203 protein-coding genes, 2 tRNA genes and 1 pseudogene are annotated in these 197,590 nt (G+C 71.2%); 76 read left to right on the forward strand and 130 right to left on the reverse strand.

Annotated elements, in window-relative coordinates:
* Positions 1-80 precede the first annotated feature (80 nt).
* Entirely contained in the window at positions 81-2,027 is a 1,947-nt protein-coding gene (locus Pme01_RS04020) for a DUF4012 domain-containing protein (RefSeq protein WP_168112602.1), read from the reverse strand.
* 326 nt (positions 2,028-2,353) lie between these two features.
* Between Pme01_RS04020 and Pme01_RS04025 the strand changes: the two genes are divergently transcribed.
* The 5 genes from Pme01_RS04025 to asnB all read left to right on the forward strand — a co-directional run bounded on the left by Pme01_RS04025 (position 2,354) and on the right by asnB (position 9,245).
* Positions 2,354-3,616, forward strand: coding sequence for a glycosyltransferase family 4 protein (locus Pme01_RS04025; RefSeq protein ID WP_168112601.1), 1,263 nt, complete (start codon positions 2,354-2,356; stop codon positions 3,614-3,616).
* 136 nt (positions 3,617-3,752) lie between these two features.
* Positions 3,753-4,817, forward strand: a complete 1,065-nt coding sequence (locus Pme01_RS04030; RefSeq protein WP_168112600.1) for a glycosyltransferase — start codon at positions 3,753-3,755, stop codon at positions 4,815-4,817.
* A 37-nt stretch (positions 4,818-4,854) separates the two neighbouring features.
* Positions 4,855-6,240, forward strand: coding sequence for an oligosaccharide flippase family protein (locus tag Pme01_RS04035; protein WP_168112599.1), 1,386 nt, complete (start codon positions 4,855-4,857; stop codon positions 6,238-6,240).
* Positions 6,237-7,346, forward strand: coding sequence for a glycosyltransferase family 4 protein (locus Pme01_RS04040; RefSeq protein ID WP_168112598.1), 1,110 nt, complete (start codon positions 6,237-6,239; stop codon positions 7,344-7,346). Before Pme01_RS04035 ends, Pme01_RS04040 begins: the two co-directional genes overlap by 4 nt.
* A 60-nt stretch (positions 7,347-7,406) precedes the next feature.
* Positions 7,407-9,245 (forward strand): asparagine synthase (glutamine-hydrolyzing), encoded by a 1,839-nt coding sequence (gene asnB, locus Pme01_RS04045; RefSeq protein ID WP_168112597.1) that lies wholly within the window; start codon positions 7,407-7,409, stop codon positions 9,243-9,245.
* 131 nt (positions 9,246-9,376) lie between these two features.
* On the opposite strand, the gene Pme01_RS04050 is transcribed toward asnB, so the two are convergent.
* From Pme01_RS04050 to Pme01_RS04075, 6 genes are read right to left on the reverse strand one after another with little or no spacing between them, the layout of a single operon-like run.
* Positions 9,377-10,303 carry an FkbM family methyltransferase gene (locus Pme01_RS04050; RefSeq protein ID WP_168112596.1) on the reverse strand — a complete coding sequence of 309 codons (927 nt, stop codon included), beginning with the start codon at positions 10,301-10,303 and terminating at the stop codon, positions 9,377-9,379.
* Entirely contained in the window at positions 10,293-11,807 is a 1,515-nt protein-coding gene (locus Pme01_RS04055; protein ID WP_168112595.1) for an O-antigen ligase family protein, read from the reverse strand. Before Pme01_RS04055 ends, Pme01_RS04050 begins: the two co-directional genes overlap by 11 nt.
* A complete protein-coding gene (locus Pme01_RS04060) occupies positions 11,804-12,889 on the reverse strand; it encodes a GNAT family N-acetyltransferase (RefSeq protein WP_168112594.1) in 1,086 nt (361 codons plus the stop codon). The genes Pme01_RS04055 and Pme01_RS04060 overlap by 4 nt, the downstream gene beginning before the upstream one ends.
* On the reverse strand, positions 12,886-13,665 hold the full coding sequence (locus tag Pme01_RS04065; RefSeq protein WP_168112593.1) for a GNAT family N-acetyltransferase: 780 nt from the start codon (positions 13,663-13,665) through the stop codon (positions 12,886-12,888). The genes Pme01_RS04060 and Pme01_RS04065 overlap by 4 nt, the downstream gene beginning before the upstream one ends.
* Complete coding sequence (locus Pme01_RS04070) at positions 13,662-14,300, reverse strand: sugar transferase (RefSeq protein WP_168112592.1); 639 nt, start codon at positions 14,298-14,300, stop codon at positions 13,662-13,664. The genes Pme01_RS04065 and Pme01_RS04070 overlap by 4 nt, the downstream gene beginning before the upstream one ends.
* On the reverse strand, positions 14,297-15,430 hold the full coding sequence (locus tag Pme01_RS04075) for a DegT/DnrJ/EryC1/StrS family aminotransferase (protein ID WP_168112591.1): 1,134 nt from the start codon (positions 15,428-15,430) through the stop codon (positions 14,297-14,299). Before Pme01_RS04075 ends, Pme01_RS04070 begins: the two co-directional genes overlap by 4 nt.
* 102 nt (positions 15,431-15,532) lie before the next feature.
* On the opposite strand from Pme01_RS04075, the gene Pme01_RS04080 reads away from it, so the two are divergent.
* Positions 15,533-16,123 carry an arsenate reductase/protein-tyrosine-phosphatase family protein gene (locus Pme01_RS04080; protein ID WP_168112590.1) on the forward strand — a complete coding sequence of 197 codons (591 nt, stop codon included), beginning with the start codon at positions 15,533-15,535 and terminating at the stop codon, positions 16,121-16,123.
* On the opposite strand, the gene Pme01_RS04085 is transcribed toward Pme01_RS04080, so the two are convergent.
* On the reverse strand, positions 16,095-17,756 hold the full coding sequence (locus Pme01_RS04085) for a tyrosine-protein kinase domain-containing protein (protein WP_203935421.1): 1,662 nt from the start codon (positions 17,754-17,756) through the stop codon (positions 16,095-16,097). The two genes, Pme01_RS04080 and Pme01_RS04085, sit on opposite strands and share 29 nt — an antisense overlap.
* A gap of 231 nt (positions 17,757-17,987) precedes the next feature.
* Between Pme01_RS04085 and Pme01_RS04090 the strand changes: the two genes are divergently transcribed.
* Entirely contained in the window at positions 17,988-19,838 is a 1,851-nt protein-coding gene (locus Pme01_RS04090; protein ID WP_168112589.1) for a nucleoside-diphosphate sugar epimerase/dehydratase, read from the forward strand.
* 6 nt (positions 19,839-19,844) lie between these two features.
* Here Pme01_RS04090 and Pme01_RS04095 read toward each other — a convergent pair whose 3' ends face one another.
* The 4 genes from Pme01_RS04095 to Pme01_RS04110 are packed head-to-tail and all read right to left on the reverse strand — an operon-like array spanning position 19,845 to position 23,429.
* Entirely contained in the window at positions 19,845-20,798 is a 954-nt protein-coding gene (locus tag Pme01_RS04095; RefSeq protein WP_168112588.1) for a YihY/virulence factor BrkB family protein, read from the reverse strand.
* A gap of 29 nt (positions 20,799-20,827) precedes the next feature.
* The gene (locus Pme01_RS04100; RefSeq protein WP_168112587.1) at positions 20,828-21,382 is read right to left on the reverse strand and encodes a 2'-5' RNA ligase family protein; all 555 of its coding nucleotides are present in this window, start codon (positions 21,380-21,382) and stop codon (positions 20,828-20,830) included.
* Between the two features lie 6 nt (positions 21,383-21,388).
* Positions 21,389-22,426 carry a tryptophan--tRNA ligase gene (gene trpS, locus Pme01_RS04105; RefSeq protein WP_168112586.1) on the reverse strand — a complete coding sequence of 346 codons (1,038 nt, stop codon included), beginning with the start codon at positions 22,424-22,426 and terminating at the stop codon, positions 21,389-21,391.
* 49 nt (positions 22,427-22,475) lie between these two features.
* A complete protein-coding gene (locus Pme01_RS04110) occupies positions 22,476-23,429 on the reverse strand; it encodes a hemolysin family protein (protein ID WP_168112585.1) in 954 nt (317 codons plus the stop codon).
* A gap of 81 nt (positions 23,430-23,510) precedes the next feature.
* Between Pme01_RS04110 and galE the strand changes: the two genes are divergently transcribed.
* Positions 23,511-24,482, forward strand: a complete 972-nt coding sequence (galE, locus tag Pme01_RS04115) for a UDP-glucose 4-epimerase GalE (protein WP_168112584.1) — start codon at positions 23,511-23,513, stop codon at positions 24,480-24,482.
* 179 nt (positions 24,483-24,661) lie between these two features.
* Positions 24,662-25,534 (forward strand): glycerophosphodiester phosphodiesterase, encoded by an 873-nt coding sequence (locus Pme01_RS04120; protein ID WP_168112583.1) that lies wholly within the window; start codon positions 24,662-24,664, stop codon positions 25,532-25,534.
* Positions 25,535-25,553: 19 nt separating this feature from the next.
* Here the strand turns inward: Pme01_RS04120 and cysN are convergent, their stop codons facing one another.
* The 9 genes from cysN to Pme01_RS04165 all read right to left on the reverse strand — a co-directional run bounded on the left by cysN (position 25,554) and on the right by Pme01_RS04165 (position 34,767).
* Entirely contained in the window at positions 25,554-26,840 is a 1,287-nt protein-coding gene (gene cysN, locus Pme01_RS04125) for a sulfate adenylyltransferase subunit CysN (protein ID WP_168112582.1), read from the reverse strand.
* 1 nt (position 26,841) lies between these two features.
* Complete coding sequence (cysD, locus tag Pme01_RS04130) at positions 26,842-27,747, reverse strand: sulfate adenylyltransferase subunit CysD (RefSeq protein WP_168112581.1); 906 nt, start codon at positions 27,745-27,747, stop codon at positions 26,842-26,844.
* 29 nt (positions 27,748-27,776) lie between these two features.
* Positions 27,777-28,595 (reverse strand): 3'(2'),5'-bisphosphate nucleotidase CysQ, encoded by an 819-nt coding sequence (locus Pme01_RS04135; RefSeq protein WP_168112580.1) that lies wholly within the window; start codon positions 28,593-28,595, stop codon positions 27,777-27,779.
* A 9-nt stretch (positions 28,596-28,604) separates the two neighbouring features.
* The gene (locus tag Pme01_RS04140; protein ID WP_239088013.1) at positions 28,605-30,260 is read right to left on the reverse strand and encodes a sugar transferase; all 1,656 of its coding nucleotides are present in this window, start codon (positions 30,258-30,260) and stop codon (positions 28,605-28,607) included.
* A gap of 89 nt (positions 30,261-30,349) precedes the next feature.
* Positions 30,350-30,946, reverse strand: coding sequence for an aminoacyl-tRNA hydrolase (gene pth, locus Pme01_RS04145; protein WP_168112579.1), 597 nt, complete (start codon positions 30,944-30,946; stop codon positions 30,350-30,352).
* Between the two features lie 94 nt (positions 30,947-31,040).
* Entirely contained in the window at positions 31,041-31,667 is a 627-nt protein-coding gene (locus Pme01_RS04150) for a 50S ribosomal protein L25/general stress protein Ctc (protein ID WP_168112578.1), read from the reverse strand.
* A gap of 296 nt (positions 31,668-31,963) precedes the next feature.
* Positions 31,964-32,944 carry a ribose-phosphate diphosphokinase gene (locus Pme01_RS04155; RefSeq protein ID WP_168112577.1) on the reverse strand — a complete coding sequence of 327 codons (981 nt, stop codon included), beginning with the start codon at positions 32,942-32,944 and terminating at the stop codon, positions 31,964-31,966.
* A 44-nt stretch (positions 32,945-32,988) separates the two neighbouring features.
* Positions 32,989-34,527, reverse strand: a complete 1,539-nt coding sequence (gene glmU, locus Pme01_RS04160; protein ID WP_168112576.1) for a bifunctional UDP-N-acetylglucosamine diphosphorylase/glucosamine-1-phosphate N-acetyltransferase GlmU — start codon at positions 34,525-34,527, stop codon at positions 32,989-32,991.
* A 165-nt stretch (positions 34,528-34,692) separates the two neighbouring features.
* Positions 34,693-34,767, reverse strand: a tRNA-Gln gene (locus Pme01_RS04165).
* A 97-nt stretch (positions 34,768-34,864) separates the two neighbouring features.
* Here Pme01_RS04165 and Pme01_RS04170 point away from each other — a divergent pair.
* The 4 genes from Pme01_RS04170 (at position 34,865) to Pme01_RS04185 (ending at position 38,761) form a co-directional block, all read left to right on the forward strand.
* Positions 34,865-35,485, forward strand: coding sequence for a MarR family transcriptional regulator (locus tag Pme01_RS04170; RefSeq protein ID WP_203935423.1), 621 nt, complete (start codon positions 34,865-34,867; stop codon positions 35,483-35,485).
* A gap of 150 nt (positions 35,486-35,635) precedes the next feature.
* Positions 35,636-36,538, forward strand: a complete 903-nt coding sequence (locus Pme01_RS04175; protein WP_168112575.1) for an AEC family transporter — start codon at positions 35,636-35,638, stop codon at positions 36,536-36,538.
* Positions 36,539-36,595: 57 nt separating this feature from the next.
* The gene (locus Pme01_RS04180) at positions 36,596-37,342 is read left to right on the forward strand and encodes a hypothetical protein (RefSeq protein WP_168112574.1); all 747 of its coding nucleotides are present in this window, start codon (positions 36,596-36,598) and stop codon (positions 37,340-37,342) included.
* 87 nt (positions 37,343-37,429) lie between these two features.
* Positions 37,430-38,761 (forward strand): hypothetical protein, encoded by a 1,332-nt coding sequence (locus tag Pme01_RS04185; protein WP_168112573.1) that lies wholly within the window; start codon positions 37,430-37,432, stop codon positions 38,759-38,761.
* Between the two features lie 34 nt (positions 38,762-38,795).
* Here Pme01_RS04185 and Pme01_RS04190 read toward each other — a convergent pair whose 3' ends face one another.
* Positions 38,796-39,311 carry a VOC family protein gene (locus Pme01_RS04190; RefSeq protein ID WP_168112572.1) on the reverse strand — a complete coding sequence of 172 codons (516 nt, stop codon included), beginning with the start codon at positions 39,309-39,311 and terminating at the stop codon, positions 38,796-38,798.
* Between the two features lie 61 nt (positions 39,312-39,372).
* The gene (locus tag Pme01_RS04195; protein WP_168112571.1) at positions 39,373-39,846 is read right to left on the reverse strand and encodes a MarR family winged helix-turn-helix transcriptional regulator; all 474 of its coding nucleotides are present in this window, start codon (positions 39,844-39,846) and stop codon (positions 39,373-39,375) included.
* A gap of 83 nt (positions 39,847-39,929) precedes the next feature.
* Here Pme01_RS04195 and Pme01_RS04200 point away from each other — a divergent pair, with 83 nt between their 5' ends.
* The 6 genes from Pme01_RS04200 (at position 39,930) to Pme01_RS04225 (ending at position 45,667) form a co-directional block, all read left to right on the forward strand.
* Positions 39,930-40,490 carry a YceI family protein gene (locus tag Pme01_RS04200; protein ID WP_168112570.1) on the forward strand — a complete coding sequence of 187 codons (561 nt, stop codon included), beginning with the start codon at positions 39,930-39,932 and terminating at the stop codon, positions 40,488-40,490.
* A gap of 56 nt (positions 40,491-40,546) precedes the next feature.
* Positions 40,547-41,314 carry a pirin family protein gene (locus Pme01_RS04205; protein WP_168112569.1) on the forward strand — a complete coding sequence of 256 codons (768 nt, stop codon included), beginning with the start codon at positions 40,547-40,549 and terminating at the stop codon, positions 41,312-41,314.
* Between the two features lie 73 nt (positions 41,315-41,387).
* On the forward strand, positions 41,388-43,151 hold the full coding sequence (locus Pme01_RS04210) for a serine hydrolase domain-containing protein (protein WP_168112568.1): 1,764 nt from the start codon (positions 41,388-41,390) through the stop codon (positions 43,149-43,151).
* A 52-nt stretch (positions 43,152-43,203) separates the two neighbouring features.
* A complete protein-coding gene (locus Pme01_RS04215; RefSeq protein WP_203935424.1) occupies positions 43,204-43,800 on the forward strand; it encodes a hypothetical protein in 597 nt (198 codons plus the stop codon).
* 150 nt (positions 43,801-43,950) lie between these two features.
* Positions 43,951-44,931: an acyl-CoA desaturase gene (locus tag Pme01_RS04220; protein ID WP_168112567.1), complete on the forward strand. Its 981-nt coding sequence runs from the start codon at positions 43,951-43,953 to the stop codon at positions 44,929-44,931.
* A 4-nt stretch (positions 44,932-44,935) separates the two neighbouring features.
* Positions 44,936-45,667, forward strand: coding sequence for a TetR/AcrR family transcriptional regulator (locus tag Pme01_RS04225; protein WP_168112566.1), 732 nt, complete (start codon positions 44,936-44,938; stop codon positions 45,665-45,667).
* A 13-nt stretch (positions 45,668-45,680) separates the two neighbouring features.
* Here Pme01_RS04225 and Pme01_RS04230 read toward each other — a convergent pair whose 3' ends face one another.
* From Pme01_RS04230 to Pme01_RS04250, 5 genes are all read right to left on the reverse strand, one after another.
* The gene (locus Pme01_RS04230) at positions 45,681-46,148 is read right to left on the reverse strand and encodes a DUF4383 domain-containing protein (protein WP_168112565.1); all 468 of its coding nucleotides are present in this window, start codon (positions 46,146-46,148) and stop codon (positions 45,681-45,683) included.
* 30 nt (positions 46,149-46,178) lie between these two features.
* Complete coding sequence (locus tag Pme01_RS04235) at positions 46,179-47,984, reverse strand: ABC-F family ATP-binding cassette domain-containing protein (protein ID WP_168112564.1); 1,806 nt, start codon at positions 47,982-47,984, stop codon at positions 46,179-46,181.
* Positions 47,984-48,937, reverse strand: a complete 954-nt coding sequence (locus Pme01_RS04240; protein WP_168112563.1) for a 4-(cytidine 5'-diphospho)-2-C-methyl-D-erythritol kinase — start codon at positions 48,935-48,937, stop codon at positions 47,984-47,986. Before Pme01_RS04240 ends, Pme01_RS04235 begins: the two co-directional genes overlap by 1 nt.
* 10 nt (positions 48,938-48,947) lie before the next feature.
* Complete coding sequence (rsmA, locus tag Pme01_RS04245) at positions 48,948-49,832, reverse strand: 16S rRNA (adenine(1518)-N(6)/adenine(1519)-N(6))-dimethyltransferase RsmA (protein WP_168112562.1); 885 nt, start codon at positions 49,830-49,832, stop codon at positions 48,948-48,950.
* 81 nt (positions 49,833-49,913) lie between these two features.
* Positions 49,914-50,795 (reverse strand): TatD family hydrolase, encoded by an 882-nt coding sequence (locus Pme01_RS04250; protein ID WP_168112561.1) that lies wholly within the window; start codon positions 50,793-50,795, stop codon positions 49,914-49,916.
* Between the two features lie 166 nt (positions 50,796-50,961).
* Here Pme01_RS04250 and Pme01_RS04255 point away from each other — a divergent pair, with 166 nt between their 5' ends.
* Complete coding sequence (locus Pme01_RS04255; protein ID WP_239088014.1) at positions 50,962-52,176, forward strand: hypothetical protein; 1,215 nt, start codon at positions 50,962-50,964, stop codon at positions 52,174-52,176.
* 68 nt (positions 52,177-52,244) lie between these two features.
* On the opposite strand, the gene metG is transcribed toward Pme01_RS04255, so the two are convergent.
* Positions 52,245-54,023, reverse strand: a complete 1,779-nt coding sequence (gene metG / locus Pme01_RS04260) for a methionine--tRNA ligase (RefSeq protein ID WP_168112560.1) — start codon at positions 54,021-54,023, stop codon at positions 52,245-52,247.
* A 112-nt stretch (positions 54,024-54,135) separates the two neighbouring features.
* Between metG and Pme01_RS04265 the strand changes: the two genes are divergently transcribed.
* On the forward strand, positions 54,136-55,320 hold the full coding sequence (locus tag Pme01_RS04265; RefSeq protein WP_168112559.1) for a hypothetical protein: 1,185 nt from the start codon (positions 54,136-54,138) through the stop codon (positions 55,318-55,320).
* Between the two features lie 55 nt (positions 55,321-55,375).
* On the opposite strand, the gene rsmI is transcribed toward Pme01_RS04265, so the two are convergent.
* Positions 55,376-56,218: a 16S rRNA (cytidine(1402)-2'-O)-methyltransferase gene (gene rsmI / locus Pme01_RS04270; RefSeq protein WP_203935425.1), complete on the reverse strand. Its 843-nt coding sequence runs from the start codon at positions 56,216-56,218 to the stop codon at positions 55,376-55,378.
* Positions 56,219-56,332: 114 nt separating this feature from the next.
* Between rsmI and Pme01_RS04275 the strand changes: the two genes are divergently transcribed.
* Positions 56,333-57,856, forward strand: a complete 1,524-nt coding sequence (locus tag Pme01_RS04275) for a dolichyl-phosphate-mannose--protein mannosyltransferase (protein ID WP_168112558.1) — start codon at positions 56,333-56,335, stop codon at positions 57,854-57,856.
* 4 nt (positions 57,857-57,860) lie between these two features.
* On the opposite strand, the gene Pme01_RS04280 is transcribed toward Pme01_RS04275, so the two are convergent.
* Positions 57,861-58,808, reverse strand: coding sequence for a quinone oxidoreductase family protein (locus Pme01_RS04280; protein ID WP_168112557.1), 948 nt, complete (start codon positions 58,806-58,808; stop codon positions 57,861-57,863).
* Between the two features lie 56 nt (positions 58,809-58,864).
* Between Pme01_RS04280 and Pme01_RS04285 the strand changes: the two genes are divergently transcribed.
* Entirely contained in the window at positions 58,865-59,626 is a 762-nt protein-coding gene (locus Pme01_RS04285; protein ID WP_168112556.1) for an SDR family NAD(P)-dependent oxidoreductase, read from the forward strand.
* On the opposite strand, the gene Pme01_RS04290 is transcribed toward Pme01_RS04285, so the two are convergent.
* The 13 genes from Pme01_RS04290 to Pme01_RS04350 all read right to left on the reverse strand — a co-directional run bounded on the left by Pme01_RS04290 (position 59,627) and on the right by Pme01_RS04350 (position 72,486).
* Positions 59,627-60,454, reverse strand: coding sequence for a TrmH family RNA methyltransferase (locus tag Pme01_RS04290; RefSeq protein ID WP_168112555.1), 828 nt, complete (start codon positions 60,452-60,454; stop codon positions 59,627-59,629).
* Positions 60,455-60,509: 55 nt separating this feature from the next.
* A complete protein-coding gene (locus Pme01_RS04295; RefSeq protein WP_168112554.1) occupies positions 60,510-60,914 on the reverse strand; it encodes an STAS domain-containing protein in 405 nt (134 codons plus the stop codon).
* 526 nt (positions 60,915-61,440) lie between these two features.
* Positions 61,441-61,635 carry a DUF3073 domain-containing protein gene (locus Pme01_RS04300; RefSeq protein ID WP_168112553.1) on the reverse strand — a complete coding sequence of 65 codons (195 nt, stop codon included), beginning with the start codon at positions 61,633-61,635 and terminating at the stop codon, positions 61,441-61,443.
* A 250-nt stretch (positions 61,636-61,885) separates the two neighbouring features.
* Entirely contained in the window at positions 61,886-63,181 is a 1,296-nt protein-coding gene (locus tag Pme01_RS04305; protein WP_168112552.1) for a site-specific DNA-methyltransferase, read from the reverse strand.
* Positions 63,182-64,095: 914 nt separating this feature from the next.
* Entirely contained in the window at positions 64,096-65,049 is a 954-nt protein-coding gene (locus Pme01_RS04310) for an aldo/keto reductase (protein WP_168112551.1), read from the reverse strand.
* Between the two features lie 139 nt (positions 65,050-65,188).
* A complete protein-coding gene (locus Pme01_RS04315) occupies positions 65,189-65,410 on the reverse strand; it encodes a helix-turn-helix domain-containing protein (RefSeq protein ID WP_030724363.1) in 222 nt (73 codons plus the stop codon).
* Entirely contained in the window at positions 65,410-65,895 is a 486-nt protein-coding gene (locus Pme01_RS04320) for a DUF2975 domain-containing protein (protein ID WP_168112550.1), read from the reverse strand. Before Pme01_RS04320 ends, Pme01_RS04315 begins: the two co-directional genes overlap by 1 nt.
* Before the next feature lie 267 nt (positions 65,896-66,162).
* Positions 66,163-66,239: transfer RNA gene (locus Pme01_RS04325), tRNA-Ala, on the reverse strand.
* 132 nt (positions 66,240-66,371) lie between these two features.
* Complete coding sequence (gene sepX, locus Pme01_RS04330; RefSeq protein WP_239088015.1) at positions 66,372-67,085, reverse strand: divisome protein SepX/GlpR; 714 nt, start codon at positions 67,083-67,085, stop codon at positions 66,372-66,374.
* A gap of 163 nt (positions 67,086-67,248) precedes the next feature.
* On the reverse strand, positions 67,249-67,875 hold the full coding sequence (locus Pme01_RS04335; protein ID WP_168112549.1) for a GNAT family N-acetyltransferase: 627 nt from the start codon (positions 67,873-67,875) through the stop codon (positions 67,249-67,251).
* Positions 67,875-69,176, reverse strand: coding sequence for a molybdopterin molybdotransferase MoeA (locus Pme01_RS04340; RefSeq protein ID WP_168112548.1), 1,302 nt, complete (start codon positions 69,174-69,176; stop codon positions 67,875-67,877). The genes Pme01_RS04335 and Pme01_RS04340 overlap by 1 nt, the downstream gene beginning before the upstream one ends.
* Before the next feature lie 64 nt (positions 69,177-69,240).
* Positions 69,241-70,173 carry a UTP--glucose-1-phosphate uridylyltransferase gene (locus Pme01_RS04345; protein WP_373315451.1) on the reverse strand — a complete coding sequence of 311 codons (933 nt, stop codon included), beginning with the start codon at positions 70,171-70,173 and terminating at the stop codon, positions 69,241-69,243.
* Positions 70,174-70,236: 63 nt separating this feature from the next.
* Positions 70,237-72,486 (reverse strand): GGDEF domain-containing protein, encoded by a 2,250-nt coding sequence (locus Pme01_RS04350; protein WP_239088016.1) that lies wholly within the window; start codon positions 72,484-72,486, stop codon positions 70,237-70,239.
* A gap of 125 nt (positions 72,487-72,611) precedes the next feature.
* On the opposite strand from Pme01_RS04350, the gene Pme01_RS04355 reads away from it, so the two are divergent.
* Both Pme01_RS04355 and Pme01_RS04360 read left to right on the forward strand, forming a co-directional pair.
* The gene (locus Pme01_RS04355; RefSeq protein WP_168112545.1) at positions 72,612-73,226 is read left to right on the forward strand and encodes a 5-formyltetrahydrofolate cyclo-ligase; all 615 of its coding nucleotides are present in this window, start codon (positions 72,612-72,614) and stop codon (positions 73,224-73,226) included.
* A 49-nt stretch (positions 73,227-73,275) separates the two neighbouring features.
* Positions 73,276-73,584, forward strand: coding sequence for an FmdB family zinc ribbon protein (locus Pme01_RS04360; RefSeq protein WP_168112544.1), 309 nt, complete (start codon positions 73,276-73,278; stop codon positions 73,582-73,584).
* Between the two features lie 39 nt (positions 73,585-73,623).
* Here the strand turns inward: Pme01_RS04360 and Pme01_RS04365 are convergent, their stop codons facing one another.
* Positions 73,624-73,812: a hypothetical protein gene (locus Pme01_RS04365; protein WP_168112427.1), complete on the reverse strand. Its 189-nt coding sequence runs from the start codon at positions 73,810-73,812 to the stop codon at positions 73,624-73,626.
* Between the two features lie 96 nt (positions 73,813-73,908).
* Between Pme01_RS04365 and Pme01_RS04370 the strand changes: the two genes are divergently transcribed.
* From Pme01_RS04370 to Pme01_RS04385, 4 genes are all read left to right on the forward strand, one after another.
* On the forward strand, positions 73,909-74,061 hold the full coding sequence (locus Pme01_RS04370; RefSeq protein ID WP_168112543.1) for a hypothetical protein: 153 nt from the start codon (positions 73,909-73,911) through the stop codon (positions 74,059-74,061).
* Positions 74,062-74,088: 27 nt separating this feature from the next.
* Complete coding sequence (locus Pme01_RS04375; RefSeq protein ID WP_203935426.1) at positions 74,089-74,460, forward strand: hypothetical protein; 372 nt, start codon at positions 74,089-74,091, stop codon at positions 74,458-74,460.
* 190 nt (positions 74,461-74,650) lie between these two features.
* Entirely contained in the window at positions 74,651-75,076 is a 426-nt protein-coding gene (locus tag Pme01_RS04380; RefSeq protein ID WP_168112542.1) for a Fur family transcriptional regulator, read from the forward strand.
* 19 nt (positions 75,077-75,095) lie between these two features.
* Positions 75,096-75,962 carry an oxygenase MpaB family protein gene (locus Pme01_RS04385; RefSeq protein WP_168112541.1) on the forward strand — a complete coding sequence of 289 codons (867 nt, stop codon included), beginning with the start codon at positions 75,096-75,098 and terminating at the stop codon, positions 75,960-75,962.
* A gap of 8 nt (positions 75,963-75,970) precedes the next feature.
* Here the strand turns inward: Pme01_RS04385 and Pme01_RS04390 are convergent, their stop codons facing one another.
* Positions 75,971-76,813 carry a RecB family exonuclease gene (locus tag Pme01_RS04390; protein WP_168112540.1) on the reverse strand — a complete coding sequence of 281 codons (843 nt, stop codon included), beginning with the start codon at positions 76,811-76,813 and terminating at the stop codon, positions 75,971-75,973.
* 157 nt (positions 76,814-76,970) lie between these two features.
* On the opposite strand from Pme01_RS04390, the gene Pme01_RS04395 reads away from it, so the two are divergent.
* Complete coding sequence (locus Pme01_RS04395) at positions 76,971-77,261, forward strand: DUF6191 domain-containing protein (RefSeq protein ID WP_168112539.1); 291 nt, start codon at positions 76,971-76,973, stop codon at positions 77,259-77,261.
* On the opposite strand, the gene Pme01_RS04400 is transcribed toward Pme01_RS04395, so the two are convergent.
* The 8 genes from Pme01_RS04400 to Pme01_RS04435 form a co-directional block, all read right to left on the reverse strand.
* Positions 77,249-77,860 carry a MarC family protein gene (locus tag Pme01_RS04400; RefSeq protein WP_168112538.1) on the reverse strand — a complete coding sequence of 204 codons (612 nt, stop codon included), beginning with the start codon at positions 77,858-77,860 and terminating at the stop codon, positions 77,249-77,251. The two genes, Pme01_RS04395 and Pme01_RS04400, sit on opposite strands and share 13 nt — an antisense overlap.
* On the reverse strand, positions 77,857-78,705 hold the full coding sequence (locus tag Pme01_RS04405; RefSeq protein ID WP_168112537.1) for a PHP domain-containing protein: 849 nt from the start codon (positions 78,703-78,705) through the stop codon (positions 77,857-77,859). Before Pme01_RS04405 ends, Pme01_RS04400 begins: the two co-directional genes overlap by 4 nt.
* 136 nt (positions 78,706-78,841) lie before the next feature.
* On the reverse strand, positions 78,842-79,651 hold the full coding sequence (locus Pme01_RS04410) for a PH domain-containing protein (protein ID WP_168112536.1): 810 nt from the start codon (positions 79,649-79,651) through the stop codon (positions 78,842-78,844).
* 2 nt (positions 79,652-79,653) lie between these two features.
* Positions 79,654-79,812, reverse strand: a complete 159-nt coding sequence (locus Pme01_RS04415; protein ID WP_168112535.1) for a hypothetical protein — start codon at positions 79,810-79,812, stop codon at positions 79,654-79,656.
* 124 nt (positions 79,813-79,936) lie between these two features.
* Positions 79,937-80,608 carry a DUF6758 family protein gene (locus tag Pme01_RS04420; RefSeq protein WP_308441027.1) on the reverse strand — a complete coding sequence of 224 codons (672 nt, stop codon included), beginning with the start codon at positions 80,606-80,608 and terminating at the stop codon, positions 79,937-79,939.
* A gap of 103 nt (positions 80,609-80,711) precedes the next feature.
* Positions 80,712-81,338 (reverse strand): TrmH family RNA methyltransferase, encoded by a 627-nt coding sequence (locus Pme01_RS04425; protein WP_168112533.1) that lies wholly within the window; start codon positions 81,336-81,338, stop codon positions 80,712-80,714.
* Between the two features lie 19 nt (positions 81,339-81,357).
* Positions 81,358-81,834, reverse strand: a complete 477-nt coding sequence (locus Pme01_RS04430) for a hypothetical protein (RefSeq protein ID WP_168112532.1) — start codon at positions 81,832-81,834, stop codon at positions 81,358-81,360.
* 71 nt (positions 81,835-81,905) lie between these two features.
* Positions 81,906-82,406, reverse strand: a complete 501-nt coding sequence (locus tag Pme01_RS04435; RefSeq protein ID WP_168112531.1) for a MaoC family dehydratase — start codon at positions 82,404-82,406, stop codon at positions 81,906-81,908.
* Positions 82,407-82,647: 241 nt separating this feature from the next.
* Between Pme01_RS04435 and Pme01_RS04440 the strand changes: the two genes are divergently transcribed.
* Both Pme01_RS04440 and Pme01_RS04445 read left to right on the forward strand, forming a co-directional pair.
* The gene (locus Pme01_RS04440; protein WP_168112530.1) at positions 82,648-83,124 is read left to right on the forward strand and encodes a hypothetical protein; all 477 of its coding nucleotides are present in this window, start codon (positions 82,648-82,650) and stop codon (positions 83,122-83,124) included.
* A complete protein-coding gene (locus Pme01_RS04445; RefSeq protein ID WP_203935427.1) occupies positions 83,121-84,053 on the forward strand; it encodes an MFS transporter permease in 933 nt (310 codons plus the stop codon). The genes Pme01_RS04440 and Pme01_RS04445 overlap by 4 nt, the downstream gene beginning before the upstream one ends.
* Here Pme01_RS04445 and Pme01_RS04450 read toward each other — a convergent pair.
* Positions 83,988-84,395: a thiol-disulfide oxidoreductase DCC family protein gene (locus Pme01_RS04450; protein WP_168112529.1), complete on the reverse strand. Its 408-nt coding sequence runs from the start codon at positions 84,393-84,395 to the stop codon at positions 83,988-83,990. The genes Pme01_RS04445 and Pme01_RS04450 overlap by 66 nt on opposite strands.
* A gap of 90 nt (positions 84,396-84,485) precedes the next feature.
* On the opposite strand from Pme01_RS04450, the gene trxA reads away from it, so the two are divergent.
* The 4 genes from trxA (at position 84,486) to Pme01_RS04470 (ending at position 87,250) form a co-directional block, all read left to right on the forward strand.
* On the forward strand, positions 84,486-84,890 hold the full coding sequence (trxA, locus tag Pme01_RS04455; protein ID WP_338090147.1) for a thioredoxin: 405 nt from the start codon (positions 84,486-84,488) through the stop codon (positions 84,888-84,890).
* A 75-nt stretch (positions 84,891-84,965) separates the two neighbouring features.
* On the forward strand, positions 84,966-86,024 hold the full coding sequence (locus Pme01_RS04460) for an Rv2578c family radical SAM protein (RefSeq protein WP_168112527.1): 1,059 nt from the start codon (positions 84,966-84,968) through the stop codon (positions 86,022-86,024).
* A 24-nt stretch (positions 86,025-86,048) separates the two neighbouring features.
* Positions 86,049-86,792: a hypothetical protein gene (locus Pme01_RS04465; protein ID WP_168112526.1), complete on the forward strand. Its 744-nt coding sequence runs from the start codon at positions 86,049-86,051 to the stop codon at positions 86,790-86,792.
* Positions 86,793-86,833: 41 nt separating this feature from the next.
* Entirely contained in the window at positions 86,834-87,250 is a 417-nt protein-coding gene (locus Pme01_RS04470) for a CoA-binding protein (protein WP_168112525.1), read from the forward strand.
* 92 nt (positions 87,251-87,342) lie between these two features.
* Here Pme01_RS04470 and Pme01_RS04475 read toward each other — a convergent pair whose 3' ends face one another.
* Positions 87,343-88,545, reverse strand: coding sequence for an acyl-CoA dehydrogenase family protein (locus Pme01_RS04475; protein ID WP_168112524.1), 1,203 nt, complete (start codon positions 88,543-88,545; stop codon positions 87,343-87,345).
* A 159-nt stretch (positions 88,546-88,704) separates the two neighbouring features.
* On the opposite strand from Pme01_RS04475, the gene Pme01_RS04480 reads away from it, so the two are divergent.
* The gene (locus Pme01_RS04480; protein WP_168113356.1) at positions 88,705-89,061 is read left to right on the forward strand and encodes a DUF4190 domain-containing protein; all 357 of its coding nucleotides are present in this window, start codon (positions 88,705-88,707) and stop codon (positions 89,059-89,061) included.
* Here the strand turns inward: Pme01_RS04480 and Pme01_RS04485 are convergent.
* The gene (locus Pme01_RS04485) at positions 89,058-89,975 is read right to left on the reverse strand and encodes an SDR family NAD(P)-dependent oxidoreductase (RefSeq protein WP_168112523.1); all 918 of its coding nucleotides are present in this window, start codon (positions 89,973-89,975) and stop codon (positions 89,058-89,060) included. The genes Pme01_RS04480 and Pme01_RS04485 overlap by 4 nt on opposite strands.
* Positions 89,976-90,157: 182 nt before the next feature.
* Here Pme01_RS04485 and Pme01_RS04490 point away from each other — a divergent pair, with 182 nt between their 5' ends.
* A complete protein-coding gene (locus Pme01_RS04490; RefSeq protein WP_168112522.1) occupies positions 90,158-90,724 on the forward strand; it encodes a DUF4190 domain-containing protein in 567 nt (188 codons plus the stop codon).
* A gap of 64 nt (positions 90,725-90,788) precedes the next feature.
* Here the strand turns inward: Pme01_RS04490 and Pme01_RS04495 are convergent, their stop codons facing one another.
* Positions 90,789-91,748 (reverse strand): HpcH/HpaI aldolase/citrate lyase family protein, encoded by a 960-nt coding sequence (locus Pme01_RS04495; protein ID WP_168112521.1) that lies wholly within the window; start codon positions 91,746-91,748, stop codon positions 90,789-90,791.
* 73 nt (positions 91,749-91,821) lie between these two features.
* On the opposite strand from Pme01_RS04495, the gene Pme01_RS04500 reads away from it, so the two are divergent.
* The gene (locus tag Pme01_RS04500; protein ID WP_168112520.1) at positions 91,822-92,637 is read left to right on the forward strand and encodes an SDR family NAD(P)-dependent oxidoreductase; all 816 of its coding nucleotides are present in this window, start codon (positions 91,822-91,824) and stop codon (positions 92,635-92,637) included.
* A gap of 11 nt (positions 92,638-92,648) precedes the next feature.
* On the opposite strand, the gene Pme01_RS04505 is transcribed toward Pme01_RS04500, so the two are convergent.
* Positions 92,649-93,146, reverse strand: coding sequence for a hypothetical protein (locus Pme01_RS04505; protein ID WP_168112519.1), 498 nt, complete (start codon positions 93,144-93,146; stop codon positions 92,649-92,651).
* 20 nt (positions 93,147-93,166) lie between these two features.
* Positions 93,167-93,880, reverse strand: coding sequence for an HAD family hydrolase (locus Pme01_RS04510; RefSeq protein ID WP_168112518.1), 714 nt, complete (start codon positions 93,878-93,880; stop codon positions 93,167-93,169).
* A 104-nt stretch (positions 93,881-93,984) separates the two neighbouring features.
* Here Pme01_RS04510 and Pme01_RS04515 point away from each other — a divergent pair, with 104 nt between their 5' ends.
* Positions 93,985-94,857 carry a DMT family transporter gene (locus Pme01_RS04515; protein WP_168112517.1) on the forward strand — a complete coding sequence of 291 codons (873 nt, stop codon included), beginning with the start codon at positions 93,985-93,987 and terminating at the stop codon, positions 94,855-94,857.
* A gap of 3 nt (positions 94,858-94,860) precedes the next feature.
* Here the strand turns inward: Pme01_RS04515 and Pme01_RS04520 are convergent, their stop codons facing one another.
* Positions 94,861-95,733, reverse strand: a complete 873-nt coding sequence (locus Pme01_RS04520; RefSeq protein ID WP_168112516.1) for a PhzF family phenazine biosynthesis protein — start codon at positions 95,731-95,733, stop codon at positions 94,861-94,863.
* 84 nt (positions 95,734-95,817) lie between these two features.
* Here Pme01_RS04520 and Pme01_RS04525 point away from each other — a divergent pair, with 84 nt between their 5' ends.
* The 3 genes from Pme01_RS04525 to Pme01_RS04535 all read left to right on the forward strand — a co-directional run bounded on the left by Pme01_RS04525 (position 95,818) and on the right by Pme01_RS04535 (position 99,151).
* The gene (locus Pme01_RS04525) at positions 95,818-97,152 is read left to right on the forward strand and encodes a magnesium transporter MgtE N-terminal domain-containing protein (protein ID WP_168112515.1); all 1,335 of its coding nucleotides are present in this window, start codon (positions 95,818-95,820) and stop codon (positions 97,150-97,152) included.
* Positions 97,145-97,846 (forward strand): DUF1003 domain-containing protein, encoded by a 702-nt coding sequence (locus tag Pme01_RS04530; protein WP_168112514.1) that lies wholly within the window; start codon positions 97,145-97,147, stop codon positions 97,844-97,846. The genes Pme01_RS04525 and Pme01_RS04530 overlap by 8 nt, the downstream gene beginning before the upstream one ends.
* A gap of 159 nt (positions 97,847-98,005) precedes the next feature.
* Positions 98,006-99,151, forward strand: a complete 1,146-nt coding sequence (locus tag Pme01_RS04535) for an Mrp/NBP35 family ATP-binding protein (RefSeq protein ID WP_168112513.1) — start codon at positions 98,006-98,008, stop codon at positions 99,149-99,151.
* Positions 99,152-99,229: 78 nt separating this feature from the next.
* Here Pme01_RS04535 and Pme01_RS04540 read toward each other — a convergent pair whose 3' ends face one another.
* A complete protein-coding gene (locus tag Pme01_RS04540) occupies positions 99,230-99,652 on the reverse strand; it encodes a Sec-independent protein translocase subunit TatB (protein ID WP_168112512.1) in 423 nt (140 codons plus the stop codon).
* Positions 99,653-99,709: 57 nt separating this feature from the next.
* Positions 99,710-101,002, reverse strand: a complete 1,293-nt coding sequence (locus Pme01_RS04545) for a S1C family serine protease (RefSeq protein WP_168112511.1) — start codon at positions 101,000-101,002, stop codon at positions 99,710-99,712.
* 210 nt (positions 101,003-101,212) lie between these two features.
* Between Pme01_RS04545 and Pme01_RS04550 the strand changes: the two genes are divergently transcribed.
* A complete protein-coding gene (locus Pme01_RS04550) occupies positions 101,213-101,803 on the forward strand; it encodes an O-methyltransferase (protein ID WP_168112510.1) in 591 nt (196 codons plus the stop codon).
* 25 nt (positions 101,804-101,828) lie between these two features.
* Here Pme01_RS04550 and Pme01_RS04555 read toward each other — a convergent pair whose 3' ends face one another.
* Positions 101,829-103,352, reverse strand: a complete 1,524-nt coding sequence (locus Pme01_RS04555; RefSeq protein WP_168112509.1) for a leucyl aminopeptidase — start codon at positions 103,350-103,352, stop codon at positions 101,829-101,831.
* Positions 103,353-103,568: 216 nt separating this feature from the next.
* The gene (locus Pme01_RS04560) at positions 103,569-103,736 is read right to left on the reverse strand and encodes a DUF3117 domain-containing protein (RefSeq protein WP_167924232.1); all 168 of its coding nucleotides are present in this window, start codon (positions 103,734-103,736) and stop codon (positions 103,569-103,571) included.
* A gap of 222 nt (positions 103,737-103,958) precedes the next feature.
* Here Pme01_RS04560 and Pme01_RS04565 point away from each other — a divergent pair, with 222 nt between their 5' ends.
* A complete protein-coding gene (locus Pme01_RS04565) occupies positions 103,959-104,807 on the forward strand; it encodes a PaaX family transcriptional regulator (RefSeq protein ID WP_168112508.1) in 849 nt (282 codons plus the stop codon).
* Positions 104,808-104,838: 31 nt separating this feature from the next.
* Positions 104,839-105,630, forward strand: coding sequence for an enoyl-CoA hydratase-related protein (locus tag Pme01_RS04570; protein WP_168112507.1), 792 nt, complete (start codon positions 104,839-104,841; stop codon positions 105,628-105,630).
* Positions 105,631-105,638: 8 nt separating this feature from the next.
* Here the strand turns inward: Pme01_RS04570 and Pme01_RS04575 are convergent, their stop codons facing one another.
* The 5 genes from Pme01_RS04575 to ndhC form a co-directional block, all read right to left on the reverse strand.
* Positions 105,639-106,217 (reverse strand): hypothetical protein, encoded by a 579-nt coding sequence (locus Pme01_RS04575; RefSeq protein ID WP_168112506.1) that lies wholly within the window; start codon positions 106,215-106,217, stop codon positions 105,639-105,641.
* 266 nt (positions 106,218-106,483) lie between these two features.
* Positions 106,484-107,065 carry a DNA-3-methyladenine glycosylase I gene (locus tag Pme01_RS04580; protein ID WP_168112505.1) on the reverse strand — a complete coding sequence of 194 codons (582 nt, stop codon included), beginning with the start codon at positions 107,063-107,065 and terminating at the stop codon, positions 106,484-106,486.
* Positions 107,062-107,499: an SRPBCC family protein gene (locus tag Pme01_RS04585; RefSeq protein WP_168113355.1), complete on the reverse strand. Its 438-nt coding sequence runs from the start codon at positions 107,497-107,499 to the stop codon at positions 107,062-107,064. Before Pme01_RS04585 ends, Pme01_RS04580 begins: the two co-directional genes overlap by 4 nt.
* A 191-nt stretch (positions 107,500-107,690) precedes the next feature.
* Complete coding sequence (locus Pme01_RS04590; RefSeq protein ID WP_168112504.1) at positions 107,691-108,212, reverse strand: DivIVA domain-containing protein; 522 nt, start codon at positions 108,210-108,212, stop codon at positions 107,691-107,693.
* A gap of 92 nt (positions 108,213-108,304) precedes the next feature.
* Positions 108,305-108,682, reverse strand: a complete 378-nt coding sequence (gene ndhC, locus Pme01_RS04595) for an NADH-quinone oxidoreductase subunit A (RefSeq protein WP_168112503.1) — start codon at positions 108,680-108,682, stop codon at positions 108,305-108,307.
* 323 nt (positions 108,683-109,005) lie between these two features.
* On the opposite strand from ndhC, the gene Pme01_RS04600 reads away from it, so the two are divergent.
* Positions 109,006-110,850, forward strand: coding sequence for a 2-oxoacid:acceptor oxidoreductase subunit alpha (locus tag Pme01_RS04600; RefSeq protein ID WP_168112502.1), 1,845 nt, complete (start codon positions 109,006-109,008; stop codon positions 110,848-110,850).
* Positions 110,843-111,901, forward strand: coding sequence for a 2-oxoacid:ferredoxin oxidoreductase subunit beta (locus Pme01_RS04605; protein WP_168112501.1), 1,059 nt, complete (start codon positions 110,843-110,845; stop codon positions 111,899-111,901). Before Pme01_RS04600 ends, Pme01_RS04605 begins: the two co-directional genes overlap by 8 nt.
* Before the next feature lie 83 nt (positions 111,902-111,984).
* Here Pme01_RS04605 and Pme01_RS04610 read toward each other — a convergent pair whose 3' ends face one another.
* Together Pme01_RS04610 and Pme01_RS04615 are read right to left on the reverse strand one after the other, a co-directional pair.
* Positions 111,985-114,651: an ATP-binding protein gene (locus Pme01_RS04610; protein WP_168112500.1), complete on the reverse strand. Its 2,667-nt coding sequence runs from the start codon at positions 114,649-114,651 to the stop codon at positions 111,985-111,987.
* Positions 114,652-114,861: 210 nt separating this feature from the next.
* Positions 114,862-115,068, reverse strand: a complete 207-nt coding sequence (locus tag Pme01_RS04615) for an FmdB family zinc ribbon protein (RefSeq protein WP_168112499.1) — start codon at positions 115,066-115,068, stop codon at positions 114,862-114,864.
* 76 nt (positions 115,069-115,144) lie between these two features.
* Between Pme01_RS04615 and Pme01_RS04620 the strand changes: the two genes are divergently transcribed.
* Together Pme01_RS04620 and Pme01_RS04625 are read left to right on the forward strand one after the other, a co-directional pair.
* Entirely contained in the window at positions 115,145-116,182 is a 1,038-nt protein-coding gene (locus Pme01_RS04620) for a lytic murein transglycosylase (RefSeq protein WP_168112498.1), read from the forward strand.
* A 70-nt stretch (positions 116,183-116,252) separates the two neighbouring features.
* The gene (locus Pme01_RS04625; protein WP_168112497.1) at positions 116,253-117,257 is read left to right on the forward strand and encodes a GNAT family N-acetyltransferase; all 1,005 of its coding nucleotides are present in this window, start codon (positions 116,253-116,255) and stop codon (positions 117,255-117,257) included.
* Here Pme01_RS04625 and Pme01_RS04630 read toward each other — a convergent pair.
* From Pme01_RS04630 to Pme01_RS04675, 10 genes are all read right to left on the reverse strand, one after another.
* A complete protein-coding gene (locus Pme01_RS04630; protein WP_239088017.1) occupies positions 117,254-117,766 on the reverse strand; it encodes a helix-turn-helix domain-containing protein in 513 nt (170 codons plus the stop codon). The genes Pme01_RS04625 and Pme01_RS04630 overlap by 4 nt on opposite strands.
* Before the next feature lie 167 nt (positions 117,767-117,933).
* Positions 117,934-118,905, reverse strand: coding sequence for a TIGR03557 family F420-dependent LLM class oxidoreductase (locus tag Pme01_RS04635; RefSeq protein WP_168112496.1), 972 nt, complete (start codon positions 118,903-118,905; stop codon positions 117,934-117,936).
* 26 nt (positions 118,906-118,931) lie between these two features.
* On the reverse strand, positions 118,932-119,912 hold the full coding sequence (hemB, locus tag Pme01_RS04640) for a porphobilinogen synthase (protein WP_168112495.1): 981 nt from the start codon (positions 119,910-119,912) through the stop codon (positions 118,932-118,934).
* A gap of 74 nt (positions 119,913-119,986) precedes the next feature.
* Entirely contained in the window at positions 119,987-121,570 is a 1,584-nt protein-coding gene (locus Pme01_RS04645) for a bifunctional uroporphyrinogen-III C-methyltransferase/uroporphyrinogen-III synthase (RefSeq protein WP_168112494.1), read from the reverse strand.
* Positions 121,567-122,535 carry a hydroxymethylbilane synthase gene (gene hemC / locus Pme01_RS04650; protein ID WP_168113353.1) on the reverse strand — a complete coding sequence of 323 codons (969 nt, stop codon included), beginning with the start codon at positions 122,533-122,535 and terminating at the stop codon, positions 121,567-121,569. Before hemC ends, Pme01_RS04645 begins: the two co-directional genes overlap by 4 nt.
* Before the next feature lie 76 nt (positions 122,536-122,611).
* On the reverse strand, positions 122,612-124,024 hold the full coding sequence (locus Pme01_RS04655; RefSeq protein WP_168112493.1) for a glutamyl-tRNA reductase: 1,413 nt from the start codon (positions 124,022-124,024) through the stop codon (positions 122,612-122,614).
* The gene (locus Pme01_RS04660) at positions 124,021-124,776 is read right to left on the reverse strand and encodes a redox-sensing transcriptional repressor Rex (protein ID WP_168112492.1); all 756 of its coding nucleotides are present in this window, start codon (positions 124,774-124,776) and stop codon (positions 124,021-124,023) included. The genes Pme01_RS04655 and Pme01_RS04660 overlap by 4 nt, the downstream gene beginning before the upstream one ends.
* Positions 124,777-125,390: 614 nt before the next feature.
* Positions 125,391-126,050, reverse strand: a complete 660-nt coding sequence (locus Pme01_RS04665) for an HAD family hydrolase (RefSeq protein ID WP_168112491.1) — start codon at positions 126,048-126,050, stop codon at positions 125,391-125,393.
* 29 nt (positions 126,051-126,079) lie between these two features.
* Entirely contained in the window at positions 126,080-126,319 is a 240-nt protein-coding gene (locus Pme01_RS04670) for a glutaredoxin family protein (RefSeq protein WP_373315447.1), read from the reverse strand.
* Positions 126,312-127,910 carry an AMP-binding protein gene (locus Pme01_RS04675; RefSeq protein WP_239088018.1) on the reverse strand — a complete coding sequence of 533 codons (1,599 nt, stop codon included), beginning with the start codon at positions 127,908-127,910 and terminating at the stop codon, positions 126,312-126,314. The genes Pme01_RS04670 and Pme01_RS04675 overlap by 8 nt, the downstream gene beginning before the upstream one ends.
* Before the next feature lie 340 nt (positions 127,911-128,250).
* Here Pme01_RS04675 and Pme01_RS04680 point away from each other — a divergent pair, with 340 nt between their 5' ends.
* The 5 genes and pseudogenes from Pme01_RS04680 to Pme01_RS04700 all read left to right on the forward strand — a co-directional run bounded on the left by Pme01_RS04680 (position 128,251) and on the right by Pme01_RS04700 (position 132,897).
* The gene (locus Pme01_RS04680) at positions 128,251-128,451 is read left to right on the forward strand and encodes a hypothetical protein (RefSeq protein ID WP_168112488.1); all 201 of its coding nucleotides are present in this window, start codon (positions 128,251-128,253) and stop codon (positions 128,449-128,451) included.
* Positions 128,452-128,531: 80 nt separating this feature from the next.
* Positions 128,532-129,365 carry an ECF subfamily RNA polymerase sigma factor, BldN family gene (locus Pme01_RS04685; RefSeq protein ID WP_168113352.1) on the forward strand — a complete coding sequence of 278 codons (834 nt, stop codon included), beginning with the start codon at positions 128,532-128,534 and terminating at the stop codon, positions 129,363-129,365.
* Positions 129,366-129,572: 207 nt separating this feature from the next.
* Positions 129,573-130,430: pseudogene (locus tag Pme01_RS04690) on the forward strand (DUF5667 domain-containing protein); the annotation flags it as partial.
* A gap of 389 nt (positions 130,431-130,819) precedes the next feature.
* A complete protein-coding gene (locus Pme01_RS04695; protein ID WP_168112487.1) occupies positions 130,820-131,752 on the forward strand; it encodes an HAD family hydrolase in 933 nt (310 codons plus the stop codon).
* The gene (locus Pme01_RS04700; protein ID WP_168112486.1) at positions 131,749-132,897 is read left to right on the forward strand and encodes a hypothetical protein; all 1,149 of its coding nucleotides are present in this window, start codon (positions 131,749-131,751) and stop codon (positions 132,895-132,897) included. The genes Pme01_RS04695 and Pme01_RS04700 overlap by 4 nt, the downstream gene beginning before the upstream one ends.
* Positions 132,898-132,903: 6 nt before the next feature.
* Here the strand turns inward: Pme01_RS04700 and Pme01_RS04705 are convergent, their stop codons facing one another.
* From Pme01_RS04705 to Pme01_RS04725, 5 genes are all read right to left on the reverse strand, one after another.
* Positions 132,904-133,797, reverse strand: coding sequence for a lysophospholipid acyltransferase family protein (locus Pme01_RS04705; RefSeq protein WP_168112485.1), 894 nt, complete (start codon positions 133,795-133,797; stop codon positions 132,904-132,906).
* Entirely contained in the window at positions 133,794-134,852 is a 1,059-nt protein-coding gene (locus Pme01_RS04710) for an NAD-dependent epimerase/dehydratase family protein (protein WP_239088019.1), read from the reverse strand. Before Pme01_RS04710 ends, Pme01_RS04705 begins: the two co-directional genes overlap by 4 nt.
* Before the next feature lie 211 nt (positions 134,853-135,063).
* Positions 135,064-135,165 carry a 30S ribosomal protein bS22 gene (locus Pme01_RS04715; RefSeq protein ID WP_007465623.1) on the reverse strand — a complete coding sequence of 34 codons (102 nt, stop codon included), beginning with the start codon at positions 135,163-135,165 and terminating at the stop codon, positions 135,064-135,066.
* A 148-nt stretch (positions 135,166-135,313) separates the two neighbouring features.
* On the reverse strand, positions 135,314-136,717 hold the full coding sequence (locus Pme01_RS04720; RefSeq protein ID WP_168112484.1) for a hypothetical protein: 1,404 nt from the start codon (positions 136,715-136,717) through the stop codon (positions 135,314-135,316).
* Positions 136,718-136,821: 104 nt separating this feature from the next.
* Entirely contained in the window at positions 136,822-137,742 is a 921-nt protein-coding gene (locus Pme01_RS04725) for a proline dehydrogenase family protein (RefSeq protein WP_168112483.1), read from the reverse strand.
* A 160-nt stretch (positions 137,743-137,902) separates the two neighbouring features.
* Between Pme01_RS04725 and Pme01_RS04730 the strand changes: the two genes are divergently transcribed.
* Positions 137,903-138,475: a CGNR zinc finger domain-containing protein gene (locus Pme01_RS04730; RefSeq protein WP_168112482.1), complete on the forward strand. Its 573-nt coding sequence runs from the start codon at positions 137,903-137,905 to the stop codon at positions 138,473-138,475.
* A gap of 9 nt (positions 138,476-138,484) precedes the next feature.
* Here Pme01_RS04730 and Pme01_RS04735 read toward each other — a convergent pair whose 3' ends face one another.
* Together Pme01_RS04735 and Pme01_RS04740 are read right to left on the reverse strand one after the other, a co-directional pair.
* Entirely contained in the window at positions 138,485-139,282 is a 798-nt protein-coding gene (locus Pme01_RS04735) for a sugar phosphate isomerase/epimerase family protein (protein ID WP_168112481.1), read from the reverse strand.
* A 54-nt stretch (positions 139,283-139,336) separates the two neighbouring features.
* On the reverse strand, positions 139,337-140,260 hold the full coding sequence (locus Pme01_RS04740) for a Ppx/GppA phosphatase family protein (RefSeq protein ID WP_168112480.1): 924 nt from the start codon (positions 140,258-140,260) through the stop codon (positions 139,337-139,339).
* A gap of 60 nt (positions 140,261-140,320) precedes the next feature.
* Here Pme01_RS04740 and Pme01_RS04745 point away from each other — a divergent pair, with 60 nt between their 5' ends.
* Complete coding sequence (locus Pme01_RS04745; RefSeq protein WP_168112479.1) at positions 140,321-141,115, forward strand: DUF3109 family protein; 795 nt, start codon at positions 140,321-140,323, stop codon at positions 141,113-141,115.
* Between the two features lie 86 nt (positions 141,116-141,201).
* On the opposite strand, the gene Pme01_RS04750 is transcribed toward Pme01_RS04745, so the two are convergent.
* Both Pme01_RS04750 and Pme01_RS04755 read right to left on the reverse strand, forming a co-directional pair.
* Entirely contained in the window at positions 141,202-141,885 is a 684-nt protein-coding gene (locus tag Pme01_RS04750) for a response regulator (protein ID WP_168112478.1), read from the reverse strand.
* Between the two features lie 13 nt (positions 141,886-141,898).
* Positions 141,899-143,173, reverse strand: coding sequence for an ATP-binding protein (locus tag Pme01_RS04755; RefSeq protein WP_239088028.1), 1,275 nt, complete (start codon positions 143,171-143,173; stop codon positions 141,899-141,901).
* Between the two features lie 191 nt (positions 143,174-143,364).
* Here Pme01_RS04755 and phoU point away from each other — a divergent pair, with 191 nt between their 5' ends.
* Positions 143,365-144,009: a phosphate signaling complex protein PhoU gene (phoU, locus tag Pme01_RS04760; protein ID WP_168112477.1), complete on the forward strand. Its 645-nt coding sequence runs from the start codon at positions 143,365-143,367 to the stop codon at positions 144,007-144,009.
* Positions 144,010-144,076: 67 nt separating this feature from the next.
* Here phoU and Pme01_RS04765 read toward each other — a convergent pair whose 3' ends face one another.
* A complete protein-coding gene (locus Pme01_RS04765) occupies positions 144,077-144,829 on the reverse strand; it encodes a phosphoglyceromutase (protein ID WP_168112476.1) in 753 nt (250 codons plus the stop codon).
* 147 nt (positions 144,830-144,976) lie between these two features.
* Between Pme01_RS04765 and Pme01_RS04770 the strand changes: the two genes are divergently transcribed.
* Positions 144,977-146,242, forward strand: coding sequence for an MFS transporter (locus Pme01_RS04770; protein ID WP_168112475.1), 1,266 nt, complete (start codon positions 144,977-144,979; stop codon positions 146,240-146,242).
* Positions 146,243-146,329: 87 nt separating this feature from the next.
* Here Pme01_RS04770 and Pme01_RS04775 read toward each other — a convergent pair whose 3' ends face one another.
* The 4 genes from Pme01_RS04775 to mshA form a co-directional block, all read right to left on the reverse strand.
* Positions 146,330-147,913 carry a beta-N-acetylhexosaminidase gene (locus Pme01_RS04775; protein WP_168112474.1) on the reverse strand — a complete coding sequence of 528 codons (1,584 nt, stop codon included), beginning with the start codon at positions 147,911-147,913 and terminating at the stop codon, positions 146,330-146,332.
* A gap of 69 nt (positions 147,914-147,982) precedes the next feature.
* Positions 147,983-149,095 (reverse strand): CaiB/BaiF CoA transferase family protein, encoded by a 1,113-nt coding sequence (locus Pme01_RS04780; RefSeq protein ID WP_168113349.1) that lies wholly within the window; start codon positions 149,093-149,095, stop codon positions 147,983-147,985.
* 211 nt (positions 149,096-149,306) lie between these two features.
* Positions 149,307-149,807, reverse strand: a complete 501-nt coding sequence (locus Pme01_RS04785; RefSeq protein WP_168112473.1) for a type III secretion system chaperone family protein — start codon at positions 149,805-149,807, stop codon at positions 149,307-149,309.
* Positions 149,804-151,156: a D-inositol-3-phosphate glycosyltransferase gene (gene mshA, locus Pme01_RS04790; RefSeq protein ID WP_420850477.1), complete on the reverse strand. Its 1,353-nt coding sequence runs from the start codon at positions 151,154-151,156 to the stop codon at positions 149,804-149,806. Before mshA ends, Pme01_RS04785 begins: the two co-directional genes overlap by 4 nt.
* Before the next feature lie 159 nt (positions 151,157-151,315).
* Here mshA and Pme01_RS04795 point away from each other — a divergent pair, with 159 nt between their 5' ends.
* Together Pme01_RS04795 and Pme01_RS04800 are read left to right on the forward strand one after the other, a co-directional pair.
* Complete coding sequence (locus Pme01_RS04795) at positions 151,316-152,083, forward strand: SDR family oxidoreductase (RefSeq protein WP_168112471.1); 768 nt, start codon at positions 151,316-151,318, stop codon at positions 152,081-152,083.
* A complete protein-coding gene (locus Pme01_RS04800; protein ID WP_168112470.1) occupies positions 152,084-152,878 on the forward strand; it encodes a class I SAM-dependent methyltransferase in 795 nt (264 codons plus the stop codon).
* 17 nt (positions 152,879-152,895) lie between these two features.
* Here the strand turns inward: Pme01_RS04800 and Pme01_RS04805 are convergent, their stop codons facing one another.
* Positions 152,896-153,972, reverse strand: a complete 1,077-nt coding sequence (locus tag Pme01_RS04805; RefSeq protein ID WP_275408492.1) for a UDP-N-acetylmuramate dehydrogenase — start codon at positions 153,970-153,972, stop codon at positions 152,896-152,898.
* Positions 153,973-154,037: 65 nt separating this feature from the next.
* On the opposite strand from Pme01_RS04805, the gene Pme01_RS04810 reads away from it, so the two are divergent.
* Entirely contained in the window at positions 154,038-154,799 is a 762-nt protein-coding gene (locus tag Pme01_RS04810; protein ID WP_168112468.1) for a maleylpyruvate isomerase family mycothiol-dependent enzyme, read from the forward strand.
* On the opposite strand, the gene Pme01_RS04815 is transcribed toward Pme01_RS04810, so the two are convergent.
* From Pme01_RS04815 to Pme01_RS04865, 11 genes are all read right to left on the reverse strand, one after another.
* A complete protein-coding gene (locus tag Pme01_RS04815) occupies positions 154,796-155,320 on the reverse strand; it encodes an O-acetyl-ADP-ribose deacetylase (RefSeq protein WP_168112467.1) in 525 nt (174 codons plus the stop codon). The genes Pme01_RS04810 and Pme01_RS04815 overlap by 4 nt on opposite strands.
* Entirely contained in the window at positions 155,313-156,086 is a 774-nt protein-coding gene (locus tag Pme01_RS04820) for an EI24 domain-containing protein (RefSeq protein WP_239088021.1), read from the reverse strand. The genes Pme01_RS04815 and Pme01_RS04820 overlap by 8 nt, the downstream gene beginning before the upstream one ends.
* A 9-nt stretch (positions 156,087-156,095) precedes the next feature.
* Positions 156,096-156,833 carry an alanyl-tRNA editing protein gene (locus tag Pme01_RS04825; protein ID WP_168112466.1) on the reverse strand — a complete coding sequence of 246 codons (738 nt, stop codon included), beginning with the start codon at positions 156,831-156,833 and terminating at the stop codon, positions 156,096-156,098.
* An 11-nt stretch (positions 156,834-156,844) separates the two neighbouring features.
* On the reverse strand, positions 156,845-157,735 hold the full coding sequence (locus tag Pme01_RS04830) for an alpha/beta fold hydrolase (protein WP_168112465.1): 891 nt from the start codon (positions 157,733-157,735) through the stop codon (positions 156,845-156,847).
* Positions 157,732-158,043, reverse strand: a complete 312-nt coding sequence (locus tag Pme01_RS04835; RefSeq protein ID WP_168112464.1) for a DUF2516 family protein — start codon at positions 158,041-158,043, stop codon at positions 157,732-157,734. The genes Pme01_RS04830 and Pme01_RS04835 overlap by 4 nt, the downstream gene beginning before the upstream one ends.
* 63 nt (positions 158,044-158,106) lie before the next feature.
* Positions 158,107-158,616 carry a hypothetical protein gene (locus tag Pme01_RS04840; RefSeq protein WP_168112463.1) on the reverse strand — a complete coding sequence of 170 codons (510 nt, stop codon included), beginning with the start codon at positions 158,614-158,616 and terminating at the stop codon, positions 158,107-158,109.
* A complete protein-coding gene (locus Pme01_RS04845; RefSeq protein ID WP_168112462.1) occupies positions 158,613-159,299 on the reverse strand; it encodes a helix-turn-helix domain-containing protein in 687 nt (228 codons plus the stop codon). The genes Pme01_RS04840 and Pme01_RS04845 overlap by 4 nt, the downstream gene beginning before the upstream one ends.
* A gap of 157 nt (positions 159,300-159,456) precedes the next feature.
* Complete coding sequence (locus Pme01_RS04850) at positions 159,457-160,416, reverse strand: asparaginase (protein ID WP_168112461.1); 960 nt, start codon at positions 160,414-160,416, stop codon at positions 159,457-159,459.
* Positions 160,413-161,249, reverse strand: a complete 837-nt coding sequence (locus Pme01_RS04855) for a beta-keto acid cleavage family enzyme (RefSeq protein WP_168112460.1) — start codon at positions 161,247-161,249, stop codon at positions 160,413-160,415. Before Pme01_RS04855 ends, Pme01_RS04850 begins: the two co-directional genes overlap by 4 nt.
* Before the next feature lie 111 nt (positions 161,250-161,360).
* Entirely contained in the window at positions 161,361-162,440 is a 1,080-nt protein-coding gene (gene ygfZ, locus Pme01_RS04860) for a CAF17-like 4Fe-4S cluster assembly/insertion protein YgfZ (RefSeq protein WP_168112459.1), read from the reverse strand.
* Entirely contained in the window at positions 162,437-162,913 is a 477-nt protein-coding gene (locus tag Pme01_RS04865; RefSeq protein ID WP_239088022.1) for a Fur family transcriptional regulator, read from the reverse strand. Before Pme01_RS04865 ends, ygfZ begins: the two co-directional genes overlap by 4 nt.
* A 34-nt stretch (positions 162,914-162,947) precedes the next feature.
* Between Pme01_RS04865 and Pme01_RS04870 the strand changes: the two genes are divergently transcribed.
* The gene (locus tag Pme01_RS04870; protein WP_168112457.1) at positions 162,948-163,787 is read left to right on the forward strand and encodes an aminotransferase class IV; all 840 of its coding nucleotides are present in this window, start codon (positions 162,948-162,950) and stop codon (positions 163,785-163,787) included.
* A gap of 48 nt (positions 163,788-163,835) precedes the next feature.
* Here Pme01_RS04870 and Pme01_RS04875 read toward each other — a convergent pair whose 3' ends face one another.
* Both Pme01_RS04875 and mtfM read right to left on the reverse strand, forming a co-directional pair.
* Positions 163,836-164,432, reverse strand: coding sequence for a heme-binding beta-barrel domain-containing protein (locus Pme01_RS04875; protein WP_205863615.1), 597 nt, complete (start codon positions 164,430-164,432; stop codon positions 163,836-163,838).
* A 29-nt stretch (positions 164,433-164,461) separates the two neighbouring features.
* Complete coding sequence (mtfM, locus tag Pme01_RS31365) at positions 164,462-164,566, reverse strand: small membrane protein MtfM (protein WP_275408493.1); 105 nt, start codon at positions 164,564-164,566, stop codon at positions 164,462-164,464.
* A gap of 62 nt (positions 164,567-164,628) precedes the next feature.
* Between mtfM and Pme01_RS04880 the strand changes: the two genes are divergently transcribed.
* The gene (locus Pme01_RS04880; RefSeq protein WP_168112455.1) at positions 164,629-164,991 is read left to right on the forward strand and encodes a DsrE family protein; all 363 of its coding nucleotides are present in this window, start codon (positions 164,629-164,631) and stop codon (positions 164,989-164,991) included.
* On the opposite strand, the gene Pme01_RS04885 is transcribed toward Pme01_RS04880, so the two are convergent.
* The 6 genes from Pme01_RS04885 to Pme01_RS04905 all read right to left on the reverse strand — a co-directional run bounded on the left by Pme01_RS04885 (position 164,985) and on the right by Pme01_RS04905 (position 169,254).
* The gene (locus Pme01_RS04885) at positions 164,985-165,812 is read right to left on the reverse strand and encodes a hypothetical protein (protein ID WP_168112454.1); all 828 of its coding nucleotides are present in this window, start codon (positions 165,810-165,812) and stop codon (positions 164,985-164,987) included. The two genes, Pme01_RS04880 and Pme01_RS04885, sit on opposite strands and share 7 nt — an antisense overlap.
* Before the next feature lie 146 nt (positions 165,813-165,958).
* Positions 165,959-166,270 (reverse strand): DUF1416 domain-containing protein, encoded by a 312-nt coding sequence (locus Pme01_RS04890; protein WP_168112453.1) that lies wholly within the window; start codon positions 166,268-166,270, stop codon positions 165,959-165,961.
* Between the two features lie 11 nt (positions 166,271-166,281).
* Complete coding sequence (locus tag Pme01_RS04895; RefSeq protein ID WP_168112452.1) at positions 166,282-167,130, reverse strand: sulfurtransferase; 849 nt, start codon at positions 167,128-167,130, stop codon at positions 166,282-166,284.
* Positions 167,131-167,319: 189 nt separating this feature from the next.
* Positions 167,320-167,394 carry an Ms5788A family Cys-rich leader peptide gene (locus Pme01_RS31730; protein ID WP_344121322.1) on the reverse strand — a complete coding sequence of 25 codons (75 nt, stop codon included), beginning with the start codon at positions 167,392-167,394 and terminating at the stop codon, positions 167,320-167,322.
* Between the two features lie 62 nt (positions 167,395-167,456).
* Positions 167,457-168,239: an LmeA family phospholipid-binding protein gene (locus Pme01_RS04900; RefSeq protein WP_168112451.1), complete on the reverse strand. Its 783-nt coding sequence runs from the start codon at positions 168,237-168,239 to the stop codon at positions 167,457-167,459.
* 34 nt (positions 168,240-168,273) lie between these two features.
* Positions 168,274-169,254, reverse strand: coding sequence for a hypothetical protein (locus tag Pme01_RS04905; RefSeq protein WP_168112450.1), 981 nt, complete (start codon positions 169,252-169,254; stop codon positions 168,274-168,276).
* Between the two features lie 178 nt (positions 169,255-169,432).
* Between Pme01_RS04905 and Pme01_RS04910 the strand changes: the two genes are divergently transcribed.
* From Pme01_RS04910 to pstB, 6 genes are all read left to right on the forward strand, one after another.
* Entirely contained in the window at positions 169,433-170,164 is a 732-nt protein-coding gene (locus Pme01_RS04910; RefSeq protein ID WP_168112449.1) for a winged helix-turn-helix transcriptional regulator, read from the forward strand.
* A 30-nt stretch (positions 170,165-170,194) separates the two neighbouring features.
* On the forward strand, positions 170,195-171,151 hold the full coding sequence (gene mshD, locus Pme01_RS04915) for a mycothiol synthase (protein ID WP_168112448.1): 957 nt from the start codon (positions 170,195-170,197) through the stop codon (positions 171,149-171,151).
* A gap of 257 nt (positions 171,152-171,408) precedes the next feature.
* Positions 171,409-172,515: a phosphate ABC transporter substrate-binding protein PstS gene (gene pstS, locus Pme01_RS04920; RefSeq protein ID WP_203935429.1), complete on the forward strand. Its 1,107-nt coding sequence runs from the start codon at positions 171,409-171,411 to the stop codon at positions 172,513-172,515.
* 17 nt (positions 172,516-172,532) lie between these two features.
* On the forward strand, positions 172,533-173,531 hold the full coding sequence (gene pstC / locus Pme01_RS04925) for a phosphate ABC transporter permease subunit PstC (RefSeq protein ID WP_239088023.1): 999 nt from the start codon (positions 172,533-172,535) through the stop codon (positions 173,529-173,531).
* Positions 173,528-174,601: a phosphate ABC transporter permease PstA gene (gene pstA / locus Pme01_RS04930; protein WP_168112446.1), complete on the forward strand. Its 1,074-nt coding sequence runs from the start codon at positions 173,528-173,530 to the stop codon at positions 174,599-174,601. The genes pstC and pstA overlap by 4 nt, the downstream gene beginning before the upstream one ends.
* An 11-nt stretch (positions 174,602-174,612) precedes the next feature.
* A complete protein-coding gene (pstB, locus tag Pme01_RS04935) occupies positions 174,613-175,389 on the forward strand; it encodes a phosphate ABC transporter ATP-binding protein PstB (RefSeq protein ID WP_168112445.1) in 777 nt (258 codons plus the stop codon).
* A gap of 78 nt (positions 175,390-175,467) precedes the next feature.
* On the opposite strand, the gene Pme01_RS04940 is transcribed toward pstB, so the two are convergent.
* Positions 175,468-176,274 (reverse strand): NUDIX hydrolase, encoded by an 807-nt coding sequence (locus tag Pme01_RS04940; RefSeq protein ID WP_168112444.1) that lies wholly within the window; start codon positions 176,272-176,274, stop codon positions 175,468-175,470.
* Between the two features lie 116 nt (positions 176,275-176,390).
* Here Pme01_RS04940 and Pme01_RS04945 point away from each other — a divergent pair, with 116 nt between their 5' ends.
* On the forward strand, positions 176,391-177,371 hold the full coding sequence (locus Pme01_RS04945) for a Gfo/Idh/MocA family protein (protein WP_168112443.1): 981 nt from the start codon (positions 176,391-176,393) through the stop codon (positions 177,369-177,371).
* Positions 177,372-177,377: 6 nt separating this feature from the next.
* On the opposite strand, the gene Pme01_RS04950 is transcribed toward Pme01_RS04945, so the two are convergent.
* From Pme01_RS04950 to Pme01_RS04960, 3 genes are all read right to left on the reverse strand, one after another.
* Positions 177,378-178,340: an inorganic phosphate transporter gene (locus Pme01_RS04950; RefSeq protein ID WP_205863612.1), complete on the reverse strand. Its 963-nt coding sequence runs from the start codon at positions 178,338-178,340 to the stop codon at positions 177,378-177,380.
* Positions 178,341-178,388: 48 nt separating this feature from the next.
* Positions 178,389-179,015 carry a DUF47 domain-containing protein gene (locus tag Pme01_RS04955; RefSeq protein WP_168112441.1) on the reverse strand — a complete coding sequence of 209 codons (627 nt, stop codon included), beginning with the start codon at positions 179,013-179,015 and terminating at the stop codon, positions 178,389-178,391.
* Positions 179,016-179,269: 254 nt separating this feature from the next.
* Positions 179,270-179,803, reverse strand: a complete 534-nt coding sequence (locus tag Pme01_RS04960) for a DUF402 domain-containing protein (protein WP_203935430.1) — start codon at positions 179,801-179,803, stop codon at positions 179,270-179,272.
* Between the two features lie 116 nt (positions 179,804-179,919).
* Here Pme01_RS04960 and Pme01_RS04965 point away from each other — a divergent pair, with 116 nt between their 5' ends.
* Complete coding sequence (locus Pme01_RS04965) at positions 179,920-182,031, forward strand: ATP-dependent DNA helicase (RefSeq protein ID WP_168112440.1); 2,112 nt, start codon at positions 179,920-179,922, stop codon at positions 182,029-182,031.
* Here Pme01_RS04965 and Pme01_RS04970 read toward each other — a convergent pair.
* Positions 182,024-183,217: an AI-2E family transporter gene (locus Pme01_RS04970; protein ID WP_373315448.1), complete on the reverse strand. Its 1,194-nt coding sequence runs from the start codon at positions 183,215-183,217 to the stop codon at positions 182,024-182,026. The two genes, Pme01_RS04965 and Pme01_RS04970, sit on opposite strands and share 8 nt — an antisense overlap.
* A gap of 233 nt (positions 183,218-183,450) precedes the next feature.
* On the opposite strand from Pme01_RS04970, the gene Pme01_RS04975 reads away from it, so the two are divergent.
* Positions 183,451-183,747 carry a GroES family chaperonin gene (locus tag Pme01_RS04975; RefSeq protein WP_168113345.1) on the forward strand — a complete coding sequence of 99 codons (297 nt, stop codon included), beginning with the start codon at positions 183,451-183,453 and terminating at the stop codon, positions 183,745-183,747.
* Here the strand turns inward: Pme01_RS04975 and Pme01_RS04980 are convergent.
* The 3 genes from Pme01_RS04980 to ligD (Pme01_RS04990) are packed head-to-tail and all read right to left on the reverse strand — an operon-like array spanning position 183,738 to position 187,052.
* Positions 183,738-185,171: a PrsW family intramembrane metalloprotease gene (locus Pme01_RS04980; RefSeq protein WP_203935431.1), complete on the reverse strand. Its 1,434-nt coding sequence runs from the start codon at positions 185,169-185,171 to the stop codon at positions 183,738-183,740. The two genes, Pme01_RS04975 and Pme01_RS04980, sit on opposite strands and share 10 nt — an antisense overlap.
* A gap of 56 nt (positions 185,172-185,227) precedes the next feature.
* Entirely contained in the window at positions 185,228-186,127 is a 900-nt protein-coding gene (gene ligD, locus Pme01_RS04985; protein ID WP_168112438.1) for a non-homologous end-joining DNA ligase, read from the reverse strand.
* Positions 186,120-187,052, reverse strand: a complete 933-nt coding sequence (gene ligD, locus Pme01_RS04990; RefSeq protein ID WP_373315449.1) for a non-homologous end-joining DNA ligase — start codon at positions 187,050-187,052, stop codon at positions 186,120-186,122. The genes ligD (Pme01_RS04985) and ligD (Pme01_RS04990) overlap by 8 nt, the downstream gene beginning before the upstream one ends.
* Positions 187,053-187,223: 171 nt before the next feature.
* On the opposite strand from ligD (Pme01_RS04990), the gene ku reads away from it, so the two are divergent.
* Complete coding sequence (ku, locus tag Pme01_RS04995; RefSeq protein WP_168112437.1) at positions 187,224-188,270, forward strand: non-homologous end joining protein Ku; 1,047 nt, start codon at positions 187,224-187,226, stop codon at positions 188,268-188,270.
* A 37-nt stretch (positions 188,271-188,307) separates the two neighbouring features.
* Here ku and Pme01_RS05000 read toward each other — a convergent pair whose 3' ends face one another.
* The 4 genes from Pme01_RS05000 to Pme01_RS05015 all read right to left on the reverse strand — a co-directional run bounded on the left by Pme01_RS05000 (position 188,308) and on the right by Pme01_RS05015 (position 193,431).
* Positions 188,308-189,492: a methyl-accepting chemotaxis protein gene (locus tag Pme01_RS05000; protein WP_168112436.1), complete on the reverse strand. Its 1,185-nt coding sequence runs from the start codon at positions 189,490-189,492 to the stop codon at positions 188,308-188,310.
* A gap of 74 nt (positions 189,493-189,566) precedes the next feature.
* Entirely contained in the window at positions 189,567-191,198 is a 1,632-nt protein-coding gene (locus tag Pme01_RS05005; protein WP_203935433.1) for a fatty acid--CoA ligase, read from the reverse strand.
* A 143-nt stretch (positions 191,199-191,341) separates the two neighbouring features.
* A complete protein-coding gene (locus tag Pme01_RS05010; RefSeq protein WP_168112434.1) occupies positions 191,342-192,964 on the reverse strand; it encodes an MDR family MFS transporter in 1,623 nt (540 codons plus the stop codon).
* Complete coding sequence (locus Pme01_RS05015) at positions 192,961-193,431, reverse strand: MarR family winged helix-turn-helix transcriptional regulator (protein WP_168112433.1); 471 nt, start codon at positions 193,429-193,431, stop codon at positions 192,961-192,963. Before Pme01_RS05015 ends, Pme01_RS05010 begins: the two co-directional genes overlap by 4 nt.
* A 417-nt stretch (positions 193,432-193,848) precedes the next feature.
* Between Pme01_RS05015 and Pme01_RS05020 the strand changes: the two genes are divergently transcribed.
* Both Pme01_RS05020 and Pme01_RS05025 read left to right on the forward strand, forming a co-directional pair.
* Positions 193,849-194,913: a YVTN family beta-propeller repeat protein gene (locus Pme01_RS05020; protein WP_168112432.1), complete on the forward strand. Its 1,065-nt coding sequence runs from the start codon at positions 193,849-193,851 to the stop codon at positions 194,911-194,913.
* A 160-nt stretch (positions 194,914-195,073) separates the two neighbouring features.
* On the forward strand, positions 195,074-196,075 hold the full coding sequence (locus tag Pme01_RS05025) for a YncE family protein (protein ID WP_168112431.1): 1,002 nt from the start codon (positions 195,074-195,076) through the stop codon (positions 196,073-196,075).
* 106 nt (positions 196,076-196,181) lie between these two features.
* On the opposite strand, the gene Pme01_RS05030 is transcribed toward Pme01_RS05025, so the two are convergent.
* Together Pme01_RS05030 and Pme01_RS05035 are read right to left on the reverse strand one after the other, a co-directional pair.
* Positions 196,182-196,436, reverse strand: coding sequence for a Smr/MutS family protein (locus Pme01_RS05030; RefSeq protein ID WP_168112430.1), 255 nt, complete (start codon positions 196,434-196,436; stop codon positions 196,182-196,184).
* A gap of 280 nt (positions 196,437-196,716) precedes the next feature.
* On the reverse strand, positions 196,717-197,082 hold the full coding sequence (locus Pme01_RS05035) for an STAS domain-containing protein (protein WP_168112429.1): 366 nt from the start codon (positions 197,080-197,082) through the stop codon (positions 196,717-196,719).
* Between the last annotated feature and the right edge of the window lie 508 nt (positions 197,083-197,590).

The raw sequence follows: 197,590 nt of genomic DNA on the forward strand, positions 1-197,590 counted from the left end.
AATTCGTGATCCGCGCACGATAAAACCCCCGTAGTTGTTGTGGGTGCGCTCTGACGTGTGTTGCTGGAACCGCGAGGAATCTAACGCGTAACGTGGCAAAAATCCGCGGAATGGACATTTAGGTTCCATGGGACCACGCCAGGGGTCGTCCACAAGCGAGGGCGATGGGTGGGCCCAGCGCCGGCCGGTGGGATGCCGGTCAGCAACACAGCCTCTATCGTCCGTTTTTGCCCTGGCTTTAGGTCAACCGTCACAATGTCCACGGCACGCCGCCGCTCCGCCCCCGAGACCATGGGCGGAAGCTGCCCGTCCAGCAGGACGTCCACCACGTTTCCGCCGGTTGGGCTGAATATCGAGACGTTCGTCCGGATCGTGTACGGTACGCCGGCCAGCGCCAGGCCCGTCACGTCCTTGGACAGCCCGGAACTCGGCGCCGTCGACCCGAGCGTGACCCGCAGCTTCAGCTCCATGCTGCCGTCGGGCCGACAGGCCGTGGCGGTCAGGTCCGCCGCGTGCGTGAGGTAGTAGCCCAGCTTGGCCCCGGTGCCGTCGTTGAGGAACACGCCGACGGTCGGGCTGGTGCGGTCCGTGATCGGCAGCGAGCCCTCCAGCATCGTGCCCGCGAGGTGCTGCTGCTGTTGCGGATCCGCGCTCCACACCAGGATGCGGCGCTCGCCCACCGCGCGGGCCAGTTGGTTGACCAGGCCGGCCATGTTGCGCGGCTGCCGGGTCAGCACGTCGAAGACCGCCCGGGCGGCCGCCGAGAAGAACTGGTCCTGGGCCACCGTGGAGAACTTCGCGTACACGTCGGACAGCAGCATCCGTACCGCGTTGTCCGACGTCAGCTTCGTCCCGTTGGGGAGGGTGACGGGGCCCTCGGCGGCCAACAGGTACGACAGTGCGACCGGGTCGGTGGCGATCACGCCGTCGACCGCCTGACCACTGCGGCGCTGGTACATCTCCCGGTACAGCTTGGCGACCGTCGGGAAGTCCGGGGTGAGGTTGACGTCGGCCGGGTACTCCGCGGGCCGATCGGTGTAGAGGGCACGCAGCGCCGGATCGAGCGGCTGGACCGGGCGCGGGAACGTCCCCATCGCGGTGGCCGTGCCCTGGTCGACGAACTGGACCGCTCCCCGGTCCGCCCTGACGACGAGGAAGGCGCCGGGCATCCCGCCGGTGGCGCGCACCTCGGCAGGGTTCTGGAACACCAGCAGGTACGTGCGCGGACCGCCCGCGCCGAGCATCGCCGGCAGCAGCGCCGACGCCCGCTCCGCCGTCTCGGTCACCCGTACCGCGTGTTGCAGGCCATCGCTCAGCTCCTTGACGCCGGCGCTGACCTGAGGGAGCAGATGCCCGGTGTCGATCGAGGCGACCCGGTCGCGGGCCTGCCGGACGGCGGTCGCCGCGACCGCGATCCGGGGCGCGGCATTCTGTACGGCGGCGAGGTCGATCCGGCCGTTCTTCGGCGCGAGGGTGCTCAGGTCGATCGCGCCGGCGGTGTCAACGAGCGGCGGCAGGCCCCGCCTGGCCAGGTCGTCCACGGCGGTCGCCACGGTCCGGACGGCGGCCAGGTTGCCGCCCGCCCACGGGGCGTGCCCACCGAGCCTCCAGCCCGGGTCGTCGGTCTCGGAGTGGGCGGCCCGAGTCTCGACCTGCAGCGCGGCCAGAGTGACCCGCGCGCCGTTGATGTCCCCGCGCTGCACCTGTCCCTGGAGTTGCTGGATCAGTGCGCCGGCCTTGCGCAGATGTTCGCCGGCGCGCAGGCCCCGTACGCCGACCCAGGTGACGGCGAGCGCCGCCACGCAGGTCAGGACCGCCACCGCTGCTATCACCCGCCGCAGCCGGCGCCGTGGACGGCGACGACGGCGTTCCGGGCTCCCTGGAGCGGATCGCCGGCGCGGTCGCTGGTCGGCCGGCGACTGCTCACCCTCGACCACTTCGCGGGGGCCCACCACTTCCGCGTTCCACAGCGCTTCCCACTGGGCGTCGTCATAGCGGGGGCCTCCGGGCTGTGGGCTGTCTGTCATGGCACCCGCTCGCGTGAGTCCGAATTATCCCTTCAGAAGATGCTAACGGGACAACAAAGACAAAGCGAACATACTGACGGCATCACGGAGTGAGCGGCGTCGGAACCCGCCGGCGTAGCGCTCGGGACAGCGACTCACCGGCCCGACCGCCAACGCGCGGTACTGCCGGCGGAGCCCGGTCCTCCGAACGGTCAAAGTTGACATTAGCCTCTGATGGCTGAAATTGGAACTAACTCCTTAACGTTGCAAATGGTACTAAACTGCCCTCACGCGTGACCCGGCCGGCCCGCGCCGACCTGTCCGGACGTCAACCAGGAGCGCCAGGCATGAAGATCGGAATCATCTCCCAGTGGTACCCGCCGGAGCCCGCCCTGGTCCCGCCCAGCCTGGCGCAGGAGCTGGCCCGGCGCGGGCATGAGGTACGGGTGTTGACCGGGTTCCCCAACTATCCCGACGGCAAGGTCTATCCGGGATACCGGCAGCGCTGGAACGACCGGTCGGCGACCGACGGAGTGACCGTCCGTCGGGTACCGCTGTACCCCAGCCACGACAACTCGCCGGTCCGGCGGGCGGCGAACTACCTTTCCTTCGCCGCCACCAGTTCCCTCGCCGCAGCGCGGTACCTCGCCGGGGTCGACGCGGTGTACGTGTACCTCACACCGGCGACCGCTTTCGCCGCATCGGCTCTGCTGCGTCTGCTGTACCGGATACCGAGCGTGATACACATCCAGGACATCTGGCCCGAGTCGGTGACTCAGTCCTCGCTCGCACCGCACGGCGGGGCCGGCGCGCTCATGGACCGGACCCTCTCGACGCTCATGCGCGGCATCTACCGCTCGGCAGCGGGCATCGCCGTCATCGCCCCGTCGATGCGCGACCTGATCGTGGAGCGTGGCGCGGATCCGGCGAAGGTTCATGTCGTTCTCAACTGGACCGACGAGTCGCTGTTCCACCCGGTGGACGCGACCGAGTCGGCCCGCCGTGAGATCGGGCACCGCGGGCGCTGCACCATCATGCACGCCGGCAACATCGGCTCGTTCGAGAACATCGAAGCCACGATCCGGGCGGCCGCAGCGGTCGACCAGTCCGGACAGGTCGACCTGGTGCTGGTCGGGGGCGGCTTCGAGGAGCATTCCGCCCGCGAACTGACCAGCCGGTTGGGTGCCGGCAACATCCGGTTCCTGGGGCGGCGGCCCGCGTCGGAGATGGCCGCGCTGTACGCCGCCGCCGACTACCAACTGGTCACGCGGCGGGATCTGCCCATCTTCCACAGCACGATCCCGTCGAAGCTGCCGTCGGCGCTCTCATGCGGCTCGCCGGTCGTCGTATCGGTGCCCGGTGACGCCTCCCGGATCGTGGAGCGAGGTGGGGCCGGCGTGTCCTGCCCACCCGATGACTGGCAAGCCCTCGCCGATCGGTTCCTGCAGGCCGCCGCGTTGTCACCGGTCGAGCGGGCCGACATGGCGCGGCGCGCCCTGGATACCTACCGGTCGCAGATGTCGATGCGGACAGGCGTGGACCGGTTGGAGGACATGCTGCGAACCGCGGCGGGCGGCGGACGACCGTCGAGGGGGAACAGTGACCGCTAACCGGGCCACGACGACGGACGTACCGCGAGACCGCGATGCGGCACGCCGGTTCCGCGTCCTCGCCGTCTGCGGATCGTTCGCGCCGGGATTCCGCGGTGGCGGTCCGATCCGGTCCGTCGCTCGCATCGTCGACACGGTGTCTGAGCACGTCGACATCACCCTGCTCACCAGCGACCGCGACCTGGGGTGTCGTGACCCCTATCCCGGGCTGTCCGGTACGTGGGTGAACCGCGACCGGACCCGGGTGTTCTACCTGAACACCGGCAGCCTGTCGCAGTGGCTTCGGCTGTGGCGCGAACTGCGCGCCACCCCGTTCGACCTGTTGTACGTCAACAGCCTCTGGTCCCCGCAATTCACCCAGGTTCCTGTCCTCGCCGTGCGACTCGGCCTCATCCGCGCGGGAAACGTACTCGTCGCTCCTCGCGGGGAGCTGTCCCCGGGTGCGTTGGCGCTGAAGTCATGGAAGAAGCGGCTGTTCCTGAAGTGGTGGGGTCCGTTCCTGAAACGGATGGGCGTCATCTGGCACGCCACCGCCGACAAGGAGGCGTCAGAGATCCGGGCCGTGTGCCCGTGGGCGCACATCGAGATCAATCAGAACCAGGTGGCGCTGCCACCGGAACCGCTGTCCCCGTCCGGAGCGTACGACGGACCTCCGCGACTGGTCTTCATCAGCCGGGTGTCGCCCAAGAAGAACCTGGACCTGGTCCTGCAGGCGCTGAACGAGTTGTCCACGCGGGTCGAACTCGACATCTACGGCCCGCTGGAGGACGCGGCGCACTGGAAGCACTGCGAGGCGATCATCAGACGACTTCCGGCCTCGGTCCGGGTCCGGTACCGCGGTGAGGTGTCGCCCGAAGACGTTCGCCGCACCTTCCACGATTACGACGCGTTCGTATTCCCCACCAGGGGGGAAAACTTCGGGCACGTCATCGCCGAAAGCCTGTCGGCCTCGTGTCCGGTGGTCTGCTCGGACCGGACGCCGTGGACGGAGGTCCTCGAATCCGGCGGCGGTCGCGTGGTACGGGATCTCACCGCAGGGGCGCTCGCCGCGGAGCTTGAACGCATCACGGCGATGACGCCCGATGAGCGGCTGCGTGCGCGGTGTCGCGCCGGCGAGACCTACCGGTCATGGCGGCGGAAAACGCCCGACCGCAACATCCTCGACCTGGCCCGGCAGACGCTGACTTCCGTCGCCCGATGACCGCCACCAGAGCGCGGGCATAGGGCTGGTGGCTCGCGTGCGCCTCCACCTCGATCCCCGGCGGTACCGGTCGGCTACCGCTCTCTCCTCGTTCCGCCGGAGCGTGGCCAGGACAGCGTTCTTCAACATCGCCACGACCGTCACCGCCGGGATCGCGGGAATCGTCATAGCTCGCTCCCTGGGACCTGCCGCCAGGGGCGAGTACGCGGCCGTCACCGCGTGGTTCACTGCCGCGTTCACCGTCGGCGAACTGGGGCTGACCGCGGCGACAACCTTCTTCGTGGCCCGCGACGCTCACCTGGCGCCGCACTACGTTTCCACGGCACGCAACCTGCTGGTCGCCTCGGGCGTCGTCGTGGCCTCCGCCGGAATGCTCGCCACGCCGCTGCTGGCACCGGAGAACGGTACGGTCGCCGGGGGCTATCGCATCGCCTTCCTCACGTGCCTGGCGAGCTTCCTGACCGTCGGCTACATCGCCAGCATGCAGGCGTCCAACATCAACCGCTGGAACCTCATCAGGATCTCGCAGCCCGCGCTGTACGTGGCCACGGTCACCCTGCTTCACCTGACCGGGCAGCTCGATCTGACGACGGTCGTGTTGGCCATGTCCCTCACGACCGTCGCGCAGACCGCGATGGCCTACCTCCTCGCCCGCGGTCAGCGGCTGACCGGCGGCCGCGCGGACTTCGGGCTGGCCCGGCCGATAATCCGCTACGGCACCGCCCAGCTCGCTTCGTCCGTGCCGATCCTCGTCACCACCCGACTCGACCAGCTCGTCCTCTCCCTGACCGTACCTTCGGCCGCCCTCGGCAACTACGCCATCGCAGCCACGCTGGCCACCCTCGCAGGACCGCTCGTCGCCGCCCTGGGCCACGTCGCCTTCCCCCGGCTGGCATCGCAGGCCCTGTCCAGTAGCGGAGCTGACCGCCTGCAACGGTCGACCGTACTCGCTGCCGCCGGTGTCAGCGGCGCGCTGACACTCGTCCTGGCGGCTTCGGCCCCATGGCTGATCCCGACGCTCTTCGGCGCTGACTACCGGGACGCCGTGACGCTGGTCTGGCTGCTCGCTCCGGGTGCCGCGTTCGCGGTGTGCGCACAGGTCTGTGGTGACCTGCTGCGCGGCCAAGGCCGGCCGCTCGCCGCAGCCCGGGCACAGGGAGCCGCCGCGGTGGCGATCGTCGTGCTGATGGCCGCCCTGCTGCCCGCGCTCGGGGTCGTCGGCGCGGCCATCGCCTCGACCACGGCCAACGGGTTGGCCCTCGTGATGGCGCTCGGAGCGTTGCGCAAGGCGTCGGCCGGGGGATCGACGCCCCCTCCTCCCCCGGCGCAACCGCTGCCTCAGCCGGTGGTCGACGGACTGTCCACACCGATCCTCAGCCCACCCGCAAGGAGATCCATGTATCGGCGGAGGAACCAACGATGAACGAGAATGTCCTACTTCTCGCACCGTCCCTCGGCCTCGGTGGAGGCATCGAGCGCTACGTCTCCACGATCGAGGCCGTGTTCACCCAGCACGAGGTTTCCTACCAGCGGCTCAATCTGCTGGACGTGAACCGGCCCAACGGGATCGTGACCAAGGCGCGTTTCGTGCGGGAGGTACTGCGGGCCACGCGGGCGAGCGAGCGGCCGACCCGATTCGTCGTCGCACACTGCAACCTGCTGCCCGTTGTCGAACTGGCCGCCAGGATGCCCAACTTCGCCGGTGCCACCGTGATTCTGCACGGCTTGGAGATCTGGGCGGGCCGACACGTACGGGGACACCGGACCATGCGCCGCCCGGACGTACGGGTGGTGACCGCGAGCAACTTCAGTGCCGGCGCACTTGCCAGAACGAGCCCGGCGAACGTCCTCCACCCCGGAGTCTCCGCGGCCTGGTACCGGATTCTGGTCGACGCCGCTGAGCAGGCGCGCTCCGGGTCCGGCGAGCTGAATCTCGTCACCGCCTTCCGCCTCGACGACTGGCGGGACAAGGGCCTCGGCACGCTTCTCGACGCGGTCCGTCTGCTCCGGGACGACCGGGTGCGGCTCACCGTCTGCGGCAGTGGACCCGTCACCGCGGAACTGCGGGCAGCGGTCGAGCCGTACCCGTGGTGCCGGCTCAGGCCCGGCCTCACCGACCAGATGCTGGCCGACCAGTTCGCCTTCGCCGATCTCTTCGTGCTCGCCACCCGTACCCGCAGCGGGTCGGACGCCTGCGGCGAAGGGTTCGGTCTGGTTCTGCTGGAGGCGCAGTTGGCCGGCACCGCCGTGGTGGCGCCGGCGTACGGGGGCAGTGGTGACGCATTCCAACCCGGCATAACCGGACTCGCGCCGTTGGACGAGACTCCCGAGGCACTCGCCGCGGTACTCGCCTCGCTGTTGGCGGACGACCAATGGCGGACCGAGATGGGACGGGCTGCCGCGGCCTGGGCACGGAGCCGTTTCGAACCAACCGCGTACGCGGACAACCTCCTGCGGGCCCTCCTGGGTGACCCCGCTCCGGAATTCCGTCCGTCACCGGCACAACCGAACCTCGTGCAAGCGCCCTGAACTGACGCAAGATCCGGCCAGCGGCAACATCGCCGCGCAGATCGCGAACGGAGAGCCTCCATGTGCGGCGTATGTGGGGTGATCCGCGCCTCCGGCACCGGCACCGCGGACCGCTCCCTCGTGACCACCGTCAACGCCCGGCAGCACCACCGGGGGCCGGACGACGCCGTCCAGTGGTACGGCGAACAAGCCGTGCTGGGACAGACGCGCCTCGCCGTCATAGATCTCTCCGAGGGCGGACGCCAGCCGTTCGTCTCGGCGGACGCGTCCGTTGTCGTGGTATTCAACGGCGAGATCTATAACCACGACGAGTTGCGTCGGCGGTACCGGCTGGCGGTCGCGGACCGCTGCGACGGCGCGGTCCTGCCCGAATTGTGGCAGCGGCTGGGCACCGCGATGTTCGCGCAGCTACGCGGAATGTACGCGATCGCCGTCCACGACGTGCGCGCCCGCACGGTGACGCTCGCCCGGGACCCGTTCGGGGTCAAGCCGTTGTACTGGACTCGAACGACGGACGGTGCGATCGCGTTCGCCTCCGAGCCGCGGCCCCTGCTGCCCCTGGTTCCGCGTCCGCGGCTGGACCCCGAGGGCGTCCACAACTACCTCATGTACGGGGCGGTGGGCCGGGACCGGTCACCCTTCCGGGAGATCACGTCCGTACCGGCCAATGGCTGGGTCCAGTGGGACGCGGCGACGACGAGGACCGACGGGACCGTCAGTGCCGGCCTGTTGGAGGCACTCCCACCGGCCTCCCTACAGCAACTGCGCGACGAGTTCGTCCGCTCGGTCTCGCTGCACCTGGTCAGCGACGTTCCGGTGGCGCTGCTGCTCTCCTCCGGTCTGGATTCCGCCGCGCTGGCCTGGGCCTGCGCCGAGCTGGGTACCGATCTCACCTGCGTCACGGTCGATCTGGGCGGGGGCGTATCGGAGGCCGCAGGCGCCGGCCGGGTGGCCGCCCGTTTCGGTCACCGTCACGAAATCGTCTCCACCAGCCCCGATACCTCCATTGTGGAGCGTTTCTTCGCCGCCATGCAGAAGCCGTCCATCGACGGCCTGAACACGTTCCTGGTCAGCCGGGCAATCGCCTCCCTCGGAGTGAAGGTGGCACTGTCGGGCCTGGGCGGCGATGAGCTGCTCGGCGGCTACCAGAGCTTCCGGGCCCTGCGGTATCTGCCCCTGCTGCGGGCCGCTGACACCGTGTCGCTCACCTCGTTGCTGGCGAAGCTCTACGGCAGGCGGAACCACAAGGCAGCACACCTCCTCGGCGCGAACGGTCCACGCGACGCCGCCGGCCTCGGAGATCTCTACCGCCGGGTCTTCCTCGACGACCAGGTCGGCGCGCTCGTCCCGTGGGCACCGCGCGGCGAGGCGGCGCCGCCCTCCTCCGACACGTCGGCGCAGACCCTGTCACGGGTTGAACTCACGAGCTACCTGGGGGGAACGCTGCTTCCCGACACCGACGCGCATTCGATGACATGGTCGGTGGAGATGCGCGTACCGTTCGTCGACGTCCCGTTCGCGCGGACCGCTCTCGCCGTCGCCCCCCGGCGGGGAGTGGGCAAACGACGGTTCGCGGAGGCTGTCGGCGACCCAGAACTCCGGGCCATCACCAGGCGCAAGAAGCAGGGCTTCACCCTGCCCATGGACGATTGGATGCGGACGGGGCCATTGGCTTCCTGGGTACAGGCCGCCCGGTCCCCCGACGCCCCGGTGCGGGCACTGCTGCGTGGCGACGCCGTGGACCGCGTCCTGCACGGGTGGGACGGAGGCCACCTGAGGTGGTCGCGAGCCTGGTCGATCGTCGCGCTCGACGGTTGGCTGCGCAGCGTCGGAATGGACGTCGCGGAGATCGAACTACCGGTGGCCACGGCCTACCGGAAGCGGATCGCGCTCGACTGACAGCGAACCCGGGACGCCGGTCCACGTCGCTCGGGTCGCCGAGGCGCCCTGAGATGGACCTGCTCGTGACCCGGCGCAGCGCCCCGGGCAGCCGCACGGCCGGCGATTGCCCGCAGTCGCTGAGGCGCGTGTCAACGCACGCCGGGCGAACCCGTCTGTACCAGTGGTTCGACCTGGCTCACCACGGGCTCAACGGCGGCCAGCAGGTTCGTCGCGGTGGCCGGCGGGCCCTCGAGCCGGATGAGGGCCAGGCGGGTTCGGCCGGTCAACGGGTGCCGGACCGCCCGGATATCGAACAGCGCATAGCCCTGCTCGACCAACCAGCCCGCCGGGCTCCCCCCGTCACCGAACATCTCCGGGGAGTACTCGAAGACTATGGACGGCCGGTGCTCGGCCACGATACGGCGCGCACCGGCCAGCACAGCCGCCTCATGCCCCTCAACGTCGATCTTGACCAGAGACACGGGCTGCTGGATGACGTCGTCGAGGGCCACGGTGGGCGTCGGAAGGGCCGTGCCGTTCAGGTAGGGATGCGGCAGCAGGCTGGCCCGACCCTTGTTCGAATCCGGACCGGTGGGCCGGTAGAGCATCCTGGTGTCGCCTCCGACGTCGGAGGCCGCCGCATGCAGCACGGTGACGTTGCTGAGATCGTTCAGCACGATGGTGGTACGGGCACGGTGCGCGAGTGCCTCGTCCGCCTCGACCGCGAGGACGTGCCCGCGGGGACCCACGAGCTTCGCCAGGCGTGTCGTGTGGATGCCGATGTTGGCCCCGACGTCGACACAGGTCTCTTCCGGCCGGACCAGGTGCCGGAACAGTTCCGCCAGGTGCTCCTCGTACGCGCCGAAGACCCACAGCCGCCACTCGAGGAAGCTCGACAGGTCGGCGTCGAACCGGTCGCCGAACTTCGTGGTCAGTCTGCGGACCAGTTGGCCCGGCTGTGCGTGGGTCCTGCCGTACGAACGATTGAGAAGCCGTCCGGGTCCACGGAGGGGCAGGCGTCGACCGAGGATCGGCGCTATCGGGCTCAACGCGAGGCTGCGGGTCCTATAGGACACTGTGCTCATCCCTGTCTGAACTACGTTTGTCAACGAACACGCGAACCGACGATCCCGCCGCAGCAGGGCCACGCCGGGCGCGAGGGCCGGACCCGGCTGCCGGCCGGGACCAGAGCGGCAATGCGCCGGCCGGGGCCAGAGCGGCAACGCGCCGGTCGGCCGCAACGCCGCCAGGCAGTCCCCGGCGAGACGCGGCGACGGTCGGCTCCACCGGCTTCGGTGTCGGGGAAAGCAGCAGGAACGCGATGAGTAGCCAGGCGATCGTGGCCACTCGATTGGCCGTCAACGCGGGCATGCCGACCGAAGCGCCGATCACGAGAAGGACGAGCCCGCCGGCGAACGACGACTGCGCCTGGTCGACGTGGGTTCGCCGACGCGCCCAGATGACCCCCAGGGTCACCAACACTGCGGTGTAAAGGACGGCCCCTACGATGCCGGCGACGACCAGCGCTTCCACCCACGCGTTGTCATAAGGAGCGGCCAGGCCACGGATACCGAACCCGAACCACGGCGACGACTCGAGCACGGCCGAGGTCACCGGCTGCAGCGCCGACGCGCCCCCGAACCGCCCCGCCGTGTACAGAGCCATGACGCCGTTGGCACCACCGGACGGGTGGAGCAACAGGCCCAGGTAATCACTGCTCGCGCTCGACAGGAGCAAGCCGGACTCGGCGGCTACGGTGGCGAGGACCGCCAGGCCCACGAGGACCGTCAGGCGCAGCGTGCGAGCACCGGACACCCGGATCATCTGCCAGACGGCGATCGGGAATCCGACCAGAAGAAACACCTTGGAGACCGTCAGCACGCCACCGAGGGTCAGAAACAGCGTGATGGTCCCCAGCTTCAACGCGTTCTCGCGGTACAGATAGGTCGCCGCGAGCACGCTCATTCCGTAGAGCGCTCCTGCCTCGAACGGCTGGTTGATTACGCCGCTGTACCGCCCCATCTGCGCGGCCTTGGCGGCAACCGTCAACTGCGGGTCACCCTTGTCCCAGAACCGCCCGAGCAACCACGTCAGGTCGTAGACGGATGACACGAAGGCCAGGGCAGCGTTGAGGCACATCGCGACGACGAGGACCGTGCACACGATCCGGACGAGCCGGGTCGGGTCAGCGCCCGAACCGACGAGCATCGCGCCGATCAGCAGACAGGCGATCGGCAGGAGGAAGTTGTCCAGCCCCGCCCCGGCGCTCCCCGGAGAAAACCAGCCGAGGTCGATCAAAGGGTACAGCGCGCGCAACACCGCCACGAGCAACTCGGTGACCAGCAGCGCCAGGACCAGCGCGCCTCCACGGGTCATCCGCAGCCGCAACCACAGGCAGAAGACCGTACCGACCAGAAGCGACCCGTACACCGCGACCTGCTCGGTCCGGACGCCGGGCAACGACGTGTACGGGCCGAACACCGCGACAGTGATGAATGCGGCCGTGAAATACGCAATCGGATGCCTGTCCGGCCGGTCCGCCGCGCTCTTCAGTGGTTTGAAGCCGTTGACGTAGCTCATGAGGCGGTCACCGGTGTCGCGGTCACCGGCTCGCGGTAGGCCGGGAAGAAGCTGTCACCGGCCGGGAGGCTGCCTGCACGGCGAGCGCGGTTCTGGACCAGGCTCGTGTACCGAGCCGGGTCGCCCACCATCCGTACGGCGCGGAACGTGCGAACGCCTCCGGGGTCGAAGGCACGCTTGTAGCGGAAGATTCCATCGCCGCGTTCGTAACCTCCACCCAGGACGAAGCCCTGCCGTCCGGTGCGCCGGCCGTACAGCACCACCTCATGCTTCAGCAGATCGTTGGGTGCCATCGGGAACGCCTCTGCCCTGGTCCCGCCGAGGAACGAGTACAGGTGGGCGTCGCTCTCCAGCACCAGTTCAACGCTGACCACCCTGCCGGTGTCATCCAGTACCGAGAAGACCGAGTAACTGCCCGCCAACTCCTCGGACAGCGTGGTGAAGAAGGTCCGATCGAAGTGGTAGTAGGCCGCCGCGCCGCGTCGCCGCATCGTTTCCCCGTACACCTGGAGGAAACCGTCCACATCGTTCAGACGATCCTCCCGCCGGACGCTACACCCGGCCCGAGCCGCCTTCTTCACGTTCTTACGCACCTTGTGCTCGTAGTTCGCCCAGAGCTCCTCCGGCGTGCGCCGCAGGTCGACCACGACGTTCTCGGACACGTCGACGACCTCGGTCTGCGGTGTCCGAATCCCGACTGCCATGTCGGACTCGAGAGACAGCCGCAGGAAGACGGAGCACAACCCGGCCCGGACGACCCAGTCGGCCAGCTCCGCGAGCACCGACTCGGCGTACCGTCGCCCCCGTCCGGGAGTTCCCGGAAAGAACGGACCGCCATAGCCGTAGGGCGAGATGGCGTCATAGAGCTCCTCATCCGCCCACGGCAGATCCCGCAACGGGCGGATCACCAGCGGCAGCAGGGCGGACTCCGGTTGCCCGTCGAGGATCAGCGCGACGGGGCGCCCCGCGTCACCGGCGAGGAGCCGACAGTAGGCGGGATGGGCGAACGGTTCCCGGCCGCATCTCCGCCACCATTCGAGCCACTCTTCGCGGTCGGTGTCTGCCTCGAGAACGCGAGTCACGCCTCGCCCCCTTCCGACGTTGCCCGGCGCATCCGGATGAAGCAAGCAAACGATGGCGGCACCGTCGGACCGGCTTCCGAACCGATCACCGCGTACGCGCGGGCGGCACCCAACGTGACGCGCAGCCGTGTCACGTGCCGATCCATGTTCCGGTCCCAGTTGACGCGCATGGCGTCGCCTACCATCCGGATCCTCGCTTCGGACCCGGCCCCGAGCCGGACCGTCAGGTCCGCGAACCCGTACGCCGCCCGATGCGCCTGGAACAGCGGCCAGTCCACAATCCTGATCGGACTTTCGGGCGGGCTCGCCGGGTGGCCGGTCACGTCGGCCCAGCACACCCGGCTGACCTCGCGGAACCCATAACGGTGGTACAGGGCCAGGGCGGGCTCGTTGTCACAGGCGACGTCCAGGCCCACCCGATCGACTCCCAGTCGTCTCGCGATCGCGAGGCCGTCGGCGAGCAGCCGGTGCCCATAGCCACGCCCGCGGAACTCCGCGCCCACCGACAGCCCGTTGAGGAACAGTTCGGATTCCAGAATCCGCCAGTCCGCGACGGCGATCAGCTCGCCGCCGAGTACGACGGTCCGCAGGAGCACGGTTCGCGCGTGCGGTGGCGGGGTCAGCGCGGCTGCGAGGAACCAGGGGTAGTCCGGGGTGTGGTACGGGACGAGGCCGGCCACGCCGGCCGGTACGCTCTGGCGGAGCAGCTCGACGGCGGCCTGCGTCGCCTGCCGGTCTCCGCCGTCGAGCTGGCCCACGGCAACCGTGCCCGTCATGACCGGCTCTTTCGTTCCGCGTCCAGATCCGCCATCAGGGCAGTGGGGTCGACCACTACTCCCCTGGCGGTGAGCGCCTGCCAGCCGGTCCGGGCCAGGATCTTGAGGTCCAGCAGGTACGACCATTCGGCGACGTATCGAGCGTCCATCGCCAGCCGGTCGTCCCAGGTGGCACCGTTGCGCCCGTTCACCTGGGCCAGGCCGGTGATTCCCGGCCGGGCGTCGAAGCGCAGTAACTCCCGGCCGGAGTACCACGGGTCGTACCGGGGCAGCAGCGGTCTCGGTCCTACCAGGCTCATCTCGCCGCGGATCACGTTCAGCAGCTCCGGAAGCTCGTCAATGCTCGACTTGCGCAGGAACCGGCCGACGGCGTTCATCCGTGCGGAACCCGGCAGCAACACTCCGAGCGGGTCCCGGGCGTCCGTCATCGTTTTGAACTTGAGCAGCCGGAACGCGCGTCGTCCGTGTCCGGTCCGCAGTTGGCTGAAGAGGACGGGACGGCCCAGCGACACCGCTATCGCGATGGCGGCAAGCGCCGTCAGCGGAGCCGTCAGTACAAGGACGACGACGGCCAGCACGAGGTCGGTCGCCCGCTTCGCGGCGGAGCGGTAAACGGCCGGCTCCCCAGCCCTCACTGCCCGTTCCCCACGAACTCCGCGATGGCGTCGCAGACGCGGCCGATCTGCTGCTCGTCGAGCGCCGAGCCGCTGGGCAGCGTGAGTCCGGTCTCGAACAGCCGCGCCGCCGCACCGGTCAGTACGCTCCTCGCGCCGGCGAACACCGGCTGCAGGTGCATGGGCTTCCAGACCGGCCGGGTCTCGATGTCACGTTCGGACAGGTGGGCCGACAGCTCGCCGGCGCACCAGCCGGCGGTCGCCGGATCGACCACGATCACGGTCAACCAGCAGTTGCCACCGTCGTCCTCGTCGCCCAGCACGCTCACACCGTCGACGCCGGCGAACAGCTTGGCGTACCGGTCGCGCAGCCCGCGCCGCCGCTCGATCATCTCGTCCAGCCGCGCCAACTGCGCCCGCCCCAGCGCCGCGAGCAGGTTGCTGAGGCGGTAGTTGTACCCGATGTCGGTGTGCTCGTAGTGCACGACCGGCTGCCGGGCCTGCGTGGCGAGGTAACGGGCGTGCGCGGCAAGCTCCGCGTCGTCGGACAGCAGCATCCCGCCGCCCGACGTGGTCATGATCTTGTTGCCGTTGAACGAGAGCACCGCGGCCCGGCCGAACGATCCCGCCGCCGCGCCCCGGTACGTGGCGCCCAGGGCCTCCGCCGCGTCCTCGACCACGGGCACCCCGTACTCGGCGCAGAGCGGCAGGATGGCGGCGTAGTCGGCGCACCGGCCGAACAGGTCGACCGGCACGACCGCACCGACCCGGCGGCCCTCGGACCGCAGCGCGACCAGCGTGTCCGCCAGCAGGGCGGCATCCAGGTTGCCGGTGGCGGGGTCGCAGTCGACGAACACCGGTTCCGCACCGGTGTACACGACCGCGTTGGCCGTCGCGGCGAACGTCAACGTCGGCACCACCACGACATCACCCGGCCCCACCCCGAGACCGAGCAGGGCCAGGTGCAGCGCGGCCGTGCCGGAGCTGAGCGCTACGGCGTGCGCGACCCCGACTCGCTCCGCCATCTCCCGCTCGAACGCGTCGACGCTCGGCCCCAGCGGCGCCACCCAACCCGAGCGGACGGCGTCGAGCAGGTACCGCTCCTCCAGCGGGCCGATGTCCGGAGCGGACAGGTACACCCGGCCGGTCATCGTGGCAACGCGCCTTTCTGCCCTAAATGAACGTTATGGTGACCCATACCGGGGCCTTCGCCGCCGCGTCGGCCGGGACGGATCGAGTAGGGAGCACAGCAGGTGACCACGGGCGACGGATTCCGGATGTTGATCGTCTGCCACGCCAACATCTGCCGGTCGCCGATGGTGGAGCGGCTGGCGCGGCAGGCGTTCGAGTCGCGGCTGGGACCGGCCGCCAAGGCGGTCGAGATCTCCAGCGCCGGCACCCACGCCCGGTCGGACTGGGCGATGCACCCCAACACCGAGTACGTGCTGCGCGAGTACGGGGCGGACGTGAGCGACTTCGCCAGTCGCCGGCTCACCCCGGACCTCGTCGCCTCCGCCGACCTCGTGCTGGCGGCCGACCGGGAGCAGCGCTCCGCCTGCGTGACGCTGGTTCCGTCGGCCCTGCGGCGGACGTTCACGCTCAAACAGTTCGGCCGGCTCGCCGCCGCCGTCCCGGCGCACCGGCTGGCCGCCGGGTCACCGCACGAGCGGCTGGCGGCGCTCCGGGACGAGGCGCTCATCGTGCGCAGCGAAGTGCCCTTCGTCCCTCCCGCCGAGGATGACCTGGCAGATCCCGTCCGCGAGCCGATCGAAGCGTTCGCATACTGCTCGCAGGAGATCTCCGAGGTGCTTCGGGTCATCGTGGACCGGATCGCGTCGGAGTAGGAACGGTCGTCTCCCCGTACGCCGGCGACTGTTCCTTCGTCCGCGGCCCCATGTTCGAAGGCGGTGCCCCGACGGACGCGCGCCCCACCCTCGGAGCCGCGCCGGAGACCGGGGCCGCCGGCGGGGCCGAGATCGGCCGCGCGGGCGGGCCGGATGCCGGCGGAGCCGGTGGGGCGGATACCGACCGGGCGTGCTGGGCCGAGGTGGCGCGGGCAGGCGACGCCGAGGCGGTCAGCGCGGCCGGGACCCGCTTGCCGTTCGACCGCCCGCCCTCGTCCTGGCCGTAGTAGTAGTAGTTCTCGGACTTCATCCCCGGCACGAGGTTGAGCGCGCAGCCGAGCAGCCGGGCGTTGACCGTCTCGAGCGCTTGCAGCGCACCGGTCACCTGGGCGGTCGACGTCTTGGCCGCGCGCACCACCAGCACGGCGCCGTCGGCGACGGTCGTCAGGATTGCGGCGTCGGTCACCGGAAGCAGCGGCGGCGAGTCGATGACGACGACGTCGAAGCGTTCCCGGAACGTGCCGAGCAGGTCCGCCATGTGCTGCGAAGCGAGCAGTTCGCTCGGGTTCGGCGGCAGGAAGCCGCTGGGCAGGATCCACAGGCCCTGGCTCCACCGCTGGATGACGTCCTCCGGCTGCGCCTGGCCGGCCAGCAGGTTGGTCAGACCGACGGCGCCCTCGATGCCGAAGTACTCGGCGACCTTCGGGCGGCGCAGGTCGGCGTCGATGAGCAGGACCCGCTGGCCGGCCTCCGCGAACACGATGGCGAGGTTCGCCGACGTGGAGGACTTGCCCTCGCTCGGCAGGGCGCTGGTGACCACCATGACCCGTACCGGCCGGTCGACGTCGACGAACTGCAGGTTGGTGCGCAGCTTGCGGAGCGCCTCGGCCCGCGCCGACCGCTGCGCGCTACCGGTGACCAGCGGCGCCTTCGCCGCCTCCGGATCGTTCGGAATCATGGCCAGCACCGGCGCGCCGGCCAGCTCCTGCAGCGCTTCGGCGCTCTTCACCGTGTTGTCGAGCAACTCGCGAAGGACCGCGATCGCGGCACCGACCAGCAGCCCGAGCAGGACGGCGAGGCCGAGGTTGCGGGCCGGTCGCGGCGAGACCGGGGTCTCGTCGAGCTTAGGACCGGCGATGACTTCGACCTTGACCGTCGACGCGAGCGGCGCGGCGGGGGTGGGGGTACCGGCCGTGGCGGGAGTCTCCAGCGACTCGACCATCTTGGTGAACTGCGCGGCCAGTACGTCCGCGATCAACTTGGACCGCTGCTTGGAGCCGTCCGTGACCGTGGCCTGCAACAGTACCGTCTCCGGGACCGGCTGTGCCGTGATCCGCTGCTGCACCTGGTCAGGTGAGAGGCCGACCCCGGGCTGCTTGGCGACCACCGCCGCCAGGCGGTCACCGGTGATGAGGGTGCCGTACGACTTCACCCGCTGCTGGGACAGCAGGCTGCCCTGGTAGGCGTCGGTGACGCCGCGGTTGGGCGTACCGATGAAGAACGTCGTCGTCGTCGCGTACTGCGGGGGCGTCCGGAGCGTGATGACCGCCGCCACCGACACCGCGAGGGCGACCGCGGCCGGCAGCAGCCACCAGCGCTTCCTGATCGCGCGGAGGTAATCCCGCAGCTCCACCTTGCCTCCTAGACAGCGGTCGTCCTTTCGTCCGCCAAGTCTACGAGTCCGGCCACCTTTTACGCCGATTTACCGTTTTTAAGCGTATAGAAACCACAAAACAGGCCGATAGGACAGAGTGAAGAGGTACCCGGTGGACCGCGAGCCCGGTCCACCCCGATACGGAGCACGAGCCGAACGGACAGGAACCCCTTGAGGCCCCAAATGGGACGATCGACCCAGAGACAGCTGATGATCCTCGCGTCGTTCGCCGTGGACGCCGCCGCGTGGGCGTTCGGGCTGTCCGCCGCCGTCTTCACCCGGTACGAGTTCGCGATGACGCCGACCCGGTTCGGCAGGACGGCGCTGGTGGTCGCGCTGGCCATCTGCCTGCAGGCGATCATCGGGTACGCGCACCTGCTCTACCAGGGCCGGTACCGGTTCGGTAGCTTCGAGGAGGTCCGCGGCGTCACCCTGACCGTCCTGCTCGCGATGGTCGCGCTGCTCGGCATCGACCTGGTGGCACCCGTCCGACTCGTACCCGGCAGCACCCCGGTGGTCGGCGGCATGGTCGCCCTCGTCGTCATGTTCGGGGTGCGCTATCTGCGGCGGCTGCAGCGCGAGCGCGCCAGCCGGCCCGACACCGACCACGCGACCCCGGTGCTGCTGTTCGGCGCCGGATCGGCCGGCCACGACCTGCTGCGCTCGATGCTGCGCGACCCGCAGGGCCGCTACCTGCCGGTCGGCTTCGTCGACGACGACCCGGCCAAGCGGTACCTGCGCAGCCAGCGCGTCGCCGTGCTGGGTACCCGGACGGACCTGGAGGCGATCATCGCCGCCAAGAAGGCCCGTACCGTCGTCTTCTCCGTCGCCAACGCCGACGCAGAGCTGGTCCGCGACGTCCGCGACCGCACCCTGCGCGCCGGTGCCACCTTCAAGATCCTGCCCTCGGTCAGCGAACTGCTCGACGGCCGCGTCAGCGTCGGCGACATCCGCGACGTCCAGGTCACCGACCTGCTCGGCCGCCACCAGCTCGAGACCGACATCGACACCATCGCCGGCTACCTGACAGGCAAGCGCGTCCTGGTCACCGGCGCCGGCGGCTCCATCGGCTCGGAGCTGTGCCGCCAGATCCACCGTTTCAAGCCCGCCGAGCTGCTGATGCTCGACCGCGACGAGTCCGCCCTGCACGCCGTCGAACTGTCCCTGCACGGCAAGGCCCTGCTCGACAGCCCCGACACCATCCTGGCCGACCTGCGCGACACCGAAACCATCCGCCACATCTTCGCCACCCGCCGCCCGCAGGTGGTCTTCCACGCCGCCGCGCTCAAGCACCTACCACTGCTCGAGCAGTACCCCGGCGAGGCCGTACAGACCAACGTCTGGGGCACGCTCACGGTCCTGGAGGCGTCGGCGGGTGTGGAACGGTTCGTCAACATCTCCACCGACAAGGCCGCCAACCCGCAGAGCGTGCTCGGCTACTCCAAGCGGATCGCCGAGCGGCTGACCGCCCACGCCGCCCGTACCGGTACCGGAGTCTTCCTCAACGTGCGCTTCGGCAACGTGCTGGGCAGCCGCGGCTCGGTGCTGACCGCGTTCACCGCCCAGGCCGCCGCCGGTGGGCCCATCACCGTCACCCACCCCGACGTCACCCGCTACTTCATGACCGTCCAGGAAGCCGTCCAGCTCGTCATCCAGGCCGCCGCCATCGGCTCAGGCGGCGAGGCCCTCGTCCTGGAGATGGGCAGCCCCGTGCGCATCGCCGACGTCGCCCGCCAGATCGCCGACCTCGCCCCCCACCCCGTCGACATCACCTACACCGGACTGCGCCCCGGCGAGAAGCTCCACGAAGAACTCTTCGGCGACGGCGAACACGACGTCCGCCCCATCCACCCGCTCATCTCACACGTTGACGTGCCCCCACTGGACCCCACGCAGGCGCGGGCCCTCGACCCGTACGCGCCGGCGAACACCCTGGTACCGGAGCTGATCTGGCTGTGCCAGCCCCGTACCCGACCGCTCGCGGCGACGGCGCACACGCCGTACCGGACGATCGCCGAGGCGGTCCGCCAGACCGAGCATCACGAGGTGCGCTCGGCCTGATCCGCGTCAGCCACCCCCAGACGGGGCAGCGGCCCCGTCGGCGACCACCTCCGGGGCGCGTTCGGTAGCCCCGTTCTCCCCACCGGCGGCGAGGTCGACGACCTTGCCGTGCTCGCTGGTCGCCGCCAGCGCCGCGGCGAACAGGACGAGCTGGCTGAACAGGTACATGAAGACGAGCAGGCCGATGGCGCCGGCGAAGACCTGGTACGCGGGGTTGTGCTGGGTGCGGCCGATGTACCACCGGCCAGCGGTCTTCAGCACGAGCAACCCGACCGCGATCAGCGCCGCCGACGGGACGAGGCGGCGCAGCGACATCCGCAACCGGGGCACCAGGCCCAGCAGCGCGGCGCCGAGGATGAAGTCGACCAGGCCCGCGAACAGGGCGGCCGACTGGTTGAGCAGGACCCGCAGCGCGGACTGGCTGGGCTCGCCGATCAGCCCCAGTACCAGGTCCTGCACTCCCCCGGCGATCGACACGGACACGGTGAGAAGGACGCCGAGGCCGATGAGGACGGCGATGTCGACCAGCCAGCGCACCAGCCACGGGCCGGGGTGCTCGTCCAGCAGCCAGATCGCCCGCTGGGTCGAGCGCAGCGTCTCCACCCATCCGATCCCGGCGAGCGCCAGGCCGACCGCGGCCAGCCGGCCCAGGCTCTGCGCGGTACCGATCAGATCCTCGATTTTGACCCTGGGCAGGTTGGCCTCGAGGTAGGTCCGGACCGCCGAAACGACCAGCGGGTTGTCCCGCAGGACGTACCCGAGGATGCCGAAGAGCAGCATGGCCAGCGCGAACACGGCGAAGAAGCCGTAGTAGGCGTCGGCGGCGGCCAGCCGGTAGCCGTTGACCGTGTCGAAGCGCTCCCCCGCCCTGACCAGGTGGTCGAAGCCCGGCCATCGGCGGCGCGCCGCGGCGAAGCGGGCCCTCCCGGCGTTGATCAGCCGCTCGGCGTACCGCCGCACGTCAGCCTCCCCGTCTACCGGCCCGGGATCTAACCTCCATTGTCGGCGGCCGGGAGCGGACCTTCGACTGCGCCGAGGAGGTAGTCCCGGTGCGGTCGCCATCGCCCGTCCGAGCCGTGTTCGAAGAGCGTAAATCCTTCAACCGGAAACCGCGCCTCGAACCTGGCCAAATCTCGGAAAACGGCATCAAGCTGCGGCGGCGGTACGTCCTGGGCGACCGTCACGTGCGGGTGGTACGGGAACTTGGTGGCCCGATCGATGGCGTCGATGTCCTGGATCGCCGCGTTGAGCCGCTCGCACTCGCTGATCCCGGCCGCCACCGTCACGAACACCACCTCGGTGACCGGCCGGAACGTGCCCGTACCGCGCAGGTGCAGCGGAAACGGCGGGTGCTCCGCGGCGATCTCGGCCAGGCGCCGCTCGATGGCGGCGAGGTCCGCGGCGTCGACCTCGGTGGGGCCGAGCAGCGTGACGTGTGCGGGGACGTACGCCGCCTGGGGGTCACCCGCCTCGGCGCGTCGCCGGGTGAGCTCACCGCCCCAGGGCTCCGGTATGTCGATCGCGATACCGATCGTGGTACGCACGTCGGCTCAGCTGCTGGCGGCCGGGGCGAGGAAGCCGATGCGGTCGTACACGCGCCGCAGCGTCGCCGACGACACTGCCCGCGCCTTCTCCGCTCCGACCGCGAGCAGCTTGTCCAGCTGCGCCGGATCCTCGAGGTACGTCTTGGTGCGCTCCTGGATCGGGCGGATGAACTCGGCCACGACCTCGGCCAGGTCCTTCTTGAGGTCGCCGTAGCCCTTGCCGGCGTACGCCAGGACCAGGTCGTCGATGGAGCGACCGGTCAGCGCCGAGTAGATGGTCAGCAGGTTGGACACGCCCGGCTTGGTCTCGGGGTCGAAGACGATCTCCCGCCCGGTGTCGGTCACCGCTGACTTGATCTTCTTCGCCGCGCGGGCGGGGTCTTCCAGCAGCTCGATCAGGCCGTTCGGCGAGGACGCCGACTTCGACATCTTCGCGGTCGGCTCCTGCAGGTCGGTGATCTTCGCGGTGTCCCGGACGATGTACGGCTCCGGCACGACGAAGGTCTTGCCGAAGTTGGTGTTGAACCGCTGGGCGAGGTCGCGGGTCAGCTCGAGGTGCTGGCGCTGGTCCTCACCCACCGGTACCGCATCGGCCTGGTAGAGCAGGATGTCGGCGGCCTGCAGCACCGGGTACGTGAACAGGCCGACACTGGCCCGCTCGGCGCCCTGCTTGGCCGACTTGTCCTTGAACTGGGTCATCCGGCTGGCCTCGCCGAAGCCGGTGATGCAGTTCATCACCCAGGCCAGCTGGGCGTGCTCGGGCACCTGGCTCTGCACGAACAGGGTGCTGCGGTCAGGGTCGATCCCGATGGCGAGCAGCTGCGCCGCGCTCACCCGGGTGCGCTGGCGCAGCAGCTTCGGCTCGTGCCCGGCCGTGATCGCGTGCAGGTCGACGACGCAGTAGAACGCGTCGTGCGTGTCCTGCAGCCCCACCCAGTTGCGTAGTGCGCCCAGGTAGTTGCCGAGGTGGAACGAGTCGGCGGTGGGCTGGATGCCGGACAGTACACGCGGTCGGTCGTGTCGAGCCTGGGACATGTCGGCCATTCTGTCAGCCCGGTGCGGATGAGAGCGCCCTCGGGTGCCCGGAAGGGGCCTACCCGGAAGCGGCGACGTCACCCTCTGCCCGCCGGGGGGCTGCGATCCGGGCCAGCGCCACCCGCGCGACCCGCCGGCCGTCGAGCGCGCTGACGACCAGCCGCCACCGGTCGAGCCGTACCTCGTCGCCGACCGCCGGCAGCCGGCCCAGCCGGCACATGAGGAACCCGCCGAGCGTCTCGTACGGGCCCGGAGGCAGTGCGAAGCCGGTCACTTCCGCGAAGTCGGTCAGGTTGAGTCGGCCGTCGACCTCGGACGGTGCGGCACCGCCGGCCGGCAGCGGCTCGGGTGCGACGTCGTACTCGTCGTGGATCTCGCCGACCAGCTCCTCGATCAGGTCTTCGAGGGTGACGATGCCGGCCGTCCCGCCGTACTCGTCGACCACCACCGCGAGGTGATGACCTTCCCGGCGCATCTCCGACAGCGCCGTGAGCACCTGCTTGCTCGCCGGCAACCGCTTGACCTCGCGGGCCAGCTGGCCGACCGCCGCCACGTCGTCGCCGTCCGGGCGGATCGCGAGGTCCCGCAGGTGCACGAAGCCGACCACGTCGTCGGAGCTGCCGTCGATGACCGGGAACCGGGAGTGCCGGGCGTCGCGGACCAGCCGGAACGCGTGGCCGATGGGCAGCCCCGCGTCGAGGAAGACCACGTCGGTACGGGGCACCATCAGCTCCCGGACGTGGCGCGTACCCGCCGCGAGCACCTCGGCGATGAGCTGCCGCTCCTCCCCTCGCAGCACGGTGTTCACCGCGACGAGGTCGCGTAGCTCCGCCTCGCTGATCTCCTCGCGGCCCGCCGTGGGGCTGGCGCCGAGCCTGCGGGTGACCCACCGCATCACGGCGTCCGCGCCGCGCACGAGGACGCGGGCGAGAGCGCGGCGGACGGGCCCCGGAACACGGGAACGGCCGGCAACCGTCGCGGTATGCGGCCCGGTGTCCCCGGCCTGGTGCATGCCGGAATTGTAGGCGGGCCGGACAAGCCGTTCCGAAGGCTGCGTTAGATTTCCCTTGGACGGCGGTTGGGGAGGTATGTGGTGAGACTGCTCGTGACCGGCGGAGCGGGCTATATCGGCAGCGTCGTGACCGCTCTGCTGCTCGACGCCGGGCACTCCGTGCTGGTTCTTGACGATCTTTCTACCGGGCACGAGGCTGCCATACCCACCGGCGCCGCATTCGTGCGTGGCCGGGTACACGAGGTCATCGGCGACGTGCTCACCCCCGACTTCGACGCCGTCCTGCACTTCGCAGCGTTCATCGCGGCCGGCGAGAGCGTGGCCAAGCCCGAGAAGTACTGGGAGAACAACCTGATCGGGTCGCTGCGGCTGCTCGACGCGGCGCGCGCGGCCGGTGTGCGCCGGCTGGTCTTCTCGTCCACCGCGAACGTGTACGGCGACCCGGACACGGTCCCGATCCCGGAGACCGCCGAGACCCGGCCGCCCAACCCGTACGCCGCCTCGAAGCTCGCCGTCGACCACGCGCTCGCGGGCGAGGCAATCGCGCACGGCCTGGCCGCGGTCAGCCTGCGGTACTTCAACGTCGCCGGCGCCCACCGGTCCCCCGACGGCGGCCTGATCGGCGAGCGCCACGACCCGGAGACGCACCTGATCCCGATCGCGCTTCAGGTGGCGGCCGGCAAACGGGAAAAGCTCCAGTTGTACGGGGACGACTACCCCACCGCGGACGGCACCTGCGTGCGTGACTACATCCACGTCAGCGACCTGGCCGCGGCGCACCTGCTGGCGCTCGAGACGATGCGGCCGGGCGAGCACCGGGTCTTCAACCTCGGCAACGGCAACGGCTTCTCCAACCGCCAGGTCATCGACGTGGTCCGGGAGGTCACCGGGCATCCGGTACCGACCGAGATCGGCCCCCGCCGCGCGGGCGACCCGGCCGAGCTGGTCGCCTCGTCGGAGGCGGCCAGGCGCGAGCTGGGCTGGCAGCCGGCCAAGCCGACGCTGGCCCGGATGGTCGCCGACGCCTGGGAGTTCCTGCACCGTCAGGGGTAGTCCGAAAGGGGCGGGAACCCGGGCAGGGCGTCGCATTGCGGCCGGCCGGATCGAAGCCCTATGTTTCAGGCCGTCATGACGCGTCGATCTCGGACCACCCGCCCGCACCCGCAGCGCGCGACCGGGGATGGAGCCCACATGAAGGTGCCACCTCAGCCGCGCCCGGCAGCGTCCGGCGCATGACCCGCGTACGCCTCACGCGTGCCCTCGCCGCGCTGCTCGCGGCCGTCGCCGGGATCACGCCGGTGTCCGCCTGCCAGTCCCGGTCCCCCGCGGCCTCGTTCCACCGGGGCGTCTCCACGCCCCCGGTCCGACGCGATCTCCCGCTGGCCCACCGGGTGGTGCTCGGGCACCGCGGCGGGGTCGAGCAGGCCCACGAGAACACCATGGCGGCCTTCGACGACGCCATCTCGGTCGGCGTCGACTACATCGAGACCGACGTGCGGCACAGCGCCGACGGGGTCGCCTTCCTCCTCCACGACCCGGTGCTGCCCGACGCCTGCACGCCGTACGCCGGCCTGGAGGTCCGGGTGCTCAACGCCGTGCACCTGGCGGAGGTCCGCTGCGCCGGCCAGCCGTTGCCGCGCCTGTCCGACCTGGTGTCGAGGCTGGAGCGCCCGGACGCCGCCCGGATCTCGGTGATGGTCGAGGTCAAGGACGTCGACCCGCTCGGCGTACGGGACGAGCTGGCTCCGCTGGGCTGGTCGCGCGTGCTCATCCAGAGCTTCGACCTGGCGGCGCTGCGCGAGATCGAGCAGGCGAGCCCACAGGTGCGTACCTGCCCGCTGTTCTGGACCGCCGACGTGGCCGACCGGGCGCTGGCCGTCACCCACGACTGCGTCGGTCCGGAGTTCCACGCCGTCGACGCGGGCCTCGTCGCCAAGGCGCACGCCGCGGGCGCGGTCGTCTTCCCGTTCACGGTCGACGACCCGGCCGCGATGCGGAGCCTGATCGAACTCGGCGTCGACGGCCTCATCACCGACCGGCCGCGGCTGGCCCGGGAGGCCCTGGGCCTGGACCACCACCGCAATCAGGCCAGACAGCCGCAGTAGCGCGACCGCGCAGCCGCGGCTAGGCGGCCTCGATGATCATGCCGGCGCCGACCGTACGGTTGGTCGTCTCGTCGATGATGATGAACCCGCCGGTGGTGCGGTTACGCCGGTACTCGTCGGCCAGCAGCGGCACCGTGGTGCGCAGCTTGACCCGACCGATCTCGTTGAGCCCGAGCCCGTCGGCGCACTCGTCGCGGTGCAGCGTGTTGACGTCCAGCCGGTACTGGATGCCGCGCACGATGGCCCGCGCCGAGCGGGTGGTGTGCTTGATCGCGTACTTGCCGCCGACGCTCATCGGGCGCGACTCGTCCATCCAGCAGACCATCGCCTCGATGTCCTGCGAGACGGCCGGCCGGTTGTTGGGCCGGCAGATCATGTCGCCCCGGGCGATGTCGATCTCGTCGGCCAGCCGGATCGTCACCGACATGGGCGGGAACGCCTCGGCGATCGGGCCGTCGGCGGTCTCGATCGAGGAGATCGTGCTGGTGAAACCGCTGGGCATCGCCATCACCTCGTCGCCGGGCTTGAGCACGCCGCTGGCGACCTGGCCGGCGTAGCCGCGGTAGTCCGCCACCACCGTGGACTGCGGGCGGATCACGTACTGCACCGGGAAGCGCACGTCGACGAGGTTGCGGTCGCTGGCGATGTGCACGTGCTCGAGGTGGTGCAACAGCGACGGACCCTCGTACCAGGGCATGTTCTCCGAACGGGTGACGATGTTGTCGCCCTTGAGCGCCGAGATCGGCACCACGGTCAGGTCCGGCACGTCGAGCTTGGCCGCGAACGCCGTGAACTCGTCGGCGATGGACTCGAAGATCTCCTGCGAGTAGTCCACGAGGTCCATCTTGTTGACGCACAGCACCAGGTGCGGCACGCGCAGCAGCGAGCAGAGGAAGGCGTGCCGCCGCGACTGCTCCAGCAGGCCCTTGCGGGCGTCGACCAGGATCAGCGCCAGGTCGGCGGTGGAGGCCCCGGTGACCATGTTCCGGGTGTACTGGATGTGCCCGGGCGTGTCCGCGATGATGAACTTCCGCCGCGGCGTGGCGAAGTACCGGTACGCCACGTCGATCGTGATGCCCTGCTCGCGCTCGGCCCGCAGCCCGTCGGTGAGCAGCGCGAGGTTGGTGTACTCGTCGCCGCGCGAACGCGACGTCGCCTCGACCGCCTCCAGCTGATCTTCGAAGATCGCCTTGGAGTCGTACAGCAGCCGCCCGATCAGGGTGGACTTGCCGTCGTCGACACTGCCTGCGGTGGCGAAGCGCAGGAGGTCCATGGCCCGCGACGGGGCCTCCGGGGAGATGGTCATCTTAGAAGTACCCCTCACGCTTGCGGTCTTCCATGGCCGCCTCGCTGACCTTGTCGTCACCCCGGGTGGCGCCCCGCTCGGTGATCCGGGTCGCAGCGACCTCGTCGATCACCTTCTCGATCGTGTCGGCGTCCGACTTCACCGCCGCCGTGCAGGAGGCGTCGCCGACGGTGCGGTAGCGCACCTTCGCGACGAACGGCTCCTCACCGGCGCGCAGCGGCAGGAACTCGTTGATCGCGTACAGCATGCCGTCGCGGTCCACGACCTCGCGGTCGTGCGCGAAGTAGATCTCCGGCAGCCCGATCCGCTCCCGCGCGATGTAGTGCCAGATGTCCAGCTCGGTCCAGTTGGACAGCGGGAACACCCGGATCGACTCGCCGGGGTGGACCCGGGCGTTGTACAGCGACCACAGTTCGGGCCGCTGGTTGCGCGGGTCCCACTGGCCGAACTCGTCGCGGAAGCTGAACACCCGCTCCTTGGCGCGCGCCTTCTCCTCGTCCCGGCGGGCGCCGCCGAACAGCGCGTCGAACCGGTACTTCTCCACGGCGTCGAGCAGCACCGGCGTCTGGATGCGGTTGCGCATGCCGTCGGCCGACTCCCGTACCAGTCCGGACGTGATCGCCTCCGGCACGCTGGCGACGATCAACTGGACGCCCAGCTCCTCGACCCGGGCGTCGCGGAAGGCGAGCACCTCGGAGAAGTTGTGCCCGGTGTCGACGTGCATGACCGGAAAGGGGATACGCGCCGGCGCGAACGCCTTCTCGGCCAGCCGCAGCATCACGATCGAGTCCTTGCCTCCCGAGAACAGGAGGACCGGGCGCTCGAACTCGGCGACCACCTCACGCATGACGAAAATGCTCTCGGCCTCGAGAGCATCCAGGTGCGAGACCCGGTAGGCAGCCGTCATCGCATTGACACCCTTCATGGGGATACGCCTCAGCGCGCGCACCGCTCCAGTGCGGCGAGCAGCCGGGGCGCCAGATCCTTGCGGCACACCACAAGATCAGGGAGCAGGGGGCTCGGCCGATTGTATTCCAATCCCGACCCATCCAGTCTGGATGCGTGAAGGCCCGTGGCCGTCGCCACAGCGACCGGCGCCGCCGAGTCCCATTCGTACTGGCCGCCCGCGTGCACGTACCCGTCGACCTCACCGTCGATCACGGCGGCGATCTTCGCGCCGGCCGAGCCCATCGGTACCAGCTCGGCGCCCAGCGCCTCGGCAAGGCCGGTCAGGAAGGCCGGTGGGCGGCTGCGGCTCGCGGCCAGGCGCAGCCGGCCACCGGAGGCGGCCTGGTGCGACAGCGGCGGGTACGGCGGCGCGGCGGCGGTCGCCTGGACCCGGTGCTGGGCCGGCAGGGCGACCGCACCGGCGGCGAGCTTGCCCGTCTCCGGGCCGGTGCGCTGCCACAGAGCGATGTGCACGGCCCAGTCGGACCGGCCGGCCTCGCCGAACTCGCGGGTACCGTCGAGCGGGTCGACGATCCAGACCCGGTCGGCGTCGAGCCGGGCCGGGTCGTCCTTGCCCTCCTCCGACAGCACGGCGTCGGCCGGGCGGCAGCGGGCCAGCTCGTTGACGATCAACTCGTGCGACCGGGCGTCACCCGCGGCGCGCAGCGCGTCCGGGTCCTGGTGCCCCAACTCGGTCCGCAGATCGAGCAGCAACTCGCCGGCCAGGACGGCCAGCGAACGGGCAAACGTGGCGTCAGACGCCGGCGCGCAGTCGCGCAGGGCGCGGTTGACGAGAGTCCGCGTCATCTCACCTTCTCAATAGGCCCCCGAGGAGCGGACGACCGCGCTCAGGGTGCGTAACAAGATAACCAGGTCCAACGACAGCGACCAGTTTTCCACGTACCGCAGGTCAAGCCGTACCGCCTCCTCCCACGGCAGGTCTGACCTACCCGACACCTGCCACAGGCCGCTCATGCCGGGCAGCACCGCCAGCCGGCGGCGCATGTCCTCCGGGTAGGCCGCCACCTCCCGCGGGAGCGGCGGTCGCGGCCCGACCAGCGACATGGTGCCACCGAGTACGTTCAGCAACTGCGGCAGCTCGTCCAGGGAGAGCCGGCGCAGCCACCGGCCCATCCTCGTCACCCGGGGGTCGTCGCGCATCTTGAACAGCACGCCGTCCTGCTCGTTGAGATGGCGGATCTCGGCCAACCGGTCCTCGGCGTCGACGTACATGGTGCGGAACTTGTAAATCGTGAACTCGCGTCCGCCCTTGCCGACCCGTACCTGCCGGAACAGCACCGGGCCCGGCGAGTCGAGGCGGATCGCCATCGCGAGGACGACCAGTACCGGGCTCAGGGCGCCCAGCAGCAGCGCGGCGCCGACCCGGTCGAACGCCACCTTCACCAGCCGGCGGGCGCCGGACAGGGTCGGGTGCTCGACGTGCAGCATCGGCAGGCCGTCCACGGGGCGGATGGTGGTGCGGTCGCCGGCGACGTCGACCAGTGCGCTCGCCACGATCAGGTCGATGTCGTCGCGCTCCAACTGCCAGGCCAGCCGCCGCAGGGCCTGCCCGTCCAGCTCCGGGCAGGACAGCACGATGACGGTGTCCGCCCCGGCCGCCGAGACCGCGGCGGCGACGTCGTCGAAGGTCCCGTACACGGGGATCCCGACCCGGCCGTCGTGGTCCGGGCCGCGCGGCGGCAGGCATGAGCCCACCACCTCCAGCCCGTGGTACCGCTCCCGTCGCAGCTGCCGGGTCAGCGCCACCACCGCGAGCTCGTGGCCGACCAGGATCACCCGCCGCAGGCAGTCGCCGCGCTGACGAGCCCGGTGCAGGCGCTTGCGCAGCCCGAACCGGGCAACCAGGCAGGCCAGGATCAGTAGCGGCAGGGCGATCGACACGTACCCGCGGGCCAGCCGGATCTCGAACGCGTACGAGACGATGGCGAGGGCAGCGGTGAACGCGAACCCGGCGCGGAGCACCCGCTGGTACTCCTCGCTGCCCACGTACAGGTAGCGCCGCTCGTACGCCCGGTTGGCCGCCAGGGTGGCGACGAACACCAGCGGCAGCAGCGCCGACAGCACCGCGTACCCCTGGTTGTAGGGCGTCAGGTCGGAGCCGAAGCGCAGGCCGAACGCGGTGGCCGTGGCGCCCAGCCCGACCAGCGCGTCACTGCCGAGCAGCGCGAGCAGGTAGTCCCGTTCCCAGCCGCACCCGGTAGGCGCCGGGGTGGCCCGGTGACTGCGGACGGGGCGTCGCGGCGCCGGCGGCGGGGTGGTGCGCGGCGTGCGGCGGCGGGTGGGGCTCGGCCGCGCCGGCTTCAGCGGACCGGCGGGGCTGATCGGCGCGTCCGCGAGCCGGAACCGGCGGTCGAGATCCTGCACCGTCTCCATGCCCGACAGTGCGTCGGCGGCGAGCCGCCCCGGCTCTCCGGACCTGGAATCGGACGAGCGAACCAGCCCGGATGCCATGCGACCCCCTTGTCGTTGCATATCCACCTTTTGGCGCAAATTGCGCGCCCAGCGGTTACAACGGCCAGCCCGTACGGCGGGTCACGGGGTCAGTCGGCGTGGTACGTGTTCTGCGCGGTCTCCAGGCCCCGCTCCACGACCGCCTCGACGGCGTCCGCCGCGCGGTCGACGAGGTAATCCAGTTCCTTGCGCTCCGCCGAGGAGAAGTCCGAGAGCACGTAGTCGGCGGGGTCCTGCCGGCCGGGCGGGCGGCCGATGCCGAACCGGACCCGGACGTACTCCTTGCTGCCGAGCGAACGGGACATCGAGCGCAGGCCGTTGTGCCCACCCTCACCGCCGCCGATCTTCAGCCGCAGCTGACCGTACGGGATGTCGAGCTCGTCGTGGATCGCGATGATCCGGCCGACCGGAACCTTGTAGAACTGGGCGAGACCGGCGACCGGGCCCCCGGACAGGTTCATGTAGGTCATCGGCTTGACCAGGACGAGCCGGGGCGCGTCCACACCGACGCCCAGCCGGCCCTCGGCGGCCTCGGCCACCACTCTGCGGTTGCGGGAGAACCGCGCGCCGACCCGCTTGGCCAGCAGGTCGGCCACGAGGAAGCCGGCGTTGTGCCGGTTGCCGGCGTACTCGGGACCGGGGTTCCCCAGCCCGACCACCAACCACGGGGAGTCAAGCTCAGCCATCAACGCTCCAAAACGGTCGCGCCGACCCGGACCGGTGCACGGGGTTCGGCCGTGTACTGGTCCGGGTCGGCGCGGAAGTGGGACAGGCGGACCGTCAGGCCTCGGCGGCGGGCTCCTCGGCCGGCACCTCGGCCTCGGCGGCGGGCGCCGCAACCTCGGCCCCGAGCTCCTCGGCGGTCGGCGCGGCCGAGATCACGGCCACCACCAGCTCCGGGTCGGCCGCCAGCTCGGCACCCTCGGGCAGCACCACGTCGGCGGCGGTGATCTGGCTGCCGGCCTCCAGGCCGGCGATGGAGGCCTCGATGCGCTCGGGCAGGCGGGTGGCGTCGGCGAGGACGCTCAGCGTGGCGTGCTCGTGGACCACCAGCGTGCCGACGGCCGCGTCGCCGATGAGCTGGACCGGCACCTCGACGGTGACCTTCTCGCCGCGCCGCACGATCAGCAGGTCCACGTGCTCGTACGTGTCCTTGATCGGGTCGCGCTGGATCGCCTTCGGCAGGGCGAGGGTGCTGCCGCCGTCGTTGATGTCGATGCTGAAGAGCTGGTTGGCGCCACCGTGCCGGATGGCTGCGGCGAACTCACGCGCGGGCAGCGCGATGTGGCGGGGCTGCTCGCCGTGTCCGTACAGCACGGCGGGCACCTTGCCGGCGCGGCGGGTACGGCGGGCACCACCCTTGCCAAACTCGGTACGGGGCTCGGCGCTGATCTTTACCTCGGACACGGAAATACTCCTGATGTGATCTGTACTGCGGGCGGCGGTGCTCGGGCAAGGGTGCACAGGGCACGGCCCGGAGCACCGCGTCGATCACGGTGCCCGCTCGGTCATCGTTCGCGTATCAGGACGCGCATGGCCCGCAGGGCACCCTCGCCGTGGCAACCGCACCAGCCTACCCGAACCTCGCGGCCGAACTCACCCGGGGCGGCGGTGACGCATCAGCCAGGGCCGAGCGGTCGGTCACAGCGCCGCGCCGATCCCGGCGCGGCGCTGGTGGCGCGGTTGGTCCGCGCCAGGTCAGCTCAGGAAAGGCCACCGAACAGGGTCGTCACCGAGCCGTCGTCGAAGACCTCGCGGATGGCCCGCCCGATGAGCGGCGCGATCGACAGCACCGTGACCTTGTCGAGCTGCTTGTCGGCCTCGATCGGCAGGGTGTTGGTCACCACCACCTCGCTGATCTTGCTGTTGCTCAGCCGCTCGGTCGCCGGGTCGGACAGGATCGGGTGGGTGGCCGCCACGATGACGTCCGCCGCACCCTGGTCGACCAGGATCTCGGCGGCCTTCGTGATGGTGCCGCCGGTGTCGATCATGTCGTCGACGAGGAGGCAGATGCGCCCCTCGACCTCGCCGACCACCCGGTTGGCCACGACCTGGTTGGGCTTGAGCGGATCCCTCGTCTTGTGGATGAAGGCCAGCGGGCAGCCGCCCAACCGGTCGGTCCAGCGCTCGGCCACCCGCACCCGGCCGGAGTCCGGTGCGACGACGGTCATCGGACGGCCGGCGTACTTGTTCTCCACGTAGTCGGCCAGGATGTTCATCGCGAACAGGTGGTCGACCGGGCCGTCGAAGAAGCCCTGGATCTGCGCGGTGTGCAGGTCGACCGTCAGGATCCGGTCGGCGCCGGCGGTCTTGAACATGTCCGCGACCAGCCGGGCCGAGATCGGCTCCCGGCCGCGGTGCTTCTTGTCCTGCCTGCTGTACGGGTAGAACGGCAGGACGACGGTGATGCGCTTGGCGGAGCCGCGCTTGAGCGCGTCCACCATGATCAACGACTCCATGAGCCACTTGTTGACCGGCTGCATGATCGACTGCACGACGAAGGCGTCGCTGCCGCGCACCGACTCGCGGTACCTGACGAAGATCTCGCCGTTGGCGAAGTCGTAGGCGTCCATCGGAGTCGGCGCGACCCCGAGGACCGACCCGATCTCCTCGGCCAGGGCGGGATAGCCGCGCCCTGAGAAGAGCATGAGTGACTTGCGATTATCGGCGACGATGCTGCCCATCAGCTGTCTGCTTCCGTCTCGTCGGAGCGGGGTCGGTGCGGCAGTTATTCTTCGCCAGGCCGCTGCCCGACCTCGGGGGACGTGGTAGGCGGATGACTTACCTCACTGTCAACCGTAGCGTCGCCGGTTGTTGCGGCTTCGGTTGCCCTTGCCGCCTCGGCCGCCGTGGCCGCCGCGGTACCGGGGCGCTTGCGCGGCACCCAGTCCTCGATGTTGCGCTGCTGCGCCCGGCCCACCCCCAGCGCGCCCGGCGGCACGTCCTTGGTGATGATGCTGCCGGCCGCCGTGTACGCGCCGTCGCCGACCTGTACCGGCGCGACGAACATGTTGTCCGCCCCGGTACGGGCGTGGCTGCCGATCGTCGTGTGGTGCTTGTCGACGCCGTCGTAGTTGACGAACACCGTGGCGGCACCGATGTTGGTGTGCTCGCCGATGGTCGCGTCGCCCACGTACGACAGATGGGGCACCTTGGCGCCCTCGCCGATCTCGGCCTTCTTCGTCTCCACGAACGTGCCGACCTTGGCCTTCGTCGCCAGCCTCGAACCCGGCCGCAGGTACGCGTACGGGCCGACCTGCGCCTTCGGGCCGATCTCCGCGCCCTGCACGTGGGCCCGCACGACGACCGCCTCGTCGGCCACCACGCTGTCGGCGACCGTCGTGTCCGGCCCGACGACCGCGCTCTCTCCGACGCTCGTCGCGCCGCGCAGGTGCGTGTTCGGCTCCACGACCGTGTCGCGGCCGATCGTCACCGTCACGTCGATCCAGGTCGTGGCCGGGTCGATGATGCTCACGCCGGAGCGCATCCAGTACGTGTTGATCCGGTCGCGGAGCACGGCCCGCAGCACCGCCAGCTCCGCCCGGTCGTTGCAGCCGAGCACCTCGGTGGCGTCCACGGCCTGGTGGGCCGCCACCGAGTAGCCGTCGGCGACCAGCAGACCGATCACGTCGGTCAGGTACTCCTCGCCCTGGTCGTTGTCGCTGCCCAGCTTGCCCAGCATCTGACGCAGCACCGCCGCGTCGAACACGTACGCCCCCGCGTTGATCTCGCGGATCGCGCGCTGCTCGGCGGTGGCGTCCCGCTCCTCGACGATCCGCTCGACCCCGCCCAGCGCGCCGCGCAGGATGCGACCCATGCCGGTCGGGTTGGGCACCTGGGCGGTCAGGATCGTGGCGGCGGCACCGGCCTCCTCGTGACCGGCGACGAGTCCGGCGAGCGTGGCCGGGCGGACCAGCGGGAAGTCCCCGTTGACGACCACGACGCTGCCCGTCAGGTCACCGACGGCCTCCATGACCATGCGTACCGCGTGCCCGGTCCCCCGCTGCTCGGACTGCAGGACCGTCGCCGCCGCCGGGGCGATCTCGGCCAGGTGCCCCCGCACCTGGTCCGCGCCGTGCCCCACCACCACGAGAACCCGGCCGTCCCCGAGCCCCTCACGCGCCGCCTCCAGCACGTGGCCGACCACGGTACGGCCGAGCAAAGGGTGCAACACCTTCGGCAGCGACGACTTCATCCGCTTGCCCTCGCCTGCGGCGAGAACGATCAGGGTCCGGGAGCTGGTTGAATCTGCCTGCTCAGGGTGCACGTGCTGCTCCCTCGATGGGGGTCGGAGTCGGACACCGTCATCGTAGTCAGCCACAATCGGCCCACGCCGGTTGACGTTGCCCCCTCGGCGTTCGCGAGGTGACGCACCTACTGCTGGGCGGCGCCGGTCTCAGAACCACTAAGACCGCAAAGCGGGCTTGAGGAATGGCTCGGCCGCCAGGGTTCGAACCTGGAACATTCGCTCCAAAGGCGAAGGTGATGCCGATTTCACCACGGCCGACCGTTGTTACCACGGCCCCTGAAGACTACCCAACTAGCGATCGAGAGCGCACCCGACAACCGATCAACGAAGGATCGCCGCGCGCCAGTAGACCTCCATGCACATCCTGAATGCTAGTATTCACGATGTGCATGCATCGTCCCGACTACTTCCCCTGCTGCGCTCGCCGTTCCAGGGTGAGCTGCTGGCTTGGCTGTTCCTGCACCCCGGCGATGAGTACTCAGCGACCGACCTAGCCAGGCGATTCGGAGTATCGCAGCCCACAGCGAGCCGCGAGGCGGACCGACTAACCGAGGCAGGACTGATCGAAGAAAGGCGAACGGGGAATCTGCGCCTTCTGCGCGCCAAGATCGACACCGTCGTAGCGCGGCCACTGACCGACCTCCTGGCAGTTACATACGGGCCATTGCCGGTCATCAGCGAACTACTCTCCCGCGTCCCGGATGTGGACGAGGCGCATATCTACGGATCCTGGGCAGCTCGCTACCGCGGCGAGGCGGGCGCCATCCCTCGCGACATTGACGTACTCGTGGTCGGAGACGCGGACGAGGACGATCTGTACGACGCCGCTCGCACTGCGGAACAGCGCCTCGGACGCGAGGTCAACATCCACCGGGTAACACCGGAAACTTGGCGACAATCCGGAGGCGATCCCTTCCTGGAGTCGGTACGGTCACGCCCGACCGTCCCGCTCGACCTCGCCGAGGAGCGCACATGAGATGGGGACAAGGACGTGCCGCGATCGATGGCATGCTTTCCCGAGGCGAACTGGAACGCGTTCCACCTAGCGGCGAGCAGGCCGAACGCGATCGTGCCGGCGCGAGGAGCTGAGATGGATCGCTCTTGGAGGAGCTGAGATGGATCGCTCTTGATCGAAGCGTTCGTTCCGATCTGGGCGCTGACGCTGCTCGGCTTCCTGGCCGGACATCTCCGGCTGCTCGGCGAAGGGGCGGACCGAGCACTGGGCGGCTTCGTCTTCCACCTCGCGATGCCGGCCGCGCTGTTCACCGTTCTCGCCCGGACTCGGCTGTCGTTCAGCGGGCCCGCACTGGTCGCCTTCGCCGGCAGTACCGTCGTGACCATGGCCCTGGGGTTCGTCCTCAGTCGACAGTTCTTCGGCCGGAAGCCCGGCGAGGCCACGGTCGGCGCGATGGCCTCCAGCTACGTGAACTCGGCCAACCTGGGCATCCCTGTCGCGATACAGGTACTCGGCGATGCCGCCTTCCTGACGGGGGTGCTGCTGTTCCAGGTACTGGTCATCACTCCCTTGGTCCTCACGCTCCTGGACCGGGACGCCGACCGCGGACTCCGGCCGGCCCGACTGGCGACTCTGCCGCTGCGCAACCCGGTGATCCTCGGTCTGGCCGCCGGCACGCTCTGCTCGGCGCTGGGCTGGTATCCACCACCGGCGATTGCAGGGCCGCTCAGCCTGCTGGGCAACGCCGCCGTGCCCGCCGCCCTCGTCGCCCTCGGCCTGTCCCTGACGGTGCGTGGCCCGGGTGCGGTGGGCGAACGGACCGAGGTCCTATGGCTGTCGATCCTGAAGCTGCTGGTCCAGCCGCTGCTGGCCTACCTGTTCGGACTGCTCGCGCAACTACGCCCGGCCGACCTGCTCGCGCTGGTGGTCTGCGCGGCCCTGCCCACCGCGCAGAACGCGTACATCTTCGCGCGGGAGTACGGTCAAGCCGATTCGGTGGCGCGTGGGACGGTCATCGTCAGCACAGCGCTGTCCATGCTCACGCTCGCATCGATCGGTTGGCTGCTGGGTTGACCGAGCCATGCCGTACCTGGTGACCAACAGCCACCGATGCCAGTGCATGATCTTGCCGTGCACGCTCTTCGTCTACTGGTAGCCGGCCTGGTCGTCGGCGGCGTCGTCGCCATCGACGCCCCAGCCGGGTACGCGGTCACCGACGCCAGCCTCACCGTCAGCCCGCGCCAGGGCAGCCCGAGGGATCCGTTCACCGTCACGTACCGGTACTCCAGCCACCAGGTGATCGGGATGCCCGAGGTGCGGATCTGCGGGGAACCCACGTACCGGTTCTCCTGGGACGGCGGCCCGAACCTCGGTAGCGCCAGTCCGGTGCTGGACGGCGACTGGTGTGTCACGACGCTGCGCGCGACGCCACCAGCCAGCAGTTCCCTGTACCGCACGGTCAGCACGCACACCATCAGCGTGGTCGGCCTCTCCACCACGTACACGGTGACGCCGCTGCCGAGCCCGACTCCCGCCGCCACCCCGACCCGTACGGTGACCCGACCGCCGGCGACCTCCGCACCGACCCCCCGTGGACAGGCCTCGGCCAGCGCGATCAGCACGCCGCTGCCGGCGGCCAACGCCGGGTCGGCAGCGGCGTCCGAATCGGCCGGGCCCGCACCCGCCGCCGTCGATCAGCACCCCGCCGAAGACACCGCCTCGTCAACCGGATCGCTCACCGCGATCGGCGTACTGGTACTCGTCGCCGGCGCCGGTGCATTCGGCGTTCTCCACTGGCGGACCCGCCGTTCGACGCCCGCCACCACGGCTCCATCGTCACCGCCTGACGCCGTGGATACACAGCCCGCCACGAAATGACACGGTTAAACGCATAGATTCGTATCGCGTCTGACACCGACCAGCCCGGCCATCGCCAGATGACGATGCATGCGGCATTATCTCCCGGTGCGCACTCATCGCCTGGTGGTAGCCGGCCTGCTCGTCGCTGCCGGCGTAGCGGTCGACGCTCTGCCCGCCTTCGCGGCCCCCGAGTCCCGGATCACGGTCAGCCCCGGCAAGGGCACGCCGGATGCCAACTTCACGGCCACGTACCGGTTCCCGAAGCAGAACGAGTGTCCGGCCACGATCACCTTCCGCTGGGACGGACGCACGGACCTCGGTCGCGCGAAGCCCGAGCCGAACGGCGACGTATGCGTCGCCACGCTGCAGGCGAAGCCTCCTGCCGCCTCGTACAGCGGCAACAGCAACCACTTCGTCAGCGCCAGCAGTGGGGGCGGCGGCGGCAACAGCCAGGTGGCGTTCACGACCTACACCGTCACCGCGCCACCGCCTCCGCCCCCCTCCTCCCCCGCGACGCCGCCCGCCCCCGGCGCCGGTCCGGTCACCCCCGCGCCGTCCGGGGCCGCGGCACCCGGTGCCAGTGCCGGGGCCACGCCGGGTAGGTCGGGTTCCGCTGCCGCCGCAGCGGCCGGCGTGCAGGGCGGCACCGGCCAGGCGGAGGATCCCCTGCCGGGATCCGACCCGGGCAGCGCAGCCGAGGCGGGGACCGACGGTCAGGCCGCGGGCAGGAGCGTGACCTCCTCGACGCTCTGGCTCATCGTGGCCGGCATCGTGCTGGTCCTCCTCGGCGCGGGCGTGTTCGGCTTCATGGTCTGGCGGGCCCGCCGCTCGAGGCCCGACGGCCCTCTCGCGGCCGACGACGACACCCGGCACTACGACGACATCCAGCACTACGTCGGCAGCCAGCCCGGAAACGGCCTGCTGGTCGGCGGCGCGGCGCGGGCCACGGGCGTACTGCTGGGCAACGCCGCGCCCGCCCGTACCTCGGTCACACCGTCGCAATCGGACATCGTCACCCAGCAACTACCCGCCATGGCGCCAGCGGGCGCGCAGGGAGCTTCGGGCGGCGCGCAGGAAACTTCGGAAACTGCTCAGACCGAGCAGCCGACCCTCCGACTGGGACAGTCGGAACCGCCGACGAACCTGAACGTGGCCACGCCCGAACGGCCGACGAAGCCACAGGCGGCAGTGCCGGAGCGCACGGCACAGGCGCCGGAAGCGCCGAAGCCACCGTCACAGGCAGCGGAGGCACCGCAGGCACCGTCGGAGCCGACAGCACCGGCGCCGGAGGCACCGACAGCGACGCCTCCGGCACAGGTGCCATCAGAGCCGACCGCGGCGCCGTCGGCGGCATCGCCGAATCCGGCGGCCACCGCACCGGCCCAGCGCAAGCCGGAGACCGCCGAGCCGGCCCCGCTGGCCCGCCGAAAGCCCTAGCCGGAGCGCCGGAACCCCAGAAGCCGAAACGCCGTCAGAGCAGCGGTTCGCCCTCGAACAGGCCCAGCTCCTCGCAGTACAGCTCGATGCCGACCCCGTTGGGGTCGCGCACGTACAGGCTGTTGTCCACCCCGCGGTCGGGGCCGAGGTACTCCAGTCCGACCTCGTCGAACCTGGCCTTCGCCGCGGCGAACTGCTCGGCGTCCACCGAGATGGCGATGTGCTGGACGCCGCCGATGGTCTCGGTGAACGCCGGGTGGTCGTGACCGGGGAAGTCGAAGAAGCCCAGCAGGTTGCGGTTGCCGATGTCGAAGAAGAAGTGGCTGGATCCGCTGTAGTCGCGGTTCTCCACCAGCTCGACCAGCGGGAAGCCGAGGACCTCCTGGTAGAAGCGGATGGTCTCCTCGACGTCCCGGCAGATCAGTGCGACGTGGTGCACGCCCCGGGCGATGGTGGCGGGGCGGCCGGCGGTGGGCTGGAGGTACTTCTCCCGAAGCTGGGCCCGACGTTCGCGGACGGCCTCCAGCTCGCGGCCTTGCGGTTGTGGCATCGCGACACTCCTCTCAGGCCCCCGTATACCCAGAAGCCTATGAACAAACAGACCGGTCTGACTACGAGCCGGTCGCCTCTTCCTCGTCCAGCGCACCGAGGACCTGGTCGGAGATCGCGCCGAGGGTACGGACCTGATCTTCGGTCAACCGGTCGAAGAACAGTCGGCGTACGGTCTCGACGTGCCGGGGGGCGGCCGTCTCGATGGCCCGCCGACCGGACGGCGTGAGTACGACGAAGGCGCCCCGGCGGTCCTCCGGGCACTCCTCGCGTACCACCAGCCCGCGCTTCTGCATGCGGGCGATCTGGTGGGACATCCGGCTCTGCTCCCATTGCAGTGCCCGTGCGAGTTCGACGACGCGTACCCGCGCCTCCGGCACGTCGGTGAGGTGGACGAGCACGTCGAAGTCGGCGAGGGACAGCTCGGAGTCGATCTGGAGCTGACGGTTGAGCCGGGCGCCCAGCCGGCCCTGCATCCGCAGGTACCCGCGCCAGGCGCGCTGCTCGTTGTCGCCGAGCCACCGGATTTCTGTCATACGGACCACTCTAGCGGAATACATGATGCATCATGTACGTTGAGAGGCAAGTACATGACAGATCATGGAAAAAGGAGTTCTCGATGACCACCGCCATCATCCCGCTCACCGAGCTCACCGGCCAGTACGCGCTCGACGCCAGCCACACGCGGATCGGGTTCGTCGCCCGCCACGCGATGGTGACCAAGGTTCGCGGTTCGTTCAACGAGTTCGAGGGCACCGCCACGGTCGACGGCGCCGACCCGAGCCGCTCCAGCGTTTCGGTGACCATCAAGGCCGCCAGCATCGACACCCGCAACGAGCAGCGCGACGGGCACCTGCGCAGCAACGACTTCCTGGACCTGGAGAAGTACCCGGAGATCACGTTCGTCTCGACCGCCGTCGAGCCGATCGACGAGAGCACCTTCCGGGTCACCGGCGACCTCACCATCAAGGACGTGACCAAGCCGGTCTCCGTCGAGTTCACGTACGAGGGCGCCGCCAAGGACCCGTTCGGCAACCTGCGGATCGGGTTCGAGGGTTCGGTGGTCATCAACCGCAAGGACTACGGCGTCACCTGGAACGCCGCACTCGAGACCGGCGGCGTGCTGGTCAGCGACAAGATCACCCTTGAGTTCGAGGTCTCCGCCATCAAGGTCGCCTGAGCCCGGCCGTACCCGGGCCGGTGCGCAACAAGGCGCGTAGCAGGGAGGATTTCGGCATGAGCAGCGCCCTTCTCAGTCCCGAGGTGGACGTGCGCCGCGCCAACGAGCGCTTCGCCACCAGGATCGACTGGCTGGACTCCAAGCACTCGTTCTCGTTCGGCGGCCACTACGACCCGACCAACACCCACCACGGTCTGCTGCTGGTCAACAACGACGACATCGTCACGCCGGGAGCCGGGTTCGAGACCCACCCGCACCGTGACATGGAGATCGTCACGTGGGTCATGCGCGGGTCCCTGGTGCACCAGGACTCCACCGGCCACTCCGGCATCATCTACCCGGGCCTGGCCCAGCGGATGAGCGCCGGTACGGGCATCCTGCACTCGGAGAAGAACGACTCCTGGCGACTGCAGGGAGAGCAGCACACCGAACCGGTGCACTTCGTGCAGATGTGGGTGGTGCCCGACGAGTCCCGCATCACCCCCGGGTACGAGCAGCTCGAGATCTCCGACGAACTGCTCGCCGGCGGCCTGGTGCCGGTCGCGTCCGGCATGGACAAGCACGACGGCGAGTCCGCCATCCGAATCAAGAACCGGTACGCCGCGCTCTACGCGGCCCGCCTGTTGCCGGGCCAGAGCGTCGAGCTTCCCGACGCGCCGTACCTGCACCTGTTCGTGCCGCGCGGCAGCGTCACCCTGGATGGCACCGGCGGCCTGGCCGCCGGTGACGCGGTGCGCTTCACCGCCACCGGCGGGCAGCGGGTCACCGCGACCGAGCCGGCCGAGATCCTGGTGTGGGAGATGCACGCGGCCCTCGCCCGGTGAGTTTCGCGCTCACCCTCGGTGGTCGCCAGGTAGGTTCTCCTGGCGACCACCGAGGTAAGGGGTAATCGAGTAAATGGCTGTTGACCCGCTCCCCGCCGCCCGGATCGCGGCCGCGGCCGCCGTCGCGGAGACCTTCCAGCACGCGGGTGGGCAGCCCGGCATCGCCTACGGGATCGTCGCGGACGGCGAACTGGTCCACTCCGGCGGCATCGGCGAGCGGTGGCCGGGCGGACCGACGCCGGACGCCGACACGGTGTTCCGGATCGCGTCGATGACGAAGAGCTTCACCGCCTCGGCCGTCCTGCTGCTGCGCGACCGCGGCGCGTTGCGGCTGGACGACGCCGCGGAGAGGTACGTACCCGAGCTGGCCGGGCTCAAGGGCCCGACGGCCGACTCCCCCGCACTGACCGTCCGGCACCTGCTGACGATGGCGGGCGGGTTCCCCACCGACGACCCGTGGGGCGACCGGCAGCAGAGCCTGCCGCTTCCGGCGTTCTCCGAACTCCTGCGCGGCGGGTTGAGCTTCGCGTGGGCGCCGGGCACCAGGTTCGAGTACTCCAACCTGGGCTACGCCATCCTCGGCCGGGTCGTGGCGGCGGCGGCCGGTGAGCCGTACCGCGACTTCGTGACCGGACACCTGCTCGCTCCGCTCGGACTCGGCCGTACCGTCTTCGACGCCGGCGGCGTACCGGAGACGGAGCTGGCGCGCGGCTACCGCAAGCTCGGCGAGCGCTGGGAAGAGGTGCCGTTCGAGGCGTACGGGGCGTTCGCCCCGATGGGCGGCCTCTTCAGTACCGTCGCTGACCTCGCCCGCTGGGTTGCCGGCATGATCGACGCCTTCCCGCCGCGTGACGACAACGACGACGCGCACCCACTGTCCCGGGCCAGCCGGCGCGAGCTTCAGCAACCGCACCACGGCGTACCGCTGCTGCCGGACACCTGGCCGCTGGCGGACCGGTCGGTGCTGACGTCGCGCAGCTACGGGTACGGGCTGTTCGTCGAGGACGACACCCGGTACGGGCGGGTGGTGTTCCACAGCGGCGGCTACCCGGGCTTCGGCAGCCACATGCGCTGGCATCCCCAGCGGCGCCTCGGGGTCATCGTGCTGGGCAACAGCACCTACTCGGCGGCGCGTACCGCCGCCACCGACATGCTGAACGCACTGCTGGACACCGGGCACCGCACTGTCGCCGGCGGACCGCCGCCGCACGGCCGGCGGGCATGGCAGGCCACGTGCGAGGCCCGCGCCGACATCGAACGGCTGCTGAATACGTGGGACGACACGATCGCGGCCCGCTGGTTCGCCGGCAACGTCGACCTCGACGAGCCGATCTCCCGGCGGCGGGAGCGGATCGAACGGATCCGCGAGCAGGTCGGCGAGTTGCGGCCGGAGGAGGGGATCGAGCCGGTACACGACTCGCCGTCGCACTGCGCCTGGTGGCTGCGGGGCCCGAATGGCCGGGTACGGGTCGAGATCCGGTTGACCCCGGAGAAGCCGCCGCGGGTACAGACCCTGGACCTGACGACGGCGGTGGCGCCTGGTGCCCGCCTGCGGCCGATCGTGGACCAGTGCGTCGCCGCGCTCAACGCCCGGTCACCGGAGTTCCCCCCGGCCGTCGCGACGGACCCCTCGATCGACCGGGGCGAGCTCACCCGGCTGATGCGGCTGGCCGCCGGCTGGGCCGGCACCTGCCAGCGCGCGGAGGTCTGCGCCGGCAACGGCGTCACGGCCACAACGATCAAGATCACCGGCGAGTCCGGGGACCTGATGATGACCGTACGGACGGAGCGGAACAGCGCCGTCGTCAAGAAGTTCGGCATCGAACTGGCACTGTAGGGCTTCCGCCGGGCGACGTTTCCGGCCGTCGACGGGGGGAAGGCACAGCGCCGTGCCCGCCGACGAAGAGCCGTCAAGAGCCGAGTTCGAGCTGGACGCGGATCTGGTCGACGCCTTCACCGCCGGCAAGCTGAACGAGGAGGGCGAGGCCAGACTGGCCGACCAGGTGGCCCATCTGCTGCCGCTGCACTGGACCGCGCCGACCGAGATCATGGCCTCGATGCAACGGATCATCGACCATCTCGGCGGCGAGCGCGAGCTGCTCGCGTGGCTGGAACGCCGGCCGGGCCGGCCGCGGCTGGTGGCGCGGCTGTACGTCCTGATCGGGCTGCTCGACCAGATCAGCGACGAGGACGCCGTCGTCACCGCGCTCCGCGAACTACGGGAGAAGGTGCCGTACCCACCGGGTCTGGGCGGGTACCTCCTGCCGGACACCACACCCGAGACGCTCGCCGACCTCTCCGCGAAGATCGAAGGCCTGCTCGCCGACGACCGCGCCGACGACGCCTTCCGGCTGGCGATCGCCGCGGCGTCGATGCTCCAGGAGGTCGCGCCGCGGGCCGCGAAGCGCGACCCGGAGCTCGGCGTGCTGGGCGACGTGCTGGAGCAGATCCGGTGCGATCTCATCGCCGCGGCGGGCGGCCGGTAGCGCCATGCTGACGACCGGTAAGCGGCGTATGCATCGATGAAAAGGCACCCCGAACCGGATCAATTACCGTCCGATCACTGCTTCCTACGACACCGTAGGTTACGGTAACGTAGGTAGGACGCATTGTTTCCCCACCCCCTGTGAGGTGCCATGTCCGCTCCAGTCCTCGACAAGATCCCTTCTCCGCCTCCGACTCCGCCGTCATCCGCAGCCAAGCCGCTGACCGAAGGCAAGCAGAGCGCCGGCATTCTGATCGCACTCTGGGCCTTCGTGGCGCTGCCGTTCGCCGCGGTCATCGCCGCGGTGCCGGTCGCCTGGGGCTGGGGGCTGTCGTGGCTGGACGTGGCGATGGCCATCACGGTGTACGTGATCAGCGGCATGGGTATCGGGACCGGCTTCCACCGGTACCTGACCCACGGCTCGTTCAAGGCCAACCGGCCGCTGCGGATCGCGCTCACCGTCGCCGGCTCGCTGGCGATCGAGGGCAGCCCCACCCAGTGGGTGGCCGACCACCGGCGCCACCACGCGTTCTCCGACCGCGAGGGTGACCCGCACTCGCCGTGGCGGTACGGCGAGAACGTCTGGGGCCTGACCAAGGGCCTGCTGTACGCGCACGTCGGCTGGCTGTTCCACCGCGAGCTGTCCAACCGTGAGCGCTTCGCACCGGACCTGCTCGCCGACAAGGACATCCAGCGCATCGACCGGGCCTTCCCTGCGCTGGTCGCGACCTCGGTACTGCTGCCGGGCCTCATCGGGGGCCTGGTGACCTGGTCCTGGCAGGGTGCGCTGTCCGGGATCTTCTGGGCCGGCCTGGTCCGCATCGCCGTGTTGCACCACGTGACCTGGTCGATCAACTCGATCTGCCACGTGTACGGGGAGCGCCCCTTCGAGACCCGCGACGGCGACAAGGCCAGCAACTTCTGGCCGCTGGCGATCCTGTCGTTCGGTGAGAGCTGGCACAACCTGCACCACGCCGACCCCACCTGCGCGCGGCACGGCGTGGACAAGGGTCAGATCGACATGAACGCCCGGCTCATCTGGATCTGCGAGAAGCTGGGCTGGGCCACGAACGTCCGCTGGCCAAAGGCCGACCGGCTGGACGCCAAGCGACTCGCTCGCCTGGCACGATGAACTTGTGACCGACAACTCGAATAACGGCCAGTCTCCGTCCACCGCCGCGCGGCCTCGCACGCCGCGCGGCGGTGACGCTTCACCCCCGGCCAAGCCCGCGTCACCCCCGGCCAAGCCCCCTTCGCGGGTACGGATGTCGTCCGCGCAGCGGCGTGAGCAGCTCATCGCGATCGGCCGGCAGCTGTTCGCCGAGCGCGGTTTCGACGCCACCTCGATCGAGGAGGTGGCGTCCCGGGCGAAGGTGTCCAAGCCCGTCGTGTACGAGCACTTCGGCGGCAAGGAGGGTCTGTACGCGGTCGTCGTCGACCGGGAAGTACGGGCGCTGCTGGACCGCATCACCACGGCCCTGACCGCGGGACACCCGCGTGAGCTGCTCGAACAGGCCGCCGAGGCGCTCCTGGACTACATCGAGGGCGAGACCGACGGGTTCCGCGTCCTGGTACGCGAGGCGCCGGTGATGTCGGGCACCGGGAACTTCATGAGCGTGCTCAACGACGTGGCCCACCAGGTCGAGCACATCCTCGGTGCCGAGTTCAAGACCCGGGGGTACGACCCGAAGCTGGCCGAGCTGTACTCCCAGGCTCTCGTCGGCATGGTGGCCCTGACCGGGCGCTGGTGGCTCGAGGTGCGCAAACCCCGCAAGGAGACGGTGGCCGCGCACCTCGTCAACCTGGCCTGGAACGGCCTGTCCCACCTCGAGTCCAAGCCGTCCCTCATCACCGCGCGACGTCGCTGACCGCGACCGGCTGCTACTGGTGCGCCGGCTCGCCGGTCCGGAAGGCCGTCTCGGCCTCCGCGTCCTCGGGCGTGCCCACCTTGCCGTACAGGCCGGCGGCGAGGAAGACCATGCCGAAGATGAACGACATGATGCAGTTGACCATCGAGAACGCGAGGATGTTCGCGTCGGTCCGGAGCAGCGTCATCATCGCCATCCCGGCGATCAGGAAGACGCCGCCGGCGGCCAGGTTGATCAGGACGAACAGGTTCCGCCCGACCACCGCACCGGCCAGCACGGCGAGGCCGGTGATGATCGACAGGATCGAGAACGCGGGGTTCGTCCGCAGGCCCAGCACCCACTCGCCGTGCCGGGCGAAGAAGTCCAGGCCGCTGGTCTGGATGAAGCCGATGATGCCGAAGATCAACACGTACAACCCGATGAGACCTGACAGCGCGCGGTAGACCGGCCGCAGGGGGTGGTTGATCGGAATATGCGCCATGGGGTGCATTCTTCCCCATGACAGCGGTCGCTATGCCTCGGGTACCCGTTCCGCCAGCTCCAGCCACGCCTCCTCGGTGGCCGAGCGCTCGTCCCGTACCGCCCGCAGCTCCGCGTCGAGGGCCGCGACCTTCTCGTAGTCGGTGGCGTGGGTGGCCAGCTGCTCGTGCAGGCCCACTTCCCGCTGGTCCAACTTGCTCATCAGGCGCTCGAGCCGGGCCAGCTCCTTCTTCGCCGCCCGCAGCTCCCCCGCGCTCAGGCCGTCTCCGGCCTCGGCCGGGGCGGGCCGTTGCGGCGTCGTCGCCCTACCACCGGGCTCCGGGATCGGCGTGCCCAGCGTCGCCAGGTACTCGTCGATCCCGCCCGGCAGGTCGCGGACCTTGCCGTCGCCGTACATCGCGACCACGGTGTCGCAGACCCGCTCGATGAGGTACCGGTCGTGGCTGGCCACGATGACCGTGCCGGGCCAGGTGTCGAGGAGGTCCTCCAGGGCCGCGAGCGTGTCGATGTCCAGGTCGTTGGTGGGCTCGTCCATCAGCAGGACGTTGGGCTCGGCCGCCAGCAGCCGCATCAGCTGCAGTCGCCGCTTCTCGCCGCCCGACAGGTCGCCCACCGGGGTCCACAGCCGGGCGCCGGAGAAGCCGAACACCTCGGCGAACTGGGCGGCCGACAGCTCCCGGTCGCCCAGCGTGACGCGCCGGGCCACCTCCTCGACGGCCTCCAGCACCCGCAGGTGCAGCGGCAGCTCGCGCAGCTCCTGGGACAGGAACGCCGGCCGCACGGTCTGGCCGCGTTGCACCCGGCCGCCGTCGGGCGGGAGCGCCCCCGTCAGCACCCGCAGCAGGGTCGACTTGCCCGCGCCGTTGGCGCCGACCAGGCCGATCCGGTCGCCGGGCCCGATGTTCCAGGTCACCCCGTCGAGCAGCGACTTGGCGCCGAGGCTCACCGAGACGTCGTCCAGCTCGTACACCTGCTTGCCGAGCCGGGCGGTGGCCAGGCGCTGCAACGACACCTGATCGCGTACCGGTGGCACGTCGGCGATGAGCGCGTTGGCCGCGTCGATGCGGAACCGGGGCTTGCTGGTCCGCGCCGGCGGTCCCCGGCGCAGCCAGGCGATCTCCTTGCGGAGCAGGTTCTGCCGCCTCGCCTCGGTCGCCGCTTCGACCCGGGCGCGCTCGGCCCGCGCGAGGGTCCAGGCGGCGTACCCGCCCTCGTAGGCGCGGACCGAACCCTCGCCGACCTCCCACGTCGTGGTGGCGACGGCGTCGAGGAACCAGCGGTCGTGGGTCACCACGACCAGCGCGCCGCGCCGGCGCAGCAGGTGCGCGGCGAGCCAGTTGATCCCGGAGATGTCCAGGTGGTTGGTCGGCTCGTCCAGGATGAGCAGGTCCGACTCGCGGATCAGGAGCGCGGCCAGCGCGACCCGGCGCCGCTCGCCACCGGACATCGGCTCGACCAGCGCGTCCAGGCCCAGGTCGGGCATGCCGAGGCCGCCGAGCACCGTACGCACTCCCGCGTCACCGGCCCACTCGTGCTCGGCGCCGAAGCCCTTGGGCAGCCAGGCGGTACCGATGACGACGTCGCGTACGGTCGCGCCCGGCGGCAGGTCGAGCGTCTGCGGCAGCGCGGCGACCCGCAGGTCGCGACGGTGGGTGACCCGGCCCGTGTCCGGCTCGATCGCCTTGGTGAGCAGCTTCAGCAGGGTCGACTTCCCGGCGCCGTTGAGCCCGACGACACCGATCCGGTCGCTGTCGTCGAGCCCGAGGGAGACGTCGGAGAGCAGTTGACCCGCCGCGTACCCCTTGCTGACGCGGTCGAGGTTGACGATGTTGGCCACTACACCACCCGTGCCCCGGCGACGGGGCCGTGAACCGGCTGCGCCGACCGGCAGGAGCCGCTGTCGACGAGTTCCTTGGCGAGGGCTTCGGCGTGTCGGGCGTCGGTGGCCAGGAACACACAGGTCGGCCCGGAGCCGGAGACGATGCCGGCGAGCGCGCCGGCATCGTGGCCGGCGTCGAGCGTGCGGTGAAGCTCGGGGCGCAGCGACAGCGCGGCGTCCTGGAGGTCGTTGCCGAGCGCGGCGGCCAGTACCGCCGGGTCTCGCTGCCGGAGCGCGGCGAGCAGCGTGTCGGGGGCGCCCACCGAGGCCGGCGCGGCGCCGTCCCCGCGCAGGTGGTCGAGCTCGCGGTAGACCGTCGGGGTGGACAGGCCGACACCCGCGACCGCTACCACCCAGTGCCAGCTGTGCCCGCTGGCCAGGACCGGGCTGACCTGCTCGCCACGGCCGGTACCGAGGGCGGTGCCACCGAGGACCAGGAACGGCACGTCCGAACCGATGTCGCGGGCCACCACCGCCAGCTCGTCGCGGCCCAGGTTGGTACCCCAGAGAGCGTCACAGGCCACCAGCGCGGCCGCGGCGTCGGCGCTGCCACCGGCCAGACCGGCCGCGACCGGGATCTGCTTGCGCAGATGTAGCCGGGCCAGCGGCTGCCGCCGCGTGTACCGGGCCAGCGCGCGGGCCGCGCGCAGGACAAGGTTGTCGTCGTCGAGGGTCAGCTCGCCGGCGCCCTCACCCTCCATGGTGAGCGTGAGCCGGTCGCCGCGGCGGGCCGACAGCTCGTCGTAGAGCGAGACGGCGTGGTAGACGGTCACCAGCTCGTGGTAGCCGTCGGGTCGGACCGGGCCGACATGCAGGTGGAGGTTGATCTTCGCGGGCACGCGGACCCGAACCGGCCCCGCTGAACCCAGCCTGGGCCGCTCGTACTCCTCCTCGTCGAGCGGTTCCGTCACGCCGCAAACCTTACCCGCGGCCTCGAGCACGACCGGCCCGGCCGCCCGGCACCGACCCTCCGCCCGCCGCGGCGATGGCGGCGAACTGCTCCACCGACAGAGATTCACCGCGGGCGCCGGGGTCGACGCCGGCGGCGCGCAGCAGCCGCTCCGCCTCGTCGGGGCCGCCCGCCCAGCCGGCCAGCGCGCCCCGCAGGATCTTGCGCCGCTGCGCGAAGGCCGCGTCGACGACGGCGAAGACCTGGTCACGGTCCACCTCGGCCGGCGGCTCGCGACGGGTGAACGCCACCAGGCCGGAGTCGACATTGGGCACCGGCCAGAACACACCCGGCGGTACCCGGCCGGCCTGGCGGGCCTCGGCGTACCAGGCGAGCTTCACACTCGGTACCCCGTAGACCTTCGAACCCGGCCCGGCGGTGAGCCGGTCCGCGACCTCCTTCTGCACCATGACCAGGCCGTGGCGCAGGCCGGGCAGGGTCGCGAGCAGGTGCAGCACGACCGGTACGGCGACGTTGTAGGGCAGGTTCGCCACCAGCGCGGTGGGCGACTCGCCGAAGTCCTCCGGCTGCACCTTCATGGCGTCGCGGTTGATGACGTGGAGCCGGTCGGCGTGCTCCGGATCGTGCTTGGCGACGGTCGCCGGCAGCGCCGCCGCGAGCGCCGGGTCGATCTCCACCGCGTGTACCCGCTCGACCTCCGGCAGCAGGGCGAGCGTGAGCGAGCCCAGGCCGGGGCCGACCTCGACCACGACATCGGTCGGGGCGGGGTCGGCCGCGCGGACGATGCGCCGGACCGTGTTGGCGTCGTGGACGAAGTTCTGCCCGAGCGTCTTGGTCGGGCGCACGCCCAGCCTCGTGGCCAGCTCGCGCACCTCGGCCGGTCCCAACAACGTCATCCCGACAGCTTGCCACTGTCATGATCGGGGAGAAATCTCCGGCCCCGTACCGGCGTGCGGCTCTTCCGGTGCACCACCTCGTCACCAGGGGCCGAAGACCCTGTCCCCGGTCGCGGAGATCGCCGCGCACAGCTCGTCCAGGTCGGCGCCCTTGACCTCGGCCAGCGCCCGCACGGTCAGCGGGATCAGGTACGAAGCGTTCGGCCGTCCCCGGTACGGCGTGGGCGTCAGGAACGGCGCGTCGGTCTCCACCAGCAACTGGTCGGACGGCGTCACGGCGGCCGCCTCGCGCAGCGCCCCGGCGTTGCCGAACGTGACCGTGCCGGCGAAGCTCAGCACGTACCCCCGCCGCACGCACTCGGCCGCGAACTCCGCGTCGCCGGAGAAGCAGTGCAGCACCACGGTGTCCGGAGCGCCCTCGGAGTCGAGGACCCGCAGCACGTCGGCGTGGGCGTCGCGGTCGTGGATGACCAGCGCCTTGCCGTACCGCTTGGCGAAGCCGATGTGGGCCCGGAAGCTCGCCTCCTGCGCGGCCCGGCCCTCCTCGCCGGTACGGAAGGTGTCCAGACCGGTCTCCCCGATGCCCCGTACCCGCTCCTCGGCGGCGAGCGCCTCGATCTCCCGCAGCGCGGCGTCCAGGTCGGGCACCCGCGGGGCGTCGTTGGGGTGCAGCGCCACGGTCGCGACGACCGCCGGGTACTTGCGGGCCACCTCGACGCCCCAGCGGGAGGAGTCGACGTCCACCCCGACCTGCACCAGGCGGTCGACACCGACTGCGCGGGCCATCGCGATCGCCGCCTCGACGCTGTCCGGGCCGTCGGTGCCGCCCTCGTTGAGCGTGATGTCGAGGTGGGTGTGGCTGTCGATCACGGGCGCGGGCAACGGCTCGGGCGGCGGCGGGAACTCGCCGGCCCGCTGGGCCGCCTTGGTCTTGCGACGCTCGCTCGGGGATTGGTTGCTCACCGGGCCAGCATCACATACCGCCAATTCGCACTTTCGGTCCAGGGACTTCGCCCAGTTCGGCCAAGGAGCTGTTTACACGCAGTTCACGGGCCTCACCTAGGGTCATGCCGTGACAGTGGCGGGACGGACAGATGAACACTCTGCGTCGACGCACGCGCCACTACGCGTGCTCCATGAAGGCAACTGGTTCCCGGCCGACGAGGTGGCCAGGGGGGCGGCGTACGAGATGTTCGCCGACGAGCCCCGCCCCGGTTTCCTGCCCAATCCACGACCGGGCGCCCGACACCGGTACCGGCGCTTCGTCCACGTCACCGAGGTGCTGGCCGCGACCGGGTTCGGCGCCCGGCAGGCGGCCGTCGTCGCCACCGGCGAGCAGAAGCTCGCCGAACCGCTCGACCGGCCGTTACGCATGCCGGTCAGCCGCGCCCTGGACTGGGCCGGCCTGCACCGGCTCAGTCAGCAGCCGGCCGCCGCGAACTCGGCCGTGGCCGCGATCCGGCGCAGCGCCACGATCCGGAGCGGTAGCCGGATGGTCAAGGTCCTGTCGGCCCGCCAGCTCGTCGGCTACCTGCACGGCTGGCTGCCGAGCGGTTTCTGCTACCGCGAGTACGACGTCGCCCACCTGCGCACCCCCGCCGAGCTGGGCGTACTGCTCGGTGACGGCAGCGAACCGGACGAGGTGGCGTTCGTGCTGCGCTGGCGCGCGGTCGACCCGTGCGACTACTCCGTACCGCTGGTCGACGCCTACGCCGGCCTGGTGTCGATCCCGCCGCGGGACCGGCTGGGGCCGCCGGTCATCGGCAGCGGGTTCGCCCCCGCCAGCCGCCACCTCATCCCGGAGTTCGTCACCGCCGACCTGGCCGACCTGCCGCTGACCGCCAACGCGTCCCTGGCCGCCTTCACGCCGGACGGCACCGAGGTGACCCTCTACACCTACCTGGCCGAGCAGCGCGGCTGGACCCGCATGTGGGGCCCGCAGTGGCGTGACCTGCTGCTGAAGCTGGCCGACGCGTTCCCCGGCGACCAGGAGTACTTCCCGGTGCCGCCGGCGCCGACCCGCTTCGTGGGCCGCTTCCGGGACGGCCACTACGACGCGATCGCCGACCCGCCGGGCGAGTTCCGGCTCGCGGCGAAGACCCGCGCCGCCCGCCTCCCGGTCGAGTCCATCGCCCGGCGTACCGGGTACGCCCGCTGGCGGGACGCGCTCTGCACGATCGTGCGCAGCGAGGGCGGCTGGGTACGGGTACGGCCCTGCCGGCCCTGCCCGGAGACGGTCGCGCGGCTGGGCGCCCAGTGCATCGAGCGGGGCGTGTTCGAGACCTGGGCACCGACGTCCGAGCTCGTGGACGCCCGCGAGATCGACATCGAGTACCCGCTTTGATCTCCGCGATCTCGGACAGTTGGCGGGCCTATAGGTCCGCCAACTGTCCGAGAGCTACGAAACGGCCGTCACGACTCGAGGCGAGCCAGCTCCTCCTCGACGATCGAGGGGTCGAGCTTGCGGAACACCGGGGTGGGCGGCGCGAGCGGCCGGCCGGCCGGCAGTTCGGTCGGCTCCCAGCGGGTACCGACCGTGTAGTCGCCGGTCAGGATGGGGTACTCGGGGCCGCCGTCGAGATCTCCGACCTCGACGATCTCGGGCATCGGCGCGTGCACACCGGTACCGCCGAGCAGCTCGTGGATGCGCTGCGCGGCGTGCGGCAGGAACGGGGTCAGCAGCGTGTTGAGGTCGCTGACGGCCTGCAGCGTCACGTACAGGATCGTGCCCATCCGCTCTTTGTCTTCCTTGAGCTTCCAGGGCGCCGACTCCGACATGTACTTGTTGGCCTCGCCCACCAGGCGCATGGCCTCGCTGATCGCGGCCTTCTGCCGGTGCTTGGCGATCAGCGCGCCGACGGACTCGAACCCGGCGCGGACGGTCGCGAGCAGCGCCTCGTCGGCCTCGGTCAACGGGCCCGGGGTCGGTATCGCCCCGAAGTTCTTCGCCGCCATCGAGATCGACCGGTTGACCAGGTTGCCCCAGCCGGCGACCAGCTCGTCGTTGTTGCGGCGCAGGAACTCCGACCAGGTGAAGTCCGTGTCGTTCGACTCCGGGCCGGCGACGGCGATGAAGTACCGCAGCGCGTCGGCGTCGTAGCGCTCCAGGAAGTCGCGTACGTAGATCACCACGCGCCGCGAGGAGGAGAACTTGCGGCCCTCCATCGTCAGGTACTCGCTGGAGACGACCTCGGTCGGCAGCTCGAGCCGGCCGAACTTGCCGGGCTTGCCGTCCCGGGAACCCTCGCCGTCGTACCCGAGCAGGATCGCCGGCCAGATCACCGAGTGGAAGACGATGTTGTCCTTACCCATGAAGTAGTAGCTGCGCGCATCGGGGTCCTGCCACCACTTGCGCCAGGCCTCCGGGTCCCCGGAGCGGCGGGCCCACTCGATGGACGCCGACAGGTAGCCGATCACCGCGTCGAACCATACGTAGATCCGCTTGTCGTTGCGGTCCCGCCAGTCTTCGAGCGGAACCGGCACGCCCCACTCCAGGTCTCGGGTGATCGCGCGCGGGTGGAGGTCCTCGATCAGGTTCCGTGAGAAGCGCAGGACGTTCGGGCGCCACTCGTCCCGGCTGTCCAGCCACTTGTTCAGCGCCTCGGCGAGCGCGGGCAGGTCGAGGAAGAAGTGCTCGGTCTCCACGAACTCCGGCGTCTCGCCATTGATCTTGGAACGCGGGTTGATCAGCTGCTCGGGGTCGAGCTGGTTGCCGCAGTTGTCGCACTGGTCACCGCGCGCGCTGTCGTACCCGCAGATCGGGCACGTGCCCTCGATGTACCGGTCGGGCAGGGTGCGGCCGGTGGACGGCGATCTCGCGCCGAGCGTGGTCTTCGCAACGATGTACCCGTTGCGGTACAGGGTCTCGAACATCTCCTGTACGACCGCGTAGTGGTTGCGGGTCGTGGTCCGGGTGAACAGGTCGTACGACAGTCCCAGGCCGTGGAGGTCCTCCACGATCACCCGGTTGTACCGGTCGACCAGTTCCCGGGGGGTCACCCCCTCGGCGTCGGCCTGCACCTGGATCGGGGTGCCGTGCTCGTCCGTACCCGACACCATGAGCACGTCGTGCCCCGCCATACGCATGTACCGGCTGAAGACGTCGGAGGGCACCCCGAAGCCGGAGACATGGCCGATGTGGCGCGGACCGTTGGCGTACGGCCATGCGACGGCCGTCAGAACGTGACTCATGGCGTTCAAGCGTAGTGACTCCTGCCCCGACCGCATGAACCGGCACTTTCCCACGCCGACACGCGGCCCCGGTTGCATCGACCTGGCGCCTTGGCAGTGTGCAATGAAGGTTGTGACTGATCCTGCGCCGAACGCGACACCACGGCCGCTGTCCGAACCGGAGCCCGCCGCCGGGCCGGAGGCTCGACCGGAGTCGGCGGCGTCGACCGGCGGCCGCCCGTGGCCCGCACCCAGCCCCAACAGCGAGTGGTGGCTCGGCGAGAACGATCCCGACTCGGAGGACCGGTCCGACGCCGACGAGGACACCCAGCCGATCCCGGCGACCGCTGCCGCCAGGCCCGGCAGGCACGCTGCCGGGCCGGCACAGCCCACCGTCACGTACTCCCGGCCGGACTCGAAGGCCGGGGAGCCGTTGCGCGCGGACAAGGAGCCCTCTCCCACGGCCGAGGCACGGGCCCGGAAGCCGGTCGCGGAGCCGGCCACGCGGGCCACGGACGGCCCGGAGGCGCCGGAGGCTTCCCGGACGACCACCGAACCGGCCACGGACGCTGCGGAGGTCGGCGAGTCGGGGTTCCCCCTCTGGCCGGACAGCGAGGCCAGGACCGAACCGGCCGCGGAGCGACCGGCGAGCGACCAAACGGAGCCGGACCAGGCCGCCGCCGGAAGGCCGTCGCCCCGCAAGCCCCGGGCGGACGCGGCGGACACCCCCGGTACCGAGTGGCAGGCGTCGCAGATCCGGATGATGCGGGGCGGCCGACCGACGACGGTCAAGCAGGCGATCCAGCGGCCGCCGAGGCGGGTCACGAGAAAGTCACGTCCACCGGCGCTCGGCCTCAGCGCGCTACTGCTGTTCGGGCTGCTGGCCGGGTTCTTCGGCTGGGTCAGCGCGGATCCGTTCTGGATGGCGGTCGGCCACGCCCAGCGCGGTACGGCGACCGTCACCACGTGCGCCGGGCAGGGGCTCCAGGCGCGCTGCGTCGGCACCTTCCAGACCGCGGGCTTCTCGCGGGAGCGGGTCGCGGTGAGCGCCCTGTCCCACGACGAGCAGCGCCCAGGCGTGAAGGTACCGGCACGGATGGTCTCGTCCCAGGGACGCATCGCGTACACCGGCCAGCCCTCCTCGCTGCACCTGCGCTGGATCCTGGGCATCGCGCTGGTACTGCTGTGCGGCCTCGGCATCGCCTGGGCGACCGGAGCCGGACGGCTGGAGACCCGGCGGGCCCGGCTCGCGGTGTACTCCGCGAGCGTCGGCGGCCCGCTGCTGCTCGCCCTCGGCGTGGTCGCCGCCGCCTGGTAACCGGTGGCACAGCCCGGCGGCCGACCTGACCGGTGGGTCGCCCGCGCTTTGCACGTCAGGGCTGTTCGCGAGGGGCGTGGACGGCGTTGTACACCTCCCGCTTGGGTACCCCGCGCTCGGCCGCGACCGCGGCGATGGCGGCCTTCCGGGGCCTACCGGTCGCTTCGAGATCGGCCACCTCGACGGCCAACTCCGCCGGGGTCAGGCGTTCGGCGGGCCGCTCCGGCGTCCCCGCGACGACGAGCGTGATCTCGCCGCGCGGCGGGTCCTCGGCGGCCGACGCCGCGAGCTCGCCGAGCGTGGCGCGGCGGACCTCCTCGTACGTCTTCGTCAGCTCGCGGCACAGCGCCGCCGGGCGGTCGGGGCCGAACGCGGCGGCGAGATCGGTCAGGGTGGCCGCGACCCGGTGCGGAGCCTCGAAGAGGACCATCGTGCGCGGCTCGCCGGCCATCCGGGCCAGGTAGGCCCGCCGCTCGCTCGGCTTGCGGGGCGGGAAGCCCTCGAAGCAGAACCGGTCGGACGGCAGGCCGGACAGCGCCAGCGCGGTGGTCACGGCGCTCGGACCGGGCGCCGAGGTGACCGGCACCCCGGCGTCGAGCGCCGCGCGTACCAGCCGGAAGCCGGGGTCGGACACACTGGGCATGCCGCCGTCGGTGATCAAGGCGACCGTCGCACCGCTGGTGAGCGCGTCGACCAGTTCGGGCGTACGTCGCTGCTCGTTGCCTTCGAAGTACGAGATGATCCGGCCGGCCACGGTGACGTCGAGCTCCCGGGCCAGCCGGGTCAGCCGTCGGGTGTCCTCGGCGGCGACGATGTCTGCGGTGGCCAGCACGTCACGCAGCCGCGTGGAGGCGTCACCGACGTTCCCGAGCGGCGCGCCGAGAAGGATGAGAGCCACTCGGCGTCTCCTTTGTCGTGATCGGGGTGCACATGCGTCGCAAAGGCAGCCTACGATCGCCGGGTGAGCTGGCGTGCAGGGGCCGACGACGGATCGACCGGCAGGGTGTTGACGATGGAGCCACCCGTACCGAGGGACGCCGTCGCCGGGGTGCCGGAGTCGGTGCGCCGGCGCCTGCTCCCCCGGGTCGGCTCCGACCTGAACTCCTGGCTGGCCACGGCCGTGGTCGTACTGATCGCGGCGGTCCTGCGCCTGGTCGGCCTCGCCCATCCGCCCGGCAAGATCTTCGACGAGACGTACTACGCCACCGAGGGCCAGGAGCTGTTCGACCACGGGGTCGAGTGGCGGCCCGAGAACAACGCCGGCGACTTCGTGGTCCATCCGCCGCTCGGAAAGTGGATCATCGGCGCCGGCGAGTGGCTGTTCGGGCGCGACGAGTTCGGCTGGCGGATCGCAGCGGCCGTGTTCGGTACCCTCTCGGTCCTGATTCTGATCCGGGTCGCCCGGCGGCTGTTCGGCTCCACGGTCCTCGGCTGCGCCGCGGGCCTGCTGCTGGCCCTCGACGGGATGCACTTCGTACTGTCCCGGTCGGCGCTGCTCGACATCTTCCTGATGACGTTCATCCTGGCCGGGTTCGCCTGTCTGGTCCTGGACCGCGATCAGCGGCGGGCCAGGTGGCTCGCCGCGCTGGAGGGCGGGCTGGACCCCACCCAGGGGCGCCCGCGCCTGGGGGTGCCCTGGTGGCGCCTGGCGGCCGCCGTGATGATCGGCTGCGCCGCCTCGGTCAAGTGGAGCGCGCTCTGGCACTTCCTGCTGTTCATCGTCCTGATCGTCATCTGGGAGGTCGGTGCCCGCCGGGCCGCCGGCAGCCGGCACCCCTGGCGGGACACGTTCCTCGACGAAGCGGGGTGGATGGTGGCGTTCGGCGCCATCGCCGTGGCCGTCTACCTCGCGTCCTGGACCGGCTGGTTCGTCACCGACACCGGCTGGGCCCGCCATCACCTCGCCAACGACCTGCACCAGCGCGAACTGCCGGTGATCGGCGCCCTGCAGAACCTGTGGGAGTACCACCGGCAGGCGCTGCACTTCCACACCGGGCTGCACGACACCCACCGGTACCAGTCCTGGCCCTGGCAGTGGCTGCTGCTGGGCCGGCCGGTCGCGTTCTCCTACAGCCAGGACGGCGGGTGCGGCGCCGCGTCCTGCTCGGCGGAGGTGCTGCTGCTCGGTACGCCGGTGCTGTGGTGGGCGTTCCTGCCCGCGCTGGCCGGGCTGGCCTGGTTCGGGATCAGCCGCCGCGACTGGCGAGCCCTGGCGATCGGGCTCGCCGCCGCGGCCGGCATCCTGCCGTGGTTCTGGTACGAGATCCAGAACCGCACCATGTTCTACTTCTACGCCCTGCCGTCGCTGCCGTTCCTGATCCTCGCTGTGGTGTACGTGCTCGGCGCGATCATCGGACCGGCGCCCGGGCCCGGGGAGCCGCTGCCCGACCGCCGGCTGTTCGGCACGATCTTCGCCGGGGTGTTCGTGGGGCTGGTGGCGCTGTGCTTCGCGTACTTCTACCCGATCTACGTCGGGAAGGCCATCACGTACGCGGAGTGGAGCGCCCGGATGTGGCTCGGCGGCCGCTGGATCTAGATCGTCAAGCCCGCAGGATCAGCTTTCCGGTGGTCCGGCGGGCGAGCAGGTCCTCGTGCGCCCGGCGGGTCTCGGCCAGCGGGTACTCGCCACCCACGACCGGCCGTACCCGACCGGCCGTCACCAGCTCGAAAAGCTCGGTCAGCGGCGGGGCGAACATGCCCGGTACGGCCAGCGCGGGGCTGAGCCAGAACCCGACGACCGACAGGTTGCGCATCATCAGGCGGCCGGGCTCGACCGGCTTGGCGACCTGACGGGACGCGGCGCCGAACGTGACGAGCCGGCCGAACTGCCCGAGGGCCTCGAACGCCGCGTCGAACACCGGGCCGCTCACGGCGTCGAGGACCACGTCGACGCGCTTCCCGCCGTTGGCCTCGATGACCCGCTCGGCGTACCCGTCGGCGTCGCCGGAGACCGCGACGTCCGCGCCCAGGTCCAGGGCGAGCCGCTGCTTGTCGGGCGTGGAGGCGGTGGCGATGACGCGGCCGGCACCGAAGGCCTTCGCGAGCTGTACGGCCAGTGACCCGACCCCGCCCGCCGCGGCGTTGACCACGACGCTCTCGCCGGGCGTCAGGCGGGCGCTGGTACGCAGCAGGTGCCATGCGGACAGCCCCTGTACCAGCAGGGCGAGCGCCTCGCCGTCGCCGATCGCCTCCGGTACCTCGACGGTGAGCGCGGCGGGCAGGAGCGCCTTCTCCGCGTACCCTCCGCCCGTGGACAGCCCCATCACCCGGCGGCCGTCGGCGGTCCGCCCGATCACCTCGGAGCCGGGCACGAAGGGCAGTTTCGGGCTGCTCAGGTAGGAGCCGTCGGCGAGGTGGGTGTCGGCGTAGTTGACCCCGGCCGCCTCGACGTCGACCAGGACCTGGTCCGGCCCGGGTACGGGATCCGGCAGCTCGACCGGCTCGAGCACCTCGGGTCCGCCGTAACGAGAGATCTGGATGGCACGCATCGGGCCAGACTAATCCCGCATGATCCTGGAGACTGCTGCCTGTGAGGAGGGCGACGATGACGAGCTATCTGGACGGCCTGTTCTCGCTCGACGGGCGGGTGGCCGTGGTGACCGGCGGCAACTCCGGTATCGGCCGGGCCATCGCGGAGGCGCTGGCGTACGCCGGGGCCAGTGTCGTGCTGCTGGCCCGCGACAAGGACCGGCTGCGCGAGACCGCCGAGGCGCTCCCCAGTGCCGGGTACGTGGCGGTCGACCTGGCCGACCGGGAGGCGCTGGCAGCCGCCGCCGACGAGGCCGCGGCGCTGTTCGGTGAGCCCGACATCCTCGTCAACTCCGCCGGGGTCAACCCGCGCCCACCGCTGGCCGAGCTCACCCTCGCCGACTGGGACCTGCTCTTCGCCGTCAACCTGGACGCGCCGTTCCTGCTCGGTCAGCGGTTCGGACCGGGCATGGCAGAGCGCGGCTGGGGGCGGATCATCAACCTCGCCTCCCAGCAGTCGGTGCGCGCCTTCGCCAACAGCGGCGGGTACGGCGCCTCGAAGGCCGGCCTCACCGGGCTCACCCGGTCACAGGCCGAGGCGTGGTCGCGGTACGGCGTGTGCTGCAACGCGATCGCGCCCGGCGTCGTCGAGACGCCGATGAACCAGGTGTTCTTCGCCGATCCGGCGCGGCCGGCCGCGGCCGCGGCCCGCACGATGACCGGTCGCAACGGGCTGACCAGCGACTTCGCCGGGCTGGCGGTGTTTCTGGCCAGCCCGGCGTGCGAGTACGTGACCGGCCAGACGATCTTCGTAGACGGCGGCTTCTCGGTGGCGTAGTCACCACGCGCCGCTGGTGTCGGGCGCCGGCCCGGTACGGGGCGGGGTTCGCTGCCGCGCCGCCTCGTACAGCAGCACGCTCGCCGCGGTCGCCGCGTTGAGCGAGCTTGCCGAGCCGCCGATCGGGATGCGCACCATCCGGTCGCAGGCCGACCGCCACGCCGCCGACAGTCCCACGGTCTCGTTGCCGATCACCAGCAGGGTCGGCCGGGTCAGGTCATGGTCGGCCACGTCGACCTCGGCCGACTCGTCGGCGGCGACGACGGCGCACCGACCGTCGGCCCAGTCGAGCACCTCCCGGTGCGAGGGCATCCGCACCGCGGGTACCGAGAACAGCGAGCCGGTGCTGGCCCGTACCGTCTTCGGGTCGTACACGTCCGCGGCGTGCCCGGTGACGATGACGCCGTCGGCGCCGAACGCGTCGGCCGAGCGCAGCAGCGTACCGATGTTGCCCGGGCTGCCGGGCCGGTCGAACACGACGCCCAGGAACGAGGGGCCCACCTCGATGCGGCTGAGGTCGTCGGGGGCGATCGCGGCCACCGCGATCAGCTCGACGTCCGCGTCGTCCTTGTCGCTCAGCTCGCCGAGCAGGTCGGGCGCGACCGCGAACCGCGGGGCGTCGACCCGGTCCAGGATGTCCCGCGCCCACCGCGACAGGTCGTCGGTATCGCGGTGCAGCAGCGCGTGGAGCGGCCAGCCGTGCTCGACGGCCAGGTTGATCGGGCGTACGCCCTGGACGAGAAACTCACCGGCGCGCTGGCGCTTGGCCCGGTTGGTCAACAGGGACTGCCACTGCTGGAACCGGGCGTTGCGGGTCGTGATACGCACCCCAGCACGGTATGCGACCGTGCCGCCCGCTGCCCCACCGCTGCGGATCACCGGATCAGCCCGCGGCGTCGTCGGCCTGCTCGGCGGTGTCGTAGAGCGGAATCATGCGGGTGAGATGGGTGGCGTCGAGCACCTGCCGGACGATCGGCTGCACGCCCGCCAGTCGCAGCCACCCACCGTGGCGGGTGGCCATCAGATGCGTCTGCGCCATCATGTTGAGCCCGCTCGAGTCGCACAGGTCGACCCCACTGAGGTCGAGGACGATGCGCGGCTTCTCCTCCGCGGCGAGCGCCAGCAGCGTCTCCTTCAAAGCCTCATGGGTATCGAAGTAGATGCTGCCACTCGCCGCTACGACCGTATGATCCGCGCTCCGGCGGACGACGACGTCGACCCTGTCTGTCACCGCATGGCCCGCTTCCCGATAGCCCGTTTCCCCGCCGGCGGCGCGGGACCACTCCACCCCCAGCAGCCTAGTCGCCCACGGCGGTTCCGCATGGCGCGCGACGTACACCGGAGGGCCGGGGGTCCCGTGGCCGCCGCGACGCCGGCCGCAGGCCGTTTCCTCGGTGGGTGAGATCAAGCGACGCGGCCGAGTTCGTCAACGGGTACCGCGTTTGCCCGCTTCGATGCCACGAGCGACCTGGCGGCTTTCAATTCACGATGACGCGGCTTTTTCGGTGCGGCGAAATACCTGTGGAAATCGGCGCTCGGTGAACCCATTTCCGGGCTGCCGCTCCACCACGGTCCGGGGTAGATGCCAATAACACCTGGAGTCGCGCCGACTGTTCACCACCGTGGTGCATAGCGACACCCAGGCACGGCTGCCGCCTTGCCTGCCGTGCCGGACCTCCGGGCCACGAGCACAATCAGTAACCCCGTCCAGCGGGGTTCAACGAGCAACAGGTCGAGCGAGGACACGGACGGCGATCCCGGGTGGAGTGGCTGCGCCTACCGGCGGGCTCCCGCCTGGCGTCTTCGCTTCAAGATCAGCGCCGAGGCTCGGACCAGCGGTCCTGACTCTCCTCGTCGGAGTAGTCGCCGTCCTCGTGATCGAGCTCGTCATCCGACTTGCCGTTGCCAGCAAGCTCGCGCTGCAGTGCAGCGAGATCGGTGGTCGGAGAGTGATACTTGAGCTCTCGGGCCACCCTCGTCTGCTTGGCTTTGGCTCGGCCGCGGCCCATGGCTCGACCCCCTTGGACAGAAATTATGGGGACAGCCCCTCGTGCAGGCGGACCCCATCATGTAGGCACCTCTCGTTCGTCAACCATAACATCGTCCGCACGGCACTTCGGTGTCTCGGTGTCGCTGAAGAGCCGGCGCCGGAGCCGCCACACCACCTGGGGCTACCGCACGATGCCGGCCACCGACATGCGCACCATCCGCGCACCGCTCATCTACCGAGCGTCACCGTCGATCTTGATCGTCCACCGCCTACGACTCCGCCACACCGCTGACCGTCACTTCCACGAGTCCGGCGCCGCTGTTACGCGCCCGGAGGTAATCCTGCTCGATTCGCCCGAAGCCGTTCGCCTCGAACAGGCTGGCGAGTATGTCGTGCGTCTCGACCATGATTCCCTTGGTCTCGGTATTGCCCACCACGTAACCGATAGGCGCCCCGCTCATTACTTTTCTACCGACCGCGGCGAGGTGGATGTCCATGTCGTTGAAGAACTTGGTCACGTAATTTCCCATGAGCAGGCTCTGCTCATGCAGATCCTCGTACACCCGGCCCATCGCCCTGGCGACGTTCTCGGTCGGCTCGACGACGCCCTTTTGGAGCACCGAAGTAGCTCTGCCCCAGGTGCCGGCGATGGTGACGGTGTCGAGGTCGCCGGCCTCCCTCGGAGTTGAGATGAATTCCAGGAGGTACAGGTGGGGCCGCGTGTTCCATACGTAGCTGTACCTGTTGGGGTAGGGCGGAGAGGTGAAGACGGCCCCGATGGACCCGTCCGGTACCTCTTCCAGCCCTCGGCTGTCGGAGTTGATGATCTGCGCACGGCCCACGCGCGAGGGGATGTGGCGTTCCAGATCCTCGATCATCCGGGCGACCACCTCCTTGAACGGCCTGATCACCTCGATGTCGTGTGACGACCGGTCGACGAAGAACAGCTGCAACCGGCCGAGCGTGATGTTGGCCGTCGAGTAGACGATCTCCGCCAGGGCGAGCCTCAGGTGATCCGCGACGTCTCCCCCGTGCTTCCCGATGGACTGCCGCAGCGCCAGAAGCTGCCTGAGTACATCCGGACGCCACCACCGGTAGACGTTGTGGATGGGCGGAATCACGGTGCCGAGCTCGGCAGCGAACTCCTCGACGTCCAGTGGTCCGCTCGACAGCAGGTCGGCGGTCGACGACAGCACAGCCGCCAGCGCCACGCGAAGCTCGTCGACGCTGACGTCCCATCTGGTCGAGGTCCGCGAGACGAACGCGAGAAAAGGGTTGATCTCGAAGCCGACGGAGTCGAGGCCCCTTCGGGTGGCGACGATGCAGGTGGTGCCCGCACCGGAGAACGGCTCCAGCAATCGGCCCGAGTCGAATTGAGGATGCTCGTCGAGCCAGTGACCGACCAGGTGGGGCGAGTAGCTGGGCGTCAGCCGGAACCACCGGTGAAAGGGAGAGTCGAGGCCACCCTCGAAGGTGATGCGGTGACGAGGGCGACGCCGAGGGGTTGCGGTCGCGTCCGCCAGCACCAACGACTCGGGCAACCGCGCGGCTTCGTCGGTGGTCATCGGCGCAGATTACCGGAGGACGCGAAGCCTCGGCGTCGGTACGCGTAGGGCCAACGTGAGCGCGAGCCTGGACGGATCATCCACCATTCCGTCGGTTACTTGCGCCGACCTGTTCATTCTCGCACTCTGCGTCGATGGCGAGGTCATCGTGTGTACGGCCACGTACGGCGTCCGACGGCGGTTCGCGGACCAGACGTGGAGCAGATATACAGCACCTGAACCCTCAACCTTCCGAGTAGAGGCGGTGAGGTACCTAGTGGTCACGTACGAGGTGAGGGGGCCTGTCTGAGTCTCGTGCGGGCCGGCTCGGCATGGCTGGTTGCTGTCCCTCGCTGCCGTACACCTGTCTCTCCGATCCGCGACTACGGCTTTGGACGCCGATATTGTGGGGTGGCGATCTGTCCACGCAGCCGACCGCAAGGAGGACCACCATGTCCGATCAACTTCCGGTCCTGCGGACCTGTGGCTACTGCCGTGGCACTGGACGTCGCAACGAGTTCGACTGCCTGGCCTGCAAGGGCGCTGGCGTGGTCTGGTGTCCGGTACCCGACGCCGGCTACCCCGAGGATGACTGGCTACCGTCGCGCGATTCGAACCTGGGAAATCATCCACGGCAGGCTTGAAGAGAACCCCGCCGTCCTGGCCGATCCGCGCTCAGGCTGGCCGGCACCTCTACTGACCTGGGTCTACCCGTTGGCCTGCCTCCTCGCGGTCAGTCCTTTCTGTACGGCCACGTCCTGGTGTTCGACGGCGGTTCGCGGACCAGGTCCGGACCACAACGCGAGCAACCAAGGTCCTGAACCTACGGAGTACAGGCAGAACGGTCCGGTGGTGGTCCGAACCGGTCGTGAACAGGCAGGCCATGAAGCCTGCTGTACGTAGTCGAGGCCGGCGCTCGCTGGGCTATGAGGAGATCAAGCGACGTCTCCAGCGCCCCGTCCATTCCCATCCCCGCTGGTCAGCTGTGTCTCGTGTTCCGAGCTTTCGTGGACGGAGCCGAGAAGAGCCAGTTCATCCGGGGACAGTCGCAACGTGCCGGCCGCTACGTTGGCGACCAGGTGGTCGGGATTTCCGGTGCCCGGGATGGCCAGCACGTGCGATCCGAGGTGCAGCGTCCAGGCGATCCGGACCTGCGCGGCCGTTGCCCCGTGGGCGCGGGCGATGGTGAGTATCGCGTCCCGGTCCGTGCCGCTGAGGCCGGTCTCTCGCCCGGCCCCGGCGATGGCGAAGAACGGTACGAACGCCACGCCTTGCTCTCCGCAGGCGCGTACGAAGTCGTCCTGCTCGCCCCGCCGGTAATCGACGCCGTAAGGGTTCTGCACGCAGACCACCGGCGCGATGGCCTGCGCTTCGGCGAGGTGGTGCGGCCGGACGTTGGAGAGGCCCAGGTGCCGGATGAGGCCGGCTTGCCGCAGGTCGGCTAGTGCACCAAAGTGCTCGGCGATCGAGTCGAGCCCGCGCTGGCGCAGGTTGACGATGTCGAGATGGTCGCGGCCGAGCTGGCGCAGGTTCTCCTCGACCTGGCCGCGCAACTGTTCCGGTCGGGCCAGAGGTAGCCAGTCACCGGATGGATCTCGGCCAGGGCCAACCTTGGTGACGATGACCAGGTTCTCCGGGTACGGGGCTAGCGCCCGATTGATCAGTTCGTTGGCGGAACGTAGTGACGAGAAGTAGAACGCCGCGGTGTCGATGTGGTTGACGCCCAGGTCTATCGCGCGGCGCAGCACGTTGATCGCCTGTTCGCGATCGCGCGGCGTGCCGTCGGCGTTGGCCGTCAAGCGCATCGCGCCGAAGCCGACCCGGTTGACCGTCAAGTCGCCGAGCGTCCAGGTGCCGGCCGACGCTGCCGTGATCTCCTCATAGATCATGCTCGAAGCTTGCCACCCGGACGCCCTTCCCCGGACCCCTTACCCCCGGGGCAATCCACACGGGACGTTGACCTGCGGCTGGAAAGCCGCCGAGCTGCCGGCACGGTCCCCAGTGTCCGCGCCAGTCCGCCGTTGTCCGTCATCCGCCCGCGGCGTCCTCGGCCTCCCAGCGCAGCAGGTCGCCCGGCTGGCACTCGAGCACCTCGCAGAGCGCAGCGAGCGTCGCGAAGCGCACCGCCTTGGCGCGACCGTTCTTGAGTACCGCCAGGTTGGCGGGCGTGATCCCTACGCGGTCGGCGAGCTCGCCCACGGACATCTTCCGCCTGGCCAGCATCACGTCGATGTCGACGGCGATCGGCATCAGATCACCTCGTCCAACTCGGCCTTCATCTGCGCCGCTTCGACGTCCCGCGCGACGGCCTGGGCGAGCAGCATCCGCAGCACGAGCACGATGAGCGCGACCCCCAGGATGGCCACGCCAACCCCGCCCATGATGACGGTGACGCCCGGGTCGTCCCGCTGGCCCGGCGCATTGAGGACCGTGACCGCGAACCACACGAGTGCAGCCGCCACGATCGCGCCGATCACGCCGTCCACGTACCGGAAGGCGGCGTGGGAGAACACGGTTCCGCGTCGCACCATCGTCACCAGCCGCCATACACAGACCAGGGCGACCTGGACCGACACCATGCCCAGGATCGTGATCACGCGCAGCGGGGTCAGCGGGAGCGACCCCTGCTCCGGGTCGGTGGCCAACGCCCACACCATCAATGCCTGTATGAACACGGTGCCGGCGAGCACCACCACGAGCACGGCGCGCAGCGCCCCCACTGTCAGCTTTCCCATGGCCTATCCTTCCATCGAGTTACGATGGGAATCTATCGAAATTCGATAGGTCAAGCAAGATCTTGGACGGAGGGTGGGCGGCGGTTTCGCACCGCGGTGGGACGCCGCCTCCCCTCCCATGGCATGGCAATCGCGCGAACCGTCTTGATCTTGTCGAAGTCGGCCTCGCTTGAGAACAAATCGGACGAGAGCCTGGGCGGATCATGACCGCTGCTGTACGGGCGCGAAAGGGGCCGTTTCCGATCTTCGGAAACGGCCCCTTACCTCTGGTGGAGCTGAGGGGATTTGAACCCCTGACCCCCTCGATGCGAACGAGGTGCGCTACCAGTCTGCGCCACAGCCCCTTGCGATCATCTACCTCGCGGTAGCTGACCGGCGCCCACGATAACAGGTCGTGAGCACCGACGGCGAATTGGATCGCCGCGACACTCCGAGATCTTGGCGGCCCGGCACGACGACGCCGCGGGCCCCATGATCTACCAATCCTGGCCCACGGCACGGGCCTCGTACGCCCGCCCGCGTACCGCCGACTGCCCGGCCACCCGCGCGGCCTCCCGACGGGCCTCCTCGCGCTCCAACAGCTGCTGACGCAGGAGTTCCCTACGGGCCGCCGCCCGACGGGCCTGCTCGCGCCGTACGGCCGCCTGCCGGGCCGCCACCCAGGCGGCGTAGCGGGCCTCCGCGCGGCGGCGGCGCTGCTCCAGCATCGCCCGGTTGCGCAGGTGGGCCGTGTACGCCACCAGAAGCAGCCCGGTGAAGCCGGCGCTGATCCAGAATCCCGGGCCGACGACGACCACACCGACCAGCTCCACCAGGTTGAGCAGGACCAGCGCGGCGAACACCCGGCGGCGGCGGTACACCGCGCGGGGGTGCCGCAGGTGCTTGGGCGCCCGCTTGATCGGCTGGCGGGGCGGATCGGACGGAGAACCCTCAGCAGCCGAGGAGACCCCCACACCACCCGCCATCCGGGGCACGACGAAGCGGGGCGGGTTGATCGGCCGGCGTCCGGGCACGGTGCGGCGCCGGCGGTGCGTCTGGCCCCCGATCCGGGCCAGTACGCGAGCCGTCGACAGCGCCCGCTCCGCCACCAGCCGCTCGGTGGCGTCGTACCGGCGAACGAGCGCCGGAGCGAACGCCAGCAGGCCCGCGGCGGCGAGGACGGCGAGGAGCACCGAGGTCGGCACCCTCACCCCTCCCGTCACACCTGTATGGCAAAAGAAGAGTTGCAGCCGTGGCAACTCCGATATCCGAGGTTACGTGTCCTCGTCGAGTATTTTCCGGCGCCACGCTGCGCAATAGGCGCATGGACCAATTGGTACCTGATAGGTGGTGGTCCCAAACCCGAAAGGATGATCAGGCCGCGGCGCGGGTCCGGTGCCAACGCGCCAGCAGGCCACCTTCGTCGGCGACATCCTCGACCGTCAGGGCGTACCCGATATGGTCGCGCCATTCACCGTCGATGTGGAGATAACGCTCGTGGTAGGCCTCCTGGCGGAAACCGAGTTTCTCCACCACCCGCCGGCTCGGCCGGTTTTCGGGCCGAATGTTGACCTCGATCCGGTGCAGCCCACCGACGCCGAAGGCGTGGTCCACCGCGAGGGCCAGCGCCGTCGGGATGACGCCCCGCCCGGCGACCCGCGCGTCGACCCAGTACCCGGCGTACCCGGAGCAGAAGGCCCGCCGCACGATGCTGCCCAGCGTCAACTGGCCGACGAGACGCTCCTCGTCCGCGGCGAGCAGACACACCGCGAACGGCATCGCGGCGCCCTGGCGGGCGACGCGGCGCAGGTCGGCGTAGACGGAGCGGAACGCGGCCGGCGAGTTCAGCTCGTGCCACGGGCCGTACGGCGAGGGCTCCCAGGGGGCCAGCCACTCCTCGTTGGCCCGCCGGGTCTCCGACCAGGCCCGGGCATCGCCGCGCCGGTACGGCCGCAGCAGGACCGGCCCGTCACGGAGCACCGCCGGCCAGCCCGGCTGCATCACCGTCGCCGGTCCAGCAGCAGAACGTCCACCGTGGACCCGGCCGGCGCGGTCGTGACCCGCTCGCCGAGCACCATCAGGCCGTTCGCCTCCGCGAGACCGGAGAGCGTGTACGGGCCACCGGCGAGCGGCGCCACCGTGTACCCGCCGCCGCGGCGCTCGGCCACGTACGCCGGGCGGAACTCGCGCAGCCCGGACGGCGACTTGATCGTCTCCAGCAGGTGCGCCCGGACGCTCGGCCGGAAGACCGGGTCGGCACCGGCGAGCACCTGGATGACGGGCCGGGCCAGCACCTCGAACCCGATCAGCGCCGCGCCCGTGTCGCCGGGCAGGCAGACGACCGGTACGCCCTCGGCCCCGGCCATCGACGGCACGTTGCCGTAGCCCAACGATGTACATGGATAGACCGACACGTCGGTGAAGCGTACCGGTGGCCGCTGCCCGTCGCGCCGGGAGAGCACCCGCCGTACCATGTCGCCGGGGCCGACACCGGTCCCACCGGTCGTGATGATGAGGTCCGCCCGCAGGGTCTGGTCCTCGAGCAGGCCCCGCAGCCCTTCCGGGTCGTCGTCGCAGATCCCCACCCGGTACGCGTGCGCGCCCGCCTCGGCGGCCGCCGCGGTCAGCGCGTGCGAGTTGGCGTCGACGAGCTGGCCGGGCTGGCTGGCGCGGCCCACGTCGACGAGCTCGTCACCGGTCGCCACGATCACCGCGCGTGGGCTGGGGCGTACCACCACGTGCCCGATCCCGCAGCTTGCCAGCAGCGCGACCAGGGCCGGGTTGACGTAGGTGCCGGCCCGCGCGAGCAGGGCGCCGGCCGGGATCTCGTCGCCGGACCGGCGCAGGCCGAACCCGCGCCTCGGCGGCGAGTCGTACACCTCGACCGCCGCCATGCCCTGGTCGGTGGCGTGCACCGGGACCACGACGTCGGCGGCGGCCGGCAGCAGCGCGCCGGAGCCGATCGAGAAGCAGGTACCCGGGGTCAGCCGCACCGGCCGCCAGCTCGCCGCGCCCAGGTCGCCGATCACGTTCAGGCGTACCGGCCGGCTCGGCGAGGCGTCCACGACGTCCTCGAACCGTGCGGCGTACCCGTCGATCGCGGCGTGGTCGAACGCCGGCAGCGGCCCGGGCGCGTGCACGTCCTCGGCGAGCACGTTCCCGTACGCCTGGGTCAGGTCGAGGTCGAGTGCCGGCAGGGGCCGCAGCCCTCGCAGCACACCGGCCAGGTACTCGGCGAGCGGAGTCAGCTCGGCGCCAGCCGGATGAATAGTCGCGTCAAACTCCGTCGGGACCGTCGTCATACCGCTCGCCTCCTTTCCGATCTCGAACTTCTCCGATCTGTCATATCCCGGATGTCCCGGGCCACTATGACCGCGCGGAGCCTTCCGAACCATCAATTGATTCCACGAATCCGAGCAACCACGACCGGAAGGCCGGACCGATATCCTGCCGCTTCGCCGCCAATTGCACGACCGCCTGCAGATATCCGAGGGGCTGGCCGGTGTCGTACCGGATTCCCCGGTAGATGACGCCGTGAACCGGGGTCCCCTCGGCCAGCAGCAGCGCCATCGCGTCGGTGAGCTGGATCTCACCGCCGCTGCCGGGCTTGGTCCGCTTGATCGCGTTGAAGATGCTGGCCGGCAGCACGTACCGGCCGACCACGGCGAGGTTGCTCGGCGCCTCCTCCGGTGTCGGCTTCTCCACCAGGCCGGTGACCCGCACGACCTCGTGCCCGACGTCCTGGAGGGACGACTCGGCGGCCTCCACCGACGCGATGCCGTAGCGGCGCACCTCCTCCGGCTCGACCTCGATGAAGGCGAGCACGATGCCGCCGGTACGCGACTGCAGGTCCAGCATCGCCGGCAGCAGCGGGTCGGACTCGTCCACGAACTCGTCGCCGAGCAGCACCGCGAACGGCTCACCCGCGATGTGGGACTCGGCGGTGCCCACCGCGTGGCCGAGGCCGAGGGGCTCGTGCTGGCGGCAGGTGTAGATCTCGGCCAGTTCGCTGGGGCGCCGGACTGCCGCGAGCCGCTCGTCGTCGCCCTTCTCGATGAGCCGGGCCTCGAGGTCCGGCCGGCGGTCGAAGTGGTCGACCATGGAGGTCTTGCCGCGACCGGTGATGAGCAGGACGTCGGAGATGCCGGCGTCGGCGGCCTCTTCGACGATGTACTCCAGAACGGGACGGTCCACAACGGGCAACAGTTCCTTGGGTACGGCCTTGGTTGCGGGTAAGAACCGGGTGGCGAGACCGGCCGCCGGAATGACAGCCTTGACCGCCCGGCGGCCTTCCGAAATGGACGGAGATGGGGCACCCGTGGTTTCCGTGGTTGTGCGCGCGCTGTCGACCATGTCCGGAGACTAACCGCCGTGGCTTCGTCGCGACGCCTGAGGCGCGCTGGGCGCGCCGCTTGACGTGACGGCGGCCGCGTCCATGCCGTCCCCCGCCGGGCCCGCGTCGTCCGGGCCACCGGCCACGTTCGCCACGGCCGGTACCCCCTCCGCGCGCGCCCGGGCCACCCGGAATCTGTCCCGTCCGTCCGATTTTGCCTGGTAAAGGGCGTCGTCTGCGGCCTCGAGCACGGCGGCATCGCTCACGCCATGGTCGGGGTAGACCGCAATGCCGATGGATACCGTGACCGGGATCCGCACGGCCTGGGCCGAGCGGGCCGACCGGACGAACACCGGGGTACGCCGGATCGCCGCGACGAGGCGCTCGGCCACCACCTCGCCGCCGGTGGCGTCGGTCTCCGGCAGCAGGACGACGAACTCCTCGCCGCCCTGGCGGAACGCGAGGTCGACCTCGCGGATCTCGACCCGTACCCGCCGGGCGAACTCGGCCAGCACGGCGTCGCCGGCCGCGTGCCCGTACGTGTCGTTGACGTTCTTGAAGCGGTCGAGGTCCAGCGCGAGCACGGTGAGCCGGTGCCCGAACCGGCTGGCCCGCTCCACCTCCCGGCGCAGCGAGTCCTTCAGGTACCGGTAGTTCGACAGCCCGGTGAGCGGGTCGGTCAGCGACAGCCGCTGCGCCTCCTCGTGTACCCGCACGTTGTCCAGCGCGACAGCGGCCTGCCCGGCGAAGGTCCGCAGGGTGGTCAGGTCGGCGTCGTCGAACTCGTCGAAGCCGTGCCGGTCGTACAGGGCCAGCACCCCGCGCGGCGGCGCCGGAGACTCGGGGGCCGCCGGGCCCTCGGCGGTCGCGGCCATGAGCCCGCCGGTCGGGCCGGCCACCGCGCTCGGGCCGGGCGCGGCGAACGGTACCGCGACGTAGGTGCGGCAGCGGGGCTCGCCCGGGGCGAGCCGCGGGCCGTCGCGCCCGACCAGGCCCCGGCGCGCCACGCCGCTCGCGGCCACGTCGCCGAGCAGGCCGTCCCCCAGCCGTACCCGAAGTTCCTGAACCTGGGCCGGTCCGCCCTCGGTGAGCCCCTCGGCGCACCGGCCGACCAGCGTGCCGGTCGCCGGGTCGGCCAGCAGCAGCACGCCGGCCCGGGCCCCGGTCGCCGACAGCGCGCTCTCCAGGATCACCTCGAGGATGCGGTCGACGTCGTGCGTACTCGACAGCGTGTCCCCGAGCAGGCCGAGGTGGCCGCGCAGCTGGTCGCGGCTGGCCGTGAGCGCCTCCAGGTAGCCCTGCATCTCGCGGGCCATCCGGTTGAACGTCACGCCCAGCCGACCGACCTCGTCGCGGGTGCGGACCGGTACCCGGACGGCGAGGTCTCCGCCGGCGACCCGGTCGACGGCGTGGGACAGCTCGGTGAGCGGGCGCGTGGTCGAGCGGGCCAGCCACCGGGCGGCGACGATCGACAGCAGTGCGGTGACCGCGACCACCGCGATGAGCGCGGCGTACAGGGTGCGAGGCTCGTCGCGGGGCACCGACAGCGCGAGCGGCAGCGGCTGGCCGGGCCCCTGGTCGATCCGGCGGACCCACCGGCCGTTGTCGGTGCGGCCGGCGGCTCCGGCGCGCAGCCCGTCGGCCGCCGTGGTGACCTGTGCCAGGTCGCCGTCGCGCTCGGTGCTCCAGCGGTGGTCCGCGTGCAGCACGGTCACGGCCGCCCCGGCGGCGGTGGCGAGGCGGCGTACCAGGGCGGTGTCGACCGGCTCGACGGCGTAGACCTGGCCGAGCGGCCGGCCGTCGGCGTCGACCACCTGGACCCGCGCGGCGATGGCGACGGCGACGAAGCCGACCCCGTCGGACCCGCCGGCCATGCCGCTCCCTCCGGTTCCGCCGTCCCTGCCGTTCTCTCCGGCTCCGCCGGACGGGTCGCTACAGTCGGCCCACGGCCGCGCCGGCACGGCACCGGCGCTGTAGGCCACGTCCCCGCCGGTACCCACGAGCTGGATGCCCCCGGCGAGGTGGCGGCTGACGACCCGCTCCGCGGCGGCCGGTTCGAGGCTGCCACCGAGGACCGCCGCGGTCTCGGCGGCGGTACGCAGCCGCTGGCAGAGCGAGTTCATGGCGGTACGGAGGCCGCTGGCGGCCAGGTCGAGCCGCTCGGACGACCGGCTGTTGTTGACGGCGTCGACGGCCACCGCGACGAAGCCTGCCCCGAGCAGCACGGGACCGAGGACCACCGCGAGAAACGCGGCCGTCAGCCGCGTGCGCAGCGTCACTCGTCCTCCCGGTGTCAGCGGGGTCGATTGGTCACGCTCGTGTGATGCTGTCATAACGTACGGCGTTCCACTGACTGTCGCCGAGGTCCTTCGTGTCCGATTTATCTGATCTGTGCATCTTAGCCATGAAAGATGCCCTTGTGGTGAGCGCCGCGCCGGGGCGCGACAAGCGCGCGATCCGCTCCGCGGTGCTGTCGGCGCGCCGGACGCTGTCCCCGCAGGAGCGCTCGGACGCGGACGCCGCGATCCGGGAGGCTCTCGCGACCGTGGTGGCGCGGGTGCGGCCCGGTACCGTCTGCGCGTACCTGCCGATGGCCGGCGAGCCGGGCGGCGCGCGGCTGCCGGAGCTGCCGGGCGTCGGCCGGGTCCTGCTGCCGGTCCTCCGCCCCGACCTGGACCTCGACTGGGCCGCCTACCCGGCACCGCTGCTGTCGGGGCGGTACGGGCTCAGCGAACCCGACGGCCCCCGGCTCGGTGTGGACGCGATCGCCGAGGCCGAGCTGATCGTCGCACCGGGGCTGGCGGTGTCCACCGACGGCGTCCGGCTGGGTCGCGGCGGCGGCTCGTACGACCGCGCGCTGGCCCGGGTGGCACCCTCGGCACTCGTGGTGGTACCGCTCTACGACGGCGAACTGGTCGACCGGCTGCCGGCCGAGCCGCACGACCGGCCGGTGGACGCCGTGGTCACGCCGTCGGGCGTGGGTCTGGTGACTCACACTGGACGAAACCGGTCCGGATGACGCACCATTGGCACTCGAAGATGCCGAGTGCCAAATCACGGAGGCTGTCGTGCCGACCTACCAGTACGCCTGCACCGCGTGCGGCCACCAGCTCGAGGCGGTGCAGTCGTTCACCGACGAGCCGCTGACCGAGTGCCCCGCCTGCGAGGGCAAGCTGCGCAAGGTGTTCTCGGCCGTGGGTGTGGTGTTCAAGGGTTCGGGCTTCTACCGCACCGACTCCCGGTCGAACTCGTCGTCGTCGTCATCGACGGTGAGCTCGACCAACGGTGGCGAGACCACGAAGAAGGCATCCGAGAGCAAGCCGGCGGCGAGCACCTCGTCGGACAAGAAGCCGGCCGGCTCGACCACCGCGAGCTAGGCGCCGCGAAGGCCGCGCCGCGTGAAGGCGCGGCGGCGCTCAGCCCCAGTGCGGCGGCCGGTCTGCCAGCAGGCGGTCGTCGTTGCTGCCGGAGTGCTCGCCCCAGCCCGCGTCGGTGTCGTCACCGGTCTGGTCGGGCAGGATCACCAGATCCTCGGCGAAGGTCACCTCTCGCCGGTCGTCGGTGCGGTCGGGCGTGAGGTCCACGTCTTCGGTTCGGTACGGCACATACGCAGCGTAGTCCGAGGAGCCCGGATGTGAGGGTTCCCGCCGCACGGCGGCGTCCCTCACACTGATGCGGTCAACGCATCGAAGGGAATCTCCATGGGTATCGAAGACCCGACGCCGCAGGCCGCGCTGGACCCCACGGCCCAGGACAGCCAGGTCCGGCCCGGCCCGGCGGCGCCGAGCTGGGCCGACGAGTCCACCATCGCCATCCCGCTCTCCGAGCTGTTCGCGGACGAGGCCGAGGAGTGACCGCCGGGTGTTGGTAGCGTCGGGCTCGTGAGCAGCCCGAGCCCGTACGGGTCCGGCCCGGAGAATGTCACCGGGCGGCCCGCACCTGTCGTCGACGACGAGGCGCAGTGGCGACGACCCCCGGACGGGACCCCTCCGCCGGCACCGGCCGACCCGGCCCCGGCGGGCCGGCCGGCGAGCTACCCCGGGCCGCCTCCGACCATCCCGCCGCCGGCCGGTTGGCGGCCGCCGCTCGTCGTACAGGCGCCACCGCCCCGGTCGTTGCCACCCCAGGACCCCCTCGGCCTGGACCAGGCCGAGGGGCGGGCGCGCACGTTGACGTTCGGCATCGCCATGGTGAGCGGGGCGGTCATGGTCGTCCTGGTACTCGTGCTGTGCGGGCGGGCGCTGTTCTTCTGACCCGGCCCTCCGGCTCGGCCCGGCTCGGCCCAGGCCTGGCCAGGCCCGGCCAGGCCCGGCCAGGCCCGGCCAGGCCCGGCCAGGCCCGGCCAGGCCCGGCGAGACCCCATGGCGGTCAATTAGTACAAAGCCGACGTGGCTCCGACCACGCCACCTTGAGGTGCGGCATCGCGCGTGGTCTGATGGATGGATGTCCGGCGAAGAACTGCTGCGGTCCCGCGGTCTGCGGGTGACCCGGCAGCGCCTTGCCGTGCTCGACGTGCTCGACAGCGACCACGGACACCTCGACGTGGAGCAGATCACCGCCAAGGTACGCGGCCGGCTGGACTCCGTCTCGGTACAGGCCGTCTACGACGTGCTCGGCGCGCTGTCCCGCGCCGGCCTCGCGCGGCGGATCGAGCCGGCCGGCGGGCCGGCCCGCTTCGAGCGGCGGACCGGCGACAACCACCACCACATCGTGTGCCGGGGCTGCGGCGAGATCGCCGACGTCGACTGCGCGGTCGGGGCCGCGCCGTGCCTGAACCCGTCGCAGCTGCACGGGTACGAGCTGGACGAGGCCGAAGTGACGTTCTGGGGTCTCTGCGCCGGGTGCCAGGCCCGTCGTGCCGAGGACTGATCCGTGGCACGCTGACCCGGTGGGCAGCGGCGACGACAACGGCCTCGGGCTGTTCGGCCCAGGCTCGGTGACCTGGCGGGTGCACTCGGAGCCGATCATCGCGCTGGGCGGCCTCCGGGCCCTGTACCTGCAGCCGGCGCACCCCCGTGCGATGGCGGGTGTGGCCCAGAACTCCGACTTCCGGACCGACCCCTGGGGCCGGCTGGCCCGTACCTCGATCTACGTCGCCACGGTGGTGTACGGCACGACCGAGCAGGCCAACCGTGCCGGCGAGCGGCTGCGCGGGCTGCATGCGCGAATGTGGGCGACCGACCCGCACACCGGGGAGCGCTTCCGCATCGACGAGCCGGACCTGCTGCGGTGGGTACACGTGACCGAGATCGACTCGTTCCTGACCACCGCCCGACGGGCGGGCGTGGCGCTCACCGACGACGAGGCCGACCGGTACGTCCACGAGCAACGACGCGCGGCCGAGCTGGTCGGCCTGGCCGCCGACGAGGTGCCCGGTTCGGTCGCCGAGATCCAGGAGTACTACCGGGAGGTCCTCCCCCGCCTGCGGATGACCCGGGAGGCGGCGGAGAGCCTGCTGTTCCTGTCCGCGCCGCCGATGCGCTGGGGGCTCGGCTACACCCCGGCACGCGCCGCCTGGCTGGGGCTGGCGGCGCTCGGGATCGGCCTCCTGCCGCCGTGGGCCCGCAAGCTGTACGGCCTGCCGGCCCTACCGACCACCGACCTGACGGCATCCCTGTCGGCCCGTGCGCTGCGACTCACCCTGCGGGCCCTACCCCGGAACCTGTTCGAGGGCCCGATCTACAAGTCGGCGATGGCCCGGGCGGCGAGGGCCACCCCGACGGTCGGCGACCGCTCCACCCCGGGCTCCGCCTGACCGGTCGGCTACCCCTCCGGCGCGGACTCCGACGGCCGCTCGATCGCGGCCCACGGCTCACGCTCCGGGGCGGCCGCACCGGCGGGGCAGGTCCGACGGAAGTCGCACCAGGAACAGATCGGCCCCGGCGTGGTGGGGAACGCCACGTCGGGGTCGGCGCCGGCGGCCACCGCCTCCTCGGCGTCGATCACGTCCTGCGCGGTCTGCTCCGCCCGGCGCAGGTGCCTGGCCAGGGACTCCTCGGTGTGCTCGTGCGTCGCCACGGTGCCGGTGGGCAGGTGATGCAGCTCGACCCGGCGGCACCGGCGCCGGAACATCCGCTCCGCCGCGTACGCGTAGAGCGCCAGCGCCCGCGAACCGCGCGCGTCGTCGCCGTTGAGGTCGCGGCGCCCGGTCTTGTAGTCGACGATCACCAGTTCGTCGCCCACCTCGTCGATGCGGTCGACCCGCCCCGACAGCGCGAGCACCGTGGTGGGCGCGCCGACCGTCCGCTCCACCCCGAGCGGCTCGGCCGCCGGGTCGAGGCCCTCGACGTAGGTCTCCAACCACCCCAACGCCCGCTGGAACGCCTGCTGCTCCTGCTCGTCGTCCCGGTAGCCCTCACGCACCCAGGTGGCGCGCAGAAGCCTCGGCAGGGCCGCCGTGGTGCGCTCGGGGGCGGCCAGCCCGAACCAGTTCTTCAGGGCGCTGTGCACGCTCGCGCCCAGCGAGTTGTGGGCCCAGGGCGGCCCCCTCCGCGGCGCGGGCCGGTCGACGTAGACGTACCGGTAGCGGCGCGGGCAGTCCTCGTACGTGCCGAGCCGGCTCGGCGTACAGCTGAACAGCCGCCGGGGCGGGGCAAAAAGCCCCATCTGCCCGTCTTGCTCGTTAGGGTGGGCCGGGGTGGACGAACGGGTCGGCCGCTGTGTAGGCACATGACGATCCTGCCACCCGGGTGCGACACTTGTCCGACGCGCTATGGAGGCGCGGCCGGCCAGCACGACAGGCCGGCGGGCGCCGGGAGGTCTGATGGGGTTCATGCGATGGCTGCGCGGAGGTGACGAGGGCTCCAGCGCCACGAGCGCGGTCTCCGCGGGCCTTGCCGAGATCGACGGGCTGTTCCGGCCGTCGAAGCACAAGCAGACCGAGCACGTCGAGGAGCAGAAGCGCCGCCGGGTCGACGTGGCCGCCGCCGGCGGCATCGACCTCGAGCGTGGGGTGGCGGTGATCCGGGCCCCGCGAGCGGACCAGCCAGCAGTACAGGACTCACCAGCCGGCGGCGGTCAGCCGGTACGGACCGGCGAAGATCAGCCCAGGTAGGACCGGACGAACGCGGCCACCGCGTCCGCGATCAACTGCACCGCGATCGCGGCGACCAGGAGACCGGCGATGCGGGTCAGCACCTCGATGCCGCTGGGGCGCAGGATCCGCACGATGATCCCGGAGAACCGCAGCGCCAGCCAGACCAGCAGCAGTACCACGGCCATCCCCAGCGCGATGGCGGCGAAGTCGCCGGCGGTGTGCGCCCGCCGTACGAACAGCATCGTCGCCACGATGGCGCCCGGACCGGCCAGCAGCGGCGTTCCCAGCGGCACCAGGGCGATGTTCGAGGTCGCCTGCTGAGAAGACGGGTCGTCGGCCTTGCCGGTCAGCAGTTCCAGCGCGACCAGCAGGAGCAGCAGCCCACCCGCGCCCTGCAAGGCAGGCAGGCCGATGCCGAGATAGCCCAGGATCTGGTACCCGGCGACCGCGAAGAACGCGATGACGCCGCCGGCCAGCGCCACGGCCTGCCAGGCGGCCCGCTTGCGCTCGCGCGCCGGCTGCCTGCCCGTCAACGCGAGGAAGATCGGGACCATACCGGGCGGGTCCATGATCACAAAGAGCGTGACCAGGGCCTCGCCGAACAGCTTCGCGTTCATCGCAGCGGGCCGTAGCCTTTCGCGGCGCCGACGATCCGCTCGTACACGTCCGGCGCGGTCGTGTACGCGCCGAGCGGCACGGTCTTGTTGGTGCCGTGGAAGTCGCTGGAGCCGGTGACGACGAGCCCGAGGTCGGCGGCGAGCGCCCGGACGTACGCCCGCTCGGCGGGCGAGTGGTCGTCGTGGTCGGCCTCCAGCCCGAACAGGCCGGCCGCCGCCATCTCCGCGATGACGGCGTCGGGCACGATCCGGCCGCGCTTGGTGGCGTGCGGGTGGGCGAACACCGTCACCCCGCCCGCGTCGCGTACCAGCCGCAGCGCGTCGAACACGTCGAGGTCGTGCTTGGGCAGGCGGTACCGCTCTCCCAGCAGGTGCGGGGCGAACGCCTCGGAGACGCTCGCCGCCATCCCGCGCCGGATGAGCGCCTGGGCCAGGTGCGGCCGGCCGACCGTACCGCCGGCCGCGTAGCGGACGATCTCCTCCCAGGTGACGTCGATGCCGTCCGCGCGCATGAGGTCGACCATCCGCTGCGCGCGCCGCTCGCGGTCGGAGCGCACCGCGGCCAGCGCCTCGCACAGCGCCGGGTCGTCCGGGTCGAACAGGTACGCGAGCAGGTGCAGCGCGGTGGTCTGGTCCGGGCCGTACCACCGGCAGGACAGTTCGGCTCCGGGTACCAGCGTCAGCCCCGCCGGCAGCGCCGCCCGGGCCGGTTCCCAACCGCCCGTGGTGTCGTGGTCGGTGAGCGCGATGACGTCCAGCCCGGCGGCGGCTGCCGCCGTCATGAGCTCTGCCGGGCTCAGCGTGCCGTCGCTGGCGATGGAGTGGGTGTGCAGGTCAATTCGCATCAAACCCGACGGTACGGTATCGGCCGCCCGACCGGTCACGTACCTGCCGGTGCCACCACCATCCAGCGCTCCGATGTGGACGGCACCGGCCCACGGAAAGGTTGTCAGGAGGAGAAACGAATCTTCGATCGCCCGGTCAGGTGCCGTCTTCCTCGCCGTACTCGCCCTCGGCCACCCGACCCAACCTGGCCTCGACCGCCTCGGGCTCGTACATCTCCTCGACGATGCGCAGGTACAACTCGTTCGGGTTGGGCAGGTTCTCGACCTTGCGCAGCGCCTGGTCCTGGCCTGCGGACTCCAGTTCGAACGTGCCGTACTTGAGGAGCCTGCCCAGCGGCGACTGTACGTACTTCATGTCGGTGACGCGGACCAGCGGCATCATCGCGACGTTGCGGGTGATGATGCCGCTGATGACCATCACCCGCTTGTTGGTGAGGATGAACCGGTCGAACCACCAGTCGCCGATGCGCCAGCCGATCCAGAGCAGGACCAGGAGCCAGAGCACGATGACGATGGTGACGCCGCTGGGGATGTTCTTCTTGGCCAGGTACCCGGTGGCGTACCCCATCAGCAGGGTTGCCGCCAGGCCGATGCCGATCTCCTTGCCGAGCTCGATCCAGTGCCGCTTCCACTCGCCCCGGAACTTCTCCGTGGGGAACAGGTACCGCTGAACCACCCCGCTCGGCTCGTCCTCGAGCGGCATGACGCGCTTGGTGGTCAACAGCGGCGGCGGTGCGGACTCCCCTCGCAGGCCGGCCAGTTCCTCCTCGGTGAGGGGAAGCGGTTCGTCGACCACGTAGTAGGCGCCACCCGAGGCGGCCCCGCCGTACCCACCCGACATCGTCGACGACGGATCGTCCCCGGGCGGTCGCGAGAACTGCTCGGTGTCCTGGTCCTGCCAGCGGCGGGGAGGCTCGTCCCCGTCCGGTGGTTGCGGCGTCGTCATCGCTAGCTGACGAGCCTGGTGAAGAAGTCGCCGAAGCCCGTGCCTATGTCCACGATCCCGCTACCGATGGACTTCACGACCATGGCCGCCGAGGCCGGACGATAGGCCACAAAGAACACTAGAAAAGCGATGGAAGCCCAGGTGAGGACCTTTTTGACCATCTCGGGCCTTCCCTCTCCCCACGGCCTCGGTGTCGCGCCGCGGCCAACTCACGGTATCAGTTATGTGCCTTTGGGTGAATGTCGCTCATCCATCCGGTCAGAACTTGATCCTAATGGGGCCGCGCTATGCAGAGCCATGGAGATAGGGCGATGGGGCACCGAAAACGAGCTCACTCGGCCGGGACTCCACCAGATCGCACAGCGACAGATCCTCGGCTACCAGGTACCCGGAGGACGAGGGCCAGGCCACGGCGTACAGCCACATGCCCCTGGCCTCGCCCACGTACGCCGACCGGTCGTCGGCGGACTTCACCGACCACAGTGGCGTGGGCCAGCCCGCCGCCCGTACCTTCGCGTGCGCCGGCGCCCCGTCCCGCGCGCCCTCCAGGAACGGCCCCGGATCCGGGCCGGGGATGCCGGCGAACCGGGCACCCAGCCCGACCCCGGGCTCCTCGGCCACCAGGACGATGTCGGCGGGGCCGCGGTCGATCGGCGCCGGCCCGCTGCACGCCAGCACGGTCGCCCGTACCCCGGACCGGCAGTCGCCGGCCCAGCCGACCCCGGTCACCATCCATCCCGTGGGTAACGGCCACAACCCCCACAGCGGAGTCGGCGCGCCACTCGCACTACCCGTGGCCACCTTGGCGACGACCGACTCGAGGATCTGGGCGTTGATGTGCTCGGTGACGTGCAGTGGCAGTACCGGCCCGTCGACGTCGCAGCGCCAGCTGCTGTTCATGAGATCGGGCGGTCGTACCCGACCGCCACATCTGGGACAGCTAACGGCGATGCCCATGTGACTACGGTGCGTCGTCGTCACCGGGCAGTCAAGCCGGTTGGCAAAGGTGGCTCGGACTGATTTGCCCCAGTAGGGGATCTCGGGCGGAAACCCGCCGTCATCACCCCGGCGCGGCGTGCGCCCGCACCCAGGCGTGCATGGCGATGCCGCTGGCCACACCGGCGTTGATGGAGCGGGTCGAACCGTACTGCGCGATGGAGTAGACCTGGTCGCAGGCGTTCCGGGCCGCATCGGACAGCCCCGGGCCCTCCTGGCCGAAGATCAGGACGCAGCGGCGCGGCAGGACCACCGACTCCAGCGGGTACGCCCCCGGCAGGTTGTCGATGCCGACCACCGGCAGCCCCCCGGCGTGTGCCCAGCCGACCAGATCGGTGATCGTCTCGTGGTGGCGCACATGCTGGTAGCGATCGGTGACCATCGCGCCCCGGCGGTTCCAGCGGCGGCGGCCCACGATGTGCACCTCGGCCGCCATGAACGCGTTCGCGTTGCGGACCACCGTGCCGATGTTCAGGTCGTGCTGCCAGTTCTCGATCGCGACGTGGAAGTCGTGGCGGCGGGCGTCGAGATCGGCCACGATCGCGTCGACACGCCAGTACCGGTACCGGTCGACGACGTTGCGGCGGTCGCCCCGCGCGAGCAGCTCCGGGTCGTAGCGCGGATCCGTCGGCCACGGACCCACCCACGGCCCGACCCCGACCTCGAACTCGACCTCGACGTCCTCACTCACGACAAGGAAAGGTACGGGCTCAGACGGCCAGCGCGAGCGCCAGGTCGGCGAGGAAGCGCTGTTCGGCGAGGGTGACCCAGCCGTGCGGCCGCCCCGCGGAACAGACCGTGGTCGCGATCTCCACCAGCCAGTCCCGGTAGGCGTCGGCGTCCGAACCGGCGACGCGTCTGGCGAGGGTACGGGCGGCCGCCCGGCAATCGGTCAGTACGCTGACCATGGCCGATCTCGGGTCGGCGAACTCCCGCGGATCGACGTCGCCGGCCCGTTCGGCGTAGATCGCCGCCACCACGTCGTGCGGCAGGCGGCTCGGCGAGGCCCGGCCGGCGGCGATCGCCTCGATCCCGGCGAGGCCCTCGCCGACGGTGTGCCGGGCGTCCTCGGGCCGGACCGCCGTGGCGGCGATCAGGACCCGGCCGGGCAGGCGGACCAGGAGGTCCCACTCGGCCGGCGGAAACGGCAGCGCGATGGGTGAGCGGCTCGTTGAATGGTGCGACATGACGACCCTCCCAGGCTCAGCATAAGCGCGCCCGAAACCATGATCGTCACAAGCCGACCGGTGATCCATGATCAGGAGGAGGGCCGGGGCTCCGGGAAGCTCGGCTGCTCCGGGCCGGCGAACTCCTTCTTGGGCACCATGACCCGGCGCCGGAACACGCAGACCAGGGTGCCGTCCTGCTTGTAACCCCGGGTCTCCACGCTGACCACGCCGCGGTCGGGCTTCGAGCCGGACTCCCGCTTGTCGAGCACCGTCGTCTCGCCGTAGATGGTGTCTCCGTGGAACGTCGGGGCGACGTGGCGCAGCGACTCGACCTCGAGGTTGGCGATCGCCTTGCCCGACACGTCCGGAACCGACATGCCCAGCAGGATCGAGTAGATGTAGTTGCCGACGACCACGTTGCGCTTGAAATGGGTCGACGTCTCGGCATAGTGGGCGTCGATGTGCAACGGGTGGTGGTTCATCGTCAACAGGCAGAACAGGTGGTCGTCGTACTCGGTGACCGTCTTGCCGGGCCAGTGCCGGTAGACCGCCCCGACCTCGAACTCCTCGAAGTACCGACCGAACTGCATTTCCGACCCCTTCCCCTCGTCCGAGCTGACATTACCGGTTGGTAACCAAGCTGGACACGGAGACGTCGACCACAGAAAGCAATGAACGGCGGGGCCCTCCCCGGCGCCCGCCGCCCACGCTCTGTTGCGGAGAATTGTGCCGGGGCCCGCAACGCTGCGTACAGAGACGGGCGTCACAGTTACCAAATTGTGAGCCTAACGGGGCTGGTACCAGGAATTCACGGAAAGTCGATTACAAGAAGTGAATGACAAATCACTACGGGGCGTAAGCAAGAGCGGTGACGCCGAATCACTCACCCGGCGTGGTCGCCTGATACGAGTCACGGCCACGCTGATCGGTTGCGCACTGCTGCTGACCGGCACGGCCGTCGGTGACGACGACGACTTTCCCTTCGGCCCGTTCCGGGTCTACGCGAGCGCCGACCCGCCCGGCGCCCCGGTCGCCGATACCCGCGTCGAGGCGGTCGACACGGCCGGCCTGCGACGGATCCTGACCCAGGCCGACACGGGCATCCGCCGCGCCGAGATCGAGGGCCAGCTCGACCGCTTCACCGCCGAGCCGTCCCGGCTGTCCACCGTGGCCACGGCGTACCAGCGGCGAAACCCGGGCGCCGCGCCGCTGCGGGAGGTCAGCGTCGTGGTGCGCTGGCACGAGGTACGCGACGGCCGCCCGACCGGGCGGTCCTGGGACGCCACGACCGTGGTGTGGCGCCCATGACGAGGCTGGCCGGCTGGCTCACCGAGCCGGTACCGCGCGGGCGGGTCGCCTGGATGCGCACGCTGGTGTACCTGTTCGTCGCGGCCGATCTCGTCTTCTTCACCCCGTGGGTACGTCACCACGGCGAGCTGCCGGGCTCGTTCTACCGCCCGCTGCTCATCGGCCGGCTGCTGCACCTGCCGGCCCCCACCCCCAGCCTGGTCGACACGGTGTTCTGGCTGCTCCTGGTGGCCGCGTGCGCGGCAGCAACCGGCCGGGCACCCCGCGCGCTCGGCTGGACCGTCGCCATCCTGTACCTCGAATGGATGGTCGTGGCGATGAGCTACGGCAAGGTCGACCACGACCGGTTCGCGCTGCTGGTGGCGCTGGTCGCGCTGCCGACCGCCGGTCCGGCCCGGCACCGCGACACGATCCCCACCGAGCGTGGCGGCTGGGCACTGCGCGTGACGCAGCTCGCCGCCGTCGCCACCTACTTCCTGGCGGCCTGGGCGAAGCTGCGCTTCGGCGGCCTCGACTGGCTCACCGGCGCCACCCTGAACTGGGCGCTGCTGCGCCGCGGCACCGCGCTGGGTCAGGCGCTCACCCGCGTACCCGAACTGCTGGTCGCGGCGCAGTTCGGCATCATGGCGTTCGAGCTGCTCAGCCCGCTGGTCTTCGTACTGCCCCGGCGGGGGCGCCAGCTCGCGGTCGCCTTCTTCTACGCGTTCCACCTCGGCGTGTTCGCCACGATCACGATCTCGTTCATCCCGCAGCAGGTGGCGCTGGCGAGCTTCCTACCGCTGGAACGCCTGGGCGCATTTCTGCTCCCCCGTCGATCCAGGAGCAGTGGCGGGGCGAACCGGACAGACGAGGCGCCATATCTCCTAGATCGGCGCGGTTGGGGTCTCGGGAGGCGGCGGCAGCGCGCAGGCGGCGGTGCCGCCGGGTAGCCGGTGGCGGTTACGCGCCACCCACCGGTACGCGGGCCAGGCCAGCGCGAGCGCGGGCCGGGTACCGAGAACCGCGCCGGCCGGGCGCCACACCAGATGACCGCTCAGCCCGCGGGCCTGCCGCAGCAGCCGCGCGATGGCCACCGGCCCGGCCGCGACCTCGCCGTCGACGCCCACCCACTGCACGGCGTCCGCGCACCGGTCGGCGGTCAGCCCGAGGGCGGCGAGATCGAGCCGCTGCCAGGCCTTGAGCCGCGCCGGCGTGGAGATACGGCGCTCGATGAAGCGCACGCACGACGAGCAGAATGCGCAGTCACCGTCGTAGACGAGGGTCGGTTCCACCGGTCAATTGTGCGGGGTTGAGCCGGTCGGCTTCGGGTACGCCAGGGGTGACAGTCAGCACGTTGTGGAATTGCACCGACCGCCCGGTCGTTGCCCAAGAACGTAGCCGCAGAACGTAGAACGGAGACGAGAATGGCGACCGTAGCGCTCACTGCTGAGAACTTCGCCGAGAAGGTGTCCGGCGAGGGCATCGTGCTCGTTGACTTCTGGGCCAGCTGGTGCGGACCCTGCCGTTCGTTCGCGCCGGTGTACGAGCGGGCCTCGGAGAACCACCCGGACATCACCTTCGCGAAGGTCGATACCGAAGCCGAGCAGCTGCTCGCGAGCGAATTCGAGATCCGCTCGATTCCCACGGTGATGGCGATCCGCGACGGCATCATGGTCTTCGCGCAGCCGGGCGCGCTGCCCGAGTCGGCGCTGGAGTCCCTCATCAGCCAGATCCGCGCCCTCGACATGGACGAGGTGCGCCGCCAGGTCGCGGCCAACGCGTCCTGAGCCCCGTACCCGGGTTCCGGCGCTTGAGTCCGGCACCCGCTGGACAGCAGGTCGAACGGATGTTCGAATAGGCGGATGCGCTGGGACAACCTTTCGGTCAACGACGCCGACGGCGAACCCGCGCTGCCGATCCCGGTGGCCGGGGCCGTCACGCGCACCTTCGACACGCCCGAGTTCCGGGGCATGACGTTCTACGAGGTGCGGGCGAAGTCCATCATCAACCGGGTGCCCGGCGCCTCGCGGGTGCCGTTCGAGTGGACGCTCAACCCGTACCGGGGCTGCACTCATGCGTGTCGATACTGTTTCGCCCGCAACACGCACACGTACCTTGACCTCGACGCCGGCCGGGACTTCGACACCCGGGTCGTGGTCAAGGTGAACGCCGGCGAACTGCTGCGCAAGGAGCTGGCGTCGCCGCGCTGGCGCGGCGAGCAGATCGCGATGGGCAGCAACGTCGACTGCTACCAGCGGGCCGAGGGACGGTACCGGCTGATGCGCGACATCCTGACCGCCCTGCGCGACTTCGCCAACCCGTTCTCGATCCTCACCAAGGGCACCCTGATCCTGCGCGACCTCGACCTCCTCAAGCAGGCCGCGGAGGTCACCGCCGTCGGGCTGTCGATGTCGGTCGGCTTCGTGGACGAGGCGCTGTGGCGCTCGGTCGAGCCGGGTACCCCGAGCCCGCGCCGCCGCCTGGACGCGGTCCGGCAACTGTCCGACGCGGGCTTCGCGGTCGGCGTACTGATGGCGCCGATCCTGCCGGGAATCACCGATACCGCCGAATCCATCGACGAGACGGTCCGCGCCATCGCCGCCGCCGGTGCGGCCAGCCTGGTCCCGCTCGGGCTGCACCTGCGGCCCGGTGCCCGGGAGTGGTACCTGTCCTGGCTGGCACGGGAGCGGCCGGACCTGCTGCCGCGCTACCGCGAGCTGTACCACGACGGCGCCTACCTCGGCTCGGCGTACCAGCGGGAGTTGACCGCGCGGGTGCGGCAGGCCGCGCGCCGCCACGGTCTGCCCGCCGGCGGCACCAACACCGCCCGGCAGGTGCTGTCGAGCCCGCAGGAGGATCGGGTGCTGGCAGACCCGTCCGGCGTGAAGCCGCGGCCGGACGAGCAGTTGACCCTGCTGTAGCGGCGCGCGCCTATCCTTGCGGCCATGCCGCCCACCCCGGTCCCCCTGCGCCCGACCCGAGGCGAACTGGCCTGGCTGTTCGGGCCGTTGGTCGGCGCGCTGCTGAGCGTCGCCGGTGCGTACGTGGTCGACGGGTCCGGCGAGGTGCGGCAGTACGCGTTCCTGGCGGGCTGGGCCTTCTTCGCACTCGCCTTCCTGGGCACCGTGCGGGCACCGCGGCGGGGCGGCGCACCGGCGCCCGCGGCGTTTACCGTCACCCGACTGGCGGGGCGACCGGCGTTCGCCGCGCCACCCGCGTACCGGGTGATGTGTCCCCGGTTTGGTGGGCTCCTGGTGTTCCCGGTCATGGTGTGGGGGGCGAGCCCGGCGCTCGCGCCGCTCGCTGCGGTGGCGCTGGTCGGCGGGCTGCTCGCCGCCGTACGGCTGGCGCGCGGCGTGCCGGCGGTCGCGCTCACCCCGGAGGGGGTCGTGCGGGGCTACCCGGTGCGGCGCACCCTCGGCTGGGAGCAGGTCGGGCCGCCCGAGCTACGAAAGGCCGGGGTGCGGGCGGTCCTCGACGTCCGGGCCACCGGTCGCCGGAGCGCCTGGGCACGGCTGCCCGAGGTGACGACCGGCGTCAATCTGGTGTACCTGATGGATGCGGTGCGTCACTACGCCGACCAGCCGGAGCCGCGGTACGCCATCGGTACGGACGGCGAGCAGGAGCGGGTGTACGCCGAACTTCTGGCCCGGCGGCCCGATGCCGACGGACACGTCAGTCCACAGTAGATACTCGGCAACCCCTGGTGGACCGCGCTAACCTTTCCCTGGTGAGAACGCCACGCGAGATACTCGAGGAGTCGGTCACCATCGCGGTGGTCGGCGCCTCCCGCAACCCCGGAAAAGCCGCGCACGAGGTGCCGGTCCAGATGCTGCGGCACGGTTGGCGGGTGATCCCGGTCAACCCCAGCATCAACGAACTCTGGGAACAGCCCAGCTACCCGGTGCTGGCCGAAATCCCCGAGCCGGTCGACCTGGTCAACATCTTCCGCCCGAGCGCCGACGCGGCGGAGATCGTACGGCAGGCCGTGGAGATCGGCGCCCGGGCGGTGTGGCTGCAGCTGGGGATCGTCTCGCCGGAGGCGCGCGAGATCGCCGAGCAGGCCGGCGTCGACTACGTCGAGGACTCGTGCATCGCCGTGGTCCGGGCGAGTTCCGGACTGACCCGCAACATCGAGAATTCCTGATCGTGACCGATGGTCGTCACAACGTCCCGAAAATCGGGGCCTCAGCACCCTTGGCTTCAAATTCCGGGACGTTGTGACGACCTAGGGACGCTTCAGCGCTGCTTGTACTCCTTGAGCAGGCCACGCGAGATGATGGTCTTCTGGATCTCGGACGTACCCTCGCCGATGAGCAGGAACGGCGCCTCGCGCATCAGCCGCTCGATCTCGTACTCCTTGGAGTAGCCGTAACCGCCGTGGATGCGGAACGCCTCCTGGACCACCTCGGCGCAGTACTCGCTGGCCAGCAGCTTCGCCATGCCCGCCTCGACGTCGTTGCGCTTGCCGGCGTCCTTGAGCCGGGCGGCGTTGACCATGAGGGCGTGCGCCGCCTCGATCTTCGTACCCATCTCGGCGAGCTTGAACGCGATCGCCTGGTGGCCGGAGAGCGGCTTGCCGAACGTCTGCCGCTGCTGCGCGTACGCGACGGCGAGTTCGAAGGCCCGGATCGAGATGCCGCAGGCGCGGGCGGCCACGTTGACCCGGCCGACCTCGATGCCGTCCATCATCTGGTAGAAGCCGCGGCCCAGGCCGGCGTCGACGCCGCCGAGGACGGCGGTCTCCGGCACGACATGGCCGTCGAGGACCATCTCGGTCGTCTCGACGCCCTTGTACCCCATCTTCTCGATCTTGCCGGGAATGGTGAGGCCGGGAGCCGTCTCGCCGAAGCCGGGCTCCTTCTCCACCAGGAAGGTCGTCATGTTGCCGTACACGGTGTCGGCGCCGAGGTCGGTCTTGACCAGGGTCGCGACCACTGAAGACTGCCCGCCGTTGGTCAGCCACATCTTCTGGCCGTCGATGGTGAACCGGTCACCATCGCGGACGGCCTTGGTACGGATCGCGGAGACGTCCGAGCCGCAGCCGGGCTCCGACATCGAGAAGGCGCCACGGACGCTGCCCTCGGCCATCTTCGGCAGGAAGTACTTCTTCTGCTCCGGCGAGCCGTGCTGGCTGATGAGGTACGCGACGATGAAGTGGGTGTTGATGATGCCGGAGATCGACATCCAGCCGCGCGACAGCTCCTCCACGACCAGCGCGTACGTGAGCAGCGACTCCCCCAGCCCGCCGTACTCCTCGTCGATCGTGATGCCGAACAGGCCCATCTCGCGCATCCCGTCGACGATGTCGGCCGGGTACTCGTCGGCGTGCTCCAGCCGCTGCGCGTGCGGGATGATCTCCTTGTCCACGAACTCCCGGACGGTTTCCAGGATCGACTGCTGAACGTCGGTCAGGCCGGGCGTCTGGGCGAGGCGTGCCATGGTGACCCTCCAGGGCTATGGGGGAACGTGGCGGATATTTGAACGCAGATTAAGTTACTGACGAGTATCATGCGACCGCAGCTGTTGTGAATACAGTCACCGCAGAACACCGCCATCCGCAATGGTGCACCCGACGGTTACGGTTGAGCCGTGGCTTCGATGTACGACGATGAACCGACCGAACCGTACGGCCCCACCCGGCCGCTCGGTCCGGCGGAGCCGCCCACCCAGATCGACCCGTACCACCTCGGGTACGCGCCGGCCGGGCACGCGCCGCCGACGGCACGCCCGACCAACACGATGGCCATTCTCTCGCTGGTCTTCGCGTTCGTGTTCTGGCCGCTGGCGATCGTCTTCGGCCACGTCGGAAAGCGCCAGATCGCCCGTACCGGTGAGGCCGGCGGCGGGCTCGCGACCGCGGGCCTGATCATGGGGTACCTGTGGCTCGCGGTCAGCGTGTGCCTGTGCTGCGGCGCCCTCAACCTGATCCCGAACACCAACGGGTCCGGCAACTAGCGGTACTGGGCCTCCTGCACGCTGTTGCCGCCGTCGACGATGAGCATCTGACCGGTGATGTACGACGCCGACGGCGAGCACAGGAACGCGATCGTGGCCGCCACCTCGTCGGGGGTGCCCGGCCGCCCCATCGGGGTGCCGTACCCCTGCTTGAGCTCCACAAGCGTGGACGCTCCGGTGTGGATGATGCCGGGCGCCACCGCGTTGACCGTGATGCCGTCCGCCACCAGCTCCATGGCGAGTGCCCGGGTCAGGCCGACCACGCCGGCCTTGGCCGCCGCGTAGCCGGCCTCGGCCGGCAGCGCGTTCACCGGCCCGGCGGTGGCGGCCAGGTTGACGATGCGCCCCCAGCCGTGTTCCGCCATCCCGCCGACGAACGCGCGGCTGACCAGGAAAGCGGTGCTGAGGTTGCGGTCGATCTCCGCGCGCCACTCGTCGTAGCTGAGCTGGGCCACCGGCCGGAGCACCTCGGGGCTGGCCTTGCTGGCGAGGCCGGCGTTGTTGACGACGATGTCGACGCCGCCCAACTGGTCACTGATCGCGTCGGCGAGCGCCCCCACCTCGGCCTCCACGGTGAGGTCGGCGACGAAGCCGGTGACGCCCAGCTCGGTCGCCCGCTCGTGGATGCGGCGGGTGGTGGACACGATCGCCACGATGGCGCCGAGCGCGCGCAGCCTCCGCGCGGTCGCGTAGCCGATCCCGTCCGGGCTGCCGGCCCCGGTGACCAGTGCCACCTTGCCGTCGAGCCGGTCGCCGGCGAGCGGGGAGAACTGCTCGGGCATGGTCGACTCGTCGTCGGGCTGCTCGCCGCTCGGGACCGCCCGGAGGGTACGCCGAGCCTGCCCCGGCCTGCTCACGTCGCGCCGGCCGCTCTTCGCGCCGGCCGCGACGCCACGTCGCGAATCAGGTGCCATGCAGCGATCCTGCCCGTTAGGAGGGGGGCGGGCAACGACAACGCGAATGTTGCGCGGACGGATTGGCCGTACCGGGGGACAGCCTGAGCGTGCTCTCTGCCGCTACCCTGTCGAAGCCCGCCGTCACCGACGCCGGGCCGCGGCCGCGCGCCGCGCCTTTGTGAGCGTACGGAGCAAACCAGATGACACAGCCGCCGCAACAGCCGGACATTTGGTCGGACCCGACCCGGCCGCCGGCCGAGCAGCAGCAACCCCAGGCGCCGCAGCCGCCGCAGGGCCAGACGCCCGAGCAGCCGCAGCCGACTCAACCGCTCTACGCCGACCCGTACGGCGCCGCGCCCACCTCCGCGCCGGGGTACGCCGACCCGTACGGCGCCGCGCCGGGCTACGCCGCGCCGGGGTACGCCGTTCCGACGGGCACCCCGCAGAGCTACCCCGGCTACCCCGGGTACCCCGGGTACGGGTACGGGGCGCCGATGCCCGTATCCCCGCCCAACAACCAGATGGCGCTCGTGGCGATGATCCTGTCGCTGGTAGGCCTGGGCTGCGGTATCTGCGCCCCGGTCGGGGCGATCATGGGCCACATCGCGCGCCGCCAGATCCGTGAGCGCGGCGAGGGCGGCGACGGCATGGCGCTGGCCGGCATCATCGTCGGCTGGATCGTGACCGCGCTGTACCTGCTCTACTTCGGTTTCCTCATCATCATGATGATCATTGCTATCGGCAGTTCGTCCTCGACGACCTACTGAGAAGACACCGAAACGACGAACGCCCGCCGGGGACCCGGTGGGCGTTCGTCGTTTCGCGGTCCGGTCAGCCCTTGTCGGGGGGCGTGAACGAGCTGGTACGGGACATGCCCGCGGCCCGGCCCTTGCCGGCGACGACGAGCGCCATCTTGCGCGACGCCTCGTCGATCATCTCGTCGCCGAGCATCACCGCGCCGAGCTTGCCGCCCTTCTCGGAGGTGTAGTACTCGTACGCGTCCAGGATCAGCTCGGCGTGGTCGTAGTCGGCCTGGCTCGGCGAGTACACCTCGTTGGCCGCGTCGATCTGGCCGGGGTGCAGGACCCACTTGCCGTCGAAGCCGAGCGCCGCCGACCGCTTCGCGACCTCGGTGAATCCGTCGACGTCGCGGATCTGCAGGAACGGCCCGTCGATCGCCTGCAGGTCGTGCATGCGGGCGGCCATCAGGATGCGCATCAGGATGTAGTGGTACGGGTCGGCCGGGTACTCCGGGATGAGCTGACCGACCACCAGGGACTTCATGTTGATCGAGGCCATGAAGTCGGCGGGCCCGAAGATGATGGTCTCGACGCGGGGCGACGCGGCGGCGATCGCGTCCACGTTGACCAGGCCGGCCGCGTTCTCGATCTGCGCCTCGATGCCGATGCCGCCGACCGGCAGGCCGACCGTCTTCTCGATCTGGGTCAGCAGCATGTCCAGCCACTGCACCTGGGCGGCGTTCTGAACCTTGGGCAGCATGATCGCGTCGAGGTTGGCGCCAGCGCCCTCCACGACCTCGATCACGTCGCGGTACGTCCACGGCGTGGTGAGGTCGTTGACGCGTACCACCCGGACCTTGTCACCCCAGCCGCCGTCGTTGAGTGCGGCCACGATGTTCTTGCGCGCCTCCGGCTTGGCCAGCGGCGCCACCGCGTCCTCGATGTCGAGGAAGACCTGGTCGGCCGGCAGGCCCTGCGCCTTGCCGAGCATCTTTACACTCGAGCCGGGAACAGCCAAGCAGGACCGGCGCGGTCGTCCGAGAGCGCCCATACGAGGCTCCTTAGGAGTCGGTAAGTTGGTTACCCAACGGTAACCGTGCTGCGGGATCGGGGAGAACAGAGCTGTGGAAGATCTCACGGTCGTGGTGACAGGGGCCAGTTCGGGTGTCGGGCTCGCCGCCGCGAAGGCGTTCGCGGAGCGGGGCGCGCGGGTCGTCGTGGTCGGGCGGGATCCGGACCGGCTGGCGTCGGCGGCGGAGCAGGTACGGGCGGCCGGCGGCCGGGCTCCCGACAGCTTCCGGGCCGACTTCAACCGCCTGGACGACGTCCGGACACTCGCTTCCCACCTTGCCGACCGCTATCCCAGGATCGACGTCCTGGCCAACAACGCGGGCGGGCTCGTCAACTCGTACACCCTGACGGCGGACGGTTTCGAGGCCACCATCCAGGCCAACCACCTGGCGCCGTTCCTGCTGACCAACCTGCTGCGCGAACAACTGCGCGGCGGCCGGGTGGTCAACACCGCCTCCGACGCCCACCGCACGGGCGTGCCGGACCCGGACGACCTGGTCGGGCGGGGCGACCGGTACAGCATGTGGCGGGCGTACGGCGCGAGCAAGGCCGCCAACATCCTCTTCGCCGCCGAGGCGGCCCGCCGCTGGCCGGACGCGCTGTCCACGTCGTACCACCCCGGCGTCGTGCGCAGCCGGTTCGGCGCGGGCAGCACCCTGCTGAACTTCTTCTACCGGGCCGCCCCGTTCCTGGTCAGCCCGGAAGACGGCGCCGACACCCTGGTCTGGCTCGCGACCGCACCGGCCGAGGAGATCAATCAGGGCGGGTACTACGCGAAGCGCCGGCCCCGCCGGCCCACACCCACGGCGGCGGATCCGCAGCTCGCCGCGCGCCTGTGGGAGGCGAGCGCGAAGGCCGTCGGCCTCTAGCGTTTGCGGCTCTACCGCTTACGGACGCGGTGCAGGCGGAACGGGCGCCGTACGGTCCGCGCCGCCGGCGTGGGCGGTGGCGGGGCGGCCAGCGACGCGTCGGGCAGCGTCGGACCCGCCTCGGTGGGCTCCCCGGCCGGGGTCAGCCGGCTCACCACGCACTCGGCCCCCCACCGGGTGACGATCTCTCCGGTCGTACCGCTGGCGTTGAGCCGCTTCGCCGCCAACTGCGGCGCGACGGTGTCCCACTCGTCGGTGCCGAACGTCAGCCTCGACACTGTCGCCGGCCACGTCACGATCCGCCCGCCATGGTCGCCGCGGGCCGTGACGCACGCCTTCTCGGCCACGGCCAGGCCCGGCGCCGTCTGCTCCCCCGCGCCGCTCACGACGTACAGCGCACCGTCGATCCAGAGACACCAGACGGGATAGCCCGGCCCGACCTCCGGCACGGTCAGCCACGCCACGGCTGCCTTCTTCATCGCCTCGTCGATGAGCGGAACGCGCTCCATCCCTGCATTATGCGGGGTCGTCAGACCGGCGTCGGTACCCGCTGCTCGATCAACTCCAGCACCTCGGTGAGGCTGGTGACGACCGGACCCCTCCACCCGGGGTCACCCCGGAAGGCCAAATGGTTGACCAGGTCCGGGGCGGCCAGCCGGACCGCGGACATTCCGACCTCGCGCGCCCCCGAAAGTTCGCGGCTGCCGCCGTCACCCACGTACAGGCACTCGTCCGGTTCCACCCGCAGTTGGCGGCAGGCGGCCAGGTACATGGCGGGGTGCGGCTTGCAGTGCCCCACCTCCACCGAGTACACGCAGCCCTCCAGCAGCGGCGCCACCGCCAGGCGGGGCAGGAAGGCCGGCAGCTCGTACCAGCAGTCGCTGGCCACCACGACCGGTACCCCGCGCTCGCGCAGCTCCGTCAGGACGGACACCGCCTCCGGGCGCAGCACCGTGTCGGCGCGTACCGCCTCCGGGCGCGCCATCACGGCGTAGGTGAGCTCGGCGAGCGTCGGGCGGCCGCCGGCGGCGTACGCCACCCGACGCAGCCCGTCGATCGGGTCGCCGTAGCGGCCGGCGGCGCGCAGGTAGAACGTCCGGTCCAGTTCGGCGAAGAACGCCTCCGGGTCGCAGCCGAGCAGCCGGGCGATGACGCGATGGCGCGGGCCCCGGCGTACGGCGGTCGTGAGGGTGCCGAAGAAGTCGCACACCACCGCGCGTGGCGGGGCAGGAGCGGGAAGCATGAACGGGCCTTACCGACGGGGAAGTGACCAGGACGAGAGTAGCCAGCTCGTCACTCATGGTCTGTCGCCCTGTCGGCTCGTGTGACGTGGCAGCATCACCAGCCATGCGTACGACGACCTTGGCCCTGATGATCGCAGTGGTCGCCGTCTCGTCGTCCGCTCCCCTGATCGCGTACGCGGCCGCACCGGCGCTGGCCATCGCGTTCTGGCGGAACGCCCTCGCCGTCGGCGTACTGGCACCGGTCGCGCTCACCAGCCGACGCGCCGGGCTGAGCGGGCTGGACCGGCGTACCGCCGTGCTCTGCGCGCTGGCCGGGATCGCGCTCGCGGCCCACTTCGCGACGTTCGTACCCAGCGCCAAGCTGACCACCGCCGCCGCCGCGACCGCCATGGTCTGCACCCAGCCGGTCTGGGCGGCGCTGATCGCCGCCGCGCGTCGGGTACCGGTCGCCCCCGCGACCTGGACCGGGATCGGGCTCGCCGTCGCCGGCGCGGTGCTCGCGACCGGCGCGGACCTCACCGTCTCCGGCCGCGCGGTCACCGGCGACCTGCTCGCGGTCGCGGGCGGGATGGCCGGCGCGGTGTACATGACGCTCGGCGAGCGGGCCCGGGCGCGTACCACCACGACCGCGTACACCACGGTCTGCTACACCGTCTGCGCGGTCCTGCTCGGCGTGGTCTGCCTGGCCGGCGGCGTACCCCTGACCGGTTTCGACCGGAACACCTGGCTCGCGCTCGGCGCGCTGACCGCGGGCGCCCAGCTGCTGGGCCACTCGCTGGTCAACTACGCGCTGCACCGGGTGTCGGCGACCACGGTCTCGGTACTGCTGCTGCTGGAGGTGCCGGGCGCCGGGCTGCTGGCCTGGGCCTGGTTGGGTCAGGTACCCGCCGCCCGCAGCCTGCCCGGGCTGGCCCTGCTGGTCGTCGGCGTCGCCGTGGTCGTCCTCGGCGCGGCCCGCCGACCGACCGCCCCTTGATCGTCACCCGACGAACGGCGGGACGGCGATCTCGCCGGCGGAGACCGGTACGACGTGGCCGCTGACCGTCACCGAGGTGGCGGCCCCGCCGGCCGCGGTGACCGTGCAGTCCAGGGTGGACGGGCGGTGGATCTCCGCGCCCTGGAGGACCCGGTAGGCCGACGTGCCGTCGCCGGGCACGAGACCCGACGCGACCAGCCAAACCCCGAGCCCCAGGGCGGCGGAGCCGGTCGCCGGGTCCTCGGGTACCCCCAGCGCGGGCGCGAACATCCGGGCGTGGGCGACGGCGGTGGCCGCGTCCCAGGCGAAGACCTCGATCTTGTCGAAGCCGGCCGCCCGCAACGCGCCCGGGTCACAGGCGGCCCGGCCCACCGCCGACGGCGTCACGGACAGGAACACGTTGTCCAGCCCGCAGCCGGCGACCCGCGGCGGCGGGCCGACGAAGTCGTCGGGCCCCAGCCCGACCGCCGCGAGCAGCGGTGCCGGATCCAGTTCGGGGCCGACCGTCGGGGTACCCCCGGTCAGCGTCGCGGACCCGGTCGACTCGACCGCGATCGGCAACAGGCCGGCACCGCACTCCTGGACGACCGTGCCGGCCGGGAACCAGCCGGCACGGTGCAGCGTCACGGCCGCGCCGACGCTGGGGTGCCCGGCGAACGGGATCTCGGCACCCGGGGTGAAGATCCGGGCCCGGTAGGTCGCCCCGGGGGTCGTCGGCGGCAGCGGGAAGATCGTCTCGGACAGGTTGAACTCACGCGCTATCGCGTGCATCTGCTCCCCGGCCAGCTCGTCGGCGCCGTACACCACCGCGAGCGGGTTACCGGTGAACGGGCGATCGGTGAAGACATCGACAACCTCGTACCGCAACGTCGTCATGACGATCAGCCTAGACACCGCCGGGCGCGTCGGAAGCGTGCGGACTCGGCGTACCGACGATCGAACGCGACTAGTCTGCAATACGTGACTACCGCGACGAGGGTTTACGTCGCCCGGCTTGCCAACCTTCCCATGTTCGACCCGAACGGCGACCAGGTCGGGCGGGTCCGGGACGCGGTGATCCGGGTACGCCCCGGCCAGCTGCCACCCCGGGTGGTGGGGCTGGTGGCGGAGATCCCCATGCGCCGGCGCATCTTCGTACCCATCACGCGGGTGACCGCGATCGAGGCCGACGCGGTGATGCTCAGCACCGGCACGCTCAACCTGCGCCGCTTCGAGAAGCGCCCGGGTGAGCTGCTCGTCCTGGAGGACCTGCTGGACCGGCGGGTGACGGTCAACGACACCGGCCGCGAGGGCACGGTCGTCGACGTCGCCATGGAGTCCGACCGTACCGCCGAGTGGGCGCTGGGCAGGGTGGCGGTCCGCGAGCTGACCGGCCGACTGACCCGGCGGGGGCACCTGCACCAACTCGCGTGGAACGAGGTGCGCGGCCTGGTCGGCGCGCACGACACGCAGGGCACCGCCGGCCTGCTCGCGGTGCTCGACAACATGCGCCCCGCCGACCTCGCCAACGCGCTGCAGGACCTCTCGGACGCGCGCCGCGTCGAGGTCGCCACGGCGCTGGACGACGAGCGCCTCGCCGACGTGCTCGAGGAGCTGCCCGAACACGACCAGGTGGAGATCATCGCGGCACTGGGCCGGGAGCGCGCCGCGGACGTACTCGAGGAGATGGACCCCGATGACGCCGCCGACCTGCTCGCCGAGCTACCCAAGCCCGACCAGGAGGCGCTGCTCGACCTGATGGAGCCGCACGAGGCGTCCAAGGTCAGCCAGCTGCTCGACTACAAGCCCGGGACCGCCGGCAGCCTGATGACCTCCGAGCCGATCATCCTGCCCCCGGACTCGACGGTCGCCGAGGCGCTGGCCCGGATCCGGGAGCCGCAGTTGTCCCCGGCCGTCGCCGCGGGGGTGTTCATCACCCGGGCGCCGAACGCGACCCCGACCGGGCGATACCTGGGCGTGGTGCACTTCCAGCGACTGCTGCGCGAGATGCCCTCCGCGCTGCTGGGCGGCGTGGTCGACAACGACATCGACCCGCTGGACCCGGCCACCCCACTGTCGGAGATCACCCGGCGGATGGCGACGTACAACCTGGTCTGCATGCCGGTCGTCGACGGCAACGACCGGCTGGTGGGCGCGGTCACCGTCGACGACGTGCTCGACCACCTCCTGCCGCCGGACTGGCGCGACCGCGACCACGTGGAGCCACTGGTGGTCGGCCACCCGGCGGCGCGGGCGGCCCAGCTCATGGGCCGGCCGGTGCCGCCGCCGGGACGGGAGGACAACCTCCGTGGCTGACTCCCGTCGGGTGGGCCGCCTCGACCAGCCCCGCGAGCCGGGCCGGCTCACGCTGCCGCGGCTGGACAAGGAGGCATTCGGGCGCTTCGCCGAGACGTTCGCGCGGTTCATGGGCACCGCCCGGTTCATCTTCTACATGACGGTCTTCCTGATCGTGTGGGTGGGCGTGAACCTCATCGGGATCTTCGGATTCCGTTGGGACCCGTACCCGTTCATCCTGCTCAACCTGTTCTTCAGCGCCCAGGCGTCGTACGCCGCGCCCCTGATCCTGCTCGCCCAGAACCGCCAGGCCGACCGCGACCGGCTCTCTATCGAGGAGGACCGGCGGCGGGCGCAGATGCAGAAGGCCGACACCGAGTACCTGTCGCGCGAGATCGCCTCGCTGCGGATCGCGCTCGGCGAGGTGTCCACCCGCGACTTCGTCCGCTCGGAGCTGACCCGGGTGATCGAGGAGCTGGACGAGGCCGCGTACCGTCGCCACAAGCAGGAGCGCAAGGAGCAGCGCAAGGACCTGAAACGCGCCGCGCGGCGGGCCGTGGAGGAGGTCGGGCAGGAGGACGAGCCCGAGGAGTCGGAGTACGCCGACCAGCCGGAGACGATGGCCCGGTCCGTCGGCTCGGCCCCGGAGATCGGCTCGGCCCCAGAGATCGGCTCGGCCCCGGACGTTCGGGCGCCGCGCGCCTCAAGGGGCTAGGCGCGCGGCACGACCTGGGCAGATGGTCCCATCGTCAGGTACCCGACGTCCAGCCCCAATCCGGCATTGGCCACAACCACGGCCAATGTGACCTGGCTGTGGTCGGTCGCACGTACCGGCCCCGACCGCATCCCACCACCCGGACGTAACATTGGCGCCATGTCTGCCCCCGTCACCACCACCGAGGACGCGCTCCGCTCCGCCCTCGCGACCGTCAACGACCCCGAGATCCGCCGCCCCATCACCGATCTGGGCATGGTCAAGTCCGCGACGGTACGTCCCGACGGCGTCGCCGAGATCGGGATCCTGCTGACGGTCGCCGGGTGCCCGCTGCGCGACAAGCTGCGCAGCGACATCACGCTGGCCGTGGCCCAGGTGCCCGGCGTACAGGGTGTCGAGATCGACTTCGGTGTCATGACCGACGAGCAGCGCCGCAACCTGCAGACGAGCCTGCGCGGCGGCGGCGGGGCCGAGCCGGTCATCCCGTTCGCGCAGCCCGGGTCGCGCACCCGGGTGTACGCGATCGCCAGCGGCAAGGGCGGTGTCGGCAAGTCCAGCGTGACGGTCAACCTGGCCGCGGCCCTGGCGGCCAAGGGGCTGTCCGTCGGCGTGGTGGACGCCGACATCTACGGCCACTCCGTTCCCCGCATGCTGGGTACCGACGCCCGCCCCACGCAGGTCGAGGAAATGATCATGCCGCCGCAGGCGCACGGCGTGAAGGTCATCTCGATCGGGATGTTCACCGCCGGCAACGCCGCCGTGGTCTGGCGGGGTCCGATGCTGCACCGCGCGCTGCAGCAGTTCCTCGCCGACGTGTACTGGGGTGACCTGGACGTGCTGCTGCTCGACCTGCCACCGGGTACCGGTGACGTCGCGATCTCGCTGGCCCAGCTGCTGCCCAGCGCGGAGATCCTGGTCGTCACCACCCCGCAGATGGCCGCCGCGGAGGTCGCCGAGCGGGCCGGCGCGATCTCGCTCCAGACCCACCAGCGGCTGGTCGGCGTGGTCGAGAACATGTCGTGGATGGAGCTTCCGTCCGGTGAGCGGATGGAGGTCTTCGGCGCCGGCGGCGGCCAGACGGTCGCCGACTCGCTGACCCAGCTGACCGGCGCCAAGGTGCCGCTGCTCGGTCAGATCCCGCTCGACACCCGGGTACGGGAGGCCGGCGACGTCGGACGCCCGATCGTCCTCGATGCCCCCGACGCGCCCGCGGCCAAGGCGCTGAGCGCGGTGGCCGACCGGCTCGCGGTACGCCGGGAGAGCCTCGTCGGCAGGCCCCTCAACCTGCGCCCGGCGGGCCGGTAACCGGCGCGGCTCTTCGTCGATCCAGGAGAAATGGCGGCCCGGGAGCGTTCCCGGAGCCGCCATTTGTCCGAGATCGGCTCAGGTCGCGTCGTCGTACGTGTGCCGTCCGACCGCCGGCGGGGGCGCGGGTACCGGCGACGTCGGGGTGGCCTGGTGTACGTCCAGCGCGCTGGCCGTGGCACTCAAGTCGCTCTTGACGTCGTCGGCGGTACCGCGCAGGTCGTCGTAGATACCCTGGAACGGCCGGCGGAGCGCGGCCTCGTCGTCCTCGCTGAGCACGTGCTTGCGGAGGAAGGTCTTCGGGTGCAGGTCCTCCAGCTGGATGTCGGTGCCCAGCTCACGGCTGAGGTCGCCGGTCGCGTTGCGGGCCATCTGACGCAGCTGCCGCAGCATCCGGACCCCGTCGCTGATCGCCTTGGGGAGCTTGTCGGGGCCGAAGATGAACAGGCCGACCAGGATGATCACGATCAGCTCCCAGCCGCCGATGTTTTCCAGCCCCATGTCGCCCTCCCTCTGTCCCAGCCAGCGTACGCACCCGCGCGCACCGGACGGGAGCCGCTACTTCCCGTCCGCCGCCAGGACGACCTGCGCGTTGCGCCTGGCGCCGTCACGGGTGTACTCGACGCTGACGTTGGTGCCGGGCGCGTACTTGCGGACCAGCGCGATCAGATCGCCCGGCTCCTCCAGCGGGGCCCCGCCGACGCGGGTCAGCACGTCGCCGGCGCGCAGCCCGCCGTTCGCCGCCGGACCGCCGGCCGAGACGGCCTGCAACCGCACCCCGCCGCTCGGGCTACGGTACGCGGCCTCGATCTCCGCCCCGATCACCGTACGGCGCGCCTTGCCGGTGTCCACGATGTCCTGGGCGAGCCGCTTGGCCTGGTTGATCGGGATGGCGAAGGCGAGCCCGACGTTGCCGGCCTGGTCCTGGTCGGCGGCGAGGGACTTGATGACCGCGTTGATGCCGATCACCCGACCGGCCGCGTCGACCAGCGGGCCCCCGGAGTTGCCGTGGTTGACCGCCGCGTCGGTCTGGATCGCCGCGTAGTACCGCGTCGGCCCACCCGCCTCGCCGGCCGCGATCGGGCGGTCGACGGCGCTGACGATGCCGTACGTCACCGTGTTCGCCAGCGCCAGCGGCGATCCGATCGCCAGGACCGGGTCGCCCACCTGGGTGGAGTCGGAGTCGCCGAACTGGATCGGGGTGAGCTTGGGGCCGTCCAGCTTGAGCACGGCCACGTCGGACTCGGGGTCGCTACCGACGACCTTGGCCGGGACCGTGGTGCCGTCGCTGAAGGTCACCATGGTCGCCCCCGAGGCGCCGGCGACGACGTGGTCGTTGGTGATCGCGTACCCGTCGCTGGAGACGATGAAGCCGGAGCCGAGGCTGGTACCGCCACCGGCCGGGGACTTCACCGTGATCACGCTGGGCAGCACCTTCTTGACGACGCCGGCGAGGGATTCGGGTGGGCGCTGCGTGAGCGGCGCCGGGTTGGCCGCGCCGAGATCGGGACCCCGGCCCAGCCCGCCCCGGCTGGCGAACACGAAGCCGAGCGTGCCACCGAGCGCCCCGGCGAGCAGGGCGGTGATCACCGACACAAGGACGACGAGCCCGAGGCCGCTCCGGACACCGCGCGCCGACGGTCCGGGGGCCGGGTCGAGCGCGGGTACGTCGGAGGCCGTCGGCGTCACCACGACGGCGGCCGGCGCCGCCGGGTCACGCCAGGGATCGGAGAGCGCATCGGACCACCAGGGCGAATCGGCTCCGGCGTGCGAGCCGGTCGGTGCGCCCGGGCCGGCCCCGCCAGCCGCAGCGGCCGGGCCGGGGACGCCGGACGCTTCGGCAGCGGTCATACGCCGCCGCGTACCCCAGTCACTCACGATCGGTACTCCTTCGTCCATCCGTCACAAGGATTACACGTACCGACATCCCCCACACCGGCCGACCGTTCCCTAGGCTCGTACCAGACTTGCCATCGACCGGTCAGGAGGTGCGCCATCGCCGCGTCCACAAAGATTCCCCAACAGCATGCCGCCCACGCCCACGAGTTCGCGCAGGCGTACGTGGCCGAGGACGCCGTACTGGCCGCGGCCCGCGCGCACGCCGGTGAGGTCGGGCTGACGCCGGTCAGCCCCGCGGCCGGCGCCGCCCTGCGCTTCATCGCCGCGGCGGGCAACGCCAAGGCGGTGGTGGAGGTGGGCACCGGCACCGGGGTCAGTGGCGCATGGCTGCTGCGGGGCATGCGCCCGGACGGGGTCCTCACCACGATCGACATCGAGAACGAGCACCAGCGGGTCGCGCGCGTGATCTTCGCGGAGGCCGGATTCGCCCCGTCGCGTACCCGCATCATCACCGGGCGCGCCCTCGACGTGCTCCCCCGGCTCGCGGACGGCGTCTACGACCTGATCTTCGTCGACCACGACGCCAGCGAGTACGCCCGCGCCGTCACCGCCGCGGCCAGGCTGCTGCGCCCCGGCGGGGTACTGGTGCTCGGCGCCGCCCTCGCCGGCGGCAGGGTGGCCGACCCGGCCGTGCGCGAACCGGAGACGGTAGCGCTGCGCGAGGTGCTGAGGGAACTGCGCGACTCGGACGAGTGGATCCCGGCGCTGCTGCCCACCGGCGACGGGCTCCTCTGCGTGGTCAAGCGGCCGTGAGGACGGGGCGCGGGACCGCGCCCCGTCAGGAGGCCGCCGCTTCGACCGGGACTCCGGACGGCGCCTCGCCGGCCACCCGGTCGAGCCAGCGCACCAACGTGCGCACGCCCCAGCCGGTCGCGCCCTTGACCAGCTCCCGGTCCGGCGAATCGGCCCAGGCGGGCGCGGACATGTCCAGGTGGGCCCAGCGGTCGCGGAGCGTCCCGGCGAACTCTCGCAGATACATCGCGGCCATCACCGAGCCGGCACCCACCTGCGTGGAGTTGACCAGGTCCGCGACGTCGCTGTCGAGCGCGTCGCGGTAGTCGTCGGGCATCGGCATCCGCCACACCCGCTCACCGGCCGCGGTCGCCGCCTCGGCCAGCGCCTCGGCGAGCGGATCGCTGTCGCTGTAGAGCGCGGCGGTGCGCTTGCCGAGGGCGACGCTCTGGGCACCGGTCAGCGTGGCGAGGTCGACCAGGAGGTCGGCGTCCAGGTGCCGCGCCGCGTACGCCATCGCGTCGGCCAGGACCAGCCGCCCCTCGGCGTCGGTGTTGAGCACCTCGGTGGTCATTCCGCCGTAGTGGCGAACCACGTCACCGGGGCGGTAGGCGGTGCCGCTGGCCATGTTCTCGGCGAGCGGGGCCAGCGCGGTCACGCGTACCGGCAGGTTCAGCGCCGCCGCCGCGATCGTCGCGGCGGCCACGGCGGCGGCCCCGCCCATGTCCTTGCGCATCAGCCTCATGCCGTCGCGGGGCTTGATGCAGATGCCGCCGGTGTCGAACGTGATGCCCTTGCCCACCAGGACGACGTGGGTACGCGCCTGCGGCGGCTGCCACGACAGCTCCACCAGCCTGGGCGGGCGGACGGAGCCGTTGCCGACCGCCAGGATCGCGTTGAAGCCCTCGGCGGTCAGCTGCTCCGGCTCCCGGACGACCACGCTCAGGCCCGGGTGGGACGCGGCGGCCTCCCGGATCCGCTCGGCCAGCCACGCGGGCGACTTGCGGTCGCTCGGCGTGTTCGTGAGGTCCCTGGCCAGCATGGTCGCCTCGGCCACCGCACGGGCCACGGCCAGGGCCGGCTCGTACCGCCCGGTCTCGTCCACCACGATCGTGACGCTCGCCAGCTTGGGTGCCTTGTCGGGTGGCTCGGTGGCCACCCGGAAGCGGTACGCCGCGAGCCAGAGCCCCTCGGCGAGGCCGCGGACCGCGGCCGGGTCCACCGCGGCGGGCAGCCCGACCGTGACCGAGGGTTGTTGCCTGGCGGAGCGCGCGATCGCGGCCCCGGCCGCGCGCCAGCCGGCCTCGTCACCGGCGCCCACCCCGGTCAGCAGTACCCGGCGCGGGCTGGCGAGCGGGCGGGCCAGCGTGTGCACCACGCCGGCCCCACCGGTGTGTTCCACGTCGCTGATGAAGGCGAGCGCCTCCTCGCGTACCGCGCGGTCGGCGGCGTACGCGGTGGGCAGCAGCTCGCCGCCGGGGCCGGATTCACCCGTACGGGCACCCTTCCCGACCGGCAGCGCCAGCGTGTCCGGCACGGTCTGCTCGACCGCGAGCCGTATCTCGAGCACGGCCGCCTCCTCACGTTCTCGCCCACCTGCCGCGCCCGTCGGAACCGAAACGCGCCACCCCGTCGGGGAGTTCCGCGCGGGGGCCCGCCGAACTCCCCGAACCGGGCTGGCGATGGACGTTGTACAACGCTATGAACGTTCCAGTACCGCCGATGGGCCGCCCGCCGCACGACCTTCATGCGGTGTGCGGCGGGCACCTCCGGCCCGAAACCGCGGTCAGCCCGTGGCCGACTTCAGCGCCTCGCTCAGCGCGTTGGCCTCGTCGGGCGTCATCTCTACGACGAGCCGGCCACCACCCTCCAGCGGGACCCGCATGACGATGCCGCGGCCCTCCTTGGTGACCTCAAGCGGACCGTCGCCCGTCCGCGGCTTCATGGCCGCCATCTTGTCTCCCCTCACACACTTTATGGTGTTCAGATCCCGGGCACGTCGACCGCACCCGTGAGCTGCGCAGGCCCATTCCGTGACCCACGCGTACCCGCGGGCACGCCGGAAACGGCGCCGACCAATGATTTTCCCTGATGATGGCCCCAAGACCCAAACCGGGGCCGATTTGTTGTGACAGTGCCTGGTGCGTTAGCGCCAAAAGTGTCACAATATGCGGCCATGCAGGCCCGGTCGGCGCTCTTCGACCTCTACGGCGACCACCTCCAGCCGAGGGGTGGCCGGGCACCGGTCGCTGCGCTGGTACGGCTGCTCGCGCCGCTGGGAATCGCCGCCCCGGCGGTACGCACCGCGGTGTCCCGGATGGTGCGCCAGGGCTGGCTGCATCCGCTGCGCCTGTCCACCGGGCCGGGATACCTGCTGACCCCCAAGGCGGCCCGCCGGCTGGACGAGGCCGCCGCCCGCATCTACCGCACCGGCGCCAACTCCTGGGACGGCCGGTTCGACCTGGTCGTGATCGACCCGCCGGCCCAGCGCGCCGACCGGGGACGGCTGGCGGCGAACCTGACCTTCCTGGGCTACGGTGCGATCGACGCCGCGACCTGGGTCGCCGCCCGCCCCACCGACGAGGTCGAGACGCTGCTGGGCGAGTCCGGCATCCGGTACGAGCGCTTCTCCGCCAGCCACTCCGGCGGGGTCGACGGCGCGGTGGCCCTGGTCCGCCGGGCCTGGGACCTGGCCGAGATCGGCGCCGCGTACGAGGAGTTCGTGCGGGAGCTGACCCCCACGGTCACCGCGATCGACGCCGACAGCGACGACGAGCAGGCGTACGCGGCGCGCTTCACCCTCGTACACGCGTGGCGCACGTTCCTGTTCCGCGATCCCCAACTACCCCCGGAGCTGCTGCCCGAACCGTGGCCCGGCAGCGCCGCCGCCGCCTTCTTCGACAGCCACGCCGCACGGCTGCGCCCGGCCGCCGACCGGTTCGTGGACCGCTGCCTGGACCTCGCCACGTCCAGGCCGCCGGTCACCGGTACCCCGGTGAACCGCGCCCTGCCGCTACCCAGATGACCGGCGTACAGATCACCAGAAAGGCACCACCGTGACCGATGTCCTGCTCGTCGAGCGCGTCGACGAGATCGCCACCCTGACCCTCAACCGCCCCGACTCGCTCAACTCGCTCGACGTGGCCCTCAAGGAGGCGCTGCGCGAGGCGCTCGCCGAGCTGACCGCCGACGACTCCTGCCGGGCGGTCGTGCTCACCGGCGCGGGCCGGGCGTTCTGCGTCGGGCAGGACCTGCGCCAGCACGTCGAGAAGCTGGAGTCCGGCGACACCGACCCGCTGGCGACCGTGCGGGAGCACTACAACCCGGTCGCGACGCTGCTGGCCGAGATGCCCAAGCCGGTCGTGGCGGCGGTGCGCGGCATGGCGGCCGGGGCCGGCGCGTCGCTGGCGATGCTCGCCGACTTCCGCGTCGGCGGCCCCCGTACCGGCTTCCTCATGGCGTTCGCCAACGTCGGCCTGGCCGGCGACTCCGGTGCGTCCTGGGCGCTGCCGCGGCTGGTCGGCCACGCCAAGGCCACCGAGCTGCTGATGCTGGCCGAGCCGATCGACGCGGCACAGGCGCTGCGGCTGGGGCTACTGACCACGCTGGTCGACGACGACGAAGAGGTACTGCCGGCCGCGCGGGCCCTGGCCACCCGGCTGGCCAGCGGCCCCACCGTCGCGTACGCCCAGATCAAGCGCCAGCTGCGCATCGGCGGTACCGGGACCCTCGCCGAGGCCCTCGAAGCCGAGTACGAGGCGCAGAAGGTCAGCGGCGCCACCGCCGACCACCGCAACGCCACCTACGCGTTCGTCCGCAAGGAGCGACCGATCTTCGAGGGCCGCTAGTACCGGCGCTAATCCTCGTCGTCCTCCTCCGGGTCCTGGTTGGCCACCTCGCCCAGCACGTACGCCTGCATCGCCAACTCGTCGCCGCGCGGCGAGACGAACGCCGGCAGCTCGCGCGGGCCGAGCTGCTGCACGTACGTCCAGAAGGCGCGTACCGCCTCAGCCGGCGAGGGCGCCTCGATGGGCAGGTGGACCCCGACCAGCCACTCTCGCTGGGCCGCCGGCCCGGCGCCGGCCTTGTCGGCGAGCGCGGCGAACCGGTCGGAGTCGATCATGAAACAGCCCGCATCGGAAGCGAGGCCGTCCGCGGGCAGCGGCGCGTCGAACAGGTGCCGGGTGTACGCGATGTCCAGGTCGGCCGCTGGTGCGCCGGGAACCGGGTCGTCGGGGTCATAGTTGCCTGTGCCGACCGTGAGCACCCGCCCCAGCGCGAAGACGACCGGCTCCGCCCCGCCCGCTACCAGCGCCACCTCGTCCCCGGTCGCGGGTAGCGGACCGTCCAGCCCGGTCAGCTCCAACGTCTCGTGCCGGAACAACCGCTCCGCCTCGTACCGCTCGACCGGTACGACCACCGCCCAGTACGCCATGCCTTCATCTCATCACGAGAGCCCGCCAGCTCTCCGGGGTGACCGATCCGGCCGGCGGTATCGGGTTGATACCCGCCGCGCGCAGCTCCGCCGCGCCGACCGGTGCGACTTTCCGGACCGCCCGGGAAGGCTGGTGGTCGGCCGCCGCGAGCATCGCGGCGTCGACCCGTGGCGGCGGGTGGAAGCAGCCGCCCGGACACGGGCGACCATCACGATGAACATGCCCGGCAGGTTAGCGACGTCGGGCGACCTGCACGACCGAATTGTCAGCGCGGTCGGCCGCAGGCCACGTGGCAGTCGGCCAGGTGGTCGTCGACCATCCCGGTCGCCTGCATCAGGGCGTACGCGGTGGTCGGGCCCACGAAACGGAACCCGCGCCGCTTGAGTTCCTTGGCCATCGCGGTGGACTCGGGGGTGACGGCCGGCACCTCCGCGAACGAGCGTGGCCGCCGCTCGCGCGGGGCTGGCGCGTACGACCACAGCAGCGCGCTCAGCCCCCCGTCCAGTTCGGCGGCGGCCCGGGCGTTGTGCAGGGCGGCCTCGATCTTCGCCCGTTTGCCGACGATGCCCGCATCCATCAGCAGCCGCTCGACGTCGCCTGAGTCGAACGCGGCCACCTCGCTGATCATGAAGTTCTTGAACGCGGCCCGGAACGCCGGGCGCTTGCGCAGGATGGTCAGCCAGGACAGGCCGGACTGGAACGCTTCGAGGGTCAGCCGCTCGTACAGGCCGTCGTCGTCGCGTACCGGACGGCCCCACTCGTCGTCGTGGTAGGCCATGTAGTCCGGCGTCGCGCCGGCCCAGCGGCAGCGGGACAGTCCGTCGGGCCCGGTGACGAGATCGGTCACGGCAGCTCACCGGCCTCCACCATCCGGGCGAAACGCCGCAGCGCCTGGGTCAGGCTGACCTTCGAGCCCGGCCACAGAACCGGCCAGGCGACCTTGCCGGCGGTACCGCCGGGCAGGTGGAACCACTCGTGCCAGACCACCTGGGTACGGTCGCCGCCCATCGGGGTGCACCGCATCACGCCGGGGCCGCGCAGCACCCTGCCGTAGTGGACGACCCGGATCTCGTACGGCCGGTCGACCTTGATCACGCGCATCTCGTCGCGCAGCACGGCCGGGCCGACCTGGGTCACCGCCTCGATCGAACTGCCCTCACCGCCGTCGCCGTCGACCAGCCGTACCCGCGTGAACGGGATCCAGTCGCTCTGCCGCTCCCAGGCCAGCAGGGCCTCGAAGACCTGCGCCGCGGGGGCGTTGACGATGACGGTGGCGGTCACCTCACCGGCGCCCGGCTGTACGGCGTCGCCGAGTGCGGCCTGGGCCGCCCGGGCGGCGTCGCCCGGCGGCTCGCTCCGCGCACCCGCGGCGTCGTTGGTACCGGCACGGGGCTCGTCGTCGCCGGCCGTGGACGCCTGCCGCGGCGTCGTGTCGGTCGCCCCGTCCCCCGTTGACCGGGGCTGCGGGGTACTCACGGCAGCCTCATCTCCTGTGGCTCGGACGAGGAGTCGTCCGAGCCGGGTCCGCCGTCACGCGGTGCCGGCCCGGCCGGGCTCGCGTCGTGCTCCGCATCAGGGGACGAGCTGTGCTCCGGGCCGAGGTCCGTGGTCGGCTCCGGACCGCTCCGGATCGCCCTGGACGCGGCTTCCCGCGCGGCGCGGAGCTTGTCGGCGTCGGCAGACCGCCCGTCGCGCAGCGCGTCCACCTCGGCCTGCAGCACGTCGATCAGCTCCAGCTTGTACCCGATGTCGTAGGCCGCCCGGCGCAGCGCCGCGTCGACCTGGGCCATCCGGTAGCCCCGCGCCCCGGTGTCGAACCGGATCCGGGCGAGGTCGGACTCGACCAGCGGGCGGTCGGCGGGCAGCGGAACCGCCCTGCCCTCCCCCTCCACCGGCGCCAGCCCGGGGTCTGAGCCCGAGATGAGCACCGCGATGCCGAAGCCGATAGCACCGACGACGAGCGCGCCGATCGTCAGGAGCACGAGCTGACCCATCTCACGATCGTGGCACGCTCGCCTCGACCAAGCGAGTCCGGCGTGCTCAACAGGGCGAGTCGGACACCCGGACAGGGTGAGGGCGGGACGGGTCAGCTCCAGCGCAGGACGCGTTTGCGCCAGGCGTAGAGCAGGCCGAGCGCGAGCAGCCCGACGAAGATGCCCATCTCGACCACGGCCGCGGTGCCGAACCCGGGCCGGTCGAAGACGACGGCCCACGGAAAGATGAAGACACTTTCAACCGCAAAAAGCACATACAGGTACGCGTACACGTAGTAACGAACCTGTACCTGGGCCCAGTCGCCGCCGACTGGGTCGAGTCCGCACTCGTAGTTCTCCCACTTGCCGGGCGTGTCGGCCGGACGGCTGGGGCGCAGCACCCGGTTGGCCCCGAAGGCCGCCACGAACACCAGCGCGCCCGCGAGCAGAAGCAGCCCGAGCGTGGCGTACGAGCCGAGATAACCGGTCACGACCGCAGCCTAGCCGTACGTCGCTGTCGAATCACCGATCGCAGGGCTGCGTACCCCAGCACCCCGACCGATAATGGATGCCTTTGGGTGGTCCACCGGCCGGTTTTCGAACCACCGGAAGGCGGCTATCCGTACAAATGCGTGGATGCCGACGCCGGCGCAACGTGTCGTCACCCACGTAACGGAAACCACAGGGAGTCCGTCGGACCAGTTCGACGTAGGCTCGGGGTGTATGGAGGAGCGGGTCCTCGAAGGGCCCGTCGCCCGACGCTGCGCGACGGCGACTCATCCCCCCACCCGCCGTCACCGAGGAGGTCAACCACGTGACCAAGCAGGTCCGTCAACTGGATCGAGTGGTCATTCGTTTCGCCGGAGACTCCGGCGACGGTATGCAACTCACCGGCGACCGGTTCACCTCGGAGACCGCCCAGCTCGGCAACGACATCTCCACGCTGCCCAACTTCCCGGCCGAGATCCGGGCGCCTGCCGGCACGCTGCCCGGCGTCTCCAGCTTCCAGGTTCACTTCGCCGATTTCGACATCCTGACGCCCGGTGACACCCCGGACGTGCTCGTCGCCATGAACCCGGCGGCGCTCAAGGCCAACCTGGGCGACCTGCGTCCCGGCGCCGACATCATCGTCAACACCGACGAGTTCACCAAGCGGAACCTGGCCAAGGTCGGGTACGCCGACGACCCGCTCGAGGACGGCTCCCTCGACGGCTACGCGCTGCACCCGGTGGCGCTGACCTCCATGACCGTGCGCGCCCTGGAGAACTTCGAAATCTCCAAGAAGGACGCCGAGCGGGCCAAGAACATGTTCGCCCTCGGCCTGCTGTCGTGGATGTACTCCCGCCCCAGCGAGTCCACGCTGCGGTTCCTGGAGCGCAAGTTCGCCGCCCGCCCCGAGGTGGCCGCGGCCAACGTCGCCGCGTTCAAGGCCGGCTTCAACTTCGGTGAGACCACCGAGGACTTCGTGGTGCGCTACGAGGTCAAGCCGGCGAAGATGCCCGCGGGCGAGTACCGCAACATCACCGGCAACACGGCCCTGGCGCTGGGCGTCGTGGCCGCCGGGGTGCGCGCGAAGCTGCCGGTCCTGCTCGGCGCGTACCCGATCACGCCGGCCAGCGACATCCTGCACGAGCTGTCCAAGCACAAGAAGTTCGGCGTCACGACGGTGCAGGCCGAGGATGAGATCGCCGCGATCGGCGTGGCGCTGGGCGCCTCGTACGGCGGCGCGCTCGGGGTCACCTCGACCTCCGGTCCGGGCGTCGCCCTCAAGAGCGAGACGATCAGCCTGGCGGTGGCCCTGGAGCTGCCGCTGCTCATCATCGACGTGCAGCGCGCCGGGCCGTCCACCGGCATGCCGACCAAGACCGAGCAGGCCGATCTGGCCATGGCCCTGCACGGCCGGCACGGCGAGGCCCCGGTGGCGATCATCGCGCCGCGCTCCCCCGCCGACTGCTTCGACGCCGCGCTCGAGGCGGCGCGGATCGCGCTGACCTACCGGACCCCGGTGATCCTGCTCTCCGACGGGTACATCGCCAACGGCTCCGAGCCGTGGCGGCTGCCCGCCGTCGCCGAGCTGCCGGACCTGCGGGTCGAGTTCGCGTCCGAGCCGAACGGCCCCGAGGGGCAGTTCCTGCCGTACCTGCGCGACCCGGCCACCCTGGCCCGGCCGTGGGCCGTGCCCGGCACGCCGGGGCTGGAGCACCGCATCGGCGGTCTGGAGAAGGCCGACAAGACCGGTGACATCTCGTACGACCCGGCCAACCACGACTTCATGGTCCGTACCCGCGCCGCCCGGATCGAGGGCATCGAGGTGCCGGACGTCGAGGTCGACGACCCCGACGGCGACGCCCGGGTCCTGGTCCTGGGCTGGGGCTCCACGTACGGGCCGATCGGCGCCGCGTGCCGCTCCCTGCGCCAGCGCGGCCTGCCGGTGGCCCAGGCGCACCTGCGCCACCTGAACCCGATGCCGCGTAATCTCGGCGCGGTCCTCAAGGCCTACGACCGGGTGGTCATCCCGGAGATGAACCTCGGTCAGCTCGCCGGCGTGATCCGGTCGAAGTACCTGATCGACGCGATCGCCTACAACCAGGTACGCGGCCTGCCGTTCACCGCCGCCGAGCTGGAGAGCATGTTGGAAGAGGTCGTAAAGAATGCATGAAGCGAAGAATTCCGCTGGCGCGGCGCCAGTGGCGCTCAAGCTGACCGCGAAGGACTTCAAGTCCGACCAGGAGGTGCGCTGGTGCCCCGGCTGCGGTGACTACGCGATCCTGGCCGCGATGCAGTCGTTCCTGCCGGAGCTCGGCATCCCCCGCGAGCGCACCGTGTTCGTGTCCGGTATCGGCTGCTCGTCGCGGTTCCCGTACTACCTCAACACGTACGGCATGCACTCGATCCACGGCCGTGCGCCGGCCATCGCGACCGGCCTGTCGGTGTCGCGCCCGGACCTGTCGGTGTGGGTGGTCACCGGTGACGGCGACGCCCTGTCGATCGGCGGCAACCACCTCATCCACTCGCTGCGCCGCAACGTCAACCTGAAGATCCTGCTGTTCAACAACAAGATCTACGGGTTGACCAAGGGCCAGTACTCACCGACCTCGGAGCTCGGCAAGGTCACGAAGTCGACGCCGGTCGGGTCGGCGGACTCCCCGTTCAACCCGATCTCGCTGGCGCTCGGCGCCGAGGCGACCTTCGTCGCCCGGACGATCGACTCCGACCGCAAGCACCTCCAGTCGGTGCTGCGCCAGGCAGCCGAGCACAAGGGCTCCGCGTTCGTGGAGATCTACCAGAACTGCAACATCTTCAACGACGGCGCGTTCGAGGTGCTCAAGGACCCGTCCACCCGCGACGAGTACGTGATCCGCCTCCAGCACGGCCAGCCGATCACCTTCGGCAAGGACGGCGAGTGGTGCGTGACCCACCCGCCGGGCGCCTTCGGGCTCGAGGTGCGCCGGACCGCCGAGGTGTCGGCCGACGAGGTCGTCGTGCACGACGCGACGGTCGCCGAGCCGGCGTACGCGTTCGCGCTGTCCCGGCTACCCGAAGGGGACCTGCGCAACACCCCGATCGGCGTGTTCCGGGCGGTGGACCGGCCCAACTACGACGACCTGGTGCGTAGCCAGCTCGACGAGGCGAAGGCGAAGCTGGTCGGCGAGCCGGAGGCCGAGCTGTCCAACCTGCTCAACTCCGGCGACACCTGGGCCATCCTCTAGCTCGATCAACACAACCTCCGAGGTGAGGTCGTGGTCTCGGCACACCGCTACGACCACGACCTCCCCTGGGGAAGTTGTGACGATCAAGACGAGTGGCTGAAGCGACCCGAGTCGGCCGCCAGGTCCGGGTGCTCCACGGTGAGCGCGACGGCCACCGCGTCCTCCAGGGACAGCGTCGCGCCCTCGGCGTACGCGGCATCGAACATCACGTCGCCGAGCACGGCACGGGCCACCGCCTGCTGCTCGTGCCAGTACGGGCCGAACGGCCCGGCCGCCAGCCGCAGCCGGGCCCGCGCCGCCTGTGCCGCCCCGAACAGCCGTGCCGCGGTGAGCGGGTCGTCACCGGCCAGGCAGCGCACCGCCACCGCGTTGAGCGTCTCGCCGGACTGCGCGGAGAAGCCGAACCCCATCCGGGACCGCAGCGCCACCGCGAGGTGGTCGTGCGCCGCGACCACGTCACCGCGCCGCAGCGCCACCAGGCCCAGCAGCGCGTCGACGGTACGGCGACCGCGCTCGGCCGGTCGGGACGCCTCCAGCGGGCGGGCGTTGGCCAGCAGGTCTGCCGCCTCGTCCAGCGCGCCGCGCACCAGCAGGATCTGGGCCAGCGTGTACACGGCGAGCAGCGCGTCGCTCCACACGCCCTCCCGGCGGGCCCATCCCGTCACCTCCCGGCACACCCGCTCGGCGTCGTCGACCTGGCCCAGTCCGGCCAGCGGCGCGCCGCGCCCGGCGAGCACGCGTACCAGGAGGCCGACCTCGCCGGCACCCCGCGCCGAGGCCTCGGCCCGCTGCGAGAACCGCAGCCCCTCGACGTACTCGCCGTCGGCGCCGGCCGCCGCCGCGTGGGCGTGGTACGCGGCCGCCACCTCGCCCTCGGGTAGCTCCTCGCCGGTGGCCCTGACCCGCTCGTACAGCCGGAACAGCCACATCCGGGCCTCGCTCGCCAGCCCACGCTCGCACCACCACTGGTCCAGGCGGGTCGCGACGGCCAGCCCGTCCCGGGCGGCGCCCCGGCTCACCGTCCACCGCAGGGCACCGCGCACCTCGTCGGCCAGCGGGTCGATCGCGTACAGCGACAGCGTCACCGGACGGCCGTTGGCGTCCACGTGCGCGGCCCGGATCTGCCGCAGGCACCAGGCGACGTGCCGGTCCCGGATCGCCTCCTCCTCGCCGGTGTCGCGCAGGGCGCGGGAGGCGTACGCCCGGATCGGCCGCAGCAGCCGGTAGGTCGCCGTCTCCGCCCGCGGCTCCGCCTGGACCAGCGACTTGTCCACGAGCGTGGCGAGCGGATCGAGCGGATCGCCGCCACCGAGCGACTCGACGGCCGGCAGGGCCACCGGGCCGGCGAACACCGACAGCCGGCGCAGCAGCCGGGCCGCCGGGGCGTCAAGGGTGCGGTACGACCAGTCCAGCGCCGCCTGGATCGTCCGGTGCCGGTCACCGGCGCCCGGCAGCGACGTGCCGCCGCAGCCGGCGTCGAGGGTGGCGAGCACGTCGTCGATCCGGGCGGCGAGGTCGCCCGCGGACAGTACCCGCAGCCGGGCCGCGGCCAGTTCGAGCGCGAGCGGCAGCCCGGACAGCCCGGTCGCGACCCGGTCGAGGTACACCGCCTCGTCGTCGCAGGGCGGCTGCCCACCGCGGGCCGCGGCGGCCCGGTCGAGCAGCAGCGCGACGGCGTCGCTCGGGCCGCCCGCGGTGGCGTCCACCGGCAGCGGCGGCAGCCTCCAGACCACCTCACCGGGGAGTCCGAGCGGCTCGCGGCTGGTCGCCAGTACCCGCGCGCCGGACCCGCCGTCGAGCAGCCGCCCGACCAGCGGTGCGACCGCCGGTAGCTGCGCGTCGCAGGTGTCGAGGACGACGAGGGTATGACGACCGGCGGCATGGTCGGCGAGGGTCTGCGCGACCGTCCGGCCGGGCTCCGGGCGCAGCCCGAGCGCTCCCGCGACCGCGAGCTCCACCTGGTGCGGGTCGCCGGTACCGGCGAGGTCGACGAACCAGACCCCGTCTGGGTACTCGCCGACGAGGTCGCGCGCCACCTCGACGGCCAGCCGCGTCTTCCCCACCCCGCCCGCGCCGGTCACCGTGACGAGGCGGTGGTCGGCGAGCAGTTCGGGTAGCCGCTGCCGCTCGGCGGCGCGGCCGATCAGCGAGGTCGCCGGGGTCGGCAGGTTGTGCGGGGGGCGGACGGGCGTACGGGGGCGTGGGAAGTCCGGGGCGAGGCCGGCCGCCACGACCTGGTACAGCCGCTCACGGCCGTCGAAGCCGCGCAGCCGGTGCAGTCCGAGATCGGAGAGCGCGACCCCGTCGGGCAGGCGGCGCGCCGCGGCCGCGGTGGCCGCCGAGCAGAGCACCTGGCCGCCGTGCGCTGCCTCGGCCACCCGGGCCGCACGGTGCACCTCGGGGCTCGCGTACTCCCCGTCGACCGGCTCGGCGTAACCGGTGTGCAGCCCCATTCGTACCATCGGCCGCGTCCGCGGATCGGGCCACTCGTGCCGCGACAGCGCGCGCTGGGCCGCGACGCACGCGCGCAGGGCCGCGGTCGCGTCGGCGAACGCGACGAAGAGCGAGTCGCCCTCGGTGAACAGCACCACACCGTCGCCTGTGGACAGTGCGCGCCACAGCACCCGCCGGTGCTCGGTCAGCACCGCGCGGTAGTCCACACCGAGCATCTGGGCCAACCTCGTCGAGCCCTCGATGTCGGTGAACAGAAAGGTCACCAGCCCGTTCGGCAGGTGCGTCCGTGCCGACACGCGTGAACCTCCGCCCTGCCAGTCGCACTCATGCTGCCGCACACCCGCCGCGCGCACATCGTAGAAACGGCTCGCCTCGGCCCGAGGTCGCAGCCGGGGATCATACGAGCAGGCCGGTGGGGACAGGCGGGTTCGGCCGAGGTAACGACCGGAGGGTCGACGGGGTTGCGACGTATGGATGAGCTTCGTTACCAGCCGGTACGGCGGGGCTCAGCCGCAGCCGCACCCGCCTCCACAGCATCCGCCGCCAGGGCCGGCCGGCTCCCCCCGACGTCCGCCGACGGCCACAGTGGACAGCAGCTTGACAGTGTCGTCGTGACCACCGGGGCATCGGGCCGGTTCGCCCGCCTCGCGCATCGGCCGGCTCAGTTCGAAGGTGGCGCCGCAGCTGCGGCAGCGGTACTCGTAGCGGGGCATGTCATCAGATTACCTACATCAGCGCCGGTCGTTCCCGGGACGACAACGTCTGCACGGATGGGCCATACTCGACGGCGTGGGACAGGGGAACCGGGTGGTCGATCCGACGACGGCGCCGCTGCGGCCGGCGGCGCCAGCCGAGGAGGCGCAGGCACCCACCCCGATCCCGGCACCGGACACGGTCGACAAGTCAGACTCGATCGGCGTTTCCAACCATCGTGCACCGTCGACCCGGCGCCCCGGCCGGTGGCGCGCTCTCCCGGCTCGCGTCGGCCGGCGACTGATCACCGCCTCCCGCGCCGGCTTCCGCGCCACGGCGGCGTGGGCGCGGCGCCCGTACCCCGGGGTTCTCCGGTCCGGTCTGTTGGTCTTCGCGCTGATGGCCGGATCGGTCCTCGCCGGCGCGTTCGTCGTGCCGGCGCTGCCGACCTCCACCCAGCGCGCCTTCGCGAGGATCGACCCGGCCGCCTTACCGGATGTCCCCGGCGCCGGCCTGCCCGGCACCGATCCGAGCGCAGCCCCCGGCAGCGGCGCGACCGGCGCCATGACCAGGCCGTCGGACCTCGCCGCCTGGGCCAGGCCGCTGGCGGCGAAGCTCGGCGTCCCGGTGGTGGCGATGCAGGCGTACGGGTACGCCGAGCTGGCCACCGCCGCCTCCCAGCCGACCTGCCAGCTCCGGTGGACGACGCTCGCCGGCATCGGCAAGATCGAGTCGGCGCACGGCCAGCACCAGGCGACGCTCGCCCCCGACGGCAAGGCGCTCCCGCCGATCATCGGCGCGCCGCTGGACGGGCAGGGCAGCCGGATGGCCATCCACGACACCGACGGCGGGCGGCTCGACGGCGACCGTACCTGGGACCACGCCGTCGGGCCGATGCAGTTCATCCCCTCCACCTGGGGCCAGTACGGAGCGGACGCGGACGGCGACGGGGTCGCCGACATAAACGACATCGACGACGCGGCCCTGGCGGCGGCCCGCTACCTGTGCGCCGGCAACCGCAACCTCACGGTGGCCGGCGACTGGTGGGCGGCGATCATGGCGTACAACGCGGTCCAGGCGTACATCCAGGACGTCTTCAACGCCGCGAACGACTACGGCGTGCGCAGCCGCTGACCGACCGGCCGGAGACTTAATAACCGCTAAGGCCTTCCGTCCGGGCGCGAACATCGGCAAGCTAGGTGCCGTGCAGGTGCGTGAGTGGGATCCCGTCGCCGCTCCCACCGAGGAGCTTGCGGCACTGGTCCGCACCTTCAACCTGATCTTCGCCGCCGACGTGCCGGAGGACCCGCCGTGGCGGATGGACTCCTTCCGGGAGTACCTGGCGGTCACCATGCCCGAGGAGCGGCGCATCTGCTGGGTCGCCGAGGACGGCGACGAGCTTCTCGGGTACGCGAGCATCCTGCTCGTCGGTGACATCGCCGTACTGGAGCTGCTGGTGCGCCCGGACGCCCGCCGGGCCGGCGTCGGCACCGCCCTGCTCGCCGCCGCGGCCAGGCGCGCCGACGCCGAGGCGTACGGCTCGATCGGGGTGGAGGTGGTGGGCGACACCCCGGCCGCCGACTTCTTCGAGGCTCAGGGCTTCCGGTGCGCCTTCGTCGAGATGCGCAACCTGCTCGACCTCTCCACCGTGAACTGGGAGCAGCTCACCGGCCTGGCGAAGGGCGTCGGGTCGGGGTACCGGATCGAGTACCACCACGGTGGGCCGCCCGAAGAGCTCCTGGACGAGTACGCCAGGGCCAAGGCGACGATGCGGCTCAACCCGGCGTACGAACTCGAGCTGCGCCCCAGCTCGTACGACAGTGAGCGGCTGCGGGCCAGCCTCGCCACGCTGCGCGCCCGGGGCCTGAAACCGTACGTCGTGCTGGCCATCCACGAGCAGTCCGGCGCGGTCGCCGGGCTGACCGAGGTGGTCGTACCGGCGCAGCGGCCGACCCGGGCCGACCAGTACGACACGGTCGTGGTGCGGACCCACCGGGGGTACGGGCTGGGCCGCGCCCTGAAGGCCCGGATGCTGACCGAGCTGCGGACCGACGAGCCGCAGCTGGAGGACGTGCAGACCTGGAACGCGGTCGGCGGCGAGGCGATGCGCCGGGTCAACGACGAGCTGGGGTTCAAGCCCAACCGGGAGTGGCGCGAGTACGAGGCGGACGTATCCGACGTGCTCCGCCGGCTGGACGCGGCGAGCTAGGGCCAGCTGCTCGGAGGCTGCCACCAGCGCCAACGGTCGCTCCACCGGGGATCGGGCGGCTCCGGTGACGTGCGGTACTTCGCCACCCGCACCTCCCACTGGCTGCGCCGGCGCATGGCGTCGCGGAGCCGGCGGTCGCGGAAGAACGTCTCCGGCGGCCGCGCCAGCCCGTAGATGTCGGCCCACCACTCCCCCGGCTCCGGATCGGTGATGGTGTCCAGGTGCGACGGGTAGCGGCGCTCGGCGCCGTCACGCAGGTCCTCCCTGTCGAGCATCGGCGTGATCACCCTTCCGTGATCATCCACTACCAGCAGGTGCATCCCGGCCGCGTCGACCAGGCGGGAGAACAGCGCCACGCTGGCCGCCCGCGCACCCGACTCGACCCGACCGACCGAAGACGGGGACACCCCCGCCGCCCGGGCGAGCTCCCGCTGGCTCATGTCGGCCTTCCGCCGTACCGCTCGGAGAAGACCGGTGGTGGGGTACGGCTCGCGTTCGTTCTCGGTCACGCCCCCACCCTGGCCGGATCGGCCCGCTCGGCGCAGCCCCGCTCCGTCAGCTGTGGACAAGCTGTGGATAAGCGCTGCGAAAGAGCCGAGCGCTCGACCGGGCTAGCATGCGGTTCCGCCTCCGTCCGCGCGCGGCCCAGGGCGCGCGCGACCCAGGGCGCGCCCGATCAGGCGCCGACGGTCTCCCGCCGCCGTACCCGGGGCAGAACCTCCTTGGCGTACAGGTCGCACAGCTCGCGGTAGTGCGGGCCGATGTTCGCCACGTACACCTCGTCGTAGCCGGCCTCCTGGTACTTCTGGATCATGTCCAGTTGCCGGGCGGGGTCGGGGCCGATCGCGAACGACTCCTTGAGCATCTCCGGCTTGACCAGTTCGCTCGCCTGCTCGAAGTGGCGGGGCGACGGCAGCACCTGGGCCAGCTCGCCGGGGAGCCCCTCGTTGCGCCACTTCTCGTGCGCGATCCGCAGGGCTTCGTCCTCGCTCTGCGCGTAGCAGGCCTTGAAGCCGCCCTGCACCACCTTGCCGTCGCCGCCCTGCTCACGGAATTGGCGTACCTTGTCGGCGTCGGGCATCACACAGATGAACCCGTCGCCGATACGGGCGGCCAGTTCGATCGACTTCTTCCCGAAGCCGGAGACGTAGATCTTGGGGGGCTCGTCGGGCAACGTGTAGATCCTGGCCTGCTCGACCTGGTAGTGCTCGCCGTAGTGGTTGACGAACTTGCCCCGCCACAGCTCACGGATCACCTCGACGGCCTCTTCGAGCATGTCCAGGCGCATCGCGGCCGACGGCCACGGGTCGCCGAGGATGTGCTCGTTGAGGGCCTCGCCGCTGCCCACACCGAGAGTGAAGCGACCGCCGGTCAGGACACCGCTGGTCGCCGCCGCCTGGGCGATGATCGCCGGGTGGATGCGGACGGTCGGCGCGGTCACCGCCGTGGTGATCGGCAACGAGCAGACCTGGCTGATCGCGCCGATCATCGACCAGACGAAGGGGCTCTCGCCCTGCTCCTCCAGCCAGGGATGGAAGTGGTCGGAGATCCAGAGCGCCTCGAAGCCGGCCTGCTCCGCCGCCTTGGCCTGCTCGACCAGCTCAGCCGGTCCGTACTCTTCGCACGACAGGAAGTATCCGATTCTCATGTATGTCGGATACCCGGTCGCTGCGGTCAGTACCCCTTGCGCAGCAACTGTGCCGCCTCGACGGCCCAGTACGTGAGGATGATCTGCGCACCGGCCCGACGGATCGACGTGAGCTGCTCCAGGATGGCCCGCTCCCGGTCGATCCAGCCGTTGGCTGCGGCCGCCTCGACCATCGCGTACTCGCCCGAGATCTGGTACGCGGCCACCGGCACGTCGACCTCGGCGGCGACCGCGGAGATCACGTCGAGGTACGGCAGGGCCGGCTTGACCATCACCATGTCGGCGCCCTCGGCGATGTCGAGCGCGACCTCGCGCAGCGCCTCCCGCAGGTTCGCGGGGTCCTGCTGGTAGCTCTTGCGATCGCCCTCCAGCGTCGACTCGACGGCCTCGCGGAACGGGCCGTAGAACGCGGAGGCGTACTTGACCGCGTAGGCCAGCACAGCGGTGTCGGTGTGACCGGCCTCTTCGAGCGCCTCGCGGATCACTCCGATCTGGCCGTCCATCATCCCGGACGGGCCGAGCACGTGCGCACCGGCCTCGGCCTGCGCCAGCGCCATGTCGGCGTACCGGCGGAGGGTCGCGTCGTTGTCGACCTCGCCGTCGGGCGTAAGCACGCCACAGTGCCCGTGCGAGGTGAACTCGTCCAGGCACAGGTCGCTCATCACCACGGTGGCGTCGCCGACCTCGCTGACCACGTCGCGGATGGCGGCGTTCAGGATGCCGTCCGGGTCGGTACCGGCGGAGCCGCACTCGTCGCGGGTGGCCGGGACGCCGAAGAGCATCAGGCCGCCGATGCCGGCCTGTACCGCCTCGACGGCGGCCTTGCGCAGCGAGTCACGGGAGTGCTGGACCACGCCGGGCAGCGAGGAGATCGGGCGCGGCCCGGTCAGGCCCTCGCGTACGAACATGGGGAGCACCAGTTCGGCGGGGGCCGGACGGGTCTCGGCGACGAGCCGGCGGATAGCGGGGGTGCGACGCAGGCGCCGCGGGCGAACTGCGGGGAACATGTGTACTACCTCCGATCTCGGGCACCTGGCGGGCCTGTCACCCCGCCAGGTGTCCAAGATCCATGAAGAGACGACTAGCGATACCGTAGCGCGGTCGGGCCCTGCACCTTGGACCCGCGGCGCTGCTTGGCCGGCATGGCGGCCAGCTTCTCGCGCAGCTCGATCGCGTACTGCGCAAGCGCCTCCACCAGGTCCGGGACGCTCGCGTGCTGCGGCCGGACGTCGACGCGCAGCCCGAACTCGGTCGCGGTCTCGGCCGTCTTCGGTCCGATGACCGACACCACGGTGCGGGCGTGCGGCTTGCCGGCGATGCCGACCAGGTTGCGCACGGTCGAGGACGACGTGAAGAGCACGGCGTCGAAGCCGCCCGACTTGATGGCGTCGCGGATCTCGGCCGGCGGCGGCGCGGCCCGGACGGTCCGGTACGCCGTGACGTCGTCGACCTCCCAGCCGAGGTCGGTCAGGCCGGCGGCCAGGGTTTCGGTGGCGATGTCGGCGCGCGGCAAGAGGATCCGCCCGACCGGGTCGAGCACCTCGTCGTGCGGGGAGAACTCCGCCAGCAGCCCCTCGGACGACTGCTCGCCGGACGGGATCAGCTCCGGCTGTACACCGAACGCGCGTACCGCTTCGGCGGTCGCCTCACCGATACACGCGATCTTCACGCCGCCGAAGTGGCGGGCGTCGAGGCCGTGCTCGGCGAACTTCTCCCACACCGCACGGACGGCGTTGGTGGAGGTGAAGACGACCCAGGCGTACCGGCCGTCGACCAGCCCCTTGATCGCCCGCTCCATCTGGGCCGGGGTGCGCGGCGGCTCGACCGCGATCGTCGGCACCTCGCACGGGATCGCCCCGTACGCGCGCAGCCGCTCGCTCATCGCGCCGGCCTGCTCCTTGGTACGCGGGACGAGCACCTTCCAGCCGTACAGCGGCCGGTTCTCCCACCAGCCGAGCTTGTCACGGTGGGTGACGCCCTCGCCGAGGCTGACCACGATGCGGCCGGCGAAGCCGATCACGGCGGTCACCATGCTGTCCACACTGGACGACGTCGTGTACTGCGTGTCGCCGGTGCCCTCGCCGGTCACCGCCACCGGCGTGCCCGGGTCGACCCCGGCGGCCAGCAGCCCGTCCCGGACCGTGGCCAGGTCACCGGCGTCGATCGCGAGCGCCGCGGACGAGCCGCGGGCCAGGGCTGCGGCGATCGGCTCGAAGTCGAGGGTGTGCACGTCGTCGACGTCGGCGACGGTGCGCACGCCGGGCAGCGGCACACCGGCGTAGGTGGCCACGCCGGCGGCGGCGCCGATGCCGGGCACGACCTCGAACGGCACGTTGGTACGGGCGACCGCCTGCACCTCCTTGACCACCGAGTCGTGGCCGAGCGGGTCACCGCCGACGAGGTGTACAGCCTTCAACCCGGAGCGGGCCGCCGAGAGCAGCACCTTGGCGACGTCGCCCGAGGCCCCCTCGGCCGGCGAGAACTCCGTCTCGGGTGCCGCGTCCGCCTTGATCGCCTCGAGCATGGACTCGGGGACGCGGCGGTCGTACACGATGTGGTCGGCGGTCGTCAGCGCGTCGTACGCCCGACGGGTGAGCAGGCCGGGGTCACCCGGGCCGGCACCCACGAACACGACGCGGCCTGCGTTCTTACGGGTACGGGTCATGCTGTACTCCCCAGTACAGAGTCAGCGCCTTCAGCGAGCAGGTCGGTGGCGAGCAGCCTGCCGACCTGTCCGGCCTCGGCGAGCGTTCCGGTACGCGACAGCCGGACGCCGAAGCGACCGTCCGGACTGAACACCGCACCGCGCAAGTAGATCTCCAGACCGCTATCGCCTTCGGCGATCTCGGCCAGAGCGGCGACCGGCGCGGAGCAACCGGCCTCCAATTGAGCGAGCAGAGCGCGCTCGGCCGTCACCGCGGCGCGAGTGCCCGGGTCGTCGAGTGCGGCGAGCAGCTCGATCAGCTCGTCGTCGTCTTCCCGGCACTCCACGGCCAGCGCTCCCTGGGCGGGGGCGGGCAGCATGAGCATCGGGTCGAGGATCTCGGTCGCCTCAGCCGCCCGACCGAGCCGCGAGAGACCGGCACGGGCCAGAATCACGCCGTCAAGCTCACCCTGGGCGACTTTACGCAACCGAGTGTCAACATTACCTCGAATTGGAACGCATTTCAGATTTCGCCCGAGAGCGGCGATCTGGGCGATACGGCGGATCGCGCCGGTACCGATCCTGGCGCCTTCGGACAGTTCGGTCAGGGTCAGCCCGTCCCGGGCCACCAGTGCGTCGCGCGGGTCCTCGCGCGGCGGTACGGCGGCAATACACAGGCCATCCCCGAAGGTCCGGGGCGTGGTGGAGCCCCTCGGGCCGGGGCCCTCCTGCGCGGACGTCGGCAGGTCCTTGTAGGAGTGCACGGCGAAGTCGATCTCTTTCGCCGCGAGCGCGTCGCGCAACGCGCTGACGAACACGCCGACGCCCAGGTTGGCGATCGGTGCGCTGGACCGGTCGCCGGCCGTGCTGATCTCCACCAGCTCGACCTCGCGCCCGGTCTTGGCCCGGACGGCGGCGGCGACCAGGCCCGACTGGGCCATCGCCAGCGCGCTTCCGCGGGTACCGAGCCTCAGCTTTCCGTACACGGTCACGCCACCGCCTCGCTTCGCTCGGCGGTGCGCTCCCGGCGGACTGAGTTCATGATTCGCTCGCTGCGCTCGCTCATGACTCCTCCGGCCCGGAGACGGCGACCTCGCACGCCCCCACCGGGTCGATGCCCTGCGGGATCTCCAGCCCGAACAGGGCACGCAGCGCGGCCGCGTACGACTCACCGCCCGGCTCGGCGGCGAGCTGACGGACCCGTACCGACGGCAGGTGCAGCAGCCGCTGCACCACCCGGTGCACCGCGTGCGCCACGTCGTCGCGCTGTTCGTCGGTGAGGTCGGGGCGGCGCTGGCGCAGCCGGCGCATTTCGGCCGCGACCACCTCGTCGGCGCGGGCCCGCAGCGCGGCGACCGTCGGCGCCACGTCGGAGCTGCGCTGCCAGGTACGGAACGCCTCCACCTCGTCGCCCACGATCGTCTCGGCGGCGCGTATGTCGGTGTCGGCCGGCAGCCCGAGCCGCTGGCCTTCCGGCAGCGCGACGTCCCGGGCGACGCCGATGACCTCGGCGGCCTCATCCGAGCGCTCGTCTGCGGCCAGGCCGAGGCGTTCGAGGTCGACCAGGATCACGCCGGGCAGGTCGGCGACGCCGGGGGCGACGTCGCGGGGTACCGCCAGGTCGAGCACGAGCAGCGGCCGCGCGGCCGGACGCCGGGCGGCGGCCAGCACCTCGGGGGTGAGTACCGGCTCGGGCGAGGCGGTGGCGCAGACCACCACGTCGACGCGGGCGAGAGCGGAGGCGAGGTCGTCGAACGGCACCGCCTCGGCGTCGTAGTTGGCGGCGAGGCGCTGCGCCCGGGCCGCGCCGCGGTTGGCGACGTAGAGGCGGCCCGCGCCGGCCCGGCGCAGCGTCGCCAGGGAGAGCGCGCCCATCGCGCCCGCGCCGATCACCAGCACGTCCGCCGACGCCTCCGGCGGGAAGGTCTCGGTCTGCGCGCCGTACAGGCTCGACAGGCCGAGCCCCAGGGCGGCCGTGACGACGCTCTGGCCGGCCCGGTCGATCGCGGTCTCGGCGTGCGCGCGCTTGCCCACGCGCAGCGCCTGCTGTGCCAGTTCGTGCAGCAGCCGGCCGGCGGTGCCGTGCTCGGTCGCGACGGTGTACGCGTCGCGCAGCTGGCCGAGGATCTGCGCCTCACCGACGACCATGGAGTCCAGCCCGGCCGCCACCCGGAAAGCGTGCCGGACGGCGTCCGCCTCGTAGCTGACGTACAGGTGGGGAGCCAGGTCCGCGACCGCGCAGCCGGCCCGCTCGGCGAGCACCGCGCCGATGTCGGCGAGGCCGCCGTGGAACGCCGAGACCGCCGCATACACCTCGACCCGGTTGCAGGTCGAGAGCACGAGAGCCTCGCCGACGAACTCCTGGGCGAGCAGTCGGTTGAGCAGTTCGGGGGTCTGGTCGGGCGTCACCGCCAGCCGCTCCAGCAGGGCGACCCCCGCGGTGCGGTGCGAAACTCCGACGACAAGCAGGTTCACGTAGCGAGCGCCTCCCCATTGAGCGCTGGGCGGATCTTCACCCGGCCATTGGCCGGGTGCGACGGCAGGGTGGTCAACGCGGACTTGCGGTGCTCGTGGAACGACAGGATCTGCAGCTCGACCGCGAGATCGACCTTTCGCACATCCACCCCGTCGGGCACGGACAACACGCACGGCGCGAAGTTCAAAATGCTGGTCACACCGGCGGCCACCAGCTGGTCGGCGACCTGCTGGGCGGCCTCCGCCGGCGTGGCGATGACCGCGATGGAGATCGCCTCGGCGGCCACCACCTCGGGCAGGCGGCGGATGTCGTGCACCGGCAGGCCGTTGATCTGCTCGCCGACCCGACCGGGGTCGGCGTCGAACAGCGCGGCGATGCGGAACCCTCGGGTGCCGAACCCGCCGTAGCCGGCCAGTGCATGACCAAGGTTACCGACACCGACGAGCGCGACGGTCCGTCGCTGGGTGAGGCCGAGGACGTGCTCGATCTGGGCGATCAGCAGCGCCACGTCGTAGCCGACCCCCCGGGTGCCGTACGAACCCAGGTGGGACAGGTCCTTGCGCAGCTTCGCCGAGTTGACCCCGGCAGCGGCCGCGAGACCCTCGCTGGACACGGTGTCGAACCCGGTCTCCGCGAGGTGGTGCAGGGCACGGAGGTACTCCGGCAGCCGGGCGACGGTGGCTTCGGGAAGATCCGGAAAGCCGGCCCCGTCCGGGGCACCGGCGGCTTGCCCGTTGCGCTGCTGGCTCATCTGACTCCGAGACGTCGAACGTACTGGGACCCCTTGTGCCCAGCCGGGAACGGCTGTGCTATCAGGCTCGACGTCGTAACAGAGTAGGCGTTTGTGAACGTACGCACAAACTCACGATCTTGAAGAAGTCCGTGGTCAGCGCCCACCCGCCGAGCGTCACAGCCCGAGATATGCCCCCGCGGCACGGTGTGCCATTCATTCTCGACCTCGCAATGCGGCGGGTGGGCGCCGGGGACGATTATTACGCAATTCCGACTTATCCCCGTTCAACTTGCCGAAATTGCTCCGTTGCTTCTGCGGCGGTCCGAAGCGCTGGTGGGGCTGGCCTGACCTCGAAAAGGCAGGTCGGCGGGGTGGAGGCGAACGGCTCCGCTGCCGAGCGCTTTCGACGCGACGACCACGACGCATCCAGCCCTGCACGCCGCCGCCGAACCGCCGGCCATCCGCCGCCTGTTACGCCGACCCGGGATCGACCCGGCCTGTCTGCTCACCGGATTCCCACCGGCCCTGATCGGATTCGTGGTGCTCATCACGGGCTTCGCGATGGGCGTGGCCGCCAGGCTCGGCCTGATCCCCGACGACGAGCAGCACCGCCGGGTACTGGCCGAGCCGGCCTACCTGCGGGCCTGAGCCCCGATCGCCTCGCGGGCCAGCTCGACGGCCTCGACCAGGCTGGTCGCCACCGGCACCCCGGCCTCGACCAGCCGGTCCGGGTGGGTGAAGCCCCCGCCGTACAACACGCACGCCGCGCCGACGGCCGCCGCGGCGTGCGCGTCGTCGGCCGAGTCGCCGATCAGCACGGTGTCGGAGGCCTCGACGCCCAGGGCGGCCAGGTGCTCGACGAGGTGCTCGGCCTTGTGCCCACCGCCGACGACGCCGGGGCGCAGCCCGTCGATGCGCTCGAACACGGCGTGCAGTCCGCGCCGGGTCACCTCGGGCACCAGCTCCTCGTGGAACCACATCGACAGCAGGGACTGGGTGCCCGGCCACGCGCGCATCGCGTCCTCGGCGTCCGCCGCCAGCCGGCAGTCGAGCAGCCCGTCGCGGTAGAAGTCGTGGTAGATCCGGTCGAGCGTGACGAACTCGTCCGGCGACACCGTCCGGCCCAGGACGTGGCCGTAGTAGTCCGCGACCGGCCGGCGGAAGTCCCGCCGGTGCTCCTCCGCGGTGATCGAGGGGCCGCCGATGGTCTCGAGCGAGACGTTCGTCGCCGCGACCACGAGGGTCAGATCGTCGAGCAGGGTGCCGTTCCAGTCCCAGACAAGGTGAGCCACGGCGGCAACCTTAGCGACCGCGACCGACGTCAACGACCGAGATCCCGCAGCAGCCGGTCCTCCTCGACCCGCCAGTACCCGTGCTCCTTGCCGTCGAGGAGCACCACCGGGATGCGGTCGCCGTACTCGCCCTCCAGCTCCCGGTCGCCGGAGATGTCGACCTCGTGCCAGGTCTCGCCGGTCGCGGCGGCGACCCGGACCATCGCCTCCTTCGCGACGTCGCACAGGTGGCAGCCGGGCCTGGTGAACAGCACGAGTCGATCAGCCACCGAGCTCACCCCTGCGCACCTTGCCCGTGGCGGACTTGGGCAGTTCGGCCACGAACTCGACCGCCGTCGGGCACTTGAACCGGGCGAGGTTGCCCTCGCAGTACGCGATCAGGTCCTCGGCGGTGACCGTGACGCCCGGACGTCGTACCACGTAGGCCTTCACGGTCTGCTGGGTGTACGGGTGCTCCACCCCCACCACGGCCGACTCCACGACCGCGGGGTGGCTGCTCAAGACCAGCTCCACCTCGTGCGGGTACACGTTGAACCCGCTCACGATGATCAGGTCTCCGACCCGGTCCACCAGGAACAGGTCGCCGTCGGCGTCGGCGTACGCGACGTCGGCCGTGAACCACCAGCCGTTGGCGTCGGGGCCGCCGCTGCCGTCCGGCCAGTACCCGGAGAACAGGTTGGGGCCGCGGACGACCATGACGCCGGGGTCGGTACCGGGACTCCCCGGCGAGTCGTACTCGAGGTCGTCGTCGTCGACCCCCTCGTCGTCGACGGTGCCGACCACCTGGCCGTCAGCGTCGACGAGCTGCACGTCGACGTCGGGCAGCGGCCGCCCGATCGAGCCGACCTTCGGCTCCTTCTCCCCCATCGTGGTGGTGAGCACGGGCGCGGTCTCGGTAAGCCCGTACCCCTCGTACACCGGCCGGCCGACCACCTCGGCGAACCGGCGCGCGGTCTCGACGTCCAGCGGCGCGGCGCCGGAGACGGCGATCCGGACGCCGGCGAAGGCGGTCGCGAGCTGATCACCCATGAGGGACCAGGCGACGTACATCGGCGGCACCCCGACGACGACCGTGACGCCCTGGCGGCGGATGCGGGTCAGGGTGTCTGCGGGGTCGAAGCGCTCCACCAGGACCCCGCAGGCGCCGTGGTAGGCGATGGCGCCCAGGCCGGTGTTGAGCCCGTACGAGTGGAACAGCGGCAGCGTGAGCAGCACGACGTCGTCGGCGCCCATCGGCTGCGGCTCGATCGCCGCGAGCTGTGCGTGGTTGGCCAGCAGCGCCCGGTGCGAGAGCATCGCGCCCTTGGGCATGCCGGAGGTGCCCGAGGTGTAGAGGAGGACCGCGATGTCCTCGCCACCGGCGGTGGGCTCGACCGGGGTCGGGGCCGCGGCCAGCAGCTCGGCGAAGGGCCGGGCGCCAGCGGCGGATTCACCCACCGCGTACGCGTGGCGCAGCGCCGGCGCCTCCACGGTCGCGACGGCCGCGAGCACGGCCGGCGTACCGATGATCACCTCGGCGCCGGTATCGGCCAGCAGGTGCCGCAGTTCGCGGGCGGTATAGCCGGGGTTGACCGGCACCACGACCAGGCCGGCGCGGAGCGCTCCGAAGTACGCGGTGGCGAACTCCGGCACGTTGGGCAGCGCGATGGCGATCCTCGCCGCGACGGCGTTGTCATCGTCGGCTTGAACGCTGTCGTCGGCTTGATCGGTGACGCTGCGCAGTGCGGCCGCCACGGCATCGACCTGCATGTCCAGCTCGCCCCAGGTGATCACGCGGTCGTGCCAACGCAGTGCCGGGCGGTCCGCCCCGGACGACGCGGCTCGGCGGACGAGATCGGCGACGTTTCGTACGTCCTGCACGATCGCTGACACTATCGCGTCCGACCGACCCGGTTCACCGTGAGGCCGACTCGCCGACACGCCGATAGGTAACCGGAGATACCCGAATAGGTGACTTCGGCGTGTCTTAACGGGCATCAATGAGTGCCTTGACGCCGACCTTTTGCGCATAAACCCCTAAACCGGGCCGGTTTAAGCGCTGTGACGCACACAGTGTGCGACGGAAAGAGGGGTCGATCGGGAAATACTCATGCCCCGTGTAACGGACTGCGCACACCTGCGTGACGAACCCCCCTATAGTCAGCCAAGTCAGCTCGCCCCTTTTAGGGGGGTTGATACCTCTCACCCCGAGGAGGCCGCAGTGCCCTACTTTGCACCGCATCAGCGCTTCTCCGGCGCGGGCTGGAGCGCCGTATGCGCCACGCCCCCGCCCCCGTCATCAGGTCCGGCCGCCCAGTTCCGGCGGCTCGACCAGCCGGGGGGTGCGGCGAGCAAGCGCGTGGTCGGCCGCGGGCGCAACGCCGGCTGCGGTGCCACCACCAGCGGTGAGGAGCTCGGGTGACCGGGTACGAGCTGAGCGCCGGCCCCGACGTTCTCGCGGCGTGCCCCGCACTGTCCGACGGACTGCACCAGATCCGGGAGATGATGACTACCGCGATCCGCGGGGACAACGGTCTCCCCCATACCCGTCAACGCCCACCCGCCATCGACTCGCACGGCGTACGGCCCGCCCCGGGCTCGAACAGCCGCCCGGTCGACGGGCGGGTCGCGCCACCCGGCCGACTGTCGCCGGAGAGCCTCGAACAGCCCGGGACCACCCGCACCATCGCGGTCGACACCGAGCCGAAGCCCCAGTCCGGCGACGCCGGCGGCCCGCCGCCCGGGTACCCCGACCGCCCCGAGCCCACCGACGCCGCGTCGGCCGTCTGGCAGCTGGTCGAGCGGGCCCAGGCCGGCGACACCGAGGCGTTCGGCCTGATCTACGACCGGTACTTCGACACGGTCTTCCGGTTCGTGTACTTCCGGGTCGGCAACCGGCCGCTCGCCGAGGACCTGACCTCCGACACGTTCCTGCGGGCACTCAAGCGGATCGGCAGCTTCACCTGGCAGGGCCGCGACCTCGGCGCCTGGCTGGTCACGATCGCCCGCAACCTGGTGGCCGACCACTTCAAGTCCGGCCGGTACCGGCTGGAGGTCACCACCGGCGACGTGCTCGACGCCGAGCGCACCGAGAACGGCCCGGAGGGCAGCCCGGAGAACGCCGTCGTCGACCACATCACCAACGTGGCCCTGCTGACGGCGGTCAAGCAGCTCAACCCGGAGCAGCAGGAGTGCATCGTGCTGCGCTTCCTGCAGGGCTTCTCGGTCGCGGAGACGGCGCAGGCGATGGGCAAGAACGAGGGAGCGATCAAGGCCCTGCAGTACCGCGCGGTCCGCACCCTGGCCCGGCTGCTCCCGGACGGGTTCCAGGTGTGACACGCGACGGCATACAGCCATGAGGCGCGGCGCGACGGCGCCGAAACAAATTGTGTCCGACATCATATTTCGGGTGACCGTAACCGCAGCCGGCACACCTCCGTTGGAGGGGGTACGACCGGTGGCTGGGCGCCCGCCGGTCCCGGTGGCAACCCACGCCACCCCGTCGCGCCACATAGTCGCGACAAGCGAAGGGGGGTGCTCGCGGTGAACACGTCAGTCTTCCATCGCCGGCGCGCCGAGCGCTTCGCGCAGCTCCTCGACGAGGCCAACGGCGCCCGCCGCCACCATGTCCGGTCCGAGGCCGACCGCGAACTGACCGACCTTGTCGAGGTCGGTCAGCGGTTGAGCCGGATCGACCTCGGTGTGCGGGCCGATCCCGAGTTCCGAGACGGGCTGCGTGCCATGTTGATGGCGACGATCGAGCGTGAAGGCATCGGTGCGACGGCCGTCGCGCCCGAGGCCGGCACCCGGCCGATCGCCGCCGGACCGAAAATCGCCTGGGTACCGGTCCGCAGCCGGCGGGCCCGCGGTGCCGTCGTGGTCGGGTTGGCCGTCGGCACGCTCGCCATCTCCGGCATGTCGGCCGCCAGCGGCGACGCGAAGCCCGGCGACGCCCTGTACGGGATGAAGCGCTCCGCCGAGCGGGCGCAGCTGGCGCTGTCCGGCTCCCAGCAGGGGCGTGGCCAGCTCAATCTCGAGTTCGCGAAGACCCGGATCAGCGAGGCCGTCACCGGCCGCGGCGACGTGGTCACGATCCTCGACGACATGGACACCGAGACCCGTGAGGGCGTGCGGCTGCTCACCACCGCGGCCATCGACGGCCGCGACCCGGCGTCGCTGGACGTGGTCGACGCCTTCGTGGCCGAGCAGCGCCACGCGATCGCCGGCCTGCTCGACACCGTCATCGGCGACGCGCGTACCCGCACGATCGGCTCGTTGCAGCTGCTCGACCAGGTATCCACGCGCGTGCACGGCCTGCGGACCGCCATCAGCTGCGGCAACGTCGCGAACCTCGGCACCGACCCGCTGGGCCCGGTCCCCGGCGTCTGCATCACGCCGGGGCCGTCGAGCGAGAGCGCCGGCAAGGCGCCGGACAACGGCTCGAAGACCCCCCGGGGCACCACCGGTACCCCGGAGTCCGGCACCGCCACGCCCGCGACCCCGGCATCGAACCCCGGCAACGCCGGAACCGCCACGCCGGCCCCGAGCGGTACGCCGATGGACGCGCCTCAGTCCGACGCCACGATCGTCGACCGCATCATGCGCATGCTCGGCGGCGGCTGAGCCGACCACGGCAACGGGCGCCGGACGGAAACGCCGGGCGCCCGTACCGGCGCTTCGGCGGATGTACGCCGGTAATACGCCTGTCATCAACGCGCGACCCGGTACCGGACCGATACCCTCACAGGGGCGGCGAACAGCCGCCCCGATGCTGGACAGGGGGGCGAAGCATGGCGAGCCGGATCCAGATCCGCCGCAAGTCACGTCGCCGCGCCGGATCGACGAAGCTCGTCGATCCGGTTGCGGGATGGGCTGCGGCAGAGGTCGAGGAGGCGCTCACCATCCCGGCCGACCCGACGGCGGCCGCGTTCTTCGACGTCGACAACACGATGATGCAGGGCGCCTCGATCTACTATCTGGCCCGCGGCCTGGCTGCCCGCAAGTACTTCACCACCGGTGACCTGCTGCGCTTCGGGGTGCAGCAGCTCAAGTTCCGCCTGCTCGCCTCCGAGAACGCCGGTGACGTGTCCGCGGCGCGGGACGCCGCGCTGGCGTTCGTCGCCGACTGGCGCGTGGACGATCTGGAGCGGCTGAGCGAAGAGATCTTCGACGAGCTGATGGCCGAGCGCATCTGGGCCGGTACCCGGGCGCTGGCCCAACTGCACCTCGACGCCGGCCAGCGGGTCTGGCTGGTGACCGCCGCCCCGGTGGAGCTGGGACGGGTGATCGCGGCGCGGCTGGGGCTGACCGGCGCCATCGGCACGGTCGCCGAGGTCAACGACGGCCGGTACACCGGTCGTCTGGTGGGCGGCCTGATGCACGGCCCGGCCAAGGCCCAGGCGATCACCGCGCTGGCCGAGGCCGAGGGGCTGGACCTGACGCGCTGCTCGGCCTACAGCGACTCGGTCAACGACATCCCCATGCTGTCGGCAGTCGGCCACGCGGTGGCGGTCAACCCCGACTCGGCGCTGCGCAACGAGGCCCGCAGGCGCGGATGGGAGATCCGGGACTTCCGTACCGGGCGCAAGGCGGCCAAGGTCGCGGTACCCACCGCGGTCGGCACCGCGGTGGCCGCCGGCGCCCTGGTCGCCGGGGTGGCGCTCGCCCGCCGGCGCCGTGGCGCCCACGAGCATCGGTTCCTGATCGGACGCGCTCGGCGGTGAGCGCGCTGCGGGCCGGTCGGCTCGGCGACCGCGTCGGCCGCCGGCAGCGGTTGTCGGCGCTGATCAGCCTGGCGGTGGCGCTCGGGGCGGGCGGGGTCTTCCTGGCCGGCTCGCCGCCGCAGCGGACCCTCTCCGCGTCCACCGAACCGTCCCTGCCGACGCTCGCGCAGACGTGGCCGGCCGCGCGACCGTCCGACGCCCCGGGCCGATTGCCCGACGGCGCCGACTACACCCCGCTGCTGTACCTCGATCCGCAGACCTCGATCGGTACCGCGCCGACGCCCGACCGGGCCTGGGTACGCGTCCTGCTGCGGACCGGTACCGAACCGCCGCGGGAGGTGCACCGGGTGGCGGCGAACCGCAATCCCCAGTTCGCCGGTACCGTCTCCAGCGGCGACGACGTGATCTGGGCGGAGTCGACCGCCGACACAGGAGGCCACGCCGAGACCCGGCTGTGGAAGGCGAACCGGCGCACGGCCGCCCCGGCCGTGTCGCTGACCACCGATACCGGCGACGCCATCTTCTTCAACTCGCAGTACGACCTGGTCGTCGCGGACGGCCGGGTGCACTGGGCGGCGGCCGGCCGCAGCGCGGAGGTCATCACCGAGGTCCGCTCGGTGCCGCTGGCCGGCGGCCCGGTCGGCGTCCGGAGCGTTCCCGGCGCCTACTCGCTGTCGGCGTGGCCCTGGCTGGTCAGCGCCGGCAGCGGCCAGGCCGGTCCGGTCGAATTGCGAGATCTGCTGAGCGACCGCCGGGTACGGGTGCCCGCGGCCCGGACCGAACTGCTCACCTGTACCCCCGCCTGGTGCCGGGTCCTGGTCCTGAGCGGCAACGGCGGCCCCGCGCGCGTCGATCTGATGCGCGCCGACGGGTCCGGCCGCCGGCGGATGGCCGGCGGGCGGGTCAGCGCGGCAACGGCCGACGTGGCGCTGCTCGACCGGTTCGAGGTGCTCTCGCAGAGCGGGTCGGCCGGCTCCCCCGCCAACAGCCAGCAGTTGATGCTCTACGACGCGGCCCGCGGCCGCACCGTCGTCGTGTCACAGGGCGTCGGCGTGGTCTCCGTCCGCGGCGGCGTACTGAGCTGGTCCACCGGTGACAACGAGGCCCTCGTCTGGCACGCGCTCGACCTCCGCACGCTGCCCTGAGCGTCGCTAGGCCGACCAGGGGTCGGGGCGGCGCTCCAGCAGCCGGTGCAGCGTCTGCTGGATCGTCTCGCGTACCTGATCGGCGAGGTTGAACACGGCCATCGGGTCGTCCGCGGAGTCGACCATGCCCTCGGTACTGATGGGTTCGCCGAACTCGATGAGCCACTTGCTCGGCAGCGGCACCACGCCCAGCGGCCCGAGCCACGGGAACAGCGGCGTCACCGGGAAGTACGGCGTGCCGAGCAGGCGGGCCAGCGGCCGGATGTTCCCGATCATCGGGTACGCCTCCTCGGCGCCGACGATCGAGACCGGGATGATCGGCGTACCGGTGCGCAGTGCCGCCGACACGAACCCGCCGCGGCCGAAGCGCTGGAGCTTGTACCGCTCGGCGAACGGCTTCCCGACGCCCTTGAACCCCTCCGGGAACACGCCGACCAGCTCACCGGCGCGCAGCAGCCGTTCGGCGTCCGGGTTGCAGGCCAGGGTGCCGCCGGACTTGCGCGCCACCTCGGACAGCCCCGGCATGCGGAACACGAAGTCGGCGCCGAGCAGGCGCAGGAAGCGCTGGGCCGGGTGCTCGTCATGGACGGCGACGGCCAGCATCACCGCGTCCATCGCGACCGTGCCGGAGTGGTTCGCCACGATCAGCGCCGGCCCGTCCTCGGGCAGATGCTTGATCCCGTACGTCTCGATCCGGAACCAGGATCGGTAGAGCGGGCGCAGGACCGGGAGGAACACCGACTCGGTGAGCTGCCGGTCGAAGCCGAACTCGTCAACCTCGTAGTCACCGGTCAGCCGGTGACGCAGCAGCGAGAGCAGGCCCGCCATCCGCCGGTCCCAGACGTCCCCCTCCGACGTCGTCGGCTCGGTGCCCGACGCCTCGAACTCAACGCCGGTCATCGCTCCCCTTCCACGGCTTCACGGATCCGCCGGATGCTGTCCAGGATCGACTGCTCTGCCGCGCGGACCCGGCCGGGCCCCAACGGACCGAACCCGGCGCCGCGGACGAAGTCGTCGAACGCCACCGCCGTGGGGCGCGGTTCGAAGCCGAACTCCCGAACCAACCGGGTGGTGTCCACCACCCGACCGTGCACGAACAGGTCGAGCTGGTCAAGGGAGAAGTCGAGCACGCCCGATGTCTTGGCGAAGCCGGCCACCGCCGACAGGCCGGGTTCGACGACGGGCAGCGCCACCCGGCCGGCCCGGCGGATCGCCTGCGACAGCGTCAGCACCCCGGCGCCGGCGACGTTGTACGTCCCGGGGTGGGGCTCCACGATCGCCCGGTGCAGGACCTCGAGGGCGTCGTCGGCGTGGATGAACTGCAGCCGTGGATCGCGGCCGAGCACCGTGGGCACGACCGGCAGCGAGAAGTACCGGTTGAGCCTGGTACCGGTGCGCTCCCCGATGAACGGCGCGAACCGCAGCACGGTCGCCACGACGTCCGGGCAGCGGCGACGGAAGCCGCGCACGTACCCCTCGACGTCGAGCACGTCGCGGCCGAAGCCGCCGCGCGGCGACTCCCGCGGCTCGGTGTCCTCGGTGAAGACCGCCGGGTCGCGGAACGACGCGCCGTACGCCGCCGTGGACGAACGGACCACCAGCTTGCGCAACTCCGGCGCCTGCTGGCAGGCGGCCAGTAGCTGCATGGTGCCGATGACGTTGAGTTCCTTGGTCGCGCCCCGCCCGCCCGGCTGGGAGTCGACAGCGGTCGTGATCGCCAGGTGCGCGACCGCCTCCACACCCTCGTCGCCCAGCAGCCGGGCGATCTCCGGGTGACGCAGGTCGACCCGGTGCAGTTCGACGCCGGCGAGCAGGCGTGCCAGCTCGCCGGACGGCGCCGTCACGTCCACGCCGATGACTCGCTCGACCCTCGGATCCGCGGCGAGTCGCCCCGCGACCTGCGCACCGAGGTGGCGGGCCACTCCGGTCACCAAGACCACTCTCGGGGTGTTCACGCCATCACCTCACGCCCTTGTTACCCGAAAGGCGCATCGACAACGCGTACCGGATCTTGAGCCGGTAGGTGACGCGGCCTTCGCCCGGCTGCTGTGCATGGTGCCACCGCACCGCCGGCGGAAGGCCGGCGCGATGCGGAACATTTACGATCGCGCCACGGAGCGCTGGCACGTACCGGTCACAGGTACGCGCCGACGCACCGCACGAAGGTCACTTGCCGAGACGACGACGCTGGACCCTGGTCTTGCGCAGCAGCTTGCGGTGCTTCTTCTTGGCCATGCGCTTGCGGCGCTTCTTGACCACAGAGCCCATACGATTGTCCCCTTGTCAGGTACGTGTGGCTGTCACCGTCGCTCGGCGCCGGTGACAGGCGGGAAATAATGGCGGGTCCAGGGTAGCCGGCAGCCCGCGAGATCGGAAAACAGGCTCAGGCAAACGTTTCGCTGCTCACGGCCATCGGTCAGCCCAGACTCCGTTCAACATACCCGGCGCACTCGCCGGTGATCTCACCCCAGCCGGCGCCGAACTCGCCGGCCGCCGCGTCCGGTGCCGCGATCCCCTGGCGCACGACCTCGTCGAAGAAGCGCAGCATCTTCTCCTCGCCGAAGCGCTCGGCCAGCCAGCGGACCGACAGGAACGCGACGCCGTAGCGGCCGCTCGCGTCCTCGGCCGACGCGTCGGCCGCCGGCTCGGCCAGGGCGGCCACCGTGGTGGGCTTGCCGGCGCGCACGTACCGGCGCGAGGAGCTCAGCAACTCGTACTCGCTCAGCGGCCGCCCGACCATCCGCACGTACTCGGCGACGCCCTCGACCAGCCACCACTGCCTGGAGTAGTCGCGGCGCACGTCGGCAAGCGTCACCACGTGCGCGAACTCGTGCCGCAGGGTGTCTTCGACCTCGGTCCCGGTGACCCGCGGGCCGTTCAGCACGATCTCGGTGTGGCGTTCGGTGATCGGCAACGCGAACCCGGCGACCCACTCCGCCTGCCGCGCCCCGTACCAGCTTCCCCACTCCTCCGGCCCGGCGAGGTAGACCAGGTACCGGCCCGGCGGTGCGGACCAGCGGGCGTACCGGTCGGCGACCGCCGCCGCCTCCTCGGCCGCGGCCAGCAGCGCGTCCAGCCGGCCGGCGTACCGGACCGGCACGGCGACCACCGTCCGCGGCCCGACCGCCACCCGCAGCTCGCTGATCTCCCACGGCCGGGGGCCGAGGTCGGACGGGCCGGAGGAGCCGAACTCCACCAGGCTCAGCGGCCCGGCACGGTCCGTCCAGCGGGTGGCCACCGGCACCGTCACCGGCTGGCAGCCGGCGACGACGAAGCAGTACCCGATCTTCACGATCGCCCGCCAGCCGCCCTCGACCGGCTCCGGGTCGCCGCCGAGCGTCTCGCTCCAGCCCATGACCTTCATCGCGCGCAGGGTGCCGAACCGCCGGCGCAGCTCGCCGATCAGCGCCCCCTCGGACGGGTCGGCCGGTGCCACGAAGGCGGCCTCGTCGCCGTGCAGCAGCGCCGTGGCCTGCGCGTCGAGCACCAGCTGCAGTTCGGTACGGACCCGTAGCTGACGGACTGCCGAGGTGCGGGCGGACGCCTGCCCGGACGTGTCCGACCCGCCCCGGGCGCTCCCGGGTAACGCCTGCTGCCGGATCGTCAACGCGGCCCGGTCGAGCGGCCTCCACCAGCTACGACCGGCCGTCATCGCGGCCGGGCCACCGAACAGGCCGAACAGCGCCGCCACGCCGAGCGCCATCCAGACCAGCGGGCCGGACGGCCGGCCCGGTGACCTCGACGCGACCGGGCCGGGTGGCGGCCCCGGCAGCATCAGCGCGATCGCACCGGACCGCGGATCACGCTCCTCCTCGGTCACGGTTGGACGCTACGCGACATCGACTTCCCGCGCTCTGTGAACGCGCCCCGCCGAGAGCGGCTCCCCGGCCGAGAGCGGCTCCCCGGCCGAGAGCGGCTCCCCGGTCAGCCGCGCGAGGCGAGCGCCCGCGCGAAGAACGCGAGGTTGGCGGGGCGCTCGGCCAGCCGGCGCATCAGGTACCCGTACCACTGGGTGCCGTAGGGCACGTACACCCGCACCGTGTAGCCGTCCTCAGCCAGCCGCAGCTGCTCCTCGGGCCGCACCCCGTACAGCATCTGGAACTCGAAATCGTCGCACCCGTGGTCGAACCACTTCGCACGGTCCTCGGCGATGGCGATCATCCGGGGGTCGTGGGTGGCGATCATCGGGTATCCGTCGCCGGACATCAGGATGTTCATGCAGCGCACGTACGACTTGTCGACGTCGAGGCGGGTCTGGTAGGCCACCGACTCGGGCTCGGAGTACGCGCCCTTGCACAGCCGGATCCGGGAGCCGTGCGTGGCGAGCTCACGGCAGTCCGCCTCGGTGCGGCGCAGGTACGCCTGAAGCGCGACCCCGGCGGTCGGGAAGTCCGCGCGCAGCCGCCCCAGGATCTCCAGGGTCGAGTCGGTCGTGGAGTGGTCCTCCATGTCGAAGGTCACCGTGGTACCCGACTCGGAGGCCTTCGCGCAGATCGCACGGGCGTGCTCCTCGGCGAGCTTCTCGTCGAACGCCTGGCCGAGCGCCGACAGCTTCACGCTCACCTCGGCGGCCGGGGTCAGCTCGTCGCCGGCCAGCCCGTCGAGCAGGCTGAGGTACTCGTCCCGGGTCGCCTCGGCGTCGGCCGCGGTCGTGGTGTCCTCGCCCAGATAGTCCAGCGTCACGGCGAGCCCGTCGCCCACGAGTTCGCGGGCGACGCGCAGCGCGTCGTCGCCCGAGGTGCCCGCCACGAACCGGCTGACGAGGTTGCGGCTCAGGGGCACGCTCTGGACGAGCCGCTCCACCTGGGAAGACCCGGCGGCGGCGAGGATCACCGATCGGAACATGAGCAGAGCGTAGCGCCCGCCTTCTCGCGTGCACGGGATGCCGGCGCTCCGGACGGCAGGGCGGTCGCCGCCCGGATAACGGACAGGTGCCCCCCAGGTTTCTGCCACTGGAGACGTCCGTGGACTAGGGCTGGCGGAATTTCTTGTCTACCTTTGTCGCGTGGACTTCGACGCGTACGCCCGCACGGCCGTCGACACCGTCAACACCCCGCTGGCGGAGTTGGCAGACCTCCGGGAACTCTTCGGCGAGCAGGCATGGATGGCTGAGGAAGCCACCGAGCGAGACTTCACCGCGATCAAACGCGCCCAGAAGCGCCTGCGGGACGTGTTCGAGCACGGCTCCGCCGGCCGTGACGCCGCAGCCGTGGAAGAGCTGAACGCGCTGCTCGAGGCGTACCCGATCCGCCCGCGGATCTCCGGCCACGACGCCCATGACTGGCACATGCACGTGACCGGGCGGGGTTCTGCGGTCAGCTCGGAGTACCTGGCCGGCGCGGCGTGGGGCCTCGCGGTGTGGCTCTGCGAGCACGGCAGCTCCCGGTTCGGCATCTGCGCGGACGAGCGCTGCGGCAACGTGTACCTCGACACCTCGTCGAACTGCTGCCGCCGCTTCTGCTCCGAGCGCTGCGCCACCCGCTCGCACGTGGCCGCGCACCGGGCCCGCAAACGGGCCGCCGAGTCGGAGCCGGCCGCGGAGGCGGAGCCGGTCCGGGAGCGCCTGACCGTCGCCTGACGGCCTCCCTCAGACGTCCACGGTGGACGGTGTCTCCAGGTGCTGGCGGGCGAAGGCCAGCGACTCGGCCAGGTCGGCCTCGCGCTCGGCCCGGCTGGCCGCCTTGCGGGTGGTGACCTCCACCGCGACCGACCCGCGGAAGCCACGCCGTACCAGCGACTGCAGCAGGTCGGCGCACGGCTGGTTGCCCCGGCCGGGCACCAGGTGCTCGTCGCGCCCCTCGCCGGTGCCGTCGCCCAGGTGCACGTGGCTGAGGCCGCCGCCCATGGCGTCGGCCATGGCGAGGGCATTGGTCCGTGAGGCCGCGCAGTGCGACAGGTCCAGGGTGTAGTCGTCGAACCCGGCCACCGTCGGGTCCCACCCCGGCGAGTAGGGCACGAACTCCCGGCCGGCCATCCGCACCGGGTACATGTTCTCGATCGCGAACCGGATGGACGGGTGCTTCACCGTCACCTTGCGCAGCCCGCTGGCGAAGCCCCGGGCGTACTCGCGCTGCCAGGTGAAAGGCGGGTGCACCACGACGGTCGGCGCGCCGAGGGTCTCTGCCAACTCGGCGGCGCGGCGCAGCCGCTCCCAGGGGTCGGCGCTCCAGACCCGCTGGGTCACCAGCAGGCAGGGGGCGTGTACCGACAGGACCGGTACGTCGTAGTGCTCGGAGAGCCCGCGCAGTGCTCCCGCGTCCTGGCTGACCGCGTCGTTCCACACCATGATCTCCAGCCCGTCGTAGCCCAGCGTGGCTGCGACCTCGAAGGCGGCGGCCGTGGGTTCGGGGAACACGGACGAGGTGGAGAGCAGGACCGGCGTCACGGCTTCAGCCTAGCCGTCGCTTCCGCGCGGGAACCCAGATGCACCCATCAAGCGTCATGATCCCAAGACATCGAGGCGGCGCAGGATCACGCCCTCGCGCAGCGCCCACGGGCAGATGTCCAGCGCGTCGATACCCAGGCGGCGCATCGCCGTCTCGGCTACCACGGCGCCGGCGAGCAACTGGTGCGCCCGGCCGGCGCTGACCCCCTCCATCTCGGCCAGGGCGGCGGACGGCATCCGGCGGATGAAGCCGAAGACCTGGTGCACACCGGTGAGGGTGAGCCGCCGGGGCGTCCGCGGTCCGGCGCTCGACGGCGCGGCGCCGGCGAGCCGGGCCAGCGTGCGGAACGTCTTGGAGGTCGCGACGGCGCGGTCCCAGCGGTCGGGCAGCCTGCCGATGGCCTTGCCGACCTCCTCGTCGACGTATTCGCACAGCTTGTCGACCTGCGCCGGGGTCGGCGGGTCACCGCGCAGCCACTCCCGGGTGAGCCGGCCGGCCCCCAGCGGCAGCGAGAGCGCGGTGTCCGGCTCCTCGTCGATCCCGGAGGCCAGTTCCAGGGAGCCACCGCCGATGTCGAGGACCATCAGCCGCCCGGCCGACCAGCCGAACCAGCGGCGCACCGCCAGGAACGTCATCATCGCCTCGGCCTCACCCGAGAGCACCTGGAGTTCGACGCCGGTCTCGTCGCGTACCCGCCGCAGGACGGCAGCGGAGTTGGTCGCGTCCCGTACCGCCGAGGTGGCGAAGGCGAGCAGATCCTCGGTCTCGTGGTCGGCGGCCGCGTCGCGGGCCTTGGCGACCGCTTCGACCAGCGCGTCCGCGCCGGATCGGCTCAGCTTGCCGTCCGAGCCGATCTTCTCGGCCAGCCGCAGTTCGGCCTTCTCGGAGCCCGCCGGCCACGGGTGGGCACCGTGATACGCGTCCACCACGAGCAGGTGGACGGTGTTGGAACCCACATCAAGTACGCCCAGTCGCATCCGCATACCGTAAATCGCGCCGGGTAGCCGCGTACCGTATGTCCCGTGGTGGTGGAGATTATGGTTCAGCTTGAAGATTCCGGTGACCCCCGCAGCCGGGAGGTCGGGCTCGATTTTCCGCGCGAGTGGGTCGAGTTCGTCGACCCGGCCGACCCCGCGCACCTGATCCGCGCCGACCTGACCTGGCTGCTGTCGCGCTGGACCTGCATCTTCGCCCGTGGTTGCCACGGCATCGTGGCCGGCCGCGCCGCCGACGGCTGCTGCTCGCACGGCGCCTTCTTCACCGACTCCGACGACGAGAAGCGGGTACGGACGGCGGTGAAGCGGCTGACCCCGGAGACCTGGCAGCACTTCCGCAGGGGCTTCAAGAGCTACACCGAGATGGACACGATCGACGGGCAGAAGCCGGCGCGGCGTACCGCGACCCGGGGCCCCGACGAGCCGTGCGTGTTCCTCAACGACCCCGACTTCCCGGGTGGACCGGGCTGTGCCCTGCACGCGCAGGCGCTACGGGACGGGGTGCATCCGCTCGAGTACAAGCCGGACGTCTGCTGGCAGCTGCCGATCCGCCGGGACCAGGAGTGGATCAAGCGTCCGGACGGGCAGAAGATCCTGCTGTCCGTGCTCGGCGAGTTCGACCGCCGGGGCTGGGGTGAGGGCGGCCACGACCTGCACTGGTGGTGCACCTCCTCACCGGAGGCGCACGTCGGCGGCGCACCGATGTACGAGGAGTACGGGCCGGAGTTGACGGCGCTGATCGGCGAGCCCGCGTACCGGAAGCTGGCCGAGATGTGCGCGGCCCGCGTCAAGCTGGGCCTGGTCGCGAAGCACCCCGCTTCACCGCCCGACGCCTGAGCACTCCGCGCCATGATCGGCGCGTGGCCTGGCTGTCGGCGATCCCCCGCCAGCCGGGCCGGGGCGGCCCCGCGCGGCGGGCGGGCCTACGGCTCGAACTTGTACCCCAGGCCACGGACGGTCACCAGGTACCGCGGCGCCGACGGCTCCGGCTCGATCTTGGAGCGCAACCGCTTGACGTGCACGTCGAGGGTCTTGGTGTCCCCGACGTAGTCGGCGCCCCAGACCCGGTCGATGAGCTGCCCGCGGGTGAGCACCCGGCCGGCGTTGCGCAGCAGCAGTTCGAGCAGCTCGAACTCCTTGAGCGGCAGCTGCACCGGCTCGCCGCCCACGGTCACCACGTGCCGGTCGACGTCCATCCGTACCGGCCCGGCCGACAGCGTCGGCGGGGTCAGCTCGGTCGCCTCGCCGATCTGGCGGCGCAGCACGGCCCTGATGCGGGCGACCAGCTCGCGGGGCGAGTACGGCTTCGTCACGTAGTCGTCCGCGCCGAGCTCCAGCCCGACGACCTTGTCGATCTCGCTGTCCCGTGCCGTCACCATGATGATCGGTACGTGCGACTTGGCGCGTAGTTGCCGGCAGACCTCGGTACCGGACATCTCAGGCAGCATCAGGTCCAGGAGCACGATGTCTGCTCCGGTGCGGTCGAACTCCGTCACCGCCTCGGTGCCGGTCGCCGCGACGGAGACCTCGAAGCCCTCCTTGCGCAGCATGTACGACAGAGCATCCGAGAACGACTCCTCGTCCTCGACCACGAGCACTCGCGACAAGGTCCGGTCCTTCCTAGACAACCGAGTTCGGGTTGATCTCAACCGACTGCGGTAGCGGCAGGGAGGCCTCCGGAGGACGCCCGGGAAGCCGCAAGGTGAACGTAGATCCCACCCCGACGGTACTGCTCACATCGACGCGACCGGCGTGGTTGGTGGCGATGTGCTTGACGATCGCCAGGCCGAGGCCGGTACCGCCGGTCGCGCGCGACCGTGCCCGGTCGGCCCGGTAGAACCGTTCGAAGATCCGGTCCAGGTCCCGCGGCTCGATGCCGATCCCCTGGTCGACGACGGAGATCTCGACCCCGCCGCCGGCCGCCCGGGTCTTCACGGTGACCCGGGTGCGCTCCGGTGAGTACGCGATGGCGTTCTCCACCAGGTTCGTCACCGCCGTCACCAGTTGACCTTCACTGCCGTACACGGTCAGCTCCCGCTCGCCGCGAAACAGCACCTCGATCTCCTTGGCCGAGGCCGGCGTGCGGGTACGGTCGATCACCTCGGCGACGATCCGGTCGACCGCGACCGGCTGCGGCTCGGGCAGCGGTTCGGCCCCCTGCAGGCGCGACAGCTCCAGCAGCTCGCTGACGAGCCGCCCGAGCCGGGTGGACTCCTTCTGGATCCGCTCGGCGAAGCGCCGGGCCGCCGCCGGGTCGGGCGAGGCGTCGGCGTCGCCGGTCGCCTCCAGCAGCGCCTCGGCCAGCAGTTGCAGGGCCCCGACGGGCGTCTTGAGCTCGTGGCTGACGTTGGCGACGAAGTCGCGGCGCACCCGGGCCACCCGGTGCGATTCGGTCACGTCGGCCGCCTCCACGACCACGTGCCCGTCGTCAAGGGCGGAGGCGCGTACGTGCACGCCGAGCAGTTCGGCGCTACCGCCCTCCATGCTGGGCGGGCGGGGAAGGTCCAGCTCGACCTCCCGGCTCACCCCGGACCGGCGCACCTGGCCGGCGAGGGTGCGCACGATGCTGTGCGCGTCGGTCCCGGCGTCGCCCCGGTCCCGTACCAGTCCCATGTCCCACGCCGCGGGGTTGGCCTGTACCGGACGGTCGTCGGCGTCGAGGACCAGCACACCCACCCGGAGCGCGTCCATGGCCGCTCGGGCCAGGGGCGCCTGCGTGGGCTGCGGGGACGGGGGGCGGAGAGCTTCGGACGAACCGGCCTGCGAGGCGCCGGAGTTCAGGCCCGCGGGCCGCCCACCCTTCGCGGCTGGCGACACGACCACGAGGGTACGCCGTGAGCGGACAGCGACCGTCGCGACCACGCCTGCGACCAGGCACAGTAGCGCAGCGCACACGGTGAAGAGGTAACTCGACGGCACGCGTCGATGGTATGTGTCCAGGGGCCCCGGTGATCAGGCCTGAAGCCCTGAACCGGACATCGCTTCGCTGACTGTTCACCGTCACGCCGGGACCAGTTCACGCGTCCGCTCCGCAACGACGCCGTATGGGCCTACGCTGGGCGGTCAGCCCCACCGACAGGAGTGTCATGCGCGAAGAGTTCCGGGCCGACCTGGCCCAGGTCAGTCGGACCCTGGTAATGATGGCGGAGGCGGTCCAGGTCGCCATGCGCCGCGCCACCGAGGCGCTGCTCAAGGCCGACCAGACCGAGGCCGAGCAGGTGACGGACCGGGACGCCGAGATCGACGCGCTGTACCGCATCGTCGAGGACAAGGTGTACGACGTGGTGGCCCGCCAAGCGCCGGTCGCCTCCGACCTGCGGGTCGTGCTGACCGCGCTGCACATCGCCGGCGACATGGAGCGGATGGGCGACCTGGCCGACCACGTGGCGAAGTCGGTGCTGCGCCGCCACCCCGCTCCCGTGATCGCGCCCGAGCTGACCGGCGTGCTGGAGCGCATGGGCGAGGTGGCCGACCTGCTCGCCAGCAAGATCGTGACAGCGCTGAACAACCTGGACGCGGTCGCCGCCGCGCAGCTCGAGCGCGACGACGACGCCATGGACGACCTGCACCGCCGGCTGCTCAAGACCATCATGAGCCCGGACTGGCAGCACGGGGTGGAGTCCGCCGTGGACACGGCCCTGTTGGGCCGGTTCTACGAGCGGTACGCCGACCACGCCGTCAACGTCGGCCGGCACGTCGTCTTCCTGGTCACCGGCGAGAACGCCGCGTAGGTCATCTCCGCGATCTTGGGCACCTGGCGGTGTCATGGGGCCGCCAGGTGCCCACGATCGGCGAGGGTCAGCGGCCCTGGTTGGCGACGGCGGCGGCCGCCTCGCGCGCGGCCTCGGGGTCGAGGTAGATCCCGCCCGGGGTGATCGGCCGCAGGTCGCGGTCGAGGTCGTACCGCAGCGGGATACCGGTCGGGATGTTCAGCCCGGCGATCGCCTCGTCGGAGATGCGGTCGAGGTGCTTGACCAGCGCGCGCAGCGAGTTGCCGTGCGCGGCGACCAGTACGGTCCTCCCCTCCAGCAGGTCCGGCACGATCTGGTCGTACCAGTACGGCAGCATCCGGTTGACGACGTCCTTGAGGCACTCCGTGCGCGGCATCAGCTCCGGCGGCAGGTACGCGTACCGCGGGTCCCCGACCTGCGACCACTCGTCGTCGTCCGCGATGGGCGGCGGCGGCGTGTCGTACGAGCGCCGCCAGAGCATGAACTGCTCCTCGCCGTACTGCTCGAGGGTCTGCTTCTTGTTCTTGCCCTGCAGGGCGCCGTAGTGCCGCTCGTTGAGCCGCCAGGACCGGCGCACCGGGATCCAGTGCCGGTCGCAGGTGTGCAGGGCGATCTCTGCCGTACGGATGGCGCGGCGCAGCACGGAGGTGTGCACCAGATCGGGCAGCAGGTCGTGCTCGCGCAGCAGCTCGCCGCCGCGGCGCGCCTCGGCCTCGCCCTTGGCGCTGAGGTCCACATCGACCCAGCCGGTGAACAGATTCTTGGCGTTCCACTCGCTCTCGCCGTGGCGCAGCAGCACCAGCGTCCCGACTTCGCTCATGCCCCATATCTTCGCGTACCCGCCGGATCGGCGGGCCGGCACCCGCCATCGTGATCACCGGCACCCGTAAATCGGTGTCGTGCCCATCCCGGTCCGCCCTAGGGTGTAAGGAACACGAAGATCTTTGGTCATTACACGGGGGCGCACATGGAACGGTTGGGGCGGGCGTTACGCCACACGGCGGACGGGCTACCCGGCCAGTTCTGGGCGATCTGGACCGCCACGCTGATCAACCGGGCCGGCAGCTTCGTCGTCCTCTTCCTGGCCTTCTACCTCACCGCCGAGCGCCACTTCTCCCCCGCCACGGCGGGTGCGGTGGTCGGGCTCTACGGCGCCGGCGGCGCGGTCGGCGTGACGATCGGCGGGTACCTGACCGACCGCTGGGGCCGTCGCCCGACCGTACTGTCGGCGCTCGGCACGTCCTCGCTGCTCATGGTGGTGCTCGGGCTCGTGGACCAGCCGCTCGCGATCGCCGCCGCGGCGGCGGCGCTGGGCCTCGCCGCCGAGGCCGCCCGCCCGCCGCTGGGCGCCATGATCGCCGATGTCGTACCGGACGCCGGCCGCATGCGCGCCTTCTCCGCCTACTTCTGGGCGGTCAACCTCGGCTTCAGCGCGGCCGCGATCCTCGCCGGGTTCGCCGCGCAGGCGGGGTACCTGCTGCTGTTCGTCCTCGACGCGGTGACCACCGCGGCCGCGGCGATCCTGCTCGTGGTGAAGGTGCCCGAGACCCGGCCGGTCGCCCTGCCGGGCGCCGTCGAGGAGCGCGGCAGCCTCCGGGCCGCCGTCTCCGACCGCGTCTTCCTCGGCTTCGTGGTCTGCAACCTGCTCGTCGCTCTGATCATGTTGCAGCACATGTCGATGCTGCCGATCTCGATGCGCGCCGACGGCCTGTCCAGCCGCACCTTCGGGCTGGTGATCGCGCTCAACGGCATCATCATCGTCGCCGGCCAGTTCGCCGTGACCCGCCTGCTGCGCGACCGCCACCCCACCCGGGTGCTCGCCGTCTCCGCCGTCGTGATGGGCCTCGGGTTCGGCCTGACCGCGTTCGCGCACACGCCGGTCTGGTACGCGGCGACGGTCGCGGTCTGGACACTCGGCGAGATGCTCAACGCCCCCTCGAACGCGGCGCTCCTCGCGTCGCTGTCCCCCGTCTCGATGCGCGGGCGGTACCAGGGCCTGTTCAGCCTCTCGTGGCAGGTCGCCAGCTTCGCGGCACCGGTACTCGGCGGCTTCGTCCAGCAGGTGGCGGGCGGAGCCGCGCTCTGGCTCGGGTGCCTGGGGCTCGGGCTGGTCGCCGGGGCGTGGAACCTCGCCGCCGCGCCGGCCCGGCAACGACGGGCCGACGCCCTCCGGGCCTCGCCGGTGCCCGCCGCTCCGGAGCCGGTGGCTGCCCCGACTCCGATAGCCGCCTGATCGTCCCCTGGATCGTCACAACCCCCGATGGGGAAGTCGTGGCCTCACGGGGCCCGTGAGGCCACGACTCCCGGCACGCTGTGACGATCAGGCCCAGGGGACCTGGGGTGAGCGGTAGAAGTTGATGCCCTGCGCCGTCCAGCGCGGACCCTGCGCGCCCAGCCGGGTACGGAAGGCCTCCCAGTCATGGGTCGACGCCGGGGACCATCCGAGCTCGGCGATCGCCGCCAGCCGCGGGAACGCCATGTACTCGATGTCGGCCAGCTTCACGATCGTCTCCGTCCACAGTGGCGCCTCGACGCCCAGTACCGACGATTCGCTGACACCGTTGAGGTACGCGCCCGGGTTCCAGTCGTAGGCGTCCTTGACCTCCACGTACCCCGCCCACGACAGGCCCAGCGGCGTGTTCGCGTCGTACTTCATGTCCAGGTACGCCCTGTTGGCCGGCGACAGCAGCACCTTCGTGCCGCGCTGGGCCGCCGCCGCGACCTCCGGCGCCGAGCCGGTGGTACCCCAGTACTGCGCGACCGTGGACGGCAGCGGGTTCGCGTTCACGACCTGGTGCCAGGCGAGCGCCGACTTCCCGTGGGAGGCCACGATCTGCTGTACCCGATCCATGAAGGCCACGTAGTCGTCGGGCTTGGTGGCGTGCGCCTCGTCCCCGCCGACGTGCAGGTAGGGGCCGGGGGTCAGCGCGGCCAGCTCACGGACGACGTCGTCGATGAACGTGTAGGTGAGCTCCTTGTCGACGCAGAGCGAGCTGAAGCCGACGTCGATGCCGGTGTACAGCGGCGGGGCCAGCTCGTCGCAGTTCAGCTCGGCGTACGAGGCGAGCGCCGCGTTGGTGTGCCCCGGCATGTCGACCTCGGGCACGACCGTGATGTAGCGGGACTTCGCGTACGCGACGATCCTGGCGTAGTCGGCCTTGGTGTAGTACCCGCCCGGCCCGCCGCCGACCTGGGTGCTGCCGCCGTACGTGGCCAGCCGCGGCCAGCTGTCGATCACGATCCGCCAGCCCTGGTCGTCGGCCAGGTGCAGATGCAGGTAGTTCACCTTGTACGCGGCCAGCTCGTCGATGTACCGCAGGACCGTGCTGACCGGGTGGAAGTGGCGGGCCACGTCGAGCATCGCGCTCCGGTGGGCGAAGCGCGGACGGTCGACGATCCGGCCGCCGGCGACGAGCCAGGGGCCGGAAACCACGGTCGGGCTCTCCACGCTCGCGGGAAGGAGCTGCCGCAGCGTCTGTACGCCGGCGAACAGCCCCGCCGGCCGCTGCGCCCGGATCACCACGGCCTTCGCCGTCACGTCGAGCCGGTAGCCCTGGTCGCCGATGCTCGGATCGGCGCCCGTGAGCAGCAACGCGATACCTCGGCCCGCGCCCGGAACGACCGGCATCCGGTACCCGGTCGAGCGGCGCAGGATGCCCGCGAGGTAGTCGCCGACGTCGCGGGCCCCGCCCGAGGCGAAGATCTTGGTACCGGGGGTGAGCCGGAACGTCGTGCCGTCGGCCGGCTGTACCGTCACGGGCGCGGGCACCACGTCCCGCATCGATGGAACCCGGGTCGCCGTCGTACCGGCACCGGCGGCCCCTGGACCGACCAGAGCACCGGCCGCGGTCGTCACGACGAGCAGCGCCGCCCCCAGGGACGCGCGTAACCGTGAGCTGCCCATGCCGCCTCCCAGCCATTGTTAGGAAACCTGACTGAGAGACTATGGTCTATGTCCCGACGGGACAAGGGTCTATGCCTGGATCGCGACCCCGGCGTCGAGCAGCCCGCCGACACCGGCCACGCCCCAGTCGGCCAGCGCCTGCCGGGTGTGCTCGCCCGGCAACGGCGGCGGCGAGGTCAGCGCGGCCGGCGTGGCCGAGAACCGCGGTGCCGGGGCGGGCTGGGTCACCCCGTGCGACTCCACGAACGTGCCGCGCGCGGCGAGGTGCGGGTGCCCGCCCGCGGCCGCCTCGGACAGCGAGAGTACCGGCGCCACGCAGGCGTCCGAGCCGTCGAAGACGTCGAGCCACTCGGCACGGGTACGGGTGGCGATCCGCTCGGCGATCCGCTCGCGCAGCGCCGGCCAGTCGGCCGGGTCGTACGGGTTGCCGTCCACCCCGACCCGCGCCGAGAACTCCGCCCAGAACTTCGGCTCCAGCGGCCCGACCGCGAGGTGGTGACCGTCCGATGTGGTGTAGACGCCGTAGTTCGGGGCGGCGCCGTCGAGCAGGTTGGCGCCGCGCCGGTCGGCCCACATCCCCTCGCGCAGGAAGCCGTGCAACTGGGCGGAGAGCAGCGCCGCTCCGTCCACGATGGAGGCATCGACCACCTGGCCGACGCCGGTGCGGCGGGCGCTCCACGCCGCCGCCATCACGCCGAACGCGAGCAGCATCCCGCCGCCGCCGTAGTCGCCGAGCAGGTTGACCGGCGGGACCGGCGGCCCGTCCGCCGGGCCGATCGCGTGCAGTACACCCGACAGCGCGAGGTAGGTGATGTCATGGCCGGCGGTGGGGGCGAGCGGGCCGTCCTGACCCCACCCGGTCATCCGCCCGTACACCAGGGCCGGGTTGACCTGCCGGCAGTCGTCCGGGCCGATGCCGAGCCGCTCGGCCACGCCCGGCCGGAAGCCCTCGATCAGCGCGTCCGCGCGGCCGGCCAGGTGCCGGACGACCTCCGCCGCCTCCGGCCGCTTCAGATCCAGCACCACCGAGCGCTTGCCCCGGCCGAGCAGGTCATGACGCGGGTCGCCGGGGTGGGCGGGCGCACCCGGCCGGTCCACCCGCAGCACCTCGGCGCCCAGGTCGGCCAGCAACATGCCCGCGAACGGCGCCGGGCCGATGCCGGCGATCTCGACAATCCGCATACCGGTAAGGGGTCCAGCCACGCCGGGACGGTAACACCGACGAGGGCGGGCGGCGCACACCCCCATGTCCGCGCCGCCCGCCGGGCTCCGCGCCGGCCCCCGTCACCGGTGCGGACCCCCCGCCCATGCGACTAAGGATCGACCGCTTCGACCCGTCCTTCTGTCGCCCTCCGTACAGAGGGGCCGACGGCAAGCGGACAGGTGATGTCGATCACGTAGTCCGCTTGACGAAGTGTTCGAAGGCGCGGAGGTTGTCCAACGGTTCGCCCCGCTTGACCCGCCAGTCCCACTCGCGGCGGATCGCGGTACCGAACCCGATCTCGAGCATCGGGTTGAAGCTCTCGTCCGCGTACGTGAGCACCGAACCCAGCAGCCGGTCGAGCTCGTCGGGGGTGATCGCCGCCAACGGCATCCGGCCCGTCAGGTACACGTCACCCACGTCGTCGATCGCGAACGCCACGCCGTACATCCGGGCGTTCCGCTTGAGCAGCCAGGCCCACAACTCCTCGCGGTTCTCGTCGGGCTGGCGCATCACGAACGCCTCGATCCGCAGCGCGTGCTCGCCGACGATGAGATTGCAGTTCGTCTTCAGCTTGTGCGCACCGGGCAGGGTCACCACGAAGGAGTGGTCGCCGGTGCGGTCGAGCGGTACCTCACGCTCGGCGCAGACCGACTCGATCAGCGCGGCGACCCTGGAACGTTCGTCGGTCACGAGCAGGCTCCCGTCGACTGTGCGGCCCCGGGGCGGGCCCGGTGTTCTGCTACCGCCTCCCGGTACACCGCGAGCAGGCCGCAGGCAGTGCGGTTCCAGGAGAAGTTACGGGCGTGGGCCACCGCGCCGCGCGCGAGCTCGGCCCGCTCACCGGGGGCGGCCAGCAGGCGCCCGATCGTACGGGCCCAGTCGACCGGGTCGTGGCCGTCGACGAGGACGCCGGAGACGCCGTCGCGTACCGCCGTGACCAGCCCACCCACCGCGGCGGCGACCACCGGCGTACCGCAGGCCTGCGCCTCCAGCGCGACCAGGCCGAACGACTCGTTGTAGCTGGGCACGGCGACCAGGTCGGCGGCCCGGTACAGCTCGGCCAGGCCCTCGCCGGCCTGCGGCGGCAGGAACCTGACCACGTCGGAGATGCCCAGGTCGGCGGCGAGCTCGATGAGGGCCGCCGGCCGCTCGAGGCCGGTGCCGCTCGGACCGCCGCACACCACGACCACCATCCGCCGGGCCGTCTCGGGGTCGCCAGCCCGCAGCTCCGCGGCCGCGCGGAGCAGCACGTCGGGGGCCTTGAGCGGCTGGATGCGGCCGACGAACGCCACCACGAGCGCGTCCGGGGCCAGCCCGAACCGGTGTCGGGCGGCCAGCCGGGCCGCCTCCTCACCACCCTGCGGCGGCGGGCAGAACCGGTCGAGGTCCACACCGGGCTCGACGACCGCCACCCGGTCGAGCTCCGCCCCGTACAGGTCGATCAGCTCACGGGCCTCGGTCGGGGTGTTGGCGACCAGCCGGTCGGCCTCGGCCACCACCTGCTCCTCGCCGATCACCCGGGCCTTCGGCTCGGGCGTGTCACCGGCGGCCAGCAGCAGGTTCTTGACCTTCGCCAGCGTGTGGGCGGTGTGCACGAAGGGCACTCCCCAGCGGTCCTTGGCCAGCCAGCCGACCTGCCCGGACAGCCAGTAGTGGGAGTGAACCAGGTCATACCAGCCGGGCGCCCGGGCGGCCTCGGCGCGCAGCACACCGGTGGTGAACGCGCACAGCTGAGCCGGCAACTCCTCCTTCGCCAGCCCCTCGAACGGGCCGGAGATGACGTGGCGGACGAGCACACCGGGCGCCATCTCGACCACGGGCGGCAGGTCGCTGGCTGTCGCGCGGGTGAAGATCTCGACCTCGACACCGGCCTGCGCCAGGCGCTTGGCGACCTCGACGATGTAGACGTTCATCCCACCCGCGTCGCCGGTACCCGGCTGGTGGAGCGGTGAGGTGTGCACCGAGAGTGTCGCGACCCGCCGGGGCAGTTCCGAACGGGCGGGTCGGCGGCCTGGACCGAAGTTGTGCAGCGAATCCACTCGCGCCACATGTGCTCCTTCTGTCATCGCGCGTCCCGCTCCACGCTCCCCGTCCCGGTCAACGCACCGGGCCGGGGTCCATCTTCCCAGGACCGCACGACACACCTTCTGGTGTACCCCTGGTTGGGGGGAAGAACCCGTTGGCGGGAGGATCGGTGCATGTCACAGAGGATCGCCGTGGTCACCGGAGCGTCCAGCGGAATCGGCGCCGCAACCGCTCGCAGACTCGCCGCCGTAGGGTTCCACGTCGTGGTCGCCGCGCGCCGCGCCGACCGGCTCGACGCGCTGGTGAAGGAGGTCGGAGACGCCGGCGGGTCGGCCACCGCGGTCGCGGTGGACCTCGCCGACGACGCCCAGGTCGCCGCCCTGGCCGACGCGGTCGCGAACCTGCCGGGCCGGCTGGAACTGCTGGTCAACAACGCCGGCGGGGCGCGCGGCGCCGACTACGTCGAAGCGGCTGACATCGACGACTGGCGCTGGATGTACGAGGTGAACGTGCTCGGCACGGTCCGGGTCACGAAGGCGCTCCTCCCGGCGCTGGAGGCGTCCGGCGCGGGCACCATCGTGATCATGAGTTCGACCGCGGGACTCATCGTGTACGAGGGCGGCGGCGGGTACACCGCGGCCAAGCACGGCACCACCGCCGTCGCCGAGACGCTGCGCCTGGAACTGTGCGGCCGGCCGGTACGGGTCATCGAGATCGATCCCGGCATGGTGAAGACCGACGAATTCTCGCTGACCCGCTTCGGCGGGGACGCGGAGAAGGCCGAAGCGGTCTACCGGGGCGTACCGAACCCGCTGGTCGCCGAGGACATCGCGGAGTGCGTCGCGTGGAGCGCGTCGCTCCCACACCACGTCAACATCGACCGCATGGTGGTCCGTCCGCTGGCCCAGGCCGCGCAGCACAAGGTGCACCGGGTGGATTAGGTGTCCCGCCCGCTCGGCGCCATCACCCGCGGCACCACCGGCCCGAACCGGCTGCGCCGCGTCGACAACTGGATCGCGGTACACCTCGGCGGCCGGCTGCGCGGCGCCGACGACCCGTTGGTGGTGGACCTCGGGTACGGCGCCAGCCCGGTCACCGCGGTCGAACTGCGCTCCCGGCTCGCCCGGGTACGCCCGGACGTCCGGGTGGTGGGCCTGGAGATCGACCCGTCGCGGGTGGCGGCCGCGCAGCCGATGGCCGACCCGCCGGGGCTGCAGTTCCGGCGCGGCGGCTTCGAACTGGCCGGCCTGCGGCCGGTGGTGGTGCGCGCGATGAACGTGCTGCGCCAGTACGACGAGTCCGAGGTGGAGGGTGCCTGGGCGGCGATGCGGCACCGGCTCGCGCCGGGCGGGGTGCTGGTCGAGGGTACGTGTGACGAGCTGGGCCGGCTGGCCGCCTGGGTCGCGCTGGACGCGGACGGGCCGCTCAGCCTGACCCTCGCCGCCGCGCTGTCCACCCTGGACACTCCGGCCACGCTGGCCGAGCGGCTGCCCAAGGCACTCATCCACCGCAACGTGCCGGGCGAGCCGGTGCACGCGCTGATCCGGGCGCTGGACGAGGCGTGGCGCGCCAACGCCCCGTACTCGTCGTTCGGCCCACGGCAGCGGTGGCGGCGCAGCGTCGAGGCGGTACGCGCGGCCGGCTGGCCGGTGCTGAACCGCCCGTCGCGCTGGCGCCTCGGCGAGATCAGCGTCCCCTGGTCCGCCGTCTCCCCCGCCTCCCCCTCAGGATCCTGACGGAAGAGGGTGCGGGCTCAGAGGGCGCAGTTCACCAGCACGGGTTCGGGGTGCAGGACGACCCCGAACCGGTCCCGTACCCCGTCGCGGATCTCGCGCGCCAGGTCCAGCAGCGCGGCGGTCGTGCCGGTACCCCGGTTGGTCAGCGCGAGCGTGTGCTTGGTCGAGATGCCCACACCGACGCCGGCGTGCCCCTTGCCGAAGCCGGCGCGCTCGATCAGCCAGGCGGCGCTGACCTTGACCGATCCGTCGGCGCCCGGCCAGGCCGGCGGCTGCGCGCCGGCCCGCTCGCGCAGCGCCGCGTACTCGGACGCCGGCAGCACCGGGTTGGTGAAGAACGAACCCACCGACCAGGTGTCCGGATCGGACGGGTCCAGCACCATGCCCTTTCCCGCGCGCAGGGCCAGCACCGCTTCGCGGACCCGGGCCAGGTCAGCCTGCTCCCCCGGGGCCACCCCGAGGGAACGCGCAAGTTCCGCGTACCGAATGGGCGTCGACAGCGTTGAGACAGTGAGCGAAAAATCGACCGATAGAACAACGAAACGGTTGTTATGTTTAAAAATGCTCGTCCGGTACCCGAAGAGGCACTCATCGGGCCGCATCACCAGGGTCTCGCCGCTGTACCGGTCGTAGACCCGGATCGCGGTGATCGTCTCCGCTACCTCCTGGCCGTACGCGCCGACGTTCTGGATCGGCGTGGCACCGGCCGAACCGGGAATGCCGGACAGGCATTCGAGTCCGGCCAGCCCGTCGGCCACCGTGGCTTCGACCAGTTCATCCCACTGTTGACCTGCTTCGACGCGCACCGTCGCGCGCTCGCCCTCCCGGTGCACGCTGAACCCGCGGTTACGCAGGAGGACCACCGTGCCCGGGTACCCCTCGTCGGCGACGACCACATTGCTCCCGCCGGCGAGCACAAATGCGGATACGGCGGCATTATCAGTGGCGGAGCCGCTCGCGTCGGCCTTCCGGAGCGCGGCGACGATCTCGTCGGCGCTCGACGCCTCGACCAGTTCCGCGGCGGGGCCGCCCAGCCGCAGCGTTGTGTGCGAATTAAGCATTTCGTGATGGGTACGTTCGGACACGTGTTTCACCCTAGGCTGGAAGTCGGGGAGACATGCCACCGGCGCGGTCCGGTGATGGTGGGGAAGGGATCGGGATGAGCAAGCCACACTTCAGCAAGGAGTTCTGGGTGGCCGCCCTTCGGGCCGAAGGGGCCGCCTTCCGCACCGCCGCCGGACAGCAGGACGCGCTGGCGCTGTCCGTGCCGAGCTGTCCCGAGTGGACCGTCGAGGACCTGGCGCGCCACCTCGGCGTCCTGTACCGCTGGGTCGCGGGGCACGTCGGACGCGGCGTCACCAGCCGCCCGGACCCGCCCGACCACGACGAGGCACCGACCGGTACGGCCGTGCTCTCCTGGTGGGACGAGCGGTACGCGGAGCTGCTCAAGGCGCTCGACTGGCTCGACCCGGCGCTGCCGGCGTGGAACTGGGCGCCGCAGACCAAGAAGGCCGAGTTCTGGCACCGCCGGATGGCCCACGAGACCGCCGTGCACCGCTGGGACGCCCAGATGGCTGTCGGGCTCGGCGAGCGGATCGAGGCGAAGCTCGCCGCCGACGGCATCACCGAGGTGCTCGACACCTGGCTGCCGGCGGGCCGGCGGTGCGGTCCGCTGGACCGTCACGGCGTGGTCGCCCTGCGCGCCACCGACGTCGCCGCGGCGTGGGCGGTACGGCTACGCGGCCGCGGGATCGCACTGCTGGACACCGACACCCTCCTCGACCACGACAGCCACCACGAGCGCACCGTCGCCGCCGGGACCGCCAGCGACCTGCTCCTCGCGCTCTACGGGCGGGTGCCGTTCGACGTCCTCGACGTAGCCGGGGACGAGAGCCTCCTGGAGGCCCTGCGCACGGGTTAGGCGAAAAGCTCGGCGTACACCTCGTCCGCGACGGCCCGGCCGGCGTCGTCGAAGAGTACCAGCCTGACCTCGTCCGGGCTGGTCGCGGCCGTGCGGATGGTGTCGAGCGCCTGTACCACCGCGTCCCGCTTCGGCCACCGGTACACCCCGGAGGAGATCAACGGGAACGCCACCGACTCCGCGTCCAGCTCCGCCGCCACCCGCAGCGAGTTGGTGTAGCAGGCGCGCAGCAGCGGGGTCCGGTCGACGCCCTCGGCCCAGACCGGGCCGACGGTGTGGATCACCCAGCGGGCGGGCAGCCGCCCGGCCGTGGTGGCGACCGCCTCGCCGGTCGGCAGGCCCTTGCCGTACCGGGCGGCCCGCAGCGCCCGGCACTCCTCCAAGATGGCGGGCCCGCCCCGGCGGTGGATCGCGCCGTCCACGCCGCCACCGCCGAGCAGCGACGAGTTGGCGGCGTTGACGATCGCGTCGACCTCCTGGGCGGTGATGTCCCCGGTCACGAGTTCGACGCGCCTACTCATGGGGCTGCCCCAGCACGCGCCGGCTCAGCAGGGTGGCACCGGCCACCGCGCCGGGCATCACCAGCACCGCCACGAACGGCACGAGAAAGACCACGAAGACGGGGACGCCGAAGCCGAGCGCGAGCGCCCGGTTGGCGCGCAGCAACCGGCGCCGGTCGCGCAGGCGAAGCCCGCGGCGGTTGAACGGCACTCCGGAGATCTCCATCGCGAGCAGCCAGCCGCCGATCATCGCGCCGATGACGGGTACCACGGTCTGGCCGACGACCGGGATGAAGCCGAGGACGAACAGCACCACGCTGACCGCCACCGAGAGTACGAGCAGGCGCAGCGAGTCTGCCAGGTTCCAGCGGAGCGTCCGGTACCACGGCGCGTCGGACTCGCTCGCACCGCCGAACCGGTCGTCCACCCGCTTGGAGATGGCCTCGTAGAACGGGTCGCCGATGGTGATCGTCAGCGCCGTGAACGTGACGACCGCGAGGACGACGGCGCCCGCTCCGACCGCGACGGCGGCCAGCAGCCGCAGGGCCCGGGCCGCCTCGGCCGGCCAGTCGTCGGCGAACCAGGTCAGGAACACGGCCACGTCGTTGACGAAGTACAGCAGCGTGCCCAGCGCGGCCAGCACCACGGCGAACGAGACGACCCCCGGCACCAGGCCGAGCAGCAGCAGGCGCGGGGTGCGCGCGACCAGGCCGAGACCGCGAAACAGCAGAGCGGTACCGGTGAAGAACTCCGACAGGGCACTGCGTTGCCGCACGGTGGTAGCCACGGCGGCAGCCTAGTCGGTCAGCTCAACCCGTACCCGCCGGTTGGCCTTGCCCTTGCTCTCCACCTTGACCACCCGTACGCCGCCGATCTGCCTGGTCGAGGCGACGTGCGTACCGCCGTCGGCCTGCACGTCGAGTCCGACGATGTCGACGATGCGGATCTCCGGCTCGTCGGCGGGGATCAGGTTGGACTGGGTACGGATGATGTCCGGCAGCACCAGCGCGTCCTCGCGGGGCAGCACCCTGGTGACCACCCGCCGGTCGGCCACCACCTCGGCGTTGACCGCCTCCTCCAACCGGGCCTTGAAGTCGGCCGGCACCTCGGGCAGGTTGAAGTCCATCCGGGCCGTCCCGGGTTCCATGTTGCCGCCGGTGACCAGCGCGCCGAAGTCGCGGAACACCACACCGCACAGGACGTGCAGGCCGGAGTGGGTACGCATCAGCCTGGTCCGCCGGTCGTCGGAGACCGCGCCGGTCACCTCGGTGCCGGCCGGCGGGAGGGGGTCGCCCTCGGCGGGGATCAGGTACGGGTCGTCACCCTTGCGGGTGCCCACGATGCGGGTCTGTACCCCCTGCCAGAGCAGGACGCCGTGGTCCGGCGGCTGGCCCCCGCCACCCGGGTAGAACGCCGACCGGTCGAGCACGATGCCCTGCTCGGGGTCTGCGGCGAGGACCGTGCACGTCCACTCGCGCAGCGTCGGGTCGGCCAGGTCGAGCCGGTAGGTACGCCCGTGATGCGTGACACCCATGGCTGGAAACTCTATTCGTTGAGGAACGCGGTGATGCGCTCGCGCAGGTCGGCCCGCTCGGTCCACATCACCCCGGGCCGGTCATACACGTGCAGGGTGGCGCCCGGCAACGCGGCCGCAAGTTCCTCGGCAACCCCGACCGGGTGCAGGTCGTCACCGCGGCAGGCCAGTACCAGCGTGGACGCGGTGACCTCGCCCAGTGCGGCCCGGTCGGGAAGCGCCACCTGCTCGGGCAGCTCGGCCAGGCCCCGGGCGAGCCCGTCGCGCATGAGCTGCTCCAGCCGCTGGCGCAGGTACGACCACGCGGCCGGGGTCTGACGCAGCTGCGCCGGCGGCTCCAGCGCGATCACCTCGGCCACCGCGGCCGCGTCCCCGGACTCCACCGCGGCCAGCAGGTCGGTCAGGCGCTGACCGGCGGCCCGCGGCCGGGGCTTGTCGAGCACCGCCGGCAGGAAGAAGACTGCCTTGTCCAACCGGCTCGGGTTGTCGGCCAGCAGCCGGCACAGCGCACCGGCACCGAGGCTGACCCCGACGGCCCTGGTCGCGCCGTACAGGTCGGCCACCGCCCGCAGGTCACGGGCGAGGTCGAGGTAGGTCCAGCGGCCGGGCGGCGCGGCCGATCGGCCGTGGCCGCGGAACTGGAAGAAGATCCGGCGCCCGGTCACGCCGCTGCCGAGAGGTCGGGTCTCGGCGATGCCGGCGGCCAGTCCGTGCGCGAACACGGTGACCGGAGTTCCCGACCCGCTGGTCAGGACCTCCAGCTCGACACCGTGCGGGGTGGCGACCAGCTCGGTCGGTGGGGTGGGCAGCGTCGGTCGCCCGGTCTGCGGGCCACGGTTGACCGGCGGACGGTAGCGGTCGGGACGGCCGTCGGGCGGCGGCGGCCAGCGGAAGTCCATCACCAGGATCCGCGGCCGTCGATCGCGTCCCGCAGGGCGGGTCGCACGTCCAGCAGATAGACCGCCGCGATCGTGATCGCGATCAGCCCGAGGACGAACGTCGCTCCGCTCAGCAGCGTCACGAGCACCGACCCGCCGAGCATCGCGAGCCAGGCACCCTTCGGCAGCGTACCGATCGCCGCGAACGCGTCGGGGCGCTGCAGGAGACAGTGCCCGAACGCCCAAACCTCGATGACCAGCGCGAATATCAACAGCAGCAGATTGATCCAGCTGATGATGTCCAGGTAGAAGTGCGGCGCGGCAGTAGCCATACGGTGAGCTTAAGCGTGATCCCCGGTACCGCGTGGGCGGCACCGGGGATCAAGAGGTGTGTCTTACTTGTTGGCGGCGGCGCGGGTGCGCTTGGTCGGCTTCGCCGGCACCGACGGCAGCGGCGCCTGGGGGTCGTCCACGTGCTGGGCGATCAGCGCATCGGCCTCGGCCTTCGCCTCGGTCTTCTCGGCGTCCTTGATCTCGGCCTTGGCCGTGGCGAGCTGAGCCTTGGCCTGCTCGGTGCGGGCACCGGCCACGATCCGCTCACCGCGGGCCACCAGCTCGCTGTAGACGGCGGCGGCCTGCTTCTGCGCGACCTGGGCGCCCGCGGCGACCAGCTGCGCGTTGCGGAGCGCGCTGTCGCGCAGCTTGTCGAGGTCGGCGCGCAGGCTGCGCTCCGAAACCCGATCGGTCACGGCGTCGGTTACCGCGGGGCGCAGCTCGGACACGCGGCCACGTAGCTGCTCGACCCGCTCCGGCAGCTTGCGAAGCTGCTCGTAGGCGAGCTCCCCGGCACCGGCGGCGGCGTAGAGCGGGTTGGGAATCTTCTTGGACTCGGTCTTCGGGTTCATGCTGTCTCCTCGGTCTCGTTGTTCACATCGTCGACACCGGCGCCCGCGGCGGTGGGGGCATCGGCGGTCGGCTCTGATGTCGTACGGGAACGCCGCCCGGTGGCCTTACGTGCCTTACCGGCCGAGGGGGCGGTTTCGTCGGTGCCGCCAGCCGCGGCGGTCTTGCGGGTCGTGGTCTTGCCGGCGGTCCTGCGGGGCGAGGTGCCGCCGGGGACGCTCTTCGCCCGCCGGGCGGCGGAGTTCAGCTTCGCCGATCCGGGATCTTCTGCGTTCTGCGTACCCTCGCCCGCCGGCTGGTCAAACGTGGCGGAGGTCGCATCGGTGGCACTGTCCGCGTTGCGCGAGTTCTCGCGGCGGAACGTCTCATAGATCTGCGTCAGGGACTGCTTCTGCGCGATGTTCAGGTCGGGATCCGCCGCGATCGCCGCCAGTACGCCGTGGCCGCCGCTGGCGTCGAGCAGGCCGGCGCGCAGGTACATCATCGGCGTGGAGACCCGCAGCGCGTGGGCCAGCTGAGCGAGGACCTCCGCGCTCGGCTTGCGTAGCCCCCGTTCGATCTGGCTGAGGTACGGGTTGCTGACCCCGGCCTGCTGAGCCAGTTGACGCAGGGAGATCTGCGCGTTACGGCGAAGGTCATGAATGAACTCGCCGATGTCACGGGGCAGGTCACGTGGTGCGGTCACGATTCGAACGTACGCCGCCCTGCTTGCTCTTGCAAGCAAAGCGCTTGCTCGAGTTAGCGTGACTCCCAGCACACGTTCATTCCATCGCGGCCGGGTTCCGGGCGCATTACGACGCCATGTCCTGCAGAGAAGAAAGCCGGGAGGAAGAACGCGGGTGTCACCAGACCGCGCGCACCGAACCGACGGGCCGGCCGCCGCCGAGCAGCGGCGTCTCCGCGTGCCCGTCCAGCACCCCGCCGGTGACGCCGAGGCGCCGCAGCGCCGACACGAGCACCGGCATCCGCGCCCGCATCGCACCGTCGTCGATCTTGATGGCCACCGCACCGACCCCCGGCACCGCGACCGCCTGTACGCCCTCGGCGCCGCCCTTGGACAGCAGTCCGGGTACGCCCCGCATCAGCCGGGTGTCCTCGCCCAGCGTCCCGGACACCAGCTCGGGGTGGGCCCGCATGGCGTCGGCGACCCGGCGCTCGACGGTGCCGGGCGCCGCCGAGACCAGTCGCAGGAAGGCCACCGCGAGCCCGCGCAGCGACAGCGCGAAGATGGGCGCGCCACAGCCGTCCACGCCGAGGTCGCGGACGGTCTCGCCGGCCAACTCGGCGACACAGGAACCCAGCTGCCGCTGCAACGGGTGAGAGGGCGACCGGTAGTCGTCGTACGCCCAGCCGTTCACCGCGCAGGTCAGCAGCATCCCGGTGTGCTTGCCGGAGCAGTTCATCTGGATCGGCTCCCGGCCGCCGCCGGCCCGGATCACCTCGTCGCGGGCGGACTCGGCCAGCGGATAGTCCGGCGGGGTACGCAGCTCGGCCGCGTCGATGCCGCCGGCCGCGAGCATCGCGCGTACCCGCTCCAGGTGGAACGGCTCACCGTGGTGGCTGGCGCAGACCAGGGCGAGGTCGGCGTCGTCGGTCAGGTCCAGCCCGGCCCGTAGCATCCCCACGGCCTGCATCGGCTTGTTGGACGAGCGCGGGAAGACCGGCCCCGTCACGTCGCCGGCCCAGGTCACCACCTCCCCGTCCGGCCCGAGTACGACGACCGACCCGAAGTGGCGGCCCTCCACGAACTCGGAGCGGACCACCTCGGCCAGCAACTCGCCACCGGCGTACCGATCGGTCATTGTGCGTTTACTCCTAGCAGGGTTCGGGCTTCACTGACGGGCATCGGCGGGCGCTGGGCGAGCCGCGCGAACCCGGCCGCGCGGGCGACCAGTTGCGCGTTGCTCTCGACCGGCTGGCCCTTGGCGTACGTGACGGTGTCCTCCATGCCGACGCGCAGATGGCCGCCGGCCGACAGCGAGGCGAGCAGGACCGGCAGGGTGCTGCGCCCGATACCGGTGGCCGAGAACGTGGTGCCGTCCGGCAGGTCGCGCAGCGCGTGCGTGAACGCGACCAGGGTCTCGGCCGTACCCGGCGCGCCGCCCGGTACGCCGAGGACGAAGTCGACGTGCACGTGGCCACCGGCCGGCAGCCCGTGCTTGTCGAGCAGGCGCTGCAACGAGGTCAGGTGGCCGAGGTCGAAGATCTCGTACTCGGGGACGATGCCGAGCTCCTGCATCGAGGCGTGCAGCGCGACGATGAAGTCCCAGCGGTTGAGGAATACGTCGTCGCCGAAGTTGACCGTGCCCATCGTGCAGGAGGCCATGTCGGGTGCGGCGCCGAGCACCCGGATGCGGTCGGACTCGGGGTCGGTGACCGCCCCGCCGGTGGAGAGCTGCACGATCAGCCCGGTCTCGGCGCGCAGTGCGGCGACGGTGTCCCGCAGCCGGCCGAGGTCGAGCGTGGGCCGGGCGTCGGCGTCGCGGATGTGTACGTGGATGACGCTCGCCCCGACCGCCTCGCACTCCTTCGCGGTGGCGACCAGCTCGTCCAGGGTCACCGGCAGCGCCGGCACGTCGGTCTTGCTCGACTCGGCTCCGGTCGGCGCAACCGTGATCAACGTCGTTGTCGTCACGCCCAGCATCCTCGCACAGATCACATACGCGTCCGCTATGCGAGCGTTCGCGCCCGGGCGGCGGCGGACCGGCACTCCCCGGGGCGCGAGGAACCCGGGTACCAGCCCGTCTCACTCACCCGGGTCGATCGCGGCAGCCGCCTCACCGATCCGTAGCTCGGCGGCGTCCGCGACGTTCTGCTTCACCACGGCGAGCGCGATCATGCCGTACTCGAAGTGACGCGCGGCCGTACCGACGAAGCCGACCTGACGCCCCTCCGCCGTGGTCACCGCCGTGCCGTGTGCCGGCAGTTCCTCCGTGGTGATCCCGTCGAGGTGCAGCAGCACCAGCCGGCGCGGCGGCCGGCCGAGGTGGTGTACCCGGGCGATCGTCTCCTGGCCGCGGTAGCAGCCCTTCTCCAGGTGTACGGCGGGCGCGGTCCAGCCCACCTCGGCCGGCAGGGTGCGGTGGTCGGTCTCCAAGCCGAAGCGGGGCCGGCGGTCGGCCACCCGCAGCGCCTCGAACGCCCACAGGCCCGCCAGCGGCACCCCGGCCGCCGCGACCAGGTCCGCCTCGGCCCCTCGCGGTACGAGCAGGTCCGCCCCGTACGGCATGCGCCGCGCCCAGCCGCCCAGATCGGGCAGCGCGCCGACCGAGTACAGCGTGGTGGGCCGGGACGGCACGGAGCCGGTGGCGAACTTGGCACCCGGCACCGGGACGGCGTCGGGCGGCAGCAGCGGACCGACGCCCAGCGCGACGAGCGCCTGGTCGGTGTCCGGCCCGACCAGCGACAGCAGCGAGTAGTCGGCGCTGACGTCCGCCGGCTCGACGCGCATCAGGAAGCGCATGCGCGTCAGGAAGTCCAGCAGCGCGCCGGCCCGCCCCGGCTCGACGTCCAGCCAGGTGGTCGCGCCGTCGTCGGCCACCCCCGCGTGGTGCTCGACGTGTCCGTGCGGCGACAGGACCAGCATTTCGGTACCGGTCATCGCGGGCAGGTCGGTGAGGTACTGGGTGGTGAGGCTGTGCAGCCAGCTCAGCCGGTCCTCGCCCGGCACCGCGATGACGCCACGGTGCGACCGGTCGACCAGGCCGACCGAGGTGGCGAGGGTGCGCTGCTCGCGCATCGGGTCGCCGTAGTGGGCGACGACCCCGGCGTCCGGGCTTTCTGGGTCGAGCGCGGCGACGGGTACCGCGCCGGATGCCGTGATCACTGGTTCTCGCTCTCACTCGCTTGTTGGTCGGCGCAGGCCCCACAGGTGCCGAACAGGGCCACGTGGCCGACGTCGACCCGGAACCCGCGGCTGCGCTCCAGCTCCGCGACGAGGCCGTCCAGCATCGACGGCGACACCTCGTCGACCCCGCCGCAGACCCGGCAGACCAGGTGTACGTGCTGGTCCTCACCGGCCGCGTGGTACGTGGGCGAGCCGTGCGACAGGTGGGTGTGCGTCACCAGCCCCAGCTCTTCGAGCAGCTCAAGGGTCCGGTACACGGTCGTGATGTTGACGCCGGCCGCCGTGCGCGCCACCGCCGCGTGGATCTGGTCGGGGGTCGCGTGGCCGAGCGCGTACACCGCCTCCAGCACCAACTGGCGCTGAGCGGTCAGCCGAAGGCCACGCGCGCGCAGCACCTCGGCCAGCGACGGGTCCTGACTCCGCTGGCCACCCAGCCTCGATGACGACGACACAAGGTCGATCCTAGGCGACACTAAGCTCGCCACCATGGCTCGAGTACTCGCCCTCCTCGGCGTGGGGGTCGTCCCCGCCGACACGCCCATCCTCCGCGCCGACGATCTCGGCGTCCTCCGCGGTGACGGCGTCTTCGAAACGATTCATGTCCGCGACGGCGAGCCGTGGGGGCTCGAACCGCACCTGGACCGGATGGCCCGGTCCGCCGAGCGGTTGTCGATGCCGCTGCCGCCCCGCGCCGACCTGGTCGAGCTGGCCGGTCAGGCCTGCGCGGCGTGGTCGCCGGAGGTCGAGGGAGGGCTGCGGATCGTCTGCACCCGCGGGCCGGAGGACGGCGGGCCGGTCACCGCGTACGCGACGATCGCCCCGGTCGCGGCCGCCACGATCGCGGCCCGACACAACGGTGTGGCGGTGATCACCGCGACCCTGGGCGTACCGGCCGAGGTGCGCACCGAGGCGCCCTGGCTGCTCGGCGGCGCGAAGACCCTCTCGTACGCGATCAACATGGCCAGCCTGCGCTGGGCGGCCGGGCAGGGCGCCGACGACGTGCTGTGGGTCTCGGTGGACGGGTACGCGCTGGAGGCCCCGACGTCGACGCTGGTGTGGCTCGTCGACGGAGTGCTGTACACGGTTCCCGCCGCCACCACCGGCATCCTCGCCGGAACCACCGCCGCGTACCTGCTGGAGCACGCCGGTGAGCTGGGCATGCGCGCGGACGAGCGGCTGATCCGGCCGGCCGAACTGCACGACGCCGACGGCGTCTGGCTCACGTCGTCGAGCCGCGGCCTGGCCGAGGTACGCACGCTGGACGGCGTCACGCTCGACCCGTCACCGGAGACCACCCGGATGCGCAAGCTGCTCGGGTACTCCTGAGGTCCTGGACGCCTGGGCCGCGGGTAGCCGGCCCAGGCGTCCAAGATCTCAGCCGGCGACGCGCTCCAGGCGGGCGGACAGGTGCGGCGCCGGCGACTGGCCGACCGCCGCCATGTCGTACGCGTACAGCAGCGCGCCCTCCACGATGCCGTAGAGGCGGTGGCCGGAGGTCACCTCCTTGGCGGTCGCGGTGCGCACCACCGCGTCGGTCACCATCTCCACCCGGGTGCCGTTCGCCTCGACCCGCCCGAGGTACAGCTCGAGAAAGCCGGTCGGGTGGGTGAGCAGCACCTCGATGTCGTCGGACCTGGTGGGCATCGGCTGCGCCGCGTGCTCGACGGTGGGGTCGGTCTGCACCGGCCGCCACCACCCGACCTCGCGGGCCGACGGACGGATCGGCGTGCCGTCGGGCTCGATCAGCCACGTCCGCGACTCGTAGAACAGGAACGGCCGGCCGTCGTGGCTGAACCGGACCTCCTGGGCGTACTCGAAGTCGTGCTCCAGGGTGGGATAACCGCCCTGTCCACGACCGCGCCACAGGCCCACGAACGGAAGCAGCCCCAGCAGGGCGGGGTGCAGGTCCGGGCCGGTGCGCAGGTCGTGCGTCTCCTCGAAGGGGTACGGATCGACCGGGGTCTCCCCCATCCACACCGGATTGACCTGACTCTCCTCGCTCACCAACGCCCCCTGGACACGCGTACCGCTACATAGATCAACCCGCCGGCCAACGCGCCGAAGCCAGCGACCAACAGGCTGATGAAACCGATCTCGGTGACCATGGCGGGGCTACCCCCGCACCCGTCGCAGAACCGTGGTCACGGTGAGATCTTATGCTGCCCCCATGGCTCGTACTCTCGTCGTGAAGGTCACTGCTGGTTCGGACGCGCCCGAGCGCTGCGCGCAGGCCTTCACCGTCGCGGCGACCGCGGTGGCCGCCGGAGTGCCGACCTCGCTGTGGCTCACCGGAGAGTCCACCTGGTTCGCGCTGCCCGGCCGGGCCGCCGAGTTCGAACTGCCGCACTCGGCACCGCTGCCGGACCTGCTGGCGGCCGTGCTCGCCAGCGGCCAGGTGACCGTCTGCACGCAGTGCGCCGCCCGGCGGGGCATCGGTGAGGCCGACGTCATCGACGGGGTCCGGATCGCCGGTGCGGCGGTCTTCGTCGAGGAGTCGCTGGCCGAGGGCGCGCAGGCGCTCGTCTACTGAACGCCGCACCCGGTCGTCGCGGTCACCGTGACCGCGCCGTTGCGGGTACGCGCCACGATGCCGACCGGTCCGCTGCGGTAGGCGTACAGCTCGGGGCGGGCGACGACCGCGTCCGGTGCGGTGGCGCGCAGCGCGTCGACGAGCGACGCCGGGCCACTGCCGGCCGGCCCGTCCGCCTGCACGGTCCGGACGTACCCGCCCTGCGCGCACGGTACGCGGTGGGTCTGCCAGGCTGCGCCGCCGACCTTGAGGGTGGCGAGCACCGCCTCGACCGGTCGCCGGTCGGCGGCTTCCGACGCCTCACGGACCGGCGCCGTCAGGGGCCGGCAGCCGGTGTCGGCGCTGATGCGTACCTCCCCCGCGCCCTCGACGCTGCCCTTGAGGGCGACGAAGTCACCGGCGTCGGCGGTGAGCCGACGATCGCGTACCTGCGCGTCGTAGTCGCCGGGCAGCGCGGCGCGGATCCGATCCAGCAGCGCCCCCTCCTGCCCGGCCGGCACGTACAGGTGGGCGACCCGCTCGTACCGGGCCCCGTTCCGGACCGCCGTGACCGTGCAGCGCCCGCTCACCTCGTGGTACCCGCCGACCTGCGCCACCGCGCCGGCGGGCGCCGCGGCGGTGACCGCCTCGGCCACCGCCCGGTCGACGGTCGGCAGCGCCTGCGAGACGCTCGTCTGGGTCCGCACGGTCGACCCGCCCCGGTGCGCCGCGTACAGGGCCAGCCCGGTCACCAGCACCGCCCACAGGGTCGTGATGACGACCAGCCAGCGACGGCGCGAGGCCGGAGAAGCGGGCCGGGTGGGGCTGCCGTGGATCGTCACGTGGCACATGGTGGCAGGTGGCCGCAGCCGGCTCGCTCCGAGGCCGGCCCGAACCGGCGGGACAGCCCGGATAACGAGGAACGGCCCACCTCTCGTCAGAGGTGGGCCGTCCAAATGATCCTGGGGAGGATCCGTGTTCAGTTTAATCAGGCTGTGACGAAGACCGCAACCTCGTTCAACCCGCGGTCCGCGGCCACGGTGGCGTCGCCGTTGCCCGCTCGGGACAGCGCACGCAACGTCCAGGTGCCGGGCGCCGCGAAGAAGCGGAACTCACCACCCTGGGACGTCACCACCTCGGCGGTGAACTCCCCGGTCGAGTCGAGCAGCCGCACGTACGCGCCGGGGACGGGTGAACCGTCCGCCCGGACCACGCCGGTGATCACGGTCTCCTTGGCCAGGTCGACCCCGGCGGGCAGCGGGGCGCCCTGCGTCGGTGCGCCGCAACCGTCGATGCTCATCCGGATCCTCCTCAGGCCTCGCCGGGCTCGTCGCCCAGCGCGATCGGGACGCCGACCAGCGACCCGTACTCGGTCCACGAACCGTCGTAGTTGCGCACGTCCGAGTAGCCGAGCAGCTCGTGCAGCGCGAACCAGCTGTGCGAGGAGCGCTCACCGATGCGGCAGTACGCGACCGTCGGCTTGCTCTCGTCGATGCCGGCCGCGGCGTACAGCGCCTTCAGCTCCTCGTTGGACTTGAAGGTGCCGTCCTCGTTGGCGGCCTTGCTCCACGGCACGCTGATCGCGGTCGGGATGTGGCCGTTGCGCTGCGCCTGCTCCTGCGGGAGGTGGGCCGGAGCACTCAGCCGGCCGGCGTACTCGTCGGGCGAGCGCACGTCGACGAGGTTGTGCGAGCCGATGGCGGCGACGGCGTCGTCGCGGAAGGCCCGGATCGACAGGTCCTGGTCCTTGGCGGTGTAGTTGGTGGCCGGCCGCTCCGGCACCTCGGTGCTGTAGGGGCGCCCGTCCAGCTCCCACTTCTTACGGCCGCCGTCGAGCAGCCGGAGCTGCTCGTGACCGTAGAGCTTGAAGTACCAGTACGCGTACGCGGCGAACCAGTTGTTGTTGCCGCCGTACAGGACGACGAGGTCGTCGTTGGCGATGCCCTTGCTCGAGAGCAGGGCCTCGAACTGCTGCTTGTTGACGAAGTCCCGGCGGACCGGGTCCTGCAGTTCGGTCCGCCAGTCGATCTTGACGGCGCCGGGGATGTGGCCGCCGTCGTACGCCGTGGTGTCCTCGTCGACCTCGACGAACACCACCTTGTCGGCGTCGATGTTCTTCTCGGCCCAGTCGGGCGTGACGAGTACGGATTCGCGACTCATGTTGAGCTCCCTCGAATGACGATTCGGGTTGAGAGCCGCCGCATGCGCTGGAACTTCCCCACACGCCATGGACGACCCAGGGACGGATCACAGGGGCGGGTCCGGAGTCGCGACACGGGCTCAAGCCGCGTCAGGCGGCACCCACGTCAACGACAGGGGCGCACGAGAGCACACGCAATCGGCCCGCCGTCAGGCGAGGCAACACAGACAGGCGGCGACACGGCACAGATCAACCGTGCGCCTCTTCGTGAGCAGCGTGCCCATGGACCGGAGCCTAACATCGAGGACACTTCCGGCCCAGCGCTGACCGACCAGCGAGACAGTGGTCACTGTCCCTGACCGGCGAGCACGACGTTGTTCGCGGTGGCGGTGACCACGACCCCGTTCGAGGTGCTCTCCACCTTGTTGACCACCAGGCTGTACGGGAGGCTCGGCACCGCGATCTTCACGCCCAGCTGCCGACGGTACGACTCGAGGAACGACTGCGGGATCGTCAGCCCACCGGTCGGCGACAGGGCCTGCAGGTCGTCGAGCTGGAGGTGCACCTCGCCCTTGGTCACCGCGAGCGTGCCGCTGGCCTGGAGCTGGAGGCTCACACCCGCGAACGCGACCGGCGCCGCCAGGTTCACCTTGTTGTCCCGTACCGTGATCTTCAGCTTGGAGATGTCCAGGCCGGGCACCTGGCGCAGCGGCGTCGTGTCGACGAGTTCCCGAACCGCGTCCCAGCCGATCGTCGCCGTGCCCTGGACCGTGTCCGCCGTGACCTTCCCGTGGCCGGACGTGACCGTGTTCAGCGGGGCGTGCACCTGGTTGGCGTCGAGGGTCAGGTGGTCGAGCGTCACCTTGCCGTTACGGGGATGGTCGACGTCGATCGTCACCTTCCGGTAGGTGCCGCCGAGCACCTGGGTGAGGAACGGAAACCCCGCGATGCTGGCCCTGGGCTTGGAGTCCGAGGCGATGCCACGGTTGCGCATCTCGTTGGCCGCCTGGGCGGCGATCCGGTCCTCGGCCATGTTCGCCGCGACCCGGTCGACCACGACGAACAGACCGACCAGCACGACCACAACCACCGCAAGCACGAGCAACGATCGACGTCCGCGTACCGCCACGCCATCCTCCTTGATGGAACATCCTCGACAGCAGTTACACCCGGTCCCACAGCACCAGCGCGCTCGCCGCGTACGCCACCGGCGCCACCAGCGCGAACGCCAGCAGCGGGCCCAGCGCGCGCCGGGCCGGCGTCGGCGCCGGAGGTTGACCGGCCAGTTGCCGCCCGACCTCCGCGTAGCACACCGCCAGGTCCACCACGACCGCGATGAGCGCGGTGGCGAGACCGGCGGCCGCGGCCGGACCGCTGGCCAGACCGCCCGCGAGCGCGCCCGCGACGGCCGCCACGACGGCGCCTGCCAGCACGCCGAGCAGCACACCGGCACCGCCGCGCGGCACCTGCGGGGCGAGCCGCGGCAGCGGCGTCACGCTGTCGGTCAGCCTCGCTCCCATGACGGCGACACCGGCCGCGACGACACAAACCACGATCGATGGGGTACCCAACGGGTGCCGGCTCAACACGACGAGGCTGGCGAGCGCGATCACACCGACGACCGCGGCCATGGTGCAGCCGAGCGACTCCGTCACCCGCTCCCGCCCGGCCGGGCGGGCCAGCTCACCGACGACTCCGGCCACGAAGGCCGCGGCCGTGACGTACGCCAGCGGCGCGAGCGATACCGGATCGGCCGACAGCGCGGCGAGGTCCGCGGCGGCCGCCGCGGCCAGGCCCACACCGGTCGTGATGCGGGGCGCGGGCGGCCTCGAGGTGGCGACCCAGGCGAGCACGAACAGTGCCTGGACCACGAAGACCAGGATCGCGTACGGGCCGGGGCCGACCACCGCGCCGAGCGCCAGCGCGACGGTGAGCAGCGCGGTCAGGCCGGCGACCGGCAGCGGCGCCCGGTCCGGCGGCGCGATGGGCTCCTGCGGCGCGGCGTCGTCGCCGTGGCCGGTCACGGCCGGCACCTGCCCCGTCGGCTCGTCGACGGGGCCCTCGTCGTACCCGGTCGGATCACGCAGCGGCCGGGTACGCGACCAGTCATCGCGAGCGTCGTCACCGGGGAAGGTCGCAGGCACGCCACGATCGTGCCAGAGCGCCGCATCCCGAGCGAGCCGCGCCCGACAATGATCCATCGCATTCGTCACACGCCTGTTTTCCCTGGATCTCCGGTATTCTCTGAAGCTACCGCGCCCGTCAGCGACGCCGGACGATGGCGTGACGATGCTGCCGACCGGCAGCGACGGAGGTGACCGCGTGGAGATCCTGCTCCTGACCGCCGCTCCCACCGGGCAGGTCGTGCTACCCGGTCTCGACCTGCTGCCGCACGTGGTCCGCACGGCGCCGCGCGATGTCCGCACCCTGGTCGGCGGCCCCAGCCCCGACGTCGTCCTGGTCGATGCCCGCACCGAGCTCGCCGACGCCCGCGCCACCTGCCGCATGCTCCGCGCGACCGGCCTGGGCATGCCGCTGATGGCGGTGCTCACCGAGGCCGGGCTCGTCGCCGTCCACGCCGACTGGGGCGTCGACGACATCCTGCTGGCGAGCGCCGGCCCATCCGAGATCGAGGCGCGACTGCGGCTGGCCGTCGGCAGGCTCGCCCCGGCCGCGGCCGGCAACGCCGGATCGCTGGTGAAGGCCGGCGAGTTGACCATCGACCCGGACACCTACGCCGCGAAGCTCAAGGGACGGCCGCTCGACCTGACCTACAAGGAGTTCGAGCTGCTGAAGTTCCTGGCGCAGCACCCGGGCCGGGTCTTCACCCGGGACCAGCTGCTGCGCGAGGTGTGGGGCTACGACTACTTCGGCGGTACCCGTACCGTCGACGTCCACGTCCGGCGACTGCGCGCCAAGCTGGGCTCCGAGTACGAGTCGATGATCGGCACGGTGCGCCAGGTGGGGTACAAGTTCGTCGTACCGCCCTCGCGCCAGCTACCCGACGTGGCGACGGGCGAGATCACAGAGTACGCACGCAGTCCCCGTACGTGACGATGACCAAGGGCCGTTACCGTAGTCGACGTGACGGCAGTGGAGCGCGTGCAGCGTAGTGACCGGTTGACCGCCGGTGAGGTGGCCGAGGTTCTGGACCTCATGCGGGCGGCCGGCGACGCGGACGGTGTGTACCCGCTCTCCGAGCACGTCGTACTGCACCTGCGCCCCGGTGGCGACCCGCGCGCCGTCCACCTGCTCAGCCGGCACGGCGACACGCTGGTCGGGTACGCGCACGTCGACACCACGGACCCGGTCGAGGGCGCGGCCGCTGAGCTCGCCGTCCACCCGGCGTACCGCCGTCGCGGCCTGGGGCGGACGCTGGTGACGGAGACGATGGCGGTCGCCGACGAGCGGGCCGGGGACTCGCCCGGCCGGTTGCGGCTGTGGGCCCACGGCGACCACCCGTCGGCCAGCGCGCTGTCGATGTCGCTGGACTTCGAGCGCTCGCGGGTGCTGTGGCAGATGCGCCGCTCGCTGGCTGTACCGGTACCCGAGCCGCGCCTGCCCGACGGCGTGAGCCTCCGGCCGTTCCGGCCCGGTACCGACGACGCGGCGTGGGTCGCGCTGAACGCCGCCGCCTTCGCTGACCACCCGGAGCAGGGCAAGTGGACCATCGACGACCTGCACCTGCGGATGAAGGAGCCCTGGTTCGACCCGGCCGGCTTCCTGCTCGCCCAGCGCGACACCGACGGTGAGCTGCTGGGCTTCCACTGGACGAAGGTCCACGGTGCGGCGCGCGGCGCCGCCGCGACGCACCCCCACGACCCGATCGGCGAGGTGTACGTCCTGGGTGTCTCGCCCGCGGCGCACGGCGGCGGGCTCGGTACCGCACTGACCCTCGCCGGCCTGCGCCACCTGCGCGACCAGGGCCTCGACCAGGCGATGCTGTACGTCGACGAGGCGAACTCGACGGCGGTCGCGCTGTACCGCAAGCACGGGTTCGTCCGCTGGACGACCGATGTGTGCTTCCGTCGCCGGGTCTGACGCTTTCCGATTACGGGCGTCCGTGCATTATACGGACGAACGGCGGCCCTGATCCGGGCGGTTTACCGATCGGCCATCGTCCGTACGGTCGAGCGTTATACGAGGTAGAGAGGCTATTCACCCGCCGTTCACGTGAGGCCGGACGGCCGGCAACCTCGCGCTCCTAGCGTTCGCATCAGTTGATGACCAACGTCAACTCCAGGCCTCGCCGTGGACAACTTCGGGCGAGGTTGGACGTACCCTCCGAAGGGACAGCAGTGAACCTGAAGCGCCCCGGCATCTTGGCCGCCATCGCGGCCGCGACGCTCGCGCTCGCGGCGTGTGGCTCGGACAACACGAGCAACGCTCCGTCGGACAGTGGCAGTGCCGCCAAGCCGACCATCGACTGCAAGACCGGCTCGTTGACCGCTCAGGGCTCCACCGCCCAGGGCAACGCGATGGACGAGTGGATCAAGGCGTACGGCCAGGCCTGCTCCGGTGCATCCATCAACTACAAGGGCACCGGCTCGGGCGCTGGTATCCAGGCCTTCACCGCCAACACCGCCGACTTCGCCGGCTCGGACTCGGCCCTCAAGGCCGGCGACGAGCAGACCAAGGCCGACGCGCGGTGCACCGGGGGTAAGGCGATCAACCTTCCGATGGTCATCGGCCCGATCGCCGTGGCGTACAACCTCGACGGCGTGAAGAACTTGCAGCTCAAGCCGGCCACGCTCGCGAAGATCTTCGCCGGTACGGTCAAGACCTGGGACGACGCCGCGATCAAGGCGGACAACCCGAGCGCGAGCCTGCCGTCGACCCCGATCACCGCGGTGCACCGGTCGGACTCGTCGGGTACGACCGAGAACTTCACCAAGTACCTGAAGGCCACCGCCCCCACCGACTGGACGACCGACGCCAGCAAGGACTGGAAGGCCGCCGGCGGTCAGGGTGCCGCCAAGTCCGACGGTGTCGCCGCCGCGGTGAAGCAGACCGCGGGCGCGATCGGCTACGTCGAGTACTCGTTCGTCCAGGTCAACAGCCTCAACGCCGCCAAGATCCAGAATGGCGCCGGTGAGTACGTCGCGCTGGACGACAAGTCCGCCGCCAAGGCGGTCGCGGGTGCCCAGGTGGGCGGCACGGGCGACGACCTGAGCCTGAAGATCGACTACGCCACCAAGGAGGCGGGCGCCTACCCGATCGTCCTGGTTACCTACGAGATCGTCTGCAGCAAGGGCACCCCCGCCGACAAGCTGCCGCTGCTGAAGTCCTTCCTCGGCTTCGTGGCCAGCAAGGACGGCCAGGCCAAGCTCAGCCAGTTCGGCTACGCTCCGCTGCCGGACACGCTGCAGACCAAGGTCACGGCCTCCATCAACAACATGGCCTGACAGACAGGACACGACAAGTGAGCCAGCAATCGCTCACCACCACCCCCGCCGGCGCCCAGGGCGCGGGCGGGGGTGGTGCGTTGCCCAGGGGCAGCCGCCTGGGCGCCGAGAAGCTCTTCCGCGGCCTCGCCACAGCGGCGGGCTCGACCGTCCTCGTGATCATCGTCGCGATCGCCGCCTTCCTGATCGTGCAGGCGGTACCGGCGCTGCGCGCGGACTCGGAGAACTTCTTCACCTTCCAGTCGTGGTTCGCCAACGACGACCCGCCGAAGTTCGGTATCGCCGCCATCGCGTTCGGTACCGTCCTGACCTCGGCGTTGGCCCTGATCATGGCGGTCCCGGTAGCCCTGGGCATCGCCCTGTGCCTCACGCACTACGCCCACCGGCGGGTCGCCAGCACGCTCGGCTTCTTCATCGACCTGCTGGCCGCCGTCCCCAGCGTGGTGTTCGGCCTCTGGGGGCGCGACTACTTCCGCGGCCCGGTCGGTGACTTCTCGAAGTTCCTGCACGACCACTTCGGCTGGATCCCGCTCTTCGGCGGCGGTGGCCCGTACGGCAACTCGATCCTGCTCGGGTCGATCGTGCTCGCCATCATGGTGCTGCCGATCGTGACCTCGCTGTCGCGCGAGGTCTTCGCGCAGACCCCGGCGCAGAACGAGGAGGCGGCGCTGGCCCTGGGCGCCACGAAGTGGGAGATGATCCGCACCGCGGTCCTCCCGTACGGCAAGCCGGGCATCATCGCCTCGGTCATGCTGGGCCTCGGGCGGGCGCTGGGCGAGACCATCGCGCTCGCCCTGACCCTCGGCGCCGTGTACAACGTCTCCTTCGACCTGCTCGGCACCGGCGGCAACACGATCGCGGCCAACATCGCGCTGAAGTTCGCCGAGGCGAACCCGACCGGCCGCAGCGCACTGATCGCCTCCGGCCTGGTGCTCTTCGCCATCACTCTGGTGGTCAACATGACGGCTCGGGCCATCGTGTACCGGCGCCGCGAGTTCGTGGGAGGTGCGGCATGACGGTCGGGTCCCACTCCGCGAGAACGCGGGTCAACCTGAAGGCCCAGCGGCTGCCGAAGTGGGCGCCGGCCGCGCTCGGTGCCGGCGCGATCGGCGTCGCGGCCCTGGCGGTCCACGCCACGGGCTTCGGTGGACCCGTCCTCACCGGTGTCACCGCCGCGCTGCTGTTCGTCGTCGGGCTGGCGGTCCTCTCCGCCGTTGTCGAGGGCGGACGCACGTCCCGCGACCGGATCGCCACCTCCCTGGTGTACGCGGCGTTCGTGCTGGCCCTGGCGCCCCTGCTCTCCATGGCGTTCACCCTGCTGAGCAAGGGCACCGAGCGGCTCAACGGGTACTTCCTGGGCGTGTCGATGAAGGGCGTCAGCGCGTTCGACGACGCGGGTGGCGCGTACCACGCGATCATCGGCACCCTGGAGCAGGCCGGCATCGCCACCCTCATCACGGTGCCGCTGGGCGTCCTCGGCGCGATCTACATCGTCGAGTACGGCCGCGGCCGCCTGGCCACGCTGATCCGCTTCTTCGTCGATGTGATGACGGGCATCCCCTCCATCGTGGCCGGCCTGTTCATCCTCGCGTTCTGGGTGCTCATCGTCTCGCCGTACCTCAACAACGGGCGGCCCGAGTACTCCGGCTTCGCGGCGGCCCTGGCACTGTCCGTGCTGATGCTGCCGACGGTCGTGCGCTCGACCGAGGAGATGCTGCGACTGGTACCCGGCGCGCTGCGCGAGGGCGCGTACGCGCTGGGCATACCCCAATGGAAGACGATCGTGCGGATCGTGCTGCCGACGGCAGCGCCCGGCATCGTGACCGGCGTCATGCTCGCGGTGGCCCGTGCCTGCGGCGAGACCGCGCCGGTGATCCTGGTTGCGTTGGGTAATCCTGCCATCAACTTCAACCCCCTCTCGGGCGGCCAGTCGTCGCTGTCCCTGTACGTCTACGAGCAGGCCGGCACCGCGTCGAAGTACGCGCCCGGCCGAGCCTGGGCCGGCGCGCTGACGCTGGTGGTCCTGGTCCTCACCCTCACCGTCGCCGCGAAGCTGCTCGCCCGGCGTAACAAGTTGGCTCGATAGGAGTGCGCACCATGGCCAAGCGCATCGAAGCCGTCAACGTCTCGGCGTACTACGGTTCGTTCCGGGCGATCGACAACATCACGATGACGATCGAGCCCAAGTCCGTGACGGCCCTGATCGGGCCGTCCGGCTGCGGGAAGTCGACCTTCCTGCGGTCGATCAACCGCATGCACGAGGTACTGCCGGGCGCGAAGGTCGACGGCCAGTTGATGATCGACGGGCAGAACATCTACGACCGCGACATCGACGTGACGGCCGTACGCCGCACGATCGGCATGGTGTTCCAGCGGCCCAACCCGTTCCCGACCATGTCCATCTACGACAACGTGGTCGCCGGGTTGAAGCTCAACGGGGTGCGCCGCAAGGCCGCCCTGGACGACGCCTGCGAGAAGGCCCTGCGCGGCGCCAACCTCTGGAACGAGGTGAAGGACCGCCTGAACCGGCCGGGCGCCGGCCTGTCCGGTGGACAGCAGCAGCGGCTCTGCATCGCCCGGGCCATCGCGGTCGAGCCGCAGGTCGTACTGATGGACGAGCCGTGCTCGGCCCTCGACCCGATCTCGACGCTCGCGATCGAGGACCTCATCGCCGAGCTGAAGAACCAGTACACGATCGTGATCGTGACCCACAACATGCAGCAGGCCGCCCGGGTCTCCGACCGGACCGGCTTCTTCTCGATCGACTCCACCGGCGAGCCGGGTCGCCTCATCGAGTACGACGACACGGCGAAGATCTTCACCAACCCGTCGGTGAAGCGGACCGAGGACTACATCACCGGCCGCTTCGGCTGATCCGCGCCGTTGCCTGACGGCGGGGCCGCACCGGGTGGTGCGGCCCCGCCGCCCTTGTCAGTCCCAAGGATGACGCTGTCAGTCCGTCGGGATCACCAGGCGCCCCTCCGCGGCGTCGAGGTCGATGTAGGGCCGCACCGGCGTCGTCACGTCGCGCTCCGAGCGCATGGCGTCGTCCACGGTCGGGTACCCGCGCAGGCCGCGCAGCGTCACCACGGTCGGCGGCAGCATGAGCAGGTTGGTCAGGTCCTCCGGCCGCCCCCAGACGACGTGCTCGGCCTCGCCGCCCACGTCGCGGGTGACCTGCCGCTCCGGCAGCCGGGCCAGGAAGAAGTACGTGTCGTAGCGCCGGGGCTCGAACTCCGGCGTCAGCCACCGCGCCCACGGCGTCAGCAGGTCGCTGCGTACGACCAGGCCACGCTCGGCGAGCAGCTCGGCGAAGCCGATCTCGCGCGCGATGAGCGCCACCCGAGCCGACTCCCACTCCTCGCCGGAGACGTCGCCGACGACCGTCGAGGCGTCCGGGCCGGCCAGCAGGACCCCCGACTCCTCGAACACCTCGCGGACGGCCGCGCTGACGACCGCGCGGGCCGACGGCTCGTCCAGCCCGAGCCGGGCCGCCCACTCGGCCGGGGGCGGCCCCGCCCAGGCCGGCTGTACGGCGGCGTCGCGAGGGTCGACCGTACCGCCGGGGAAGGCGTGCATGCCGGCGGCGAAGGCCATGGTCGAGGCCCGGCGCATCAGGTACACCTCGGGGCCGAGGTCCCCGGTGCGCAGCAGCAGGACCGTGCTCGCCAGCTTCGGGGTCACGGGCTCCGCGCCGGCATCGTAGAAGTCGAGGGCATGCTTGCGCAGCCCGGCCGGCACCGGGAAGTACTCAGTCACGTCGCGAGCCTATCGTTCTTGATCGTCACGACTTCCCTTGAGTTGTGGCCCCGCCGGGCTGCGGCGACCACGACTTTCGACACGTTGTGACGATCTTCGACGGCTAGGGTGTGACCATGAGCGATCCGATCCGCTGGGGGATCCTGGCCACCGGCGCCATCGCGCGCGCCTTCGTCGCCGACCTCTCGCTGGTGCCCGACGCCGAGGTGGCCGCGGTCGGCTCGCGCAGCCAGGAGGCGGCCGACCGGTTCGCGGCGGCGCGGGGGATCCCCCGCGCGTACGGCTCCTGGCAGGACCTCGCCAGCGACCCCGACATCGACGTCGTCTACGTGGCCACCCCGCACTCGGCCCACTACGCCGCCGCCCTGACCTGCCTGCGGGCGGGCAAGGCGGTGCTCTGCGAGAAGCCGCTGACCCTCAACCTCGCCCAGGCCGAGGAGCTGGTGGAGACCGCCCGCGCGGCCGGTGTCTTCCTGATGGAGGCGATGTGGATGCGGTGTATCCCGGCGATCCACACGCTCTGTGGCCTGATCGCCGACGGGGCGATCGGGGAGGTGACCGCGGTCCACGCCGACTTCGGCATCGCCGACCCGGTGGAGGCCACGCACCGGCTACGCGCCCCCGAACTGGGCGGTGGCGCCCTGCTGGACCTCGGCGTCTACCCGGTGACCTTCGCGCACCTCATCCTCGGCGCCCCCGACCACGTCGAGGGCTGGGCGCGTCTGTCCCCCGAAGGCGTCGACGAGAACACCGGCATGACCTTCGGGTACGCGTCCGGAGCGCTCGCCTCGCTCACCTGCTCCCTGGTCGGCGACTCGGCCCGCACCGCCACCGTCACCGGTACCCGCGGGCGCGTCGAGCTGCCTCGCGACTTCTACCGGGCGGCCGGCTTCACCCTGGTACGGGGTGAAGCCGCGCCCGAGTACATCCCGGTCCCGTTCGACGGCCTGGGGTACCACTTCGAGGCCGCCGAGGTGCAGCGCTGCCTGCGTGAAGGGCTCACCGAGAGCCCGGTCGTACCGCTGGCAGAGACGCTCGCGGTGATGTCGACCCTCGACGCCGTCCGGGACCGGATCGGCGTCGAGTACCCCGCCTGAGCCGCCTTACCGGAAGAGCGGGCGGACCAGGAAGTACGCCAGGACCGCGATCGTCGCCGCCGCCGGGAACGTCAGGATCCACGCCGCCACGATGTTGCCGGCGACGCCCCACCGTACCGAGGACAGCCGCTTGGTCGCGCCCACACCCATGATCGCGGAGGTGATGGTGTGCGTGGTCGAGATCGGCGCCTTGAGCACCAGCGCGTTGAAGAAGAGCACCGCACTGGCCACCGTCTCGGCGGCGAAGCCCTCGGCCGGGCCGAGGTCGATCACGCGGCGGCCGAGGGTACGGATGATGCGCCAGCCGCCCGAGTAGGTGCCCAGCGCCAGCACCGTGGCCGACGTGATGAACACCCACCAGGGGATGTGGTCGCGGCTGGTCTGGAAACCGCCGGTGTACAGCGCCAGTACGATGATGCCCATCGTCTTCGCCGCGTCCTGCATGCCGTGGCCGACCGCCATCGCGGTCGCGGAGACGGTCTGCGCGACCCGGAAGCCCCGGTTGAGCTTCGCCGGGTGACCCTTCCGGAAGATCCACAGGACCGCCAGCATCACCAGGAAGCCGAGGACGAGGCCGACGATCGGCGACAGCACCATCGGGATGATCACCTTGGTCGTGATGATCTCCCAGTGCACCACGCCGTCGGCGGCGAACAGGGTGGCGCCGACCAGTCCACCGAAAAGCGCGTGCGACGAGGACGACGGCAGCCCGAAGTACCAGGTGATGAGGTTCCAGGCGATGGCGCCGAGCACCCCGGAGAACACCACGCCGAGGCTGGCCGTCCCCTTGGGCAGGGTGACCAGCCCCTCGCCCACGGTCTTCGCGACCCCGGCGCCGAAGTAGGCGCCGACGAGGTTGCCGACGGCCGCCACCGCGAGGGCGACCCGCGGCGTCAGCGCGCGGGTCGACACCGAGGTGGCGATGGCGTTGGCCGCGTCGTGGAAGCCGTTGGTGTAGTCGAAGACCATCGAGACTGCGATGACCGCGAGGACCGCGACGAATGCTGCGGTCACGCGTCAGGACTCCTTCACTGCGATGGTCTCGACCGTGTTCGCCACGTGCTCGAACGCGTCGCAGGCCGCCTCCAGCTCGTCGGCGACCTCCTTCATCTTCAGGACGGTCAGCGCGTCGTACTCGCCGGAGAACAGGCGCACCAGCAGCATCCGGTAGGCCCGGTCGCCCTCGTTCTCCAGCCGGTTGCACTCCACCCAGTACTCGCTGAGGTCCTTCATGGTCTTCAGCCGCGGCATCGCGGCGGCGGTCAGCTTGGCCTGCTGGTCGAGCACGTCGACGATCTCGTGCACCTCCCGGGGCAGCGACGGCAGCTTGGTCAGCCCGTACAGGTAGAGCAGGCTACCCACGGCCTCCAGGTGGTCCATCACGTCGTCGAGCAGCGACCCGAGCCGGTAGATGTCCTCCCGGTCGAACGGCGTGATGAACGACGTGTTGATCTTTTTGTACAGCTCGTGGGTGATCGCATCACTGTCGTGCTCGACCTCGACCAGCCGCTCGCTGATCGACTGCACGTCGGCGCCGGGTAGGGCCAACTCGTTGAGCAGCTCGGTGCCCCGGACGAGGTTCGCCGCGGCCTTGCTGAAGAACTCGTAGAACGCGTCGTCACTGGGACGCAGCTTGAATCGCACGGTCTGACCTCGTCACGACGATGGGATGCCGTTTGGCACGATGGGGCTTCACGAATGCTAGGCAACGCTGAAATCGTCCGTGCGCCCGCCTTCACCGGTCCATTCCAACACCCGGACAAATACCCGTAGTTGGCACCGGTCCCACAGCTCATGCCGCGGCCGGCGCCGCAGCCGAATGCGTGGCAGGGAAGTCCTCCTCCATGAACGGTCACGGGGAGGAGGGCGGCGGCGCTACGGATGTGACGTGTCGCGCGTCACGCGACGTGGATCTGGCCGAAGTCCCGGGCCACCACGTCCAACCAGCGCTGGTACACGCGATCGAAAGGCTCGATGCGCTCGGTCAGGGCGGTGGCCAACTCCTCGGCGGCGGCCCAGGCCCGGTCGATGACCTCGGGTGGGTACCCGTACCGCACCTGGTGCACGGCGAACTCGTCCTCGTCGAGGATCTGCACGGTGCCGGTACGGCGCCGCCGCACGTCCAGGTCGAGATCCACCATGGTCACCACGTCGGGGGTGGGCCAGGTCGGCACGGTGGTGATGTCGCAGTACACGTCGGTGCGGTGCGGGGCGGCGTTGAACAGCGCGGTCCACCAGCCGTCCCGGGGGAACAGCATCACGTGGTCGTGCTCGGCCGGGTTGACCCGCTGCTCGCCCCGCGACACCGGCGTGCCCGCCGCACCGCCGACCCAGACGCCGAACTCGTCCTCGCCCAGGAGGCGACCCGGTTGGTTCCAGTGCAACGAGCCGTCGTACTTGCGATACACCACCCGTACGAGATCGCCTGCCACGAGACCACCCTATCGATCATCCTCGCTGACCGGACGCGCCATGAGGCGCGCATCGACGCATGTTGACCAAGATTCGCGCGTGCGGGTTACGCGCGTGCACACGGCCGCAAGACACCATGCCAAGCGTACGCGTCGCGCACAAGTCGGTACCGAACGTGGGTTTGGCCTGTGGACAACGAACACCACGCTGTGGACAACCGACCAACGGTCGTGTTGAGCGGGTAGCCTGCCTTCCCGTGACCGCCGCGACCACCTCCCCCGCCGCCCGCCGTGACCGCCGCGATCGGCCCGGCGTCGCAGAGTTGCTCGCCGCCGCCGTCGGCGCGGTGCCCAGCGGGGTCGACCGGCCGGGCCAGCGGCAGATGGCCGAGGCGGTCGCGCACGCGGCCGACTCCGGCGAACACCTCCTGGTGCAGGCCGGCACCGGTACCGGCAAGTCGCTGGCGTACCTGGTCCCGGCGCTGCTGGTGGACGGGCCGGTGGTGGTGTCGACCGCGACGCTCGCGCTCCAGTCCCAGCTCGTCGACCACGACCTGCCGCGGCTGACGGAGGCCGTCGAGCCGCTGCTCGGCCGTCGCCCCACCTTCGCCGTGCTCAAGGGCCGCCACCACTACGTGTGCATGGCCCGGCTGGACAACAGCTCGGCCGACGAGCCCGGCGACACCCTCTTCGGTGGCAACGACGGCGGCGGCACCAAGTGGCTCGGCGAGGCCGGCCGGCTGGGCAAGCAGATCCAGCGGCTGCGCGACTGGGCGATGGAGACCGACACCGGCGACCGGGACGAACTGGACCCGGGCGTCGACGACTCGGCCTGGCGGCTGGCGTCGATGCCGGCGCGCGAGTGCGTCGGGGCCGCCCGCTGCCCGTACGGCAACGAGTGCTTCGCCGAGGCGGCCCGGCAACGGGCCCGGGAAGCCGACATCGTCGTCACCAACCACAGCCTGCTCGCCATCGACATGCTCGCGGGCCGGCACATCGTGCCGCCGCACAAGCTGCTCATCGTGGACGAGGCGCACGAGCTCGCCGACCGGGTCTCCTCGGCGGCGCAGGCCGAACTGTCGCCCGACGCGCTGGACCGGGCGGCCCGGCGGACCCGTACCCACATCGACGCGGAGAACTACGAGGGACTGGTCGAGGCGGGCGACGCCCTCGCCGTCGGGCTCGCCGACGTGCCGGCGGGGCGGCTCACCACGGGACTTCCCCCGGCGCTCGCGGAGGCGCTGACCCTGCTCGACGGCGCCACCCGGCGGTGCCTGGACAACATCGGGGAGGTCAAGTCCGACGACCCGGACCCGGTGCGCAAGCAGCAGTCCAAGGCGGTCCTGACCGACCTGTCCAACACGGCGCAGCGACTGCTGGAGTTCTCCGCGCACGACGTCGCGTGGGTGGAGAAGGACGACCGGGGCCGGCGCGCGGTCGTCGTCGCACCCCTGTCGGTCGCCGGTACGCTCTCCACCCACCTGTACGACGAGCGCACCGTCGTCGCCGCGTCGGCGACGCTCGCCCTGGGCGGCAAGTTCGACACCGTCGCCAAGGGCCTCGGACTCGACGACGAGACCGACTGGACCTCGCTCGACGTCGGATCGCCGTTCGACTATCCCCGCCAGGGCATCCTGTACGTGGCCGCGCACCTGCCGCGCCCGACCGCCTCCGGCCTGTCGGAGCCGGCCGCCGAGGAGATGGTCGGGCTCGTCGAGGCCCTCGGCGGGCGTGCGCTCGGGCTCTTCTCCAGCCGCCGCGCGGCCGAACGCGCCGCCGAGGTGCTGCGCGAGCGCACCGACCTGACGATCCTCCTGCAGGGCGAGGAGGCGCTGCCGCTGCTGGTCCGCCGCTTCCGCGAAGACCGCAACAGCTGCCTGCTCGGCGTCATGTCGCTGTGGCAGGGCGTGGACGTACCGGGCGACGCGTGCCAACTGGTCCTCATCGACCGGCTGCCGTTCCCCCGCCCCGACGAGCCGCTCGCCGCGGCCCGGTCGGCGGCGGTCGACGCGGCCGGCGGCTCGGGCTTCGCGGCGGTCAGCGTGCCGATCGCGGCCGTACGCCTGGCGCAGGGCGCCGGCCGGCTGATCCGGAGCGCCGGCGACCGCGGTGTGGTCGCGGTGCTCGACTCCCGGCTCGAGACGGCGAAGGGGTACGGCGGCTTCCTGCGCCGCACCCTGCCGCCGTTCTGGTACACCACCAAGCCCGAGGTGGTACGGGCCGCCCTGAAGCGACTCGGCGCTAGTTGACCGTCGTCTGGGCCGGGCGGTCGTTGGGAGGCAGCACGACCTCGTCGGGTGGCATCACGACGGGCTGCGCCACCGTCTGACGGTGGTGGCCCACGAGCCGCCGGATCGCCGTGTTCAGGATGGCGACCAGCGGCACGGCGATCAGCGCACCCATGATCCCGGCCAGCAGCAGGCCGGTCGCGATGGCGAGGATGACCGCGAGCGGATGGATCGCCACCGCGCGCCCCATGATGAGCGGCTGGAGGATGTGCCCCTCCAACTGCTGGACGAGGACGACCGCGGCCAACACCAGCAGCGCCGAGACCCAGTCCTTGGTGACCAGTGCCACCAGGACGGCGACCGCGCCCGACACGGTCGCGCCGACGATCGGGATGAAGGCGCCGAGGAACACCAGCGCGGCGAGCGGGAACGCCAGTTGCACCCGCAGCCCGGCCAGGGCCAGGCCGATGCCGACCGCGTCGATGAACGCCACCAGGACGGTGGCGCGCACGTACGAGACGAGCGTCGACCAGGACGCCTCGCCCGCCGCTCCCAACGGTTCGCGGGCCATCGACGGCAGCAGACCGACGACGAATTGCCAGATACGTCGGCCGTCGCGCAGGAAGAAGAATGTGGTGAACAGCACCAGAAGCGTCGTGAAGAGCACATCGACGGCGGTGGTGGCGGTCGACAGCGCGCCGCTCGTCAGCGTGTCGCGGTGGCTGTTGAGCCAGTTCTGCGCGGCGTCGGCGATGCCGGTGAGCTGGTCGTTGGACAGGTGCAGCGGCCCGGTACGCAGGCTGCGCTGGATGGTGCGGATGCCTTCGGTGGCGTTCGCGGCCAGCGCCGGGAACGAGTTGACGAACTGGGTGACCACGAGCGTCAGTACGCCACCGACTGCGGCGACGCCGCCGATGAGTACGACGGCCACCGCCAGCGACCGCGGTAGCCGCACCCGTCGGCGCAGCCAGCCGACCGCCGGCGCCAGCAGCGCCGACAACAGCAGCGCGATGCTCACCGGGATCAGGACGTCCTTGAGCCGCCCGACCAGCCATAAGACCAGCGCGGCTGCGGCGGCCAGCACGAGCAGCCGCCACGACCAGGCGGTCGCGATGCGCAGACCTCGGGGCACTGCCTCGTCGTCGCGGCTGGTCACCGTGGGCGGCGCCAGTGGCGCAGGCGAGGGCTCGACCGGTACCGGATCCACGGCGGGCTCCTGGAGATCGGGGGGCGTCACTTCACGGGCGGGTCTAATCGCCGCATACGCCCGACGAATGTTCGCGCGCACTTGCTCAAACTGAGCCAACGGGACCTCCTCCCCCTCACAGTAGTGGTTGGGGGCACACCTACCGGATCGTGAAACACCGGTGGCGAGGTACCGTCACTTTCGTGACTGCCGCACCATCGCCCGCCGAAACCGAGAACGGCCTCCCGATCCGGATGCTTCACGACCGCGTCCTCGTCCGCCTGGAGGGCGACGAGGGCGAGCGCCGGTCGGCGGCGGGCATCGTCATTCCCGCCACCGCAGCCGTCGGCCGCCGGTTGGCCTGGGCCACCGCCGTGGGGGTCGGGCCGCACGTGCGCTCGATCGTCACCGGCGACCGGGTCCTGTTCGACCCGGACGACCGCTCCGAGGTCGAGCTCCACGGCAGGCAGTACGTCCTGCTGCGCGAGCGCGACGTGCACGCCGTTGCCGCGCCGCGGGTGGAGCCCGACGCGACCGGCCTCTACCTGTAACCGGTCTGCCAGCCCGGATACCCCGGGTATGCCTGTGACGGGTACGCGGGGGGCGGGTACGCCGGGGGCGTCAGCACCACCGGCACCGGCACGACCGGCTGCTCCGGGGCGTCGAGCGCCCGTACCGCGCCGTCGGGCAACGTCACGTGGTACCGCGCACCGTCCCAGACCGCGCGAGGCGCGTACGGGTCGCGGCCGGCGAAGACCTTGCGGTACGCGTCGATCGCGGTGAGCAGCCGGCGCTCCTCGGCCAGCGTTTCGTCGACCTCGCCGGGCCCGAGGCCGACGCCTCGGCGCATCCCGTCGCGCAGCAGCGCCAGCCTGGTCGCGTCGAACTGGTACGCCCGCATCGCCTTGGCGCCGGGGTCACCGGCGACCCGGCGAGCCCAGCGGCGGGCGGCCAACCGCCGGCCGAGGGTACCGAGCGCCGCCGCCTCCGGCGGGGAGAACCAACCCGCGTGCACGTAGTCGCCGATCACCCGCTCGGTCAGCCTGCCCTCGGCGCCACGCAGCCACAGGACGAACCCGACCATCCCGAGGAAGATCGGCATCATCACCGCGAAGTACCCGTACAGCATGATCAGCATCTGCTCGGACTGCACGGCGAGCGTGGACATCAGGTTCCAGGTGCCGTGCAGCATCATCGCGACGATCAGCCCGGCGAGCGGCGCGAGCCAGCGCACCCGGCGGTCGGCGGCCCGGGCGGCGACGCCCAGCCCGATGCCGGTCATCGAGGTGAACAGCGGATGGGCGAAGCCGCTCATCAGGATCCGGGCGATGAACACCGCGACCACGGCGGTGGCGCCCGCCAGCGGGCCGTTCTTGTCGGCGTTCGCCGCGTACCCGTGCCCGCCGAGGTAGAGGATGTTCTCCACCATCGCGAACCCGGTGGCCGACAGTCCGCAGTAGACGATCGCGTCGATCAGACCGGAGAAGGTACGGCGTCGCACGGCGAACAGCAGCATCGGGCCGAGCGCCTTCATCGTCTCCTCGACGAACGGTGCCACCAGCACGGCGACCAGCCCGTCCGGCAGCCCCCATTGCGAGAACAGCCTGCTGGCCATGGTGTTGACGAGGAGGGCGATGCCGGTCGCCACGCAGGCGCCCCAGCCGAAGCAGAACGCCAAGTACTTGACCGGCTCCGGTTCGTAGCGGTCCAGCCAGAGGAACGAGAAGACCAGCAGCGGTACCGGCAAGATCGCCGCCACGATGCCGACCGTCAGCGCGACCGGGCCGATCTGCCATCCGACGTACGTCAGCACCGCGAGACCGCTGAGTGCGATCAGGGCGATCACGCCGCCGAGCAGCGCGCCCCGGCGCCAGTCCAGCCGCTTCGGCGGCGGGGGCGCGGCGGCGAGGACCATTCCCGGGCTCGGGTACGCCTGGGTCGGGTTGGGGGTCCCGCCGGGTGGAAGGTCACTCATCCCGTCAGCCTAGTCAGGGCGGCCGTGCGGCAGGTCCCCCGCACGACCACCCTTCGTCAAGCCGGCACCCTGGGACCCGGCTCGCACAGGCCGGCCATCAGGTCGCCGTACTTGTCCACCCGCTTGAGCACGGCCGGCGCGGTCAGCTTGGCCGGTACCACCCTCATGGACTCGACCTCTTCCCACCGCAGCGGCGTCGACACCGTCGGCGTCGGCTGGGCCCGCAGCGAGTACGGCGTGACCGTCGTCTTCGCCGCGTTGTTCTGGCTCCAGTCGATGAAGACCTTGCCCGGGCGCAGGCTCCTGGTCATCCGGGACAGAACCAGATCCGGATGGGCGCGCTCCAGCTCCCGCGCGATGCGCTTGGCGTACGCGCTGACCTCGTCGGCCGACTGCTCCCCCGAGATCGGGCAGGCGAGCTGCATCCCCTTCTTGCCGGAGGTCTTCGGGTACGAGTCGATCCCGTCGTCCGCGAGGCGGTCCCGCATGAGCAGCGCCACCTGGCAGCACTCCTTGATACCGGCCGGCGGGCCCGGGTCGAGGTCGACGATCAGCCGGTCGGGCCCGTCGGAGTCGACCCTCCACTGCGGGGTGTGCAGCTCCAGGGCGGCGAGGTTGGCCAACCAGACCAGGGTGGGCAGGTCGTCGCAGACGACGTACTCGACCATCTCCCGCTCCTTGGTGGAGCCGGGCGAGGGCAGCGTCACGGTCCGGACCCACTCCGGGGTACCGGCGGGGGCGTTCTTCTCGAAGAAGCCCTTGCCCGCGACGCCGTTCGGGTACCGGATCCGGGTCACCGGGCGGTCGCGCAGGTGCGGCAGGATCGCCGGGGCGACCCGGGTGTAGTAGTCGATGACCTCGCCCTTGGTGAAGCCGGCCTCCGGGTAGAGAACCTTGTCCAGGTTGGACAGCTCCAACTCCCGGCCGTCCACCTTGACCGTCACCCGATCACTCATCGACCACTTCTTCCGGAGCCTTGTCCCGCCGCAGCCGTAGGAAGCGGGGGAACCTCAGCCGCCCGTCGCGGGTACGCTGCGAAAACTTGACCTCGACCACCACCTGGGGTCGTACCCAGATCGCGGTCCGGGAATCCTCCCGGGGCAGCGGCTGCTCGAACGGCGGGGCGGCGGTGATCAGCGGCCTCAGCTCCGCGACCAGCTCCCGCTGAGCCGCGTCGGAGATCCCTCCGCCGACCCGCCCCCGGAAGACGAGGCCGCCCGGCGCCGGTACGCCTACCAGCAGCCCACCGATGGGGCGGACCCCCGGTCGCCAGCCGCCCACCACGAAGTCGCCGGTCAGCTCCGACTTCACCTTGACCCAGTCCGGCGAGCGCAGTCCCGGCCGGTACGGGGCGGCCAGCCGCTTGGCGACCACGCCCTCCAGCCCGTGCTCGCGGCTCGCCGCCCGGGTGGCCGGGCCGTCGTCGAACGCCGGCGGCACCAACCACCGGCCGCCGGGCGGGCCCAGCTCGTCCAGCAGGGCGCGGCGCTCCGCGTACGGCACCTCGAGCAGGTCGACGCCGGCGAACCGGAGCACATCGAAGATCAGGTACGTCACCGGGATCGTGGCCGCCAGCCGGGCCGCCTTGTGCTTGTCGCGTACGTGCATCCGCTCGGCCAGGTCGCGAAAGGACGGCCGGCCGGCGGCGTTCATGACGACGATCTCCCCGTCGAAGACCGCGTCGCCCACGTCCGTCGCGGCGGTGAGCTCGGGGTACCCGGCGCTGATGTCGTTGCCGCGACGGCCGAAGAGCCGGACGCCCCGCTCGTCGCAGACCGCGATCGCGCGGACCCCGTCCCACTTCAGCTCGTACCCCCAGCCCGGACCGGCCGGGAGCGCACCCGCCGTGGCGAGCATGGGCGCGAATGGCGAGCCGGACACACCTCGATGCTAAGGGTTCACCGCGAGCCGTCGATGGATGGTCAGAACGGCGAATACCTCGCGCTGAGCGCGTCTCCGATGCGATCCTGGACAGGCTGGCTGCTCAGGGGACGTATCGGCGGCGTCCGGCGGGGGTAGTAGCCAACGGCGGGATTGAAGGGGGTAACGGGGATGCGGTCCATCTGGAAGGGGGCGGTCTCGTTCGGGCTGGTGTCCATCTCGGTCAAGCTGTACTCGGCCACCGAGGAGAAGGACATCCGCTTCCACCAGGTCCACCGCAGCGACGGTGGCCGGATCCGCTACAAGCGGACCTGTTCGGTGTGCGGCGAGGAGGTCACCTACGACGACATCGCCAAGGGGTACGACCTCGGCGGCGGCGAGATGGTGATCCTCACCGATGAGGACTTCGCCGACCTGCCCCTGACCACGAGCCGCGCGATCGACGTGCTGGAGTTCGTACCCGCCGAGCAGATCGATCCGATCCTGTACGCCAAGGCGTACTACCTGGAGCCCGACAAGTCGGCAACCAAGCCGTACGCGCTGCTGCGCGATGCCCTGACCAGCACCGACCGGGTCGCGGTCGTGAAGGTGGCGCTGCGCCAGCGTGAGCAGTTGGCGGCCCTGCGGGTACGCGACGGCGTGCTCGTCCTGAACACCATGCTGTGGCCCGACGAGGTGCGCAAACCCGACTTCGAGTTCCTCGGCGACGACGTCGAGGCGCGGCCGGCGGAACTGGCGATGGCCGGCTCGCTGATCGAGTCGATGGCGGCGGACTTCGACCCGGACCAGTACACCGACAACTACCGGGCGGCTCTGCAGGAGGTCATCGACGCGAAGGTCGACGGCCGTGAGGTGGTCGCTCCCGAGGAGGAGGAGCCGGCCCAGACCGGCGCGGTCGACCTGATGGCCGCGCTGCGCGCCTCGGTCGAGCGCGCCCGGCGCGCCCGTGGCGAGTCGGCCGGCGGCGACGCGGGCGAGCCGACCCCGATCAGCTCCGCCCGCTCCGCGGCCAAGAAGACCGCGAAGGCCGCACCGGCTGCGGCAACCAAGAAGACGGCGGCAGCCAAGAAGGCGACCCCGGCCAAGAAGACCGCGGTGGCAAAGAAGACCGAGCCGGCGAAGAAGACGGCAGCGGCGAAGAAGGCCGAACCCGCCAAGAAGAGCGCGGCGAAGAAGGCGACACCGGCCAAGAAGGCAGCCGCCCGCAAGTCCGCCTAGAGCCGACCGTCGGTACCCATGATCCTGAAGGATTCGGTCAGGAGAAGCGGGCGGCCAGGTCGCGCAGGCGGCCGGCGGTCGAGGTCAGGTCGGTAACCGTACGGAGGGTCTCCGCCGATACGCCGCGCACCTCCTCGGCGGCCCGCCCGGCGCCCCCGATCGCGTCGCCGATCCGGGCCGAGGTGTCGCTGACCGTACCGGCGCCCTGCGCCATGGCACCGATCGCAGCGGTCTGCTCCTCGATCGCGCCGGCGATGCTGACCTGGTGCTCGCCGATGAGCCGGATGACGTCGGCGAAGCCGGTCACCGCGGCGACGGCCTCGTCGGTGTCGTGCTGGATGGCGTCCACCCGCCGGGAGATCTCCTCCGTGGCGTCGGCCGTCATCTGCGCCAGCTCCTTCACCTCACCGGCCACGATCGCGAAGCCGCGCCCGGCCTCGCCGGCCCGGGCCGCCTCGATGGTGGCGTTCAGGGCCAGCAGGTTGGTCTGGGCGGCGATCGCGTTGATGGACCGCACCACCTCACCGATGGCCAGGCTGGATTCCCGCAGCCGGGCCACGTTGGCCGTGGCCTCCTCGACGTTCGCCACGGCGTCGTCGGTCGAGCGGGACACCGCGGTGGTGTTGGCGCTGACCTCCCCGATGGCCTGACGCAACTGCTCGGTACCGGTGGCGATCGACTCCACCTCGTGGTTCGCCCGGCGGGCCGACTCCGTCGCCGTCCCCAGCTCGACCGCGGTCGCCTCGGCCGCCGAGGCCATGGTCGCGCTGACGGCCTCCAGGTCGACGGACGACCTGTCCAGCTCATCGATGGCCTGCCGCATGCCGCGTACCGTCGTCTCGAACTGGGTGATCATGGTGTTGAACGCGACGCCCATCTGGTGCAGCTCGTCCTTACCGGCGATGGTCATCCGGGGTGACAGATCACCGGTGGCGGCGATTGCGATCACCCGGGCGGCGTGCTTCAGCGCCCCGATGACGCTGACCCACGTCGACGCCTGCATGAACAGGCCGACCGGCACGAGCACGATCGGCACCCACAGCGCCAGCGCGGCCAGGAGGTCGAGCTCGGCGCGGGCGGCCGAGCCGGCCGGCAGTGCCGCGGCGATCGAATGCGCGACCGACCGGGCGTACAGGCCGAAACCGATGAAGCCGCCGACGAGCAGGAGTATGGCGATAGCGGAGCGCAGCTTGACCGGTAAACGGCCGACCAGAGCGAACACGGGAACCTCCACCGGGTACGGGTTGATTGGATATCGACGGGACCCGTACCCGACAGTAGGTCATGTGAGACAGATCACTCCCGTACCTGAAGGACGTCCAGCGCGCCCTCGGCGTACTGAGCGCGCAGCACCTTCTTGTCGAACTTGCCGACACTGGTCTTCGGCACCGCCGCGATGAACGCCCAGCGCTCCGGCAACTGCCAGTGGGCGACCTTGGCCCCGAGGAACTCCCGCAGCTCGTCGGCGGTCGCCGTGGCACCCTCCCGGAGCACGACGGTCGCGAACGGACGCTCGCTCCACTTCTCGTCGGGCACGCCGACGACGCACGCCTCCAGTACGGCCGGGTGCGCCATCAGGGCGTTCTCCAGGTCGACCGAGCTGATCCACTCGCCGCCGGACTTGATGACGTCCTTGGCCCGGTCGGTCAGCGTCAGGTAGCCGTCCGCCGACAGGGTGCCGACGTCACCGGTACGCAGCCAGCCGTCGTGGAACTTGTCCGGGTCCGGCTCGCTCTCCCCCAGGTACCGCTCGGTGATCCACGGTCCACGGACCTCCAGCTCACCCACGGCCTTGCCGTCGGAGGGCATCGCCTCGCCGAGCGGGCCGACGATGCGGGCCTCCACCGCGGCCGGGACCCGCCCCTGGGTGTACCGGTAGGCCCACGCCTCCTCGCCGGTCGCACCGGCCGGCGGTCGGGCGACCGACCCCAGCGGGGACATCTCGGTCATGCCCCAGGCGTGGACGATCTCGATGCCGTACCGCTCGGAGAAGGCGTGCATGAGCGCCGGCGGACAGGCCGAGCCGCCGACCACCACCTCCTTGAGCGACGAGACGTCGGCCGGGTGGTTCTCCAGGTACGCGAGCAGGTCGGTCCAGATCGTCGGTACCGCGCCGCCGTGGGTCGGCTTCTCCTGCTCGATCATGGTGGCGAGCGGGGCGGCCTGCAGGAACCGGTCCGGCATCAGCAGCGACGCGCCGCCCATGAAGGACGCGTACGGCAGGCCCCAGGCCATCGCGTGGAACATCGGCACGATGACCAGCTCACGGTCGGTCGGGCCGAGTCCGAACGTCTCGGCCATGCACACCTCCATCGAGTGCAGCCAGATGGAGCGGTGCGAGTAGGCCACACCCTTGGGGTTGCCGGTGGTACCGGAGGTGTAGCAGAGCGCGGCGGCGTCGTTCTCGTCAACGGCCGGCCACTCGTACCGGTCCGGCTTGCCGGCGAGCAGGTCGTCCCAGCGGTGGACGGTCACGTGCGACGCCGCCGCCAGGGGCGCGGCGTCGCCGGGGCCGACCACGATCACGTGCTCGACCGTCGTCAGCTCCGGGAGGACCCGGGCCAGCAGCGGAACCAGCGTCCCGTCGACGATGACGACCTTGTCCTCGGCGTGGGTCGCGATGTAGGTGAGCTGCTCCGGGAAGAGCCTGATGTTGAGGGTGTGCAGCACGGCGCCCATGCTCGGCACCGCGAAGTACGCGATGAGGTGCTCCGCGTTGTTCCACATGAACGTGCCGACCCGCTGGTCACCGGTGACGCCGAGGTCGTCGCGGAGCGCGTGGGCGAGCCGCGCCGCCTGGCGACCGACCTCCGCGAAGGTGGTCCGGCGCGGGCCGGACTCCGCACCGGTCCAGGTGATCACCTCGGCGGTGCCGTGAACCGAACGGCCATGCTCCAGAAGCCGCGAGATCAGCAGCGGCGAGGGCATCATCGTGCTCTTCATACCCAGAAGTTAGTGGTCGAGGTCACAGATCCGGAAGGGCCGATCGGTCAGGTCCACCAAATGGTGATCAAGCAAAACGACGGGCTGTGCGGCACCCGCACAACCCGTCGTCGACGTTCTCCGTACCGTCACATCATGGACGCGGCCTTGGCCTCCATCTCGGCGGCGGCATCCGCGTCGCCCGCGGCCGGCGTGGCGCCGCCGCCCTTCAGTTCGCTGTCGGGCAGCGCGACGCAGAGGACCACCGCGATCAGCGACACCGCGGCCGAGACGAGGAACAGCGGGTGCAGCGCGGTGACGAAGCCCTCCTCGATCGCCCGGCGTACCAGGTCCGGCAGCTCCTTGATCGACTTGGGGTCGTTGATCGAAATGCCGTGGGCCATCGCGCCGGCCATCTTCTGCTGTACCTGCGCCGGCAGCTGGCCGATCGCCTCAGCGACCCGGGGCTGGAGCTCGGCCGCCAACCGGTTGGTCATGATGGCACCGAGGGCCGCCACGCCGAACGAGCCGCCGAGCGACCGGAAGAAGGTCGCCGCGGACGTACCCGCGCCCATGTCCCGGATGTGGAGGCCGTTCTGCACGGCGAGGACCAGCGGCTGCATCGCGAGGCCGAGGCCGAGGCCGATGACGAGCATCGGGATGAACGATTTCCACAGCGCGGTGTCCACCCCGATAGCGGCGAACATCGCCAGGCCGCCCGCCATCACCAGCGTGCCGACGACCGGGAACCACTTGTACCGGCCGAGCTTGCTGATCATCCGCCCGGAGACGATCGAGGCGAAGATGATGCCGATCGTCATCGGCAGCATCATCAGCCCGGAGCTCGTCGGGGTCGCACCCTTGACGATCTGCAGGTAAAGCGGCACGTAGATGATCGAGCCGAACATGCCGAAGCCGAGGATGAAGCCGGCGAGGTTGGCGATGGAGAAGGTCGAGCTGCGGAACAGCCGCAGTGGCAGGATCGGCTCGCTGGCGCGCGCCTCGACGAACACGAACATGACGCTCAGCACGGCGCCGACAGCGAGCAGGCCGATGATCACCGGTGAGCTCCACGGATACCCGTTGGGCTCCTTCTGGCCGCCCCAGGACAGGGCCAGCAGGATCGCGCTCACGCCCGTCACCAGGAGCGCGGCGCCCAGCCAGTCGATCTTGTGCTCACGCCGCTCGTGCGGCAGCAGCCCCAGCACGTGGTTGGACAGGAACAACGCGACGATGCCGATCGGCAGGTTGATGTAGAAGATCCAGCGCCAGTCGTGCTCTGCGAAGTACCCGCCGACCAGCGGGCCGGCCACCGACGACAGGCCGAAGACGGCGCCGAACAGGCCCTGGTAGCGGCCCCGGTCCCGGGGCGGCACCGCGTCCGAGATGATCGTGAACGCGAGCGTCATCAGGCCGCCGGCGCCCAGACCCTGGATGCCGCGGAACGCGATCAGCGACACCATGTTCTGCGAGAGGCCGGCGAGCAGCGAGCCCACCAGGAACGTGACGATCGCGAACAGGAAGACCGGGCGCCGGCCGTACAGGTCGCTGACCTTCCCGTACAGCGGCGTGGAGGCCGTCGAGGCCAGCAGGTAGGCCGTGACCACCCAGGAGTAGTGCTCGATCCCGCCCAGCTTGCCGATGATGGTCGGCAGCGCCGTACCGACGATCGTCTGGTCGAGCGCGGCCAGCAGCATTCCGGCCATCAGGCCGCTCATCAGCAGCAGGATCTGCCGATGAGTGAGTGGGGGACGTTCGGTCGTGGTCGTCATTCGCTCTCCATCCCGGCACCAGCCGGCGAGTTCTTTTCCATGGCCTCGGTCAGCCGGGCGAAGAGTCGTGCGAACTCCCGCCGTTCGGCCGATGTCCAGTCCGCCAGGAGCCCCTTGAGGGCGCCCAGCCACGTGTTCCGGTGCGCGACGAAGACGTCCATCCCGGTCGCGGTTGCTTCGATCAGGCTCGCCCGGCGATCCGTCGGATCCTGCGTACGCCGTACCAGGGCGGCCGCCTCCAGCGCCGCCACCTGGCGACTCACCGTCGACGGGTCGACGCACAGGCCTGAGGCCAGCGTCGAGAGCCGCTGCGGACCACCACCGGCGATCCGGGCGAGCACCCCGTACGCGGCCCGCTCGAGCGAGGGGCCCGGTGCGTCGAGGTGGGCGGCCTGGTAGAGCCGCTCCGCGCGGCGAAAGAAGAGGCCGAACTGCTGACCGATCGCGATGTACTCGTCGTCGGTCACGCCCACCCCCCCTCGATACTTGGTTGATACAAGCATCGGCAGAGCGGACGGTGGGCTCAAATGATTTTGGTGCGAGCTACATCACCGACGGCCGGCCGCTCCGGTGGCTACCCCGTGGCTGCCGGCTTACCCGCGACGCCGTACATCGCCCTCCCGATCATCACGATCGGATTCCTCGGCTGGATGAGCGTCCTGTACCTGACCGTACGCCGGCGCAGCATCGCGATCGCCCGCTCCTCGGCCGGCTACTTCGCACTCGTCGCCGCGTACGTGATCTCCACATCGGACGACCCGGCCTGCCGCGGCGCCGCCTCGCCGGCTTCCCCACCCCACGAGGCGTCTGCCGCGCCAGCGGTTGCGATCAGTCACGCCCGGTGTTGGAGTGCTGGTGTCCTAAAAGGGCGGAAAGGAAACTAGATGACACTTATTGGATATAGACGTAATTCTAGGAAACTGATCCCATGGCTGAGGACCGCGGCGCTGCTGACCATGCTGGCGGCCCTCGCAGTGCCGGCGGGCATGGCCGTTCCGGCCCCGGCCAGCGCCAGCGTGTTCGACCCGGAGATCGCCTACGTCGCGAACGGAAACTCCGGCACCATTTCGATGATCGGCACGCGTACCAACACGGTCATCGGCACCATCCCGGTCGGCAAGGGCCCGTTCCGCATGGCGGTCACTCCGGACCACCGCCGGATGTACGTGACCGATCAAAGCCCTAGTCCTGGCCTGGTGTCGGTACTCGACATGGCGACCGGCGCCGTCACCGCCACCATCCCCGTCAGCGGCATGGCCCAGGGGGTGGCGCTCACTCCGGACGGCACCCGCGCCTACGTCGCCACCTTCATGGACAGCAAGATTTGGGTGATCGACACGGCGACCAACACCGTCACCGGCACCATCGACGTCGCGAGGCGGCCGGTCGAGGTGGTGATGGCGCCGGACGGCAGGCACGCCTACGTCAGCGGCCTGTTCGGCAACGCCGTGTCGGTGATCGACACCAGCACCAACACGGTCACCGCCACCATCCCGATCGACCACAACCCGGTCGGCCTCGCGATCACGTCGGACAGCAGGCACCTCTACGTCACCAGCCTGTACGGCAACACCGTGTCCGTGATCGACACCAGCACCAACACGGTCACCGCCACCATCCCGGTCGGCAACAAGCCGGTCGGCGTGACGCTCCACCCGTGGGGCCATCGCGCCTATGTCACCAACGTCCTCGACGACACCGTGTCCGTGATCAACACCTTCACCAACACCGTCATCGCCACCATCCCGGTCACTGACAGCCCCGTCAACGTGGCATTCACGCCGGACGGTATCCAGGCCTACGTCACGACCTGGTACAGCGAGACCCAGGAGCACGGCACCGTGACGGTGATCAACACCCTCGTCAACAGGACCGTCAAGACGATCCCCCTGGGCGTGCGCCCCGAGGGCGTGGTCGTCGTCAAGAACACCCGATGCGGCTGCCTCTGATCGCCGCCCACGAGCGGGCCTCGGCAAGCCTGGCTGCTACGCCGAGGCCCCCGTTGGCGCCCGGCGGCGCTCGTTTTGCACCGGCCGGCGTACCGCCGCTGTTGCGATCAACCACCCGGCATGGTGCAGTCCGGGGGATTTGATGGTTCAAGGGGGTAACGTGGAATATATACGCAAGTGGATGATTATCGACCGGTTCAGGGCCAGGATCGCCGCGTTCATAGCCGTGTCGGCGGCACTCACGGTCCTGGCCGACCTGAGCACGGCACCCCCGGCCAGCGCGGCCGGGTGTGGACAGTTCGCGTACGTGGCCAACCTCCGCAACGGCACCCTGTCGGTAATCGACACCCGCACCAATGCCGTCAGCGGCATCGCCGGCTTCGACTATCCGGCAGGCGTGGCGGTCACCCGGCGCGGTACCCGCGCCTACGTCACCAACCGCCACAACAACACGGTCTCGGTCATCGACACCCGCACCAACACCGTCACCGCGACCATCACCGGCTTCAACGACCCGTGGGCGGTGGCGGCCGCCCCGGACGGCGGCCGGGTCTACGTCACCAACCGCCTTAGCGGCGCCGTCTCCGTCATCGACACCCGTACCAACACCGTCAGCGCCACCATCACCGGCTTCAGCGACCCGTACAGCGTCGCCGTCAGCCCGGTCGGCGGCCGGGCCTACGTCGCCGACCGCCTCAGCGGGACCGTGTCAATGATCAACACCCGTACCGACACCGTCGGCGCCACCGTCACCGGCTTCCACGAGCCGTACAGCGTGGCCGTCAGCCCGGTCGGTGGCCGGGTGTACGTCACCGACCGCGGTGACAGCACCGTATCGGTGATCGACGCCTGGACGGGCACGATCACCAATACCTACCTCGGCCTCCACGACCCGTACAGCGTGGCCGTCAGTCCGTACGGCGACCGCGTGTACGTCACCAACCGGGACGGTGGGGTCGTATCGGTGATCGACACCCGCACCAACGCGGTCACCACGATCGACGGCTTCCACGACCCGGTAGGCGTGGCCATCGCCCCGGACGGTCGTCACGGGTACGTCACCAACCCCGCCGCCGGGACCGTGTCGGTGCTCGACATCCGCACCAACGCCGTCACCACGATCAACGGCTTCAGCCATCCGCTCGGGGTGGCCGTCGCCTGACCGTCATGATCCACTCATCGGCCGCGCGCCGCCGACGGCGAAATCCGAGCACGACTCTCGAGCCGATGAGCTCCGCCCGCGCTGCCGGGCCCGCCCGGTTTCGGCGTTACTTCCATTTGAAATGTACGAACAGGCGCCCGAAGTTCTTGGAGTCCTTCTCGACCCGGTGGTACTGGGCCTTGATCTCCTTCTGATCGAGGAACCGCAGGACCCGCTTCTTGAGCTGACCGGAGCCCTTCCCCGGGATGATCTCCACGAGAGCGGCCTTCTTCGCGACCGCCTCGGCGATGATCCCGTTCAGCGCCCGCTCGATGTCGCCGCTCCGGTTGTAGATGTCGTGCAGGTCCAGCTTGAGCTTCACGCGCCCCCCTCCGGCATCCGCCCAGCTTACGCGGCTGGCAAAAACCGTTGCGGGCCTCCGGAGCGCCTCATAGGGTGGGCGTACACGGGAAAGGAGGTGGTCCAAAGTTGTGTAGTTGTTGGACTCGTGAGGTGACTGCGCGCTAGTCGCCGTCCTCTGGACTCTCAGTAGTCGGACCGCACGGCGGCTCGGCTAATTCGAAGCAGTTACCCGACCCCCGGGGTCCGGCCCTTGTCCAGCCGGTCCGTGCACCAGCGTGTACGGAGCCCCGGGGGTCGCCCTATTTCCCGACCGCTTTCCCGTCCGCGGCCGCCAGGCTCTCGTAGACCCCGGTCACCTCGAGCACGTTGCGAACGCTGCCGTGGCAGTTCTGTACGCCGAAGCCGGCGCCCCGGTCGCGCGCGGCGTGAAGGCCACCGATGATCGCGGCGATGCCGCTCGAGTCGAGAAATCGCAGCGACTCGAAGTCGAGCATCAGTTGCTTCACGCCCTGCTCATCGAGGATCTCGCTGATCGCGCCGCGTAGCTGGTCGACCGTGCTGATGTCCACCTCGCCGCTGACGCTCAGCCGGATCACGCCGTGACTGGTGGTCGACCGGGCCAGGCCCAACCGCCTCGACTCCACCCCGTAATCCGCGGCACTCATCGACACTCCTCGCACGAGCGGCGGACCGCCTGTCGACGGTCACGGATCCGAACAGTACCGGCTCGCCCCGGTCACGTCGGGTCATTCGATCAGGTGCGTTCCGTACGAAGAACGCGTCACAGCGTTGCCAGCAGGTCGTCGAGCCGGCGCCGAAGCCCGTCACGTCGAGGTCCGCCCGGACGACCACATTGCCGTCCCAAAGATTGAAACGTACGAGTACCGCTGCCACCTCGTCGAGCACGGCCGAACGTCGCTCCACCGCAGCGGCGATCCGGCCCGCGGGAGCGCCGCAGGTCGACCCCGAGACGGCCAGCTTGTCGATTTCGGTCTCGGCGAGCCAGCAGCTCGTACCCGCCGATGTCCTGCCTCCACGTGCGGGCACTCCTCGTACGAATCCGCCGGGAGCGGACCGTTCGAGTGCGGTTCGGTTGCGGCGCCGCTCGGCACTGAGGCTTTCGGCCGCGATACAACCGGCTCGCAACTGAACGCCACCGGAAGCAGCACCCAC

This window comes from Planosporangium mesophilum, assembly GCF_016863255.1.
GTDB classification, from domain to species: Bacteria; Actinomycetota; Actinomycetes; order Mycobacteriales; family Micromonosporaceae; genus Planosporangium; species Planosporangium mesophilum.

What these genes read in the sequence shown, in the direction of transcription:
- Pme01_RS04020 (WP_168112602.1), bottom strand. Translation starts at nt 2,027, where the DNA reads ATGACAGACAGCCCACAGCCCGGAGGCCCCCGCTATGACGACGCCCAG.
- Pme01_RS04025 (WP_168112601.1), top strand. Translation starts at nt 2,354, where the DNA reads ATGAAGATCGGAATCATCTCCCAGTGGTACCCGCCGGAGCCCGCCCTG.
- Pme01_RS04040 (WP_168112598.1), top strand. Translation starts at nt 6,237, where the DNA reads ATGAACGAGAATGTCCTACTTCTCGCACCGTCCCTCGGCCTCGGTGGA.
- asnB (WP_168112597.1), top strand. Translation starts at nt 7,407, where the DNA reads ATGTGCGGCGTATGTGGGGTGATCCGCGCCTCCGGCACCGGCACCGCG.
- Pme01_RS04055 (WP_168112595.1), bottom strand. Translation starts at nt 11,807, where the DNA reads ATGAGCTACGTCAACGGCTTCAAACCACTGAAGAGCGCGGCGGACCGG.
- Pme01_RS04065 (WP_168112593.1), bottom strand. Translation starts at nt 13,665, where the DNA reads ATGACGGGCACGGTTGCCGTGGGCCAGCTCGACGGCGGAGACCGGCAG.
- Pme01_RS04075 (WP_168112591.1), bottom strand. Translation starts at nt 15,430, where the DNA reads ATGACCGGCCGGGTGTACCTGTCCGCTCCGGACATCGGCCCGCTGGAG.
- Pme01_RS04090 (WP_168112589.1), top strand. Translation starts at nt 17,988, where the DNA reads ATGATCCTCGCGTCGTTCGCCGTGGACGCCGCCGCGTGGGCGTTCGGG.
- trpS (WP_168112586.1), bottom strand. Translation starts at nt 22,426, where the DNA reads ATGGCCGACATGTCCCAGGCTCGACACGACCGACCGCGTGTACTGTCC.
- Pme01_RS04110 (WP_168112585.1), bottom strand. Translation starts at nt 23,429, where the DNA reads ATGCACCAGGCCGGGGACACCGGGCCGCATACCGCGACGGTTGCCGGC.
- Pme01_RS04120 (WP_168112583.1), top strand. Translation starts at nt 24,662, where the DNA reads ATGACCCGCGTACGCCTCACGCGTGCCCTCGCCGCGCTGCTCGCGGCC.
- cysN (WP_168112582.1), bottom strand. Translation starts at nt 26,840, where the DNA reads ATGACCATCTCCCCGGAGGCCCCGTCGCGGGCCATGGACCTCCTGCGC.
- cysD (WP_168112581.1), bottom strand. Translation starts at nt 27,747, where the DNA reads ATGACGGCTGCCTACCGGGTCTCGCACCTGGATGCTCTCGAGGCCGAG.
- Pme01_RS04135 (WP_168112580.1), bottom strand. Translation starts at nt 28,595, where the DNA reads ATGACGCGGACTCTCGTCAACCGCGCCCTGCGCGACTGCGCGCCGGCG.
- Pme01_RS04140 (WP_239088013.1), bottom strand. Translation starts at nt 30,260, where the DNA reads ATGGCATCCGGGCTGGTTCGCTCGTCCGATTCCAGGTCCGGAGAGCCG.
- pth (WP_168112579.1), bottom strand. Translation starts at nt 30,946, where the DNA reads ATGGCTGAGCTTGACTCCCCGTGGTTGGTGGTCGGGCTGGGGAACCCC.
- Pme01_RS04155 (WP_168112577.1), bottom strand. Translation starts at nt 32,944, where the DNA reads ATGGGCAGCATCGTCGCCGATAATCGCAAGTCACTCATGCTCTTCTCA.
- Pme01_RS04170 (WP_203935423.1), top strand. Translation starts at nt 34,865, where the DNA reads ATGCACATCCTGAATGCTAGTATTCACGATGTGCATGCATCGTCCCGA.
- Pme01_RS04190 (WP_168112572.1), bottom strand. Translation starts at nt 39,311, where the DNA reads ATGCCACAACCGCAAGGCCGCGAGCTGGAGGCCGTCCGCGAACGTCGG.
- Pme01_RS04195 (WP_168112571.1), bottom strand. Translation starts at nt 39,846, where the DNA reads ATGACAGAAATCCGGTGGCTCGGCGACAACGAGCAGCGCGCCTGGCGC.
- Pme01_RS04200 (WP_168112570.1), top strand. Translation starts at nt 39,930, where the DNA reads ATGACCACCGCCATCATCCCGCTCACCGAGCTCACCGGCCAGTACGCG.
- Pme01_RS04205 (WP_168112569.1), top strand. Translation starts at nt 40,547, where the DNA reads ATGAGCAGCGCCCTTCTCAGTCCCGAGGTGGACGTGCGCCGCGCCAAC.
- Pme01_RS04210 (WP_168112568.1), top strand. Translation starts at nt 41,388, where the DNA reads ATGGCTGTTGACCCGCTCCCCGCCGCCCGGATCGCGGCCGCGGCCGCC.
- Pme01_RS04220 (WP_168112567.1), top strand. Translation starts at nt 43,951, where the DNA reads ATGTCCGCTCCAGTCCTCGACAAGATCCCTTCTCCGCCTCCGACTCCG.
- Pme01_RS04230 (WP_168112565.1), bottom strand. Translation starts at nt 46,148, where the DNA reads ATGGCGCATATTCCGATCAACCACCCCCTGCGGCCGGTCTACCGCGCG.
- rsmA (WP_168112562.1), bottom strand. Translation starts at nt 49,832, where the DNA reads ATGACGTTGTTGGGACCGGCCGAGGTGCGCGAGCTGGCCACGAGGCTG.
- metG (WP_168112560.1), bottom strand. Translation starts at nt 54,023, where the DNA reads ATGAGTCACGTTCTGACGGCCGTCGCATGGCCGTACGCCAACGGTCCG.
- Pme01_RS04275 (WP_168112558.1), top strand. Translation starts at nt 56,333, where the DNA reads ATGGAGCCACCCGTACCGAGGGACGCCGTCGCCGGGGTGCCGGAGTCG.
- Pme01_RS04280 (WP_168112557.1), bottom strand. Translation starts at nt 58,808, where the DNA reads ATGCGTGCCATCCAGATCTCTCGTTACGGCGGACCCGAGGTGCTCGAG.
- Pme01_RS04285 (WP_168112556.1), top strand. Translation starts at nt 58,865, where the DNA reads ATGACGAGCTATCTGGACGGCCTGTTCTCGCTCGACGGGCGGGTGGCC.
- Pme01_RS04300 (WP_168112553.1), bottom strand. Translation starts at nt 61,635, where the DNA reads ATGGGCCGCGGCCGAGCCAAAGCCAAGCAGACGAGGGTGGCCCGAGAG.
- Pme01_RS04305 (WP_168112552.1), bottom strand. Translation starts at nt 63,181, where the DNA reads ATGACCACCGACGAAGCCGCGCGGTTGCCCGAGTCGTTGGTGCTGGCG.
- Pme01_RS04310 (WP_168112551.1), bottom strand. Translation starts at nt 65,049, where the DNA reads ATGATCTATGAGGAGATCACGGCAGCGTCGGCCGGCACCTGGACGCTC.
- Pme01_RS04315 (WP_030724363.1), bottom strand. Translation starts at nt 65,410, where the DNA reads ATGCCGATCGCCGTCGACATCGACGTGATGCTGGCCAGGCGGAAGATG.
- Pme01_RS04320 (WP_168112550.1), bottom strand. Translation starts at nt 65,895, where the DNA reads ATGGGAAAGCTGACAGTGGGGGCGCTGCGCGCCGTGCTCGTGGTGGTG.
- Pme01_RS04335 (WP_168112549.1), bottom strand. Translation starts at nt 67,875, where the DNA reads ATGCAGCCGGGCTGGCCGGCGGTGCTCCGTGACGGGCCGGTCCTGCTG.
- Pme01_RS04340 (WP_168112548.1), bottom strand. Translation starts at nt 69,176, where the DNA reads ATGACGACGGTCCCGACGGAGTTTGACGCGACTATTCATCCGGCTGGC.
- Pme01_RS04355 (WP_168112545.1), top strand. Translation starts at nt 72,612, where the DNA reads ATGAAAGATGCCCTTGTGGTGAGCGCCGCGCCGGGGCGCGACAAGCGC.
- Pme01_RS04370 (WP_168112543.1), top strand. Translation starts at nt 73,909, where the DNA reads ATGGGTATCGAAGACCCGACGCCGCAGGCCGCGCTGGACCCCACGGCC.
- Pme01_RS04380 (WP_168112542.1), top strand. Translation starts at nt 74,651, where the DNA reads ATGTCCGGCGAAGAACTGCTGCGGTCCCGCGGTCTGCGGGTGACCCGG.
- Pme01_RS04390 (WP_168112540.1), bottom strand. Translation starts at nt 76,813, where the DNA reads ATGGGGCTTTTTGCCCCGCCCCGGCGGCTGTTCAGCTGTACGCCGAGC.
- Pme01_RS04395 (WP_168112539.1), top strand. Translation starts at nt 76,971, where the DNA reads ATGGGGTTCATGCGATGGCTGCGCGGAGGTGACGAGGGCTCCAGCGCC.
- Pme01_RS04400 (WP_168112538.1), bottom strand. Translation starts at nt 77,860, where the DNA reads ATGAACGCGAAGCTGTTCGGCGAGGCCCTGGTCACGCTCTTTGTGATC.
- Pme01_RS04405 (WP_168112537.1), bottom strand. Translation starts at nt 78,705, where the DNA reads ATGCGAATTGACCTGCACACCCACTCCATCGCCAGCGACGGCACGCTG.
- Pme01_RS04410 (WP_168112536.1), bottom strand. Translation starts at nt 79,651, where the DNA reads ATGACGACGCCGCAACCACCGGACGGGGACGAGCCTCCCCGCCGCTGG.
- Pme01_RS04415 (WP_168112535.1), bottom strand. Translation starts at nt 79,812, where the DNA reads ATGGTCAAAAAGGTCCTCACCTGGGCTTCCATCGCTTTTCTAGTGTTC.
- Pme01_RS04420 (WP_308441027.1), bottom strand. Translation starts at nt 80,608, where the DNA reads ATGGGCATCGCCGTTAGCTGTCCCAGATGTGGCGGTCGGGTACGACCG.
- Pme01_RS04430 (WP_168112532.1), bottom strand. Translation starts at nt 81,834, where the DNA reads ATGTCGCACCATTCAACGAGCCGCTCACCCATCGCGCTGCCGTTTCCG.
- Pme01_RS04435 (WP_168112531.1), bottom strand. Translation starts at nt 82,406, where the DNA reads ATGCAGTTCGGTCGGTACTTCGAGGAGTTCGAGGTCGGGGCGGTCTAC.
- Pme01_RS04445 (WP_203935427.1), top strand. Translation starts at nt 83,121, where the DNA reads ATGACGAGGCTGGCCGGCTGGCTCACCGAGCCGGTACCGCGCGGGCGG.
- Pme01_RS04460 (WP_168112527.1), top strand. Translation starts at nt 84,966, where the DNA reads ATGCGCTGGGACAACCTTTCGGTCAACGACGCCGACGGCGAACCCGCG.
- Pme01_RS04465 (WP_168112526.1), top strand. Translation starts at nt 86,049, where the DNA reads ATGCCGCCCACCCCGGTCCCCCTGCGCCCGACCCGAGGCGAACTGGCC.
- Pme01_RS04475 (WP_168112524.1), bottom strand. Translation starts at nt 88,545, where the DNA reads ATGGCACGCCTCGCCCAGACGCCCGGCCTGACCGACGTTCAGCAGTCG.
- Pme01_RS04480 (WP_168113356.1), top strand. Translation starts at nt 88,705, where the DNA reads ATGTACGACGATGAACCGACCGAACCGTACGGCCCCACCCGGCCGCTC.
- Pme01_RS04485 (WP_168112523.1), bottom strand. Translation starts at nt 89,975, where the DNA reads ATGGCACCTGATTCGCGACGTGGCGTCGCGGCCGGCGCGAAGAGCGGC.
- Pme01_RS04490 (WP_168112522.1), top strand. Translation starts at nt 90,158, where the DNA reads ATGACACAGCCGCCGCAACAGCCGGACATTTGGTCGGACCCGACCCGG.
- Pme01_RS04495 (WP_168112521.1), bottom strand. Translation starts at nt 91,748, where the DNA reads ATGGGCGCTCTCGGACGACCGCGCCGGTCCTGCTTGGCTGTTCCCGGC.
- Pme01_RS04505 (WP_168112519.1), bottom strand. Translation starts at nt 93,146, where the DNA reads ATGGAGCGCGTTCCGCTCATCGACGAGGCGATGAAGAAGGCAGCCGTG.
- Pme01_RS04510 (WP_168112518.1), bottom strand. Translation starts at nt 93,880, where the DNA reads ATGCTTCCCGCTCCTGCCCCGCCACGCGCGGTGGTGTGCGACTTCTTC.
- Pme01_RS04515 (WP_168112517.1), top strand. Translation starts at nt 93,985, where the DNA reads ATGCGTACGACGACCTTGGCCCTGATGATCGCAGTGGTCGCCGTCTCG.
- Pme01_RS04520 (WP_168112516.1), bottom strand. Translation starts at nt 95,733, where the DNA reads ATGACGACGTTGCGGTACGAGGTTGTCGATGTCTTCACCGATCGCCCG.
- Pme01_RS04535 (WP_168112513.1), top strand. Translation starts at nt 98,006, where the DNA reads ATGTCTGCCCCCGTCACCACCACCGAGGACGCGCTCCGCTCCGCCCTC.
- Pme01_RS04540 (WP_168112512.1), bottom strand. Translation starts at nt 99,652, where the DNA reads ATGGGGCTGGAAAACATCGGCGGCTGGGAGCTGATCGTGATCATCCTG.
- Pme01_RS04545 (WP_168112511.1), bottom strand. Translation starts at nt 101,002, where the DNA reads ATGACCGCTGCCGAAGCGTCCGGCGTCCCCGGCCCGGCCGCTGCGGCT.
- Pme01_RS04560 (WP_167924232.1), bottom strand. Translation starts at nt 103,736, where the DNA reads ATGGCGGCCATGAAGCCGCGGACGGGCGACGGTCCGCTTGAGGTCACC.
- Pme01_RS04565 (WP_168112508.1), top strand. Translation starts at nt 103,959, where the DNA reads ATGCAGGCCCGGTCGGCGCTCTTCGACCTCTACGGCGACCACCTCCAG.
- Pme01_RS04575 (WP_168112506.1), bottom strand. Translation starts at nt 106,217, where the DNA reads ATGGCGTACTGGGCGGTGGTCGTACCGGTCGAGCGGTACGAGGCGGAG.
- Pme01_RS04590 (WP_168112504.1), bottom strand. Translation starts at nt 108,212, where the DNA reads ATGGGTCAGCTCGTGCTCCTGACGATCGGCGCGCTCGTCGTCGGTGCT.
- Pme01_RS04605 (WP_168112501.1), top strand. Translation starts at nt 110,843, where the DNA reads ATGCATGAAGCGAAGAATTCCGCTGGCGCGGCGCCAGTGGCGCTCAAG.
- Pme01_RS04615 (WP_168112499.1), bottom strand. Translation starts at nt 115,068, where the DNA reads ATGCCCCGCTACGAGTACCGCTGCCGCAGCTGCGGCGCCACCTTCGAA.
- Pme01_RS04635 (WP_168112496.1), bottom strand. Translation starts at nt 118,905, where the DNA reads ATGAGAATCGGATACTTCCTGTCGTGCGAAGAGTACGGACCGGCTGAG.
- hemB (WP_168112495.1), bottom strand. Translation starts at nt 119,912, where the DNA reads ATGTTCCCCGCAGTTCGCCCGCGGCGCCTGCGTCGCACCCCCGCTATC.
- Pme01_RS04645 (WP_168112494.1), bottom strand. Translation starts at nt 121,570, where the DNA reads ATGACCCGTACCCGTAAGAACGCAGGCCGCGTCGTGTTCGTGGGTGCC.
- Pme01_RS04660 (WP_168112492.1), bottom strand. Translation starts at nt 124,776, where the DNA reads ATGAGCCAGCAGCGCAACGGGCAAGCCGCCGGTGCCCCGGACGGGGCC.
- Pme01_RS04685 (WP_168113352.1), top strand. Translation starts at nt 128,532, where the DNA reads ATGATGACTACCGCGATCCGCGGGGACAACGGTCTCCCCCATACCCGT.
- Pme01_RS04695 (WP_168112487.1), top strand. Translation starts at nt 130,820, where the DNA reads ATGGCGAGCCGGATCCAGATCCGCCGCAAGTCACGTCGCCGCGCCGGA.
- Pme01_RS04705 (WP_168112485.1), bottom strand. Translation starts at nt 133,797, where the DNA reads ATGACCGGCGTTGAGTTCGAGGCGTCGGGCACCGAGCCGACGACGTCG.
- Pme01_RS04715 (WP_007465623.1), bottom strand. Translation starts at nt 135,165, where the DNA reads ATGGGCTCTGTGGTCAAGAAGCGCCGCAAGCGCATGGCCAAGAAGAAG.
- Pme01_RS04725 (WP_168112483.1), bottom strand. Translation starts at nt 137,742, where the DNA reads ATGTTCCGATCGGTGATCCTCGCCGCCGCCGGGTCTTCCCAGGTGGAG.
- Pme01_RS04740 (WP_168112480.1), bottom strand. Translation starts at nt 140,260, where the DNA reads ATGCGACTGGGCGTACTTGATGTGGGTTCCAACACCGTCCACCTGCTC.
- Pme01_RS04745 (WP_168112479.1), top strand. Translation starts at nt 140,321, where the DNA reads ATGGTTCAGCTTGAAGATTCCGGTGACCCCCGCAGCCGGGAGGTCGGG.
- phoU (WP_168112477.1), top strand. Translation starts at nt 143,365, where the DNA reads ATGCGCGAAGAGTTCCGGGCCGACCTGGCCCAGGTCAGTCGGACCCTG.
- Pme01_RS04765 (WP_168112476.1), bottom strand. Translation starts at nt 144,829, where the DNA reads ATGAGCGAAGTCGGGACGCTGGTGCTGCTGCGCCACGGCGAGAGCGAG.
- Pme01_RS04770 (WP_168112475.1), top strand. Translation starts at nt 144,977, where the DNA reads ATGGAACGGTTGGGGCGGGCGTTACGCCACACGGCGGACGGGCTACCC.
- Pme01_RS04775 (WP_168112474.1), bottom strand. Translation starts at nt 147,913, where the DNA reads ATGGGCAGCTCACGGTTACGCGCGTCCCTGGGGGCGGCGCTGCTCGTC.
- Pme01_RS04780 (WP_168113349.1), bottom strand. Translation starts at nt 149,095, where the DNA reads ATGCGGATTGTCGAGATCGCCGGCATCGGCCCGGCGCCGTTCGCGGGC.
- Pme01_RS04795 (WP_168112471.1), top strand. Translation starts at nt 151,316, where the DNA reads ATGTCACAGAGGATCGCCGTGGTCACCGGAGCGTCCAGCGGAATCGGC.
- Pme01_RS04810 (WP_168112468.1), top strand. Translation starts at nt 154,038, where the DNA reads ATGAGCAAGCCACACTTCAGCAAGGAGTTCTGGGTGGCCGCCCTTCGG.
- Pme01_RS04815 (WP_168112467.1), bottom strand. Translation starts at nt 155,320, where the DNA reads ATGAGTAGGCGCGTCGAACTCGTGACCGGGGACATCACCGCCCAGGAG.
- Pme01_RS04825 (WP_168112466.1), bottom strand. Translation starts at nt 156,833, where the DNA reads ATGGGTGTCACGCATCACGGGCGTACCTACCGGCTCGACCTGGCCGAC.
- Pme01_RS04835 (WP_168112464.1), bottom strand. Translation starts at nt 158,043, where the DNA reads ATGGCTACTGCCGCGCCGCACTTCTACCTGGACATCATCAGCTGGATC.
- Pme01_RS04840 (WP_168112463.1), bottom strand. Translation starts at nt 158,616, where the DNA reads ATGAACCCGAAGACCGAGTCCAAGAAGATTCCCAACCCGCTCTACGCC.
- Pme01_RS04850 (WP_168112461.1), bottom strand. Translation starts at nt 160,416, where the DNA reads ATGACCGATCGGTACGCCGGTGGCGAGTTGCTGGCCGAGGTGGTCCGC.
- Pme01_RS04870 (WP_168112457.1), top strand. Translation starts at nt 162,948, where the DNA reads ATGGCTCGAGTACTCGCCCTCCTCGGCGTGGGGGTCGTCCCCGCCGAC.
- Pme01_RS04875 (WP_205863615.1), bottom strand. Translation starts at nt 164,432, where the DNA reads ATGGGGGAGACCCCGGTCGATCCGTACCCCTTCGAGGAGACGCACGAC.
- mtfM (WP_275408493.1), bottom strand. Translation starts at nt 164,566, where the DNA reads ATGGTCACCGAGATCGGTTTCATCAGCCTGTTGGTCGCTGGCTTCGGC.
- Pme01_RS04880 (WP_168112455.1), top strand. Translation starts at nt 164,629, where the DNA reads ATGGCTCGTACTCTCGTCGTGAAGGTCACTGCTGGTTCGGACGCGCCC.
- Pme01_RS04890 (WP_168112453.1), bottom strand. Translation starts at nt 166,270, where the DNA reads ATGAGCATCGACGGTTGCGGCGCACCGACGCAGGGCGCCCCGCTGCCC.
- Pme01_RS04895 (WP_168112452.1), bottom strand. Translation starts at nt 167,130, where the DNA reads ATGAGTCGCGAATCCGTACTCGTCACGCCCGACTGGGCCGAGAAGAAC.
- pstA (WP_168112446.1), top strand. Translation starts at nt 173,528, where the DNA reads ATGACGGTCGGGTCCCACTCCGCGAGAACGCGGGTCAACCTGAAGGCC.
- pstB (WP_168112445.1), top strand. Translation starts at nt 174,613, where the DNA reads ATGGCCAAGCGCATCGAAGCCGTCAACGTCTCGGCGTACTACGGTTCG.
- Pme01_RS04945 (WP_168112443.1), top strand. Translation starts at nt 176,391, where the DNA reads ATGAGCGATCCGATCCGCTGGGGGATCCTGGCCACCGGCGCCATCGCG.
- Pme01_RS04950 (WP_205863612.1), bottom strand. Translation starts at nt 178,340, where the DNA reads ATGGTCTTCGACTACACCAACGGCTTCCACGACGCGGCCAACGCCATC.
- Pme01_RS04965 (WP_168112440.1), top strand. Translation starts at nt 179,920, where the DNA reads ATGCCAAGCGTACGCGTCGCGCACAAGTCGGTACCGAACGTGGGTTTG.
- Pme01_RS04975 (WP_168113345.1), top strand. Translation starts at nt 183,451, where the DNA reads ATGCTTCACGACCGCGTCCTCGTCCGCCTGGAGGGCGACGAGGGCGAG.
- Pme01_RS04980 (WP_203935431.1), bottom strand. Translation starts at nt 185,171, where the DNA reads ATGAGTGACCTTCCACCCGGCGGGACCCCCAACCCGACCCAGGCGTAC.
- ligD (WP_168112438.1), bottom strand. Translation starts at nt 186,127, where the DNA reads ATGAGTGATCGGGTGACGGTCAAGGTGGACGGCCGGGAGTTGGAGCTG.
- ku (WP_168112437.1), top strand. Translation starts at nt 187,224, where the DNA reads ATGCGGTCCATCTGGAAGGGGGCGGTCTCGTTCGGGCTGGTGTCCATC.
- Pme01_RS05005 (WP_203935433.1), bottom strand. Translation starts at nt 191,198, where the DNA reads ATGCCCTCGCCGCTGCTGATCTCGCGGCTTCTGGAGCATGGCCGTTCG.
- Pme01_RS05010 (WP_168112434.1), bottom strand. Translation starts at nt 192,964, where the DNA reads ATGACGACCACGACCGAACGTCCCCCACTCACTCATCGGCAGATCCTG.
- Pme01_RS05020 (WP_168112432.1), top strand. Translation starts at nt 193,849, where the DNA reads ATGACACTTATTGGATATAGACGTAATTCTAGGAAACTGATCCCATGG.
- Pme01_RS05035 (WP_168112429.1), bottom strand. Translation starts at nt 197,082, where the DNA reads ATGAGTGCCGCGGATTACGGGGTGGAGTCGAGGCGGTTGGGCCTGGCC.